Genomic DNA, 229,495 nt, shown 5'->3' with positions numbered 1-229,495 from the left:
TATCATTTTTATGCCGTGCGAGAACATAATAAAAGCTTGTAATAGGTGATACTACAAGCTTTTTAACTTAATTTAAGGAGAGTACAGGATTTGAACCTGCGCGCCAAGGAAAAACTTGGTTCGCCGGATTTCGAGTCCGGTGCATTACCACTCTGCCAACTCTCCATAACGAATAACATTATACCTTAACTGAATATTTTTTCAACTTGCCATTTTCTTCTAAATTGAACAAGTGCGTGTTTGTTGTGTATTTGCTTGATGTAATATCGGAAAAAGCAATTAAATCAGTATACACACTAGATAGCAATATTATTCTTTTAGATCACCGATTGTCTTGAGATAGGTTTTAATTTTTTGTTCTACAAACTTGATATTATCGTCAATTTTCTTTTCCTGTTCATGTAAATTATCAAGCTGCTTAAACAGTAAAACAAGTCTGTCAGGTATAGTTTGGTCACCCTCATAGCGTAATTTGGTGTATTTTTGCATTTCTTTAATACTCATACCAGTCTTTTTTAAGCGGGAAATGAAACTAATCCATGCTACGTCTTTTTCAGTATAAATGCGACGATTATTTTCATCACGATTTGGGAAAAGTAATTTTTGCTTTTCATAATAACGCAGTGTGTCGATTGAAAAGCCACTAAGTTTCGAAAATTGACCAATTGAATATTTCATTGTAGTTCCTTTCTAAAAAATTCAAGCTAGGTAAATGATACATCGTCATATTTTACCACTACCAAAAAATTTTGAAATAGTAGTTGACATGGACTATACTCCAGCAACTATTCTATAAACCGTTAAAAAAGTTTACAAAACAAAAAGGAGAAAAACTATGAAAAATGATGAACGTTATCAAAAAGGTTTAGTAAATTTAGAAAAAGTTGATCAAGAGGGCGGCAAATCAGTTATTGATTCACTAGCTGGTTTATCTGAAGATGTAGGTCGCTACATTATTGAATTTGCATTTGGTGACGTATACGATCGTGGTGTCCTGGATCTAAAGCAAAGGGAAATGATTACTATTACAACTTTGCTGACACAAGGAGACACTGAACCGCAACTGAATGTTCATATCAATGGCGCTTTAAATGTCGGTTTAACGCCAAAGGAAGTAATCGAGACATTTATTCAAACTATTCCTTACGTGGGATTTCCGAAAGTGCTAAACGCGATTAATGTTGCTAAAAAGGTATTCAAAGATCGTGGAATAGATTTCACGCAATCGAATAAAAGTGAATAAAGTCATGACTAAAACTAGTTACTGTTATAAGTAAACTAGTTTTTTAATCTGAAGCTGATATAGTTCGTATTTTTATGACTATAAAACAAGCATGCATGAATTTAATTGTAAGTTAATTTTTGAGTTAAAGAAGTGAAATATGGAAAGTTCATTATCTAAGCGTGCAGCTGTTATTGACACAATTCCAACAGTTTTTGGCTATTTAGGAATTGCGTCCGCTTTTGGTGTGATTGCTCGCTCAACAGGTTTTTCGACTATTACAGTAATCATGATGTCAATCATAATCTATGCTGGATCGGCACAATTTACCACTGTTAGTATGCTAGTAGCAGGTAGTCCGATTGCTTCAATTATTTTTACTACATTTATGGTCAATTCAAGGATGATTTTAATGAGTACAATGGTGGCACCGTACTTTAAGAAAGATAAACTGGGCAAAGGTATTTTAATTGGCACGCTTTTAACTGATGAAAGCTTTGCTCTGGCAATGAATAAACTTAATTTTACAAATGACAAAATGAATTTCAGTTGGTTCAATACTGAAAATATGATTTCATATAAAACTTGGGTATTTGCTACAGCGATTGGTGCCATACTTGGCAACTTTATTAAAGATCCAAAACAATTAGGTCTTGATTTTGCAAATGTGGCAATGTTTATTGGTTTGTTATATTTGCAAGTAAACAATGATAAGTCTTTAAATAAGCTGTTACAAGTAATAGTAATTTTACTGACAATGTTGTTGACCTATATTTTGACAATGATTTTGCCACCCAGTATGGTTATTATTGTTGTAACCCTTATTGGATGTGCATTGGGGATGGTAATAAAACGTGTCTTCTTCTAACTATTTGTTTTTGACTATTATCGGATGTGGACTTGCAACTTGGCTATCGCGGATACTTCCTTTTGTTTTATTAAAAAAATTCACTTTACCTAAAGCAGTGGTTGAATTTCTATCTTTTGTACCGATAGTTATAATGTCTACTATGTGGTTTTGCAATTTATTCACAGCTCAACCAGGTCAATTGCCAAAAGCTAACCTTGAATATCTTGTTGCTTCATTTCCAACTTTTATAGCAGCGGTTATTAGCAAATCACTTTTAGTAATTGTTATTGTTGGGGTAGTTTCTTTAGCTTTATTACGATTTTTTATTTAGTGAAAGATCGATCAATAATTGGTTTATATTTCTGTAAATTTGAATTAAAAAAATTGTGAGTTATACTAATAAAAGTTGCTAATTTGTGCAAAAATCAAATCGGTTCTTAAATTAAATAAATATTTTGGTTGGAGTGAAAGACTTTCAAGAATTGTTCTCAGGTTTGGGTTGCCTGAGCAATTTTGAAGGTCTTTTTTGCTGTAGAAAGCTGGAAGGTAAATGAAATTTTTAGGAATGCTAGTTGTTATATTAATAGCTACCCTAATTGGCGGACAATTAAGTGCAAGGTTAAGATTACCAGCTGTTGTCGGCGAATTACTAGCTGGGATAGTTATTGGACCGGGAATCTTTAATTTGGTACAACCGGGCGGAATCATTAAAGTGTTCTCCGACATCGGTGTGATTTTTTTGATGTTTTTGGCAGGTCTTGACAGTGATATTAAAACACTAAAAAAACTTTTTCGTCCTAGTGTGTTGGTAGCTGCCTTTGGTATGATAGTACCAATTATTATTGCTTATATAACAGGCATTCTCTTTAATTTTTCACAGGTTGAAAGTTTATTTTTAGGCTTAACTTTTTCAGCTACTTCGGTTTCAATTTCGGTAGCCGTTTTGCAAGAAATGGGACGCCTGGAAGGAAAGGAGGGCATGACAATTTTAGGTGCTGCAGTAGCAGATGATCTGCTCTCAATATTACTTTTGAGCATTGTTAGTGGACTGACAGGTGTTTCTGAGCAAGGTTCAAGTATGGAAAAAAACTTTATTATTAGCCTCCTTGTTCAGGCAGCCTTTCTTATATTATTAGTTCTTCTTAGCATTTATGTCATACCTCGGTTAATTAGCTTAAGTCAGCGTCTGACATTGCCTGTTTCTGAAACATTTGTGGCAATGATTATTGTGGTATTAGCTTCTTGGGCTGCTGAAGAAGTAGGACTTAGTAATGTGATTGGCGCTTTTTTTGCCGGTTTGGCTCTCAATCGTACTTCAGCACAGAAAATTCTCAAAAAGAATTTTACCGTCATTGGTTACAGTAGTTTTATCCCCGTATTCTTTGTCAGTATTGGTTTGGACATGAGCATTAGAGGAATATTACACGATTTTATTTTATTTATCGTTTTGATTATTGGAGGTGTTTTATCAAAATTAGTTGGCGCAAGCTTGGGCGCAAAAATTGCTGGGTTTAGCAATTCCAGTTCCTTGTTAGTCGGGACCGGAATGGTTTCGCGCGGTGAAATGGCTCTCGTGGTTGCACAGATAGGTTTGACAAACCATCTACTTGCGCCAGCGGCATATTCAACTGTGATTGGTGCGATCATTATGACAACTGTGATTTCGCCCTTTCTGCTTAAATGGTCAATAATAAAAATGGATAAAGATAGATAAGGCAAAAGGACAGTTGACAGCAGTCATTTTCATAGATCTGACTTTCTAGTTAAATTTCTTAAAGTGACTTAAAAGTTATGTTAGTATTAAAAACGTGTTTTTTAACTGAAATTCAAGTAGAAGGTAGGAAGGTCGGATGAAAGTTCAGCTAAAAGCTGATATTTTTAAATTAAAATGGTACATTAACCAAATGCGTGGTTGGAGTTTTAAAACATATCTCTTATTAATGCTGGGGATTGGTATTATTATTGGGACTACTGTTGCGTCTCCAATTGATCAAATTTCATTATTGACAATGGTTGCTGCAATTTTAGGTTTCACTTGTACTCTTGCTATTACTAACGCCAGACAAATTAACGGTATTTTGGGTTTGATTTCAGCTACAATTTACATTATTGTTTCCGTTTATGCCCAAAATTATGCCAATGTAATTTTACAGGGCGTATATATTGTTATTTTGGATTTACCAGTGTTGTTGTTGCCGTCTTGGTCTAAAGATACGGAAAAACATATTCATGGTTTGACACTGACAAAGTGGCTTCTTACCATTATCTTTTTTGCCGTAGTGCTAGTTTTACTTTATCTGCTAGATACAAAAATTTTTACTAGTCCTAGGCCCTTAATCGATGCAACAGCGGGAGCGATCGGAATTACTGGATCTCTTCTTTGCACATTACATTTTCGCGAGCAATACTATTTTTGGACTATTCAAGGAGTACTTTCAATTATTTTATGGGGAGTTACCGCGTTTCAGGGGGATGCTAATCTCACCTTATTTTTAACATATATTTTGTATTTAATTAATGATTTACTAGCTTTTACCGATAAGCTTGTTAGCTGGTTTCATTGACAAAAAAGAAGTCTTTCATGTAAAAGACTTCTTTTATTTTGCTAAATGTTTTTTGACAATTCTACTTAATATCTTAGTTGCACCTTTGCCAGCCTTATCATCATAATAGGATTGGTAGCGAGTATCATTATCATAAGCATCGACTATTCCTAAATGGATTTTGCGGGAATAATTAGGCATAATAATTCGCAGCCAGTTTTGATGCTTGGTAAAGACATCATCACTCAAATCGGCTTCCTTAGAAGGATCTTTTACAATTGCTTGTAAATCGCGCACTAAATCAGCTTCAGTTTGTTTCATTTTATTATATTTTGCTTCAGTAAATTGACTTTTTTCCGACATGACTTCCTCCTGTAATTTGTTAAGATACTTAAATAACTATAACAACATTAGCTTGAAAAATCATGTCTAAATTTATTTGCGGAAAGTTAACCAGGCATAATTGGTAATGCTGGGCAAAAGACAAGAAATCTAATAAATAAAGCGCTATAATTAAGAGAGAGGCGAACTAATGATCACTTTTGTTTGGGCAGAAGATGAAAAACACCAAATTGGTCTAGATGGACATTTACCTTGGAAACTGCCTGCTGACATACACCATTTTAAAAAGATAACTTATGGACATCCCATTGTCATGGGTCGAAGAACTTTTATGAGCTTGCCTCATATTCTACCAGGTCGCAAGCATATTGTTTTAACAACTAGTCAGAAATTAAAAAATAAATTTTTTGCTGATCAAAGAGTTTTAATAATATCTACGCTCACTGAATTACAAAGATGGATTGATCAACACAAAAATCTGGAAATTTGTGTAATAGGTGGTAATTCGGTCTTTGACGCCTTGAAAAATCAGGTAGATTGCTTAGAAAAAACTGAAATAAAAGCCACTTTTATAGCTGATGTGACAATGACAAAACTTAATTATAGCCATTTTAAGATAGTAAAAAGGGAATTTCATCAGCCTGACAATTTAAATCTTTATCCTTATGAATTTTTAACTTATATGAGAAAGGAGAAGTAACATGAAACAAGTAATTGCTTCTACCGTCGTTTTGATAATTTGCATATTAACTTTGATTAGCAGTTTTATACTGGCAGAAAACTTAAATCATAATTATTGGTGGCAGGTAATTGGTATGGCCATTGTAACTTTTGCTGTAGGACAATATTTTTTTAAAACAATAAAATCATACCAAACAAATAAAAAATAATTTATTTTTTGGTTGACAGAAGATTTTTTAGATGTTAAATTAATAAACAATTAAATAATTAATACATCTTGAAAAGCAGAGTAGCTATTATTTTTACTAACAAAGAGAGCTGACGTTTGGTGAGAGTCAGTTAGTAAGGTGTAGTGAACATGGGCTTGAAACGATGACTGCTAGTGATATTTAGCTAGTGGCGGAGTTGCATCCGTTAGCATTGCAAGCTATTGTTAGATAGCTGTTGAGGTTTATTACGTGAGTAATAAACAAATTAAAGGTGGTAACACGAAGCACTCGTCCTTAGTTTAGGATGAGTGCTTTTTTTATTGAAAAATTGGGAGGTTTTTCTAATGATTAAAAAAAGTCGCAATATAATTATTGGAGTAATTGCAGCCATTGTAATTATTGCAATTGCTTGGTTTAGCTTTGGCAAAAAAGGGGATAGCAATCAAAAGAACCATGTTGTTACTGTAGGTATAGTTAGTGAGTCAAAACCCAAAGAGGTTATTTGGGATCACGCTGCGGCCTTGGCCAAGAAAAAATATGGTATTACGATTAAAATCAAGAATTTCACTGATTACAATCAACCAAATAAGGCCGTAAAAAGTGGAGACATAGATCTAAATGCTTTCCAACATTATGCTTTTCTAAAAGCTTGGAATAAAGCCAATCATGGTGGATTAGTAGCTATAGGACGCACAGATATAAATCCAATTAGGCTATATTCAAAGAAATATCATAAATTGAGCGAGCTGCCAAAAGGTGCCACAATTGCTGTTCCAAATGACGCAAGTAATGAATCTCGTTCTTTACTCGTTTTGAAAAATGCTGGATTAATTTCATTACGCAAAGGTAAAGCTCTTGTGACCGTTGCAGATATTGTGAAGAATCCTAAAAACATCAAAGTTAAAGAAATTAGTGCCGATCAATGTGGACGTGTGATTAATTCAGTCGATGCAGCAGTTATTAATAATGACTTTGCTCGTCCAGCAGGTTTAGGTGAAAAACAAACAATCTTTGTTGAGCCGGTAAATAAAGATTCTTATCAATGGATAAATATCATTGTAGCCAAGAAAGACCAAGCAAAGAACAAGGACTACCAGGCGGTAGTCAAATGTTATCAAACCGCTGAGACTAAACGGATACAAAAGAAATATTACGGAAATATGACTAGAAGTGCTTGGGACATTAAATTGAAGTAAAAATTTTAATGATCGGAGAAGATTGTAATGGGTATTATTGATTTAGAACACGTTAGTGTAGATTTTCCTGATAAAAAAGGCAAAATTGTGCAAGCAGTTCATGATGTTAGTTTAACTGTAGAAAAAGGTGATATATATGGCGTTGTGGGCTTTTCCGGGGCTGGTAAGTCTACTTTAGTCAGAACAGTTAACCTTTTACAAAAGCCGACAGCCGGCAATATTAAAGTTAACGGAACTGATTTTGTTAAAGATGGCAAACAGGTGATAGCTAACAAAGATTTACAGCTAGCTCGCAGAAAAATTGGCATGATTTTTCAGAATTTTAATTTATTAAATGAAATAAGCGTCGTTGACAACGTGTCCTTTGCCCTGAAACATTCTGGATTAAAAGAAAAAGAAATAAAGGAAAAATCATTAAAATTATTAGACTTAGTAGATTTAAGAGACAAAGCAAATTTTTATCCGGTACAACTTTCAGGGGGCCAGCAGCAAAGAGTTGCTATTGCCAGAGCTTTAGCGAATGAACCAGATATTTTGATTTCAGATGAGGCTACCAGTGCTCTTGATCCCCAAAATACTCTCCAAATACTGACATTGCTCAAAAAGCTCCAAAAAGATCTTAACTTAACTATTGTCTTGATAACTCATGAAATGGCTGCTATTAAGAAAGTTTGTAATAAAGTTGCCTTAATGCAGTCTGGACAAATTGTTGAAAAAGGAAGTTTAAGGGATGTTGTGCTACATCCTAAAAATGATTTGACCAAGAGTTTCGTGGGTGGCTCTTTGGAAGTAATCAACACTTTGAAATCTCTTAATATTGATAAGCTTGACAACGATAATGAGGCCATTTATCAACTTGTATATAGCATGGCTAATGTCACTAAAACAATTGTTGTTGATTTGTATCGTGAAGTAGGGGTCGAAGCCAGTATGTTATACGGCAATGTTGAATTGCTTGATGATGAGCCAATTGGTACTTTACTTGTTCAAGTCAAAGGAGACAAGACAAAACAGCAGGAGACGGTTGCTTATTTAAGAAAAGCGGAAGTTGCTGTCACTCGTTTAAACGAAAAGGGGGATCTATATGAGTAGTTGGTTTAGCAAAGTTTTTCCCAATGTTGTGCAATTAGGCTGGCTGGGAGACACTGGCTGGGGCACCAGCATTATTCAAACTCTGTATATGACTTTTTGGGCCGGAATTTTTGGCGGTATTCTAGGAATGGTTTTTGGTATAGTTTTAGTCTTGACAAAGAGTGATGGCATCAGGCCTAATAAATTTTGGTTTAACCTTTGCGATAAAATTGTTTCAATTTTTAGAGCAATTCCATTCATCATTTTACTGGCATTCATTGCTCCAGTAACACAAAAAATTGTGGGTACCCAAATTGGCATTCAAGCGGCTTTAGTTCCTCTTACATTAGGCTGTTTCCCATTTTATGCGCGACAGGTTCAAGTAGCACTTGAAAGTGTTGACCACGGTAAAATTGAAGCAGCACAGAGTTTAGGAGCTACGATCTGGGATATTATATTTAGCGTTTATTTAAACGAAGCCAGATCAGAACTTGCTCGTGTTTCTACCGTAACGGTTATAAGTCTAATTGGTTTGACTGCAATGGCAGGTGCAATTGGAGCTGGTGGATTAGGTAATACTGCAATTTCATACGGCTATAATCGGTTTAATAATGACGTTACTCTTATTGCGACTGTTTTAGTTATTATTTTAATATTTATTGTTCAGGTTATTGGTGACTTTTTCGCTAACAAATTAAATCATCAAAATCGTTAAAAATTTAAAAACAAAATAAAAACAACGAGTTGAATCTCGTTGTTTTTTCGTATTTAAAAGTAGAATTATTTAACTGCATCCTTCAATGCTTTACCAGGCTTGAATGCAGGTACTTTAGTTGCAGGAATGGTTAAAGTTTTACCAGTTTGTGGGTTTCTACCTTTTCTTGCTGCACGATTACGTACTTCAAAAGAGCCAAAACCTATGATTTGTACTTTTTCGCCTTTAGCCAAGTTATCCTTGATTGATTCGATTAAAGCATCGATAACTTTTTCTGCATCTTTTTGTTTAAGATCTGTCTTTGCTGAAACTTCTTTAGTAAGTTCAGACTTGTTAATTGAAGCCATAATTCTTCTCTTTTCTATAAAAAATATTACACATTCAATGCTATTAAATAGTTTGTTTTTTTTCTATACCAATCCACCTAAAGCATTGTGTCGCTTGATATTCGGCAACTTTTATTATTTTAGCACACATATAGCAACCTTCAACAGTAAAAAGCTAAATGTTAGCTTAATTTTTGTTGTTTTAACAAGCGGTTGACCATTTGCAGATAATTAAGGTAAAGGGGTTTGAACCGGGAATGTTTCTCCTTTTGCCAGGGCTTGGGTTTACCACAAAAATGTAAAATTGAGGTGTTTTTCATGACCCACTCGGTATTGATTTCACCTGTGCTCCTTGTTAAGTAAACAGAGAAAGCTCTAGCATCGTAGTTCCAGCGGGTTTCTGGAATTTTTAGAATGTCTTCTCCGTATAAGTAATTTAAGATATCTTGATCAGGTAAAATCAAAGTATCATGATGCTCTTCAATTGCTTGAGTAATTTCTGTAATTTTTATTTTTTTGCGCATCTGATCTAAGTCCATTAACATTATTCCAGAGTTAAAGTAGCCTGTTGATGTGCCTAGCCTAATATTATTGATTGAACTCATAATGTCCGTTAAACCTTCATGCACGGAAGCTGCAAACATTTTACCTTCAAGATCTAGTTCCCATAAGGGTACTATTGAGTTAATAACTAATATGTCAGGATCAAGATAAATAATTCGATGTAAATCAGGCGGCAAAATTTTACTTGAAAGTAATCTGAAATACATTTCTTTTGGATAATCATGCAAGTTGAGTAATGAATCAGGAAATTTAATATTCTTATTCATAGTTAAGGTGGATACTTTAATTCCTATTTTTTCTCCAAATTTTTTTAATTTATTCAGAGCGTGCTGGTTGATGTTATCGTAAATTAGCCAGACATGAAACTCTTCAGTCATATTGTTAAGCCTAAGAGAATACATCATAACTTCGAGTGGTTTGATATAGTTTTGGTCAATAGTGACTAGTATTTCAATTGGTTCTTTTTGCGACTTTTTCATGGATTTCTTCCTTTAACAACATTATTATGTTTTCACTATTTCTTAGTATAAAGCAAAAGTACATTATGTACCTCATAATATAAGTTATGAAAATGATATATCACAAAACAAAGCCGTAAATTAATTGTTTTGATTTTGTAAAAGAAATTATTTATTCAAAGTAGTAGAATGTATATAAATAAGTTTTTAACAATGAGGTGTCAACATGAAGAAAAAACTACTGTTAAGTGTAGCTGGAGTCGCATCTTTGACTTTAGGATTGAGTGTAACTAAGCCAGTGCTCGCCGCAGATACTCCTGCAGCAACCACCAATCAAAGTCAGACTAATACTGCAACTTCTAATACTGCAAAGGGAGATTCGAACACGACAAATACTAACGACCAAAGTCAAACCAATAATGGACAATCAAATACAACTGACAATACCAATAAACCTGCTACTGCAGATACAGACAAAAAGCCCAAGAAAAATAAAACTAATTCAAATAATGCGATAAAATATTTAGGCAAAACTGTCAAATTAAAGAGAAATGCCTATATATTTGACAGTAAGGGTAAAAGAATTAAAAACAAAAAACTGAAAAAAGGAACAATTCTTTCAGTTACGGGTTTTACCACAGTTAAAAATAAGAGCTACTTGCAAATATCATTAAATGGTAAGAAAACTAAGAAGAAAGAATACGTAAAGCCAGGTAATGTAAAGCTTTTTAAAGTTGCCAGCTATAAGGTAAAACGCAATGCTAAAGTTTATAATAGCCAAGGCAAGCTTCTGGTAAAAGGAAATAAATATTCATACGTTAAAAAAGGTACAACAGTTTTTGTATATAGTACAAAGAAGATCAAAGGTAAAAAGCTAGTAGGAATATCTGAAACACAGTTTTTAAAATGGTCTGATTTAGTTCATAAGACTGGTAAAGCAGTCATTAAATAATTGCGGTTTTGTTTTTCTTAGGAGGCATGCAAATGACTGATCCTGTTTTAAAGAGAGTAGCTGTCAGAAAATATACGACAGAAAAAGTTGCTCAAAATGATATTGATAAGTTGATCAATGCTTTTCAAGCATCTCCTTGTGGTATGCATCAAACTGATGTGATGCAGATGACAGTGGTTGAGGATGAAAAATTATTATCACAAATAGAACAAGTTACAAATAATGCTTGCTATAATGCCCCTTTATTATTTGTCATTAATGTCAAAAAGAACAATGAGTTTGGTGAAAGAGACGCATCTGTTGCTGCAGAAAACATAATGGTAGAGGCGGCAGAACTCAACTTGGGTTCGGTTTATCTAATGAATGCAGCAAGCGTGCTCAATTCTGCTAAAAACTTGGAAGAGAAGTTAGGTCTTCCGCAGAATTTTGAAACCTGTGTTATTGTTGCCTGCGGTCATGCTGCTGAACAACCAAATGATGATAGATCAAATAGATACAAAGTAGTAAGAAGATAAGAACTTAAGTATAAAAATCAAAGACTTTAGCTATCAGCTGCATTTTAATGACGCTAGCTAAAGTTTTTTATTTTGACGAAATTTTTAATTTATTGAAACACAAATGGTTTATATAAATGTTACTTGGTATAATAGTTATGTAAGCGTTACATTTATTTACTTAAGGAGCTAATTACATGAAAAAAATTATTAATGATCCTGCTAATGTTGTACCAGAAATGGTTAAAGGTATGGTGAGATCTTATCCTCAATTTATAACTAAAATAGAAGATGCTGAAGCTGTGATGAGAGCAGATAAAGACTCGATGACTGGTAAAGTAGGCATTGTCAGTGGGGGAGGCTCTGGCCATGAACCTACTCATGCTGGTTTTGTAGGTAATGGGATGTTGAGTGCAGCTGTTTGCGGGGAAGTGTTTACATCCCCAACACCTGATCAAATATACGCAGCCATCAAAGCAGTCGATCAAGGTCAAGGTGTCTTTTTAGTAATTAAAAATTATTCAGGAGACGTCATGAACTTTGATATGGCAAAAGATATGGCTGATATGGACAACATCAAAGTAAAATCAATTGTAGTCGATGACGATATTGCTGTAGAAAACAGCACATTCACGCAAGGTAGACGTGGTGTAGCCGGTACTTTATTTATGCATAAGATACTTGGCGCCATGGCTCAAAACGGCGCAAGTTTAGACGAAATTGATGCAGCAGCCAAAAAAGTTTTGCCTAATATTAAAACAATTGCAGTAGCCTTATCAGCTGCTACCAATCCCGAAACAGGCAAACCTGGTTTTGTTTTAAAAGATGATGAAATTGAATATGGCGTAGGTATCCACTCAGAGCCTGGCTACCGTCGTGAAAAAATTAAGCCTGCAAAAGACTTGGTGTCTGAATTGGTAGGCAAATTAAATGATGAGATGCATTTAGATCACAGCAAGAAATATGCGGTATTGGTTAATGGCATGGGTGCAACTCCATTAATGGAACAATTCATTTTTAGCAATGACTTGCTTGATAAATTGGCAGAGTTTGATGTTAAACCTGCATTCATGAAAGTTGGTAATTACATGACCTCATTGGATATGGCCGGTATTTCCCTCACAATTTTTGAAATAGCTGATGAAAAATGGCTCGGGTACCTTAATCAGCCCGTTGAAACAATTGCTTGGTAAAAGAAGGGAAGAATAATATGGGATTGACTGTAAACAATTTAATTGACTGGATAAATAATTTTTCCGCCAAAATCGAACAAAATAAGCAATATTTAAGTGACCTTGATACAGCTATAGGTGATGGTGACCATGGCTTTAATATGAGTCGCGGTATGAAAGCGGTTAGTCAAAAACTTTCTACTAAACCTGAAACTATTACTGACGTATTCAAGCAAATTGCTATGACTTTAATTTCGACGGTTGGTGGAGCTTCAGGCCCACTGTATGGCACTGCTTTTTTAGAAATGGCCAAGAAAAGCGCTACTAGTGATGATATAGGTGAATTACTGGAAGCTGCTTTGACTGGGATTAAGAAACGTGGCGGTGCTGAACCCAGAGACAAAACAATGGTTGATGTTTGGTCAGTGCTTGTACCTGAAGTAAAAGCACATAATTTAACGCGAGAAAAAATTGACTCTGCTGTAGCTGCGACTAAAGATTTAGTTGCTAAAAAGGGTCGTGCTTCATATTTAGGAGAGAGATCAAAGGGTCATATTGATCCGGGTTCGCAATCTAGCGGCTATCTCTTTGAGGCTTTACTGGAAACTGAAGGCATACTATGAGTTTAGGTATCACTTTAGTATCACATGTTTCCGCAATAACTACAGGATTAACTAAACTTTTAGATCAAGTTGCAAAAGATGTGTCAATCACAACTGCTGGCGGAACAAATGAAGAAGATATAGGTACCAGTATGGATAAAGTTTTGCAGGCCTTTTCGGACAATAAAGCTGATGAAATTTTGGCTTTTTATGATTTAGGCAGTGCCAAAATGAATATTGAATTAGCTACTGAAATGACTTCAAAAAAAATCCACTTATATGATGTGGCCTTTATCGAGGGAGCGTATACAGCAGCTACTCTGATTGAAGCTGGAGTTAATTTAACTGAAATAGAAAAGCAACTTGAGTGCTTAAAAATAAAAAAATAGGTTTAAAAAGATATAATCTGCTGCTTTGTCCTAATTTTGGGGCATATCAAATTTCAAAGTTAACTCTTTCAATAAAAATAACAAATGTAAAATTATAACAAAAATTATTAAGAAATAGAATACAAACTTCATAAAAGCAAGAATATTAAATAACAATTATTTAAAAAAGATTCCACTCAACATTTTGTTTAAAGAAAGGGTTTACACACGCTAGATTTTATAATATATTTTGTTTGGGAGTAATTTGCTACTAGACATTATTTTAGGTTTATTAACCTAATAATCGAAGTAGGAGATTTAAAAAATGAATAATAGCTTAACAATGCAAGTAGTGGGAGAGTTCATCGGAACTATCATCTTAGTATTGCTTGGAGATGGCGTTTGTGCTGGTGTCAATTTGAACAAGTCAAAAGCAAAAGGTAGCGGCTGGATCGTTATTTCTTTTGGTTGGGGTTTCGCTGTCACTTTCGGTGTATTTTGTGTTAGTTGGCTTTGCCCGGGACACTTTAATCCAGCCGTATCATTAGGAATGGCTCTTGCAAATAAATTGCCCTGGTCTTCAGTTTTGCCATATATGCTGGCACAGACAGCCGGAGGCTTTATCGGTGGTATCTTAGTTTGGCTAACCTATTTTCCTCACTGGGAAGAAACTACTGATAAAGAGGGCATTCTAGGTTCTTTTGCAACTACACCAGCCATTAGAAACTATACGTGGAATTTCTTTACAGAAATGATTGCTACATTTGTTTTGGTTTTCGGTTTGCTCGGATTAACTAATACTAAATTAGCAGCGGGTCTCAATCCGTTACTAGCAGGATTTTTGATCACGGCGATTTGTTTGTCCTTGGGAGGACCAACTGGTATCGCTATTAATCCAGCTCGTGATTTAGGACCAAGACTTGCTCACCAATTTATGCCAATTGCCAATAAAGGCGGTTCAGATTGGGCTTATAGTTGGGTGCCAGTCTTTGGACCACTTTTAGGTGGGGTAATTGCAGCATTATTATTCAATGTAATTGTCTAATGAAAAAGGCTCACGTTAACAAGACGTGAGTCTTTTTGTTTGCCCAAAATTATTGATATTCATCTGGTTTAAAATGTCGCAGTATTTCGATCCCTTTGCGCTGATATTTGTTAGGTATGAAGCTTTTTCTCATTGCTATCTGCATGTATGCCCACAATTTTTGCCCCGGCTTTAATCGAATGACATGTATATCGGAAACCTCTTTTAAGCTGCTTTCCATAGCAAGAGCAATTCCTACATTGCGTTTAACTAATTCAATCATCATTCTCATTGTAGTAGCAGTGTATGAAATTTGTGGCGTAAAATCGCCCAATTTTGCTTCCTGCTCAAGGCATTCTCTAGTTAAATAGCCTCTTTTGCGGGCGACAAATTTGCGGTTGCGCAGGTCTGCTGCACTAATTTGGTGGACATCCCGCCACTTATCGCTTGTACTGGTAATAATGACCAGTTCGGTTCTTTGCAAGTTATGAATAAAATATTCGGGATCGTTAATAGGAACCATCCACGAATATATTGCTACATCAACGGTGCCGTCGGTTAAATCAGAAAAGGCGTTAGCCGATCTTTCAATTCTAGATTCAATTAGATTGGCAATATTTGCTTGATAAAATTTTTGAATAATATCGGCGATGTAAAGGCTACCGGCTTCTCCAGAAAAGGCAAGCCGAATTTTTTTATCACTGGCATGCATCACATCATAATTAATGCTGGCGATATCTTGCAATAGTATTTTTGCTCTTTTATAAAGTAAGTCGCCAGCATCGGTCAAAGTTATTTTACTTTTACGATTTTTTTGCACTATTAGTGGATCATCGAACTTATCTGCCAGCCGCTTCACTGCCATGGAAATGGTGGGCTGGGTAACGTCAAAAAATGCGGCCGTAGTGGTATAGTTTCCTGTTTCAACTAATTTACAAAAATATAATAAGTCTTTTTCATTCATGGGTACTTCCTAAATAAATAAAATTTATAAATATATCTAATTAAATTATATTAAATTTAACTTTAATGTACAACAACAAGTTGCTGTAATAGATTTTTGTATTATGAAACTAAATTATTTTTCTTAAAAATTTAATTAGACTTAAAAAGTTGGTCAAGATATATTTAGGTTAAGAATAGTTTATAAGAAAGTGATGGTGAAAAATTTGATTTATGATTCATCTCTCAAATGGGACGCCGTTTACGACGTAATTGTAGTCGGATTCGGTGGAGCCGGTGCTGGTGCAGCAAGATTTGCAGCAGATAACAAAGCGCACGTTCTGCTCATTGATTCAGCTCCCGAAGGTCATGAAGGTGGCAATACCAGGTATGCTGGTGGTGCTTTTGCTTGGAGCGATAATTTCAGTGATCTGCGTGAATATTACAAGCAAACTTATTATCCTTTTAAGTATGATCCCAAAGATTTAGATGCTTTTGTCAATAATGTTTTAAAGATGAAGGAATATTCCCAAAAATATTTTGGCATTGAAGCACAATACACCGGCAGAAGGCCTAAAGGAGAATATCCAGAATACAAGCATGCAGATACTATGCGCTCACAAAGCATGACGACCGGTATGTATAATGGCGGATTCTGGAAATTATTACGTAAAAAGGTATACGAGCGCTTAGATAAAATTGATGTTTGGTTTGAAAGTCCCGCACAACATTTAATTCAGGACCCCAACACTAAAACCATTTTAGGTGTGCAAATAAAACATCAAGGTATAAATAGAAATGTAGCTGCCAGAAATGGTGTAGTTCTATCATGTGGTGGCTTTGAAAATAACCCAGATATGGTGCAAACATTTTTAGGTCAAGGTTCTTTAGCTCCAATTGGTACTTTGTATAATCAAGGTAAAGGAATCGATTTGGCAGTTGAAGCTGGTGCCAGACTGTGGCACATGTCTAACTATGATTCACATGGTTTTTCTTTAAGAGAAGGGCAGCCAAGAGAAAAATTTGCTTACATGATCAACTGGAAGAGCTTGTTTAATGGGAGTATTTTCGTTGCTGGCGATGATGGCACCCGGTATTACCGTGAAGACGAAGAAGACCGTCATGGTTACAAATATAACCACGGCAACTGGATTATGCAGCCTAATCAAAATCATCCACATATCATCATGGACCAAAGGCAATTTGAGCAACTAGCTAATGATGATTCCGATAAGGCTGAACAAATTAAGAGCCTGATTACCTACGCAATCAAAGCAGAAAGTATTGCCGAATTGGCTGATAAGATTGCCGCACCAAAATTGGCCGAAGCTGTCAGTGATTTTAACTTTTTAGTCAATGAAAAAAAGCGCGATATGTTTTTAAATCGTAAAATTGAAACAATGCGTGCTTTTGGCGCAGGTCCATATTATGCTATCCCAATTTGCCACAACATTCTGCATACACATGGTGGCGCTCGTCGTAATGAAAATTGCGAAGTTTTGGACATGGAGAATAATGTTATTCCTCATTTATATGAAGCCGGTGAATTAGGAGATATTTTTGCTACCAAATATGTTGGTGCAAACAGTATTGCTGATTTGTTAATTTCTGGCAAAATTGCCGGAGAAAATGCTGCGTGGCCAAAAAGAAAAATGGCTGAAGTTGATGTAGTTACAGGTGCTTCAGAAAACCCTGATCTAAAATCTGACGCCCATGCTTCTTCAACTGATTTTGAAGCTGGACCTAATCAGGGAATCGGAATTAGTGAAAATGGCATTAATGATGTCCCAATTGTGGTACGCGTCACGATGTCAGGTGATAAGATTTCTCAAATTGAAACACTGCAAGAAAAAGAAACGCCTTATTTGGGAGGCAAAGCAATTCCCGTTCTAACTAATGAAATGATTGAAAAACAAACTACAGAGGTTGATGCGGTCAGTGGCGCAAGTACAACTAGTGCTGCTTTTAAAGAAGCGGTCAACCAAGCAATTGAGAACGCTGAAAAGCAGTAAAGAAGTGCAAAAATGAAAATCAACGAAAAAACTAAGTGGAATGGTGTGTATGATGTAGTCGTTTTAGGTTTCGGTGGAGCCGGAGGCACGGCAGCTCGTTTTGCGGCAGAAAATGGTGCTCAAGTCTTATTAGTTGACGCTGCTCCTTATGGTCATGAGGGTGGTAACACCCGTTATTCAGCACAGCATGTCGCTATGGCACATGATAGAAAGAAGATTGCTGAATATTATGAGCAGCTGGCAGCGCCGTATAATTTTGATCAGAAAACAATGGCTGCTTATCTTGATGGTTTTGTTAATATGCCGCAATATTTTAAAAAGTATTTTGGTATTGATCCTTTTATCTGGTCACGTGATAATCAACCAGGTGACCATTTGGCAAAGAAAAAGAATTTATGTGAGTATCCTGAATATCGCGGCTCTGACACCTTTGATTTTGCTCTGGTTCATAACCAAGACTTTGATGCTGAACTATGGAAAGTAATTCGTGCTCAAGTAGTCACAAATGCTGCCAACATTGATGTTTGGCTTAATTCTAAAGCAGAGCATTTATTGCAGGATGAAGCAACTGGTGAAATAGCTGGAGTAGTTATTAATCGTAACAAGAAACAATATTATATTCATGCTCGCAAAGGAGTAATTGTTGCTACAGGTGGCTTTGAAAATAATAAGCAGATGCAGCAGGATTACCTGCACGTCACTAAATTAACCCCGCTGGGCACTCTCTATAATAAGGGTGACGGGATTAAAATGACAGCAGAAGTTGGAGCAAAAATGTGGCACATGAGCAATTATGAGTCATTAGGCATCGTTCCTAGTTATGTAATTGCTGAAGGTGAAAATGAGCGTGGTCGGCAAGTTAGCGGTTGGCAAAATGTCAAATCAGGTGCGATTTTTGTAGTAGCAGACGATGGTACCCGCTTTATGCGCGAAGATGCCAAATTCAGGCATGGTCATATCGCTGAACACGGGGACTATTTATTGCCTCACGCTTACGACAATGCGTGGCTAGTCTTTGATAATCAGCAATATCAAAAGTTTGTTTTAGAACAGAAACAAGGAAAGCTCAAGTATGGTAAATTCTTTGACAAGGTTGTTAGTGCCAGTTCACTGACTCAATTAGCCCAAAAAATGAATGTACCAGCCGCAAATCTGGAAAATACTGTTTCGCAATTTAACGAGTTTGCCACTAACGGCAAGGATCTGGAATTTGGTCGTGCACCTGAGTCAATGACCAGTTTCGATTTAAAAGATGACGTCCATGCAGTTAAATTGGCTCCCGCAGTGCTTAATACCCAAGGTGGACCAGAACATGATGAGTTTGCCCGTGTACTTGATGTCAACGATCAACCAATCAAACGCCTATACACAGCTGGTGAGCTTGGCGGAATGTGCGTCAATTGTTATCAGGGCGGTGGCAACTTAGCTGAATGCTTGATTTTTGGCAAAATTGCTGGAGAAAATGCTGCCAAGTTAGAGCCAATTGAGGATTCGATTAATTTAACGGAGAAATTACCGCGAATTAATGATCTTTTGGATGGAGAAAAGGACGATCAAATTGAGCTGGGACAAAATCAGTTTCTAGGATCTTCTGAAGCAGGTATTGGCGGCAGGATTTTGGTTCGCGTTACTTATTTTGATAATAAAATTAAAAAAATCGAAGTCCTGGAAAATCATGAAACGGAAGGAATTGGAGCTGTAGCCATTGACCGTATACCCCAAGAAATGGTAAGCAATAATTCTACCGATGTTGATGCAGTTTCAGGAGCGTCTACCACTACTAATGCTTTAAAGGAAGCCGTGAATGCGGCGATTAAGAAAGCACAAAATAGCTCTAAAGGAGAATAAAGAAATGTTAGATAAAATTCAATGGAAAAAGTGGGTTTTACCACTAGCTATTGGCATTGGCTTATGGCTGTTAACTCCATTAAAACCAGCGGCAATTAACGTTCAAGCTTGGCACCTTTTCGCCATATTTATTGCAACTATAATTGCCTGTGTAACTAAACCATTGCCTATGATGGCAACTACTATAATTGCGGTGGTGATTGCTACATTAACTGGTATTTTTAAGATGGAAGAAGTCACTGCCGGTTTTGGTAATTCCACGGCATGGATGGTCGCTATGTGTATGTTTATGGCGGCCGGCTTTATTAAATCAGGTCTTGGTAAAAGAATTGCCTATTTCTTTGTCAAAACTTTTGGCAAGAGAACTTTAGGTTTGGCTTATGCCTTATCGTTAGTGGAAACTGTTTTGGCAATCGGCATCCCAAGTAACAACGCTCGTGTTAACGGAATTATGTACCCAATTATTGATAACTTATCAAGAGAAATGGGTTCAGATCCTAAAAAGGGAACTGAGCGTGACATGGGTTCTTTCCTTGTCTTTACAGAATACGAAGTTAACATCGTTACTTCCACAATGTTTTTAACTGGTTTGGCAGGAAACATGGTGGCACTAGGAATAGCAAAGACGCAAAACGTTACCATTTCGTGGATGCAATGGTTTGTAGCTGCAATTGTACCGGGCATAATTTCCTTAATATTAGTACCTTTTATTCTATATAAAATATATCCGCCTAAGATCAAGGAAACACCTAATGCTCATGCTTGGGCAGACAAAAAATTACAAGAATTAGGCAAAATGACAGCTGCAGAAAAAATTATGGGTGTGGTTTTTGTCCTGTCAGTTGCATTATGGTTAGTAGGTTCTAAGTTTGGTATTGACGCTACTTTAGTCAGCTTTATTGCAGTTGCATTACTATTGGTATTTGGCGTCATTAACGTTAAGGACATTTTAGGTCAGAGTTTTGCTTGGAACATCTTAACTTGGCTTTCAATTATCATGTTGATGTCTCAAAAATTAATGACTTTGGGCTTTTTCCCTTGGTTCTCAAAGACTTTAGGTAGTGCACTTCATGGTATGAACTGGGTTTTAGTACTGGTAATATTATTCTTGGTATATTTCTACCTCCACTATTTATTCCCAAGTGTCTCTACACAAATTTCTGCCCTTTACGCAGGATTTCTCTCAATTGCGATTGGTGCCGGAGTGCCACCTATGATGGCAGCGTTAATGCTAGCTTTGGACGGTTCTTTATACTTGTCAACTTCAAGCTATTCGGCAGGTCCTGCTGCTTTACTTTCTTCAACAGGCTATGTTTCTAACAAAGATTGGTGGAAACTAAGCGCCATAATTGGTGTTGTACTTAACATCATCTGGTTAGGCGGCGGTCTGATTTGGACTAAACTTATCGGCATGTGGTAATAAACAGGCTTTGAATTTTTGGTTCAAGGCCTTTTTTGATGTTCTCAAAATTTTTAGAGTTAGGGAGTTGTTAGTTGAACCGCTCTAGTTTAGTATTATTACTATATTTAAGAAAAAGGACGATCAAAATGAAAAGTTGGGCTGCAATATCTACTTGGAGTATGTCATATGATGGGCTGGTAAAAGCCGGTGATGTGCTTAAACAAGGCGCTAATGCTGGTGATGCTGTTGAAAATTTGATTAAGGAAGTAGAATCATATCCTTTATACAAATCTGTAGGTTATGGCGGGTTGCCGAATGAGAATGGTGTTGTCCAAATGGACGCAGCTTTTATGAATGGTGATACTTTAGCACAAGGATCAGTAGCCGCTATTGAAAATGTGAAGCATGCTGTTTCTGTAGCCAGAAAATTGAGTTTAAATAAGACCAACAGTTTTTTAGTCGGAGAAGGCGCCACTAAATTTGCTATGCAAAATGGCTTTGAAATGACCAATATGCTGACTGAAAGAGCAAAGGCAATTTGGCAAGAAAAAGTCAAAGAGCAGGCTCAGTCTGGACTGCATCCTTATGATGGACACGATACTGTTGGGGCATTAACACTTGATCAAGCTGAATCGATGGCTGCAGCTACATCTACTTCAGGTTTATTTATGAAAAAAGAGGGTCGTATTGGTGACTCGCCTTTATCAGGGTCTGGTTTTTATGCAGATAGCAATATTGGTGCAGCTGCAGCTACTGGTTTGGGTGAAGATATAATGAAAGGTTGTCTTTCATATGAAATTGTGCGAAAAATGGCAGGAGGCATGTCTCCACAGCAAGCTTGCGATGCTGCGCTTTATCCTTTTTGCCATGATTTAAAACAACGCTATGGTCAAGTAGGGGAAATTTCTTTAATTGCTTTAAATCGAAAAGGTGAGTGGGGAGTAGCTACTAATGTGGAATTTCCTTTTTGTGTTGCTAATGAAAAACAAAAAGCTCAAATTTTAATGGCCAACCCTGGAAAAAATCAAAAGACTCAGATTGAGCCTATTTCACAGTCTTGGTTAGATGATTATCAAAAACAGATCAATGCTCCGGTCGAGTAACGTTTAACTAAAAGAAAGAGAATAAAATGCTAAAAGAAGCGTGTGTTGAAAATTTTTATAATATTCCTCATGTAATTAAGGCTGGCGCTGACAGAGTAGAGCTGAATAATGATTTGGCGTTGGGTGGAACTACGCCCTCCTATGGCGTAATAAAGAAATCTGTCACTTACGCTGAGAATTTTAAAATACCGGTTGTCATAATGATTAGACCTAGAGGTGGAGATTTTGTTTATAGTGAAAATGAAATCGGCATAATGGCTGATGACATTGAAGCGTCTGCCAAACTGGGTGCTCAAGGAGTGGCTTTTGGATGTTTGACCACCAATAATCAAATAAATAGAATTCAAATGAAACATCTAATTACACTAGCTCGTTCCTTAAACGTTGAAGTCGTTATGCACATGGCTTTTGATGACATATCAAATGATAAACAGAAAACAGAATTAAACTGGTTAGCAGATCAAGGAGTCAAAAGAATTTTGACACATGGTGGAAAATTAGACAAACCTATCTTGGCAACAATACTCCATTTAAAAGAAATAATTAAATGGGCGAATGATCGTATAGAAATTTTGCCAGGTGGAGGCATCACAACCGAAAATAGAGAAGATATTGCCAAAAAATTGCAGTTAAATGAACTTCATGGTTCGAAAATTGTTTAGACATAAAAGGACTAAAAGTTATTTTATCTTGAAATATCTTATCAGGTTTAATATGAAAAATAATCGTTAATATCCGTTCAGTGCTAACTTCTCTGACTTTATTCTTAGTTTGCTTTTTGATTGCGGTTTTAGATTACTGAAATAAATGTATGATGCAACCTTGCTTATTATGATTTCAAAAACATCCTTTGGTATATTATTTTTTCAGGCAATTTCACTAATTTTTCAAAATTTTAGTTGACAGAAAATAAGACATTGATTAAAATACTATTAATATTGATAAAGCGAAGAAAAGATAAGTAAGCTTACAAGTAGCGTTTAAGAGAGTCCTATTGCTGAGAACGGACCGTGATGGCAAGCTGAAAGTAACTTTGAGCTATATGGTGAATTTTAGTAGCTATTATTGGGTACACCCATTAACGTGTTAGCGTATCGCATTCTTGCCGTACGTGAAGTGACTATGCTATTTGTCATTTTTTGATTTATAGTGCAGTAATATAGGTGGTACCGTGCTAAAGCACCCTTGATTTTAAATCAAGGGTGCTTTTTTATTCCCCAAAATAATCTAGCCAACCCTTTATCATTATTAAATTTATCTGTAATTCTGTTTAGGAGGAATTGTAATGGAAGAAATTGAGCAAGATGTTAATACAAAGCCTTTAACATGGAAACAATATTTGGTAGTAGCATCATTGTTGTTTGGGCTGTTTTTTGGTGCAGGCAACTTGATTTTTCCGATTCATTTAGGTCAGCTTTCAGGAGCAAATTGGGGAATAGCTACTTTTGGGTTTTTGGTAACGGCAGTGCTTTTACCTTTACTGGCTGTTTTAGCTATTAGCGCAAGTCATGCAAAAGGAGTTTATGATATTGGCAGGCCACTGGGTAACATTTTTGCTCTAGTTTTCATGGTTTTAATCCATTTAACTCTGGGACCCTTATTTGCCACGCCTCGTACGGCAAGCATTTCATTTTCAGTCGGTTTGCAACCAGTTTTGCCGAAATCTGCCACAAAGCCAGCACTCTTAATATTCTCTGCAATATTTTTTATTTTAGCTTTTATTATTTCGTATAAACAGTCTACGATTTTGACAAGTATTGGGAAAATTTTAAATCCATTGTTTTTGCTATTGCTATTTTCGGTTTTTTTATTGGCAGCTATCTCACCCATGGGTGCTGCTAAAAATCAAAGCATAACAGCAGCTTATCAAAGCGCTCCTTTCTTCAATGGCTTTTTAGAAGGCTATAACACAATGGATGCTCTGGCTGGATTGGCGTTTGGATATACTATTGTTTCAGCTGTCAGGCAACTGGGAAAAACTTCAGCTAAAAGTAATGCAAAGGTTACTGCAAGAGCTGGGGTTTTGGCAACAGGTGCAATTGGAATTATTTATATTGGTTTAATATGGTTAGGAGCAACAACTTTAAATCATTTTAAAATTTCGCAAGAGGGCGGCACAGTTTTCAACCAAATAGTTACTTATTATTTAGGCGATCTTGGGCATGCCTTACTTGCCACACTAGTTACTCTTACTTGTTTAACAACTGCAGTTGGTTTAATAGCAGCTTTTGCACAAGATTTTCACCGTAGTTTTAACAAAATAAGTTATCATGGCTGGTTGACTATCATGACAATTGTTTCCTTTATCACCGCTAATTTTGGCTTGGATACAATTATTTCCTGGTCAACTCCAATGCTCATGTTTTTATATCCTATTGCCATGGTTTTGATTATTTTGTCAATTTCTGGTTCTTTATTCGACCGGGACTCAATCGTTTACTTTTGTGGCATACTTTTTACCATTATACCGGCAATCCTTGATATGATCGCTTCTTTTCCACCAATAGTTAGTCAGCAATCTTGGGCTTTACAGTTGAAAGCATTCCAACTAAAATTTTTGCCGTTTGCAGATATCGGCATGGATTGGGTCATTCCCGCGATTATCGGCTTAGTTATCGGTTTAATCCTTCATTTTATGAAAAAAGAAAAGATCAGAAACTAATATCACTATATTCTAGCTGTTTCAGTTAAATTTTTTGACAACCTCTATTTATAAAAGTAGATTAAAGAAAAGATTAATCGTGAGTATTATAAATAGATGGGACTGAGTAATTTGGATAATATGAACATGAATCATAGTGGAAATATGAATCACTCAATGAATATGGGTGGTCAGGATATGATGATGCATGGCGGTCACATGATGCATATGGGCAACCTGAAGAAAAAGTTTTGGGTATCAGTCGTCTTATCCTTGCCAATCATATTTTTATCACCAGCAATGGGTGTACATTTACCATTTCAATTTTCTTTTTCCGGTTCAGAATGGGTAGTTGCACTTTTTGCTACAATTCTCTTCTTTTACGGTGGCCAACCATTTTTGTCTGGTGCTTATTATGAAATTAAGGCTAAAAAGCCTGAAATGATGACACTAATTTCTTTAGGCATTACTACAGCATATATTTATAGTTTATATGCTTTTATTAAAAATGATTTTTTAAACAGCAAAGTTCATGTCATGGATTTCTTTTGGGAATTAGCTACTTTAATTTTAATTATGTTATTAGGTCATCTGATTGAAATGAACTCAGTAATGAATGCCAATAGTTCAGTGCATGACTTGGCTAAACTTTTACCCGATAAGGTCCACGTACAACATAATGGTCAAACTATGGACATGGCAATAAACGATGTCCAAAAAAGTGCAGTAATTTTAGTCAAAGCAGGAGAAAGTATTCCTCTTGATGGGGTCATTATTAATGGTTCCAGTCAGGTGAATGAATCTTTGGTTACTGGTGAATCGCGCGAGGTAACGCGGCAAAAAAACGATAAGGTTATAGGGGGTTCAATTAACGGCTCTGGGACACTAACAGTTAAGGTTACTAATTCAGCTAATTCAGGCTTTTTAGCCAGTGTCAATAAACTAGTTCAGTCATCCCAGATGAATAAGTCCAAACTACAAAATTTGGCAGATCGGGTTTCCAGTTGGTTGTTTTATGCCGCGCTAATTTTTGGTATTATTGCTTTTCTGGTTTGGACAAGTTTACGTGGTATAGCAGGTGGTCTCGAACGAATGGTGACAGTGTTAGTAATAGCTTGCCCTCATGCTCTGGGTTTAGCTATTCCTTTAGTGAACGCTAAGAGCACATCAATCGGTGCCAAAAATGGCTTACTAATTAGAAATCGTAATGTTATTAGCATTAGTTCCAAAATCAATTATTTGCTTTTAGATAAGACTGGAACTTTGACGCAAGGGAAGTTTCAGGTGCGCAAGTATAATACTTTAAGTAAATCCTACAATGCGGATGAAGTTATTAAACTAATTGCTTCTTTAGAACAGGATTCCAATCATCCGATTGCACAAAGCATTTTACAATTTACTAAGGAAAAGGAGATTGATTTATATGCTTTATCTGACAGTAATACTTTGGCCGGAAAGGGCGTTTCAGGAATAATAAACGGAGAAGAATATCAATTAGTAAACGAAAAAACTGCAAGAGAAATAGTTAAAAACTTTCCTCAGGTAGAATCCCTGAATTATACTTCGAGTTACTTGATTAAAGGTCATGAACTTTTGGGCTACGTTGCCGTTGGTGATGAAATCAAAAAGAATGCGGCATCGTTAATTAAGCAGATTAAGGCTCTCAACATTACTCCGGTAATGTTGACTGGTGATAATGAAAAGGTAGCGCAAAACATTGCGCAGAAGTTAGGTATTACAGAAGTGCATTCTGGTCTAATGCCGGCCGATAAGCAAAAAATCGTAGCTACTTTGCAAAATCAAGGTAATAAGGTGATGATGGTCGGCGATGGCATTAACGATGCACCTAGTTTAGCCAAGGCCGACATTGGAGTTGCTATTGGAGCTGGAACAGATGTTGCCGTAGATTCTGCTGATGTCATTTTGGTAAATAGTGAACCTTTAGATATCATTAGTTTTTTAAAATTGGCCCAGCATACTCAAAGAAAAACCGTTCAAAATTTATGGTGGGGAGCCGGCTACAATATAGTGGCATTGCCGTTAGCAGCTGGAGTACTAGCTCCTTGGGGAATTTTGTTATCCCCAGCCGTTGGAGCAATTTTGATGTCCTTATCAACAGTAATAGTGGCAATTAATGCAGAAACCTTAAAAATATAACAGTCTGGACTAAGCACTCATTAGGAGTGCTTTTTGTATTTTTAAACAAATTTTAAATTTTTAAATTGATAGCCCTTTTATTTAAAAATATTGAAAAAAGTATAAAAAACCTGTATTATGAGTAAAAGAGTAATATAAAATTTATTATTAGTAAAATTTCAGCATTAAATAAGGAGACTGAACATGAGCAAAAAAGAATACCGTGTTGAAAGTGATACTATTGGCCCTGTCAAAATACCAAAAGAAGCTATCTGGGGACCCCAAACTGAACGCAGTCGTAATAATTTCCCTAGCGGCGAATTAATGCCTCTTGCAATTATCCGAGCATTTTTGCATTTGAAGAAAGCTGCTGCTGAGTCAAATGTCGAAGTGGGGGATGAAACAGCTGATAAAGGTGCGGCAATTGAAGAAGCTATTGACCAGTTGTTAAAATTAAATGATAGCGAGCTTCGTAAAGATTTTCCGCTTCATGTATTGCAAACAGGATCAGGAACCCAAAGTAATATGAACGTCAATGAAGTCGTTGCTAATTTAGCTAATAAACTTCATCCAGGTTTAAACGTTTTACCAAATGATGATGTTAATCGGGGACAGTCTTCAAATGATACTTATCCTACTGCCATGAATATTGTGGCTGTAGAAGCACTGGATAAACTTGAACCGGCTGTCCAACATCTTATTGATGAACTTAAAAACAAACAAAATAAATATTGGAAAACTGTCAAGGTAGGCCGTACTCACTTGCAAGACGCTACACCTATTACTTTTGGCCAGGAAGTTTCGGGTTATATTTCTGCATTAAAACATGACTTAAATTATATTCAAGAACTTAAACCAACATTGTATGAATTAGCAATAGGAGGAACAGCTGTTGGCACCGGACTTAACGCCGCACCTGGAATGACTGCGAAAATTGCCGGTAAATTGTCTCGAGTATATGGACACGAATTTAAAGTTAATACCAATAAGTTCTGGGGTCTGGCCCATCATTCCGGTTTAGATGTTGTTCATGGTGCTTTAAAAACTTTAGCTGCTGATATGTTTAAAATTGCTCAAGACATCAGGTTTTTGGCTTCTGGACCGAGAGCGGGCTATCACGAGCTTAATATACCAGCTAATGAACCCGGGTCGTCAATTATGCCTGGTAAAGTTAACCCCACGCAAGCTGAAGCAGTAACCATGGCAGCCGCAAAAGTTTTTGGCAATGACACCACTATTACTTTTGCGTGTTCACAAGGAAATTTTGAAATGAATGTCTATAAAACTGTCATGATTACAGCTTTTCTAGATTCATGTGATATTTTAACTGGTACTATTACAGGGTTTGCTGATAAAATGATTGCTGGTTTAACTGTTAATGCAGAAAAGATGGATGATCTGCTTGAGAGCTCATTAATGACAGTTACGGCATTATCGCCTCATATTGGTTATCATGCAGCTGCTAAAATTGCCCAAACTGCAGATAAGGAAGGAACCACTCTTAAGGAAGCAGCGCTTAAAAGTGGTAAATTAACAAAAGAGGAATATGATAAGTGGATGGATTATATGGCGATGACCAATGTGTCTCAAACTAATCCTGAAAAATAGTTTTTTAAAATTTAGAGGAGAAAAAAATGGGTAAATTTGTTTTTAGTCCTAACGGCAGTGCAGAAATTAAAGACCATTATGATGCAGTAATCGTTGGAGCCGGTGGAGCCGGTTTAACGGCCGCAATTCAAGCAAAAGAACTAGGCTTGAATGTTGCCGTTTTTGAAAAAAATGCTGATCTTGGTGGAAATACTAACAGGGCCTCATCTGGGATGAATGCTTCTGAAAGCTTGGTACAGCTTAATGAAGGGATTATAGATAACAAGGAAGATTTTTACCAGGAAACTTTAAAGGGTGGAGGCAGACTAAATGACCGCGACCTTTTGAGATATTTTGTTGACCACTCAGCAGTGGCGATTGACTGGTTAATGAATCATGGCATCGAGTTAACAAATTTGACAATAACTGGTGGTATGAGTAAGAAGAGGGCTCACCGTCCTGCCTCAATGGCACCGGTTGGCAGTTATTTAGTAACAGGAGATTTAAAGCAAATTCAGGAAAAAAATATTTCTGTTTTTAATAATTCTCGTGTAATTAAATTATTACAAGATAAAGATAAAAGGGTTGTAGGAATTGAAGTTGAAACTGATTCAGGAACAAAAAAGGTTCAAGCGACGGCTACTTTACTAGCCTCAGGTGGCTTTGGTTCTTCAAAAGATTTAATACAAAAATACCGTCCAGACCTAGCGAATTATAAAACAACTAATCAACCCGGAGCTACAGGTGATGGTTTAATGTTAGCTACCGAGATAGATGCTCAATTAGAGCAAATGGAATTTATTCAGGTTCATCCCACAGCACAGACAGATACTGATCACGTTTATTTAATAGGTGAAGGTTTACGAGGCGAAGGAGCAATTTTAGTTAATAAATCTGGACAAAGATTTGTTAACGAGCTTGATACTCGAAAAATCGTTTCCGATGCCATCACTAAATTAAATGAGGATGGTGCTTACCTTCTGTTTGATCAAACGATCCGTAATAATTTCACCGCTGTCGAATTTTATGATCATGTAGGATTAGTCAATCAAGGATCTTCCATTGAGAAATTAGCAGAAAACATTGGTGTTAACAGTGATAATCTAAAGAAAACAATTGCAAAATGGAATGAAGCTGTGAAGAATAAAGATGATAGTGAATATCAGCGAACTACTGGAATGGATCGCACTATTGAGCAAGGTCCTTTCTTTGCTATTCATATTAATCCGGCAATTCATTATACTATGGGTGGAATTCATATAACTCCAAAAACTGAAGTTTTGGACTCTGATGGAAACGTTATTCCAGGTCTCTATGCTGCTGGCGAAGTTTCAGGAGGATTACATGGTAATAATAGAATTGGTGGAAACTCGATTGCTGAAACAGTGGTATTTGGTAGGCAGGCCGGTATACAGATGACAGAATACACAAGACAATTTAAATAATTATTTAAAATGCTTAGAAATTCTAAGCATTTTTTGTATTATTTAAAAGATGAAAATCATTTTATATTTTTAAAAAATTAAAATTTAAATTATTTATTTTAAATATTGAAAAATGCTAGGATAAATTTTATAATTATTTATGTAAAGGATTACATTTTTTAAAATTTGAAAGGAAATGATGTTATGAATAAAAAGGTTTTGCTAGTTGGTGATGGAGCAGTAGGTTCAACTTTTGCCAATGATTTATTACAACATACCAGAGTTGACGAACTGGTTATTTGCGATGTGGTAAAAAAGCGCCCACTGGGTGATTCAATGGATTTAGAAGACATACTGCCATTTACAGGAGAATGTAATATTCATTCTGGAGAATACTCTGATGCAAAAGATGCTGACGTTGTTGTGATCACCGCTGGTGTTCCGCGTAAGCCGGGAGAAAGCCGTTTGGATCTGGTTAATAAAAACGTAAATATCTTAAAAAGCATAATTCAACCTGTAGTTGAATCAGGCTTTAACGGTATTTTTCTCGTTTCTGCTAATCCCGTTGATATTTTAACAACGCTGACCCAGAAACTATCTGGCTTCCCTAAAAATAAGGTTATCGGAACGGGAACTTCTCTTGATTCAGCTCGCTTGAAAGTTGATTTGGCAAGAAGATTACATGTTCCTGTTGCTGAAGTTAATTCTATGGTTTTAGGAGAGCATGGTGATACTTCTTTCGAAAACTTTGATGAGTCAACAGTTAGTGGCAAGCCACTTAAAGATTTTGCCGGTATTGACAACTCTGTGCTGGATCAAGTAGAATCAGGTGTTCGTAAAAAAGGAGGAAAAATAATTGAAAATAAAGGTGCTACATTTTATGGCATTGCGATGATGTTAACTCAAATTGTTACTGCAATATTAACTAATCGATCAATCGCCTTGCCTTTATCAGCACCAATTAAGGGTGAATATGGAATTAAAAATGAGCTTTATCTAGGAACTCCAGCTGTCGTAAATGGTGCAGGAATTAGTCAGGTGCTTGAAACTGAGCTTTCTGAAACTGAAAAAGCTAAGATGCTAAACTCAGCTTCCAAAATGCAGGAAGTACTAGATAATATTGCTTTAGATTAACCAAAAAGAAGGCATGACGAATGCAGGTTGGAAAAAGGATTTTTTTAAAAAGAAACCTTCCGCAAAAAGAAGTAATTGCTGCGTACAGAAAGTTGCCCTCATCAAACGTGGCTGATTGTATGAATAGAACAGGTGCAATGGCACCAAGAATTAAGCTTATGTCCAAGCCTCATGAGGAAATGTGTGGACCAGCTTTTACAGTTCATAACCGTCCAGGTGATAATTTGACTATTTATGCAGCGTTAAAATATTGTCATGAAGGCGATATCGTTGTCATTGATAATGAAAATGATAATACCAGGGCTGTTATTGGCGAAGTGATGATGACCTGGCTGCGCGACCAAAGACATGTTGCTGGAGTCGTAGTTGACGGACCAATACGTGACATTGATAGTTTGCGTAATTGGGACTTGCCCATATACGCAGTTAGTACAACACCTGATGGACCATATAAAGAGGGTCCGGGAGAAATAAATGTCCCAATTTCTTGTGGGAATGTAAGTGTTAATCCTGGTGACGTAATTTTAGGTGATGCCGATGGTGTTATTAAGATTGCTTTAGAAGAAGCAAGTGAATTGCTTCCAGTTGTTCAGGATTTTCATAAAAAAGATGATGCAAAAGCGGCCAGTTTTCATGATGGCACAGGAAATATAAATTGGCTTGATGAAGAACTAAAGAATAAAAATTATGAAATTATCGACGATATTTATCGCCCGGAAAATTACAGGTAATTAAAATGAAAACACTAGAGAAAGTTAATTACAAGGGATTTATTTTGCCTCTGGCTGTTGGTGTTATACTTTGGTGCATCACGCCTTTGCGTCCTGCAGGCCTATCTGCTCCAGCTTGGGAAATGTTTGCTATTTTTGTAGCAACTATTGTTGGATGTATCACGAAACCTTTGCCAATAGGTGGCACCACTTTAATCGGACTAATAGTAACGGTTTTAGTTGGCTTAGCCCCAATCAAGGACATTGTTGATCCTAAAACAGGGAAAGTAACAACTGGAATTCTTAGTGCCTTTAGCAATTCAGCTTCTTGGCTGATTGCTATGGCTTTCATCATGGCTTATGGTATTAGTAAAACTGGTTTGGGTAATCGAATAGCCTATTGGATGATTAAACGTTTCGGCAAGAAATCCATTGGTATTGGTTATGCCATTACTGGATTGGAATTAGTTCTAGGAGCTCTAATTCCTTCAAACAGTGCCAGAACTGGAGGAGTCGTTTGGCCCGTAACCGAATCAATATCTAAAGATTATGATTCATACCCTAATGACCCTTCCCGCAAGAAAATTGGTGCCTATCTCAGCTTTATGGCTTTTCATGCCAATATTCTTTCAACTGCCCTCTTTATTACTGGCGCAGCACCTAACATGGTTGCTTCACAAATGGCAGCACAGAAGAATTATAACATGACCTGGATTAGTTGGTTTTCAGCCGCAGTCGTTCCTGTTCTTGTTGCAACTATTGTAATTCCTCTTGTAATTTATAAAATTTTTCCACCAGAGATAAAAGAAACACCTAATGCTGAAAAATGGGCCACTGATCATTTAAAGGAGATGGGACCAGTTACAAAACCAGAAAAAATTATGTCAATGGTATTTTTGCTAGCGATAATTTTATGGGTTTTATCTGGCGTTTTTGAGATTCCTCAATTAGATTCAACTTTTGTTGCCTTTCTAGCAGTTGGCTTGTTGCTGTTAACTGGTGTTTTAACCATGAAAGATGCCTTGAACCAAACTGGTGCCTGGAATATTTTGATTTGGCTGTCGATTTTAATTTTTATGGCAAGTAAACTTATTTCATTTGGCTTTATTGACTGGTTCTCAAAGACCATTCAAACAAGTCTTCACGGTATCAGCTGGCAAATAGTATTAGTGGTTTTGGTAATATTAATGTTTTATACTCATTACTTCTTTGCTAGTGGAACCGCTCATATGACTGCCTTATATTTGCCATTCTTGTCAGTGGCAGTAGCTACTGGTGCTCCTTTGGGACTTTCAGCAATGCTGCTTGCATTTACAGGAGCTTTCAATGCTTCAACCACTCACTATGCCAATGGACCAGCTTCAATTTTAGCTACGACAGGTTACATTAAACAAGGTGAATGGTGGAAATACAACTTTATCTTAGGAATTATCTATTTACTGATTTTTGGTGTAATTGGAACTTTCTGGATGAAAATTATTGGAATCTGGTAAATGCTTGAAGAGAAAAATTTAATCACTAATGATGGGATACGAATAGCATATTATGATACTGAAGAAAGCAAACAACCTATATTGGCAGTTCCCGGTATAGGAAGCACCGCAATATTATGGGAAGAAGTTGCCAAACTTTTTGCATCTGATTATCGTTTTATTGTAATAGATCCGCGTAATCAGGGTCGCTCACAGAGAACATTTAAAGGACAGCGTATCAGTCGTCATGCGGCTGATTTAGAGGAACTGATTACCAAGTTAAACTTGAAAAATATTATTGCTATTGGAAATTCAATGGGTGCTGCAAATATTTGGGCTTATGTTTCATTGTTTGGATATAACAGACTACAGGCAATTATCGATTTGGATCAGCCTCCCAAGATGATTCGAGATAGCTCTTGGGAGTATGGTTTTAAAGATTTAACTTGGCAGAATTACCCGGATTATTTAAAGGCGGATCTTGGCAATGGCATTTATGCTCATATTAATGATGAGATGTTTAAAAAGGCAAAAGCAGAGTCTGAAAAATTTCGCTATTTTGCTGAAGAAAATTATCTTTGTCGCATTGAACACGCAATGCAAGATTGGCGAGATGTTTTAATTGATTTAAAAATTCCAATGCTGGTTTTAGCAGGACAGAATTCTCCTTTTTTTGATTATCATTTTGCCTTTGCCATGGAAAAGTTGAATCAAATGATTAGCGCAAAAATTATTAAAAATTGTGGACACTTAATTCAGGCTGAGCAGCCTTTAAGCATGTATAAAGAAGTTATGAACTTTTTAAAAAGGATTTAACAAAAGGTGAGAATCGGATAAATGGATAAAACCGTAGAACTTTTTTTAACATTGCCGGAAACCAAAAAAAGGTGGCAAAAATTTCTAATCAGCCAAGGAATTAACAATTTTAGCTCTCGTGAAGTTGCTGTGATTGATCATACTGTGGGTCTAATTGATGAAGATGGTCAATTAGTTGGCACAGGTAGCATTGCTGGAAATGTTCTCAAATATATCGCTGTTTCAAATGATGCATCTGTTCAGGGAGCAAGATTTAATCAGATAGTTACAGCTCTAGAAGAATACCTTTTTAGTCAAAAAATTTATCATTCATTTGTATTTACTAAAGCAAAATATTCTGCCAGTTTTTCTCATTTAAATTTTAAGGAACTGGCTCATACTGATGAGGCTGCTTTTTTAGAGAGTGGCACACCAAATATTCAGGACTTTTTAGCCAAAATTCCCAGAATAGAAGACCAAAATCATAAAAAAGTTGCTGCAATTGTCATGAATGCTAATCCGTTTACTTTAGGTCATCAGGCCTTGGTAAAACTTGCTAGTAGCGAGAATGATCTGGTATACGTGTTTGTTGTTGCTACGGATGCTTCATTATTTAAAACGAGTGAAAGAATGGAACTGGTAAAAAAAGGAACTTCTGAATACCAAAACGTGTTAGTAATTAGCGGTGGGGACTATCTAGTTTCTCAATCAACTTTTCCGGCATACTTTTTAAAATCACCTGATGAACTAATCGCTACGCAAACGGAGATTGATGCGTTAATTTTTAAAAATACTATTGCACCGAAACTGGCAATAAAAAAACGTTATTTGGGTACTGAACCATTTTCAAGAACAACTAATTTCTATAATCAAAGTTTAAAAAACACACTTAGTCCCAAAATTGACGTTGAAATTGTCAAACGCTTTTGCAATAACGATCAAATAATTACAGCTACACGTGTCCGTCAATTGATCAAAAGTGATGAATTAAAGGACGTTTCAAATTTAGTCCCGCCAACTACATTTGATTTTATTAATAAAAACTATCAAATTTTAAAAGAAAGAATAAAGAAAGGAATGAACATCAATGGAAATTAAGACTGTTGGAGTGGCAGGAACTTTAGAATCTTCAGATATTCAAATAATGGTATCGGCTGGTCAAAATGGTATTGAAATCGACTTGGAATCCGAAGTAGCCAAATCTTACGGAGATCAGATCAAAAAAGTAATAACTGATACTCTTAAAAAATTCGGAATTGAAAATGCGAAAGTTAAGGCTACTGATAAAGGGGCCCTTGACTGTGTGATTGCTGCACGTACATTAGCTGCGGCTCAAAGAGCAACCGAAACAACGGATAAACCAAGATTGGAGGTATTGCAATAAATGACTTACGTTAAAAATCGTTTGCGTCGAACAATGATGTTTGTACCGGGAAATAATCCAGCTATGGTTAAGGATGCCGGTATCTATGGTGCCGACTCTATTATGTTGGATTTGGAAGATGCAGTATCTCTAACTGAAAAAGATGCAGCAAGAATGTTAGTATTTAATGCTATTAAAACAGTTGATTTCAGTGGTGCAGAAGTAGTTGTCAGAATTAATGGTCAAGATACGCCTTTTTATGACGAAGACGTAAAGGCAATGGTGCGCGCTGGAGTGGATGTTATTCGCCTGCCTAAAACTGAATCAGCTGCAATGATTAAAAAATTAGTAGCAGATATGGAAAAGGCAGAAGAAGAATATGGCGTTGAAAAAGGCTCTATTGGCGTAATGGCTGCGATTGAAAGTGCTAAAGGCGTTCTTAATGCACCGGAAATTGCTACTGCAACGCCTTTGATGATGGGCTTGGCAGTTTCAGGTGAAGATTATACTGCTGATATGCACACCCATCGTTACCCTGACGGACGTGAACTTGAATTTGCTCGCAACATGGTTTTACAAGCTGCTAGAGCTGCAGACGTTTATGCCTTTGATACTGTTTTTTCTAATATGAACGACACCGAAGGGTTTTACCGCGAAACAAAATATATTTATGAACTGGGATATGATGGCAAGTCTTTGGTCAATCCACGGCAAATTCCAATGGTTAATAAAGTATTCAACCCTACTAAAGACGAAATTGAAAATGCACTTGCTGTGCAAAATGCAATTCAAGAAGCAAAGGCAAAGGGGTCTGGAGTAATTTCGATGAACGGCAAGATGGTTGACAAACCTGTAGTTGAAAAAGCTGATCGCGTTATTGAAACAGCAAAAGCTTCTAATTTAATTGATGAGGAGGGTAATTACATTGGAGAATAAAGTAAAGCGCAATTTGCCGGATGATTTGATGACTAATATGAATCTAAAACCATTTAAGTCAGTTGTAGTTGGTAATCCTGAAGTAAAGAGAGTTGCACCCAAGGTGCAAGTTACCACCGGTGAATCAAAAGTGGTCGATTCTTTAGAGGAAGTTATCAAAAAGACACTAAAAGACGGTATGACTATTTCATTTCACCATCATTTTAGAAATGGCGATTTTGCTTTTAACAAAGTAATGGATTTAATTATTAAAATGGGTTACCAAAACCTGACTTTAGCTCCTTCTTCTTTGACTGGTGTTATGAATGACACAGTAATTGAAGCAATTAAAAAAGGTGTCATTACCAATATTACTTCATCTGGAATGAGAGGCAGCTTAGGCGATTTCGTTTCCCACGGTGGACTGAAGAATCCAGTAATTTTCCGTTCTCACGGCAATCGGGCTCGTTCAATTGAAGAAGGAGAAATCAAGATTGATGTTGCCTTTTTAGGTGTCCCTAACTCTGATCCCGCAGGAAATGCTAATGGTCAAGAAGGGGATGCTGTATTCGGTTCTTTAGGTTACGCATTAATTGACTCTCAATATGCAGATAAAGTAGTTTTGCTGACAGACAATATTGTTGATTATCCAAATACTCCTGCTTCTATTAAACAAACTCAGGTCGATTACGTTGTTAAGGTTGATCAAATAGGTGACGCAGATAAAATTGGTTCAGGAGCGACTCGCTTTACTAAAGATCCAAAAGAGCTGAAGATTGCGCAAGCCGTTAATCAGGTAATTACTAATTCGCCTTATTATAAACAAGGATTTTCTTTTCAGACAGGATCTGGTGGTGCTGCTCTTGCTGTAACCAGGTATTTAAGAGAATCAATGTTAAAAGATGGCATCACAGCATCGTTTGCTCTAGGTGGCATTACCAAGCCCACGACTGATCTCCTTGAAGAAGGCCTGGTCAAGAAAATTATGGATGTGCAGGATTTTGATAAAGGTGCTGCGGCCTCAATGGCTAAGAATAAAAATCAGCAAGAGATTGATGCTTCATGGTATGCCGATCCTCACAATAAAGGTGCAGTAGTTAATAATTTAGATGTTGCTATTCTTTCGGCTTTACAAATTGACACAGACTTTAATGTTAATGTAATGACTGGTTCTGATGGTGTTATTCGTGGCGCTATTGGTGGTCATCAAGATGCGGCTGCAGCCAAAATGACTATTATTACTGCTCCATTAGTACGCGGAAGAAATGCTACTGTTGTTCCGGCAGTTGAAACTGTTGTAACCCCAGGCGATTCAATAGATGTTTTGGTAACTGAAAGAGGAATTGCAGTTAATCCACACCGTAAAGATCTCATAGATGCTTTTGCCAAAGTTCCTGAACTCAATGTGGTTGATATTAAGGAACTTCAAAAAATGGCTCAAAAGCAAGTTGGAGTTCCAAAACCACTGGCATATACTGATCGGACTGTTGCTCTTATTCAGTATCGAGATGGCACAATTATTGATACTATTAAGCAGGTAAAAGACTAATTAATTATTTTTAAAAAAAGTGTGAGAATGAGCTGGAACTTGTTCTCACATTTTTTAGTTATAATATAAAAAGAGGTGAATACCAGAATGATAAAATCAATTTTTAATGAAGGACAGCCTCAGAGTATAACTGAGGTACTACAAAATAAAGATGAACGCGTCAAACTTCAACAAGAAATCTTGCAAAAGTTTCCAGAAACTACATTATTAGATGTTAAATTGAACATTCCAGGCCCTATTAAAAACAATCGTTATTTAGAGAAAATATTCGCCGCAGGTATTTTTGACTTAGAGACAGTTTTTCAAAACAGTAACTTGCCTTTTATTCTTTATGAACATTGGGAAAAGGTAACGGGTCCCGAAAATTTTTACCTTGTCAATTGTAACTACAGAGTTGTTAAGGAAAAAGCAGTTGAATTTGAGGAGCATCAAAAAATAAATCGACTTTTTGATGCTGATGTTTTAATTGATAAACAAAAACAGGCTATATCCCGCAATGAATTGGGTATGCCTGTTCGCAGGTGTTTTTTATGTTCAAGACCTGCCAAAGAATGTGCTCGTTCAAGAAGACATTCGGTTACAGATTTACAAGATTATATCACTAATTTGTATAGGCAGGAGATATCCTCTGATTAAAATTAAAGAGTGTCATTCTTATGTAAAACTCTTTCTGCTATTCCACTAGTAGTGATCAAGTGAGTAATTACTCCTGTTCTTAAGGCTCCTAAAAGAGCGTCTTCTTTAAAGCGGTTCCTAACAATTACAAAGCGATTAGGAATTGCAAAAATATTGGAAAGACTGATTCCAGAAATATGGGGCTCAATGGGACTATAAAAGCGCCCCTTAATATCATAAGGCCTACCAAAAATAATTCCTGCCAACTGGTTTTTCTCAAGACCAGTAAATAGTTTATCTGCATAATAATCCATAAAGAACTGGCCGGATTCTAATGATTGCACTGTTCCGATACTTGCAAATACCAGATCCAGCTGTGAAAAATATTTTTCTATGTATTCATAATATGGTTCTTGATGAACTTTTTTTACTAAAGTGGGATCAATCGCATAAAGAGGAGCAGGAAAAGTGAGACATTTTGCGCTGAACTTATTAGCTGCATGTTGAATTAGAGGTTGTTTACGTTTACTTGCGTTTACCACTTGGCCTAACAATTGTATAAAAGTCAAATCATCACGTGTTTCTGCTGAAAAATCATCAATAATATCTCTTATGAGAGTTCCCCAAGTTAAGCCAACAACATGAGCTGAATTAATATAATTCTGTATTTGTTTAGCTGCATAGTTAACAATCATTTCATTATCTTGGTTTTTGGTTTCTTTATCTTCTAAAATATAAACCTCTTTTAAACCGAAAAGCCTTTGGAATTCGCGTTCTAGTTTTTGTGCTCTTTTAGGGCTTTGATAAATACTAATTTTTACTATTCCCTTATCTTCGGCTTCTTCTATTGCCTTAGCTATAAGATAACGGGAAAGATTATACTTTTTCGAGATTTCTGCAATGTTTAGCTTGCTCAAAAAATAGTCGTGTGCAATATTCGCAAGTTGTTCATCTGTTAACAATGTCATTTATTTTTTCCTATTCTTTATACTTTTTATTTGTTTTAATTATATTAGAAAAAACTTTTTGATACTACTATAACTTAAGCAACTTTTAGAGGAAAAATTTTAAAAGATAAAATTTAAATTTTATCTTTTATTCCAGTAAATCACAAAACTTTGCATGTGTAATTTTTTGCAAATCTTGAGGATTTAGAAAGACACTCCGCCCGATTTTGCCACTGGAAACAGCAATTTCATTTTCTTTAATCATGCTATTATCAAGAAAAATGGGAAAATGATGTTTAAAATAGATGCCAATGGGTGTATTTGCACCATGTAGATAACCGGTGGTTTTTTCTAAATCTTTCAAAGGTAACATTTCACATTTTTTATTACCTGAATTTTTGGCTAGTTTTTTCATGCTTAAATGTTCGGTTACTGGTACTACAGCTACTAAAGTGGGCGTTTTATTTCCCAAACAAACGAGAGTTTTATAGACCAAGTGCTCATTCTCGTTTAGAATAGATGTATCCATTTTTGCTACACCACCTGAATCTTTATGTGTAGCAAATTCTGCTTGTCGATAAGAGATCTTATTTCTATCCAATATTTTTTCAACAAGTGTTTTTTCAATCTTGTTTTTCTTTTTTGACATAATGATCACCTTTATAATGATAGCATTGATAAAAGGAAAAATAAAAAGGGAGTTAAAAAAATAATGAAATTATTAATTATTAAAATAGAAACTAGTCATGAAGTTGAAGATGCACTAAATATATATAGTCATGATGTACTGCACTGTTTGGGCACTGAAACACGAAAGCGTTCGGACTTTGAACAAGCAGGTTGGGAATCTGATTCAACTATTGTTAAATTAGACGAAATAAAAGACTTACCTAAAGATTTGGAATTTTTAGCATATTTTGATATGGAACAAGACCAGGCAGAATTAGTTAAAAAGTACCAAAAAAAGTTGTCTGAATTAGAGGGTTACGGTTTAAAAATAGGTCATGCTAAAGTAAGTGCTTCCTATATCAAAGATGAAGACTGGAATACAGTGTGGCAAAAATTTTATCATCCAATTGATTTTTCCAGACACCTGGCAATAGTTCCTGAATGGGAAAAATATAAGCCGGCTTTTAAAGACCAAAACATTATTAAACTTGATCCAGGTTTGGCATTTGGCACTGGTTCACATAAAACTACTCAATTAGCATTGTTAGGTTTGGAACAGATTTTAGTCAAGCCAGAGACTGTTTGTGACGTTGGCACTGGTTCTGGAATCTTAGCTATTGCTTCATCTGTCTTAGGTGCAAGTTCAGTTTTAGCGACAGATATATCTGATGAGGCAATAACTGCTGCTAATGAGAATATATCTTTAAATAATTTAACTAATATAAAAGTGCAGAAAACGAACTTATTAAATAAAGTTACAGCTAAGTATGATATTATTGTAGCAAATATTTTGGCTGAAATTTTACTTGATTTAATTCCAGAGTTGAATGAGCACTTGAATTCTAATGGAAAAGTGATTTTTTCTGGGATAGATTGTGACCAGATTGAAAAAATCAAGACAGCTTTAACTGCAAATGGATTCCAAATTATATTATCAATGCAACAAGGACGTTGGATTGGGTTAATTATTGAAAGAAAAGATAACTGAATAGAGTTATAATAGATAATTAAATTAGTAAGGAACTAACAAGTTGATTGATAAACTAAAAAATATTCCTTTTTTTAAAAAGTTAAATAGCTATAAAATTACACCAGTAATTTGCTGGAGTATGATAGTCATGATTTTGCCACTCATATTTAGCCTGTTTTCTATAGGAACTATTTATCGCGTGGGACTGTTATTTATAATACTCAACAGCATAATTAGCTATCACATTGGCAAATTGATTAAAGCACTTAAATTAAGGCACTATTGGCTCTTGTTTATGCCAGGCTGCTTTTGCTTAATTGTTTTATTGAAATATGCTAATTATAACTTTTTGTTTGCATTGATTTATCTCATTTTGGAAATATTTGGTCTAATGGATAATAAAATTTACGGTTAGCGCTAGAAGGGGCGATATTTTATGTCAAAGTACATCGAAATGACACATGAACAGGTGATAGATACCTGTAAAAAATATATGAATGATGATCAAATTGCATTTGTTGAAAAAGCATATAAATTTGCTGCAAATGCTCATAAAGATCAAAAAAGAGCCTCCGGACAGCCATATATCGTTCATCCTACCCAAGTTGCCGGTACTCTTGCAAAATTGAGTCTTGATCCGGATACAATTGCAGCAGGATTCTTACATGATACAGTAGAAGATACGCCAGTTACCAATGATGATATCAAGGAAAAGTTTGGCAAAGATGTTGCTTTTATAGTTGATGGCGTTACTAAATTAAATAAATATCAGTATAAATCACACCAAGAATTTTTGGCTGAAAATCACAGAAAAATGTTAATTGCAATGGCAAAAGATATTCGAGTGATTATGGTCAAATTAGCTGACAGACTGCATAATATGCATACTTTAGAGCATTTGCGCCCTGATAAGCAGCGCCGAATTGCATCGGAGACAATGGATATATATGCGCCTTTAGCCGATCGTTTGGGTATCGGAACAGTTAAATGGGAACTCGAAGATATGAGTTTTCATTATTTGAACCCAAAAGCATATTACCGTATTGTTAATTTAATGAGTCTTAAACGTAGTCAAAGAGAAAAATATATTCAAGATGCGATCAAGACACTTAAAGAAAGCTTGGATAGTCTGGGAATCAAGTATGAAATATATGGTCGTCCAAAGCACATCTATTCTATTTATAAGAAAATGGTCAACAAGCATAAAGATTTTAATGAAATTTATGACTTGTTAGCAGTACGTGTGATTGTTAAAACAGTTAAAGACTGTTATGCGGTTTTGGGTGCTGTTCATACTAAATGGAAACCAATGCCAGGTCGCTTTAAAGATTATATTGCTGTGCCTAAAGTTAACGGTTATCAATCACTTCATACTACGATTATTGGCCCTGGTGGCAGACCCCTGGAGATACAAATCAGAACCGAACAAATGCATGAAGTTGCTGAATACGGTGTGGCTGCTCACTGGGCATATAAGAGGGGTAACTTTAAAGGTGTAGAACAAACCAGTTCAAATGAAAAGTTGGATATGGTCCGTGAAATTTTAGAATTAAAAGATGAAACTTCAGATGCTGATGAATTCATGAAAAGCGTTAAAAGCGAAATCTTCTCTGATCGCGTTTATGTTTTCACTCCTAAAGGTGAAGTTTATGAACTGCCAAAAGGGTCAGTTACCTTAGATTTTGCTTATGAGATTCATACTCAAGTGGGTAGTCATGCAGTCGGAGCTAAAGTCAATGGCAAACTAGTACCATTAGATTATAAGTTAAAAAATGGTGATGTCATTGAAATCATGACTCAATCTAATGCTACCCCATCAAGAGATTGGGTAGATTTGGTTAAGACCTCACGTGCACGCAATAAAATTCGCCGGTACTTTAGAAATCTTGATCGTGACCGTAGTATTGAGCAGGGCGAGCAAATGGTGGCGGACAAGTTGCGTGAGCAAGGACTTTCACCTAAAGTATTTATGTCTAAAGAACATATTGAACCACTATTAGAACAAATAAATTACCATACTGCTGATGAAATGTATGCTTCAATCGGTTTTGGTGATCTTTCCGCAATTGGTGTGGTTAACAGATTAACTGCGGATATACGCCGCGAGAATGAAAAGAAGAAACAAAAGCAGCTTGAAGAAGAAATTCTGAATTCAGGACAAAAAGCAGTTACGGAAAATCCACCAAGTAAAAAAGATTCTAAGGCAATGAAGATCAAGCACAAAAATGGTGTTATGATTCAAGGCATAAGTGACTTGATGCTTCATTTGGCCAAGTGTTGCAACCCAGTTCCAGGAGACGACATTGTCGGCTATGTTACTAAAGGTCGGGGCGTGACAATTCATCGAACAGACTGTCGCAATATAGTAAATAATGACGAAAGTAAGGGCAGACTGATTGAAGTTCAATGGGAGAATGTTGCAGAAAACAGTGCTCAATCATTTAATGCTAATATTGAAGTCTTCGGCTACAATCGTGGTAAATTACTTACTGATGTCATTACAAAGTTGAATACACTAACCCCAAACATTAATAATATTTCAGGCAAAGTTAATGAAGATAATATTGCTCATATATATGCTACAGTGGCGGTGAACAATTCAGCACAACTAGAAGACATTTTGACTAAGTTAAGAGATATACCAGATGTATACCAGACGAGGAGGGCTGATAATTAATGCGGATTGTGATCCAAAGAGTAAACCGAGCTAGTGTTAAAATTGCGGGAAATACAGTAGGACAGATCTCTAAGGGTTTATTATTGCTGGTCGGGTTAAAAGAAGGCGATGAAGCCGATATTGTTAAAAAGGCCGCTGCTAAAATTGCCAAAATGCGTATCTTTGAAGATGAAAATGGTAAAACCAATTTAGCAATTAAAGATGTTGGCGGACAAATATTAAGTGTTAGTCAGTTTACTTTACTAGCAGATACCAAAAAGGGTAATCGACCTAGTTTTATCAAAGCTATGAGACCACCAAAATCAAAAGAGTTATGGGAACAGTTTAATAAAGATTTGGAAAATTTAGGATTAATCGTAGCAAGAGGTGAATTTGGTGCAGACATGCAGGTTGATTTAGAAAATGATGGACCTTTCACAATCGTGTTGGATCTGTAAATATCGTGCATGAATAGTACTACAGGTTGACTTTTAACTGTGAAAACTATATTCTAAAAAAGAATTATCAATGACAAAGACTGAAGTTTAGTATTTTTATTCAGAGACCGCCTGTTTTTGGTGAAAAGGTGGGAAAAAACTAACTGTGACCCCTTTACCAGATAATGAGCGCATCGCGAGCGTTATTCGCAGCAGGTAAAAGGTGGTACCGTGCTAAATCAGAGCGCCCTTGATTTATTCAAGGACGTTTTTTTATTAAAAGGATGATTAAATGAGAGTTCAAAGACCTAAAGGAACAGTTGATATTTTGCCAGATGAATCTGGATCATGGGAAAAAGTCGAACAAATATTACGTGACTTTTTTAAACAAGCAAATTACCGCGAGATTCGGACACCTAGTTTTGAAAACTACAATGTTTTTTCACGTTCGAGTGGTGAAACTTCTGATGTTGTTGAAAAAGAAATGTACGATTTTAATGATAAAGGTGGCAGACACATTGCCTTAAGGCCAGAAGGAACAGCTGGAGTAGTGCGAGCTTATGTTGAGGATAAACTTTATGCACCAGAAATTGCCAAGCCCTTAAATGTTTATTATATTGAATCGACATTTCGCTATGAAAGACCTCAAGCAGGTCGTCAACGTGAATTTCACCAAATTGGCATTGAGAGTTTTGGTTCCGCAAATCCTTTGGCTGACGTAGAAACAATTGTTCTAGCTCATGATTTGTTGGCCAAGCTTGGTGTGAAGAATTATGAATTGCATATCAATACACTAGGAAATTCACAAGTACGGCAAGGTTATCATGATGCGTTGGTTAATTATTTTAAACCAGTTAGAGACCAGCTTTCTGATGATTCAAAAAGACGGTTAGAAAAAAACCCTTTGCGCATTTTAGATTCCAAAGATGAACAGGATAAGAAATTTTTACCAAATGCACCTAAAATAGTTGATTATTTGGATCAAGAATCAAAGGAAAACTTTGACCAAATTTTAAAGATGCTGGATCAATTAAAAATTAATTATGTGATTGATAATGATTTAGTTCGGGGACTGGACTACTACACTGGTGTAATTTTTGAATTCATGGTCGAAGATAAAAGCATTTGGGAATCTGCTTCAACAATTCTTGGCGGTGGCCGTTATGATAACTTAGTAGAGGAATTTGACGGACCAAGTACTCCAGCAGTCGGTTTTGGCATTGGCGAAGAACGTTTGATGCTGGTATTACAAAAACAAAATCCAAAACTTTTTGCAGATCAGGGTATTGATTTCTTTATTGCCAATATCGGTCAAGAAACAGAAGTAAAAACAGTTGAAATTGCTCGTTTGTTGCGTAAGCAAGGGCTGAAAGTTCAATATGATGTCGAGCAAAAGAAGTTAAAAGCTCAATTCAAAAAAGCAGATAGAGCTAAAGCAAAATATGTTATTACTCTTGGCGATAAAGAATTGACTGCCAAAGTTTTAAATGTTAAGAGACTTTCTGATGCTAAAACATTTAAGTTTGCTTTTAATGATCTAGAAAATATAAATGCGGTAATGAAACAATTAAAGGAATAAAAATGAAAAAAATGGAAAAAAGAACTGACTATTGTGGCAATATCACTCAAGACTACCTTGATCAGGATGTAAATTTATATGGCTGGGTGCAACGTGTGCGCAATCTGGGTAATTTGGTATTTATAGATTTACGCGATCGTGAGGGACTAGTCCAAGTAGTAGTTAATCATGATTCAGGTAAAGAATTAATGGCTATTGCTGATTCATTGGGAAATGAATATGTAATTCAAGTTAAAGGAAAAGTGGTCAAACGTTCAAGTATTAATCCTGACATGAAAACGGGAGAGGTTGAAGTTGAGGCTAAGGAAATAATCATTTTAAATGAGTCTAAGAACCCACCTTTTGAAATTAAAGATGATGTTGAGGTTGCCGAACAGACCAGACTAAAGTATCGCTATTTGGATTTGCGTAGACCAAGCTTGCAAAATGCTATCATTTTACGGTCAAAAATTTTACGAGCAACACATGAATTTTTTGATCAAAATGGTTTCATTGACATTGAAACACCAATTTTAGGAAAGTCTTCACCTGAGGGTGCACGTGACTATTTGGTACCGTCCAGAATCTATCCGGGCAGTTTTTATGCTTTGCCGCAATCTCCCCAATTATTCAAGCAATTATTAATGGGGGCCGGCTTTGATAAATATTACCAGTTAGCTAGATGCTTTAGAGATGAAGATTTGCGGGGTGACAGGCAACCTGAATTCACTCAGATTGATATGGAAACTTCTTTTACTGATGAGCAGCAGGTACAAGACTACACTGAAGGCTTGCTCAAGAAAATCATGAAAGACGTAATGGGAATTGATCTGAAAACTCCAATTGACCGCATTTCCTGGACAGACTCAATGAATAATTACGGAACAGATAAACCAGACATCCGTTTTGGCATGTTGATTCACGACTTAAGTCCAATCTTTAGAGATAGTGCTTTTAAGGTTTTCTCTGGTGCTATTGCCGATGGTGGCTTTGTTAAAGGGATTGCAGTTAAAGATGGTGCTCAAAAATACTCTCGCAAACAAATTGAGAAAAAGCAGGACTATATTAAGCGTTATCACGCAAAAGGTTTGGCTTGGGTCAAATTTGAAGATGGCGAATTTTCCGGTCCTATTTCTCGCTTTTTAACTGATGAAAATAAAGCTGCTCTAATCAGTGAATTTAACTTGCAAGGCGGGGAACTAGTCGTATTTATTGCTGATAAATGGAAAGTCTGCTGCGATTCACTTGACCATTTACGTCGTGAATTTGCTAAAGAAACAAATATTATTCCGAAACATGTCTTTGACTTTATCTGGGTGGTTGATTGGCCCTTATTTGAATATGATGAAGGTTTTGGCAGGTGGATTGCTGCTCACCATCCATTCACTATGCCTGATGATGAAGGTATTAAATTATTGGATACTGAACCGCATAAAGCTCACGCTCGCAGCTATGATATAGTTATGAACGGTGATGAACTAGGTGGTGGATCAATCCGTATTCACAAACGTTCAATTCAGGAAAAAATGTTTAAAGCACTTGGCTTTACCAAAAAACGTGCTTATGAACAATTTGGCTACCTTCTTGAAGCTCTGGATATGGGCTTCCCGCCACATGCTGGACTTGCCATCGGGCTTGACCGTTTTGCAATGTTGCTTGCTGAAAAAGATAATATCCGTGATGTATTGGCATTCCCGAAAAATGCCAATGCTTCAGAACCAATGATGCACGCACCTGCTCCTGTATCTGAACAGCAATTGACTGATTTGGGTATTGAAGTCGAGGATAAGTATCAAGAGGATATAGCTAAAATTGAGGCAAAATTGAAAGCACAAGCGGAAAAAGATGCTGCACATAATACTAGTTGGGATTAAGAAAGTTTAAAAGTATTTTTAACTAAAGCAAAAGAGCTGTGAAAATTATACACAGCTCTTTTGCTTTTTTATTTGTCCTCATTCAATTTTGATTGGGGACATTTTCTTATGATGTAGCGCTTACACAGACTTATATAATAAAAATGTCGGAAGGAGAAAAGAAATGGTTAAAGATTTGAATCAATCCATAATCAACTATTTAAAAGTAAATCATGGTTTCAATTCTTCGGCTAAAATTTCGCAAAAATTAAACGTCTCACGTAAAACGATAATTAGGAGGATCAATCAGTTAAATCAGAATTTTCCAGAAAAAATAATTATTTCTAAAAGAAGTAAGGGATTTGAATTAGTTTATCAAAATTATTTAAAGTACGAAAATAAAAAATCTGCTGCTTTTTCGGAAATCAATGAACGTCAAGAAAATATTTTAACCAGGCTCTTAATTGCATCTCCTAAAGCAGTTTCAATTACAGATATTATTAATAGTTTATATGTTAGTGAAGCAGTAATTCAAAATGATGAAAAAATGATTTCTGCAAAAATTAAAAGATGGAATCTGTCATTAATTCGCAAACAACGTTTTTTAAGCATCAAAGGAACAGAAAAAAATATTAGAAATGCCATTATTGAAGTAGTTTTACATGTTAACAATACAACAGAAATTAGTAGTTTGCGAAATAGTATTGGACAATATGATGACCAAGATTTTGACTTCGCCTTAGAACAATTAAAACTGGCAATGAAATCTCTAAATAACAATCTTCCTTATCCTTATAATATTAATTTTTTTACACATATTTATATTCTGTTAAGCAGAGCAAGAAAATTTAAATCAGTAAATTATTCAGTTGAGTCAAAGTCTAGTATAACAAGAAAATCGAAGGCAAATCCTGAAATTTTCAAGATTTGCCAGAAAATTATTCAAAATATTGAAAATTATTTAAATGTACAGCCATTATCTTTAGAAGTTGAAACTTACTACTTATTTGAATATCTAATTTCCTCAAGATTTAGTGAGAAAAAAAGTGAAATAACTTCTGATGATCATAAATTAGCAGAACGAGTTTCTCAAGAATACATTACATTGGTTTCACAATTTCTAAATACCGGTTTTAGCAAATATATACTGAATGATATTAAAAATCATATTTTTTCAATGATCATTCGATTAAAAATGCAAGTATCCTTACCAAATGCTTTATTAAATGATATTAAATTGGAATATGAGAAAGTTTTTGAAGCTACTAAGTTAGCTTCAAAACAGGTGGAACGTGAATTTCACTTACCAGCTATTTCAGATAATGAAACAGGTTTTATATGCCTTTACTTCGTTAAATACTTAGAAGCTCAGCCACGTAGGAATAAAAGGGTACGTGTTTATATTATTTGTACAACAGGGATTGGTACTTCAGAAATAATTTCAACAAAAATAAGAAAATTAATGCCTGATTTAAAGGTCATAGGCTTAGGTTCCAACCTCGAGATAGAAGACATACTAAAAAAACATAAGAATATTGACTTGCTGATAAGTACAGTTCCATTATCGGTAAAAACCAATGTACCAGTTGAACTAGTTAGTGCTTTTTTAACAAAAGAAGATGAAAAAAATGTCAGACACGCAGTCTACAGAATCCAAAAGCAGCGATAATTTTTTTATAAAAATAAATGTTGACCAAAAAATTACTAAAAAAGAACTTTTTTCTCTGATATCCAAAAGCGTTGCCAATCAAAAAAAATTATCACAAAAAGAACTTTTTAAAAGCTTGCAGGCCAGGGAACAGGTTAAAAACACTTCTTTTGGAAATGGTATTGCCTTTCCTCATATCATCTTAGAAGAAAATGTAATTCCTAATTTAATAATTTGTAAGTTAGCTCAGAAAATAGATGAATGGAAATGTCCAGATAGTACTGCTGTAGATACTTGTTTTATTTTATTGATTAGCCGTAAATCTCAAAAGAATAGTCCGAGAATCAAAAGATTGATCAAAATTTTCCGTAAATTTGCAGATAAAAACGTCATTTCCAAAATAAGTCAATGTCAAACAGCAGAAGAAATAGAAAAATACTTGTAAAGGAGGAAGATCATGAAAAGTGGACCATAAAAAGTTTGTTTTTCAGAAAGTATAATTTATTAATTTTTGGAGGTAAAAATGGTTTTAGTAACAGGAAAAAGATTATTGGATGTAGCACATAAAAATCACTTTGCAATACCAGCTTACAACGCTGGATCTGGACAACTTTTTACAGCAACTCTGGAAAAGTGTATTGAAGATCAAACACCTTTTATAATGGCGATTCATCCCACCGAGCTGGCATTTTTGCGTGATAACTTTGTGGGGCAAGTTTTACAGGGCATTAACAAAACAGATTTGCCAATTGCTTTACATTTAGATCATGGTGCTAGTTATGAAGACTGCATTCATGCTATTCATCTAGGCTTCACCAGCGTTATGATTGATTGCTCTATGAAACCATATGATGAAAATATTGCCACTACAAAAAAGGTGGTCGAGGCAGCTCATGCCACTGGAATATCAGTTGAAGCTGAAATAGGAACAATAGCTGATACTGGCTATGATGTCAACGGACATTTAACAAACGATGTACATTACACTACACCTGAAATGGCTAGGGATTTTGTTGAGAAAACAAGTGTTGATTCTTTGGCAATTGCAATTGGTACCGCCCACGGTCTTTACCCTAAAGATGTACAGCCTAAATTGAAGCCGGAAATTGCAAAACAAGTTTCAGAAGCTGTAGATGTACCATTAGTTTTGCACGGAGCTTCAAATAATCCTGACGATAAAATTCAAGAAGCAATTGACAATGGCATCAATAAAATAAACATTTCAAGTGATATCAAAATTGCGTTTGCAACTGGTTTGCGCCATTTGCTCGATAACAGTGATCCAAATGAAATGCGCGAGCCAAAATTAATGTTTCCAGAAGCAATGATTGAAGAACAAAAAGTTGTACATCATAAGAATGAACTCTGCAAGGCAACTAATAGAACCCATCTATATTTTGAACACGAAGAGCCAGTTGAAGTACCTTACAAAATCGAAAACTTCCAGACTGAAACATTTAAGGCATAAAAGTATTTGGTTTTACATATGGAAAATATTACTTCTGTTTTGGATCCTAAGGTTATAAAAATTGGGCTTAATGCAAAAAATAAATATGAAGTTATAGTGCAATTAGCAGAGTTGCTCAAAAATGCAAATTATATTGATAAAGTTGACCCCTTTGTCCAAGATATTTATTTACGAGAAAAAGAAGGCTTAACCGGAATAGGTCAAGGCATAGCAATCCCTCATGGAAAAAGTGATGATGTCAAACGAATAGGTGTTGCTATTGGAATTTTGAAACATGGCATTGAATGGGAATCATTGGATAACGAGAAGATTAGAATAGTTATTTTGTTTGCTGTAAGCAATGATACCAATTCAGCAAAAAATCAATTAAAACTTTTGTCAATATTTGCAGGGAGATTAGGACATAAGCAAGTTGTTGACAAATTGAAAAAAGCTGAAAGCATTCAGGAAGTGATTGATGCTTTTAAAGAATAAAGGAGATGTTTATGAATGAAAATTGTTGGTATAACAGCTTGTTCTGCGGGAATAGCTCACACTTATATTGCAAAAGAAAAATTGGAACAAGCTGCTAAAGATTGTGGAGACACAATTCATATTGAAACTCAGGGTACTATCGGTACTGAAGATGCACTGAAACTAGAAGATATTAAAGAAGCTGATGTTGTTTTACTAGCAGTTGATGTAAAAGTAACGGGAAGAGAAAGATTTAAGGGCAAAAAAATTGTCCAAATTTCAACAGATACTGCAATACAAAGTCCAAACAAATTAATGAAAAAATTGCATTCTGCATTAAATGTTAAATAGAGGTTTAAAAATGGCTGAAAATAAAATTATAGTCAAAATTAAAGAACCGGCTTTGACGGCAATCTCATATTTGATTCCCGTTGTTGTTGCGGGAGGATTGTTATTAGCAGTTGGAAATATCTTTGGCGGTAAAAACATTACCAACTTTACTGGTACTATTGGAATATGGGATGCTTTTAGTACAGCTGGGAGCTTAATTTTAGGACTTCTTCCTGTTGTTGTTTCAACCGGAGTTTCTTTTGCAATTGCTGACAAGCCAGGAATAGCTCCAGGATTTTTAGTTGGTCTTATTTCAAATATGATTAAAGCTGGGTTCCTGGGAGGTTTAATCGGAGGCTATGTTGCCGGTTGGTTTACAATTTTAATTGTAAAAACAATAAAAGTACCTAATTGGGCACAAGGTCTAATGCCGACTTTGATAATACCATTTTTATCATCAATTTTGTCGGCTGCCGTCATGTTTTACATATTAGGCGCGCCAATTGCCGAAGGGCAAAAAATGCTTACCAGATATCTAACTCAATTACCATCGAGTCAAAAATTCCTTTATGGTGCTATTATTGGCATTTTGGCATCAGTCGATTATGGTGGAGCCATTAACAAGACAGTCTTTGCTTTTGTATTAGCAATGCAGGCAGAAGGAGTCAATGAGCCAATCACTGTTCTAATTTTGGCTTCTATGGTAACACCATTTGGTTTTACTTTTGCATATTTCCTTGAAAAACTATTTCATAAGAAGATTTACACACAAACGGAAGTAGACACACTAAAAACGGCTTTTCCCATGGGTATATGTGAAATCACCGAAGGAAGTTTACCTATTGTTTTAAACGATTTGTGGAGATCAATAGTTTCAACTGCTTGTGGTGGAGCAATAGGTGGCGGACTTTCAATGTTATGGGGTGCAGATTCAAAAATTCCTGCTTCTGGTTTATTTGCAGTTCCTACTATGTCAAAACCTGTCCAATTTTTAATTGCTCTTCTCATAGGTAGCTTAGTCACCGGTATCGTTTTCTTCATTTTAAAAAGACCTGTTAGCGCAGAGAACGAAAAGAAAGAAGAAAAAGATGTTGATTTAGGAGATATAAGTATAGGATAAATGAGAAACGAGAATTCAGAAATATATGTTGGCAATAAGGCTCAACTAAACTCTGTCAAATATATTCAATTTCTCGAGGGAAAAGCTACTGGATTAAAGGCTTTTGAAATAGCCACTGCCAGTGGCTTTTCACTTACAGTGGCATTAGACAGAGGCATGGATATAGTAGAATTAAAGTTGAATGGAAAAAACATATCGTTTTTATCGGCAACAGGTCTTGTAAACAGTACTTACTTTAATGAGGATGAAGATAAAGGCTTTATGCGCAATTTCAATGTTGGATTTTTAACAACAGGTGGATTGGCATATATGGGAAGCTCTGATAATAGGCGCGGTTTACACGGTACAGTTAGCAATACGCCTGCATATAATTTTAGTTATGAAATTTTAAAAAACAAAATTCAGGTTGAAGGTAACATTGCTGATTCAGTCATGTTTGGTCCAAACTTAATATTACACCGCAAAATCACTGTAAGTACTAATGAGACAAGTATACGTATAGATGACACTTTAATAAATGCCGGAGATGACACTGTACCGTATATGCTTTTGTATCATAATAATTTTGGTTATCCGTTTTTAACACCCGACACTGAAATATTTTTCCAGCCAGAAAAAAGTTTCAACCGTAAATATCAGAGAATAAAAGGTAGTTATCCGTTTAAATTAAAGAAACCTAATATAGCTGAGCCTGAACAAGTATATTTTCATACTTTAAAAAAATCTGAATATAGTTTGATTAGTCCAAGAACAAACCTTTCGTTAAAAGTTAAATTTAGTAGTAAAACACTCCCGATTTTGAATGAATGGCGTTTGGAAAGAAACAAAAACTATGTTTTAGGATTAGAGCCCGGTACAAACGATGTAAATGGTTTTATCCAAGCTAATAAAAATAATAAATTAAAATATATCAAACCAGATGAAAGAATTGCATTTAACCTACAATTTGATTTTAGTGAGGTAAAAAATGAAAAGATCGCAAATAAATAAAATCCTTCAAAAAAATATTGATTTTGCAAAAAAGCACCAAGTTTATTTTCCTCAGTTCGCGAGTTGGAATATTAATGATTGGACTGGACTCAATGAACGTTATCGCGAAATTGTTGATAATATGTTGGGCTGGGATGTAACCGATTTTGGCAGTAAAAATTTTGTAAAATATGGCCTAGTGGCTTTTACGTTTAGGAATGGCAATTATGAGCATACTGAAATTTATCCAAAACCTTATTGTGAAAAAATATTATTCTTAGAAGAAGGACAAGAGTTGCCGTACCATTTTCATAAGCTAAAAGAAGAGGATACTGTTAATCGTGGTGGAGGAAATTTATTAATTAGAGTCTGGAATTCGACAAAAACTGGTGAAATTGATCATAAAAGTGAAGTTAAAATAGTTAAAGATGGAGAGAAACTAGTGGTTCCTGCTGGAACGACCATCAAATTAGAACCAGGTGAAAGTTTAACTGCAACACCTGGAATTTACCATAAGTGGGATGTTGAGGCTGGAACTGGCAAAGTTATGGCTTGGGAGGTCTCAAAAACCAATAACGATAATTTAGATAATCATTTTTATAAACCAATTCCCCGGATTCCAGAAATAGAAGAGGATGAGCTTCCTTATCGACTGCTATTCGGTGACTATCCAATTTGGTCGAAAAAACTAAATTTTCAGTTTAGACCATACGAGAATAAATGATGGAAAAATATGTATTAGGAATTGATTTAGGCACAAGTGCTGTAAAAGTCAGTTGTTTAGATAAATTAGGAAGAATAATAGATCAAGAAATAGAAGATTATCCAATCTATAATCCGGCAGAGGGTTTTAGCGAGCAAAATCCAAATGACTGGGTTCATGCAACTTTAGTTGCGGTTAAAAAAATTATGAGCAAGCTAAAAGACTTGGCTAAAATAGACGGGATATCATTTTCTGGTCAAATGCACAGCTTGGTAATTTTAGATAAAAATAAACAAGTAATTCGACCAGCAATATTATGGAACGATGGCAGAACAGCAAATGAGGCTGATTACATAAACAAAAATTTTGGAAAAGAAATAGTGGAAATTACTGGTAACAAAGCTACTGCTGGTTTTACCTTACCAAAATTATTATGGTTACAAGAAAATGAACCTGATAATTTTGCAAAAATTAGATATTTTATGATGCCTAAAGACTATGTTAGATATAAAATGACCGGAAAAATAAATATGGATTATTCAGATGCTACCGGAACAATAATTTTAGATATTGCAAAAAACCGCTGGAGTAATAAAATTTTAAATTTTTTTAATATTCCTAAGTATTGTTGTCCCACTCTTGTAAATTCCACAGACTTTGTTGGATTTCCCTTGAAAGAAGTTTGTGAGCAAACTGGTCTGAATACGGACGCGAAGATTTTTGCGGGGGGAGGAGATAACGCTGTTGCAGCAATTGGATCCGGTATTTTAAACTCTCAAAATTTACTATGTAGTATTGGTACATCAGGAGTCGTTTTAGCCGATGAGCAAAATCCTCACACACCATATGAGGGGACATTGCAAATGGAACATCATGCGGTTGCTCATCATTTTTACTCTATGGGAGTAACATTAGCAGCCGGAGAATCCTTAAGCTGGTTTAGGGATGCCTTTTTTCCCGAAAAATCTTTTACTGACTTGCTTTTGATGGCTCAGAATTCAGACTTAGGTTCAAATAAACTTTTTTTTACACCCTATATCAGTGGTGAAAGGACTCCTTACTCTGATTCTTATATTCGCGGAAGCTTCACAGGAATTAGTAAAATATTGACAAAAAATGATTTTTGCCGAGCAGTGATAGAAGGAATTACATACAGTTTGCGAGATTTAATATCGATTTACGAGCAAAATAATAAGACTATTGAAAAAATCGTTTGTATTGGTGGAGGTGCAAAAAGTAAATTTTGGCTAAAACTGCAAGCTGACGTATTCGGTAAAAAAATTGTTTCATTAAAAAATGAACAGGGGCCTGGAATTGGAGCTGCTATGATTGCAGCAATGGGATGCCAATGGTTTAAAAATTGGGAAAGCTGTATTAATTTATTTGTGAGATATAATGATATCATCGTACCCGATCAACATAATTCTGTACTTTATAATAAATATTATAGTCTTTATAAAAAAATATATTCATCCACGGCACCTCTAGCCAGAGCAGCAGCAGAACTTTAAAATGCCTATTACTGAATAATTTAAAATTGCTTTGCTTTTAATATTAAATAGTGAGAAAATTATAATCCATTCTCATTTTGATATTAGGAGGAGATCTTGTGACTAATCAATTTCATCGAGCCTTTGGCTGTTATGGTATTATTGGTGATCAAAAAACGTTAGTAGTAATTAAAAAGCATGGTGGTCCCTATATTAATCGCTTCGACTTACCAGGAGGTAGTTTAGAAGACGGGGAATCATTAAACCATACAGTTAAGCGTGAAGTAAATGAAGAAACAGGCTTAATAGTTCAAGATTACAGGCAAATTGGTGTTACTTCATTTAAATACCCTTGGGATTACAAACAATGGCATTTGAATCAACATATTTGTGTTTTTTATGAAATAAAGAAAACTATTGGTAAAGTTCAAGGAGAAGTTAAACAATTTACTGGTCAAGACTCATTAGGAGCAGTCACGATACCATTAGCAAAAATAAGTATTGCAAACTCTTCGCCTTTAGTAGTTAAAGCCAAGGAATTTTTATTAAACCCAGACAAATTTGATTTAGCAGATCAAACTTTTAATAAATGGACTGTGCTTGATAAACCTGTTTTTTAAAGTAAAAAAAGCGGCTAAGGAAATGATTTCCTTAACCGCTTTTAACTAGTTTATTTTAAATTTTGTAAAAAATCTAAAGCCTTATCGTAATTGGGCTCGTTAGTTAATTCCTGAATGAGTTCTTGGTACAAAACTTTTTTATCTGCATCAACGATCCAAACACTTCTGGAATCTAAGTTATTAGCTTCAATAAATAGACCCATACTTTTACCAAAATCAAAAGAATCATCTGACAAAAGCTTCATTTTAGAAACGCCTTCAGCTGCACACCAGTTTTTTTGTTCTTCTGGAGTATTGGTAGAAATAGTATAGAAATTGATACCGTCAAACTTATCAACTTCACCGTTAAACTTTTTAGTAGAAATACTGCAGACGCTGGTATTAATATTAGGTACCACACTGATTAAAGTTGGCTTGTCAACTAATTCTGTTACTGAAACAACAGAACCGTCTGCCTGTTTTACTTTAAAGTCTGGTAATTGTTCGCCCACCTTTGGTGGTTCACCATTGGTTGACAGAGGTTCATTCTTCATTGTTACTTGCATAATCTTAACCCTTTCTCTTGTTATAAATATAAACGACTACTCTTTAAATTTTAAACTACTAAAGTTGAAAACCCCAAGAAATTAGCTTTTTAGTTATTATTAGTGTAATCAGTTATGCGCTTAATAGCCTCTTTGAGCTTCTCTTCAGAAGATGCATATGAAAAGCGAACATACCCATGACCACCTGCACCAAAAAAGCTGCCAGGAGTTACCCCAACTTTGGCTTTTTCAGCTAAATCTTTGGCAAAGGCGACATCGTCACAGCCAAATTTAGTTGGTATTTTAGCAAAAATATAAAAAGCTCCTTCTGGTGTAGCCATAGTATAGCCATTCTTTTTTAGACCATCTTCAAGAAGATGTAAACGCTTTTGGTATTTTTCTCTAGCATCAATATAGTCTTGATCGCCATGATCTAATGCCTCTGACGCCGCAATCTGAACATTATCAGTTACAGAAGAAATCAAAAATGAATGTATTTTGATCATTGATTTCATTAGCTCGGCAGGTCCCGCTATATAACCAATTCTCCAACCAGTCATTGCGACGCTTTTCGACAGCCCCGATAACAAAACAGTTCTTTCCGGAATAATCTGTGTCAGAGAATAATGTTTCCTATCACCGTAAATTAATTCTGCATAAATTTCATCACTGACAGCAAATATATCGTATTTAGTGATAACGTCTGCTAACTTTTGCAAGTTTTGCTCTGAGTATACTCGACCTGTTGGGTTAGACGGGTCAGTAATAATAACGGCTTTTGCACCTTTGCCTTCATTTTCAAGCGTTTCAGTCAGCTTTTTGGCTGTTAAAAGAAAATTATCAGCAGAAGTATCAACTTGTACAGGTATACCACCCGCCATTTTTATAATACCAAAATAAACTTCCCAAACCGGAGTAGGGACAATAATTTTTTCTCCCGGATTTAGCAAGGCCATGGCAGCAATGTTCAGTCCTTCTGAGACACCTACAATAGCGCAAATTTCACTTTTAGGATCGTAGCTTACACCCAAACTCTTTTTTAAATATTTGCTGACGGAATTTAAGTATTTTTCTTTACCAGCTTCTGGCGCATAATGGGAGTCATTGCTATCAATATCATTAATGGCCGCTCGTTTTATATGTTCAGGAGTATTTAAATCAGGCTCACCAATGGTTAATTTTATTATCCCAGGAATTTGAGAAATTTTTTGACTAAAAGATCTGATTTCAGAATTAGGTAAGTTTCTAATTCTAGAATTTATTTTTGCAGATAAGTTTTTTGCTAAATGTGGCATAACACAATAAGATCCTTCCTATTTTTCTTGAAACCATATTATAACCCAGCATGAACTTAAATAAAATTAAGAAAAAGTATTATTTTAGTGAGTTTATAGTTAGTGTATGCTAGTTATTTTTGTTATATTGGGTGTGTATACACGTAAGGAGTGTGTGATTTATGGATCAAAATGAGAAAAATAAGAGATTAAAGCAGTTAACTCCCGATCAGTACCAAGTGACTCAGCAAGCTGCAACTGATTACCCATTCAAAGGCAAATACGATGATTTTTATCAAAAAGGAATTTATGTTGATATTGTATCAGGTGAACCACTATTTTCGAGTGAAGACAAATATGATGCGGGTTGTGGCTGGCCTAGTTTTACCCGACCAATTAAAAAATTAGTCTACCACCGTGATCAGTCTCATAATATGGAAAGAACAGAAGTTAAGAGTCCAGACGCAGATTCGCATTTAGGACATGTATTTGACGATGGGCCGTCTGATAAAGGTGGCTTGAGATATTGTATCAATTCTTCAGCTTTAGCTTTCATCCCTTATGAGCAATTAGAACAAAAAGGTTACGGAGAATATAAAAAGCTCTTTAAATAATCTAAATTATGTAAAAAAGAATATGGCAATTATTAGTCATGTTCTTTTTGAGTACTATTAAACTATTTCTTGTTCCTTAAAACTGCCGTAAACCCGTTCTACTTCTGTTACACTCATAAAAGCGTAGGGGTCGCTTTTTTTGACAATATGTAATATGTCATACATATCATAGCGGTCAATCACAGTGATTAATACTTTTTTCTCATTATGACTGTATGCTCCTTCTACATCATGGAAAATCGTAATGCCACGATGCATTTTTTCCTGAATGCCATCAATAATAGCGTGAGGCTGCTCTGTCACAATGGTTACCTGCAGTTTCTGGTGCTGAGTATAAACGGCATCGATTACGCGGCCGTTAATAAAGATGGTTAAAGCTGAATACAAAGCTCGCGTCCAACCGAAAGCAAATCCAGCAGCAGCTATAATTATTAAATTTATTAAAATACTGATTTTACCGTAGCTCGTCCCGGTTTTTCTTTGAATGACAATACCTATAATATCAAGTCCACCTGTAGATATACCGTTTTTAAGCGCAAAACCTGTACCAAGGCCATTAATCATGCCACCAAAAATTGCACAGACAAGTGGATCAATATGCATGTTTAGGGGTTGAACTAGCCGCATTATAATTGATCCAAGTATAACAGTGATGATTGTAAAAAAAGTAAATTTATGTCCGATCTTTATCCAGGCAAGTAAAAGCAGAGGCAAGTTCAATACAAAATACAGAGCAGAAGTTGATAGGGTAACGGGTAAAAACCGCTCACTCATGGTATTAATTAATTGGGCAAAACCAGTTATTCCTGAGGAATACATGTGTCCTGGAGTCCAAAAGAAATTTAGAGCCACAGCTACGGCTAGCGAATAGAAAAATGAGGCAGAGATTTTAGAGAGTAGATTATACCGTCGGTTGAATGCGTCAAGCTGGTCCATTGTTCAATTATTCCTTTATGAAAAATGCTAATTAAAATAATAAATACTAGTTTCTATATAAAAATAAAAACTAGTATTTTTCTTAAGTATACTAACACATTTTCGTGAAATTTAAAGAGTTTTTAATCTATTTTTGATTACTTTTGCCAATGTTTTTTGATGAATTCTTCTCTGCCACCAGATTCTTCAAGACTATAACGTAGTGGATTTTTTTTGTAAAAATCCTGATGATAATCTTCAGCAGGATAAAATGGCTTAGCTGGTTCAATTTTTGTTACTATTGGATCATCAAACCTGCCACTATTTTGGAGAGCTATTTTTGACTTTTCAGCAGCTTCTTTTTGCGCAGAAGAATTATAAAAGATAACTGGGCGATAATTATCACCGCGATCCTGGAATTGTCCGGATGCGTCAGTCGGATCAGTTACTTGCCAATAATATTCTATTAATTTTTCATAAGGCATAATTTTTGGATCATACGTGATTTCTACTGCCTCAGTATGACCCGTCATTCCCGTGCATACTTGTTCATAGGTTGGGTTCGGCACATGTCCACCGGTATAACCCGAAATTACTTTTTTAATTCCAGGCAAAGAATCAAAGGGGCTTACCATACACCAGAAACAACCCCCAGCAAATATTGCTGTATCCAAATTAGCCATTTGCTCATTTTTGCTCATTTTTTACACCTCTTTAATTTTTATTTAAACATAAATAGCTTAACTAGATGCCCTTTTTTGCTTTTATTTTTGAACTCCTAAGTGATTCATAATAATTGCTGCTGTTTCCTCAATCGAGCGGTGAGCAACATTTATGACAAAACATCCAAGCTGATCATAAAGTTTTTGGGCAGAATCCAATTCTTTTTTAATCGCATCAACATTGGAATAGGATGTATCGGGATTTAGACCATAAGAAATCATTCTTTCACGTCTGATTTCATTTAAGACCGAGATGTCATTTGTCAGGCCAATGATTTTTTTAGGATCAATTTGATATATTTCTTTAGGAATATGGGTATCGGGTACCAGAGGTAAATTAGCCACTTTTAAATTTTTGTTTGCTAAAAAAAGTGACAAGGGGGTTTTGGAAGTTCTTGAGACTCCTAAAAGAACAACGTCGGCTTCTAAAAAGCCCTTGGGATCTTTACCGTCATCATACATAACCGCAAACTCCATAGCTGAAATGCGATCAAAGTATTTTTGATTCATTTTATGCTGAGCACCTATTTTTTGTTGTGGCTTAAGACCAGTTAATTTTTGAATCGATTCGATCGCAGGAGATAAAATATCAACGCTTTGTATTTGATGCTCTCTAACAAAACGAATAACTGGAATCTGCATTTCATCTTTTACCAAACTATAAATAAGCAGTAAATTTGGATATTGAACTATTTCTTCAAAAGTATCTTCTAATTTCTCCTTATTAATTATGAATGGATATCTCCTGTAATTAATCTGTGCATCAGGAAACTGGGCAGCTGCGGCAACAGCATTGTTAAAAGCAGTATCACCAGCAGAATCTGAAATTATTATCATGTTAACTTCTTTTTTGGGTGTTTCTTCAGCCATTATTTACTCCTTTTTTTCTCTAATTATACAATTTAACCAAAATCATTAACAGATTAAGTTTTTCCTGTGAAAAATTTGAAAAATATTGTTCGTTTGTATTGACCCGCCGGTGATGTTTGATATAATTTAGTTAAATGTATGACGGTAACGTCAAGAAATGGAAGGAGGGATCACATATGGCCAAGACAGTCGTTCACGAAAACGAGTCTATTGATGATGCTCTTCGTCGTTTTAAACGTTCCGTTTCTAGAAGTGGTACTTTACAAGAATACCGCAAGCGCGAGTTTTATGAGAAACCTAGCGTTCGTAGGAAATTGAAATCCGAAGCTGCTCGGAAACGCAGACATTATTAATCTAAAAACGACTTTTATCAAGCAGATAGAAGTCGTTTTTTATTAACAAGAATTAAAGTTTAATGTTTTATTTAATTTAAACTAGGGTGTAAATTTGTTATAATTTACCTAGATTTTGTGAAGAAAGAGGGAGTTCATTTGAGTTTATCTGAGCAAATAATGTCAGATATGAAAGAAGCGATGAAAGCGCGTGACAAAGTTAGACTGAACACCGTGCGCATGATTAAATCCGCACTGATGAATGAAAAAATTAAAGCTGGTCACGATTTAACCGCTGAAGAAGAACTGACGGTCCTTAGCCGAGAAAAAAAGCAGCGTGAAGAATCAATTGAGGAATTTACCAAAGCTAATCGTAAAGACTTGGCAGATGAAACCAAACAGGAATTAGCTATTGTTGAAAGTTATCTGCCTAAGCAAATGACGCAAGAGGAACTAAACCAAGCAGTTTCATCGGCAATTGCAGAAGCTAATGCTCAAGGTAAATCAGATTTTGGTAAAGTAATGAAAATTTTAATGCCTAAAATCAAAGGTAAAGCTGATGGTAAAGCAGCTTCTGATGTGGTGCGTAAACAGCTGAAATAAGCACAAGAAAAGGAGCAGAGTTATTTGGCCCAAACCAATTTTATTCCTAAAAATCCTGAGAATATCCAAAAATTAGTTGGTATTAATGATAACAATTTAAGCCTTTTATCTACCGGGTATAATGCTAGTGTAGTTGATACTGGCAATAGTATAGCTATTCAAGGTAATGACAATGACATTAAAAAAGTTGCAGCTGTCCTGAAAGCTTTAGACAACGTTATTAATGCCAATATTAATATTGGTCCAGCTGACGTTGTCAGCGCGATGAAAATGGCAGATAAAGGAACAACAGAATATTTTCCTGATCTATATAAAAAGATTTTAATTCGGGATGCTAAAGGCAAGCCGATTAGAGTCAAAAACATGGGACAGAAAAAATATGTCGAAGCCATTGAAAAAAATGATGTTGTATTTGGGATCGGTCCTGCCGGTACCGGTAAGACATTTATTGCTGTTGTTTGTGCTGTTGCTGCTTTTAAAAAGGGCGAAGTTTCAAGGATTATTTTGACTAGGCCTGCAGTTGAAGCAGGGGAGTCGCTAGGATTTTTACCTGGTGATCTAAAAGAAAAAGTTGATCCTTACTTAAGGCCCATTTATGATTCGCTTTATGCAATTTTAGGCACCAATACTACCGATCATTTAATGGAACGTGGAGTTATTGAGGTCGCTCCATTAGCGTACATGCGTGGACGTACACTGGATGATGCGTTTGTTATCCTTGATGAAGCACAAAATACTACTGACGCTCAGATGAAAATGTTTTTAACCAGGCTAGGCTTTAATTCGAAAATGATCGTCAATGGTGACATGACACAAGTTGATCTTCCTGGTAAGCAACGGAGTGGGCTGATAGATGCTGAACGTATTTTGAAAAAAATTGAGCAAATAAAATTTATTTGGTTTTCAGCTAACGATGTTGTCCGTCATCCTGTAGTTGCTAAAATTATTAACGCCTATGAAAAGGAAGAAAAAAAGTTTTAATGGATTCAATAGATATTACTTTTAATGATGAAGTTGGTTTTCTGGACGATAAAAGACGTGATTGGCAAAAATGGATTCTGCAACTTCTCTTGCTTGCTAAAAATGAGATAAATAAAACAAACAACTTGGAAATGAGTATTAACTTTATTAATGAAAAACGCAGTAACGAAATTAATAAAAAATATCGCGGTAAAGATAGACCAACTGATGTAATCTCTTTTGCTATTGAAGATGGAGATGATCAAATTGATTTTAGCACATTTGATGATCCTGAATTCATTGAAGATATTGGTGACTTATTTATGTGTCCCAGCGTTATTATGCGACACAGTAAGGAATATAGTACCGGTTGGGACCGCGAATTTGGCTATACTCTAGTCCATGGCTTTTTGCATCTTAGCGGATATGATCATATTGAACCAAGCGAAGCAAAAACCATGTTTAAAATACAAGGAAAGATATTGGAAGAATATGGCTTGCCATTGTATCCCGATCAGTTAGATGAAGGCAGAGGTAAATAATGGTAGAAGAGAAGAAAAATCAGTCTGGCTTTGTTGCTTTACTAGGAAGACCAAATGTTGGTAAGTCGACCCTTATGAATTTTTTAGTGGGTCAAAAGGTAGCTGTTACTTCTAACAAACCGCAAACTACCCGTAATAAAATTTCTGGAATTTTAACAACTGATGATATGCAGGCGATTTTTATTGATACTCCCGGCATATTTAAGCCACACCTAGATTTAGATGATTACATGGATAAAGCGAGCTTGTCTAGCTTGAACGATGTTGATCTTATTTTGTTTATGGTTGAACCAGAAAAAATGGGCAAGGGTGATGCTTATATAGCAGAGTTATTGCAAAAAGCGACTGTTCCAGTTTTACTTTTAATCAATAAGGTAGATACAGTTAATCCCAACGAACTTTTACCAATAATTGATCAATATCGTAAACTCAACATTTTTAAGGAGTTTTTACCAGTCTCGGCGACCCAGGGAATTGGAATTAGTGATTTAATTCAGGTTTTACACCAGTATTTGCCTGAAGGGCCTAAGTATTATGGCACAGATCAAATTACTGATCGACCAGAATATTTTATGGTTGCAGAATTAATTCGTGAACAGATTTTAAAGTTTACCTCTGAAGAAGTGCCACATGCTGCCGCTGTTTGGGTGGAACAAATGAATAAGCATGAAAACAATAAGTTGCAGATTGAAGCTACAATTTATGTTGAAAAAAATGGGCAAAAAGGCATTATTATTGGCAAAGGCGGTAAGATGCTCAAGCAAATTGGGATCAATTCCAGACGCCAAGTTGAGGATTTGCTAGGTGAAAAAGTTAATTTGCATCTTTGGGTAAAAGTCCAGCACAATTGGCGTTCTGACCCGCAATTTTTAAGAAAAATAGGTTATAACCCAAAGGATCTGGCCTAAATGGTTCGTGAGCTCGAGGAAGTTAATGGCATAGTTTTTAAAAGGCAAAAGTATCATGAGGCTGATTTACTGGCCAAAATAATGACAGAAAAAAATGGCATAATCACATTGCTTGCTCGTGGTGCACTAAAAGCAAAGTCTAAATTAGGTGCATCATTGCTTAATTTTTCTTATGGAACTTATGTCATTTATTCTTCTGGACATGGTTTGAGTACTTTGAGGACATTCAAAAATGTAAAGCAATTTGATGGAATATATGACGATTTAATTAAAAACGCTTACGCTTCTTTTGTTCTTGATTTGATAGATCATGCATTTATTGAATACCAAAACCTTGGTAAGTATTACAATTTGGCAAATTTTGCTTTACAAAAGATTAATTCAGGTACTGATCCTGAAATGATAACTCAGATAGTACAAATGCAATTGCTAGCAGCTTACGGAGTAGAGCCAGAGCTGAGAAGCTGTGTGATCTGTGGAGAAAAGCAGGGAGAGTTTGACTATTCAATCAGAAAAGGTGGTATTTTGTGTAGTAAGCATTTTTATGCTGATCCATCTCGTTTGCATTTAAAACCAAAGGAAACAGCTGTTTTGAGAACTATCTTTTTACTTCCTTTTAACAGATTAGGTGATATTAAAATTAATTCTGCTACCAAAAAAGCGACACGCAGAGCTATTGATCGTATTTATCAGGAAACCATTGATCTCAATCTCAAAACTAAAAAGTTTTTGGATGAATTGAAATTAACTGACTAGCCCTTCTGATTGAATACTTTTTATGATAAAATAATAATATGTATTGGCTATAATGAGGATAAAAAAGTACCAGTTAAGCGAGTGTTGAGGGTGAAAGAGCACCTGGGAAAAGGCACCTCTAGCTAAATTAATTAAGAGCAGGAACTATTTCCTGAATTAGGGTGGAACCGCGACTAAATCTCGTCCCTATGCATGTTTTGCATAGGCTTTTTTTATGGTCTTATGCAGGAAGGAAATATAAATGGCAAAGAAAAAATTAACTATTCAAGATATGATTTTTAAATTAGAAAAGTTTTGGTCCTCAAAGGGATGCATGGTAATGCCTTCTTATGATGTTGAAAAGGGCGCAGGAACTATGAGTCCTTATACTTTTTTGCGAGCTGTTGGTCCGGAGCCCTGGGCAGCTTGTTATGTTGAGCCCTCAAGACGTCCAGCTGACGGGAGATATGGTGAAAATCCTAATCGTTTGTTTCAACATCATCAATTTCAAGTAGTAATTAAGCCGGCACCAGAAAATATTCAGCAATATTATCTCGATAGTTTGAAGGAACTTGGTATTAATCCTTTGGAACATGATATTCGCTTTGTCGAAGACAACTGGGAAAATCCTTCAATGGGCTGCGCTGGTGTTGGTTGGGAAGTTTGGCTTGACGGCATGGAAGTAAGTCAATTCACATACTTTCAAACCGTCGGCGAACTTGATGTTAAGCCAACAATGAGTGAAATAACTTATGGTGTTGAACGACTGGCTTCTTATATACAAGATGTTAATTCCGTTTTTGACCTCGAATGGGGAGATGGGGTTCTTTATCGCGACATATTTAAAGAAGCTGAGTATGAGAATTCTAAATATGCTTTTGAAGAATCAAACCAGGAAGATCTATTAAAGTTTTTTGATGTTTATGAAAGAACGGCCCAGGAATTAATTGGACTTAATTTAGTTCAGCCTGCTTATGACTATATTTTGAAATGCTCACATACTTTCAATTTGCTCGATGCTCGTGGAGCCGTATCGGTTACTGAAAGAGCAGGATATTTGGCCAGAATTAGAAACATGGCACATGAAGTAGCTGTATGTTTTGTAAGAGAACGTGAAAAAAGAGGTTTTCCTTTGTTAAAAAATGCAGAAGATAAGAAGGCAGGACTAGAAAATGGCTAAAGATTATTTATTTGAAATTGGTACTGAAGAAATGCCAGCCCATGTCGTTGAAAGGAGTGTTAAGCAGTTAGCTGAAAAGACCAGCAAGTTTCTTAGAGAGAACGGGCTTAAATTTAAAAGCATTAAAACATTTTCCACACCCCGAAGGTTGACTATTTTAGTAGAGCAGCTTTCTGAAAAACAGGCCGATATTGACGAAATAAAAAAGGGTCCTGCCAAAAAAATTGCACTGGATCAGGATAAGAATTGGACTAGAGCAGCTCAAGGATTTGCTCGTGGTCAAGGAATGACTACTGATGATATTTATTTTGAGGAATTAAAAGGTACCGAATATGCTTATGTTCATGTTCAAAAAGAAGGTAAAAAAACCACTGATATCCTTTTAGGTATGAGCGACATTGTCAAAGCTATGACTTTTCCAACCAAGATGCGGTGGGATTCTCATGATTTTGAATTTGTTCGCCCTATTCATTGGCTGGTCTCACTTTATGGTAATGAAGTAATACCAGTCAAAATTTTAGACATCACAGCTGGCCGAAAAACTGAAGGTCATCGCTTTTTAGGTGACAGTGTTGTACTAGCTAACAGTAGTGACTATGAAGATGCTTTAAAAGATCAGTTTGTAATTGTTGACTCAACAAAACGTCGCACAATGATAGTTGATCAAATGAACAAATTGGTTAAAAAGAATAATTGGCAAATTAAGCCAGATAAAAGTTTACTTGAAGAGGTAACAAATTTGGTTGAATTTCCTACAGTTTTCACCGGCTCTTTTGACAAAAAGTATTTGGAAATGCCTAAAGAAGTTTTAATAACTTCTATGAAGGATAATCAACGTTACTTTGAAGTTTATGATCAAAATGATAAATTAATCAATCATTTCATAGCTGTACGTAACGGTAATAAAGATTACTTAGAAAATGTTGTTTTAGGTAATGAAAAAGTGCTAGTAGCACGGCTTGATGACGCGCAATTCTTTTATGATGAAGACCGTAAATACCCTCTCAGTCATTTTGTACAAAAACTTGATAATGTTTCATTTCACGATAAAATTGGATCAATGTCCGAAAAGATGAAGCGCGTTCGGATCATAGGTGACTTCTTGGCTAACAAATGGCAACTAAATGATCAAGTGGTCAAAGATTTTGATCGGGCCAGTCAGCTTTACAAATTTGATTTAGTTACCCAGATGGTAGGTGAATTTGCTGAACTTCAAGGAGTAATGGGAAGGCACTATGCCAAATTAGCTGGAGAAAACGATGATGTAGCTGATGCCATTGAAGAGCATTACATGCCAACTACCTCTGAAGGAGAATTACCTAAAACAACGGTTGGTTCATTATTATCTGTTGCTGATAAATTAGATACTATTATTACTTTCTTCGCCGCTGGTATGATCCCTAGTTCTTCAAATGATCCATACGCACTTCGTCGCTATGCCTACGGCATTGTCCGAATTTTATTAAATCAAAAATGGTCATTACCATTTAACGAATTTTTACCGGAAATTGTTTCAGCTCTTGAAAATAAGACCCCTGCTAAACTACCTAAAAAAGCTGAGCAAGAGGAGGAAATTTCATCCTTTATTCGTGATCGCATTAAGCAGTACTTACAGAAAAACAACTATAAATATGACATAATAGATGCAGTTTTGGCTTCAAGTCAACAGGATCCGATTCAAATTTTGGCTGCAGCAAAAGTTTTGCAATTACATCATGATGATGATAAATTCAAGCCAGTTGTTGAAAGTTTAATCAGAATAAACAATATTTTGCAAAAAGCTAAGTACAAGGGGCAAAATGTTGTAAAACGAGAAATGTTTGAAAATAATACTGAAACTGAACTTGCTGATGGAGTTAGCAGCTTAAGCAAGGTTAATGATCTCTCAAAACTTTATGATGGCTTTGTAAAACTACAGCCTGTCATTGATCTTTACTTTGAGACAAATATGATTATGGATAAGAATGAAGCTATTAAAAATAACCGTTTAGCACAGCTTAATGGGATAGCACAACTTGCAAAACGGCTCGGTGATCTAAGCAAATTAGTTATTAAATAAAAGTAGGTGAAAAGATGGCTGGTCTTATACCTGAAGAAACAATTGCTAAAGTTCGTAATAATGTCAATATTGTCAATGTCATAAGTCAGTATGTTTCACTTGAAAAGAAGGGCAAGGATTTTGTCGGTCTCTGTCCTTTTCATGAAGAAAAAACGCCTTCATTTACTGTTAGCGAGGGAAAACAATTTTTTAAGTGCTTTGGTTGCGGTAAAGGTGGCAACGTTTTTTCATTTCTAATGTATAAGGAAAATTTAACTTTTCCGGAAAGTGTTCAAAAAGTAGCTGATTTTGCTCATATTGATATTGGTGAATATTCCAGTCAAAAACCAAAATTTTCTAATATACTCATCAAAATAAATGAAGAAGCAGCCGACTTTTATCACAGAGTATTAATTTCTACTAATGCAGGAAAGCCAGGGTATAATTACGCTAAAAAACGTGGCCTTAATCCGGAAATAATTAGTCATTTCCGGATCGGTTATGCTCCTAAACAAAATAATTTACTACTAACTTATCTTAGGGGACAAAATTTTAAAGATGAAGACCTGATAAAAAGTGGTTTGTTTGTTCAATCGCAAAACGGAGAATTATTCGATCGTTTTAGGGAAAGATTAATGTTTCCGCTTAGTAACGAAGGAGACTATGTCGTTGGTTTTTCTGGTAGAAGACTTGCAAAAGACAAAACAGAAGCTAAATATATTAATAGTCCTGAGACCGAAATATTTACCAAATCAAAGACTCTATTCCATTTTGCAGAAGCAAAAAAAGCAGCTCGTAGCGAAAAACACTTGATTTTGTATGAAGGCTATATGGATGTAATTGCAGCATATAAAGCTGGAATAAAATCTGGTATCGCGTCGATGGGTACCAGCTTGACAGATCAGCAAGTATATATGTTACGTAGAATTACTAATAATATTATCATAAATTATGATGGTGATGATCCTGGGATACATGCTGAAGAACGAGCAACTAGAATGTTTAATCAAGTCGGAGGCTTTAACTTAGGAATTGTTGTCTTACCTGAAAAACTTGATCCTGATGAATATGTCAAAAAATATGGTGCTGAAAAATACCAAGACGAAGTCAAAGGTGCGTTGACACCGACGGATTTTTTCCTTAAAAGGCTAAAGCAGAAATACAATCTGTCAAATGATAGGGAAAAATTAGCATACTTAGATGAGGCCATGAAGGAAATAGCTCAATTATCTAATCCAGTTGAACAAGATTTATATTTAAACAAAATCGCCAAGGAACAAGGTGTGGCACAAGATTCACTTAAAGTAAACTTGACAAAATACCGCAGGCAGCAAAATCAAGCAAGGAGACACCAAGGTTATCCTGAACAAGAAAAAGGCAAGTCCTATAATTATTCAGATCCACCAATAGATAAGGCTCAAAAGCAGGAAGTCAATGATCCTATTCAAACACGATTATTATATTTGTTTATTCATTCAAAGCATGCTCAAGAATATTTACTAGCCCATCAATTTTTATTTCCAGATTCAAAATATCAAAGATTAGCGGAATTATGGTTAAATTTTAGTGAAAATCAAGAAAATCCAACAGTTAATAGTTTTTTAGATTTTATTCCCAGCGAACTTCAAGGTATAATAGTTAATGCTGAAATGACAAACATGCCCCAGGATTTTTCAGACCGCGAAATTGATGAGCAAATAAACGCATTAAATATGCGCAAAATTAATATTAAACTGCAACATTTAATGAATGATTTACAAGACGCAAAACGCAAAACTGACACAGACGAAATATTAGATATTACTCGCAAAATTTTGCAGTTAAAAAGAATTCAGGGTTAAAGGGGGGCTTATTGTGGCAGATAAGGAACAAGCAGCTAACAACGAAAAATTATCTTTAGACAAGATGGTTAAAAAGGTTGTTAAAGATGTTAAAAAAGATAAATCTATTACGGAAAAGGAATTTGTTGCTCAATTGATTAAGCCCTATAAACTACAGGGAAAAGCAGTCGATCAATTAGTTCAGGAATTTGAAGATAACGGCATCAGTATTGTTGATGAAAAAGGTAACCCATCGAGGTTAGCCTTGAAAAAGCAAAAAGATGTTGAAAAAGCGGAATTAAAAGATATGTCAGCACCTTCAAGCGTAAGGATGAATGATCCGGTCAGAATGTATCTGAAAGAAATCGGTCGGGTACCCTTACTGAATGCTGATCAAGAAATTTCTTTGGCAAAAAGGATTGAAAAAGGTGATGAAGAAGCCAAACAGGAGCTGGCAGAAGCCAACTTACGTTTAGTTGTTTCTATTGCTAAACGTTATGTTGGCCGTGGTATGTCATTTCTTGATTTGATTCAAGAAGGAAATATGGGTCTGATGAAGGCCGTGGATAAATTTGATTACAGCCTAGGTTTCAAGTTTTCAACTTATGCAACTTGGTGGATCAGGCAGGCAATAACTCGTGCGATCGCTGACCAAGCTAGAACTATCAGAATTCCAGTTCACATGGTCGAAACTATTAATAAGTTAATCAGAATCCAAAGACAATTACTGCAAGACTTAGGTCGTGAACCGACTCCAGAAGAAATCGGGGCAGAAATGGACATGCCTACTTCTAAAGTTCGTGACATTTTAAAGATAGCTCAAGAGCCGGTATCCTTAGAAACTCCAATTGGGGAAGAGGACGATTCTCATCTTGGAGATTTCATTAAGGATAAAGATGCAACTAGTCCTGAACAACATGCTTCTTATGAAATGCTGAAAGAGCAGTTAGAAGAAGTGCTTGATACCTTAACAGACAGAGAAGAAAATGTTCTTCGCTTACGTTTTGGACTTGATGATGGTCGAACTAGAACACTTGAGGAAGTTGGCAAAGTGTTTGGAGTTACCCGTGAGCGTATTCGTCAAATTGAAGCTAAAGCTTTACGGAAATTAAGACATCCAAGTAGGTCAAATCAATTACGTGATTTCCTAGATTAGTTAGCCTTTTAAATTAAAGTTATGGACAGTTACCAATCTCTGATGTGAGCCTTAAAATTAGGATACTTTATTATTTTTACTAAGGATTAACTCTCGATATTCAATCGGAGTTAGTCCTTTTAGTTTTATTTTGGCTCTAACATATTAAGACTTTCTCCTTTTTTATAATTTAAATTAATTTATCAAAAAAAGTTGTTCTTTCAATTAATATCTTATATTATAAGTTAGTGAAGTAGATAACAATCATAAGAAAGGATAGAATTATGAAAAACAAATATTCCAGATTAATTACACCATACACGTTTAAAAGAAGTCGAGTGACGATTCCTTCACGAACTGCTTTGTCACCAATGTTGTCCCTTTATGGTGAAAATGATGGCACAGTAGGTGAAACAGCCTTAAATTACTTTGGAAAAAGATCAGATTGTCAGGGTTTACTGATTACTGGTGCTTCTTATGTTTCCAAATATGGTTTTTATAATAACGAATTAGGTTTAGACGATGATAGATTCATACCCGGTCTAAGTAAATTAGCTTCAGTAATGAAAAAACACGGGAATAAAGCAATTGTTCAACTTCATCATGCGGGTAAACAGGCTTCAGGTACAGCTGAAAAATATGGTTTCGTTCAAGTACCAAGCAAAATACAGGAACAAAAAGATGGAAATATCATCGATAAAGTGATGACGGAAGATGATATCGAATCGCTGATAAAAAGTTTTGCTTCTGCAACAAAACGAGTAATAAAAGCCGGTTTTGATGGTGTTGAAATTCACGGCGCTAATTGGTATTTACTCCATGAGTTCTTTTCACCATTGTATAATCATAGAGAGGATAAGTGGGGTGGTAGTTTAGAAAATAGAATGCGGTTACCACTTGCTGTTGTACATGCTGTCATAGACGCAGCTAAAGACAAACCTGATTTTGTAATTGGTTATAGATTGACTCCTGAAGAAAATATGCCAAGCAGAATGACAGGAAAATTAAGCAACACAATGGGTTATACTCTTAAAGATGGTTTAACTTTAGCTAATCGAATCGCAGATTTAGGTGTTGACTATATTCATTACTCTTTATTCAGCAAATACAATGCTAAGCCACAGGGTTATGAGCAAAGTTATGGACAAATCTTAAAAAATAATATAGGTGATAAAGCTACCACTATTGTTTCTTCAGGGGTTCATACTGCAGATGACGCTTTAGATGCGTTGAACCATGGTGATATCATAGCTATTGGACGTGAGTCACTAATCGAGCCTGACTTTATTGCCAAAATTAAAAGTGGTGAGTCCAATCAAATTGAAACAGAAATTACTCAGGAGAATGCTGCAAAATTAGCATTACCACCATTATTGGTCGATTTATTGTTACAAAAAGATACACCATTTTTAGTTGAAGGAAGAGAAAATCTAACTGTTATTAGAAACAAGAAAATAAAAGTTTCTAATACTGATTCTGATACTACTTCTGGTGCTTCAAAATAGATTATATGAATTAAAAATTGTTTGTAAAATTTAAAATTAATGATAGGGCATAAAATCAGTATTTAAGTGGTTCTATGCCCTTAAGTTTATATACAATTTTATAAATATAAGTCAAATTCAACTTAATTTAATATGAAAATAGAGGCATAAAATATCTAATTTCGTGACTAAGTATATAGCTCATCTAAGATTTGTTACTTAATTCCCATTGCTGCAAATTATATTCGATAACACTTTTTCGCTTACCTGATAATAAGAAGAAAGCAAAAGCCAAATAGATCAAAGTGGTAATAAAGAGATATTCCCAGTCAAAGATATGGGGTACTGTCATAACTGTAGTGCCAGCTGCTAAAAAGGCTAGTATATCATAAACTGCATGATAAACAATATTTACGAAAAAGGACCCAGTATATAAATAAATTGCTGAAAAAGCAATCCCAGCAGCAAAAGCATTAATCATTTGTAAAATCGTGGCAGAGAGTGGTTGCACCACCGCGTTAGTAAGATGAATTGATCCGAAAATCAAACCATCCAGTAATACTGCCCATAAAACTTGATTTTTAGAATTTTTAAATTTTTTAAGTAGTATACTCAAAATACAAAAACGCATTAGCCATTCTTCAGCAACACCAGCTTCTATACCCTGAAAAATATATTGAGTTGGGTGTTTAGTTGTTATATGAAAATCCCAGCGAGTTAGCAATTGTCCTAAATTATTTGCATCATTAAAAGCATTAATTAAACAGTCAGCAACAATAAAAATAAATATAAACGCAAGAATTGAATACTTTGCTCTTGAGCTTATCCTCAAACCCGGATTTTGATAATGCCAGTTTTTCATAACGATGATTGAGGTAATGATAAAACAAATGCTACCTGTAATTCCTGTGGTGTTGAGAACTTGAAGCAAGGAATGGCTATACATGGTTAAAATTTCAGGTATTGAAACAATCAAAATTTCAAACAACAATAAAGTTATGATCTGCCCAATCGGATTCTTTATTTTGCTCCATGCCAGTTCTGCCATAGGAACTAGCATAATGAGTTCGTACAACGTAAAGAGAATTAATAAAAAGATCACATTCTTATTATTAAAAATTTTGATAAATGCTGCTCCCAAACTGAGTAGTGCAAAAAAGCACAATAATATATTGACGGACTGAAAATAATGATTAAATTGAACTAGCTTTCTTTCAGGATGTTTTTCGCATAAAAGGGTTAGTTGCAATAGAACCAGTATGAACAAAATTGGCAGAACTATTATTGCTCCTAGTCTACTCTTGGTCAGGGGTTTGATTTTAAAAAATAGCACAAATGCCACAATGATCAGAATTTCTTGGACTATTATTTGTCCTAAATGCCAACGCTTAATTGCTTGTTCAGAAAGCATTTCGATACTCCTTAAAATAATTCATCCCGTTTACCGTCCAAGATATGCTCATCAATATTTGGGTTAAAGTAAACTAATAGATCCCTGTCAAAATTATATGCTAATTTATGTTTGAAAAGTTCTTCTTTAGTCATCCACGTTAATTTGCCTTCTCTTGAGTCTTTGACTGTGCCAGTGAATTCAGTCGCTATATAAAAAAGAACAAGATAGCGGTGATCATTTTCATCATAAAATTGCTTAATGCCACATAGGCGAGGGTTTTTGATATCTAAATTTGTTTCTTCTTTAACTTCCCGCACCACTGAATCATAAAAAGATTCGTGATTTTCCACATGACCACCCGGAAAAGTCAATCCTGGCCAATAAGGGTCATTACGATCCAAAACTAAGATATTATCGTTTTTTTTAATCATGCACATATTTGTCAAAGTAACAGGTTCAGTTCTATCCATTAAGTCAAAAATCTCTTTCTTTTAAATCTTATTATCAATTATAAAATAGCAATTTAGAAAGAAAAAGAAAATTTTTCTCACTTTTTTGCCGGCAAATTAAAATTATACTAGGGATTTTGTGGCATTTATTAATTTGTTCCATTATACTTGTAATACTGTTTTAAGTTTTAGGAGGATAACATGGCTATCAAATATGCAAAGAAATGGAAACTTTTTCTTTTTCTAATTATTTCAATTCTTGATTCATTTCAGTCAGTATTTTTAGCTTATCTATTAAAAGTATTCATTTCCTTTGCTCAAAAGCCTACGGGAAATTTGCTCGGATTAACTTTATTCGCCATTAGCGGATTAATTATTTTCAGTATAATTGGAATACTTTTTCAGTATTCCTTTTTAAATTTGATCCATGATATTAACATCAAAATTAAAGAGATAGCAACTGATCATATCGTTAATATTAATGATGAAGCTAAACTTGATACTTCATTTATGACAAACGACCTTAAACAAATTGAGACTAGTAAAGTTGTTGCCGAATTAAAAATTTTTAATTACATCTTAAAATTTTTGACTGCTATTATCACTGCAGTGATTACATCTTGGTTTATTTCTTTGGTCTTTTTTATTGCAGCAATAATTCCAGCCTTAGTTCAAAATTTTGCCGGTAAAAAAATTTCTGCTAATTCTAAAAAATGGGAAAAAGCAAATAGTAATTATACCGCTACCGTTACTGAAACAATTAGCGGCTCAACCATTTTTTCTTTATATAATTCAGAAAATTCTATTGCTCAGCGCTTAATAACAAGCGCTCGCAAAATGGAGGACGCGTTACAATCAACGAATTTAGCTAAGGGCATAGCCAATGAGTTAACATCTTTTGCCGCATACTGTTTTGGCATGATTATCCCATTTAGTGTCGGAGTTTATTTTATAACTATAGGAAATATTACCTTGAGTACTTTTATGATGATTGTGCAGCTATCGAATAATTTCGTAAACCCGCTAGTTAATATTTTTATGTGTGCTAATGATATTAAAACGACTACTCCCATTTGGACTAAATTTATAAAAATACAAAAGTATAAAAAACCAAAACAAAAAAGCGATAATGGTTTTACCCCAGTTTTCAATAATTTGAGTTTAACTAATGCCTCAATCCATTTTGATAACCAAACTATTTTTAAAAAAGTAAATTTGGTAATCAAACAGGGCGAAAAAATATTATTACAAGCTCCTTCGGGTTGGGGAAAATCAACCTTACTAAAAGTCTTGCTAGGAAAATATAAGCTGGATTCAGGCACCTATCTGATAAATGGAGAAAAAGCTAATGGCAATTGGAATAAAGACCATGAACTCTTTGCTTTAATCAATCAACAACCATTTATATTAAATGATACGATTGAATACAATATTACTTTAGGGCAAAAGGTTACCAAACAAGAGCTGAATAAGGCGGTTTCTAAAGCTGGCCTAGAAGAACTGGTCAGAAAAAAAGGGTATCAGTATCAAGTTGGTCTTGGAGGCAAAAATTTGTCAGGAGGACAAAATCAGCGCATAGAAATTGCCCGCGCATTACTCAAGAAAAGGCAAATTTTGTTAGCAGACGAAGCTACTTCCTCATTAGACACAAAATTATCTCGAAGAATTCACGCTACTTTTTTAGAAGAATTTTCCGGAACAGTAATCGAGGTTGCTCATCATATATCTACAGATGAAGCAAGCATGTTTGATCGTAAGATCGATTTAGAAGCTAATAATAAGAGAAACTAAATTCGTTATTTAATTTTATCTTATAAAAAGCATTATGCTAAAATTCTATTATAAAGAAAGTAGGATAAAGATGAATTTACGATTAAGTACTTTAGCACGAATGGTTGATCAAGGAGCCCGAATTGCTGACATCGGAACAGATCACGCCTATTTACCAATCCAATTAGTAAAAGAGGGTAAAGTTGATTTTGCTATTGCAAGTGATGTGGCAGCTGGGCCTTTAGAAAATGCGAAAAAAGATATTATTGCTGCCGGCTTAAAAAATAAAATTGAAACCCGTCTGGGATCTGGTCTTGAAACAGTTAGCGCCAAAGACAGAATTGATACAGTGGTAATTGCTGGTATGGGTGGTAAATTAATGACCAATATTTTAGATGAAGCCTGGTCAGAAAAATTTCATTTTGCGACTTTAATTTTGGAACCTAATGTAGGCGAACCTGGTGTGCGTGAATGGCTTTCAACACATAAGTATCAAATTATTGATGAAAAAATTATCGCTGAAGCCGGGCATATATATGAGCTGATCAAGGCACAAAAGGTGGAAAGTACTGTCAGGTTAACTGACCGGCAAATATTTTTTGGCCCAGAAATTTTAAAAGAAAAAAATCAGGTTTTTTATCAAAAATGGCAGGATCAATTAGCCTATCATCAAAGGCTGCTGTGTAATTTAAATAAAGCCCAAGAAAAAGATAGGGCACATATCAGGCAAATTGAAGATGAAATAAAAATGATTGAAGGGGAGTTAAATGACTAAAGTTAAAGATGTAGTAGCCGTTTTAAAAAAGCATTTTCCCGAAGAAATTGCCAGCAAGGGTGATCCAGTTGGTATTCAAATTGGTTCTCTTGAGCAGAATGTCACTAAAATATTGACAACATTAGATGTTAGACCTCAAGTAGTAGACGAAGCAATTCAAAAAGGGGTTAATTTGATTATCAGCCATCATCCCTTGATGTTTCGCCCTGCTCCAAACTTGGATTTTGCCAATCCCCAATATGCGATGTACGGCAAAATTATAGCTAATGGAATAACTGTCTATTCCATTCATACCAATTCAGACAAAGCTGAAGATGGCTCAAGTGACTGGCAAGCTGAAGAGTTGGGTTTGAAAGATGTTGAGCCTTTTTGTCCAGATGATGATGGCATTGCTATAGGACGTAAGGGGAGGCTGACGCAGCCACTATCAGCTCAAGACTTTGCTTATTATGTCAAAGACAAGATGCAAGTAAAAATGGTAAGATTAATTACTGCTGATAATCAGCAGACTATATTTTCAGTTTGTTTTATCTGCGGTGATGGTGGCAAATATTGGCATCAAGCAGTAGAAGAGAATATTGATGCTTTTATTACTGGTGACGTTTATTACCATACAGGCCACGATATGATTTCTGCCGGTCTGACGGTAGTAGATCCAGGTCACTACACTGAAAAGATTTTTAAAGAAAAAATTTATCAAAAGTTGCTTGAATGGAATAAAAAACATTCTTGGAATGTCGAAATTACCCAATCTGAAGTATCAACTAATCCATTTCAAGATTTATTTTAATTAAGGAGAGACAATGGAATATCCAAATTTATTACCAAGATTTTTAAAATATGTCAAAGTTAATTCACGCTCTGATGAGCATTCAGATCGTTTTCCTTCAACTAAGCGCCAAGAAGTCTTTCAAAAAGAAGTAATTCTACCTGACTTAGAAAAATTAGGCTTATCTGATGTGCATTATAATCACAAATCAGGCTGTGTTATTGCCGAAATTCCAGCTAATGTAGATTATGATGTACCTGTAATGGGACTTCTAGCACACTGTGATACAGCAGACTTCAATGCGGAAAATGTCAAACCGCAAGTTCATGAAAATTATGACGGCAAATCTAAAATTCGCCTTGGAGATTCCGAATTTTATTTAGACCCTGCAGAATTTCCTAACTTAAAGAAATATGCGGGACAGACTATCATTACAGCATCTGGTGACACTTTGCTGGGTGGGGATGATAAATGTGGCGTAGCAGAATTAGTTACTGTAGCAGAATATCTGTTAAATCACCCTGAAATTAAACATGGTAAGATTCGCTTTGGTTTTACTCCTGACGAAGAAATCGGTATGGGTGCTCAGCATTTTGATATCGAAGAATTTGGAGCTGATTTTGCTTTCACGGTTGATGGCGGAGCTCCTGGTAAGTTAGATTGGGGTACTTTTTCTGCTGCTACTTTCACGCTTGATATTCAAGGAGTAAATGTGCATCCTTCGGTGGCTAAAGATCAGATGATCAATGCTATCCAAGTTGGTATTAACTTCCAAAACCAACTTCCACATAACGAAGTTCCTGAAAAAACGGCAGGAAGGGAAGGCTTTTACCATCTGACCAACTTTACTGGTACGGTTGACAATGCGCAAATGGAATACATTGTGCGCGACTTTGAAAGAGATGGTCTGGAAGATCGTAAAAATAAAGTTAGAGCTATTGTCAATCAAATGAATGAGGATTTCGGGACTGAGAGAATTAAGCTGAACATGAGAGATCAATATTACAATATGGCTGATATTCTTAAAGACCATATGGAAATTGTTAACTTAGCTAGAAAAGCATATAAGGCTGAAGGACTCACGATCAACGAGGATCCGGTCAGGGGTGGCACTGATGGTTCACTTTTAACTTACAGAGGATTGCCTTGTCCAGATCTTTTTTCCGGGCAAGAAAATATGCACGGACGCTTTGAATATACCGTGCTTGAATCTATGGCAAAAGCAGTAGATGTAATGATTAAAATGATAGAGTTGAATGCAAATAGCAACAAATAGTGAAACAAAAACGACTGTTTTTAATACTTCTTATTAAAATAATTAAAAGCTTAAATCTTGTTCTGATGGAGAAAATTTAACTTCTCAAAAGTTAGCAAAATTATGCACAATTAATAGAAATTTAAATTTAGGTACATAGGATCATTATCAAAAATGGTTTTATGTGCCTTTTTTCTTTTTAAAATTTTATATTGATAATTTGTGGAACACTTAAATTTTTCTAAGACAAAAGGCAAAAGACTCCTTGCAAAAGTTGATTATTTATTTTATTATACTAGTGTATTAGACAAATAGTTCACTATTATAATATAAGAGAAAGGATTAGTGATCATGCGAAGTTCTATTGCACTACACGTTGATGATGTTTGCACTTATGTGGGGAAGACAGTGCTAGTTAATAATGCTACTTTTGATGTTAAAGCTGGTGAAATAATAGGTCTAATAGGCCCAAATGGAGCTGGAAAAACAACTATTATGAAAACCATTTTAGGGTTAATGAAATTTAAAGGAAAAATAGAGGTCAATGGCAAAAATGTGTCCGAAAATGACCATCATGCTTTAACAAGGGTTGGAGCATTAATTGAACATCCAGCAATTTACCCATTTCTTACTGGTATGCAAAATTTGACCCTTTATGCTCATGATCAAAAAGATATGGCAAATTTGATTTCTGAATTACAAATGGATTCATATATTAATTATAAGGCTAAAGGATATTCACTAGGGATGAAGCAAAAATTAGGCATAGCAATCGCCTTATTAAATCAGCCCCAAGTTGTAATTCTTGATGAACCAATGAACGGACTTGACATTGAATCAACGATTCGAGTAAGAAAATTAATCAAAAGATATTCTGATCAAGGAACAGCTTTTTTAATTTCAAGTCATATTTTAAGTGAATTACAAAAAGTAATGACGAGAGTTGTCTTAATCTCCGGAGGACAAATTATATTGAATAAAGAGGTCAAAGAATTTGAAAAAATTAGTCACCAAAAATACCATTTGACTACTGAAAATAATAAACTTACAAAAAAGATTTTTGCTGCTTACCAGATCACATTTACAGAAAATGAAAATTATTTGATAGTAAGTCAAAACGACATATACAAAATAGAAGATCTGCTATTTAACGAAGGTGTTCACTTAAAAGAAATTTTGCCGCTTGAAGCCAACCTTGAACGAATTGTAGTTGATGTCTTGGAAAAGAAAAGAGGCTAGACAAAATGCTTATAAGCTTTAAACAGGAAATCTATAAATTCAGGCATGAAAACATTGCTCTGTATGGTCTGATTATTCTCATTGTAACAATGATTTACAACTTTTTTACTAATCCTATTACACGCCAATCCCTTGGCTACGGATTTGGTGCAAATGAGTGGATTCCTTTAATAGTTATTACCGTAGCATCTGCAATTTTTTCAATGGAATACAAGAATAACACGATTATCATGCTGGAGTATAAGACTTCGAGCAAGTTTCAAATTTACTTTTCCAAGTTTTTGGTTGTCTTAGTCTATAGTTTTCTCCTAACAGTGATTGCATTTCTATTTACCTTGATGTTAAGCGTGATCTTTAATACTGGCAGATATGATTGGTTAGCCGTTCATAATGGGCATACTCTTTTAAATGGTTTGTTAACTAACCTGGCAGGAGCATTGATTTATTCCTTTTTTAGCATTGGCTTATCTTTTATGCTCATTATGCTGGTTAAAAATAATGCTGTAGTAGTTTGTTTTGGAATTGTACTAGCATTTTTTGGTGCCAGCTTTTCCAAAGGATTAATGCAAACCTTTCCCCATTTTATAAGTACTATTAAATGGAACTTTTTAAATATGATTTTTATTTCCCAGCAATTATCAAATTCAAGCCTTAGCTTAAAATCGAATTTATCAAGTCTTGAACTAATTATAGCCAATATCGTTTACGGCATAGTTTTTATGGTTCTAGGATATTATCTATTCAAACATCGACGAGTATAAAGAGAGGAGATCACCAAAATGATTTATAGTATTAAGCAGGAATTATATAAATTAGTGCACCGCAAAATTACTTGGATCGCAGCTATCATATTATTTTTTCTAATGCTTATTACCGGTTTCGCTTTGGCAGATGAAAGTAAAAAGCTAATTTTAACATTAACTTTTGATTCTTCTGATTTTATAATGTTTATCCTAGTAATAGTAAGTGCCACGTATTTTTCAATGGAATTTCAAAACAATACGATTTTGACACTTTTATATAAGTCTTCTAATAAAATATATGTTTACTTATCAAAATATATTGTTTTATTCTTATATAATGTTTTTCTGCATCTGCTAGCTCTTTTTTATACAATTTGTTTGCAATATACCATATTTAATTATCAAGTTAACTGGTCAGCGTCATATCTATATCATCAGCCGGTATGGCTAAACATGGTAACTGCTTCTCTAATAGATTTAGTAACTACAATGTTAATTATTGCTATTGTTTTTTTACTCTCGTGTCTAATTAATAGTAGTGCAATTGTAATTACAGCAAGCCTTCTAATTACATTCATGGGTCAAAGCATTTCTTCAGACCTAATGAACGGAGGCAAACTGGTGAACATTATGAAATGGAACCCTTTTAATATGGTGGACTTGACTAGGCAGTTTGGTAATTATGGCATGTATGTTTTAACTACCCACCTGAACAATCAAGAGCTTTTAATTGGTAGTCTAATCTATATTCTTATTTTTGTGATTGCCGGCTATTTAATCTTTCGGAGAAAAAGATTTTAAGTAATTAATTGCATAACTTTTAAGTTTATTGTAATATTATAGTGTATTATAAATGTAATACAGTTGGAAAAGAATTATGAATTTTAAAGACAATCTGCCGATATACATACAAATAAAAGAATACTTATGTAGACAAATCATTAATGGCAAACTTGAGCCGAATCAGAGGATACCTTCTGTACGTAATTTAGCAGCACAGTTAACAGTGAATGTTAATACTATTCAAAAAGCGCTTAGACAAATGATTAATTCCGGTCTTCTGGTTACTAAAAGGGGAGAGGGTAATTATGTCACCAACGATAAAAAATTATTAAAGAAAATAAAAAAAGACATCATCGTTGCTGAACAACGTAAGTTTGTTCAGAACATGAGAAGTTTTGGAATTTCATCTGGACAAATCAATTTAATTGTTGCCAATCATTTGAAGTAGGAGTATTAATATGGAAAATCTTTTAGAAATTAGAGATTTAACTTACAAGAAAAACTTAAAGACAATTTTAGATAATATAAATTTAAATTTGCAACCTGGTAAAATAGTAGCCCTTTTAGGTGAAAACGGTGCAGGTAAAACTACCCTTATGCGAGTAATTAGTGGTATTGCTAAAAACTATCGTGGAACAGTAAAAATTTCTGGTGAAAGTAAAGAGGCTCAACGAAAAGCCCGACTATCATTCACTGATAGTCTAACGGGTTTTAACAACTCAACTAAAATCAAAGATATTGTTAAATTTTATGAAATTATTTATCAAGATTTTGATGGTAAACAATTTGAGCAACTTCGTCAGTTTATGAAATTAGATTCTGAAATGCGGTTATCAGAAATGTCTAAGGGAATGAAAGAAAAGTTGATTATTGCACTTGCATTTTCGCGCAAAGTTGATCTTTATTTATTAGATGAGCCATTTTCCGGTATTGATGCTATGGCTCGTAAAAAAATTATTAACTCAATTATTTTATGGAAGCCAGAAAATTCTACTATTCTAGTTTCAGATCACTTTGTGAATGAGATCGCTAGTATGCTGGACGAAATTGTCATTATCAAGGACAAAACCATTTATACTCATAAATCAACTGAAGAGATACGCGAACACCATAAGAGTGTTGAAGACTACTATGAAAGTTTATACGAGGCGGAGGATGAATAATGGCTACTTTCAACCACTTATTTGGCAAACTTTTTGAAAAAAAAGCCAAATATGTTCATCTGCTAGTTGTCCTGCAATTTATCAGTTCTCTGGCATCAGCGTTTTTTACTTATTTTAGTTTTTATTCTGGCAGGTTTCACTTAAATTTGAACAATAACCTTGAATTTTTTCCAGGGTGGATGGCCTTATTTGCTTCCTTTACTTTCTTGTTTGGACCTATTTTATATATTTTAACTGTCGTTCAGAATGAACGCTTAAATAGAAGTAAGACATGGCGCCTAGCACCAATCAGCGATGGCACGTTTTATATTGATAATATCTTAAGTTCATTTGTTTCTCTAATCTATTTTGTCTTTTTAGATTTTATCATTGCGCTTGGATTATTCTTTGTATCTATTTTTGCCTATCCCCAATTTGGCAAAAATTTGCGGTTTGAACTCAATTTAGATACTGACACATTTCTTACTTTTATTTGTATTATACTGTTGGTAATTCTAACTGCTCTTTTTATTTATTTTTTGGTTAGTTTCCTTAACTTTTCCAGTCAGGCAATTTTAAGTTTTTTACCACAAGCATCAAGTCATATTTTAATTTCTTTTATTCGTATATTCATCATTATCATATTAATGGGACTGCTTGTTAAGCTATATAGAGTATTGATAAACTCTTTTGTAAATCTTTTTTTACTAAAAGCTACTGATCTTGCGGGATTAGAATATGTTGTAGGTATGATGTTTGTTGCTAATTTGATAATGCTTGGCATCAACGTCTTTTTAATCAATCATTTCTTTGAAGCTGAAGAGAAGTAAATCCTAATATTTTTTACAATATTTTCATAGTAGGGGGGGAAAGAGTATGACCTCATTTAAAAGTTTGTTTGGCAGATTCTTTGTAGAAAAAGCTAAAAATGTTTATTCATTTTTAATAATTCAAACAGTTGGTGCCCTTGCATTTTCTGTTTTTGGCTTGTTAATTGGTACTGGTAAGATAGGTGAATTTTTAAACTCTTATACTGAGCTTTTACCTGATTGGTTAATGGGCTTTTGTCTATTAGGTGTCTTTTTTGTCATTTTCTTTTTTATTTATATTATTGTTAAAAATGAAAAGATTAACCATAGCCAAACATGGCGTTTAACTGCAATTAGTGACGAAAAATTTTACATCGCTAACAGCTTAAGCACATTTGCAACGTTTGTTTATTTCATTATTCTTAACATCATTGTTGCTGGCATCTTGCTAATTGCTTCATTTTTCATGGACAAGGCTTTTCGTAGTTCCTGCGAAAGAATGTTTAAGCAATTTAGACCAAATTTTGAACTGAATACAATTCGTTTTATTTTTGATATCACGCTCCTCATACTTTTATGTTGCTTTTTCATTTCGTTATTGATCAGCTTTTTAAATTTTTCCAGTAAAGCCATCATGGATTATCTTCCTGTAGCTTCAAGTGGGTTAATTGTCAAACTATTACATATTTTTATTGTTATCGTAATAGCCTGGCTTTTTACTAAAGTAGAAAAAATTTTTGTCGATCAAGTTTTAGGCAGCCTTTTGAATTTTTTAAACTTAAATCCAGCTTATAACAGCGCTTTACCATATGTTAATGTAATTGTTGTAGTTGTTAATTTAATAATGTTAGTTATTAATATCTTTTTATTTAAGTATTTCTTTGAGGCAGAAGAAAAAAAGTAGCTAGTAAAACAATATTTGTCACCAGTTAGAAATAAAAATAAGGAGTCAAAATGTCGGAATTTAGCAGACTATTCAATAGATTTTTTAAAATTAAAGCAAAAAAATTAAAAATATTACTGTCTTTTCAGCTAATTGCAGCTCTAGCATGTGCCTTTTTTACTTATTATGAAGTTACAAATTGGCATATCCAAAAAAATCTAAAAAATAATGTCGGTTTGATACCAGAATGGGCATTATATTTTGTCATCTTAGCCTTCTTTGTCATATTATTTGTATTTATTTTAACTCCTTTGCAAAGTGAAAAATTTAATCGAAGTCAAACCTGGCGTTTAGCTGGAATAAGTGATAGTCAGTTTTATCTAGATAATGTTTTGAGTACATTTGTATCTTTTATTTACATGCTTGCGCTTGAAGTAGTTGCTGCAGTTATGCTAGGTTTCTTATCTTTTTTGGTTGATAAAGATCTTCAACGAGGACTTCATGATTTCCTAATGGATCTACATCCTAATTTTGATTACAATGTTTTCTGGACTGTAATTGGCACGATTGTCTTAGCCATTTTAAGTTGTTTCTTTTTATATTTTGTTATCAGTTTCTTTAACTTTGCTAGCCAGTCCATAATAGATTTTGTACCCGCGAACGTTAATGGAGCACTTGTAAAGATACTCCATTTATTCATAATTTTTGTACTAATCTGGTTCTTTTTTAAAATTCAACATATATTTGTCTACAAAATTCTTTTATCAGTATTTAACCCAGCTAATTACGGACTTGCTTTTTCTAGTGATTTACCTTTTGCAATTTTGTCAACCACAATTTGCGATTTTATTTTGTTGGTCAGCAACGTTTTCTTATTTAATCATTTTTATGAAGCTAGTGAACGTAAATAGGTAGGTAAATAAAAAAATCAGTTTTACAATCTTGTAATTTCTCACAAAAAAGTAAGATATTATAACAATTAAAAGGTTTGCGGAAAAAATAAATCTGGTTTATGATAGTGTATTATAGGTGTATTACGGCCAAAGGATGGTGGACTTGTGGAATTTAAAGATAACATTCCCATTTACTTACAAATTAAGCAATACCTATATCGACAAATAATTACCGGCAAATTGAAGCCAGGTAAAAAAATCCCTTCTGTACGTGAACTGGCAGTGCAACTCACTGTAAACGTCAATACGGTACAACGTGCCTTACAACAAATGAACTTTGAAGGAATTTTGTATACCAAGAGGGGAGAAGGTAATTTTGTCACTGAAGATACTACTTTACTTGAAAAAACGAAAAGGGAATTAATTGACGCTGAACTAGACAAATTTGTTCAGAGCATGAACTCTTTAGGGGTTTCTGATGAACAAATTCTCAAATCTTTAACTGAATATCTTAAAGAGGAGCGTAAATAATGGGTAATCCCTTAGAAATAACAGACTTAGTTTACAAAAAGAACCAGAAAAAAATTATTACTGACTTAAATTTAACCCTTAAACCAGGAAAAATTGTTGCTCTTTTAGGTGAAAACGGAGCGGGCAAAACTACTTTAATGCGAATAATTAGTGGCGTAGCTAAAAACTATCGAGGCACTGTTAAAGTTGCAGGTTTTGCCAAAGAAGCTGACAGAAAGGCACATCTTTCTTTTACTGATGGCCTGACAGGATTTGCTAATTCAACTAAAATCAATGATATCGTCAAATTTTACCAAATTTTATACCATGATTTTAGTCTAAAGCAATTTGAGCAGTTAAGAAAATTCATGAATTTAGATTCTGACATGCGCTTATCTGAAATGTCTAAAGGAATGAAAGAAAAGCTGGTAATTGCTTTAACTTTTTCCAGAAAAACAGATTTATATCTTTTGGATGAACCCTTTTCCGGCATTGATGCTATGGCTCGCAAAAAAATTATTAAATCGATAATTTTATGGAAGCAAGAAAAATCCACTATTTTAGTTTCAGATCATTTCGTAAATGAAATCGCTGCGGTTTTGGATGAAGTTGTTATTATTAAAAATAAAACTGTTTGTATGCATAAGTCGACTGAAGCAATTAGAGCTGATAATCAAAGTGTAGAGGAATTTTATGAGAGTTTTTATCAAAGAGAAGAGGATGAATAATGGCTATTTTTAATCGCTATTTTACGGTGCTTTTCAGATTAAAAACCAAATGGATTTCTATTCTGTTAATTATCCAGACCGTAGCTTCATTTGCGATGTCTTTTTTCAATTTTAATAACGGCCATGTATACATTAATAGAACTATTTTTTCTAATTTCTTTACCTTATGGCTGACTATTTTTGTGGTATCAGCGTGGCTTTTTACCGGGATATTTTATTTAACCACCTGTTTTCAAAATGAACGTGTCAGTAAAAGTCAGACTTGGCGTTTAGTACCAATTGATGATAAAAAGCTGTATTTCGATAATATTTTAAGTTCGTTTGGTGCATTGCTTTTCTTTGTGATACTCGAAATAATTTGCACATTAATTTTAGGCGTTGTTACTTTTACTTTTGATAGTCAGTTTCATACTGTCATAATCGAAATGTTTACTGATATTGGAAGGCATTTGCAACAAGTTGACCTGGAAATTATGTTTAACTTCTTTGGTGCAATTATGATGGCTATTCTTTGCGCATTTTTTGGTTACTTCATTATCAGTTTTTTAAACTACTCCAGTCGCGCACTTTTGGATTTTCTTCCCCAAGCACTCAGCAAAGCTTATTTTCGGGTAATTGCAGTTTTTGTGATTATTTTAGTTGCTTGGCTTGCAATCAAAGCAAATGACATTGGCCTACAAATAATTTCTTTCCCGTTTAGATTTATGATGGGGGAAACCACAGGAACAAATGATGATTTAGCTTTGGCACTGATTTTAATGCTTGTAATCAATTTACTTTTTTGGTTTTTGGATACAATTCTATTCAGTAAATTCTTTGAAGCAAGAGAGGGAAAATAGTAATTATTGAATTAAAATATTTTTAGAAGAAAACCTTAATTAAAATAATGAAGTACAAATAAAAAGTTAAACATATTAATATTACACAAGGCCCAATACACGGTTCCGATAGTTAATCGGAATCGTGTATTTTAGTTTGTTTGATCTTCTAATGCGATTCAACAAGTAAACGTAATCATGCAGTATTTCACGCATTTCTGCTAGTGAACTAATCTTAATGCAGTTAAGCTTCTCCCATTTCATTAGGTTGAAGATTGTTTCTCTCATTGACTTATCGTGGCAATTACCCTTGCGCTACATGCTTTGCTTAATCTTCATCTTTCTTAGTTTGGACTGATAGCCTTAATGGCGGTATTAAAAGCCCTGGTCTGAATGCAAATAGTCTGAGCTTTCTTTTTTAGGCAGCTTGTGCTTAAACTCTGTCCAGCTCCTGATAGCCGTGTAATCAATGCCATATTCTTTGCCTAAGCCAGCCAATGAATTTTGGTGTGCTAGATACTTACAAATAACTTCAATTTTCAAAGCAATCGAATATTTAGTCATAAAAAAATGCTCCTAATAGTCAGATTATTGTCTAACTATTATGGAGCACTTCACAATTAATCTAAGTTTTTTATGTTTAAAATATTTTAAAGAAGAAAACAAAATTACGGAATTTGTTATACGATTAAAAGGTTTCATTTGCAAATATCATCTTAAAGTAAATGTATAACAAAGGCATACACTTGTACAAGTTTAGAAACGAAAGCGCATACAAAAAGTTAAATTGGCAGATTATAATTAGAGTTGAAAGGGGGATTTGAAAATGAATGAGCGTATTCAAAAAATAATTTCCCTTTTACTAAAAGAACCTAACATAACAATATCGGAGATGATACAAAAATTATCGCTTAGCAGAAGACAAATTAATTATGCTGTTAAATTAATAAATAATACTTTGAGGGCAAAACATTTTCCAGAAATAACTAGACATAAAAATGGAACTTTCGAATATGATACTTCCATTAGACTGCTAATTCAGGCAGGTAAGGAAGATCAGTTTGGTGAATTATCAGATCATGATCGTAAAGTTTTAATCATTACTTACTTAATTTTAAAAACAAGTTATGTTTCTTTGAACCATCTGACATCTTTTCTCAAATATTCGAAGACCACAGTTATTAGTGATATTAAGGAAGCGCAAAAATTTGTTAAGAGAAATAATTTAGAAATTATTTATAATCGGGTTGAAGGATATTCTCTAAAAGGGGAAAAAGATGATATTTATAAATTAGCAACTAAATTATTTTTAAATAATCCAAATCTAATTACAAGTGATCTAATTATATCCATTACAAAAAATAGAACAATCGCAAAAAAAGCGACTGTTCTAATACTAGATATTGAAGAAAAATTCAAAGCTACTTTTTCGGACATATATTTTAAAGCTTTGAATAATTTGTTTCAAACAATCTTGTATAGAAGTCAAAATTCCAATTGTAAATCTAACTGTCCTTCAGATCCTTTTATCACCGAAACAAATGAATATAAATTTTTAAAAACCTATTCGGGTTTAGAAAATTTGGATAATGTAGATTTGAAATGGTTAGTTTTAGAAATTTTAGCTTCTAACGTATATGATAAAACAAATTTACAATACGGATCAGATGAAGTAAAAATTTTACATTTTATTCATCAAATAGTAGAGGGTTTTAAACAAAAAACGTTAGTTCAGATTGATGATCAAAAGCAGTTTGAAAAAAGATTAATGAATCATTTAAGACCTGCTTGCTATCGTGTTAAGTACGAATTGCCAAATATTGAAAAGTTAGAGTTGAATAATAGCGAAAACCACCAAATTTTATTTCAAATAATAAAAAATTTAATTAGGCCTCTTGAAGACTGGATTGGCAAGACTTTTCCTAAAGGAGAAGTGCAATTATTAACGTATTATTTTGGTTACTTACTTGCTAGTACTCCTGAAAATCGTGATATCAACAAACCGATCTATAAAGCTATTGTAGTTTGTTCAAACGGTATAATTATGTCAAACATTTTGATAAAAATTTTAAAAGAAATTTTACCGGAATTAAATTTCATCTGTACTATGTCAATTAGAGAATTCAACAATTCAAAAGAAAGATTTGACATTGTTTTTACTACATTGCCATTAAATACCAACAAAATACAGTTCGTTGTTAAGCCAAATATGAACTATTCAGAAAAAATTGGTTTACGGTATAGAGTTTTAAACCAGCTAAAGATAGAAAAAACGGATAAAGAAATAAATAAACTTCTCGAGCTTATTTCAAGGTATGCCAATTTAACCGATAACCAAATACTAAAAGCTGACATAAATCGAATGCTTTTAAAACAAAACTTCGATAATTCAGATAATAAAAAATCTCATAATTTACTTTCTTATCTTCACCCTAACTATATCGTTTTAAATAAAGATACAAATATCGAATGGAAAGTTGCCTTGCATAAAGCAATTATGCCTTTATTGAAAGATAAAAAAATTGAAAAGCGATATGAATTTGAATTACAAAGACAGATTAATAATCCAGATAATTATAGTTTTTTGGGAACTAGTATCTCTATTCCACATTCCTTACCTAAAACTGGAATTTTGGGTAGTGGAATTGGTTTTTTAGTATCAAAAACTCCAATCGAAATGCCTTACAACAAAACAGTCAACATTATTGCTCCGGTAGCATTTTCTCATACAGATAATAAATTAAAGGCAATTAATCAATTTACTTCTCTTGCGATGAACAAAAATATTATTAATAAAATTTTAAGCTGTAAAACGTCATTTGAAGTCTATCAAATAATCTTGAAATTTGTAGAAGAGGAGGAAAAAAATGGGGATAAATAATTTTCCCAAATATACAATCATAATACGAAACTATACTTTCGATGAAGCCCACGCTATTGCAAAGGCAATCGAAGGTTTAGAACAAAATTTTGCGATGGAAATAACAATGAATACACCGTCTGCTCCAGAATACATCAAAAACCTAAATAAAGAATTCGGTCAAAAAATCTTAATAGGTGCTGGAACAGTATTAAACCTTAAAGATGAAATTGATGCGGTGGATGCTAATGCAAAATTTTTATTAAGTTCATGTTTGTTTAGCAAAAATATGATCGATTATGCTAAACAAAAAAACGTAATAACAATACCAGGTGCATATACGCCTACTGAGGTATTGCAAATGCTTAATTATAAAGCAGATATAATTAAAATTTTTCCTGCAATTACAGCAGGACCGGAATATTTTAAAAATCTTCAAGGACCCTTAGGAAAAATACCACTAATGGCAGTTGGCGGAATTTCGAGTGAAAATGTCGGGATCTTTTTAAAAAATGGTGCTCAATTTATTGGAATTGGTTCAGGTGCTTTTTTGAAAGAAGACATTATTAATAAAGATGTTCCAAAATTACGCCAGTCTCTAATTGATATAATTGAAAAGTCATAAAGTAGGTGGTTATATGGACAGATCTTTATTGTCAGAAGATGATATTTTTATCAATCAGGAATTTGAAAGTTGTAATTCTTATTATGAAAGAATTTGTAATCACCTATTAAGAGAAGAAAAAGTTGATATAAATTATCTCCATAGTATTAAGGAACGCGAAAAAAATTTCCCAACAGGATTAAATACAGGAAAAATTTGCGTAGCAATTCCACACACAGATTTTCAACATTGTAAAACTAATCAATTGGTTATTACAACCTTAAAACGGCCAGTTTATTTTAAACAAATGGATGATCCAACTAAACTATGCGGAGTAAATATTATTATACAAATCTTATTTTACACTCCTGATAAACAAGTTGAACTTTTAAAGCAATTAATGAATTTAATTCAAAACCAAAATTTTTTACAAGACGTATTAGATGCTAACAATAAGAAAACAATCTTAAATTTATTCGAGAAAGGTAATTAAAATGAATAAAAAAACTATTATTATATGTTGTGCATCCTCGATGATCACTTCAACATTAGCTTCTGAGAAAGTTAAAAGTATAGCCTCTGAGAATGGACTTCCTATGCCAAATATAATTCAATGTAAGTTTTCAGAAGTTCAGGGAAATCTAAAAACCAATAAAGTTGACTTTATTGTTCCAACTGGAAAATTGGACAAAAATGTAACAGAAAATATTCCTGTAATCCAGGCTACTTCTTTTGTAACTGGAGTAGGCGAAGAAAAAACTAGCGCCGAAATACTAAAGGCTTTAAAAGAATAAGGGAGAAAGTGTGAGAGTATGAATTGGGTAATTGCAGGCTTAAACTGGATTAGCGGCTTAGGACCTATGGTTATGATGCCTATTGTGATCTTCATTTTGGGTATTATTTTTAAAGTAAAAATAGGCACACTAATTAAATCTTCACTAACAATTGGTGTTGGTTTTGCTGGCGTTAACATTGTAATTAATTGGTTTGTACAACAGGTTGGACCATCTGTCCATTTGATGGTGAAACATTGGGGGATCCAAACAAGTATTATGGATGTAGGATGGCCAGCTAGAGCTGCCGCAACATGGGCATTTCCTTTGGCTGCGATTGTTGTATTTATTGTTCTTGCGTTAAATATACTAATGATAATTACTAAGACAACTAATACAGTTATGGTTGATTTTTGGTCATATAATCACTATATTTTTACTGGTGCTTTAGTTTGGTATTTAACCAAAAGCGCTGTTGCAGCATTAGTTGCCTCAGCTATTGATGCTGCTATCAGTTTTAAACTAGCCGATTGGACAGCTCCTTTAGCACAAAAATATTTTGGTTTAGAAGGAATTTCATTTCCAACAGCAAATTCAGTTGGATGGGCTCCTGTAGCTTGGGCATTAAATAAACTGTGGAGCATTATTCCTGGAATTAATAAGATTGATGGTAGACCAGAAAAGATACAAAAAAAGTTTGGCTTTGTTGGTGAACCATTGTTTATGGGTTTTATCATAGGAATCATTATTGGCGCACTTGCAGGTGAAGACATAGGTAAAATTTTAATTGTAGGAATGAGCACATCAGCTACTATGGTTTTAACTCCTAAAATGATGCAAATTTTAATGCAGGGATTGATACCTTTTGCTAATTCTATTAAAGAACTACTTAATAAAAAGTTTCCAGGAAATAAATTTACCATTGGAATAGATGCAGCTTTGACAGTTGCTAATTCATCAGCGATTGCGTGCGGTATTATTATGGTACCGATCACATTAATATTATCAGCTATTTTACCTGGTAATCATCTGTTGCCGATTTCAGATATTGCTTACCAAGCTATGTGGCTGTCAGCTTGGCCTGTAGCATTTAGCAAAGGTAATGTTTTTAGAGGAATACTATCAACTATTGTTATTACTTGCTTTGTTCTCTGGATTGGAACCGCTTTAGCTCCAATACATACACAACTTGCTATTGCTGGTGGTTTCCACTTAGCAAATGGAGTTAAATATATATCCACTGAGGATGCAGGTACACACATTGTAGGATTTATTATCTATAAAATAGTTGAATTATTTAAGATGATTTTTTAAAACTCGAGGAAAAATATGAAAATTTCAGATTTTGTTGTTTACAAAGTAAAACCTAGATGGATATTTATAAAGATAAATACTGACGAAGGCATTTCTGGTTGGGGAGAGTTAGTTTCAGGGACGAAAACAGAAACAGTTGTTGCTGGAGCAAAAGAGATGTGCGGTAAGCTGATTGGAAAAAATCCACTTGAAATTGAAAGGATATGGCAGCGCCTTCATAGATCTTTCTTTCGTGGAGGACCAATTAATGGAACCGTAATATCAGGAATAGAAATGGCTTTATGGGACATCAAAGGTAAAACCTTAAATTTGCCAGTTTATGAACTATTAGGTGGAGCCGTTAGGGATAAGATAAAAGTTTATTCATGGATTGGCGGAGATCGTCCATCAGATGTTGTGGCAATGGCCCAAGAACGTTGGGATAAGGGTTTTAGAGCAGTTAAAATGAATGCTACTTCTGAAATGCATTATGTTGATTCTTTAGAAAAAGTGAATGCGACTGTTAAAAGAGTTGCCTCTATTCGTGAAAAATTTGGCAATGCCATGTCTATTGGCATTGACTTTCATGGGCGTGTACACAAACCAATGGCAAAAGTCTTAGCTAAAGCTTTAGAAGAATACCATCCTATGTTTATTGAAGAACCAGTCTTACCTGAAAATGAAGAGTATTTTGCTCAAATCTCAAATGAGGTTTCAACTCCAATTGCAACAGGAGAAAGATTATACACCAGATGGGGTTTCAAAAATATTTTTAAACAGGGAGCAGTTGATATAATTCAACCTGATATTTCTCTTTGTGGCGGCCTACTGGAAGAGCGTAAAATAGCAGCAATGGCAGAGGCATACGATATGGCTGTTGCTCCACATGCTCCGTATGGCCCAGTAGCATTAGCTGCAACTTTTCAAGTTGATGCATGTACTCCAAATGTTTTTATTCAAGAACAAAGTCTAGGAATTCACTATAATCAAGGTTTTGACCTACTTGATTTTGTAAAAAACAAAGAAATCTTTCAGTATAAAGATAGTTTCGTTGACATTCCCAAAGGTCCGGGTCTTGGCATTGAAATGGATGAAGACAAAATTAAAGATGTCGCACAAGAGGGATTAGTGTGGAATAATCCGGCTTGGGTCAATGATGATGGCACTATTGCCGAATGGTAATAACAATGATTAATACTGTCAAAGGAACCATATCTTCAAATGATTTGGGCGTTACTTATATACATGATCATCTCTTTGTAAATCCAAATCCCTTACCTGAATATAAAGACTATATTTTTGATGACGTAGATAAAAGCATTGCTGAGGCTATAGACTTTAAAAATAATGGTGGTAGTACGATCATAGATCTGACTCCGATAAACTATGGCAGAAATCCTATTGCTTTACAAAAAATTTCTGAAGGAGCAAATATTAATATAGGTTTTGTTACAGGATTCCACAAAGAAGAATTTATGCCAAAGTGGATTGATAAAATGTCGGATAAACAAATATTTGATTTTTTAGTTAATGAAATTGAAAATGGAGTTAGTTCACGTCATCTATTACCCGTTGCCATGAAAGCAGGAACAAGTTTTAAGCAAATAACAAAGAGGGAAAAACGGATCCTACAAATTGAGGGTAAGGTTCAGAGGGCTACCCATATTCCTATGATTACTCATTGTGATAAAGGAACGATGGCTATGGAACAGGTTGAAATTTTAAGAGGTCAAGGGGCAGACTTAAAGCATATTTGCTTAAGCCATGTAGATATTCCAAAAAATATAGACTATATTGAAAAAATTTGTGATACTGGAGTAAATATAAGTTTTGACCATATTGGCCGTGAGTTAAGCACTAATGATAGAGATCGCATACAAATGCTTTGTAAATTAGTTGAGGATGGCTATGTAGATCATATTTGTTTATCAGGTGATATGGGGAGGAAATCATATTTTTTATCATACAAAGGTAAACCAGGATTGCGATATATTATTACAACATTAAAGCAATCGTTGGTGCCATTAATAGGTAATGATAATTTTGCTAAAATGGTTATTGATAATCCTAAAAGAGTACTAGAGAATAAAGAGTCAATCGGATAACAAAAAATATAACAAGGTTATTAGAATAATTACCGGACATTTAAAGGACGTTAAGCTTTTGCTTAACGTCCTTTTTAACAGCCAGAGTAGATTTCGAATGCGAAACAGAGAAATATAAAATCAAACAGGTAATCGGCCAAAATATACCAATCAGTTTTTACAAACGCAATCGGGCATACGAATAACTTAATTATTTCTATGAATGAAGCCCAATTTATTATCATAATTAATAAAGTCTTTTAACACTCGCTTGTAAAAAAACTTATATTTAAAAACCCACAAAAATAATCTCTTGCGGGGTTTATATTTAGATAACTTTTTAATGATTTGCAGCAAGGTAATCATACAGCTGATTAATTTCTTCAGGAGTAAACTCGCCTTCGCCAGTTTTCATTGCGTGAATTTTTTCAACTGACAAATGACTTGCAAAAGCTAAATCCGTATCAGTAACATGATGTTTTACTTGAAAATCGATAATTGCATCGGATAATTCTTCTAATTGCTGATTCATAATAAATTCTCCTTTACAATTTATTTTAGCGGAAAAATATTAAAATTCAAAGAAAATTAAAAACCCTGAATTTTATTAAATGGCCAATATCTGAATTTGACTTTGCCAACTAAATTTTGTCGTTTTACGGGACCAAATATATGTGAGTCCTTTGAAATATCACGGTGATCACCCATTACCCAATAATAACCTTTCGGAACTTTATAAGTAAAATTATTCGTATATGTTTGTCCTTCAGTATTATTAGCTTTTTTGAAATGATTTTCTAGATACGGCTCAGGTAAAAGTTTGCCGTTAACATACATTTTATCGTTTTTAGAAACAAGTTTATCACCAGGAAGACCAATTACTCGCTTGATGTAATATGCTCCTGGAACATCATTAGCTGCCTTAGGTGCAAGCAAAACAACAACATCATTACGTTTAGGAGTAAAATTACGCACAGCAATCAAACGGTCATTATCTTCAAAAGTCGGTTGCATAGACGGTCCGGAAACTCTATCATTAGAAAGCACAAAATTGAATAAAACATAGAATACACCTAAAATAACTGCCATCATTATGACAACATCGAGAATAAATTTACCTAAGCTTTCTTCCTCTTTGTCTTGCTTTTTTGTTACTTTTTTCGCCATAAATTTTTTCTCCTTTATTATGTTACCTTTTATTATAACTGAAATCTTGTCTTTTGAATGTTAAAATCATTATAGGTATTTGATAATGACAGATTTTTTAAGTAAAATTAACCAATTAGATGATCAGCTTAATATTGAACAAGTACATCATCAAGTTAAAGAAATTAATGATATTATTTCTATCGTGAGCCAAAAACAAGTTTTTAAGAAAGCGCCACAGAAACTGGGGTTTTTACCCGACATTGCTGAGGAAATATGTGCTAGTCTTTCGCAAACTGATATTAAACACTTTAGAACTATTAACCAGTTAATCGACAATTTGAGACAATTTCTGTCTATAAATTTTGGCGTTTGGTCGCTACCTAATTTACAGACAGCTAGAGCAATTAAAGACTGTTTAAACATTAAATCCGGACTGGAAATTATGGCAGGTAATGCTTATTGGAGCAAGGCTTTATCTGATGTAGGCGTAAAAATGATAGTCACAGATAACTTAGATTGGTCAAAAACTTCAAACACTGGTTCCAAGTCATTTATGCCAGTCGCACATTTTGATGCTGCTCAGGCCGTTGAGATATTTGACAATGTTGATCTAATAATATGCTCTTGGGCTCCCAATTTTGGCAATAGCGATACAAAAGTTGTTTCAACCTGGCAAAAGCTGAATACAACAAGTCATCTGCTCTTTATAGGCGAAAAAAACGGAGCGACCAATTCAGAGGCTTTTTGGCAAAAAGGATTAGTACATCATTCAAAAGAATTAAAACAAATTAATCAAACTTTTCCTAGTTTTGATTTTATTAATGAACATATTTTTGAGATAGCACATGAAATTTAAAAAAACTATTTTAATCATCATTATATTTTTATCATTTATAGGTATTGGCAGTATGTTGTCAAATGTTCAGTCCCGCGAAGCGGATCAGCTACTTGAGGCATATGGTTTAAGCAACAATACTCGCTATATTGAAGTCAAAAAAGATCAAGAAGTTAGATCTTTCTTGACCTATTTGAAAAAGAGATTTCCTCATAATAAAATTCAAGTTCATATGACTTCTAAAGCTAAGAAAAATCAAACTCTCGTATGGTCGAATCATGATGTGTTAAAATTACCGACTGAATCTGGAAGATACTTTACCAAAGATGATTTTAAAGGTCGTGTTTCTTTTGCAGTACTAGGTCTAAACGCAGAGGTTCCTACTTTAAAAACACAAGGAAACGAATATATTTATATAAACAAAAAATATTATACAGTAATAGGAACTTTAAAGCATTATCGTCAAATGAAACAAAATGGTTATTATTTGACTACTAGTCCGAAACAACCAACTGGCAAATTTAAACTGCGTGATTATCAGATCATAATCGACAGTTCAAATAAAGTAATTCAACAAATTGCTAAGCATTATAAAGTAAAAGCTAAGACACCAGTTTTTGTAAAAAATCATCAAATACACCAGTTTTCAATTATTCGTGAAATTTTATTTATATTGTTATTTTTGTTGGTTGCTGCAGCAAGTAATTTACTCTTAGCCTTTATGGATTGGAAAACAGTTAAGCAAACAAACCTGAAGGGGAGCCTGTTACGCAATTGGCTAATCAATCATGGTGTTAGAATTTTGCTTGTTGAGCTTGTAACTACTTTCGGTGCTTATCTCTTTTTGATTTGGCGTAAATTCGTTTCCAAACCACAACATTTAATATGGCTCTTATTAATAAGTTGGATAATAATTTCTATTCTATACGGCTTAGGTATTCTGCATTTATTACGAAAGGAACAAAATAATGCCAAAACTGCCTGAAGATTTTATCAAAAAATATACTAAGCTTTTAGGTAAGCAAAAGGCTGATCAACTTTTTAATGCAATTAGTGAAAATTCCAAAAATGCATATCGGATTAATTCATTGAAAGAAAAGCAAACTCTTTCTTATGCTCAAAGTGAAAAAATCCCGCTAATTCCTGATGCCTATTACGGCAAAATAAGTGGAAAAGATCCTGAATGGGTGAGCGGAACAGTGTATTCACAAGAACCAGCTGCAATGTTTCCAGCATTTTTTCTTGATGCTCAACCTGGAGAAAAAATTCTTGATTTATGTGCAGCTCCCGGTGGCAAAAGTACTGAAATTGGCGCACAACTAAAAGGCCAGGGGTTCTTGCTGGCAAATGAAATTTCGCTTAGTCGTGCAAAAATTTTACGTGAAAATCTAGAACGTTGGGGAGTAACTAATGCACTAATCACGAGTGAGAAACCGGAAAAATTATCAAAATATTTTTCGCAGTATTTTGATAAAATTCTAGTTGATGCACCATGCAGCGGTGAAGGTATGTTTCGCAAAGACCCTCAAGCGATTGAATATTGGTCACAGGATTACGTAATTTTTTGTCAGCAAAGACAAAAAGAGATCTTGTCTGCTGCAGTTCAAATGCTTAAGCCGGGAGGAGAACTAATTTATTCAACTTGTACTTTTGCTCCTGAAGAAAATGAACAAATAGTTTCTTGGCTAACTAAAACTTTTGGTTTTACAATAATGCCACTAAAAATAAACGAGCAATATATTGACCATGGTCATCCTGAATGGTCAGATAATAATATTGATTTAGTTAAAACAGCACGTTTTTGGCCTACTGCCAATATTGGAGAAGGACAATATGTCGCAAAGTTAAGGCTTGACGAAAAAATTAAGGATCAAACTACGTCGACAAGCAAAAGGTCAAAACACAGGAAGAAACCAAGAAATGCTTTAACTAAATCGGATATACATCTGATTGCAAACGTGTTAGATAATTTTAAATTGCTTCCTGAGATCGAGAACTGGCAAGTGAATTGTCAGGTACACAATAATCACGTTTTTATTCCAGCTATAAATACCAATTCTGATACTCATCTTAAAATTTTAGCCAATGGCGTTGAGCTGGGTATTTTAAAGAAGAACCGTTTTGAGCCAGGACATCAGCTGGCTATGGTCTTAGCAGGACGAAAGCAGAATAGAGTAGTTGACTTAAGTAGTAACAATTATTTAAAGTATTTGCATGGAGAAACTATTAAAACTGATTCAGATATAAATGGTTTTATCTTGGTCAGTTTTAAAAACTTTATCTTAGGCTTTGGCAAAATCAGCAATCATATTATTAAAAACTATTATCCTAAAGGATTACGAATTTAGAGAAAGAATAAAAGAATGATTAAACTAATCGCTACCGATATGGATGGAACTTGGCTAACTGATCAAAAAACTTATGATCAAGAATTATTTTTGCAAGAATTCCAAATAATGCAAAAAAGAGGTATAAAGTTTGTAGTTGCAAGTGGAAATCAATTTGAAAATTTGTACTCCCGATTTCCGCAAGTGGCTAATCAGCTTTATTACATTGCTGATAATGGAGCACTCGTAGCTCAAGGCAGACAAGTAATTCATGTTGATTGCCTTTCTGCAGAGGATTGGCAGACGATTTTACAAATCATTCAAGAATATGATGAAAAAGTAACGGTTTCTGGTCTTGCCAGTGCATATATTTTAAAAAGTGATGGTCCAGAATATGCAGAGGATTTGAAAAAATATTATGAAAAACTGACAGTCGTTAATAGTTTTAATCATCTCGATGATCAAGTTTTTAAGGTCACTTTTGATGTTCCAGAAAGTAGAATGTCCACTCTCTTAGCAAAACTTAAACGGGAATACCCTCAAATTGGTTTTGTTTCCGGCTCAGCCACGTCAATAGATATGTCAACAAAGGGAATGAATAAAGCACGTGGTCTGCAATATTTGGGCAGCAAGTACAACATAAGTCCCAAGGAAATGGTATCTTTTGGCGACAGTGGTAATGATGTGGGAATGTTAAAATATGCAGGCAATAGTTATGCTACAGGAACAGCTCTTCCGAGTGCCAAAAAAGCAGCCAACCACATAATCGGATCAAGTAATGATAGCGCTGTTCAAAAGGAAATATGGCGTTTATTAAATTAAATTATTGTCAAAAATAAAAATGAGTACCATAAATTCTTTAAATCATGGTACTCATTTTTTATAATAACTGCTCAATAATATTTTTCAGCGATAAGTCATAATATTTATCAATCTTGGTCAAACTAGAGAGATCGTTTTGACCGTAAATTGCAAGAAGACAGGCAAGTTCATATTGCCATTCTTCAATAAGGTTTTGCAGGTAATCTGCATCATGTTGAATTAATGCCTGTAAAAACACATTAGAAATGCCAACAAATTTTCCACCCAAGCAAAGACCTTTAAAAACATCTAACGGGTTGCGTACGCCACCAGAGACGGTAAATTTAACTTGCTCTTTGGCAGCCATTAAACTCGAAATAACGGTAGGTAAGCCAATTTTATTAAGATAAGAAACATTATTAGTATTACGAGCATTTTCTATCTGAGCAAAATTAGTTCCGCCACTACCAGCAACATCGTACAATTTAAAACCTTCATTTTTTAAAGAGCGAATTGTTTTTCTGTCTAGACCAAAACCAACTTCTTTTATGATTATTGGAACTGTTACTTTCTGACGCAGCTTTTTTAAGTTATCAAGCCAATAAAAGTCTCGATCTCCTTCAGGCATAGCTATTTCTTGTACCACATTTAAATGTATTTGTAGTGCATCAGCTTCTAACTCTGTTACAATTTTTTCAGCTTGTTCTGCTGAAGTCTTTGCATTAACGTTTGCTATTAAAGCGCCATCAGGATCTTGCTGTCTTGCAATCAAAAAGCTATCTAGTAAATTGGGCTCTTTGGTTAAAATACTGGCAGAGCCCAAAGCTAATGCAATATTTGTTTTATTAGCTATTCGACCTAATTCTTTATTAATTAGATATGATCTGTGAGATCCACCAGTCATAGCATTAATAAAAAACGGGGCCGCAATCTTTTTGCCAAACATTGTAGTTTTTATTGCTTCAAGATCAACCTTAGTTTCCGGTAGTGCAGGGCGCACTAAATGCATTTTATCAAAACTATTTGGTTTTTCATCTTGATAAAATTTTTTTGCCAAATCTAAATGTTCTTCTTTACGATTAGATCTAATTGACATATTTTTCCTCTAATCAACAACTCGAATTTGGTGTACACGAAAGTCCAATGGCATTATCCCGTTTTGACGCCATTTGTCTTCAAGAAAAGCAGTATCAGTATTTCTGTCTGCAATTACAATGCCACAATCACCATTGCCGGCACCTGAAGTTTTAGCTGCACCGCCAAATGATTCCGCAATGTTAATCAGTTTAGAAAGACGTGGTATCTCAATAGCAATTTGATTTATTTGCGCAAAATGCTGCAGCAGCTTACGATTGACGCGTATTTGCTTTTTAATTAACTGAATATCATTATGCTCAAACCCGGCAATCATTTTTAGAACGCATTTGCGGGAAAGCCTGAGAAATTCTTGGTATTGACCATTTAAAGCGGCTTTATTGGCATTAGTTTCATCAACTAGTCTTGAGGTGGAGGCAGGCTTTTGACTCCAGCCAATCATCAGTTTTAAGCCGGCGGGAGGGGTTAAAAGTTGTATCTTCAAACCAGGCCAGGCTTCATTGACCACATCAGATAATGTTTTATGAGCTAGTTCATTAGCAAGCCATTGTTTATCAAAAGTCTGATAGGCAATCCAGCCGCCATAAACACTGGCTGCAATGTCACCAGCCGAACCATTTCCTTGCACAGAATAATGCGAAATAGCTGATAATTTATAAACCAATTCATTACTAAAAGCAACGTTATAAAAACGCAATATTGCTTTAACTGTGGCTACAGTCACAGCAGCACTCGAACCTAAACCATACTTTTTGCCATCAGAAGAATCTAGATCAGAATTAACATACAAATCATAAACCTTCATCTTGACTTTTTGTTCTAAACAAAATCTTTCCGTATATGAAATAGCAGCCAGGATATATTCAAATGGATTATCACGATTGTCAATTACCATTTTTGCTCCCCGTCTGACCCAATGAATAGAACTTTGAGAATATTGTTTAGAATGGATTAATCCAGTTCCTGATTTTGACTTAATAATTGAAACACGTATAAATTGATTAACTGCGACCAAGATAGCGGGACAATCCTGTTCCAGTACCGCGTATTCGCCAGCTATATATAATTTTCCGGGTGCTTGTTCTGTTATCAAAAGAATTAAATCTCCTAATCAATTAATTTATATTAACTAGTTCAGACATGAAATACCTGGACCAAAACTTGCATTTATTATGTTAACATTATGAAATTCGGATACAAACCTATTAGTAATATCTTTTACATTTTTTAATTGACTTAAGATTTTTATATTAGGTCCAGCATCAATTGTAAAATAACATTCTATACCTAGTCGCCGTAAATCGGCTACCAGTTTGATTGCTTTAATAGTTGCGGGTTCAAAATATGTAAAACCTGGCTGGGCAGTTAAATTGACAGCATGCATCTCACAAGCATTCAATTCTGCCAGACTGCCAATGGTTGAAAAATCATTTGCTTTAATAGCGTTAATCATTTGTTCCAATTCTATTTGGTTACGCGCTATCCAAGGCATAAAAAAGGGCGACGTTTGCGCCTGCTTCATCCCTTGAGTGGAAGACAAATCTTTTTGTCGGTTATTCAATTCAACTACTAACAGCTGCAAATCAACGTCAGGTTTTTCATCTAAAGCATAGGCATAAGATGATTCATCATCGTTTCCTTTTTGCCAAATAGCAAAACCACCATAAATTGATCTGCTGGCTGATCCCGAACCTAAACGAGCCAAACGGGAAAGTTCAACAGGGGACAAATTAATGCCATAATGGACGCAAAAAGCTCCCGCCAAAGCCGCAAAAGCTGAACTGGAAGAAGCTAATCCCGCTGCTGTTGGAACATGATTATAGGATTCAACTTTTAATTTGCCGGTCACAGCAAATTTACTTTGCAGTATTTTTAAAAAAGAGAAAACACGATTGCTGCTTGGCCCATTTTGTTTGACACCATTTAGCCAAAATTGATTTTCTGTACTATCTGAAATTTTGGTGTCAGTATAAAATTTATCAATCGTCATTGACAAACTGGACATCAGAGGTAAACGTAAACCTGAGTCTGCTTTGCCCCAATATTTGATCAGTGCAATATTTGTATGGGCACGAACTGTTTTTTCCATAAGAATTATATTTCCTCAATCCAACTATTTGCAGCAATTTTTTGACATTTATCGGCTATTTTCACGGCATCTTCATGATTTTGGCACAAAGCAATTACAATTCCGCCAAGGCCGCTACCAGATAATTTAAACCCTAACGCACCATTTGCAAGAGCAATTTTTTGCAAATGAGCGATTTTAGCAGTCGAAAGATTAAACGAATGGAGTATCTCTTGGGCACGATTAAAATATAAGCCTACCTTTTCAGAGTCTTGGTTCAACCAGGCGATTTTAGTCTCGTCTGCCAGTTTGCCTAGTTCTTTAATATTTTCTTTAACACTGGGAACTTTTGTCATCAAATCATGAACCTGACTAACCGCCTTTTTGGTACTGCCTAATTCACCAGTATCCATTATAAGCAAAGTTGCGCCTAATTTAGCTTTAATTGGCTTGGGACCATCTTTTTGATTAAAAAAGACCAGATAATCTGAATTAACCGTTGCAGCATCAAGACCTGAAGCTTTACCGTGATTAATCATTTCGGCATGATTAGTAATTTTAATTATCTCTTTTTCCGTTAAGTTAAGTTTGAAATAGGCATTCATTGCTCTAGTTGTAGCAAGAGCAACTGTTGCGCTTGAACCTAGGCCGCGTTCGATGGGAATCTCTCCCGTATAGGTTATTTTCAGAGTTTCTTTACTGGCAGCTTTTGCAAGCATAGTTTTAACAACGTATTTTAGTCCATCATATTCAGCTGGAGACATAAAAAAAGGCCCCTGATAATGAGCCGTATCCATCCACGTTTGTTCTGCCGGTTCAACAGTAGTTTTGATATGCAATGATTTGATTGGCAACGCTAAGGCATCATAGCCGTAAACTACTGAATGTTCACCTATAAGAATAACTTTTCCGTGTGCTAAAAAACTTGATTTCATTTTATTTAAGATCCTTATTGTTTGTATAAAATTTTGGTTCCTATGCTAAAATAATGACAAAGGAGAAGAGAACAGATGATCAAAATTTTAGTCGGTCGCCAAACCGATCCCATGCAAGAAAAAATTTTACAGGAAGCAGTACAAAATTATCAGCACTTTCCTGATCATAAAACTTTTGTCATCGTTCCTAACCACATTAAGTTTACCACAGAAGTCAGAGCAATAAATAGAGTGGCCACTAGTCAAAAGCATACTGAACAGTCTGTCAAAAATCTACAGGTTTTATCATTTTCACGTTTGGCCTGGTTTTTCTTAAAAGATGCAAAAAAAGGGTTGCCAACAGAACTTGATAATGCCGCTGCGGCAATGCTGCTTGCAAAAATAATTGACCAAAAGAAAGAACAGCTGCATTTTTTTCAAACTACCGACTTAAATCCAGGCTTAATAAAACAATTATACGACACAATTTTGCAAGTCCGCGAAGGCAATTTGAATCTCGATGATATCGACCTGGATACGCTTGAACTTGAAACCAAAAATAAAATTTCTGATCTCAAAGTTATCTATTCGGCTTTTATTGAAGCCATTACGGGCAAATTTTCTACCTCAAATGAGATCCAACTGCAGTTAAATGAATTTTTGGCCACACAAAAAAATTTAGCTCAAGCAGACTTTTACTTTAGCGATTTTTCTCATTTTTCCCTGCAGGAATGTTTAACGGTCAAACTATTGATGACTAAAGCCCATAGTGTCACATTGGCTTTTAAAACAAAAATGGGCGAGATTAACCCTAAACCTGAACCGGGAGATTATGATTACGTCATTCAGACTACTATCAGTAAACTTTTGCAATATATTAAAGCTCATAATTTGGCACATCAAATAATAAGCACAGCTGTCAATCCCAGACCCAGTAAAAGAGAATTGCTTAACGAATTTTGGACTGGGGCTGTTAGCAATATTGGTGAGCTTAAGCAAGTGCAGCTCGTGCGTGCAGATAACAGATATGCAGAGGCGTATTATGTAGCTCATACCATTTACCAGCAAGTTGCACTGCGGCACTACCGCTACCGCGATTTCTTGGTTCTGGCACCGAATTTGCATGAATATGAAACTTATTTAACCCCAATTTTACGGCAAAATCAAATTCCTTTCTTTAATGATTTACAGCAGGAAATGAAGTATCATCCTCTGGTGGTCTTAATTGAGAATATTGCCCAGTTATTGACTAGGCCTCTGCAGACCCAAAACTTGCTGGCGATAATGAAAACCCGCTTGATAATACCTGACTGGTATCAAGATGAAACTGCTTATGTGTATGATGTTGATCAATTAGAAAATTTTGTCCTCGCCCATGGCATCAACCATAATTTATGGCGGAGAAACTTTGCGGAATATATGGCAGCAGAAGTCATAGGATTAGATAAAATTCCCGAAGAAGTAAATAAAATAGAAAAATTAAAGAATTATTTTATCAAACAAATAACCCAGCTTTTTAATAATTTAAAAGAAGAAAAGGATACCCAAAAAGCTATTACGACATTTTTTAATTTTTTAATTAATAATAGAGTCAATGAAGTTTTAGAAAAATGGCGGGCTGATGCCCAAGAAAGCGGAGCTTTACAAGAAGCTAGGCAGTCAGAACAGGTTTGGGATCTTTTGATCAATCTGCTGCATGATTATCTATTAATTAACCCTGATAATTTTGATTTAAGAGGCTTTTTTGCAGTTCTGATTAACGGTTTTAAGGAAGCTACATTTTCTCAAATTCCAGCTACTCTGGACGCTGTAAATTTATCCGAAATGGGTATTGTTCAAGTTAGTGGCTACAAACAGGTTTTTATTATGGGAGCAACAGTAAACGGCTTACCACAAATGCAGAATACCCCAGGCTTTCTAAGTACAGAAAATCTGGCTGAATTAAAAAAAGATTTTGGCGAGGACTCCTATATTGAAGATAAACAACAGCTAAGCAATTGGGATCAAAATTACCAGTTTGGTAATTGCCTGGCTCTAGCACAGGATAAGGTTTATTTATCATATTCTTTAGCAACTGATGAGGGTAGTACTGTGCAGCCTTCAATTTATTATGAAAGGTTTAAAACAGCTGGTGCCCCAGAATTTTCGCAACACAATTTACCTGAAGAATACAGTCAACTGTTATCTTTTATAACCAATCCCCAAGCAAGTTTAGGATATTTAAGTTATCTAAACCAGGCTAAAAAAGACATTGATGTTAAAGAATTGTTAAAGCTAACCGCTAAACTTTTACCGCAAAAAACAGCTAAAGTCATAGAGGGAAGTAATTTTATAAATGAACCCCAAAATATCGGCCCTGATTTGGCACAAAAATTATATGGGTCAAACCTCAATTCTTCAGTTTCTCAGTTGGAAACCTTTTATGAAAATTCATACGAATATTTTTTAACATATGGCTTACGCCTTCATAAGAGATTTGAAAATGAATTTGATTTTATACAAGCTGGCAATTATTTCCACGAAACTTTTGATCGTTTGGTTAAGGAACTAAATGACCGTTCACTTGATTTAAAAGAAATTGATGATGAAACACTTAATCAGTTACTGGAAATTGCACGTACCAAAATGAAAAGTGAAGCCAGATACCAGCAATTATTAAATGACCCATTCAATGAGTTTTTATTTAAATGCCTTGATCAAACTACTAGTAAAGTGGCAAACAATTGGCACCATGCAGTTGCAAAAACTCCTTTGCGTGCTAAATATTCAGAGCTCAGTTTTGGAAAAGGTGAGCAGGTGCAAGGACTTAACTTTAAGCTGCCAGGCATAAAAGGCAATCATTACGTTAATTTAAGAGGAAAAATAGATCGAGTTGATTTGGCTCAGGTTCCAGATCAAAACGAATTAATTGCTCAAGTAATTGATTATAAGTCCTCAGCTAAAAAATTTGATCTGGGATTATTTTACGAAGGTATTTCTTTACAAATGGTTTCATATCTAGATGTTTTAATGCAAAACCACAAATTCTTTGCTGGTTCTGAACCACTCTCACTTTTAGGTGCTTTTTACCAAACAGTTACCAGACAAACTGAGAGGCTAAATAGCAAAAACTTGTATAACACTAATTTGCAGATAAAAGAAGACAACTTAGATGGCCAAATTAAACTTAAATATACCGGTTTAATTAATGACGACCAGCTATTAATGCTCGCTGCTGAGCCTGACTTAAATACCCCACGTAGTACTTCTTCCATTTATGCCGGAGTTAGTTCCACAAAAGATGGATCTTTAAAATTTGGTGGCAGTTATTTCAATAGTGATGAATTTGAATTATTGCTCAAATACGACGAAGAGCTTATTAAAGATGCCTCCAGTCAAATTTTAGCGGGAAAAGTAAAGTTAAATCCCTATAAATATGGGAATGGAAAAAATGCCTTAACTTATTCAGACTTTCGTGATATTTTCTTTTTTGACGCCATGTTGAAAGAAAATAAGTATCATCAAGTAGGGAGCCTGAAAAGGGATGAGCTACTGGAAAAGATTAAAAAACGGCTAAAGGAGAGAAATTAAAGATGGTTCTAGAAAAAGAGAAAACCCCATTTACAGCCGTTCAGGAAAAAGCTATTAATGATCATGGTCGCGACATACTTGTGTCAGCTTCAGCAGGTAGTGGTAAAACTACCGTTCTTGTGCAACGTTTAATGAAAGAAATTCTTTCTGGTGTCAGTGTTGATCAGCTTTTAGTAGTTACATTTACAAAAGCAGCTGCAGCTGAAATGAAAAAACGGATTAAAGAAGTATTATCAAATGAAATACAGAAGTCTTCAAACAATTCATACTTGCGTCAACAGTTAAATTTGCTTGATTCTGCCAATATCTCTACAATTGATGCCTTTTGTCTGGATGTAATCCATCGCTTTTATTACATAATTAACATTGACCCCAGCTTCAGTATACTAACTGACGATTCACAAGCAGAATTAATGCGAGAAAGGGCATTGAAAGAAGTTGAAGGAGAGTTTTTAGAGAAAAAAGATAAAGACTTCATAGCTTTTTATGACAATTTTGCAGGTGACAGAGATGCGGAATCACCACAGAATTTATTGTTAGATTTATACAATTACGCAATGGCAAAACCTGATTATCGCCAATGGCTGCAAGGATTAGCCCAAAAATATCAGATGGGAGAAGAAGTAAGCAAATCTTCTTTGTGGCAGAAAGAAATTAAGCCTTATTTAGTCGATCTTTTTCAAAATCTTGCTGATAAGTTAGAGCATCTGTGTCAAAGTGCGGTCATGACTACTAAAGAACTGCATAAAGTTAAAGAAAGTTTTGACTTGTTTGCAAAATGTCTTAGTGGCTATTTGCATGACTTGAAAAATAATAGCACATATGATGATCAGCGAGAAAAACTACGTGCTTGCATTTTCAGGGGCAATCCGCGTAAAACTAAAAAATGGGACGAAGATATTATAGCTTTTTATGACAAGTGCTCTGATTTTAAAAAAGAAGCAAGAGATCAGATTTTTACTGCCTTTACCTCTTTTTATGCCACTGACGAAAAAGAGCAATTGTCCATGATGCAAAAAGGCCAGCAAATAATGACTGCGGTTGTAAAAGCAGAACTGGCACTGATTGACCGTTTCAATGAGCTTAAAAGAGCAGAAAACCTGCTTGATTTTAGTGACATGGAACAATTAGCTTACCAAATTCTCAGCCAAGACACATCTGCATCACAAATGGCGCGGACATTTTATCAAAATAAATTTAAAGAGATTTTGGTCGACGAGTATCAGGACATCAACCCGCTACAAGAAAATATTTTGCAACTAATTAAAAAAGATGGTCAAAACAATCTGTTTATGGTTGGCGACGTTAAACAGTCAATTTATGGTTTCAGACAGGCCGAACCAAGTTTGTTTTTACACAAATATCAAGAGGCAGCCCTTAAAGAAAATCAAGCAAAAGAAGAAAGAATTTTATTGTCGGACAATTTCCGCTCCTCTAAGCCAGTTATTTCTATTGTTAATCAAGTATTTAAAAATATATTGACAGCTGACTTTGGTGGCATTGATTATAACCATGAGAGTCAGCTGACTTATGGTGCCAAATATTATCCCTCAAATCTTCCTGACGCGACTGAAATACTTTTTCATGAAAAAAATAACAACGAAAAAAGCTCGCAAGATGAAGATCCTGATGATATTGATTCAGCTGAAATTGCGATGGTTATTAACCGAATTAACAAATTCGCAGAAGAAAATTTGTTAGTTTATGACAAAAGTTCGCCAAATAGCAATCATTTAAGACCTTTTAAGTACAGTGATATTGTTATTTTAACCAGAAGTCGCAGCAATAATCTTGAAATTATGCAAGAGTTTGCCAAAAGCCATATTCCAATAATGGTTACCGATGCGAAAAATTATTTTCAAACTTTAGAATTAACTATTATCATGAACTACCTCAGGATCATTGATAATCCAGACCAGGATATTCCTTTAGTAGCTGTATTAAGGTCGCCTCTTTTTAATTTTACAGAACCTGAACTCAGTACTATCAGAATTCATACGCAGAATGACAGTTTTTACAACGCTTTAACTTCTTATGTTGCCGTGGGTGACGAACTTAGTCAAAAAGTAAAAGATTTTTTGAACCAACTCGAAGAATTACGTAAATTCGCTGCAACACATAGAATTTCAGAATTGATCTGGAGTATCTATGAAAAAACCAGCCTGCTTGAAATTATGACCTCTCTACCTAATGGCAAGCAGCGAAGAGTTAATTTAGAGGCTTTATATGAAAGAGCTGCTTCTTATGAAAGCGCTGGTTTTAAGGGCCTATATCAATTTATTAATTTTATCGAGCGAATGCGACGCAGCCAAAAGGACTTGGCCCAGCCACTCTTAACTAAAAAAGCTGGCAACTCCGTGCGCTTAATGACTGTACATAGTTCCAAGGGTTTGGAATTTCCCATTGTTTTTTACTTAGGCTTGCAGCATCAATTTCAAAAGCGGGATTTAAGCGGCAATTATATTATCAATTCAAGTGCTGTAGGTTTAACTATCAAGCAAAAACATTATCGTGCTGATACCCTGGTTAAGGCTATTGCAAATATATCCAAGAAAAGACAACTTTTAGAAGAAGAAGCGCGCATTTTATATGTGGGGATGACTAGAGCTAAGCAAAAGTTAATTTTGGTAGCTGATTTAAAGAATCTACCGCAGACAATTAAAAATTGGCAAAAAGAAGCTGATCAAAAAGGACGTCTCTCGTTGAGCAGCAAGCTTAACGCTTCAAATCCTATGAGTTTGATTGGTCCATCAATCAGATGGGATAAGCTTTTAAGTCAAAAAATTAGTGATATCAATTCAGCCTCGGAAACTAGTCAAGAATTGCTTTATATCCAGTACCACGACGAAAAAGTTCATCTTCAAGAAGAAATTAGCCCGCAAGAAAGCAAAACTGAAAACATTTCAGCACTAGAACAATATACCAAAAAACTGTTTAATTTTAATTATCCTTTTCAAGATGCCAGTCAAACAACTGCTTATCAATCGGTATCCGAGATTAAAAAAGCGTTTAATGATCCGCTTGATACCGAACTGGAAAATGCGCACCTAATTTCTTCCACTAACCGCTACTTGCAGCCGATCGATGCAAAACCCGATTTTCTGTTTAAGACCCGGTTTACAGGAGCAGAGATTGGTACCGCAATGCACCTGATTTTACAATACTACGATTATCATGGATCGGGAAATATCAGCCAGGTTAAGGAAGAGGTTCAAGAACTAGTTAAGCAAAATAAACTTAACAACAAAATTGTTCCCAGTTTAGATTTAGAAGCAATAAATTGGTTTGTTCATAGCGCTTTTGCACAAAGGTTCTGGCAAAAACCAGAAAGCTTGCACCGCGAAATTGAGTTCTCTAGTCTGCTGCCAGCTGCTAGTCTTTTTAACAATTTCAGCGATGCAGACGCAAAAATTTTAATTCACGGTACAATAGACGGTTATTTTACCGAAAAAGATGGCATAATATTATTTGATTATAAAACTGATCATATTGATCAAACTCACCTAGAAACAGCTATTGAAAAAATAAAGCAGAAGTACCTGGGACAGCTGCGCCTTTATGAGCGGGCTCTTAATTCATTTGCTGGTAAGAAAGTGAAGGCTAAATACTTAATTTTGTTAGATGCTTGCAGAGTTGTGGAAGTAAAGTAAGAGAAAGGAGGGTAATTGCAAAATGAAATCATTCGAGCATACCGTTTTTGCAGTAGTGGATTTGGAAACTACGGGTACACAGCGAGAAGAAAATAATCATATTATTCAGTTTGGCTGCGCTATTATTAAAAACATGAAAGTTGTCAAAACTTACTCTTTTATGATTAACCCTCACCGCGATATTCCGCTAGCCGTCCAAAATTTAACCCATATACACAATAAAGATGTGGCTCAAGAAAAAGATTTTGCTTATTATGCACCTAAGATTGTTAAAATCTTAAAAAATACTGTTTTCGTAGCACATAACGTTAACTTTGATTTGCCATTTTTGAATTTTGAACTGGTGCAGCACGGCTACGAACCACTAACTAATCGAGCTATAGATACGGTGGAGTTAGCCAAAATTGCCTTTCCCACTGAGCCGTCATATAAGTTAAGTGATTTGACCGCACATCTGCAGATAGAACATTTAAATCCTCACAAAGCTGATTCTGATGCCTATGGCACTGCTGTTTTATTGATAAAAATAATTGAACGGCTTGAAAAGCTGCCGCAAGCTACATTAAATACGCTCAGTTCTTTGGCTCACGGCTTGATTCGTGACACTTCCTGGATTTTTACTAGCATTGCTGATGACGCGCGCAAGGAAAAACGACCTTTACCGGCTCAATATCAGCAAGTACGGCAAATAATTTTACGAAAACAGGAAAAAGTAATTAATTCTGAGAATCAACAGTCAAGTCTTTTTCCTAAAAGTGACACGGACAAGAAGAGATTATTTAAAAATAAGATTAATTACCGCCAGCCTCAAGTAGACCTCATCAATCGCATTGAGCAATTTTTGAATGCTCCCAAGCAAAAAGCACTATTGATTGAAGCACCTAACGGCACTGGTAAAACCTTTTCCTACTTGTTTTCATATTCCTATCAATTATACACAAATAGAAAACTGGTAATTGCTACTCCTACCAAAGTATTACAAAGGCAAATAATAGAGCAGGAAATTCCGCAATTACTGAATGTTACCAAGTTGGATTTGAAAGCTGAGGAAGTAAAGGCCAGCAGCCATTACCTTGACTTAGATGGTTTTTACCAAAGTTTGTATCAGGGAACGCCTAATAAGTTAACTTTAGTGTTGCAAATGCGCATTCTGGTTTGGTTAACTGAAACGCAGACGGGTGATCTTGATGAATTGCAGCTGACTAATTATCGGGCTCCCTTATTTGCTCAAATTGCTCACCCTGGAGATGCCCGTGTTGGGAGCATTTTTGCCAAAGTTGATTTCTGGAATTTGGCCAGACAAAGGCAAGAGCAGGCTGACATTTTAGTCACAAATCATGCCTATTTGGCTAATCATTATAATGATACAATTTGGGGTCAGAATCCCTACCTCGTTATTGATGAAGCTCATCGTTTTGTTGACAATGTGATTACTTCCAGGAATGACTCGTTTCAATTTGAATCATTGTGGGGCCTTCTTAATCATCTGCGCAATTTGCTTTATTACGCTGATGACAGTATATTTAACCAGTATGGCAGCGACGTCCAGTTTAATTTTCTCTTAGGAAAGTTAGATCCAGCAATACTTGATCTGATCAAAGTTATTAATCATTTGCAGCGTTTGCTTTGTTCTAAGAAGAAGAAAGCAGTCAGCCAAAATAGCTTAGCCAATGGCAACTTGCTTCTCAGTTTTAGGGGCAAAGACCTATTTCCCAAGAACAGTCAATTTTTAACTAAACTAGCAGAATTGCAACGAAAATTAGAAGGAATCAGGCAAAATACAAATCAAATTTTATTTAAGCTTTACAATGAAACTGACAGTTCGAATATTGATAGGGATGCTATTTTAAGTGAAGTTTCTGATCAAATCGATCAACTTGATGACTATATTACCAAAAGCTACCAATTATCGGATTTACTTCACAAGAAAGCATATGTGGATGCGGAAGGGTTTATCATTACCTTGACTAATCCGCAAGATCCTTTAAGTGCCAACTTAAGTTGGTTAATGCTTGACGCAACGCCTGAACTTCATAAAATATATGATCGCTTTGACCATATATCATTTGTTAGTGCTACTTTAACCAGTGGAAAAGGGTTTGATTTTATCATTAAACTTCTTGGCCTAACTGATTTAGCACCGCAAAAGTATATCGGAACCAGTACATTCAAGCTGGCAAAGCATCTTGAAGTTCTGTCTGTGACTGATTTTCCCGACATCAGTGATCCAAAATATGATAAAAGTCTAACCCAGATTTTGGAGAAAGATCTGATAAATAAAAAGCATGTTTTAGTTCTAATGACAAATTTAGAACAAATAAAAAAAGTTTTTAGTGCTATTATAAATTCACCCAGTTTACGTGATTTTGAAATTTTGGCTCAGGGCGTTTCCGGTTCAAATAACCGGATTATTAAAAGATTTGCAATTGCCAAGCAAGCACTTATTTTAGGAGCAGACAGTTTTTGGGAAGGAATTGATTTTCATGAATGTGGTGTTGATTTGGTAATAGCAACTAAATTACCTTTCGAATCACCGGATTTGCCGGAAGTTAAGTTGCGCCAAAGACAACTTGTTGACAGAGGTATAGATGTTTTTCATTCTGATACAATGCCGCGAGCAATTATTCGCTTTAAGCAGGGGATGGGCAGGTTAATTCGTGGAGAACAGGATAAGGGCCAATTTTTAATACTGGATTCAAGAATCTGGTCAAAAGATTATGGTCCGGTTTTTCTGGCAGCAGTTCCAGTTAAAGTCAAAAAAACATCTTTAAGTAATTTACAGGAAAAACTAACAAACTATGATACAAGATGATACAAAGCAAACATTTAAATTTTTGGCATGGGTATTTATAATTCTGATCTTTTTATACTTTGCTTTCATTGTTATTTTTTATAAGGCAGGTAATCCGGAACGGTCAGAAACCCGTGAACTTAACAAAATAGCGATCGAAAAGACTCCTATCAAATACACAGAAAAAAACTATCATTTAAATCGAGGTGTTAATAGTTATGCACTTAAAGGCTTAACTAAAAACCATAGGACTTACTATTTTATCTATTTACCAGGCTCTAAAAAAGCCTATCTTTATTCAGCAAATAAAGGTGTAAATGAAGGACTCATTCGCAACAAATATAGTGCAAAAGAGCCTAACGAAAGAATTACAGAAGTTAATCTAGGCTGGTATAAAAATAAACCTGTATGGGAAGTAAGTTCTAAAAATATAGTCGGTGAATATCATTATCAACTTTATAATTTTAAAAACGGAAAATTAATAGGTTGAGTCGCTAAAATGATCAAACTTTGGTATCATTAATTTGATTATGATAAGGAAAGTGGAATAAAAATTTATGACAGAATTAATTTCAATAGCAGATTGTCGCCAGCATGTTGACCAAGAGGTGCGAATGCACGTTTGGTTAACTGACAAACGTTCAAGTGGCAAAATAGTGTTTTTACAATTACGTGATGGTACAGCCTTTTTTCAAGGTGTAGTTCGTAAAAATGCGGTTTCTGATGAAGTGTTTGAAATAGCAAAATCTCTGCATCAAGAAGCAAGTTTTTATATTAAGGGAACTGTTCACCAAGACGAGCGTTCTCATTTTCGTTATGAAATTCAAATTTCCGATTTAAAGCTGATTACAAACAATGAAGGCTATCCCATCGGCAACAAGGAACACGGGATTGAATTTTTGCTTGATCACAGACACTTATGGCTTAGAAGCAAACGTCCTTTTGCAATTATGCGTATTAGAAATACCATTTTCAAAGCTACGGTTGACTTTTTTGAAAATGAAGGCTTTGTGAAATTTGATGCTCCTATCTTTATGCATTCTGCTCCTGAAGGAACTACCGAACTGTTTCACACTGAATACTTTGGTGGGGATGCTTATCTATCACAATCCGGGCAATTATACGGTGAAGTTGGAGCAGAAGCATTCGGTAAAATTTTTACTTTCGGTCCAACTTTTAGAGCTGAAGAATCAAAAACGCGCCGTCATTTAACTGAATTTTGGATGATGGAGCCGGAAATGGCCTGGATGCATCAAGATGAATCTCTTGATTTGCAAGAACGCTTTTTGTCATATGTGACCGGACAGGTTCTTAAACATTGTCAATATGAATTAGAAATTTTAGGCCGTGATTCCCAAAAATTAGAGCCTGCGGCTCAAGGTAACTACACACGCTTGTCATACGACGATGCAGTAAAAATTTTGCAAGACGATGGCCGTGATTTCAAATGGGGCGATGATTTTGGTGCTCCTGACGAAGCTTTTATTTCTGAAAAATTTGATCGGCCATTTTTCATCGTTAATTACCCGACAACAATTAAACCATTTTACATGAAGAAAAATCCTGATAATCCTAAGGAATATCTTTGTGCAGATGTTTTGGCACCAGAAGGTTATGGCGAAATCATGGGTGGTTCTGAACGTGAAAGTGATTATGAAACTTTGCTCAAGCAAATCCATGAGGCTGGTTTAAATGAGAATGATTACAGCTGGTATTTAGATTTACGCAGATACGGCAGCGTACCGCATTCTGGTTTTGGTATGGGATTTGAGCGTGTTATTGCTTGGATTTGCAAATTAGATCATGTTCGTGAAGCTATTCCATTCCCGAGAATGATTAATCGTCTGGAACCTTAAATTAAAGTGAATAGTATAGTTGAAAGTTGAACTAAAAATTGATTTAGTTCAACTTTTTTAAAGGGAGAAATTAATATGCGCTATAATGATTACCGTTTTTTAGGTTCTACTACCTTATCAAATGGTTTACTGGCTTATTATCCGCAACTTAATATTGACGATGCAGAAATGATGGTCATTATCCAATTGGAAATGTTTGCTCAGAAAAACAATTTTTTCCCTACCAATGAACAGATTGCAGGCAATACTAACTTTTCTGTTACAGAAATTACTGCTTTAATTCAAAAATTAATTGAAAAAGACTTAATTGTGATTGCTCAGGTTACTGACAAGAATGGTATGATTGGAAATAAATATAATCTTAATCCGTTATATGATAAGCTGGATCAATTGCTGGAAAATAAAACTTTGTCAGCTAATCAAAAAATGCCTGTTAAAAAATCAGAAACTGCTATTGATAACAGTCCATTAAATCAATTAGTAAGGCAGTTTGAAATTGAATTTGGTCGCTATTTAAGTCCAATTGAACGAGAAGAAATAGCCGCTTGGCTCAATGTAGACCATTACGATCCGGCTATTATTAAACTGGCTTTGCGCGAAGCAGTCTTATCTCAAGCATATAGTCTGAAGTATGTTGATCGTATTTTGCTCAATTGGCAAAGACATAACCTAAAAACAAGCAGTGAAGTCCAAAAGTTTTTGAGGAGGAACCGCTAAATGAAAGCAGAAAAAATACTTAGTAAAAATGAAGCCAGAAGGGTGCTAGAGTGCATCAATCAAATGTATCCTGATGCCAAAAGTGAATTGGTATGGGACAATAACTTTCATTTATTATGTGCAGTGTTGATGAGTGCTCAAACCACAGACAAGATGGTAAATAGAGTGATGCCAAAGTTTATGGAAGATTATCCTGAACCCAAGAATTTAGCTTTGGCAACAATTCCAGAGATAGAAAATCATATTTCCCAAATTGGACTTTATCATTCTAAAGCTAAGCACTTAAAAGAGACTGCAGAAATTTTGGTTTCAAAATATGACAGTCAAATTCCACAAGATAAAAAGGAGTTAATCTCCTTGCCTGGGGTTGGAGAGAAAACAGCTAATGTTGTTTTAGCAGAGGGATTTGGGATACCAGCGATAGCAGTTGATACACACGTGTCACGGATTTCAAAACGATTCCATATTGTGCCCCAAAATGCCAAACCTCTTGAAGTAGAAAAAAGGTTAGAAGAAATTTTACCGAAAGACGAATGGATTCATACTCATCACGCAATGATTTTATTCGGTCGCTATTCCATGACAGCACGTGATAAAAATGATCCTTACAGTTATTTAAAAGAAAAATAGTGTTTAAAAAATAAAAGTTTAGTATAATTTCTTTATCAAAATAATATTAAGGGAGACTATACTATGAGTGGTTGGCAAACGACTAATTTTATTTTAGCAATTTTATTTTTGGGTTTTGCTTTATTCTTATGGCTTCGTCCATATGATGGAACTGGCGTTCCTAATACTATGTATGTAAAATTGATTTCCTTAACTGTTTTAACAATATTTTTTGCCTTTATTTTTTTAATAGAATTCATTTTTTACCTTATACTGAAAAACAATAAAAAATAAAAGCGTCGAAAGATTTGATATGACCCCCAAATTTAGGACAAATTTGGGGTTATTTTTATGTCTAAATTATCTAAACAAGATAAAGTTGAAATCTATCATCTTTGACACGATTATCAAATCAGCCCTGCTGAACTAAGTCAGCGTTATCAGGTTGGCAGGACTAATATTAGTTACTTGTTGGCTTTGATTGACCGTCACGGTCTAGCTATTTTAGACCAGCCTTTCACTGCTTATACAAGTAATTTTAAGGAGCAGGCTCTTAGGCGAATAATAGTTGACCATGCACCCCTTTATCACGTAGCACTAGATTTAGGTTTAAAAAGTCGTGGCATGTTGTCCAATTGGCTGCGCGAATATCGTAAAAATGGGTATAATATCGTTAACAAGCAGAGAGGACGACCGCCCCATGGCCAAAAGAGAACAGCTGATCAAACAGGAAAATCATCGACTCAAGCAAGAGAACGACCGCTTACGCCAGCAGAACTCAAAGCTGAAAATCGAGAACGAATTCGTAAAAAAATTGAGCGTCTTATACACTTTAAAGAAGAAGGATAAAGAGCGAGATAATCGAGAAATAATGGCAGAAATCAAAACTATCTATGAAGAACACAAGCACCGCTATGGCTATCGCCGCATTACTGCAGAGCTTAGGCGTCGTGATTTATTAGTCAATCATAAAAAAGTGCAGCGCTTAATGAACAAGCTGAAACTGTTTGGCATAGTCAGTAAACGCTGGCACAAATACAGCAGCTATCGTGGCACTCAGGGTCCGATTAAGTCTGACCTAATTAAACGCAGCTTTAGTGCGGTTTACTCCAATCACAAATGGTATTCAGATATAACTGAGTTTAAGCTCAAGGGGCAAAAGACTTACTTATCACCGATCATTGACGGCTGCACCCAAGAGATTGTTTCCTATACCATTTCCCGCAGTCCTAATCTTAAGCAGACCATGGATATGTTAAAAAAGGCCTGGCACAAATATCCGGCACTGAATGGCTTGATCTTCCACACCGATCAAGGCTGGCAATACCAAAATGGTCAGTTTCAAGCGTGGCTCAAAAATCATGGCAGTAGCCAATCAATGTCACGCAAGGGCAATTCGCTTGATGATGGGTTAATGGCAGGCTTCTTCGGAATACTCAAACGCGAAATGTTTTATGGCTTTGAAAAGCAGTTTAAAAATCTCACTGAACTGGAAGACGCAATCAGAGACTACATTGAGTATTACAATCAGAAAAGAATCAAAATCAAACTAAAAGGACTAACTCCGCTTGAATATCGGCAGTTAGTCCTCAGTTAATAGCTAATATAAAGTGTCCTAAATTTGGGGGTCACATCAATCTTTCGACGTTTTTATTAGTTAATGTTCATTATTTTCATTATTGGTTGAATTGTTGCTTTCTCCTCCAGGTTTGTTAGGTCTTTGCTCATGATCAGAACTGGTTCCCGAATCGGTATTGTTAGCATTGTCATTATTTTGACCTGAATTTTGTGAATTATTTTCACTAATATTGTTTTTATTCTTGTCTTTTAAATTTTTGGCTTTTCTTTGGTTCTTATCAGTTTGCCTAGTAGAACCATTTTGATTGTGCTGAACTGAATATCTTCCTTGAGTATTTGTTGAAGAAGAATCGTTAGTATTAGTTTTCTCATCATCTTCATCATAATCGCTGCTATCATCAACTATACCAATAGGAGAATGACCGCGAACAAACAGTTGCCATTCACCTGTAGATGACACTTCCGGTGGATTTGAGTTTCTAGCAATTTTTGCGCGGATCACAGAGTCAGGCTTTTGCCAATCGACATTTTCCTTGTTTCTCATTAGATAAGTCATCATGTTCTTGTAAAAAAGCTGTGCCGATTGTTGACCAATGCCAGAAATGGTTCCGTCTTTCAGATTATCATAGCCTGTCCAAACACCAATTGAATAACTAGGCGTATAACCTACGAACCAAGAATCTTTAGGAGTCGCAGCATATGCTGGATAGCGTGCTAAATCTTGTTCGGAATATTTGACAGATCCAGTTTTTCCAGCATGATGTAAACCACTAATCTGTGCGTTTGTACCAGAACCACGTTTAATTACTCCTTTCAGCATGTCCGTAATCATGTATGCTGTAGACTTACTCATAACGCGAATGCCCTCAGAATCATAATTTCTGGTAAGTCCATCAGGAGTTTCTATTTTAGAAACAAATTGCGGTTTATGATAGATTCCCATCGCAGCAAAAGCGCTGAAAGCACCTGCCATTTGCAGGCTTGACGCATTGGCACCAATCGCCACTGACAAACCAGAGTCTTTTGGAACATTGATATCCATTTTCCCAGCAAATTTTGCTGCTCGTTTAATACCAACTTCTCTCAAAGTTTTGACGGCAGGAACATTACGTGACTGTTCCAAGGCATGTCTCATTGTCATCATACCATCATATTTATTATCCCAGTCATAGAGTTGCACATTCGTGCCTGGATATACATACTTGCTATCATCTAGCATTTTAGCCGTTGACCAATTTAGATATTCAATTGCCGGACCATAATCTAAGACAGGCTTTATTGAAGAACCAGTCGATCTAGTGGTTTGTACTGCTCGGTCCAAGCCTAATTGGACTGAAGAGGGTAGGTGCCTGCCACCAAGAATAGCTACCACGTGGCCGTTACTTGGATCGACTACGGAGGCCCCAATTTGCATCTTGTCATTTGTGAAAGGAACTTGACCGTTGTTGGCTAATTGATAAAGTTTCTTTTGAGCTTTTTGGTCCATATTAATGGTAATCTTTAAGTTGTCACGAAAAGGATCAAAGCCTTTAGCTCTGACTTCAGCAATGGCTTCCTTAACATAGGGATCATTAATTTTGCGTAAGTTAGATTGCTTACGCTGGTTATGAGGTTTTAAACCCTTTTTTATGCTTTCTTTTCTAGCTCCATCATATTGTTCTTGAGAAATTTTTTTATTGTTTAACATTGCTTTGAGAACAATATTACGCCGATATTTTGCATATTCTGGGTAAGTATAGGGGTTATATACGGTCGGTCTGTTAGGCATTCCTGCAAGCATAGCTGTTTGGGCTAAATCTAAATCCCCAATCTTTTTACCATAGTAAAAGTTAGCAGCTGTGCCAATTCCAGTATTACCATAATTCATATATACCTTATTAATATAAAACTCTAAAATTTCATCATGACTGTATTCTCTTTGAACTCTCATAGCCAGCCATGCTTCCTGGGCCTTTCTGCGTAATGTTCTTTGAGAGGCAGCAGTTGAAAATTTTGTCAGCTTAACTAATTGCTGGGTAATTGTAGAACCACCAGCAGAAATACTTTTACTTTTAGCATTAGTTAACATTGAGCCTACAATTCGAATAGGGTCAATTCCCAGGTTGTCTCTATAAAAGCGCTTGTCTTCAACTGATACAATAGCATCTTTTAGTAGCTGCAAATCTTTACTGTCTTTAACATACAACCTTTTTTCAGTACCAAGGGACATGATAAATTTACCATTGGTATTGTATAACCCTGAAGAGCCGCCACTTTCAAGATCAGCTCGACTAATGTTAGGAGCATCCTTAGCATAAAAGGCAAACAACCCCACGCCAGCTACCAAAATTAAAAAAACGCCTAAAAATGTCCACTTAAGTATTCGACGCCACAATGGTTTAGGCAGACTTTGCCTGTATTTCTTACGTGATTCACGTCCATTATTTGAGTTTGAATTTTTATTTGTCATCGTGTATTTTCCTATCCGAGATAAAAGAATCTACAGCTTTCAGGTATGGCAGAGTAGGTTGAAAGCCATTCTTAATCTCTACTGACCAATCCTCAACTTCTTTTAATGTTAACGAACTTTTATCTTTAGTCCACCAAGCTTTAATGATTGCACTTGCTGGAGTTACAAAATAACGGTTTAAGCTTGTAAATCCTATTATTGTAAAGCATATTCCTTTTTGCTTCAAGCATTCTGCTAAGTGAATAATTTGATGCTCGTGAAAGTTTTTTAAAGGAAAATTAGTTTTATTTTTGGTCTCTTTTGCTTCGAAGTCGAGATAGTAACCTTGATAAACACCATTATAATCCGTAGTTGATTCCTGACGGAAATATGCCTCTTTTATTACTGCACGTGATCTTTTAGGATAATCTACCTTAACTATTTGAACTGGCGTCGGTTTTTTATGCACCACGGCAATTTCTTTGGTACGATAATATTTATTAGATTCATTAATCATCTGCTCAAGATTCATTCCTCGGTCAGAAAAATTAATATTTTTGTGTTTTCTTTTTTGGTGCTTAGCTTGATAATTATAATTTAATTTACGAAAAGCGGCAGAACTGCCGGTTGGATATTTGACCATAAATATCACTCCTGCTAGCATTATAGCAATAAAGAAAAAGTTTTTGAACAAGGAGCTATCTGTTTCATTATGCAAAGATTGTGGGTAACTGGATATCGCAACTACGAACTTAATACGTTTGGAGACAAAGATCCTAAAATAAAAATTATTAAGTTGGTTTTAAAGAAACATATGGTTAACCTATTGGACAATAACCAACTCGACTGGGTAATAACTGGAGCTAACCTTGGGGTTGAGCAGTGGGCAAGTGAGGTCGCAATCGACTTACGAAAAAAATATTCTTTAAGAGTATCTATCATTGTTCCTTATGAGGAATTTGCCAGTAGATGGAATGAAAATAATCAAGAAAAGTATCTCTCTTTAAAACAGCAAGTTGATTTTTTTGCTTCCACTTCTAAAGAAACTTATCAAAATCCTGTGCAACTGCGTAATTATCAAAACTTCATGCTTATGCATACTGATAGGGCTTTAATGATCTACGACCCAGAAAATCCAGGAAAGCCCAAGTTTGATTATAATTTAATCAAAAAATACCAAGAAACTACAGAATATCCGTTAGAATTAATTGATTTTTACGATTTGCAGGATGAAGCAGAAGAATTTCAAGAAAATCAAGATGATGAATTCCGAGAATAAGATAACTTTGTTTTAAAATTAACATTTTAGTTTTAAGCAAGTCCAGTTTTTGCTAGAATAAAAGTGATATAAAAAGGAGTTGTATATTATCATGGCAGATTTAAATGATATTCAACTATCCACTAAGGATATTTTAAAAAAACAATTTAGAACAAAGGTTAAAGGCTTGGATCCAGACGAGGTCGACGCCTTTTTAGACAAAGTAATTGCTGATTACGATACGTTTGAACAAATAATTGAAGACCTTTATGGTCAAATTGGCAAGCTGCAGGGAGAGTTGATGGACGATCAACATAAAGAAGAATCTATTCAAGCGCAGAAGACTAAAAGAGTAAGTCCAGTAGCTACACAGGAAACAGTGCGGACATATACACCGACTCAAGAACGTTCCACTCAGAGTTTTAATCCAATAAATGGGTCAGCTGAAAGCTCAACTAATATGGCTATCATTCAACGCATTTCGACCCTCGAACGCAAGGTATATAATTTGGAGCAACGAGTTTATGGGTTACAAAAAGAGTAAGCTTTGATATAATTTTAAATGGTGCAAATTTTGAGCAGTCGCGGTTTGACCTGGAAAAAGGTCAGGCTGAGGAAAGTCCACGCACGCACGAGCTGCGATGCTTGTAGTGTTCGTATTTAGCTCAATAAGCTAAAGGATTTTAATTACGGCGAAAAAAAGTGCTAAATCATTATGACATGCATGAATATTCTGAAAAGTGCCACAGTGACGTAGCAGAGGTGGAAACGCTTCTGGTGGAACGAGGTAAACCCTGCGAGCGTGCAACCCAAACTTGGTGGGGGCGTTTCAATCTAAGGAAATGAACTAAAGATTGGATTGCTAATATATAGCAAAGATAGATGGCTGCTGAAGGTATTTATGCCACAAATACCCGAACAGAACGTGGCTTACAGAAATTTGCATTGGCAGCGTTGAGCTTTTCAAAGGGCTCAACGCTTTTTTTAAAGAAAAGAAAGAATTAAGATGGGAAAATATCAACTATATACAACTATGGGCGTAGGATTTGAAAGCGTTGTTGCCAAAGAACTGCAGGCAATGGGCTATCAAACACGCACTGAAAACGGCAGAGTTTTTTTTGAAGGCGAGCAAAAAGATATTGTCAAAACTAATCTGTGGTTAAGAACCGCGGACCGAGTTAAAATTTTACTGAAAGAATTTAAAGCAACAGATTTTGATACTCTTTTTAACCAAGTATATGAGATTGACTGGGCAGAGTTACTACCTATTGACGCTAAATTTCCTGTTAAAGGGAGATCAGTCAGGTCTAAATTGCACTCTGAACCGGGCATCCAATCAATTGTGAAAAAGGCGATTGTAAATAAAATGTCAGACCAATATCATCGTCGTGGCTTTTTGCCAGAAAATGGTAATGAATATCCTCTTGACATTCATATCAATAAAGATGTTGCCAGAATTTCATTGGATACTACTGGAGACAGCTTGTTCAAAAGGGGCTACCGTATTGAACACGGTGGGGCGCCATTAAAAGAAAACTTTGCAGCAGGACTTTTAAAATTAACTCCATATGACGGCACTCATCCTCTTATAGATCCAATGACAGGTTCTGGTACTCTAGCTATTGAAGCTGCATTAATAGGTAAAAACATCGCTCCTGGCAGTTGGCGCAGATTTGCTTTTGATGGCTTTGATTGGTTTGACAGTTCTATTCATCAGGAATTGCTCGTAGAAGCTAAAAGTGAAATCAAACCACTTGAACAACCTATATGGGCAAGTGACATTGATCAGTCTATTCTTGAAATTGCAAAATTAAATGCCAATAATGCTGGTGTATTGCAAGATATTTATTTTAAGCAAGTTGCAGTAAAGGATTTTGCTACTGATTTACAAAATGGAGTTATAATTGCAAATCCACCTTACGGTAAACGACTAAAAGATCGAGAATCAGCTGAAAACCTTTATAAGCAGATGGGCGCATCACTATTAAAATATGATAGCTTCAGTCAATATTATTTAGTTGGAGATCCTGCTTTTGAGAAATTTTTTGGTAAAAAAGCCACAAAAAAGCGCAAATTATTTAACGGCAACTTAAGAGTAGACTTTTACCAATATTGGGCAAAGAAAAATGATTACTGAGAAATCAAATACAGAATTTTGGGTTATTACGGACACACACTTAATTGCTGATAGCTTGCATGATGATGGTCAGGCATTTCGGCATATTCAGAATACTAGTCAGGGTAAAGATTTGGCTTATCAAGAAACAGCCTTACGTGCGTTTGTTGACTTTGCCAATAAAAAGAAACCCGCCGCAATAATTGTCACTGGAGATGTAACTTTTAACGGGGAGTTAGTTTCAGCACAAAAATTTGCTGCAATATTTTCTCGTTTAAAAGCAACAAAATTACTGGTCATACCTGGTAATCATGACATTTATGATGGATGGGCCCGAGCTTTTAAAGGTCCAAATCAACTATATGCTCAACAAATAAGTCCAAAAAGTTGGCAGGAAATATTTAAAAATTCATATGACTGTGCACTGAGCATCGATCCTGATTCATTAGCATACAGCGTTCAACTAAATCAACATTATCTTTTAATACTGCTAGATTCTAATATTTACGGTAAGCAGGAGTCTAATGGTGCACCGACGACCGAAGGACAAATAAATGAAGAAGAAATCATCTGGTTAGAAAAGCAGTTGGAAAATGCCAAAAGAAACCATCTAAGGCCCCTTTTATTTATGCATCATAATTTATATGTTCATAATCAGGCCGTAAATCGTGGCTTTGTCCTAAATAATGCTCAACTCTTATGCCGCTTATGTCAGGACTTCAATATTAAACTTGCTTTTTCCGGTCATATACACGCTCAAAACATAGTTGGACCAATAGGAAAAACACCTGCAATAGAAATAGTAACCTCTAGTTTTTGCTCATATGACCAGGGATACGGGGTAATCAAGGTAAGTCCAGACCATATTAAATATCAGCGTCATACATTTAATATGAAACCATTTTTGACTAAAAGAGAGCTGGAAGATCAAAATTTAGGCCATTTTCACCATTATTTGAAGGAAATTCAGATTAAAAATTTAAAGGGGAATTCCAACAAGAAAGATCATTTGTTTATAGAAATGAATTATCAATATTTTACTGGACATAATCATATCGAAAAAGAGCAATTGAAAAAGCTATATTCTTCCCCTGAATTTAAAATTTTGCTCAAACAAAGACCGCGTTTTAGCAATTATATGAAAACTTTATTCGATACGACTGGTCACAGCAACCTTGAAGCAGAAATTTGGTATTGAAAAGGAGCTTTTATGAGAAAGAAGCATTTCATTATTCTAGGTCGCAGTGGATTAATTTATTTTAGCTGGGTATTAATTGTGCTCTTCTTATGTCTTATTTTCTTATATGAGAGTACAAAAGTTTTCAATTGGCCGGCTTTAATTTGCGCCTTACTTTTTTTGATACTATTAGTTCATACTTACTTTAATTCATATTGGACCAATCAACTATTTAAGTTACCATTTCGTGCTAAAGCAAAATTGACTTCTGAACCAGCAATTATTATAGACTGGCATTTTTTTAAAATTTACAAAATCAAAATTGCAGAATTTGGTCAGTATTACTTATTAAGATTTGAAAAATAAAAAAAGACCAATACCTGAAAATGATATGACCCAAAAAACCTGGCAGTCATACCTAGAGGTGGCCTTTTTTGATGTTCCTGAAGAATAAATTTAACATAATTCTTAATTTATGGCTGACAATGCATAAAAATCGATCAATGTTTGTTATAATGACAATTGATTAACTAAAAGGTGGGACCTAAATTCTAATATGAAAAGGATATTATTTAAAATGAAAAGTTAGACTTTAAAATTTAAGAATATAGAAAGAGGCATGCGCAATGAAATCAGATATTCAAATCGCACAAGAAGCTCACGCATTACCCATTAAAGAAATAGCCGCTAAGGTAGGCTTAAGTGAAACCGACATTGAACCATACGGCAATGACAAGGCTAAAATTAACTGGCAGGCAATAAAGCGTATAATGGCTAAGAAGCACCTTGGTAAACTGATATTGGTTACTTCTATTTCACCCACTCCAGCTGGAGAGGGTAAGTCAACTATGACAATAGGTTTAGGAGATGCCATAAACAATCAATTACATCAGAAAACCATGATTGCTTTGAGAGAACCGTCAATGGGGCCAGTTTTTGGCTTAAAGGGCGGTGCAACTGGAGGAGGTCAGGCACAGGTAATTCCGATGGAGGATATTAATCTCCATTTTACTGGAGATATGCATGCTTTAACCGCCGCAATTGATACTTTAGCAGCACTAGTAGACAACTATATCTATCAGGGAAATGAACTTAAATTAGATCCGGATAGAATCCTTTTAAAGCGCGGAATTGATGTAAACGATCGCAGTTTAAGAAATATTACCGTTGGTCAAGGCTCAAAGTTTAATGGTGTTGAACATAAGTCTAGTTTCGCCATTACTGTTGCCAACGAATTAATGGCAATCCTCTGCTTGTCGACTGATATCGATGACTTGAAAAAGAGAATTGGATTAATGCTCGTTGGCTATACTATTGATGACCAGCCTGTTTTCGTTGAGGATCTTGGGTTTGAAGGTGCAATTGCGGCTCTTCTTTCCAATGCCTTAAAACCTAACCTTGTTCAAACAATCGAACATACGCCAGCTTTGGTTCATGGTGGACCATTTGCCAATATTGCTCACGGAGCCAATACAGTAATGGCAACAAATTTGGCCTTACACCTAAGTGATTATGTATTGACTGAAGCCGGATTTGGTAGTGACCTTGGTGGTCAAAAATTCATGGACTTTGTTTCTGAACATCTTGATAAAAAGCCAGATGCCAGTGTTGTTGTTGCTACAGTGAGAGCCTTGAAATATCAGGCAGAAGGGACTACTGATAACTTAAGTAAAGAAAATCTGTCTGCTTTACGCGACGGTTTTGGCAATCTTAAGAGACATATGAATAATATGCGCAATTATGGTATTCCTGTTATTGTTTTGATTAATCATTTTGCAACAGACACTAAAAATGAACTTAATCTTTTACAAAAGCTGATCAAAGAACAAGGAATTGACTCTGTTGTGGTAGATTATCATGAACAGGGATCAAAAGGTGGGGTAGAAGCAGCTAAAGCAGTTCTTGACTTAGCAAATTCTCAAAGTGGTCACCTTATTCCTACTTACCAAAAAGATGATGACGTTAAAACTAAAATTGCAAAAGTTGCACAAAAAATATATCATGCCGCACGAGTAGAATATAGTGAAAAAGCGGAAAAAGATATTCAAGAACTGGAAAAAATGGGGAAGGATAAGTTGCCTGTAATTATTGCCAAGACACAATATTCATTCACTGATAATCAAAAATTGTTAGGTGCTCCAAATGATTTTACCTTGCATGTTAAAGGTGCCAGTTTGAAAAATGGAGCAGGCTTCATTGTCATAACAACCGGGCATGTTTTAGACATGCCTGGGTTACCTAAACATCCTGCTGCATTAGATATTGATGTTGATAACAACGGCAAAATTAGTGGCTTATTTTAAAAGTAGCAATGCAATTTTTATATTTAATTATTTCGTTATTAATAGTGATCTCCGATCAGACTTTAAAGTCTTTTATTGCTGGTAACTATAAACTGGGGGAATCACACCAGGTTCTTCCTCATATTTTTTCATTTACCTACGTGCAAAACGAAGGTGCTGCTTGGAACATTCTTCCGGGTCAAATGGGACTTTTTTATCTAATTAGCATTATAGCCATCATAGTATGTTTATATTATCTGTTTATTAAAAAATTCCATAGCAAGCTTTTCAGTACTGGAGTTGCATTGGTTCTTGGGGGAATAATAGGTAATTTAATTGACAGGATTCATCTAAAGTACGTCATTGACATGATCCAAGTCGATTTTATTCAGTTCAATATTTTTAACATTGCCGATTCTGCAATAACAGTAGGGATAATATTAGTTTTTATTTATCTTCTGTTTTTTGATGAAAGCGAAAAAAATAATGCCTGATAAATATCAATTCGTAATTCAGGAGGAAAAAGGTAGAATCGATAAAGTGCTTGCAACTAAAATTCCATCCTTATCGCGCTCAAGGATCCAAGAATTAGTGCAAGATAAAAATATTTTAGTCAATAGCAGAGCAGTTAAAACTTCTTATAAGGTACAAAAAAATGATTTAATTTCAGTTAATGTACCGAAATTAAAACCTTTGGCAGTAGTTCCAGAAGATATACCGCTTGATATTATATATGAAGATCAAGATGTAATAGTTGTTAACAAACCTCAAGGTATGGTAGTTCATCCGGCTGCTGGACATCCAGATCACACTCTTGTCAATGCTTTGCTGTTTCATACAAAAAATTTAGCCGAAAGTCCTGAAGGCTTTCGGCCGGGAATTGTGCATCGAATTGATAAAGACACATCTGGTTTATTGATGGTGGCCAAAAACGCTTTTGCGCGTGAAAGCTTAGAGACACAATTAGCACAAAAAACAAATAAAAGACTTTATTTAGCAATAGTCCACGGGAATTTTTCTGAAAAATCTGGAACAATAGAAGCTCCGATTGGTCGAGATCATTATAATCGTAAAAAAATGGCTGTAGTCGAAAACGGTAAAGATGCAGTCACTCATTTTACTGTTCTAGAACAGTTCCCAAAATATAGTTTAATAAAATGTCAGCTTGAAACAGGGCGTACACATCAAATTAGGGTGCACCTAGCGTATATTGGACATCCGGTTGCAGGGGATCCATTGTACGGGCCACATCATACCTTAAATGGTAATGGTCAGTTTTTGCATGCTCAGGTTTTGGGATTTGAACAACCACATTCAGGCAAATGGCTGGAATTTGAAGCACAACCGCCACAAATTTTTTTGCAACAGCTGACTGACTTAAGAGAAAAAAGTGATTAAATGAAACGATATTTGATTCTGGAAAATGGTCAATCATTTCCAGGAGAAGGATTAGGAGCTTCAATAATTTCTACAGGCGAATTAGCTATTCAAACTGGTAATTTTGGCTACCAAGAAGCTTTAACTGATCCAACTAACGCTGGTAAAATTTTAGTTTTTACTGCTCCAATGATCGGTGGCAATGGTATTAACGCAATTGATTATGAAAGTATTAATCCAACTGTAAAAGGAATAATTGCTAATGATGTAGCCCAAAATATTTCAGATAGTGATAACTTTCAAGATTTAGCTTCCTTTTTAAAAGAAAAAAATATACCAGCAATTTTTAACGTTGATACCAGGGCTTTAGTCCATCTTTTGAATAAAGAGAAAACAATTAAAGCCTCAATTATGGATACAAATGATGATCATGCTTTTGATCAGATCAAAGCTTTGGTTCTGCCTAAAAACAAATCTGCCACTGTTTCAACTAAAAATGCCTATGCTGTGCCTAATGTGGGTAAAACTGTGGCTATCATTGATCTTGGCTTAAAGCATTCTATGCTTAGAGAATTATCTTTGAGAAAAATAAATGCTACTGTCTTACCTTACAATGTTTCAGTACCCGATATTAAAAATTTGCGCCCGCAAGGGATTATTATTTCGGGCGGTCCAGGAAAAGCAGAAGAACTTAAAGAGAATCTTAATCCGATCCTGACTGCTTTTTACAGGAAAATTCCGCTTTGGGGGATTGGCTTGGGCTTTTTAACCCTAAGCGAATTTCTTAATTTTGAATTAGTTGCTTTGCCTCAGGCTTATAACGGTATTAATTATCCAGTTATTGACCAAAATACAAATAAGATTTGGCAAGTAGCAATGAATATTGACCAATTAGTATTGCCAAATAGCGTTCAATTTGCAATGGAAAAAGAACTATACGATCTTCATAGTGAATTGTTAGCCGGCTACAGCAATAAAGCTAATAAAGTAATTGGTACGGCTTTTAATGCTGAAGGTGCGCCTGGAAGCCTTGATGCTCTTCCTATTTTTGATAATTTTGTAGAGATGATGGTGTAAAAATGCCTTTAGAAAATGATTTAGATAAAGTTTTAATCATTGGATCAGGCCCAACCCTGGTTGGTAAAGTGTCTGAAACTGATTTATTAGTTGAAGATGCAGTTCGAGCACTTTTTGAAGATGATATTCAAGTGGTTTTGGTTAATCCCAATCCAGCAACTGTTTCTACTGACAAAAAACCTGGTTTAACCGTTTATCTGGAACCAATGACATTGGAATTTCTTAAAAGAATAATTCGTATGGAGGAACCAAATGCTATTATTTCTGCTTATGGTTCAACTACAGGCTTAAAAGTTACCAGGGAATTGGTCCAAGACGGCATATTGCAAAAAATGGGGGTTAGGTTGCTAACACTGAATAAACAAACTCTTGCAATGGACAATCATCAAAAATTGAACTCCTTTTTGTCTGAGAACCAGATTGAAACCAATAAATATTGGAATCTAACTGACTTTAGTGCAGCTGATATCCAAAAGCAGCTATCTGAAAAAGTGCAGTTTCCAGTGATGCTTATCAAAGAAAATACTTCGGCCAATAATGGACAAATTATTTTTAATAACGTTTCTGATTTAAATGAATATTTAGCAAAAGAAAGACAATCTGAAAACTTTTCTTTTAGTAATTACCATTTGTCTGAAGATCTTTCTTCTTGGGGGGAAGTCATTGCTAACATAATTCGTGACAGTTCTGGAAATGTACTTTTTACTAATTTAGCTGATACTCTTGAATCCGTAGCCATCAATGCCGGCGATTCCGCAACTGTAATGCCAGCTTTAACGCTTAATAATGACCAAGTACAAAAAATTCGTGCCATTGCTAAAGTAATTGCTAGCAAATTAAAAATAGTAGGAATCTTAAATATTCATTTTGCTGTCAAGCATGATGGAACCAAATTTTCATTAAAGATTTTATCAATCAAGCCTCGGTTAACCCGCAGTGCGATTTGGTCAAAAAGAGTAGGGCTGTACAGCTTAGGCTATATTGTTTGTAAAATAGCCATTGGTTATCGTTTAGATGAAATCACAGATCCATTATCAGGTCTTAATGCTGCTGTTGAACCAACTCTAGATAAAGTTGCAGTTAGAATGCCTTTCTGGTCACTAACACAATCTGGAAGCAACCACTATTTATTAGGCACCAAAATGCGTGCTAGTGGGGAAGCCATTGGACTAGGAACAAATTTTGAAGCTGCTTTTTTAAAGGGCCTTGCATCAACAGTCAATTTAAAAATGGCACTTAATGTTTTTAAAACTGAAAAAGCAAAAGAAAAGAGCGAAATTGCAAGTGATTTGGAGCATCCCGATGAGTCACATCTAATTAAGCTTTTAGCCGCAATAGCTAAAGGCTTTGATTATCATGAGCTGCAAAACATTATTCATATCCATCCCGTTTATTTCCAAAAACTAGCTCATATCGTGGAAATAGGTCAAAAATTAGCAGCTGGAAATTTAACAGATGAACTATTGCTTGAAGCAAAAAAGAGGGGATTTCGCAATGCGTTAATTTCTGAACTTTCTAATGTTGATATTAAGGCAATTAAAAATAAGCTCACAAAATTACATTTGAAGCCAGCTTATCAGCAAATCGACGGGTCAGCCGGAACGATTAAACCTCTGGTTAAGGCATATTACAGCTCATATGGAGTTCAAGATGAAAGTCAAGCTTTAACTGCAGCCAAAAAAGTGCTTGTGATTGGAATGCTACCTTCACAAGTTTCAGTTACAAGTGAATTTGACTACATGATTAGTCATGCGATTGATACTTTACATAATAATAATTATGCCACTGTTTTATTATCTAATAACGATGAATCTGTGGCAATTAGCTATAAAAGGGCGGATAAGGTTTACTTTGAGCCTATAACTCTTGAAAGCATCTTACATATTGCTGAAAAAGAAGATATAAAAGATGTTTTAGTACAATTCTCCGGCAAAGAAATGAATGCTTTATGTAAAAAATTAATAAAAAACGGCTTAAATATTTTAGGCAATAAAAATATTAATCCAAAGGATCGCATAAAGCAGGTTTTAAATAAACCATTAAAAAATTTAGGACAAAATAAGCTTTTAACAACAGTTGATAAAACCGAAGCTAAGAATTTTATCAACGATCATGGTTTTCCAATCCTCATTGGTGGATTTAACAATATGGGGGTTAAGCAAAAATCTGCTGTTGTCTATGATTTGCCAGCTTTAAAGAAATATTTAAAGGAAAATCAATTATCCAAGGTCAGTTTGTCTCATTTTATCGAAGGAAATAAATATGAAATTACGGCCATTTCAGATGGTAAAAATGTCACCATTCCCGGTATTATTGAGCATTTGGAGCAAACAGGTTCTCACGCGTCAGATTCAATAGCTGTTTTTAAGCCACAAAATTTAACAAAAACAGGTAAAAAACTACTTATTGAATATGCTACTGAATTGATTAAACGTATAAAAATGCGGGGAATTTTTACGCTACATTTTTTAATTGTTGATAAAAAAATATTTTTATTACAAATTAAGCCCTACGCTGGACATAATATTGCTTTTTTATCTAAGGCACTGGGAAAAGATATTACCAAATGTGCAACGGAAGTGCTTATCGGCAAGAACTTACCTGACTTAGGTTATAAAAATGGTTTGTGGCATTCAAATAATTTCATTTTTGTTAAAATGCCTGTTTTTTCATACATTGACTACCAAAGTGAAAACTCTTTTGATTCAAAAATGAAATCGTCTGGTTCTGTCATGGGCCGAGATACTGAGCTTGCGAAAGCTTTATACAAGGGCTATGAAGCCAGCGGGTTAAGAATACCAAACTTTGGTACGATTTTTATATCTGTTCGCGATGAAGATAAAAAGAAAGTGACAGAATTGGCTCAACGTTTTTATCGTCTGGGTTTTAAAATAATTGCCACTGAAGGTACAGCTAATGGCTTGGCAGAAGCTGGAATAACCACAGGAATTGTTTCCAAAATCAGTCATGGTTCTCGCAGTCTATTGGATAAAATTCGACAACATAAAATTGATATGGTAATTAATATTACTAACTTATCCGACTCTGCTAGTGACGATGCAACCAGAATACGTGATGAAACTTTGAATCAAAACATACCTGTATTTTCTAGTATCGAAACTACAGAACTTATTTTGAGCGTTCTAGAATCGTTGGCATTAACCACACAGCCAATTTAAATACCACAAGTAAAAATGAAACGAGGATGAAGGATCATCCTCGTTTTTTAGTTTATTCTTTTACTTAATACTCGGTCTTTTTCAGGGGTTACCTCAATTGAATTTTGCCCGGTATAAATTACGAAACCAGGTTTTGCACCATTAGGCTTTTTTACTCTTTTATCCTGTACATAATCAACCTGCACATGGGCTGAACCTTTGGCCTTAGAAAAATAGGCTGCAATCTCAGCAGTTTCTAAAATATCCTCTTCTGTTGCCTGATCAGATTGCAAAATAACGTGCGACCCAGGTATATTTTTAACATGAAACCAAATATCAGTTTTATTAGCCTTTTTTAAAGTAAGCCAATCATTTTGTAAGTTGTTTTTGCCGACTAAAACCGTTTTGCCAGATGAAATGCGAAATTTATTGAGATTTTTCTCAGTAATTTTCTTTTTACGTTTAGGTTTCTGGGGCTTTTTAATATAGCCTTGATTCATCAATTCTTCGTTAATCTGATCGATATCCTGTGGTTCTGCATTGTCGATTGCAGTTTGGATAGTATCAAAATAATTTAAATTGTCTTGGGCTATTTTAATTTGTTCTTTAACGTGTTTAATCGAATCACGTAGTTTTTTATACTTGGTAAAATATTTCTGACCATTTCGAGCAGGAGAGAGTGCTGCATCAAGTTTAATTTTTAGGGGTTGATTATTATCATAATAATTGGGCAATTCAATTTCTGTCATTCCCGGTTTAACTTGGGACAAATTTGCATTAAGAATTTCTCCCCGAATCCTATATCCTTCTGAATTCTCAGCTTGATCCAATTGCTTTTGGAGCTTTACTATTTTTTTAGTTAATTTTTTATGCTCGTTTTTTATTACACGTTCTATCTGGCTTGACTTTTGCCTTACCCAATCCTGGTTTGCCTGGTACTGGTAAAAGCTGTCTAAAGCGTGGTTAATATCTGGATCAGAGCTTTCTTTAATCAAGTCAAGATGGTAGGGTAGATAAGGAAAAATTTTACGTTTATTATTAGGTGTTTTTAGAATAAAAGCACCTTTTTTATTAAACTGATCCATAAAAGTTTTAAAAGATGAATAAGAAAAATCGTCTTCCAAATAACCTGCAAGTTCTTGACGATCGTCCCGATCAAGACCACCAATCTGACTAGCAAAATTTTCAGGATCCGAATTCAGAGCTTTTTGAGCAAATTCTTTTTCCGTCATCTTAAAACCGTCAATTCCAGATATAAGGGGAGGTAACTCATATTTAGCTTTGGGCAAAAGTAACCTCACTCTATTTTCATCAGGATTAATTCTTTTAAGCAAATCAATTATGCGTCCACTTTTTTGGTCATAGAGAATCACATTGCTGTGTCTGCCCATTAACTCTAATGACAAGACTAGTTGCACTTGATCTCCAAGTTCATTACGATTGCTAAACCTAAAATTGACAATGCGATCAACCCCTAATTGGTCAATTGATTGTAAAATTGAGCCTTCCAAATATTTACGCAGCACCATAACAAAAGTTGGTGCTTTATCAGGATTAGCAATTGTTTGGTCAGTTATATAGAACCGTGGATACTGCGCATTGGCAGATAATAACAACTGTATATTTTTACGGTCTTTTCTAAAAGTTAGTACTAGATCTTGTTCAAATGGCTGATAAATCTTGGAAAGCCTGCTATTGACGATTTTCGGTTTAACATCATTTAACAGGCTATGTATGAACAAACCATCAAAAGCCATATTATCACCTCAAAACACGCTTTCTATTATACCAATTATTCAACAATAAGTACCCGTTTAGAATATAAATTATTAAAAATCTTAAAAAAGAGCACCACCAGTTATATAGTAATAATTTTACAATAAATAAAGAAATCATTGCAAAAAACTGATATACTGGTAATATAGATTTAAAGTTATTAATGCAAATATTTATAAGCTAAAAATAATAGTAGAAATCAAGCACGAATGTTTCACAATTTATACTTGGCTTTTTATGGTTTAATGTCACTTAAATTTTAGTTTATAAAATATTTTTATGATTTTGTTTTAATCAGAAAAGGTAGTTAAATGGATGTTTTATCTTTTAGCACAATTGCTGGAATTATAAAAAACGAAATAAACAGAAAGTGTGGGTTAAATCTTTCTCAAACTAGAATTTTGCTTTATTTTTACCATAATGGCAATACAGCTTTAAAAATGGGAGATTTAGCTGAAAAATTAAAAATATCGCTTTCAACATTAAGCAGACAGTTGCAGCAGAAGAAAACAATGAGCTTTGTAACAATTAAAAGGTCAGAAAGTGACTCAAGCAAGACAGTCTTGTTAAATGATCAGGGATTGGAAAAAATTTCTGAATTACGAAACGTTTTAAAAGAAATAGAAGAATCACTTTTACATGGTCTTACTGAGCAAGAAATAAAAACATTTGACCAAATATTTACTAAATTAGTGCAGAAAACAAAAGAAACAAGTTCTCTATAGTTGATAGTCGAAACACTTATTTTTTTATGCTATAATTCTTGTATGTTGTACAGACAAAAGCGAAAGGTAAATTAGATGAAGATTGCTTTAGTTACTGATAGTACTAGCGCCATAACAAAACAAGAGGCTGAAAAAAATAACATTATTGTTGTTTCAATTCCAATTATTATAGGTGAAAAAGAGTATTTAGAAAATGTTGATATAACCTCCGATCAGCTTTTTAAAATGCAGAGGGAGGGAGCAGATTTTCCTAAAACTTCTCAGCCAAGCACAGGCGATTTGATACGCCTTTTTGATCGCCTAAATAATGAAGGTTATGAGGCAATTATTGCTATTACACTTTCTAGCGGGATATCGGGTTTTTATCAAACATTATGTAATTTCGCGGAAAATCACCCAAAATATAATTTACATGCTATTGATTCTAGAATGACTGTTCGCTTACAAGGAAATTTAGTTTTGGCAGCAGCCAAAATGATAAAAAATGGTCTTGATCTGGATACAATTTTAGCTCGACTTGAAAAAATTCGTTCTACTATTGATGAAATATTTGTAGTTAATGACTTAAAAAATTTAAGTCGCGGGGGACGCTTAAGCAATGCCGGTGCTTTTATTGGTTCAATGTTAAATATCAAACCATTGCTTACTTTTAAAGACGGCAATATAGTAGCTTTTGATAAGATACGTTCTATGAAACGTGCATTTATCAAAATTAAGAAATTAACTGTGAAGAAAATAGATCAATTGCCTTACAAAGATAAAATCAAACTTTTTATTATTGATTCTAATGACAGTAGTCAGGTAGATGAGGCAAAAGTATTTTTAAGGGAAAAATTTCCGGAGCAAAATATTTCTGTTACCAAATTTAGTCCTGTCATTGCTACCCATTTGGGAGAAAAGTCTTTTGCAATTGGTTGGATGATTGATATAGATAAAATTGATTTAACTAAATAAAAGCAACCTTTCGTAGGGCTGCTTTTTTTGGTTTCAGAATGTGAGGATACGTATGAAAAAGGAAATGGATCAAATAACAAAATGGGCTGTAGAATTACAGAGTATTGCTCAAGACGGCATAGAATATGGTCACGATCGCTTTGATAGGGAACGATATGAACAGGTAAGAAAGATCGCTACTGAAATGATGGCAGCAAAAACCGGTCAGCCAATAAATATTGTTAAAGGTTTGTTTAGTAATGATGATGGGTATCAGACGCCTAAAGTTTCTACTAGGGCAGCAATTTTTAATAAAGAAAAGATTTTACTGGTTAAAGAGTCTACAGATAATTTATGGTCAATGCCTGGAGGTTGGTGTGAACCTAATATAACCGTTAAAGAAAATTGTATGAAAGAAGCCGCAGAAGAATCTGGACATAAAATTGAAGTTGATCAAATTATTGCTGTTACCAACCATTCAACTAATATTTATGATAAAGAGCGCATTGAAAGAGCAATTAATGTTTGTAATGTCATTTTTTTATGTAAAGATTTAGGTGGCAAGTTTTCCCAAAATACCGAGACTGACAAGTGTTCATTTTTCGAATTTGATAATTTACCACCATTGTCATTGCCACGAAATTCTTTAGCAGAAATAAAAATGTGTTTTGAAGCGAATCAAAATCCTAATTGGCAAACAAAATTTGAATAAAAAAGGCTTTGCGTCAAGTCCGTTTGTGATCACTATTCCTGTTATCGGTCTCTGAAATCTTATTTAATGCAGCACGTTGTTTTTTTTGATCAACATGGGTATATAAATCGGTTGCTGAAGTTCCTTTTTGGCCCAGTTGCTGAGCTACCAGCACTTGGTCTTTGGTTACACCATATAGTTCAGAAGCTACTGTATGGCGCAATTTATGAGGAGTGAGCGGGTGGCCAAAAGCAGCTGAATATTTATTGACCATTTTTTCGATAGCACTCGTGGTGATTCGACGTGTTTTATTATGCCAGCGAGTCAGAAAAAATGCTGAATCGTTTTTGACCGCCAAATACCGTTGTTTTCTTATCTTTTTATAGTCCTTGATGTAACCCAATGTCCATTCAGCAATTGGCACGCTGTCTCGTTGGCCACCTTTGCGGGTTACATCTAAGGTAGCCTTTTTAAAATTGATGTCTGGCAGATCTATTCCTGCACATTCAGAAACTCTGATTCCAGTTCCTAAAATTAAAGCAATGATTGCCATATCGCGTTCTTTATTTGCTTTAAATCCTGGTAAGGCATGCTTATTGCATTTAAATTCATAATTATTTGCAATAAAATCTAAAAACTGGTATTTTAATTTTCCTGTGTACATGTGTGATTCAAGAACGTGGGCCCGATAGTTTAAAGTTTTGGTATTATTAAGAGAATCAATTTTGAGCATGACATTGCGTTCAAAGTACGGTTTACCATTAATATTATCGGCAGTAATGGTTAAAAACTTAAATAGAGACCTCAGGGCATTAATAGACCGATTTATTGTAGTAGGCGAATTCAGGTTGCCTTGTTTATTTTTGGTATGACCTAAATAATTAATGTAAAGCATGATGTCATTGCGTTGCAAGTGAGCTAAAGTTTGTGTTTCAATATTTTGGTTATTTTTAGCTTTTGAAATACCTTCATGACGCAACCAATCAAAAAATCTTCTGATTTCTGTCAGATACTGATAGGACGTAGCTAAAGAGTGACTAGTGCCAAAATTATATTCTTTTACAAAATCTGGCATTTTATTTAATTCTTCGTCAATTAGATCTAAATATTTCTTTGTTTCCACGTAAAAAATTTCTCCTAGCTTAATTTAATAAGATACATATATTATTATAAAACAAAACTAGAATGTATGTTTGAGTCGCATATACTTATTATGAAATAGAGGAGAGAAAGGTATAAACTAGATCTAATTCTAAAAATGCCAAATTTGCATACCTAGAATTAAGTTTTGAAATTGTTTTTAGTAGAAATTTCTTCTTTAAGAATAACTTAGCTAAGAGATCAAATTTAATTTAGTTAAAAATAAATATCTATGAATATAAAATTTTTGAACTTAATTGTTATTTATATCTTTCATTAAAATTATAGTTTTAATGAAAGCAACTAAAAAAATGCTGCAATTGTTGACCAAACTAAAATTTTAACCAATTATTCCAGCAAACTTTAAATTCTCAATTTTAAACAATATTACTATTACTCAAAATTTTTTATATCTGCTTTATGATAAAATCTAACAATGATATTACTTTTAAAAGTACTAATATTGATTGACTTCAAATTACTTACTAATAAAAAAACTAACCAAAATTAGATTTAATAATAATTATTGGAGACTCACAGGCAGCTAAATGATCAATTATGCACTCATTTAGTTTTTAACGAGTTCTCAATTGACCTGTGACAAACTAAAACTAAAACTTTTTGGTCTAAATGAATCCTAACTCATTCTGATGGACTATCTTCAAATTTCTATTTTACTTTACATAATATATATTATACGAAGTTGTATCCATCTCAGTTCCAACCACCTTTTATCACTATTTCTTAGTTTATCAGCTCCGTTTATATAGCTAGATCTGTAATTCAAAAGTATAATTATTTCATTTGAATTTACTTCAAAAGTTTATTATGACAAATAAAAGTCGACATTATTCCAAAACCTATAATTTTATTTTACATTATACAAAATGATACTTATTACTTATAATTTTTTAAAATTAATATGATCACCCAGCTCTTTTTTTACCCAGATTAATTGATTTATTTAAAATTAATACTTTATAAGTGTAAAAATATAAATAAAAGCGCTTTCTATAATAAATAAATATATAAAACAATTAGATTTTAATTTTTTTACTTAAGCGCTTTTCTCCCTGCCCCTCTAGCAAGCGAATGCACGCTTTGATATAATATTTGCCACTCTTTCCTTTTTCACTTTAAGTTTAATTATTTGGAGCTTTTTTATTTTATTTTTCCAAAAAATAGCTTACAATACTATGTGGGGTATAGTTTAAAACATTTAGTTTGAGTATAATTTTGCCAAAAGCAAGTGTTTTATTCATTATTATTTTTATTTTACTGTTTATTTCTATAATTAATCTGTTATTATAGAATATGGAATTATTTTTTTGAAAGGGTTGAATTTATTCCATGAGTATAAATTTAGGAAAAGAAATATGTCGCAGGCGGCGTGAACAAAAGTTGACCCAGGAAGATCTCGCTGAATTAAGTGATTTATCGGTTAACTTTATTTCTCGCTTGGAACGTACAAAAAATCAAAATATTAGTATTCAAAAGCTTGACTCAATTGCCAGAGCTTTAAATACAACTACGCCAGATATTATCATGAATGCTTACCGCTTTAAGGAAGTTAAGGTGGAAAATCACCAAGATAATACTCCTGTATTTATTAAGAAGGTTCTTAATGAACTTAGAAAAATGTCACCTGATAAGGCTGAGAGAGTATGTAAATCATTCATTATTTTGGCTAAGGAAATTAACAAAGATTAAAAAAAGCACGAAATAGTTAAAAATCTATTTCGTGCTTTTTAAATTACTTAAATGCTTCAGTTAATGGTGGAACAACTTGCTTTTTCCTTGAAACAACCCCAGGTAAGCTGATTTCTGAATCTTTAACTTCACCAAATGCTTTTTCAAATGATGCTACAGCTTCATTTGAACCTATAACTAATGCGGTTGAGTCTGAATCGAGTACATTAGTTATAAGTAACATAAACAAATCATATCCTTCTGAATTGGCTGTATCTTTCATTGTCTTCAAGAAGGCTTCTTTGCGTTCCAGCGCTTCTGGCAAGTCAACTACATTAATTTGGGCTACACGGACATTTTTACCATTTAATTCAAATGATTTTGCATCTAAATCAATTAGTTCTTCTTCCGATTTACTTGCTATGTTAGTCCCTGCCTTTAATTCTTCCAAGCCATATTTTTCGTAATCTACACCAGCAATTTTTGCAAGTTCTTTAACCGCTTTTTTATCCCTATCGGTAGTTGTAGGAGATTTTAGCAATAATGTGTCAGAAATGATGGCAGAAAGCATGATGCCAGCGATATTCTTAGGAATTTCAACTTTAAAATGCTTATAAAGACCAAACATAATGGTACTAGTGCAGCCTACAGGTTCAGCAAGATAAAATAAAGGCATACTAGTGTCGAAATTCATAATTCTGTGGTGATCAACAACATGAGTTACAGTAACTTGATCAATGTCTGATACACTTTGTTGTGGTTCATTATGATCAACAAGCATTACTTCTTTAACTTCATTTGCTGCTGTTTTGATTACTCTTGGTGCTTTAAAACCAAACTTTTTTAAAGCAAAAGCTGTTTCATCATTAGGTTCGCCTAAAGCAACCGCCTCTGTGTTGTAACCAAGCTTATTCTGCAAATATGAATAAGCTATTGCTGTACCAATTGCATCTGTGTCAGGATTTTGATGACCGAAGACCAATTCTTTTTCCATTAGATTTCCTCTTTTTCTTTTTAAATTTTTACTTAATTATAGTTTACCTAATAAAGGCTATTCTTGACAGAATAAAATCATAAATTTTTCGTTTGATAGAAAAATTTTTACGAGATTATTTGATAACGTCAAGCTTCTAAGAATTTCTTAAATTCTTTCAAAAAGTTCTGTATGCGTGGCACCTCTTTTTTCCCTTTGCGATAGATAAGCGAAATGGTAAATTTTTTGATACCTTTTAAAAATACGGGTACTAAATTAATTTGACTTTGATTTAGGCTATAGTATGAGTTACTCACAATTGTGTCATACCCTGTGTCTTGTGCTGTATCAACCATCTCTTTGGTGGAAGTGAAAGTTAGTGGTACATTCAAACCATTTCTCGCATTCATTTTATTGCCAAGTTTGCCTTTAAGTATCTGAGTTAAATAAAAACTATCAGGATAAAGAACCCATCTTTTTCCTAAAAACTTAGAAACTGGATATGAATTCCCTGCTTCAAGATTTTTATCATGAGTTAAGATGGTTAACCTGTCTTGAGTAACTTTCATTAATTCATACTGGTTTTGTAAATTTGACTGGCTCTTTTTAGTGGTTTCAGGGAGATAAAGCATTGCTAAATCAATCAAATTATTATCAAGATTATACCAAAGATCCTTACGATTAAAATAAGATACGTTGATAGTTATATTGGGATAATTTTTATTGAACTCAACCAAAAATTTCCTAAGAAGATCATAATTAATACTTTCTAAAACGCCAATTGCAATATTGCCTTTATCAGCTTGCGTAAACTCCTGTATATCACTAACAACAGAGTTAATAGTTCCGAGCAACTTAATTGCCCCCGTCTGCAACTGTTTCCCTGCTTCTGTTAAGTAAAGTTTTTTACCCATCTGGCCAAACAGCGGAGTTCCAATTGCATGTTCAATTTTCTTTATTTGCTGAGTTAAAGCCGGTTGAGTAATGCCAAGTATCTGGGCAGCTTGGGTGTAGTTCATGGTATCAATTAATTGCAAAAAATAATGTAAGGATTTGGTTGAGAGTATTGTATCTGTTTTAGGCATAAGATTATTCCTTCTATCTTAACAATAATATTGCTCTATTTATATGCTATTATCAATCAAAAACCCCTTTGTGTCAAAGTATTATTTAAAGCTGTTAAAGCACTTCCATAAATTATTAATATCATTAAATAAATAAAAAATTATTTATCACTTAAAGGTTCACCAAACTTTATATTAACTGGCTGGCCATCACTTGTTGTATCCAAGACAAAAGAGCCATTAGAATACCTATCACCGAGCGGATAGTCTTTAGTTGAAAGTTTTATGTGACGTTTACTTGTTGTTGTGATCAGCAGGTTATGTTCTTGACCATATGAAATAATTGCTGCAATACGGTGAGGTTTAGTTTTGAGTTCTCTTAAAACTAATACCCCTCGTTTGGCACGAGATACTTTATTGACTAACTCAGCTTTAAACTGCTTGAATGCTCCCCTTTGAGTAATTATGCCGATACGAATTAAGTCAAGATAATCAGGATTGATTACTACATACGAAACTACATAGTCATCATCCTTTAAATTCACAGATTTTACACCAAATGATTTGGCACCTGATGCAGGAATTTCAGTTAACTCATAACGAACTGCATAAGCTTTATGCGTAAATAAAATGATTTCATTATTGCTATCAGGTTTTACTAAATCAACACGAACTATCCGACTATCTGTTTTTTTCATTTTCATTGCAGTAATTGCGCGTGAACGATAAGTTCTAGTAGGCTGGAGATTACTTAGTTCCAACTGTTTTATATAACCATCATTAGTTGCCATTAAAAAGTTTAGTTTTTGATTTAATTGGTCAAAATCAAAAACGCTAATGATATTCTCATCCCCGCTTAAGCCAATTTCTTGAGATAAGTGCTGGCCTGTTTCTTTCCACTTAGTTTCTACTAACTCATTTACTGGTCTATAAATGACATTACCACGGTCAGTGAACAGATATAGATTTGTTAGTGTGGACAATGTCTTTTCAAAAACAACATCATCCCCACTCGGCAAACCATTATCCTCATCATCACTTGACTGCCAAGAGCGAAGAGACGATCTCTTCAAGTAGCCATCACGACTGATTAAAACACGTACTTGTTCATCTGCCACTAGTGCTTTTTCATCAATTTGAATCTTAGCGGTTTCAGATGAAATTTCAGTGCGCCGAGGATTGCCAAATTCCTTCTTAACAGTCGTTAATTCCTTAATTATTTCCTTTTCTAAAATCTTTTTATTAGACAAAAGTTCTTTAAAACGTGCTATTTTATCATTCAGCTCGCTTTGCTCTTTAACTAAAGCATTAACGTCAGTATTAGTTAACCTGTATAATTGCAAGGACACAATTGCCTCTGCCTGCCGAGCAGTAAACTTAAACTTGTCTGATAGATTTTTCTTTGCTTCTGCCTTATTTTTAGAAGCTCGGATGACTTTAATTACTTTGTCCAGGATATCCATGGCATGGATTAAGCCTTGTATAATTTCCAGACGCTCTTCTGCTTTATTTAAATCAAATTTCGTCCTCTTAATTACTACGTCTTTTTCATGTTCTAAGTAAGAAGACAGTATATGCTTTAAACCAACTTGCATTGGTGTCATGTGGTCAATGGCAACCATATTAAAATTATAGGAAACTTGCAATTCAGTATTCTTAAATAAATAATTCAGAATATTTTGTGCATCAGCCCCTTTTTTTAACTCCACTACGATTGATAAACCATGACGGTCAGTTTCATCACGCACTTCTGCTATACCATCAATCTCCCTGTTTAAGCGGATTTCATCCATTTTTTTAACTAGCAGAGCTTTATTAACAGCAAAAGGTATCTCAGTAATGACAATTTCTTCGCGGTGCCCTCTTATTTCCTGAATTGAACTTTTGGCTCGGACCTGGATGCGTCCTCGACCGGTTTCATAGGCTTCACGTAATCCCTTTTGCCCTAAAACAATCGCACCTGTAGGAAAATCTGGGCCTTTGACAAAATGCATTAGATCATCAAGACTGGCATCAGGATTTTTTAGCAAATAAATAGTAGCATCAATTACCTCTATTAAATTATGCGGTGGAATCTCAGTTGCATAACCAGCCGAAATACCTGTAGAGCCATTAACTAATAAATTAGGAAACCGAACAGGTAAAACTGTCGGCTCATACTCAGTATCATCAAAGTTCAAGACCATGTTGACTGTATCTTTATCAATATCTTGTAACAACATGTTGGAAATCTTGCTTAAACGTGATTCGGTATAACGCATTGCAGCGGGGCCATCGCCATCCATTGAACCATTGTTACCGTGCATTTCAATAAGAGGTTCTCGCATTTTCCAATCTTGAGAAAGGTGGACCAGAGCACCATAAATAGAACTGTCACCATGGGGGTGAAAATTACCCATGATATTTCCTACAGCTTTCGCCGCCTTTTTAAATGGCTTGTCGTAGGTATTGTTATCCTGGAACATAGCGTAAAGGATTCTTCTTTGCACTGGTTTTAAACCGTCACGAATATCCGGTAAGGCACGTTCCTGGATAATATATTTGGAATATCTGCCAAATCGCTCACCCATGACCTGCTCAAGGGGCATTTCACGAATTCGTTCTTTTGTAGCCATTAATTAAAAACCTCTTTAATCATTTTCTTCTTCCAAAATTGAAGTATTATCCCCAAGTCTGAACTTAACATTTTCCTCAATCCATTTTCGCCTGGCACCTGCTTTGTCACCCATTAGTGTGGTCACACGACGTTCAGCCAAGGCAGCATCGTCAATTTTTACCCGAATAAGCAACCTGGTTTCTGGATCCATTGTTGTTTGCCACAGCTGTTCGGCATTCATTTCACCTAGTCCCTTAAACCGTTGTAAAGCATAACCACGACCCATTTTCTTTTCATCGGCAGCAAGTTCTTCATCAGTCCAGGAATACTTTACCTGAGCCTTTTTGCCACGACCTTTTTGCAAGCGATAAAGAGGAGGTAAAGCAATATAAACTTTGCCATGCTCAATCATTGGTCTCATATAGCGGTAGAAAAAGGTTAATAATAAAATCTGAATGTGGGCACCATCATCATCGGCATCCGTCATAATAATTACTTTATCGTAATTTGAATCTTCAACTTTAAATTCAGCACCTACGCCGGCACCAATGGTGTAAATCATGGTATTGATTTCTTCATTTTTAAATATGTCCTGTAATTTTGCTTTTTGAGTATTTAAAACTTTTCCCCGTAAAGGCAATATTGCTTGGAACTTTCGGTCTCGACCTTGCTTTGCAGAGCCGCCAGCAGAGTCCCCCTCAACCAAGAAAAGCTCATTCCTTTTAGGATTACGTGATTGTGCCGGTGTTAGTTTACCAGACAGGACTTCCTTTTTACGACGTTTTTTGCCATTTCGACTTTCGTTACGAGCCTTTTTAGCTGCTTCACGGGCATCCCTTGCTCTTTGTGCCTTTTTCACCAGCTCTTGAGCCAGTTCGCCTTTTTCCATCAGGTAATAAGACATTTTTTCATAAACGATGGCATCAACAACTGATCTAGCCTGAGGAGTGCCTAGTTTACCCTTAGTCTGCCCTTCAAATTCTAATAACTCTTCTGGAATTTTGACTGATAAAACAGCACTTAAGCCTTCGCGATAATCGGAGCCGTCGATATTTTTATCTTTTTTGCCTAACAGTCCCTGTTTCTTAGCATAATCATTAAAAGCACGCGTAAAACCAGTTCGTGCACCTACTTCGTGAGTACCACCATCCGCTGTACGCACGTTATTTACAAAAGAAACCAGGTTTTCAGAGTAACTGTCACTATACTGACCGCTGAATTCAACCTCAATTTCATCTTGTTTACCAGAAAAGTAAAAAATGTCGCTTAAAGAATCTTTACCTTCATTCAAATAGGAGACAAAAGCTTTAATACCTTCATCATACTTAAAATCATCATGATGTTGAGGCTCACGTTCATCTACTAAGACAAAGCGCACACCTTTAAGCAGAAAAGCCGACTCTCGTATGCGTTCTTGAATAGTTTCATATTTATATTTAATAGTCGAAAAAATTTTTTCATCAGGTTTAAAAGTAATGGTGGTACCAGTAGGTTCCTTAGTTTTGCCTAAACGTTTCAAAGTACCAATAGGGTGTCCGCCATCTTTAAACTCTTCTTCGTATGCTATCCCATCTCTGACCACTTTAACAGCCATATAACTGGAAAGAGCATTGACAACAGAGGAACCTACTCCATGAAGTCCACCGGAAGTTTTATAATTTTGCTCGGTAAACTTGCCACCGGCATGCAAAACAGTCAGTATAACTTCAATTGTGGGTTTGCCTGACTTATGCATACCGGTGGGCATACCCCGGCCAAAATCACGTACCGTCACACTGTTATCTTGATGAATCGTCACGTCAATTTCTTTACCAAATCCGGCCATTGCCTCATCTACTGAATTATCAACAATTTCGTAGACAAGCTGATTGAGGCCATGAACATCAGTAGACCCAATATACATGCCTGGACGCTTGCGTACAGCTTCCAGGCCATGAAGAATCTGAATTGATGAGTCATCATAAGAATTTATTTTTTTACTTGTTTTAGCCAAATAGACTCCTCCAGTTAAAAATCATTTATTATTTTCATCCTCTTATTTGTAAACTCTGATAAAATAGCATTAGACTTTAAGAGAGCAGGATATCAATGATAAACTTAAATTTAATTCTGATATTTATTCTAGCATATTTAATAGGTTCGTTTCCCACAGGCGTGATCGTCGGCAAGATATTTTTTGCGGAAGATATTAGAAACTATGGCTCTGGCAATATTGGAACCACCAACTCTTTTCGCGTTTTTGGACCGTTTGCAGGCTGTCTGGTTTTGATTGTTGATGTTCTCAAAGGAACATTAGCCACAAATTTACCCAGAATTTTCCATCTTAATGCTCCTAAATACTTTTTGTTAATTTCAGGAGGCTTAGCAATTCTGGGACACACGTTTTCCATTTTTCTCAAATTTAAAGGTGGCAAAGCCGTAGCAACCAGTGCTGGACTTTTTTTGGGCTATAACCTAAAATTTTTTGGTGTTTGTGCCCTTATTTTCTTGCCATTGGTTTTCATCACGTCTTATGTCAGCCTGTCCAGTTTAATCGCCGTAGTCTTAATATTCATTGTAACCTTCTTTTTTCATGATGTTTTTCTGGAGATAATTGTGGGCTGCATCATGATTATCTTATTTATCCGTCACAGAAGCAATATTAAACGATTATTGCACCACCAAGAGAATATCATTCCTTTTGGCTTGTGGTACTGGTATAAGAAAAAGCACCATAAATTATAGTTGCATATTAGATAAATATGGCTAACAATTTCAGCTAGCTATTTTATTATAAACATAAGAACGCTTGTTCGCAAGAGCAATTTTTGTTGAAATTAATAAGACTGTAAAAAGGAAGCCCACGAGGGCTTCCTTTTTAATTTATATAATTTACTTATTAAAACTTATTCATCTTGATCATGAAAAGCCATACTAAAGCCAGCTGTAAAAGTATCACCAGCTTCAAGGTGGTTCATGCCGTATTTGTCTTCCAATTTTTGGTTAGTATCAGTGCGATCTGCAATGCCCCACCATGGTTCAATACAGACATAATCAGCAGTCTTAGGGTATTGGGACCACACACCGACAAAGGGAGCATCCCTTAGCCAAACGTTTACATGAAAATTATTGGCATCCGTTCTTAAAGATACCCGGTTGTCGTGTCCCCGCATTTGAAAAATCAAGGCATCATCTTTAAATAGGTGATCACTAAGGGTAATCAAACTATTGGTTGAAGCCAGCGACCGATTAGGCCAGTCTAAAAACGCTCCTTTAAGAGGAATACGTACGCGAGCACGAGAAGGTTTAGTACTAAAGTAAAAATCTTCCTTAGACAATGTCTTGCTAGTGGGGATGTTAAAACCGGGATGTCCCCCGATACCAAAAATCATTTCGCCATCTGACTTATTAATGACCGAAAAATTTTCTTCCAGCAAATTATTAAGCAAGTTATAGTTCACACGCAACTCAAATTTGAACGGATAAACCTCTCGGGTTTTTGCAGAATCCGTTAGCAAAAAAGTGATGCTTTCGCCCGTATGTCGCTCAACTTTAAACTCTGAATCTCGTGCAAAACCATGTTGAGTTAAGTGGTAGGTTTTGCCCTGATAAGTATATTCATCATTTTTAAGTTTCCCCACAATGGGAAAAAGTACGGGAGCATGCCTTTTCCAAACTTCAGGATCAGCCTGCCAAATATATTCGTATCCGCTATGTAAACTTTTCACACTTTGCACTTCAGCACCCTTACTGGAAATTTCAACCTGTAAGATGCTATTTTTAATAGTGTAATTCATGCTTAATCATCACCTTTGTTAAAGAATGAACTTAGTTAAATCTTTATTTGTTATTATATCACTAAGTTTTTCGTTAACATATGCCTCAGTAACTGTAATTTCGCCCATGGACATATCTGGACCTTCATACAAAACATCCTCCAGCAGCTTCTCAAGAATTGTTGACAATCTTCTGGCACCAATATTGTCAGTTCCCTGGTTTACGTCATATGCAATTTGAGCAATTCGATCAACTGCTTCTTGCGTAAAGACTAATTTGATTCCGTCAGCTTTCATCAAGGCTACATATTGTTCTAAAAGTGAATCTTCAGGATCCTTGAGAATCTTAACAAAATCGTCTTTTGTTAAAGCATTGAGTTCAACCCTAATTGGAAAACGACCTTGCAATTCAGGAATTAAATCACTTGGCTTAGATTCAGAAAATGCTCCAGCAGCAATAAAGAGTATGTGATCAGTTGCTACAGGACCATATTTAGTTTGAACAGTAGAACCCTCTACAATTGGCAAAATATCTCTTTGCACACCCTCACGTGATACTTCACCGGAAGTTTTCTTATTGCCGGCAGTAATTTTATCAATTTCATCAATAAAAATAATGCCGTTATTAGCTGTACGCTCAATAGCTTTTTGATAAAGGGAGTCATAATCAATCATCTTACGGGATTCTTGCTGAATTAAGACTTCACGGGCATCTTTAACTGCTAAAGTACGTTTAATTTTCTTTTTAGGAACCAAATCGTTAAGCATTGAGCTCATATCAATTCCCATTTGCCCCATCATGTCACCCATGGGATTGACTTTAGGCGCTTGTTCAACTTCGATAGTGACCTCCCGATTTTCAAGCAAGCCCTTATTTAACTGCTCTGCCACAGTAAGACGCTGATTACGAACATCATCAGTTATTTCTTCTTGGTCTGCGGCAGAAGACTGATCATTGTTCTGACCCCCTGCCATGATCATTGACATCATATCTTGCCATTCCTGCATCTGATTTTTTCTTTTATCTTTTTTGACTCCAGGAACAAGCAAACGTACTAAAATTTTGTTGGCCTTTTTAGTTGCCTGAGGGCGAACACGCTCAAATTGATCCTTTTCTTCCATGCGCACTGCTTCATTTACCAAATCGCGCACCATTGACTCAACATCACGACCGACATAACCAACTTCAGTAAATTTTGTGGCTTCTACTTTGACAAACGGCGCATTAACAATCGCTGCTAATCTTCTGGCAATTTCTGTTTTACCAACGCCCGTGGGCCCCGCCATTAAGAGGTTCTTAGGTGTGATATCTTCCTGCATTTTTTTTGGTAGCTGCATTCTGCGATAACGATTATAAAGAGCAACAGCAACTGCCTTTTTAGCTTCATCTTGGCCTATAATGTATTCATTAAGTAAATTAACAATTTGCTTTGGTGTTTTTGTTTCCATATTATTTATCTGCCTCGTTTTTACAATTCGTCAGTTATAATCTGATTATCAGTAAAGATATCAATTCCAGAAGCAATTTCAACAGCCTCATGAGCAATTTCACTGGCACTCATATTGGACGAATGTCTAGTCATTGCGATGGCGGCAGCCTGAGCAAAGTTGCCACCAGAACCAATTGCAACCACATTTTCATCTGGTTCGAGCACTTCACCATTGCCGGAAATTAATAAAAGATCTTTTTCGTTAAAAGCAATGAGCATGGCCTCCAGCTTTTGCAGGGTTGCGTCTTTACGCCATGCTTGTGCCATTTCCACAGCAGCTCTGCGTAAATCGCCTCCAAAAGCTTCTAATTTGCCTTCAAGCATGTCTTGCAAACTGACGGCATCGGCTACGCCACCAGCAAAGCCAATTACAACCTGATCGTGATAGATTCGTCTAATCTTTTTAGCTGTAGCTTTGGCAATTACTTTTTCACCCAAGGTTACCTGCCCATCTCCTGCAATTGCGGTTTTACCATTAAATTTTACTGAACATATTGTTGTCATTTTTTGGCCTCATCTTTCTTATCGTTACGAGTAAAGTACTTTTCATAATTTGCTTGTAAGTGGCTCATGGTCACATGAGTATATATTTGGGTAGTTGATAAATTATCATGCCCCAAAAGTTCCTGTACGCTGCGTAAATCTGCACCGTTATTCAACATTGCCGTGGCGAAGGAATGGCGCAATTCATGCGGGTGTACTTTACCATTAATGCCCGCTGCGTTAAAAACTTTTTGCATAATATACTCGATGCCGCGATCCGTTAATGGTTCACCTTTATTATTTAAAAAGACATAATCAGAACCGTCAGCACCGTTTACAAGTTGATTGCGACCGTTTTCCCAATAATTAACTAAGGCAGCTTTAGTTTTATCATCGAACGCCACGTACCTGTCTTTATTACCTTTACCGTGAACTAGAATTATCTTTAAATCTAAATTTACTTGCTTTCTTGTTAAGTTGCTTACCTCGCTAACCCTCATCCCAGTAGTATAAAACAATTCAATTAACGCTAAATTACGCAAAGTTAAGGGTTCATTTCCACTTAAAGAGTCAAATACTTGTTTCATCTCTGGTGCATAAAAAAACTGGGGTAACTTTCGTTCTTTAGAACGCAGAGCAATTGTCTGCGTTGGATCTATTTTAACAATTTTTCGCCTAGTTAAAAAGTGATAAAAGGACCTGAGACTGGACATTTTACGTGACTGCGTCGTACGTGCTAAATTGCGTTCTGTTAAGTTTTGTAAAAAAATTTCAACATCACGTCTGTTTATTTTTGTCCAACCATTAAAGCCGCCATTTTCCTGCCAAAATTTCTCAGCCTCAAGCAAATCGGTTTGATAAGCCAGTATTGTTTGGGGACTATACTGGCGTTCATTACGCAAATATGATGTGAACAGGTTTATCAGCTCATCTTTTTTAGCATCCATTTATTGCAGCACTTCCTGTTGAAATTCCTTCAGACATTCTAAGCCGCGCTGACTGATCTTTAAGTGACGTTCTTTCTTGTTGCGCACTTTAGGACCTTCAAGACCTGGAATTAAAGCGAAACTGGCATTCATGGGTTGAAAATGCTTGATGTCAGCAGTAGTTACGTAATTAGCCATTGATCCTAAAGCAGTTAGTTTAGGAAAAGCAACCGGTTCTTGGCCACTGGCTCTTCTAGCAGCGTTAATCCCTGAAACCAGACCACTGCCAGCACTTTCAACATATCCTTCGACTCCAGTCACTTGTCCTGCAAAGAATAGACCTGGTTGCTTTTTTGCTTCATATGAGGCAGATAATACAGCTGGTGAAGCCATGTAGGTATTGCGGTGCATTTTGCCATACCTGATAAAACGAGCATGAGCCAGACCTGGAATCATGGCAAAAACTCGTTTTTGTTCACCATATTTTAGGTGAGTCTGGAAGCCGACGATATTATACATCGAGGCTACAGCATTATCTTGTCTAAGCTGAACAACAGCATAAGGAGTTTTTCCAGTAGCTGGGTTTTCCAGTCCTACAGGTTTAAGGGGACCAAAAAGCATGGTTTTCATACCTCTTTTCGCCATCACTTCAATCGGCATACAACCCTCAAAAACCTCACTATTTTCAAAGCTGTGTACTTCTGCAGTTTCTGCACTAATCAATTCCTGAGCAAAGTTTTCATATTCTTGCTTTGTCATAGGACAATTTAAATATGCAGCTTCACCTTTGTCATAGCGAGATTTTTTATAGACTATATCCATATCAATCGAATCGGCGGCAATTATTGGTGCTGCTGCGTCAAAAAAGTGCAGGCTTTCATTGCCTGAAAACTTTTGTATTTCCTCAGCCAATTTATCGCTAGTCAAGGGACCCGTAGCAATAATTGCAATTCGATCGGTTGGAATCTGGGTAATTTCTTCAGTATGAAAATTAATATTTGGCAGAGCCAGCAGCTTGCTTGTGACATAGTCACTGAATTGAGTTCTGTCAACTGCCAAGGCCCCACCGGCAGGAACTTGGGAATGATCAGCTGCTTTCATAATCAGCGAATCAAGCTGCCGCATTTCCTCTTTTAATAAGCCAACCGCATTAGATAACTGATTTGAGCGCATTGAGTTAGTGCATACCAGTTCAGCTAGCCGATCAGTTTTATGCGCCGGGGTCATTTTTTGGGGGCGCATTTCGTAAAAATCGACTGTGATTCCACGTTTTGCAAGTTGCCAGGCTGCCTCGCTTCCGGCCAGGCCGCCACCAATTACAGTTACTCTTTCAGGCATATGATCATATTCCTTTACTAAAAATATTTTACTTTATATACAAGAATATCATCAAATCATAAATGACCTGATGATATTAACATAAATTTAACTTTCTACAGTATCTTTTTCAGCACTTGTTTCTTCTTTATAATCGCCATTTGGACAAAGAACAACAGGTCCCTTTTTATTTCTTTTTTCAACGAGAAAATGGCCACAGTTAGGACAATTGCGGTTAATAGGCTTGTCCCAAGAAACAAAGTCACAATCAGGATAACGGGAACAACCATAGAACTTGCGGTTACGCTTTGATTTTTTCTCAATCACGTCACCTTTGCCACATTTCGGACAAATCACGCCAACCTTTTTTACAATTGCCTTCGTATTGCGACAATCCGGGAAACGTGAGCAGGCATAAAATTTGCCATAGCGTCCCATTTTAATAACCATCGGTGCACCACAGATATCACAATTAAAACCGGCAGGTTCATCTTTAATCTGCACCTTTTTGATATCAGCGTCAGCTTTATCCAGCTCTTTTTTAAAGGGATGATAATAATCATCAATTACTTTGACCCAATTTTTCTTGCCCTCTTCAATTCCGTCAAGATCATTTTCCAGTTGCGCTGTAAAGTCGATGTTGACAATATCAGGGAAAAATTTTTCGATCAAATTATCGACAATCTCGCCTAGCTCTGTGGGAACGATAGATTTACCATCTAATTTAACGTAGTAGCGTCGCTGGATAGTATCAATAGTTGGTGCATAAGTGGAAGGACGACCAACACCATTTTCTTCTAATGAATGAACTAAGCTGGCCTCTGTGTATCTGGCAGGTGGCATAGTGAAATGCTGCTTATTATCAGACTTGGCTAACTTAACTTTATCTCCCTCGTTTAATTCAGGTAATTCAACATTTTTTTCCTGTTGATTATCATAAACTTTGGTAAAGCCGGCAAATTTCATTTTTGATCCTGTAGTTCTGAATACTACTCCATTTTGTGTAATGTCTGCTCTTACTGTGTCATAAACAGCTGGAGTCATTTCACTAGCCAAAAATCTAGACCAAATCAATTTATACAAACGATATTGTTCAGTAGTTAAAACAGATTTGAGGGACTCTGGGGTGCGATAAACACTTGTTGGCCTGATAGCTTCATGGGCATCTTGAGCATCCTCTTGATTTTTGAAATGGCGCGCTCCTTTAGCAGCATACTCTTTACCATAATTTTCATTTAAAAATTTAGAGGCTTCCGCCTGTGCAACTGGGGATGTCCGCTTAGAATCAGTTCTCATATAGGTAATCAAGCCGACTGTACCCTGTTTACCTAGGCTAATGCCTTCATAAAGCTGCTGGGCAATACTCATCGTCTTTCTAGTACGATAATTCAGACGTTTGTTTGCTTCCTGCTGCATCGTCGAAGTGGTAAAGGGAGCGGCAGGCTGACGTCGACGCTCACGTTTAACAACATTTTCGACTTGAAAGTTTTTCTTTTTATCAATTTTAGCCAAAACTTTTTTGACAGAATCATTATCAGGTAAATCAGTTTTTTTGCCGTTAATACCCCAAAACTGACCATTAAAAGTCTTTTTTAATTTCTTAAATTCTGCCTCAATTGTCCAATATTCCTGTGGCTTAAAATTTTTGATCTCTTTTTCGCGATCAATTACCAATTTTAATGCAACTGACTGAACACGTCCGGCACTCAAACCTTTTTTGACCTTTTCCCACAAAATTGGCGAGAGCGAATAACCAACAATTCTGTCTAAAATACGGCGAGCTTGTTGAGCATTGACAGTATCCATGTCGATTGTTCTCGGGTTTTTAAAACTGTTTTTAACAGCGTCCTTTGTTACCTCATTGAACGTAACCCGATTTTTATCCTTTTGATCTAAATTGAGCACATGAGCAACATGCCAAGCAATTGCTTCACCTTCACGGTCAGGGTCGGATGCCAAATAAACATCTTTGGCTTTTTTAGCTTCCGACTTAAGTTCCTTAATGGTATCGCCTTTACCCCGGATAGAAATATATTTTGGCTTATAATTATTGTCAAAATCAATTCCCATTTGCGACTTTGGCAAGTCACGAATATGACCTTTAGAAGCAATTACACGATAATTACGTCCTAAATATTTTTCAATAGTTTTAGCCTTAGCCGGAGACTCAACTATTACTAGTGTCTTCTTACGTTTCTTTGGCTTTGATTTAGTAGGCATCAAAAGCCTCCTCATTAAATTCTTTTTTAAATACTCATTTGAGAATAGAATATTTAACTACTAATTGTCAAATCTTTCAAGTTGCAAGTCAAAACCAGTGATTGGATAAGCACCCGCTTGAATTAGTTTATTGGGTCCTTGAGATAGTTCACTGGTAATAGGACCTGGTAAAGCATAAATGTCCCGATTTTCTTGTAGAGCTAGGTTTGCTGTAATTAGAGAACCTGACTTCTGCTTTGCCTCAGTAACAATTACACTGTCAGCTATTCCAGCCAAAATTCTGTTCCGCTGGGGAAATCTATAAGGTCTGGGTGGAGTATCAGGCAAATATTCACTCACTAATAGGCCTTTTTGAGCAATTTCTTTTTGCACATGTTGGTTTATTTGCGGATAAAAATGGTTTAACCCATTACCAACCACCGCAATTGTTTGACCGTTAAATTTTAGTGCTGCCTTATGTGCCATAACGTCCACGCCTTTAGCTAGTCCACTGGCAATAATAAAATCATCCTTTATTAGATTAGGCACAAGTTTATTCAAAACCAAGTTGCTATAATTAGTGGCCTGACGGGAACCTACAATTGTAACGATTTTTTGCTGAAGTAATTCCAAATTCCCTTGTAAAAACAAAATTAAAGGTGGCTGATAAATTTGACGTAGCTTTTCGGGATATTCCACATCAAAAAAGCTAATAACCCGACATTGCTTTTCTATTCTTCTGATCATTTTATCCGCATATCTGTCATTATAAGCATTCAGACAGACTTTTATCAAATTACTGGTCAAATTTAAGTTTTTAATAGTCTGAATATCAATATCAGCAAGTTGTAACTGACTAGCAACTTGTAACATCTTAACATATCCAATACCTTTTTGTAATTTTAAGCGCAAAAGAAAATTGGTAATCTTCATAAAAAACCTCCTAAATACAAATACGTAAAAAGGAGGCATATTTTTTTATTTATAAAAAGAATTCACTGGTGCAAATGTTTTTCGGTGAATTGGCGTTGGACCATATTTTGCCAGTGCTTGAAGATGAGCTTGAGTGCCATAGCCAGCATTTTCATCAAAATGATACTTAGGATAAATTTTGGCATAGTCTGCCATCAAGTTATCCCTGAATACTTTGGCAACAATTGAAGCAGCAGCAATTGAATTTGATTTGGCGTCACCCTTTATTAGCCGAACCTGCGGCAATTGAACTGGCACCTGCATAGCATCAACAAGCAAAGCGTCAGGCTTGACGTCTAAATTCTTGACAGCTTCAGCCATTGCCAAACGATCTGCTTCATAAATATTTATTTCATCAATCACTTGCGGACTTTTTAAACCGATTGCCACACTAACCGCTTCCTTTAAAATTAAGGGAAATAATTCTTGGCGGCGCTTGGCACTTAATTTTTTAGAGTCATTGACATCTGTCAAATCAAAATTGTCATCAATAATTACGGCGGCTGTCACAACAGGACCAGCTAATGGTCCTCTGCCGACTTCATCTACCCCGGCGACAGTTTCGTTTTTGGCCCAAAAAGTTTTTTCATAAGCAAATCTTTTTATAAAGGCGGCTTTTTTCTTAGCTAATTTTTGCTGGCGATTATGATAACTTAGCAAGAGCTTTTGAACACCCACACGAGTATCATTTTCTAAAATTTTCAAATCTTCATGATTGACTGAGCCCTGTGCCAGTAATTTTTTTATTTCACCAATTGTCATAACCGATCCAAAGTAATCCTTCCTACTTTTCCTTTACGCAATCTTTGCAATAAATACATAGAGAAACGATCATAATCGTCACGCATACCATATTCCTCGGTCAGTGCCAGTAACAGATCAGTATCATTAATATGTTGAATTTCTGCTTTGGAAGTTCTAGCAAACTTGCTTAAATCATTTAAATAGTGTTTGCGTAACATTGCTAATAAAAATAAGGCAACATCATCAGCGCTAAAAACAGTATCCTTAATTGCTCCCAGTGCCGCAAGCTTTAGACCGACTGTTTGATCTTCGAATTTAGGCCACAGAATTCCGGGAGTATCTAAAATTTGAATATTATCGGCAGTTTTGAGCCAATTTTGCCCCTTGGTTACTCCCGGTTTATTACCAACCTGAGTGACATTGCGACCAACAAGACGATTAATAATTGTGGACTTGCCGCAATTGGGGATACCAGCAATTGCAACTCTGATAACAGGGCTTGATGCACCTTTTTGTTGTAATTTTTCAATTTTCGCTGCAGCAGCTTTTTTGATCATCTTCACGAGCACTTGCATATTGGTATTATGAAGAGAATCCAGAGACATCACAAACTTTCCTTTAGTGGTAAACTTTTTCTGCCACCTTTTAGTCATCACTGGATCTGCCAAATCAGCTTTATTTAGAATAATCAAATGTGGTTTACTGCCTACAAGTTTTTCGATCATTGGGTTACGTGATGATTGAGGAATTCGTGCATCTAAAACTTCTACAATGACATCAATTAAATTCATTTTATCTTCAAGTTGATTCCGAGCTTTATTCATATGCCCTGGATACCACTGAATATTAACCATTTTTTGCCTTTCTTACGCGAAAAAGGCTCCATAGCAATTAGAAGCCCTAATTTAATACGTCATCTTTTCACGATACATTTGATATGCTTTGTCAAAAATGCTCATGCTTGGTAAATAACCACCATTAAGCTCAAGATAATCAGATAATTTTTCATAATTTTGCTCTTGCTTGGGAAAAGTCTGATCATTTTGTGCATTATTTGCAAACTGCGCAACTTCATCATTTGAATCAGCATTACGCTGTGTCATTAAATAGCGATAAAAGCTTTCTCTATATGCCAATTTTTACTCCGTGTAATACAAAACTGCGTATGCTCCCATCCCTGCATGCGTTGCAATAATAGGACTGGTTTCTCGCACTAAAACATCAATTTTAGAATTAATATCTTTAATTTTTTGGGCAAAATCGAGTAGCTTTTGCGGTGTGCTTCCCGTTGCAACGTATGAGATACCTACTTCTTTAATTTTTTCTTTATTAGCTTCAATATCATCTAAAACGCGCTTATCAAAAGCTAAAGAAAATTTTTTGCCTCTTCCTTTTTTGGCAATTTTCAAATGACCATTCGGCATTTGCAATTCAATATGTATATTAAGCATGTTGACAATTTTACCAGCCAAAGGACCTAAGCGTCCACCTTTAATAACATTTTCCAAATTAACAATTAGAAGATGCAAACGCTGTGTTTTTTTGATTTTTTCAATATGAGCCAAAATTTCAGGAATACTTTTGCCAGCGGCAATATCCCGTGCAGCGGCTAATACCTGAAATCCTTCAGAGCGGTCAGTTAATTCAGAGTCAACTATATGTACCAGATCTGATTTACCAGTTAATTTTACAGCCTGACGAGCTGCGTCAATTGTACCGCTTAATACCTTCGCCAAAAATATGCCAATGACTTCGCTACCATCTTTAGTTAACTCATTAATCGTATCAACCATGGTTCCTATAGGTGGTTGACTCGTAGTTGGGAGTTGTTTAGACTCACTCATTTTTTGGACAAATTGCTGTCTGGTTATTTCCACTCCATCAAGATAAGTATCACCATCGATTGTGACCGATAAAGGCACAACGGTAATATGATATTTTTTAATTTCTTCCGGTGTTAACTGCGCGGAAGAATCAGTCAAAATTTTTATTTCTGACAACGTACTCGCCCTCAATTCTGATTTGATGTTCTCATTTATGATAGAATGTGAACTGTATTAATTATAATTATTATAGCAAAAAAACTAGTAAAAAAAAGAAAGCGAACAAACTGTTTCATGATGAAATTGCAGAAATTGTGGCAAGAACCTGAACAAAGATCCAAAACATATTACTTAGTAGATAATATTCTTAGTGCTGTCACGCATGGAATAGGTTTTTGCCTGGCAGTTGCAGGATTAGTGCTACTAATTATTAAAGCCGCTTCAACTCATAGTCCACTGAGAATTGTTACATTTACTATTTATGGTTCATGTTTGCTTCTGCTTTATCTTTTCTCCACACTTTTTCATAGTCTAATTTTTACTCGGGCTCGCAATGTTTTCCAAATTTTTGATCATTCATCAATTTTTTTGTTAATTGCAGGATCATACACTCCCTTTTCTCTGGTAGCGATTGGTGGAAAATGGGGCATAATGTTGTTCACTCTGGTTTGGATAATTGCAATATTTGGTATCATTTACTACATTTTTAACCGAGGTAAACATGTCATATTAGATACTGTTTTATATGTAGCTATGGGCTGGCTGGTAATTTTAGCCGGTAACCATTTATACGTGCGCCTCAGCCCTGTTGGATTTTGGCTACTAGTTAGCGGAGGTGTAGCTTATACGGTAGGTGCTCTTTTATATACAATGAAAAGGATTCCCTTTATTCACGTAATCTGGCACCTGTTTGTCATCTTAGGCTCAACTTTAATGTTTTTCTCTGTGTTATTCTACGTCTAGGTTATTCTATTTGCTGCAAATAGTCTTGAATATCATCCTTAGAATTAGCTAATTCACCTGAAATAACTTTTTGCTTAATTTCATTGAGTATTTGGCCCAATTTCGGTCCAGGCTTTATACCATTAGCAATTAAGAATTGCCCGTCAACAGCTAATTCTGACATTGACTTGATTGGCAAAGCAGTATAGCGGTCGACCAATGCTTCGGAGTTGATTGGCTGTCCTAAAATATGCGCCACATCTATTGTGTTTAGCAAAACGTCTTTGCCAGCATTAAACAGCTCAAGATCAGAAGGCGATTTTTCAGAAATCAAATCAAACAGAGTCACAATTTTTCTAACTTTTTCTGTCATAGCATTTGAATTTTTCCAATCACGCATGAAACGCGCAATTTGGTCATCTGAAATTTTTAACAAAATAATAATTATAGACCATAGACTTGTTTCCATACTGGGATTAAATTTTAATTTAGGATAAATTGCCAATAAATCACTTTTACCGGCAAAATCCGGTACACTTTCACTTAACTTAGTTTGTAAAAAGATTTTGAAGGCATCCCGAGAATTTATTCCAGTACCCATTTTGACAAATTCATCACGGATTCTTTCGACTGAAATTTTGGACAATAGTTGATGTAAGTCACTTACTGCTTCTTTAGTTTGAGATTCAAGATCAAAATTAAGCTGACTCATGAAGCGGACTGCTCTCATCATACGTAAAGCATCTTCATGAAATCTTTTCATGGGATCTCCTACTGCTTTAATAAGGTGTTTTTGCAAATCCCCTAATCCATTAAAAAGATCGATTACTTCACCGGCTCTATTCATTGCTAATGCATTGATGGTAAAGTCGCGTCTTTTCAAATCTTCAGCCAGATTTTGCACAAAAGTGACATGATCCGGTCTGCGAAAGTCTTGGTAGCCTGATTCTGTTCTAAAAGTGGTAATTTCGTAGCTAGCACCATCATTTAAAACAGTAACTGTACCATGTTTAATTCCCGTGTCAATAGTTTTAGGAAAGAGTCTTTTTACTTCTTCCGGGTATGCGCTGGTAGCAATATCAATGTCGTGAATGGGCCTGTTTAAAATCAAATCACGGATTGACCCTCCAACAAAATAAGCTTCATAACCAGCTTGTTCTAACTGCTTAAGCACTGGAAACGCGACTGTAAAAATCGGTGGTAAATTATTTATTTTTAACATTATTTTATCAACTCATTTATCTGTGTTTTTATTTTTTATTTGTGGTAGTTTTAAGGTACCAACTTAAAAGGAAAAGTTTTATTATGCAAAAAAACAATAAAAGAATTATTTTTGAACTTATAATGATTATGATTGGCTGTGGAATTTATGGTTTCAGCCTTGACATGATTTCAGTGCCAAACCAGCTCACAGATGGTGGCATTAGTGGCATTACTTTGCTATTGAAACACTTCTGGGGCGTTAATATGGGCCTGTCATCTCTGTTATTAAATATCCCTTTAATTATTTTAGGCTATCGTTTCATGGGAAAAAGACTGTTAGCCTATACTATCTGGGGAACTTTATGGCTGTCATTTTTCTTGTGGTTCTGGCGCTTAATCCCTATTATATATCAATTGAACCTAGAACACGACCTCTTCTTATCCGCAATACTTGCTGGAACACTTTCTGGTATTGGTCTGGGCCTAATTTTTCGATATAACGGAACTTCCGGAGGGACAGATATCATTGCCCGCATTATGCAAATGAAATATGGCATGTCTTCTGGCAAAGTTTTATTGTTCTGTGACACGATTATTTTATTATCATCGTTATCGTATTTGGACGTTAAGCATATTATGTATACCCTGGTGGCTGCATTCATTCTTTCCAAGGTGATGGATGCAGTTCAACAAGGAGCTTATTCTGCACGTGGCTTAATTATTATTTCGGATAATTATCAACAAATAGCCAAAATGATAGACATTAAATTAGACCGCGGTTTTACTTATTTTGAAGCTCGAGGTGGCTATAAAAAAACTAAGCGACCAGTAATTTATCTGGTAGTTTCACCACGAGAAATTCCTTTAGTAAAAGAGTTAATAGCTGCTGAAGACCCTCAGGCTTTTGTAAGCGTCATTGAAGTACATGAAGTCTTAGGAGAAGGTTTTACCTATAAGCAAAAAAGCCATCATCTTTTGATTAGAAAATAATCCTTAACATCAAGCTAATTCAGTGAAAGTTGGCAAAAACAACAGGCTAATAAACCTATAATGATTTATTAGCCTGTTAATTTTATAAATAGTGAGATTGGGACAAAAGGATGAGATATTTTTATCTGCTAAGTGTTTGTATTTTCTCAATTATGCTCGCAATTCATCATATAACTCCTGCATTTCAGTATCTTCGGGTTCAAGTTTCAAATAAGAATTTAGTAACTCACTGACAATATCTTTGGCATTGGGTTCAGTATTAAAAAAGCGTATCATTTGCTTTAAAAAGGCACTATTATTTTTAAATTCAGGATAAGCTAGTAAAAATTCACTTTTGGCTTTCGCGCTCTGATCTAAATTTTGGTAAGAAAGAGCTAAATTCCAATGAACTTGCGGCTCTAAATCTTCATCGTCAATTTTAGCAAAAAGAGCAATATTTTCTTCATTCTTATTTTCTGCAACATAAAGATTAGACAATTGGATGCGTAAATCAAAATTTTCAGGAATATTTTTAATCCCCTTTTTTAGCAAGTTTTCAGCAGTATCTAATTCGTTTAGTTTAATTGCTGCTTGCGCACCCTTTTTGTATAAAACTGGATCTAGTTCATTGTAGGCAATACCTGCCTGAGCAGAACGCAACTCCTGTTCAATATTGTTCTTGTGCTCGTAAGCTGTAGTAAGCAAGCGGTATGCGTTTACATAATCGGGACTCTGGTCAATTACCTCATTTAAGTATTTAATTGCTTGGTCGTCTTTATGTAAAGTTAACATTACTAATGCAGCCTGATATTTGCTATCAATATCGAGAATATCATTGCCATTTTTAGCAATGATTTCTCCGGCTTCTTCATAGCGTCCTAATTTTGCCAGTGTTTGAAAAAGTCGATCATTTAAATTCACTTCACTAAACGTTTTATGGCGTTTTATTAAATCTTGATATCTATTAAGAGCCCGTTCATAATTGCCACTAAGATAATCCAGTTCAGCCAAACCAAACTTTACGACATCCTCATCAGGGGCAATTTTCTCTGCTTCTAACAGTTTTCGATAGGCTGTTTCAACCAATCCATTGGTTTGATAATAATCAGCTTGAACTAATAGGCTGTCAAGATAAGAGGAAGAGTCAGGAGCAATATTATAGAGCAAAGTTAGACCGTCATCATCTTTGCCATCATTTAATAAAATCTCGGCTAAATAGATTTTGAATAAATCCTCTTGGGGAAAGCGGGCAATTAAGCTGCGATATATTTCTTTAGCTAAATCTGAAAAACCTAATCCCACTAAATTTTCAGCTAATGACGCTAAAATTTCGGGTTTATCATTCTCCAAAGCCTTTTTTAATAATATTTTTTCTTGAGAAAAGTCCTGCTGCTCAATTGCATCAAGAAGCTGTTCAGAGTAGCTCATTCTCATTCCTCCATTTTTTTGATCTAAGTTTGCCAATCACCATGGCAATTAATCATTATTAAATGATAACACAAAAAAGATGATGGCGAATTAGCCACCATCTTTTTAGATAAAACTATTAAGCTATTTAACAGCTTCTTTAAGAGCTTTACCAGGTCTAAATGCTGGCACAACACTTGCTGGAATTTGAATTTCTTTGCCAGTTTGTGGATTACGTCCTTTACGGGCTGCACGCTTACGCACTTCAAAAGTTCCGAAGCCAATTAATTGTACTTTTTTACCTTTAGAAAGGTCATCTTGGATAGAACTAAAAATTGCATCAACAGCTGTAGCTGCATCTTTTTTGGTTAACTTAGTTTTTGCTGCAACTTCAGTGACTAATTCTGCTTTATTTGCCATTGGGAATTCACCTCCTGAAACTTGAACCTTACTTTAAGATTCCTGATTAGTTCCTCAAATAAGGAACAAGGAATAAATGATTATTCAAACCACTATTTCCTTGATTTCAAAATAGCACAAAACCCTTGATACAACAAGCAATTTAATCTAAAAATGTGATTTTTATGCATTTGGTAGATACAAACTATTTTCTTTTTCGTGCAATTATCTTAATTGGTGTTCCTGTAAAGTCAAAATTCTCACGTAACTGATTGATCAAAAAGCGTTGATAAGAGAAATGCATTAATTCAGGATCATTTACGAAAACTACAAATGTTGGTGGATTAACAGATACCTGGGTCATGTAATAAACCCGCAATCTCTTGCCTTTAATCATTGGTGTAGGCACCAATTTGCTTGCTTCTAATAATAGATCATTTAATACACTGGACTTAATTCTTTGTTGTTGGTTCCGATAAACTGTTTGTACTAGTTTCGGAATCTTTTCTATATTTTGACCAGTTTTAGCCGAGACAAACAAGATTGGAGCATAATCGAGATACTGAAATTCAGTTCGAATAGTTTGTTCAAAGTCTTTGCCACTATTACTGGTTTTCTTTGGTAAGTCCCATTTATTAACTAAAATTATAAGGCCACGTCCAGCATCATGAGCATAGCCGGCAACATGTTTATCCTGTTCCCTAATGCCTGTACTGGCATCAAGAACCAAGCAGACAACATCAGAATGTTCAATCGCCCCCATCGCTCTCATTACGGAATATTTTTCAGTTTTTTCGTAAACTTTTCCTCGCCGTCTGATACCTGCAGTATCTACAATTCTGAATTTTGTGCCGTCTTTAGTTTTAAAGGGTGTGTCAACAGCATCTCGGGTGGTTCCTTCTTCGTTATTAACGATCACCCGTTTTTCGCCTACTAAGCGATTAACAATTGAAGATTTACCTACATTGGGCCTACCAATAACACTAAATGATATTTGCTCATTATCGTTCAAGCTTATATCTTTAGGCAAGCTTGCGATTATTTGATCAAGTAAATCTCCAATACCTGTTCCATGTACACTGGAGATAGGTATTGGATCACCAAAACCTAAACTGTAAAAGTCATAAATGTCCATGCGTTGTTCAGGATTATCTGCTTTGTTAACTGCTAAAATCACTGGCTTTTTAGTTTGATAAAGCATTTGGGCTATCCGTTCATCAAGATTAGTAACATGATTAGTAACATTAGTTAAAAACACAATGACGTCAGCTTCTTCAATTGCTATTTCCGCTTGCGCCCTGATTTCTTCTTCAATATTACTATTTGCCCATGTAATTCCACCAGTATCTATTAGATCAAATTTATGTCCCAGCCACTCAGCCGGAGCATAGTTTCGGTCTCTAGTTACTCCAGGTTTATCTTCTACTATTGCTAAACGTTGATTAATAATACGGTTGAAAAGCGTTGATTTACCAACATTAGGCTGTCCTACAATTGCAACTACGGGTAAAACCATTTTTCAGCCTCCTTTTACAAATAAAAAAACCGACTCAAAAGTCGGCTTTTTTTATTATATTTAACGACGATCCTTTAATTGGTCACCAATGATGTCACCTAAAGCAAAGCCACTGTCATCATTATTCATATACTTCTTGTTAACAGAATTGTGGTTATAAGAATTACGTGAACGGTTTCCTTCATTCTCAGAATTCTTAGGTTCTGCAGCTTTCATAGAAAGTGAAATGCGATGCTCATTAGGGTCAATATTTAAAACTTTAACTTTAACTTTTTGACCAACTTTTAAAACATCACTTGGCTTATCTACATGCTTATATGATATTTCTGAAACATGAACTAAACCTTGAATACCATCAGCAACTTCAACAAAAGCACCAAAGTTAGTTAAAGACTTAACTTCACCTTCAAACACATCACCTTCGTGTAAGTCAGCTGTAGCTTGTTCGAATGGAGAAGGTTCGGTCTGCTTAATTGAAAGGGAGATGCGATGTCTATCATCATCAATACCTATTACTTTAACTTTTACATCTTGGCCAGCCTTTAAAACATCGCTTGGCTTGTCAACATGTTTATATGAAATCTCGGATATATGAACTAAACCGTCCACGCCGCCTACATCAACAAAGGCACCAAAGTTAGTTAGACGAGAAACTTTACCTTCAACAACGTCACCCACAACTAGTTGTGATGCAACCTTATCAAAAGCTTCTTCACGTTCTTCTTCAATCAAGTCCTTATGAGAAAGGATTAAACGATTCTTACTTGGATCAATCTCTGTAATCTTAAGTTTCATTGTTTTACCAATGAATGGCTTAAGATCTGAAACGTAACGATTTGAAATTAATGATGCAGGCAAAAATCCTCTTGTACCTACATCAACTAATAAACCGCCACGAACAGACGAGGTAACCGTACCTTCGATTGTTTTGCCTTCTTCAAAGTCTTTTTGCAACTCGTCGTAAGCTTCTCTTTCCTTTAAGCGAGTAACTGAGAAGAAAAATTCACCATTTTCCTTGTCGCCGCCAGCTTTTCTTAAAACTAAAGCTTTGAGTTTATCGCCCGGCTTAACTGCCTCACGTAGGTCAACGTTGCGATCCGAAGTGTATTCACGACGCGGAATTACACCTTCAATACCGGCATTTTCAACACCAACATCGATTTGACCTTCTTCAACGTCTAATACTTCAACATCTACAATATCTCCGACCTCAACTCCTTGCATTTGCTTTAATGCATCTAAAAATTGATTACTGTTTTCTGACATTATTTACCTCCCAATATCATACTCTAATTCTAAATGAAAGTTTGATATTTTTCTACTGTTTTATATTCTTTTTTATAGTTTTTTTTGACTTTTTTTAATTTCAGATAAAATTGTTTCGACGACTTGGTCAATAGTCATAGAAGTAGTATCAATTTCGGTTGCATCCTCCGCTTTTTTTAAGGGTGAAAGTTGGCGGTGTGAGTCTTTGTAATCCCTTTCGGCAATATCGTGTTCTATTTCTGCAAGAGATTGACTAGTTTTAATTCCTCTTTCCTTAAAGTCCTTCATTCTTCTTTCAGCACGGGAATGAACCGAAGCAACCAAAAAAATTTTAACTGCAGCGTGAGGTAGAACAGTAGTACCAATATCACGTCCATCCATCACCACATTCATTTCACCGGCCATATGTCTTTGCAGACTAACCATTTTTTCCCTGATTCCGGCTAATGCTGAAACTTGAGACACATTAGCTGAAATATCAGGAGTCCGTATTTCTTGAGTTATATCTTTATTACCGGCATATATTTTCTGCTGACCATTTTTAAACTTAAATTCAATCTGTTCGTGGTCAATTGCAGCTAAAATGCCCTTTTCATCACCATAATTAATGTTATTTTCTCGTGCAATCCAAGTCGATGCTCGGTACATTGCGCCGGTATCAATATATGTAAAATTGAGCTTATGGGCAATAATTTTTGCTACAGTACTTTTTCCAGCTGAAGCTGGACCATCAATTGCTATTTGCATTCCAATAAAAAAGGGACCTAAGTCCCAATCCTTTCTAAATTATCTAATTCGTAAAGTTTGTCCTGTGTCCACCTGACTATTAGGATCGAGCTGATTCAATTCTGCCAAATGACCAACTGTAATATTAAAGTGACTGGCAATACTAGTCAAAGAATCTCCGTCTTGTACGACATATTGGTTAATCGTAACGCGTTTCTTTTTAGGTTTAGTTGGAGTTTTTTTAGAGGATTTCGGCTTCGACTTAGCCTTGGGTTTGATTTTTTTGTTCTTTACAGGCGCAACCTTAGCTTTTGTCTTAGTATGTGCTTTTTTGGTAGTCTTACGGACTTCAACTACTTTTTCATGTGAATTATTGTTTGCTGCCAAGTGATGAACCACAGGCACAAGACTAATAAGAACAACTATAATCAGTATTATCAAAGCAATCCAGCCTTTTGATACAGAGGAATAAGTTTCTACTCTTGGCTTTTGTGGACGCTTATAATGCTGATATGGCCCCTTAGGGTAATTATTCATCTGAAAAACCTCCTTACCTAACCTGTTTAATTTTAGCATATTTAACATTTAAGTGGACAAAAAAATCGGTCATTTACTAGACCGATTTACAATATTTTAAAATTTAGTTTTTAAGATTGAAATTTTTTCTGACAAAAGGTTTGAAAGTTCTTAAAACAGTTTCAAACAGTAAATAAACTACAACACCGTTAATAGTTCCTTTTAACAAATTAAACGGAACTATTATGCCAAAAATATATGCGCTCATTGAAGGAATATGCAATAACTTACCCAAGTAAACTTTTTCAGTAAAAGAAAGCAAACCAGAATATCCATGTATTGCTGGCAGGTTTGGTACAGTAGTTACTGCATAAAACGGTGTCAAAACTAATGCATTTAGTACGGATAGCACGAATGCCATTGCTATAATTCCAAGAACAATACCTAAAATTGGTTTTAAATATTTTTTAGAAAAATTTTTCTCATTCTTGCTAATATTCTTTGTTAAATAATAAAATGGTAAAGCAAAAGATATTGAAGCTAAAAAAGCTGCTGATTGTCCTACCAAACTAGGTAAAGCAAAACCTTTATAAATTAAATTAATCAGCATTCTGACAAATGCAATAAAAATACCAGGTCCCGGTCCGAATAAAAATGTCCCAATTGTGATTACGACATCCGAGAAGTCAAACTTTAAAAAACTAGTTATCGGCAACGGTATTTCCAGAAGCATTAATACATAGGCAATTGTACCAATTAAAGTATAAGCCAAAATATTAACTAAATTATTTCTGCTTTTTTTTTGCAAAATTCTTACCTCCAAAAAACTCGGTCTGTTGCTTCTAGCAACAGACCGAGTAAAAGTAAGCTTAAGATCTTGGCTTTTAGTTTAGTCTGTCTTCTTTCATCTAGACTCTAACTATCGGTATCTCAATAGATTCCACCACTTGCGTGGGTCGTGGACTTGCACCACCGGTCGGGACTTTCACCCTGCCATGAAGACAACAAACTTATTTATCAAATTTCACATACTATACTAATCCACGTTTTTTAATCTGTCAACTTCTTCATGAGACAATTCGCGGTATGTTCCTGAAATAAGAGAATCAAGAGTAAGAAAAGCATATTTCTCACGTGCTAATTTCTCCACCTGGTGGTGAACAGCCTTGAACATTCTCTTCACCTGGTGATACTGACCTTCATGAATTGTCAATTGCACTATTTGATTATTCTTTTTACGATCCGTTCTAATAACCTTAACTCTTGCGGGAGCACAGCGATGACGATCAATTTTAACCCCATGCTTTAGCTGACTGATTTCATCTGGGGTGAGAATGCCAGAAATCTTGGCAACATAAACCTTGGCTACGTTATTTCGTGGATGCATCAATAAATTGGCCAGTTCACCATCATTAGTCATTAGAAGCAAACCAGAAGTATCATAGTCTAGTCTGCCAATAGGATAGAGACGATAAGGCAGATCTTTAAAATAATCGACAACTGTTTTTCTACCCTTATCATCATTTGCAGTTGAAACCACTCCGCGAGGCTTGTAAAAGAGATAGGTATGCAAACTTTCTCTTTCAATGGGTTCACCATCAACCGTAATATTACTAAAAGTATCCACTTTAGTACCAAGTTTGGTTACTACATTGCCATCAACAGTGACTCGACCTTCAGAAATCATTTTTTCAGCTTTACGCCGTGAGGCAATGCCCGCCTCAGCAATTACCTTTTGCAACCGTTCTAAAACCATTATTTTGCTCCTTTTTGAGTTTTTGCAATATTTTTATCAGCTTGACCTTTAGCTGCAAACAAATCTATTTCACCTTCACTATTAATGCTATCATCTTCAAAATCTTCTATCAGTGGTAAATCAGCCAAACTATGATACCCGAAGTATTGCAAAAAATACTCACTTGTCACGTACAAATTTGGATGACCTGGAGCATCTTTTTTTCCATTAATTTTTACCAGTCCACGCCACATCAGCGTTTGTAAGGCTCCAGATGAATTAACCCCTCTGATGTCATCAATTTCTACACGAGTGATAGGCTGGCGATAAGCAATAATAGATAAAATTTCTAGTGCTGATTGACTTAAGCTTTTAGTCAAATCTTTTTGAAAAAAGTTTTCAATTACCTTACTTGCCTCTGGCCTGGTCGTCAGTTTGTAAATATCATTGAGATGTTGGATTTGTAGTCCGGAATCAGGATTTTTTTGTAGTTTTTCTCGTAAATTTTTACTTAGTTCACGCAATGCAGGTTTACCAATCTGCAAAAGTTCGCATAAGTTGCTGCTGTCAATACCATTATCACCGACAACATATAACAGCGCTTCTAACTGCGCCATTTTACTTATCATTACTACCAACTCTTTCCAAGTTCAGGTCGCCAAATATCCTCTTTTGTTTTACCCGAATTTCTTGATTTTTACAAAGTTCAAGCAGTGCCAAAAACAGACCAATAACATCAGATAAATTCTGCATTTTTTGACAACAGGTGAAAAAGCTTATCTGCTTATGCCTCAGCAATTCTTTTTGCAAAAAGTCACTCATTTCTTTGACAGAAGTTTCTTTAACTTCAACTGAAACAATATCAGGCTGTCTAATTTTCATCCTTTGTAAAACAATAACAAAAGTATTAGCTAATTCTGTTGAAGTAATCTGTCCTTTTGGCAATGGCTGAATTTTTTTACTTTCTGGTACGCTCTCCTCTTTAGCGGCAGTGATTGGCACTTCTTCATTGCGCTTTTTAAAGTATGCTGATACTTTTTTAAAAACTGAATAAGTAATAAGCTGCTGCACTAACTCATCCCTGGGATCTTCCTGTTCATCATCATTTTCAGTAAAATCATTTTGCGGAAGTAGAGATTGAGATTTGATTCGCAAAAGCATCGCCGACATGACAAAATATTCTCCGGCAATTTTTAAATTGAGCTTTTGCATTTGATGTAAATAAGCTAGATATTGGCTGGTAATTTGAGCAATAGGAATATCATAAATATCAATCTTTTGCACTTTTATTAAATGTAACAGCAAATCCAAGGGTCCTTCAAAGTTAGGCAACTCAAGAGTAAGATTATCACTCATTTTTAGTACCTTTTTTCAAATACTTAATGAGATAGATATATTCAGGAACAGCTGTAATAACTTTGCTGGGACTGTTTTGTGCCAACTCTTGAACTGCTCTGGCCTCGTATTTAGCTTGACGATAATCGGGAGCAAAAGAAAGGTAACGAATGATTACAAAGTGTTTGCTTATCTGTGTACCTATGACACCGATAAAATTGGGAGCTTTGGAACGATAGAGATACAAGCAAAATTCGGTACTATTTTTATTTAATTGAATTTCATCTTTGAGATTAGCCAGATTTTTAAAATCAGGCAAATAAGATAGTAATCCCATAGCTACCTTTTCTTTATCATTTTTGCATTCAATTAGCATTTAATCACCTTATGTCCGCGGATGCGTTTTTTCGTATACTTGTAGAATATGTTTCTGCGACAAATTGGTATAAATTTGTGTCGTACTGATATCTGAATGCCCTAAAATTTCTTGAACAACACGTAAATCTGCCCCATTTTCCAGTAAATGTGTTGCAAATGTGTGTCTTAAAGTATGTGGAGTAACATTTTTTTGAATACCAGCCAGCTTGCAGTAATGCTTAATAATTTGCCAAACTGCTTGTCGGGTTAGAGAACCTCCGCGACTGTTCAGAAAAATAAAATCATTATTTCTGCCGATCTTTAATATTAAAGGATCACGAACCTTTTCCTTATAACTGTCAATCCAGGATAAAGCTACTGCGCTAATAGGAATTAAACGTTCTTTTGATCCTTTGCCAAAAATTTTGACCAATTTCAATTCTTCATGTAAATCGGTAAATTTGAGATTAATTAATTCGCTCACTCTTATTCCCGTAGCATACAGAGTTTCAAGTAAAGCTCTATCACGTAAGCCCAACTTCTTTTTAGTATCAGGCTGCTGGAGTAATTTATTAACTTCATTAATTGTCAAGGCCACGGGTAAGGTATGACGCTTTTTAGGAGAATCTATTTCGAGCATTGGATTGAGCTTTTGAATATTTTGTCTTACCAGCCACTGATAGAATTTACGCAAGCTGGTTATTAAACGACTAATAGAGCTCGTAGCTTTATTTTGATCGCGCTGCTCTGCCAAAAAAGCATCAATGTCAAGGGCTTGAGTTGGCCAAGAAGTAAAATTTTCCTGTTGAAGAAAACTAATGAAAGAAGTTAAATCCTGCCTGTACGCTGTTATCGTATTATTACTAAGGCCACGTTCAACCTGACTATATCTTAAATAATCTTCAACTTGCTCTGATAAATCAATCTTTTTCGGCATTTTCTGGATCCTTTAACAGGGAGATAGAGCCAGCAGCCTTATCCTCCACTATATATTTAGCTTTTAGCAAATGGCCTAAAGCTCGTTTAAAAGCCGATTTAGAAATACCAAAATAATTTTTAATATCCTGCGCGTCAGATTTATCGTAAAAAGGTAAGGTTTTATCTTTTTTCCTACGCAAACTCATTAAAATCATTTGTGCATCATCGTCAATTTCCTCGAAAGCTCGTGGCAAAGTACTTAGATTTAAGCGACCATATTGGCTAATACCAACAACCCTGCCTTTGAATTGCTCGCCTAAACGTAAAGGACGCGCCATTTGTGATGGATGAACAAAACCTAAATAATATTCTTTGGTGATTACAAATGCCCCTACTTCACGAGACGCATATACGATTCCAAAAATATCTTTATTTTTCATATCGTCAGGAAAATGAGCTGCTAACTGTTCAAAAATGTTTTCATCTGCCAGTTTTGCCCAAATACGATTTTTCTCATCTGTTTCAAGGTGAACCAAAAGCTGATCTTCTGGTTGAGGCCAGCGTTCTTTGTCGTAGGGTAAATCGTCCATTGAAATTACAACGTCTTTATCGGGCAAGCCAATATCTACGAAAACACCCAAGTTATATTTTACCTCAGTGACTTTACTCCAGCCATATTGATCTTGTTGAGCAAAAGGTAAGAATTGCGTCATTTCACGATTGTGCTGCTTATCATCGTATAAAAATCCCTTGATTTGATCTCCAAGCTGTGGCTTTTCTTCCTGTGTAATTTCTTTTCTTTTCAGTTCATACGTAATTCCGTCAATTTGAACAAAAAAAGAATCTTCGTTTTGGTCTATTATTTTTCCAGTTGCAATTGTGCCAAGCATGATTTTTCTCCTACATCTAGAATGGGATCTGATAACAAGTATATCATTTTAAAGGAATAAATTGACATTAGTCAATCTAAATTTGCTACTGATTTTTCCTAAAATTTAAATCATACAAAAATAGCCAGTAACAAGCACTGGCTATTTTAACTCGTAATTTTAATTAAAGGTTTGAAACTTCGCCTTGATAGATTGCACCACGACGAGCGTCAACAGTAATAGTAATACCACTGCCAATCTTTTCTGTTGCATCAGTAACTCCAACTACAACCGGAATTCCTAATGATAAACCAACAACAGCTGCGTGTGAAGTCAAACCAGATGCTTCAACAACTAAACCTGAAGCCTTCTTAATTGCAGGCATGTAATCAGGATCAGTAGTTTTTGCGACCATGATATCTCCTTCTTTAATTTTGCTAATAGCTTCTTCAGCACTATTAACAACAACTGTTTTACCGACAACAGAACCATTACCAACGCCCAGACCTTGAGCTAACTTGCTACCGATAATCTGCAACTTCATCAAGTTGGTTGTGCCTGAGTCGCCAACGGGTACACCAGCAACGATAATGACAAGATCACCATCTTTAACGTAACCGTGTTCTTTAGCAACTTTTGCTGCTAGATCAAACATATCATCAGTAGAAGCTGGTTTATCAGTCAGCAAAGGCTGAACACCCCAAGAAATACCAAGTGAGTGTTGGATCTTCTCATCAAAAGTTAAAGCCAAGATGTTTGCGTTCGGACGATACTTGGAAATCATTCTAGCAGTATAGCCAGAATTAGTAGCCGTAATAATAGTCTTAACGCCTAATTCTTGGGCTGTCCGCACAACAGATTCACCAATAGCTTCAGTAACGTTTGAACCTTTGTATTCTTCAAATCTTTGCAGAGCTAGAGTATTACGCTTAAGAAGTTCTTGTTCAGTTCTTTCATCAATTTCAGCCATAGCAGAAACAGCTTTAACTGGGTACAAACCATTAGCAGATTCACCAGAAAGCATAGTGGCATCAGTACCATCAAGAACTGCATTGGCAACATCAGAAACTTCAGCACGAGTTGGACGAGGATTTTCTTGCATTGAGTCAAGCATTTGCGTAGCAGTAATTACTGGCTTACCAAGTGCGTTTGCCCTCTTGATTAAATCTTTTTGAACAAATGGCACATCAATAAATGGAATTTCAACACCCATGTCACCACGAGCAACCATCAAGCCATCTGAAACTTGTAAGATTTCATCTGCATTATCAATACCTTCTTGTGATTCAATCTTAGGATAAATCTTAACATAATCACAGCCAGCATCTTCACAAAGCTTACGGATATCAAGAATGTCTTGCGCCTTACGTGCAAATGAAGCAAAGATAAAGTTAATGCCATGGGCTAAACCAAATTTGATGTCATCAGTGTCTTTTTCAGTAATTCCTGGGAGGCGAATTTCAACGCCAGGTGCATTAACACCTTTTTTAGAACCGATAACACCCGTGTTTTGTGCTTCACAAACTAATTCTTTCTTTTCTTCATCTTTTTCTTTAATTAATAAGTCAACTAAACCATCATCAATTAAAACGTGACCACCAACGTGAGTATCACCATAAAGACCTTCGTAGGTAACGTGAATCATGTCCTTGTTACCAGGCTTAGAATCGTCCATCGAAACCCGAATTTGATCTCCTGTATTAATGGTAAACTTGCCACCTTCTTGATCAGTGGTTCTAATCTCAGCACCTTTGGTATCCAATGCTATACCAAGTACTAAACCAGTTTCTTTTTCTACTTGGCGAACCATTTTCATCCGTGACAGATGTTCAGCGTGGTCACCATGTGAAAAGTTGAAACGAAATACATTTACGCCTGACTTAGCCAAAGCTGTAATAGTTTCAATATCATTTGAAGCTGGCCCTAAGGTACTAACAATTTTAGTTTTCTTCATTATGTAAAATTCTCCTCAAAATCGACTAATTATTTAGTCATTTCTTCATTTATATCAATTAACGATTCTTCACTGGCATGTTTTTCATCAAAAAGATCAAGAATATCATGGGTTTCCAATTTTCCATTCTCCATGCCGACAGCTAAACCGCCTTTACCATCAAGAAGTAACTTGACCGCATAATTTCCCATCTTTGTAGCATTAATCCTATCAGTAACCGTTGGTGCACCACCACGCTGCATATGACCAATAACATTCGCCCTGCAATCGAATTCGCCGTATTTTAAGAGTTCAGCTCTAAAATCAGCGGCATCCATGACACCTTCAGCTAATATGATAATACCATTATCTTTGCCATCTTTAAAACCGCGCTTTAATCTTTCAGCAATTGCTTTAATGTCATAACTTCTTTCTGGAACAACAATTGCATCAGCACCACTTGCTAAACCTACACGCATAGCAATATCGCCACAATTACGTCCCATAACATTAACAACAAAAACGCGGTGATGACTGCTGGCAGTATCACGAATTCTGTCGATAGCTTGCATAGCCGTATTGCAGGCAGTATCAAGTCCAATAGTATATTCAGTATAAGGAATATCATTATCAATGGTTCCTGGCAAACCAATTGAGTTAATCCCCAAACGAGTTAAAGCCAGCGCACCATGATAAGAACCATCACCACCGATAACAATTACAGTATCAATGTCGTGCTTTTTTAACTGTTCCACTCCCTTTTCTTGCACTTCTTTTTGCGCAAACTCAGGGTAGCGGGCACTGTAAAGAAAAGTACCACCAGCGCTAATCATATGGTCAACATTTTCAGCAGTCAAGGTAACAAAGTCACCCGCTACAAGCCCAGCATAACCATAACGAATACCAACAACACCAAGTCCGTGATGAATAGCAGTTTTTGTAACAGCCCTTACAGCTGCATTCATGCCAGGAGCATCGCCACCGCTCGTTAAAATTCCAATTCGCTTCATGAATTCACCTCATCAAGATTTATTGTGTAATTTCTCACATCCACTAAATTTTAACATTCTTTCATGAAAAAATCTCACAAAAAATGATTAAAATTCTTGATTTGACGGTCTTTTTCAATGTTAGCGTTAACATCGACTATTTGTTTACGCTTACTCAAAAATTACTCTTTTAAATTTACAACTTTTAAATTAGTTAGAATATACTGCTTTTTACTAGAGTCGAAACGATCATTTTGAACTTTAACACCTAATAGATAAATATTACCTTCCTTTAAATTCGATTGAATTTTATCATAAACATTAGGGAAAATTACAATATCCTGCTTACTGTTGGTATCAGCAAAACTGCCAAAGGCCATTGTTTGACCCTTTTTGGTCCTAACTAGTTTTAATGACATCAGTTTACCAACAGCTATTCCTCCATCATGTATTTCAAATTCATTTAGCGGCTTAGCATTAAACTTTTGGGCATATTTTTGGACGGTAATTAATGGGGAGGTTAAAGTAGAGAAACCTAAAGTTTTCTCTTCCATCAGAGCCATTTCTTGTTTGCTAGGTTCTTCAGCAGGCTTAATGGGAACGCCACCTAGCCCTTCTGATAAAGCAAGATTTTCTCCAGTTAATTTAACGTTTTCAATTATTTCAGAGCAATTTTGTAATAACTCGTTACGATTTTTGTTAAGTCGATCAAAGCAACCCGATTTGATCAAAGATTCAACCACATTAGTAATGCTGTTGGCTTTAATAAATTTGGGATCAATTTGACGTAAAAAATTGCTAAGAGAATCAAAGGTTTTAGTTTGACGCTTGGCTATTATTTCTTTAAGAAAATCTATTCTAATTCCTTTAATTGCACGCAAACCCACTAAAATGTGTCCATCAATTACCTGATAACCCAAATTGCTTTTATTAATATCAGGTGGCAAAATTTTAACGCCATCTTCTTGTGCGCGCATTATATATTCATTAGCTTTATTTTGATTGCCAATATTTGAATTTAGCATAGCGGCATAAAATTCAGCAGGATAATGAACCTGTAAGTATGCTAGCCAAAAGGCGATCATTGTATAAGCAACAGCATGTGACCTGTTGAAACCATAATTGGCAAATTGTTCAATGTAGTCGTATACCCGGGTTGCAACCTGAACAGTCCGCCCGTTTTTTACTGCTCCAGTAATAAATTTAGACTTTTCCTGTTCAATAACCGTTTGATCTTTTTTGGACATTGCTCTGCGTAAAATGTCGGCTTCTCCTAAAGAAAAGCCAGCCATAACACGAGCAGTCTGCATCACTTGTTCTTGGTAAACCAAAACACCATATGTTGAAGACAAAATTGGTTTTAAGCTGGGATCAGGGTATGTGACTTTCTGTATGCCCTTCTTGCGTGCAATAAAAGTTTTGATATTCTGCATTGGACCTGGACGATAAAGTGCATTGACTGCTACCAAATCTTCAAAATTATCTGGATGCAATTCACGCAGAACATTGCGAATTCCACCTGATTCAAATTGAAAGACGAGTTCTGTCTCACCTTTTTGAAAAATACTTAAAGTAGCCGGATCATCTAGGGGGATCTGATTAACATCGATCTTTTTTCCTTGCTCGCGGATCATTTTCTCCGTATCACCAAGAATAGTTAAATTTCTCAAACCTAAAAAATCTATCTTTAACAATCCCAATGATTCAACATATCTTTTGGTTTGCTGAGTTATCGGTATTCCCAATTGTCCTGATTGCAAGCCGGCAATGGCGGCAATAGAATTATCGCTAAGAACTAAACCAGCAGCATGGATTGAATAGTGGCGTGGCAGGCCTTCTAATCCACTTGCCGTTTCATAAAGCAACTTGTTCACGTCATTTGCATTCACCAGCATTTGCATTTTTTTGGATTCTTTATAAGCCTGAGCCAGACTTATTTTGCCTTTTGCAAAAGGTACGCTTTTAGACCATTCACTTAATTGCATTTCTTGGAGACCAAATACTCTGCCAGTATCACGCAAAACTTGCTTAGCTGCCAAAGTCCCAAATGTGAGAATCTGAGCAGTATGATCCATGCCGTATTTATTAAACATATATTTTATGACATCATCACGACGATTATCTGGTATATCCAAATCAATATCTGGCATTTCGTGTCTGGCAGGATTTAAAAAACGCTCAAATAGCAAGTTATATTTAATCGGATCAACCTCTGTGATGTTTAAAGAATACGAAACTAACGAGCCACAAGCTGAACCTCTGCCTGGACCCATCGTAATCCCCACTCGATGACAGTAGTTTACAACATCCCAAACAATCAAAAAGTAATCATCAAAACCCATTTGATCTATTACTTGCAACTCATAATTTAGCTGTTTTTGATAATTAGCAGGTATCTTATGTTGACCAAAGCGTCTTTGTAAACCCTTTTGAGCCAAAAATTGCAGATAATCTTTAGAAGTTGAATATTGATCCTGCTTAAATTTAGGCAAAACTGGGGTTTGAAATACAATTTTTGCATTGCACATAGAAGCTATTTTTTTGGTGTTTTCTAAAGCTTCATCTAAATTTAATTTATGGTAGCGTTCGCTCAATTCCTCAATAGCAGGCAAATAATGTGAGCCAGATTGTTTAGCTAAATCTGTGATATCTTGTAATATTTCTCCTTTTTTAATTGCCTGTAAAGTTTTGCGCAAGAATTGATCACGGGGTTTTAAATAACAAGTATCTTCAACGCTAACTAATGGTAAATCAAACTGCTTTGACAGAGCTTTGATATATTGAATATAATTTTCCTGCTTTTCACTGCCATAGACTCCGATATATAAGGAACTAGATTCAGGAATTAAGCCAACTAACTGACGCAAAAAATCTGTTCCTAAGGACTCATTCTGCATCTGCAAGTTTAATAACTCACTGTGCAAATTTGCCGGTATAATAAATATCAAATCATTTAAATCTTTGGTCAAATCTGCCATAGTTAAAATTTTTTGCTTATTGCCATTGTCTGTCAAAAGGTTAATCCTACTTGATAAGCGCAAGATATTGCGGTAACCCTCATCAGTCTTTGCTAAAGCTATTAGATCATATTGGTGAGCACTGTCAATTAATCCGTTTAATCTTAATTGCATCCCTAAAAGTGGCTTAATACCAACTTTTTGAGCACCTTCAAAAAAATTAACTAGTCCATAGGTTACGTTAATATCAGTTAAACCTACAGCTCCATAACCTAATTTTTTTGCAGTAGTCAGTAAGTCCTTAATTTTTACTGGACTGTCTAAAAGCGTAAAAGAGCTAAGGTTTTGCAATGCAGCGAATTTCATATTCAGGTCACCTTCCATATAAATAAGTATACCAAAAAGCTGTCTTTTGGATTGAAAACGTGCATAATATTTGTTAAAATTCAATGGTATGAAAGAAGGAAACGCTATGGGTCGTTATATCGTAACTATTTGCTGGAGCGTTGTCTACATGTTAATTGTAGGTTTTATTGCCGCTCCACTAACCCAACATGTTTTTAATCTAAGTGAAGCTGCTGTTGTCGGTTTGATTTTTGGTCTGTTATTTGCAGCCATTATTCCCACAATTACGGCTTATTCTTATAAAGACAAAAGTAAGTATTCTAAACTTAAATAACTAAAAAAGTCATTAGCTGATTGCTGATGACTTTTTAGTTAGCTAAAACGATAATTTCGTGAAAAATTAACTTTTGGGTGACCTATAGTCAGAAACTCTTTAAACATTTCCACATAATCTTTATCCAGGGTTTTTTCAATCTTGTTAACGTTGTATTCTGGGTAGAAGCCACCTCCCATAGCACGATAGTTATTAACGGCCAAGCGATATGTTTTTCTTGCCAAAATTGGGTGTCCGTTTAATTCAAGCTTAATTAAACGATCACCAAGTGGTCTTGCAATATCGGCTTCATAATTAAGTGGGTAAAAAAGATCAAAGTTAAAAAGCTGATTGCGATATGCAGGATCAAAAATAATGTTGCCCCCATTTTCTTTAGTTAAAAATTTGAGCGAATATTCGACGATATTGCGTAATTCCTTACCAGTTACTTTAACTATACATAACTGATTTGCAAAAGGATAGTTCAGCAAAATATCACGCATTGAAACTTTTTTATTAAACCCTTGAGCTGTTTCACTCATCAATGCTGTTGCTGAGATATCAGCTTTTGTAAAATACAGTTGCATGTCTTGCAATAAATTAATAAACGGTGAACCCTTAATTCTTGCTTCATTTGCATTCAAAATAAGAGCAGGTTCGTCTAAATAAGCAATTGGCTGGTCAAGCCATTTTTGTGCCTGCTGCTCCAATGATAAACTGGAATCATTAATTTTGCCATCGGGTTCATAGTCTCGAGCGTCAATCAACTCAGTAGACATTGTTATTATTTTCTTTTTTTGTTGGTCAAAATCCAGCACTATCTTGCCAATGGCTTCCCCGCGATAACCCGGTTGCACAATAGCAGTTTTACGTTCGACTAAACTTAGTCTGCGGTGCTGATGCCCTGTCAGCATTACATCGATACCAGGAATTTCATGCAAAATACGATATCCTTCATTTTCCCCTGTGTGTGGCTCTTTTCGTGTTCCTGTGCGAGGATCAGCTTCAAAACCGCCATGATAAAGCACAGCCAAGACATCAACTTTAGGCCTCAAAAAAGCTGTTATCTGCTTAACCTGCTCAAAAGCAGAGATAAACTTTAATCCTGCAACATGCTCTGCCGGCTCCCAGAAAGGCACCCGTTGTGTAGTAATACCAATTATTCCTACCTTTATGCCGTTTTTATTGATAATGATATAATTTTGCCCAAAAGCTGGCAGATCATTTTTCTTAGCCAATATATTACTATTTAAAAAAGGAGCTTTACTGTAAGTTAAATATTTTTTTAAATAGCTTAATCCAAAATTAAAATCATGATTGCCTAGACATCTTGCATCATAATTAATTTGCTTATAGTAAGCTGCAAATGCTTTTAAATTGGCATCATTATTAGACTCATGTACATAAGCCGCTAAAGGTGAACCTTGAAGACAATCGCCTGAATCGGTAACAATTACATTTTCAGCCCCATATTTATCGCGTTGCTGTTTTATTATGCTGCATAATCTGGTCAGTCCAAAAGGAGCAGAATAAGCATTTTGCTTTTGATAGTCCGTGGGGAAAATAAAGCCATGAATATCACTTGAATGTAAGAATACGAGTTTCATTTCACCATTTTCATCTTTCTAAATAAGAAATTACCAGATTTTTCCCGAAATAAAAAAGACACCTGATTTTGGTGCCTTTTAACTATTGGTTGTCATTTGAGTTAGTTTGACTAACAACTTGACGACCCTTGTAATATCCTTTAGGTGAAACGCGGTGGCTTAAGCGATATTCACCAGTGGTTGCATCATAGTGCATTGCTGGTACAGTTAACTTAATATGACCACGACGTGAACGTTTCTTTTGCTTAGAAGTATGTCTTTTAGGAACTGCCATTTAACTGATCTCCTTTTTTGTAGAATTACGATTTTAGGTTGCTTAAAAGTACCCAAAATACTTCACGTTTGTTAATGATACTATTGTATCCTAAATAAATCAAGCTATATTAGTTATTCTTGTCTTGATTATGACCATAAGAACCCCAAAAATAGCCAATTAAAACTCCAATAATGATCATTACTACTAAAATAATGATCAAAGGTAATTTAAACTGGAATAAACCAAAATTAATGGCAACATTGTTAGTATTTAAAACCACGAAAATTACTGCCAATAAGGTTAAAATCAATGTAAAAATGAGCTTAATCTGTCTAGTTTTACTTTTCATACCTTGCACTACTTTCTGGAAGCAAACTTAAGCGACACTTTATCACCTATTGTTGGAAACAGGTTATATAGTTTAGCTAATATTGCTAAACTAACTGGTAAATTAAGCTCGCGCTTATTACTACCAAAGAAATGAACTACTTGCCAGGCAACATCATCTGGATCCAGCATAAATTTTTGTACGCTGTCAGCATAATGCCCGCTTTTATCAGCAATATTAAAGAAATTAGTGTAAACGGGTCCTGGATTAACCGTCATGACTTTAACCCCAAATGGTTTTAACTCCAAACGCAAAACGTTTGAAAATTGAATTACAGCTGCTTTTGATGCACTGTATGCTGCTGATTTTACTGTCGGAACCTTCCCTGCAATTGAACCAATATTAATAATCTGCCCAGACTTTTGCTCCATCATTAATCGACCAGCTAGTCGGCTAAAATACATTAATCCTAAAACATTAACTTGAAACATGGCTGTAACTTCGCGGCGGTTTGATTCTACAAAGTTTTCAAATTTGCCAAAACCCGCACAGTTAACTAAATAGTCCACGTGTTTGGTTAATCTAATAATTTTTGTAAAAGCAGCATCTATCTGGTCGCTTTGACTCATATCAGTCACTATAGTATAAGAGTCAGCTCCTGACAACTCGTGTGCTTCAGAAGCAACCTTTTCCAGCTTTGCCTTATTTCTGGCAATTAAAATAACTGTTGCTCCTCTGCCGGCACTTTCCAATGCGATAGAATGGCCTATCCCACTTGAAGCTCCTGTTATTACCACTACTTTATTTCTAAGAGAATCACTCATCTTTTTCTCCTTTCATCGGAATTACAATTCGGTCGAAATCATTAGCTAATCTAGTATTTGCAAATATTTTTTGTGCCTGGTTTTCCAATTTTTTGGCTTTAACACCTAAATATCTAGCAGAAATATGATTTAAATATAAACGTTTTACATTATTATTACGCGCAATCTTCGCTGCTTCAACTGCCGTAGAATGATAATATGAATGAGCTAAATCTGCCTCATTACCGGCAAAAGTAGATTCATGTACCAAGACATCAGCATTCTGTGCTAATTGTGCTATTGCAGGAGTGGCCCGCGTATCATAAATAATAGTAATAATTCTACCTTTTTTATTAGGACCCAAAAAGTCGTTTCCATCTAATATAGTACCATTATCCAGAACGATTTTTTCACCATTTTTTAGTTTACCAAGTAGCGGGCCATTAGGTACATTATATTGCGCTAGTTTATCCATTAAAAGTTCTCCCGGATGATCATCTTCAACTACCCGAAAGCCAAAACTAGGTACACGATGGGCCAATTTTTCTGTATAAACTTTAAAGCCCTTTTCATGAAAAATCAAACCACCTTCTTCTAGAACAACAAATTTAATAGGATAGCTAATTTTTGTTCGTGAAATTTTTAAAGCTGTCCGTACAAATTGTTCTAAGCCTGCTGGCCCGTATATTGTAATCGGCCCAACATCCCCTTGAAATGATCTAGTTGCTAACAATCCTGGCAAGCCAAAAATATGATCCCCATGATTGTGGGAAATAAATATTTTTGTGACTTTACGCAATCTAATATTGGTTCGTAAAATTTGGTGTTGTGTTGCTTCTCCCACATCAAATAACCAAATCTCATTGATCTCATCAAGCATTTTTAGCGCAATACTTGATACATTACGTTTCTTTGAAGGTTGTCCTGCTCCAGTTCCTAAAAATTGTAACTCCATACTCTACCTATCTAATACCTAGCATTTTCAACTACTTTTTTTACAATTAAAGCACTGTAGTGCTTTGATCCTATTGGTGTTGGGTGCGTTTTATCTTCGTAAAACCAATTTGGATGCTTTTCTGCATATGAATGCCAATTAATTACTTTAAAATTATGGTATTTTTTCGCAACTTCATTCAATAAGTTGTTAACCTCATTTTGCCAAGGTTTGGCCGGTACATAAACGTTTATCCAAAATACTTGTCTTTTATGTCCTAACTGCTTCATTAAATCATCTATATCAGACATTTTAAAAGGACCATTAGTACCTAAACCTATTAATACATTCTTTCCTAAAACATTTTCATTCTGATAATGCTTTAATAAATCGAACGAAACATTCAGTTGACGTGAAATAGCCGCATCAATCACAGCCTTAGGTAACAAATCTTTCAAATCATTGCTAGAACCGGCCATAACTGAATCGCCAATAGCAGTTAAATCAATTTTACGTGCTAATTGAATTTCAATTTGTGAAATACCAAATTTCTCAAAAGATTTTTTTATTGGGTGATTCTTTGCTGCTTGTTTAGCTTCTTTTATTAGTTTAGCCTTTTTTTGCTCTCTCGGACTAATTTCTTGGTATTCCTTAATTAACTCATTATTATCTTTTCTTTGTTGTTTACGATTTGCTCTGATTCTGCGAGCCAACTGGCTTTGATTAAAATTTTGGGCCTTTACAGCAGGAGAAATTAAAATTGCAATGCTACCGGTTAAAAAAATTAAGCCCGTGAGAACTGCTTTCCCTTTTTGAAAGTAATTTTTTGATTTTTTATCAAAAATCTGCTGCAAATATTTTTTAATTTTTGGCCAGGAAATTTTGCCACATGGTCGTTCTACCAATCTATATGCAAGCTCACTTAAAATAACTATTAAAACTAGCTCAATAAAACGATAAAGCAAAACATGATCTGCCATATTGGAAACTTTATCCTCAAAAAAGATCATTACTGGAAACTGGTAAAGATAAATTTCATAACTTCTCGAACCAATCCAATTAAAAACAGGATTCGTGAGCCATTTATTCCAGTGGCTCCCTGGATGTGCAATCACCCCCACCAGTATGGTTGTAAACAACGTGAACAAAAACATGCCGCCCAAATAGGTAAATGCATTCTCTGCATTCATTATGGGAGAAAGAAATAAAAATATGATTTCACAAAAAGAAATCAGACCAATAATATCTAACGTAATAGAATCACTGCGCTTGATATTGCTCTTCAACTTATTCAGTGGCCAAATCACAGCAAGAGCAGCACCCAAGCCCAAAGAAAAGAATCTGGTGTCTGTCCCGTAATAAATGCGATTAACATCAACTCCAGCGCTAAACATTATTGCCATTTCAACTGCTGAAAGTACAGATAAAATTAGTAAAATACTAAAAATGTTTTTTCTTTTTTTGCCATATTTCACTAACAAAAAAATAACTATTGGCCATAATATGTAAAACTGACCGTTAATTGACATTGTCCACAAATGGACAAACGGAGATTCGTTAGCGGCAAAGCGCTCAAAGTAACTTTGACCATTTAAAATCTGCCAAAAATTATAAACGTTGAGCAAGTTGGCCATAACTATTTGACCCAGTTTGACAAGTAAATTACGTTGAAATAAAACAATATATGCTGCAGAAAGCCATAGTACTGCAATCAATGGCGGATATATTTTTTTAATTCTACTCAAATAAAACTTTTTATTATTATAAAAGCCCTTTTCTTCATATGACTTTAGTATTTGGCAAGTTACCAGGTAGCCTGATAAAACAAAAAAAATCGGTACGCCAAGATATCCGCCCACAAAAGTATTAGGATCGAAGTGATATAGAATCACGCCGATTACTGCCAAAGCTCTAAGTCCAGAATATCCTGTAATGTATCGATTTTTTGCCATTTTTTCAAAACTTTTCTATTTATTATTGGACAAATTCAAAGTTGAATGAGCCAATTATTACATCATCGCCGTCAACGGCTCCTTTTTCACGCAGAGCATCATCTACTCCCAGATTTTTAAGTTTCCGAGCTAATCTCATAACACCATCTTGATAGTCAAGATTGGTCCGTTCCACTAGTCTTTCCAGGTTTTTACCTTTGATCTCAAAAACATGTTCTTCTAGTTTTGTGATAGTAAAATCATTCTTTTGCCTTGCTTGATATTTATATTCTTTTACTTCTTGAACAGGCTTTGGCTTCTGCATTGCTTGTTCTTTTTCAACCTGCTCTACCACAGTTGCAGTATCCTGCATTAGCTGCTCAATTCCTTTATGCGTCACACTTGAAATAGCATAAACAGGTGACAGAATTTTCTCAGTTTTCAAATCTTTTTTGAATTGCTTTAATTTTTCATTTGCACCGGGAATATCCATTTGTGTTGCGACAATTATTTCTCTTCTATTCTTTAGATCTTTGTCATAAGTCAAAAGTTCCTGACGAATTGTTTGGTAATCTCGAAGCGCATCCCTGCCATTAGCAGGATCCATGGCAACCAAGTGCAAAATCACCTTTGTTCTTTCAATGTGACGTAAGAATTGTATACCAAGACCAACGCCATGACTAGCTCCTTCAATTAAGCCGGGCAAATCAGCCATCGAAAAATCCCGACCGTCAGGTAAAATAACCATACCCAAATTTGGCGTTAAAGTCGTAAAAGAATAAGCCGCTATCTTGGGCTTAGCTTTGGTTACAACTGATAACAGCGTTGACTTGCCAACAGAAGGGAAACCAACTAGACCAACATCTGCCAAAACCTTTAGTTCTAAGCGCAATACTCGGTCTTCACCAGGTTCACCATTTTCAGCAATTTCAGGAGCTGTATTAACACTAGTAGCAAAGTGAATATTGCCCCGTCCACCTTTACCACCATGTGCTACAACCAATTCTTGTTTATTTTCAGTTAGATCACCAATTTCTTCATTGGTTTCAAAGTCATAAACAGTCGTTCCAATGGGAACTTTAAGATATAAATCCTTAGCTCCCCGACCATATTGAGACTTTATCCGACCATCTTCACCATTTTCTGCCTTGAACTTACGGCGATAACGAAAGTCCATTAACGTTCTCAAACCGCTATCAGCAACAAAAATAATACTGCCACCGCGACCACCATCGCCACCGGCAGGTCCACCATTAGGAACATATTTTTCATGGCGGAAAGCAACCATGCCGTCTCCGCCTTTACCAGCTTGGACTTCAATCTTAGTTTGATCGACAAATGTAGGCATCTAGATTCTCCTTCCGTCTTTCTTAACTATATTACTATACCACAAAAAGTCTGGTCAATTGCGGTAAAAATCAATATTACAAGGTCAATTTAACTGTCTGAGCCTGGGGTAATGTTAAACCTGCAGAACGTAATTCATCGATTGAGGCTTCTTTAATTTTTTTCAAAGAGCCAAATTTTCGTAAAAGCTTATTTCTGCTTTTCGGTCCGATCCCTTTAATTGAATCTAGCTTGCTCGATAAAGCATTTTTAGCATGAGTCCTTCTATGAAAGGTAATTGCAAAGCGGTGTACTTCATCTTGAATTCTCGTCATTAAATAGAAACCTTGAGATTTCGGATTCAAGGGTATTAGTTTCAAAGGCACACCATTAATCGGATCTCCATATAAAAGGTGGTTGGTTCTGTGTTTATTATCCTTGACCATACCAGCTACTGGAATATTAAGGTTCAGCTCATTGCGTAAAATATCTTCACAAGCATCTACTTGAATTTGACCACCATCCATCAATATTAGATCTGGCATTGGTTTATGTTCCTTAAGTAGTCTGCTATATCTTCTGCGAACAACTTCACGAGTATTACGAACCTCATCGCCACCATTTTGATGCTCAACTTCACCCTTTAATTTATATTTACGATAAGAATTTTTATCTGGTTCACCGTCTTTAAAAACAACTAAGGCTGAAACCGGATCAGCTCCTTGGATATGTGAGTGGTCAAAGCTTTCAATGATATGACCATATGGCAAGCCTAAAGAATCAAAAATTTCTTTCTGTGCACCCTTTGTTTTTCTATTACCTAATTCTAATAAGCGAAACTTTTCATCCAGTTTAAGCTTTGCATTGTCTTTTGCCATATTTAACAAAGAACGTTTTTGACCTCTTTTTGGCGTTCTCACTGGCACATGCAAAACTTCACTCAGTGCCTCATTGTCAATTTTGGCAGGTACTAAAACTTCTTTTGGCAGTATTCGATTCTTTTGCCCATAAAATTGAACAACAAAGGAAGCAAATGTGTCCTCAGGATCATTAGTATCAGTCAGTGGATACATTCTTGTTTCACTTCTAAGTAACTTGGCTTGCCGCAAAAAGAAAATTTGAATAGCTATCCATGATTTATCAACATAAAAATTAAAAATATCACGCTGAGTGTTGTCATTTGAGATAATTTTTTGCTTTTCAACGGTTTCTTCAATGTAATTAAGCTGGTCTCGAATTTCAGCTGCTCGCTCAAATTCAAGATTTTTAGAAGCAGCTGTCATTTTTTCATTAAGATCTTTCTTAACCCAACCAATATCTCCATTTAGAAAGCTTTTAATCTTTTTTATTTGAGCATCATAAACTGATTTTGGCACCTTTTTAAAACATGCTCCTAAGCATTGCCCCATATGATAATATAAACATGGTCTGCCTTGCTTACCATGACAACGTCTCAGAGGAAAAACTTTTTGAATAAACTTTAGGGTCGCCTGTGCAGCATAGACATTAGGATAAGGCCCAAAATAATAGCCCCCATCTTTTCTAATAATACTGGTTAATTTAGTCTGGGGATCACGTTCATTAGTAATTTCAATATACGGGTAGCCTGTTCCCTGTTTTAGCTGCACATTGTAATATGGCTGGTATTTCTTGATAAGCGTGACCTCAAGCAAAAAGGCCTCTTTATCAGTTGAAACAGTGATAATATCATAATCACGAATGTTTTCTACTAATTCAGCTCTTCTGCCCACTTGAGTACTTTTAAAATAGGAGCGCACTCTACTCCTAAGATTTTTCGACTTGCCAACATAAATTACCTTACCATTTACATCTTTCATTAAGTAACAGCCAGGCTTAGCAGGCAAAAGCTTTAATTTATTTTCAATTAACTGAGTTGCCAAAAAATCACTCCCCCAAATTCGCTATCATATTTTAACATACAATTTATGGTTTAAAATTCGCTTTTGCTTAGTAGGACTTTGAATATTATAAAATTATAATTTCAGAATATAACTTTACATAATTAAATTTATTTAAAACTAACAAATTAACGTATTTTCTGGCTTGTGCTTTTGTTTTTTATTATAATTAAGATCAGAAAGGAAATATTATTATGGGTTTAACTTTTAAAAAACAAGACGAATTAGAAAAATTATTCGACAAATTTGCCACTGTGCCTGAAGATAAAAAGAAAAAATTAGCAAAAAACAAGGAAAAAGTAGACAAAGATAAAAGCAATTAAAAATGGTTCTCCAATGAGAACCATTTTCTCTTGCAAATTTTACAGGTTTTGTTCAATCCATTGCCATACTTCTTGGACATGCAGTTTTTGGACAGAACTAAAAGTAAGAACTTCAACATTATTATGATTTAAATCAAATTTTCGTTTTAAAATAGCAAGCACTTGATTTTGCTGATTTTTCTTAACCTTATCAATTTTAGTACAAACTACAAGAATAGGAATATTTAGATATAGTGCATAGTTATACATAGCCACATCATTTTTAGTAGGCTCATGTCTAGCATCCACTAAGATAATTAATCCCTGTAAGTTTGCCCTAGTTTCAAGGTAATCTTGAATCATCATACCAAACTGTTCGCGCTTTTTTTGCGAAACTTTGGCATACCCATATCCTGGCACGTCAACCAAATAAAAGTCTTGATTGACTAAATAAAAATTAAGTGTTTGCGTTTTTCCGGGTTGTGCAGAAGTGCGCGCCAAGTTTTTGCGATTTAATAATGTATTTATTAAACTTGATTTACCCACATTAGAACGCCCAGAAAGTGCAATCTCGGGCAAATTATCAGTTGGATATTGATCTTCCCGCACAGCACTAATTGCATATGAACTCTCTTTAATGATCATTAGCTGCCTTTATTTCATCATCATTTTCCTGATCATCATCTTTACGTCTTGTTACATGCGGTTCGGCATTTTTTTCAATGACATCTTTAGTAACTTTTACGTTCTCAATATCAGGCTCACTTGGCGTTTTATACATGATACCCATCATTGCATTTTCAATTATTGTCCGCAAGCCACGTGCTCCCATATTACGGTCAATGGCCAAATCCGCAATAGCTTTTAAAGCATCCGGGGTAAATTCTAAGTTAACCTGATCAAGCGACATCAATTTTTTATATTGCTTTACCAGCGCGTTCTTAGGTTCAGTTAAAATTCTAACTAAATCGTTTCTATCTAACTTATCTAAGGTAGCAATAATAGGAATACGACCAATAAATTCGGGAATCAGCCCAAATTTAACCAAGTCCCCTGTCGTTAAATGTTTAGTCCAAGAATCATCTTGCACTTTATTAAGCTCATTTTCAGCACTGAAACCGATTACTTTTTTACCTAAACGACTTTTGACAATTTGTTCGATACCATCGAAAGCTCCACCAACTATAAATAAAATGTTAGTGGTATTTATCTGTATTAATTCTTGTTGAGGATGTTTACGACCGCCTTGTGGTGGAACGGAAGCAATAGTACCTTCCAAAATTTTCAATAATGATTGCTGAACGCCTTCACCGGAAACATCTCTAGTAATTGAAACATTTTCAGACTTTTTAGAAATTTTATCAATTTCATCAATGTAAATTATTCCCCGTTCTGCACGTTCGATGTCATAATCTGCATTCTGTAATAATTTAAGTAAAATGTTTTCAACATCTTCACCAACATAGCCTGCCTCAGTTAAAGTAGTTGCATCAGCTATGGCAAAAGGCACATCTAAAATACGGGCTAAAGTTTGAGCCAAGTATGTTTTACCTGAACCAGTTGGTCCAATCAAAGCAATATTTGATTTTTGCAATTCAGTCGAAGAATCCACATCCATTTGTGTAACACGTTTATAATGATTATAAACTGCAACTGATAAAATCTTTTTTGCACGCTCTTGGCCAATAACATACTGGTCAAGCTGCTTTTTAATTTCCATTGGTTTAGGTAAATCCTGTGCCTTTTTTAAAGAATCAGATTTCAATTCATCGTCAATAATCTTTTTAGATAAATCTACACATTCATTACAAATATAAACCCCGTTGCCAGCAATCATTTTTTTAACTTGATCTTGTGTTTTGTCACAAAAGGAACATCTAATAACCTCTTGATCAGTAAATTGTGATGCCATTCTATTCCTCCTTGTATCTACAAGTCTAAGGTTAGCATAAAATACGGGTGGTATAGGAATTATATGCTTATAAAATAAAAAGGCAGTATGACACCACCTTTTTACTCAGATTTTAAAACTCTACTTTTTATCAGACTTGTTTTCGTCTTTTTTAGTCTTAGATTTAGAAACTTGTTTTGCGTTGTCAGCAACAATATTAATAGCCTTACGAACATTAATGTCATGTGAAAGCATATCATCAGTCAGAGTATTACGGACAGTTTTTTCATCCATGTTATATTCACTAGCCAAGTTTTTTATTTCCTTGTCAATTTCTTCTTTGGTGGCTTTAATGTCCTCTTTTTTGACAATTGCCTCAAGTACTAGGTTAGTTTTAACTCTTTCTTCAGCATCTTTACTAAATTGTGAACGTAATTGATCTTCTGTAGTATTAGTTATCTTGTAATATGTCTCAGGGCTAATACCTTGACGCTGCATATTTCCTAAATATTGATTCATTTGCGTATTGATATCTTCTTGAATCATAGCATCAGGAATTTTATCAATAGTAGCATTGGCAACAGCACCTTCAATTGCCGCTTGTTCAATTTCGTCTTGTGCCGCTTCTTCCTTTTGCGCCTTTAAGTCCTTCTTGATCTTTTCTTTTAAATCATCAAGAGTTTCAACTGAGTCATCTACATCTTTAGCAAATTCATCATCTAATTTTGGCAACTGTTTTGATTTAACTTCGTGAACTTTAGTAGCAAAATGAGCTTCCTTACCAGCTAAATCTTTTGCACCATAATCTTCTGGAAATGTTACAACTACATCTACTTCATCGCCAGCTTTGTGACCGATTAATTGATCCTCAAAACCAGGAATAAATGTATTTGATCCTAATTCAAGAGAGTAGTCCTCTGCTGAACCGCCATCAAAAGCTTTACCGTCAACTGTTCCTTTATAGTCAATGGTAACTGTATCACCCTTAGCTGCTGCACTCTTCTTCAATACTAACTCGGCATTCTTTTCACGCTCTTCTTTTAGTTTAGCATCAATATCTTTAGCATATACTCGGGTATTTTGCTTAGGCACTTCAATTCCTTTATATTCGCCAAGTTTTACCTCAGGTTCAACAGTAACAGTGGCTTTCATTTGCCAATCTTTACCCTTTTCCATTGAAACAGGTAAAATTTGTGGTTGACCTACAGCCGCAATATCAGCTTCTTTAAGTGCTGACTCATAGGCATCAGGTAAAACAATATTCAATGCATTTTCATACAATGATTCTTCACCATAATATTGATCAAAAATCACGCGCGAAACATGTCCCTTTCTAAAGCCAGGAACGCGCAAACTGTTCTTTACCCTCCTAAATGCTTGATCTAGCCCACGCTTTACATCAGTTTGGGGAATATCAAAAGTAAGTTCACCGGTAGTTTTATCGGTCTTATTCCATTTTACAGACATTAATTAAATACCTCCAATGTCAAGTTAAATTGCATCTTTACACACTAAATTATCTTACATTAAACGGTCGCAAAAAACAAACTTAGACAAAAAAAGATGTACTTCTATGAAGAAGTACATCTTTTTAAACTGTTTTTAACGAACTAGTCAAGAATTTCAGTAACTTGACCAGCACCAACAGTACGACCACCTTCACGGATAGTGAACTTAGTACCCTTTTCAATGGCTGCTGGTTTGATTAATTTAACAGTAAACTCTGTGTTATCGCCAGGCATAACCATTTCAGTACCCTCTGGTAATTCAATTTCACCAGTGATATCAGTAGTGTGGAAATAGAATTGTGGACGGTAGTCTGAGAAGAATGGGGTATGACGTCCGCCTTCCTCTTTCTTCAATACGTAAACTTGTCCTTTAAATTCGTGGTGAGTTTGAATTGAGCCAGGTGCAGCTAAAACTTGTCCACGAACAACTTGATCACGGTCGATACCACGAAGCAATACACCAACGTTATCTCCGGCTTCACCTAAGTCCAAAGTCTTGTGGAACATTTCCAAACCAGTAACAACTGATTTAAGAACTTTATCTACCAAGCCGACAATTTCAACTTCATCACCAATCTTAACTGTACCACGATCAATACGACCAGAAGCAACAGTACCACGACCAGTAATAGTGAAGACATCTTCAACTGGCATCAAGAATGGCTTATCAGTTTGACGTTCAGGAGTTGGAATATATTCATCAACTGTGTCCATCAACTTCATGATAACTTCTTCTTGTTCCTTGTCACCTTGTAAAGCTTTTAATGCTGAACCACGGATAACTGGAATATCATCACCTGGGTAATCGTATTCAGTTAACAAGTCACGAACTTCCATTTCAACTAAGTCGATCAGTTCTGGGTCGTCAACTAAATCAGTCTTGTTCAAGAAAACAACGATGTAGTTAACACCAACTTGACGAGCAAGTAAAATGTGTTCACGAGTTTGTGGCATAGGACCATCTGTTGCGGCAACAACTAAGATAGCTCCATCCATTTGGGCAGCACCGGTAATCATGTTCTTAATGTAGTCGGCGTGACCTGGGGCATCCATGTGGGCGTAGTGACGATTTTCAGTTTCGTACTCTACGTGAGCGGTATTGATAGTAATACCACGTTCCTTTTCCTCTGGGGCTGCATCGATTTCTGAATAATCTTCTGCTTTAGCCAAGCCCTTTTCTGATAAAACTTTAGTAATAGCCGCTGTTAAAGTGGTCTTACCATGGTCAACGTGACCGATAGTACCAATGTTTACGTGTGGCTTTGTTCTAACGTAATGTTCTTTTTCTGCCATTAAAATGACCCTCCTGTAAATTTGCAAGAAGTCCGTTGAGTAAGTAACGGATAGTTCTCTGTTGAATATTGTACTACTTTCATTGGCAAATGCCTAGTATTTTAATGCATAGAGCCATGCCTAATGAAAACGTCCTTTGCTATTATACTAAATACTTTGAAAAAGTAAAGGCATTTCATCCAATTTTATTCGGATATATTATTATCGATTTTCTCAAACAGCTTTTGATTACTTCTACCATCGTGATTATCAATATAAGAAGCAATATCACTAGCAAAACTGTCAGGATCATCAACATACTTATTTAGTTTAGGATAAAGACTGCCTAAAATCAAATTAACTTCGCCTAACACAGCCGGAAGTTGACTAGGCTGGTGGTAGTACCGTGAACCAATGCCAGAAACAACTTCACGATACACCGGCTCCTTTTCAAGTAAATTTATTTTTTGGGGAATAAATTCCTCTTCTTGCCCTAATACCAGAACTTTAAATTTATTTTTTAGACCGAGCCTGAATAAATCTTCACATAAAACTAGTCGAACTGCGAAATTTAAACTCGGATCAATCAATAAACTTTGGGCAAAATTTTTAAAGTTAGATAAATCAAGTTTAAATAGCTGATCGTAGTCGTATTTTGTTGGTTTAGCTTTTTGCCTAAAAGTAACCATTATTTTCTGTTGAACTGTTGAGTTAACTGGTTCTACCGAATATGGCAATTCATAGTCAGTAATATTTTTAACTTCTAAAGCCTCAATTAAAAAATGATTTTCACTTAAAATTTTACTATATTTAGCGAAAATTTCCGAATCAGTAAAAAGATCTTTTTCTTCTTTAATTAATTCATAGGCAGAATAGCTTTGCTTGTTCTTAAGATAGAAATCGCATAAATTAAGAACAACTTCGTTACTGTGACCATCCCTTAAAGCTTCTTCAAGATTTTGAATAGCCTGAACCATATCGCCATTTGCTTCATTTCTTTTGGCCAGATTAATTAAATTTTTTTGACTCAGTGACGTCATCATTTATCTTTCTTGATAATTCTTTGACCGGTTTTATTAACATCAACTGGGTGATGAATTTCCTTTTTTGGTGCATCATTTTTGCTATTTCTCTTTTGCATAGCCCGATGCCGGTTTTGGTTTACCTCCATTACTACTGGCAAAACTACTGGCCGTCTATTTGTTTTGCGATAAAGAAACTTTTCTAAATCATTGCGCACATCTTGCTTAATCTCTGTCCAGTCAAATTTTTTGTGCTCAAAATTATTATTAATGGTCTTTTTAATCAGCTCAATGCTGTCGCGCATTAACTGCTGATTGGCCTTAATGTAAACAAATCCTCTACTTGTAACCTGTGGCTGAGCAATAATTTTTTTCTTGCGACGATCAATAGTCACCACTGCAATAAAGATGCCATCATCAGATAAAACCTCGCGATCGCGTAAAACAATATTGCCGACATCACCAATTCCGGAACCATCAATCATTGTGTCGTCTCCGGGAACAGGATCCGTCAAATAAAGCCGTTTTTGATTAAAGTCATAGCTTAAGCAATCACCATTTTTAGTGATAAAAATATCTTCTTTCTTGAGTCCTGCTCTGATTGCCAAATCTTTGTGAATTTCTAATAATCGATATTCGCCAATTACAGGTATTAAAAAATGTGGCTTTATAATGTCAATAAGCAGTTGTAAATCACGACCAGTGGCATGTCCACTGGTATGTTTTGCTTTACCTAATTGAATTACAGTCCCACCAGCACGATAAACCATATCGCTAGTTTGAGCCACAATAGTCTCTACTGCGTGAGAAGGCGTTGTGGCAATAAAGACCAAGTCTCCCTTGTGAATTGTAATCATACTGTGACGTTTTTTGGCCATCTTTTGCAAGGAATTTAAAGGCTCACCCATTTGACCGGTTTCAAGAATAACCGTTTTTTCATCCGGAGTTTCTTTTAAATCCTTAACGCGCATCAACAAGCCTTTAGGAACATTCAAATAGCCAAGATTCATGGCGGTGCGGACTATTTTTGCCAAGTCCCTGCCCGTCAACAAAACGTGTCTGCCAGTTTTATAAGCGGCATTTAGTACTTCCTGAATTCTAATCAGATTAGATGCTTTGGCAGCGACGATTACTCTGCCCTGGGCATTACGAAAAACATTTGTTACGTAATCGCCAATTTCCTGCTCGGCAACATTAGGCAAAGATGCCTCTGCATTTGAGGAGTCACTTAAAAGTGCCAAAACTTTCTTTTGTCCAATTTCTGCCAATCTGTCTAAATCCGTACGGTATTTAGGAGCTGCTGAAGGATCAAACTTAAAATCTCCAGTATAAACAACTTCTCCTGCAGGAGTATGCACATCTATTCCTAGCGAATCTGGAATAGAATGAGTAGTCGGGAAAAATGATATATTAGCATTTTTAAAATCAATCTCTGTTTCAGCATCAATCACGTGGAAGAGACTGTTTTTACAGCGCTTATTTTCCCTTTTAACTGTTATTTTTGCTAGTTCAATTGTAAGTTGTGACCCAAAAACAGGTATATCATACTTTCTTAAAATATAAGGCAAAGCTCCAATCGAATCAGCATGTCCGTGTGTTAAAAAGATACCGACCACCTGATCACCATATTGCTCAAAAAAGTCTAAATCTGGAATAACCAGATCAATTCCAAACAATGTGCTGTCAGGATATTTAAGACCAGCATCAAGAACAAAAATTTCATCATTAACTTGAACAGCGAACATGTCTTTTCCTTGTTCACGAACGCCGCTCAAAATCATAATTTTAACTTGATCAGTCATTATATTTCCTTTTCTTTAATTTGCTATTCAGTTGTTATTTATGGATCATGTGATCACAACGTAAAAAGTATCTTTTTTTATTCTAGCATAAAAAGTTATTTTGACAAAAATAAAAAAGCCGATTCCTAATTTGAACCAGCTTTTTTGACATTTCAATTAATTAACGACGCAAACCTAGCTTCTTGATTAATTCACGATAACGATTAATATCCTTATTTTGTAAATAACGAAGTAAGTTACGACGGTGACCGATTTTCTTCAATAAACCAACATAAGAATGATGATCATGTGAATGATTCCTCATATGTTCAGTCAGGTTGTTAATATCTGTAGTCAAAATGGCTACTTGAACCTCAGTTGAACCTGTATCACCTTCGTGAGTCGCAAATTTTTTAATTATTTCATCTTTTTCTGCTTTTGAAATTGCCATATTATTTTCACCTTTCACTAGAATAATTGCCGTTAACAACGTTAACCGTCAGGTGTGAGCGCGCAAACAGCGTTAACGGTTCACAACAATAGTATAATACAGACAAATTTTTTAAAAAGCAAGTATTATTTATCTTGCATCTACAATTATCTTTCAGTATAATCTATAAAGTAGAATTACGATCAATGGAGGTGAAATTTATGCCACAAATCAAATCAGCTATTAAGCGTGTTAAGACTCAAGATGCTACAAGAAAGCGCAATGCTGCTCAAATGAATCAGTTGAGAACTGCAGTCAAAAAGTTCAAGACTGCTCAAGCTGCTGGTGCTGAGAACGCCTCCGAATTACACGTAGCTGCTGCTCGTGCATTAGATAAAGCTGCTTCTAAAGGTCTTATTCATAAGAATAAAGCTAACCGTGATAAGAGCCGTTTAGCAAAACTCGCAAAATAATGATCTTGCTTAATTAATAATTTAAAAAGACAGAAATGAAATCATTTCTGTCTTTTTATTTACCAAAATTTATACGCTGAGAATAAACAGTTTTAAAAAATTGTTTTCTTGGTATTGTCCGCTCTTATAATTAAAATCCAACTTAATTGCTTGTTTTAATAATTTTGCTACTTTGCCTAGTGATAATCTATTTTTAAGAGCCAACTTAACGCGATAAGGATGTACTCCCAAAGTTTGCACAATTTCAGCTTCACTGCGACCTCTCTCACTAAGTACCTTAACAATCAAAATCATTTCCAACTGATTTTCAAACACCGCAAGAATCTGTATTGGATTATTGCCGTTGTGCAACTGATTACTTAATCTTGCCAGAGCTTCCTGGTAATTGTTACTTAACGCTGAATCCAATATAGCAAAAATATTTTGCGCTAAAGACAAATCAACATTTTTTTCGACTAATTCAGTCGTGATTTTTTTATTGTTCGCAACCATTTTCAGTTTATTGTAATTACCTAAAACAGTATCTAGAACTTGATCGCTGCGTTCTAATAAAAGATTTAGAGCAGAACTTGTAATTTGATACCCTTCCGTGGAAATCAAATTTCTGACAGTTTTACTCAATTCAAATGGTCTGATTTTAGTTTCCACCACATTAAAATTTTTGGTAATAAGCTTTGTTATTTTCTTGCGCCGATCAATTTTTTCATATGAGGCAATAATTACTAAAACATCATCCAGCTCTGCAATATTTGCAAAAACATTCTGCAACTTTGAAATTTGCTTTTGGAATTTTTTAGGAACTTTGGCAGTTAAAAAAAATGGATTTTTAATTGTTATTATTTTTTTTTGACTAAAAAGGCTCGACTCAGTGAGATCAGCAATTAATTCATCTAATCCTTCTGAATCGCAATCAACAGAAACTTTTTCATATGCGGAGAATTCTGTTTCATGAATATATGAATCAGCAAGATATTCATTTAAGAAAGCGTCGTTGCCACTAATCAGGGTATGAGCAACTTTCGTATTAGAACCTTTAAATAAAGAAAGTAATGTCATTTTTTTATCACCGGTAAAAATCTCTTAAATTTGGGCCTCGTAAAAGCACCATAAGTCCAAGTAATCATACCACAGTCTTGAGTCGATGCCCACGGAATATGTTGAGCCTGCAAAGTTTCAATTGTCTCTATGTGAGGATGACCAAAACGATTCTTGCGACCAGCAGAAATAAAAACTCTCTCTGGATGTAGAGCTTTTAAGAATTCTTTATTTGAAGCAGTACGACTACCGTGATGACCTAGTTTAAAGTAATCTGCATGCAAATGATATTGATTTATAATTTCCAACTCTCCTTCTTGGCCTAAATCTCCAGTAAAAAGCCACCTTTTACCTGCCAGTTTAAATGTTAGAGAAAGAGAATCTTCATTTTTACCTATGCCTGGCTTAAAAGGATAAACGGTCTGAAAAGATATTTGAGAATCATTAACTTTATTCCCGGCTAACAATTGTCTAATTTGGCTTTTCTTGATTTTGCCAATGATCCTTTTTTGAAAAGAAGGATTTTGAATCAATCCTTGGGCTATAAATAATTTTTTAACTTTGATTTGACTCAAAAGTGGTCTCAAATCACCTACATGGTCTGCATCTTGATGCGTAATAAATATCCCATTAATTTTGCTTATACCTTGAGCCTTCAAAAATGGCAGTGTAATTTTATTAACCTGGGGGTTTATTTTTTGGCCGTTAAAATTAAGTTTTCCGCCGACGTCTATTAAATAAACCTTTCTAAAAAATGGAGTAGAAATAAAAATACTGTCACCTTGACCAACATCAATAAAAGTCACCTGACCCTGCAACGGAAAATGAATTGTTAAAAAAATCAGTCCGTATGTAAATAAAAGGCAGCTTATAAAATTTTTCGTTGTTTTTTGACAGTTGTGCTTTTCATTTATCCGAATCAATATGATAGACGTCATAATTAATAAAAACAGGCATTGCCACCAGTTTATTTTGCCAAATGTTAAAAGACCAATTTTGCTATTAGAAATTTGTGCAATTACTTTTTCTCCTTGCTTAAGTACTCTTTCAATTAAAAAACTGCATTTTGGACTAATACTAAAGAGCAACAAATTTAAAAAAGTTAACGGCATCACGACCCAATTGAAATAGGGCACAATTAACAAATTGAAGAAAACGGTTAGTAGATTAAATTGAAAAAAATAAAATAGAAGCAAGGGCAACAAAAGATTATTTAAAGAAAATGACTGCTTAAATTTAGTCATATGGTTAGTCATTCCCAAGCCCAAGGCTAAAATATAGCTCAAAATTGCACCAGTGTTCATCATCAAACGAGGATCGAAAATCAAGTGCAAAACAGAAGTAAGTCCAAGTAAATCACTTTTGTTAATTTGTAATTTATTTATACTAAGAAGCTGACCCAAAATATAGGTCAAACTTGCTCTAATAAAGCCTACTTGACCATTACTGAGAAAAATTCCTATAAGCAAAATAATTAAACAAAAAACAAATGTCTCTTCTTGAGTTAATTTAAAAAAATAACAACAGGTACTGATTAACAGTGTATAGATACCAACATGCAGACCGGAAATACTCAGAATATGAATTACACCAAGATCACGATAATTATTCAGTATTGATTGAAATCTTTGACTGGGATTCTCACCTAATATTAGTTCACTACTAAAAAAAGATATGATTGGGGGCATTTTTTGCAAAAAAACTTTTAATTTGAACCGCAAATGATGTAAATAATTCCTGAGACCACGCTTTTCAACTTTAACTTTATAGCTGGTCAATTTGACTTCTTGAGTAATATTTTTAGAGCGATAGAACCTTTGCAAATCAAATTGGCCATAATTAGAAACGGCTGCAATCGGATTTATATCACCAGCTAAATTATAAAGTACAACTTTGTAACCTAATTTCAATTGTTTTATCTGGCTAGAATTTATTTTTCCAGAAACTTTTATTTTACCGCCTGCTGCTTGGCCATCAACTGTAAACCAATCGTCAAAAATTTCTACTTGATCAGGATAAAAAACTATTATTGACCTGGGTCTGATGGTAAAGTTAGTTTGCTTTTTATCAATGTAAGTAACAAAAAAAGTTACGCAAAGAACAACGAGAGAAAACCATTTTAAAGAATTGAACTTATAAAAAAGCAAATATGAAAGATAAGATGCTATTAATAGACAGACTAGCTTTTGCATTAGGCTATTGCACTGATAGTACAAGAAACTTAAGTCAACCAATAATAAAGCTAATACAAGAAAAAAACCGGGTTTTAGGACATCAAACTTCCAATTGGTCTTTAAGGGCGACAAAAGTTTTTTCTCCAATTCCAGATACTTGTTTTAGTTCTTCTATGGATTTAAATTGACCGTTTTTTTGACGATAAGCAAAAATTTGCTGTGCTTTTTTCTCTCCAATACCATTAAGTTGCTGTAATTGTGCTACATTTGCAGTATTAATATTCACTTTATTGCTGGCAGTCGTTTGGCCATCTTTGTTATCACTAATTTCAGCGGAAACCGAGCTAGAGGTACTAGATGAAACTGATTCTACTACTTGCTCTGCTTTAATTTTTTCACCTTTATAAGGAATATGAATTTTATCCTGGTCTTCTAATATCAAAGCACGGTTAACCCTTTTCAACTGAGCGTTGCTTTTAGTACCTCCTGCTGCAGCGATCAGCTCATTTAATCTTGCGCCACTTTTAAGTGTGTATACTCCTTGATGGTTAACGGCACCTGATATATCACAGGTGACACTTTTAGGCTTAGCTGCAGCAATTCTTTCTGTTTTTGTTTCCCCTGAATTCGTTTTGTCAGTCAAATCGTCATTACTGTCTTTTTTACTTTGCAAAAGCTCAGTACTTTCATCGTTAAAATCATTAATATTTTCATTAGAATTCGATTTTTTGACTTCAAACCAAAAAACAACCATTAAACATGCTAATCCAATAAAAAAATACGTTTTATGCTCATCAATAAATGTTTTTATTCTTTCCCAATCCATTATTTCAACTCCTATTTTTAAGTACGCAAAAAAGCCCAAAAAACATTTGGACTTTTTTGATATTTATCAATAATTTTCTTGTAAATAATGGAGTGCATCTTCAAAGGTACGCACAGGAACAATTTTCATCTTGGTTCCAATTTGCTTGGCTGTCTTTTTAGCAAGCAAATAATTACTTGAACTTTTTTTCATCCCGGCTGTATCAACAGGTGCAAAAAAGACTTCAGCACCAGCACGATCAGCAGCCACAACTTTTTTATCAACGCCACCAATCATACCCACTTTCCCTGATGGACTGATTGTCCCAGTTCCTGCAATCTTATGACCTTTAGCTAAGTGCTTGCCTGAAAAAACTTCATAACTGGTCAAAGTGAACATTAATCCGGCTGATGGTCCCCCAATTGCACCGGCATTGATTGTAACTTTTGGTTTTGTCTCAACCTGTATATGTTCTACCAACTGTATTCCTATTCCAGGTTTGCCAGTTCCTTCAACATTAACAATTTTTCCTTTAAAATTGATTTTTTTCTGTTCTCGCAAGACATTAATTTCCGTTTTAGAGCCTATCCTCTTTTTTTGAAAATAACTGATCATTTCTTCCGTAGAGTGAAATTGATGACCATCAGCACCTAAGACAGTATCTCCGACTTGCAATTTGCCTTTAAAACTTGAGCCTTTTTGCACCTGCATAACATAAACACCTTTATAGTGCAGTTTAGGTTTTAGTCCCGCCTTTTTGGCCGCATAGTAAATTGCATTTTGTTGACTAGTTTGCATATACCAATTCTGTAATTCTTGGTATTGGCTGCTATTTGAATTACCTAGCAATTCACTCTTTGGAATACGACTAGCATGTTTTTGGGTAAAACTGAAAAGATATTCCCATACTGTTGCCGGCTGACTAGTTTCACTGACTGTCACTAAATAGAAATTACTTGGCGGCTTAACCTCACTTTTTACAAATTGACCAATTGAAACAGCACTGCCTGGCATTTCAATATAATAGTTTGTTGGCCAATTTAAGCCAATAAAAACGAGAAAAAAAGTCAGAATTATAAGTAACCATTTTCGGGTTTTTGAAAACTTCTTGTTCACTTTCTTTTCTTTATTCATGCTTGCTATAACCAATTTTTTCTTTCAATGCCTGTGCCGCTTTAGTCGGCAAGAAACTGCCAAAATCACCATTAAACTGCGCAATTTCTTTTATAATACTGGACGCAACAAAGCTATTTTCCGGCTCAGTAAAAAGCAAAACGGTACTTATGTCGCTTGCCATTTTTTTATTCATTTCGGCAATCTGCTGCTCAAATAAAAAGTCTGTAGTATTTCTTACGCCACGTATAATTGTATTTGCGCCTAAATCATGTGCAACATTAACAGTAAGCTGGTCAGGCTTTAGCAGCACTTGAACATTTTTTAGACCTTTGACGGCATCATTAATCAAGTCTGTTCTTTCTTTATTTGTAAAAAGATATTTTTTAGCAGTATTGACCATTACCACTACATAAACCTTGTCAAATATCGCAGCAGCTTGATTAATTATATCAACATGACCGTTAGTGATGGGATCAAAACTCCCTGGAAATATTGCTACACTCATTACTATTCCTTTCGATAAAAACGAACGATGGTTTTACCCAGGTGCTTTTCTTTAATTAGCTGAAAGCTACTGATTGTTTTTAAAGCCGTTTGATCATCAGTTTCAGCCACTACTACTGACCCATTATTCAACAACTCCAGGTCAACCATTTTTGCCATATCCGTCGAAATTTTCTGTTTAGCATAAGGTGGGTCTAAGAAAACAAGATCAAATTTCTGCTTTCCCTTGGCAAATTTGTTCAAAGCAGCATTACTGGACATTTTATATATTGAAAAACGTTCAGGCTCTTTTGTCAAAGCTACGTTTTTACGAATAACGTTAACGGCCTGATAATTAATGTCAACTATAACTGCATGAGAGCATCCCCGAGAAACAGCTTCAATTGCTAGAGCGCCACTTCCCCCATATAAATCTAAAACTGCTCCACCGTTAAAAAATTGACCTAACGAATTAAATAGAGATTCTTTAACCTTGTCACTTGTTGGTCTTGTTATTTGGCTTTTAAGAGTAAATAAATTGCGTTTGGCATACTTTCCGGAAATAATTCTCATAATAGTTGTTCTGTATCTTCCTGACGTTCTTGTAATGCTTTTTCGGCTTCTTGGGCTAATTCTGTAATTTGCTTTTCAATATGATCGCTGGAAAGATCAATTTGATTCCAAGTTGATTTTTCTACTTTTTTAACAAAATCAAGTGAATTCAAATCTTGGCATACTTGCTCACTTTCTTTTTTATTGACATATAAAATACAATAAGCAAATTTTTTAGAAAAATAAACAATGTCACCATATCGTCTCAATTTATATTGATCACTAATTGAATTTAAATAAACAGTAAGACTTTGTCTTTGAATAATATTTTTATTAGCTAAATCTTCTTCAACGCCCATTTGCAAACCTTTCTTCATTTTTAATTCGTTCATTTGCTGATATATTCAACACAATTCCGATAGCTGCTGACAAAATTATTAAAGACGATCCTCCATAGGAAATAAATGGCAGCGTGACCCCGGTAATGGGTAATAAACCGAGTACAGCACCCACATTAAAAACTGTCTGTGTAAAAATAATTGTTGTTACTCCAAAACATACTAAAGCATTGAATTGTGAGCTTGCATGAATACCAACTTCCATAATACTCCAAATTAAATAAAAAATTAGACCAATTACTAGCAGTGCACCGATAACCCCTATTTCTTCTGCAATTACTGCTAAAATGAAGTCTGTATAAGGCTCGGGCAGATAGCCTCTTTTTTGCATGCTATTACCCAGACCTACACCAAATAAACCACCATTATGGATAGCATAGTATGAATTAACTAGTTGTGCTCCTCCTTTTTGCTCCAGTTCAAACGGGTGCAGAAAAGAAAGAAAACGACGATACTGATACTTATTTTGCAAAAATTCAGGATTCCATTTGATGATTAGGAAAACAAGCAGGTAAACTCCGACCGCAATACCAATAAGACATAAAACTGCATTCTTAGCGGGAACACCAGAAACTGAGAACATGACGATGACAATCATTGCCAAAACAGCGGTACCGCCAAAATCAGGCTCAAGGATAACCAAAAACATCATAAAAGCAGCTAAAATTGCAGGTCTTGATAAGTTTTGAATAATTTGCCCTTTGTTAAAAGAACCATCATGACGATCTAAAAAATAAGCTAAATAAATTATCAAGGATAATTTGGCAATTTCCAGAGGTTGAATCTTAATTATTTTTAAATCAATCCAACCGACAGAACCATTGACTGCAGCAGCAGACCCTTTAAAAATTTTCAAGCAAATCAAATAAAAAAGTAATAAAATGCTGATTCCGAGAAACCAAATGACAAACTTCCGACTCTTGAAAATATTAAGTTTTAAAAAAAAGCAGAGAGCACAAAAAACAAAAACCGCAAAAAAAGCATACATGGCTTGGCGTATACCGTAAAATGCTGGATTAAACCCATTCACAAGCAAAATATCCGAGCTAGCGGAATAGACCATCACTATTCCAAAGACCACTAACAAGATATAGGGCAAGAAAATATTGTAATTTAAATGGTGAAGTTTTTGCCGCACAAGCCGACCTCTCCTTCTATAATAAATTAACCTTTATTATAAGCATTATAAAACAAAAAGAGCACCACTTCATCAGTGAGTGCCCTTCTTAAAAAATTTATTTACTTCTTATTACGTCTCTTATCGGCTTTTTGTCTCTCAGAAGTGTTCAGAATTTTCTTTCTTAACCTGATTGAATCTGGTGTTACCTCACAATATTCATCATCATTTAAGAACTCTATGGCTTCTTCAAGCGTTAAAGTTTTAGGAGTTCTAATAGCTGCAGCATGGTCCTTACCCGCAGCACGAGTGTTAGTCAGGTTTTTACCTTTGATAACATTAACTGCGATATCACGATCACGAGAGGATTGACCAACAATCATTCCTTCATAAACTTCAACTCCGGCTCCAATAAACAATTCACCACGTTGCTCAACAGTTTGCAAAGAATATGTGGTTGACTTACCTTGGCTAATGGAAACTAAAGCACCATTTTGACGACCCGGTTCCCAATTCTTAACAACAGGTTTATATGAATCAAAACTATGATTCATAATGCCGTAGCCACCAGTTTGAGACATAAATTCATTGTTATAGCCAATTAATCCGCGAGATGGAACTAGGAAGTCAAGCCGAGTTTGGTTGTTACCGGTAGATGCCATGTTCTTCATTTCTCCTTTTCTTTGAGAAAGTGAATCAATGACAGAACCAACATATTCGTCAGGCGTATCTACTTGAACTGCTTCAAATGGTTCACACATTTTACCATCAATTTCACGGTAGATAACTTTTGGTCTTGATAATTGCAATTCAAAACCTTCACGCCGCATTTCTTCAACCAAAATTGAAAGGTGGAGCTCACCACGTCCTGAAACGGTCCAAGCGTTTAATTGATCGGTTGGATCAACTTTCAAAGAAACATCGGTTCTAGTTTGCTTAATTAAACGATCTTCCAACTTTTTAGGAGTAACTTTGTCACCTTCGCGACCAGCAAAAGGTGAATCGTTAGCAACGAAATCCATTTGCAGTGTAGGTGGATCAATCTTAAGAAGAGGCAAAGCTTCAGGATTTTCGGCTGAAGCAATAGTTTCACCGACAAAAATATCGTTAATACCACTAATGGCAATGATATCACCAGCTTTAGCTTCCGTAATCTCATTACGCTTTAAGCCAAAGAAACCGAATAGTTTGGTAACTCTAAAGTTTTGGGTAGAACCGTCACGTTTCATAACAGTAATATTATCGCCAACTTTAACGCGCCCGCGATAAATACGGCCAACACCTATACGACCAACATAATCATCCCAGTCGAGCATCGTAATTTGGAATTGCAAAGGCTCCTCAGAATTATCAATTGGTGCTGGAATTGATTTAATAATCGTGTCAAAAATAGGGTTCATAGTTTCTTCCTGTTTTGACGGATCAGGATCATAAGAGGAGGTACCATTTAAAGCAGATGCATAAACTACTGGGAAGTCAAGCTGCTCATCGTTTGCTCCTAATTCAATAAATAATTCCAGCACTTCGTCAAGAACTTCTTTAGGACGAGCACCAGGACGGTCAATCTTGTTGATAACAACAATTGGCTTAACTCCAGCTTCTAATGCCTTTTTAAGTACGAAACGAGTTTGTGGCATAGTGCCTTCATAAGCATCAACCAATAATAAAGCACCGTCGACCATATGCATGATTCTTTCGACTTCACCACCGAAATCGGCGTGTCCTGGAGTATCCAGAATATTAATGGTTGTATCACCATATTTAACCGCAGTGTTTTTAGATAAAATAGTTATACCACGTTCACGCTCAATATCATTTGAATCCATCGCACGATCTTCCAAAGCCATATGTTCAGGGAGAGTGTCGGATTGTTTCAGCAATTGGTTAACCAGAGTAGTTTTACCATGGTCAACGTGCGCTATGATAGCTATATTCCTAATATCGTCTCTTCTTTTTTCTGACAAAAGTATTCCTCCTCCACTCCTCAATAAAAAAACTGTGACGTGGTCACAGTTTCGGCGGCACGTCAAAAACATGCTGATCGAAGTGTTTCATATCTGTATATTTACGCTCATTGATTTTACCACCTAACAGTTTACGGGTCAACGTTTATCCCTCTTTTTCAAATTAAAAATTTAGTATAGAATAAAAAGCAGACAAATTAGTTTATTTTATGTTACAAATATAAATATAAACTTTTATGAAAGAGTGAATGTAATTGATTTTAATGAAAGATATTACCCGTGACGGTAACCCAGTATTGCGCAAAGTAGCTAAACCACTAACTTTTCCGTTAAGCGAACACTATCAAAATTTGGCTAAAGAAATGATGGAATATCTAGTTAACTCGCAAGATCCTAAAATTGCAGAAAAGCACCAATTGCGTGCCGGTGTTGGTTTGGCCGCACCACAGGTTGGCGAAAGCGTTCAAATGGCCTCATTACTGGTTCCCAATGACAAAGGTGACATTGTCTTTAAGGAAACTTTTGTTAATCCTGAAATTTTATCTGAATCAGTCAAGCAAGCTTGCTTGAGCGAAGGTGAAGGATGCTTGAGTGTTGATAAAGTAATTGATGGCTATGTGCCACGACCTGACAAATTAAAAATTCATTACTATACTGTCTCCGGTGAAGAAAAGACCATTCGCTTAAAAGATTACCCAGCTATTGTTGCATCCCATGAAATTGAGCATTTGCGGGGACATCTTTTCTATGACCGTATTAACAAGCAGAACCCATTTAAATTAGATGAAGATACAGTAATAATTTATTAATTTTATTAAAAAAGATTTTTAGCCGTCATTTATTGTGTTGACGGTTTTTTTAATAAAGCTGGTAAAACTTGATTCTATACTTGTTTTTGCATGTATGGTAGAATTTTACTAGCTATTGGATGCTTTATGTTATCCAAAATTAGAACGTTTTATTAACTGAATAAGGAGAATACAAATATGATCTACAAAGTTTTGTATCAAAAAGACAAGGTTGTCAATCCTAGACGGGAAACAACCCAAACTCTTTATCTTGAGGCCGATAACATGGTGGCCGCAAGAACAATGGTTGAGGAAAATACCCCCTATAATATTGAACTCATCCAAGAATTGGCTGGCAATTCGCTAACTTACGAAAAAGAGCATGCCGATTTTAAATTAACCACTTTTGAGAGTAAGAAGTAGTCTCTGTGCGTATTAAAAATAATGAAGTTGCTGTTGTTGCAATCGGGGGGTTGCACGAAATCGGCAAAAATATGTACTGTGTACAATACCAAGATGAAATCATCATTATGGATTGTGGTATTAAGTTTCCTGAAGATGATCTTCTAGGTATTAATTATGTGATTTCAGATTATTCTTATTTAATTAAAAACCGCAAAAAGATTAAAGCTCTAGTTGTTAGCCACGGACACGAAGACCACATTGGCGGGATCCCCTTCTTACTAGAAAAAATCCCGGAAATTCCAGTTTACGCCACCCCATTTGCTTTAGCTTTAATTAAAGGTAAGCTTGAAGAGCATGGTATTTTAAGAACTACTGAACTTCATGAAGAACATGAAGATACTGTACTAAAATTTAAGAAATTGACGGTTACCTTTTTCAGAACCACTCACTCTATTCCTGATACATTAGGTATAGCTGTTCATACACCACTAGGTGCTGTCGTTTTTACTGGTGATTTTAAATTTGATTTAACTCCAGTTATGAATCAACCAGCTCCAAACTTCCAGAGAATAGCAAAATTAGGCAACGATGGTGTTTTAGCATTACTATCTGATTCAACCAATGCTGAAGTCAGTCAGTTTACTAAATCCGAACGGTTCGTTGCTAAATCTTTACACGATATTATTACCGGAATACACGGAAGAATAATTTTTGCTACTTTTGCATCTAACTTATACCGTGTTTCAACTGCCATTGAAGCAGCTATTGACACTGGAAGAAAAGTTGCCATTTTTGGTCGTAGTATGGAAAATGGTGTGCAAAATGGGATTGACTTAGGTTACTTGAATGTTCCTGATGGTTTGATTGTAGATGCTAACGAAATTAACCATACACCAGCAGAACAAGTAATGATTTTATGTACCGGTTCTCAAGGTGAACCTTTAGCCGCCCTTTCTCGCATTGCCAACGGAACACATCGGCAAATTAGTTTACAACCAGGCGACACAGTAATTTTTTCATCGAACCCAATTCCTGGAAATACTTTAAGCGTTAACCACTTAATCAACAAGTTAATGGAAGGCGGCGCAAATGTTGTTCATGGCAGAATAAATAACGTTCATACCTCTGGACATGGCGGTCAGGAAGAACTTAAAATGATGGTCCGTTTGACCAAGCCTAAGTACATGATCCCTGTTCACGGCGAATACCGTATGCAAGTTATTCATACTGAACTAGCACAAGCAGCAGGCGTCCCTGCAGAAAATACTTTTGTTCTTGAAAACGGTGAAGTAGTGTGTTTTGGTCCTGAAGGGTCAAGAATAGCTGGTCATATTCCAGCGGGTGATGTTTATGTTGATACTTCAGGCACAGCTGATGTTGGTAATGTAGTAGTTCATGACCGTCAAGTCTTGTCTGAAGATGGCTTAGTTGTTGTAGTGGCAACGGTTGACTACAAACACAAACGTGTTTTGGCTGGTCCAGATGTTTTAAGTCGCGGATTTGTCTATATGCGGGAATCAACTGAATTAATTAATCAGGCCCAAAAACACATTTATCACGTTATCAAATCTGAGATGGACAAGGTAGATCATCCTAAAGATAGTGTGATCCGTCATGCAATAGTTGATAACCTTTCAGACTTTTTATATTCAAAAACCAAAAGACGGCCAATGATCTTACCGATGTTAGTTGAGAAAAAATAGTAAAAGCCCGTTTTGAGGAGCTTTTTATGTAACGAATGAAATTATATGGATAATAAATTAAAAATACATCTTTTAGTCAATGAAGTAGCTGGTAACGGTCGTGCTAAAAAAGTGCTTGAGCAGACAACTTCTTTGTTAATCAACCAAAATATTAACTTTGACTTGCAAAAAAGTAATTATGCTGGTGAAGCTATTCGTCTCGCGCAACATTATGGTAATCAACGCCATTTGCCAAATGAAATTTTATTAGTGATTGGTGGCGATGGCTCACTAAATGAAGTGTTAAATGGGATTAAACGCTCAGATAATCCTAGTACTCCCATTGCATACTTACCAGCAGGAACTGGCAATGATTTTGCCCGTGCTGCTGATCTGACCGCTGATCCTAAAGTATTGCTAGATCACTTTAAGGAAAATTTTGAGCCAGACGAGGTAGACTGTGGCTCTTTTACCCTACCCAAAATAACAGCAGAACAAAAATATTATTTTGCTAATAGTTTTGGGATTGGTTTTGATGCTTTTGTTAACCATAATAGCAATATTTCCAAGCTTAAAAAGCTATTGAATCATCTTAGCGAAGGAAAATTTATTTATGGCCTTAACGTTGTTGCGAGTGTGACTAAACAGGATACTTTCGGAGTTGAAATTGAACGAAATGGTCAAAAAATATACTTTGATGATGCTTTTATGGTTACTACAACAAATCATCCGTTTTTAGGTGGTGGCCTTCCCCTCTTGCCCAGTGCCAAAATTGATAGTCACAAAATTGACGCTGTCGTAGTAGAAAAATTTAGTTTAGGCAAACTGGTAAAGCTATTTATTAACTTACTAAAAGATGGCTCACATGTTAATGATCCGCAATTTCATTATTTTGAAGCTGACAAAATTAGGGTTACTACCATGAAAAAGGAATACGCCCAAGTAGACGGAGAGGAAATTAAGCCAAACCTTTTTAATATTGAGTTTTCTGTCTCAAGTTTTAACCTTTTACGCTAATAATAAGAATTAAAAAAATTATTATAATAATTTAACAAACCAAGCAAAAAATTGCTTGGTTTTTTGTATCTGAAATACGTAATTAATTTACTTTTGTTAGTGAAAGCAGATATATTATATTAAAATAATTAGCTCTAAGTTAATTTTTATTTATTATATTTAAAATATAACTTTAATGTGATATTATGGGAATTGTTAAATCATTATAAATTAGTACTCATAAGGGATGAAAAATCATGAAAAAAAACAATGTTTTAAGCTCTATTGGTATTTTGGCGGCCACAGCCCTAACTCTTACGGCATGTGGTAAAAGTAACAATAATCAGGAAAATAATGCAAAAGAAGCAAGCAAATTTCCTGCAAAAATGCCTGATAAGCCGACCCGACAGGGTGGTACGGTTAGAGTAGCACTGCAGACAGATACACCTTTTACAGGTATCTTTTCTGATCAATTACAAGTAACTGCAACTGATGCTGACCTTTCCTCCCCTGGATCTGAATCCCTATTTGATACAGATGATAATTACCGTTTCACTAATAAAGGACCTGCAACTTTGAAAATCAATCAAAAGAATAAAACTATTACGATTGAGGTTAAAAAAGGAGTTAGGTGGTCAGATGGTCAACAGGTGACGGCTAAGGATGTAGAATATCCCTATGAAATATTATCTAATAAAGGCACCGATTCTCAAAGATATTCCAGCCAGTTTGAACTTATTAAAGGCCTAAAAGAATATCATGAAGGAAAAGCTAAGTCTATTTCAGGTATTGAAATGCCTGATGGCGCAAATGGCAGAAGAGTTATTTTACATTTTAAGCAATTAAAACCAGGGATGTACAATAGTGGAAATGGTTATTTTTCAGAATATACCGCTCCTTATCATTACTTAAAAGACGTCCCTTTTAGCAAATTACAATCGTCTAATAAAATTAGGAAAAAGCCTTTGTATTTTGGAGCCTATAAGTTAGAAAAATTAGTTCGTGGACAATCAGCTGTTTGGGTGCCAAACAAATATTATTGGCGTGGCAAGCCAAAGCTGGATAAAATTATTTATCAGGTAATTTCTCCTAACTCATCATCGCAGTCAATAAAGAGTCATAAATTCGACGTCATTAATGTTGTAAATTCCCAATGGGATGAAGTGAAACATACTAAAAAAGTTAAATTTATAGCGGAAATCCCTCTTTCATACTGGTTTATTGGCTTTAAATTAGGTAAATGGGATGCCAAACATAATAAAAGTATTATGAATCAAAATAGCAAGATGAACAATAAATCGTTGCGTAAAGCCATTGGTTATGCCATGAATGTTGATGAAGTCACTAAACATTACACCCACGGCCTAACTTTTCATATAACCACATTAATTCCTCCTCAATTTGGTGACTATTTCAATAAAAATATTAAGGGTTATGACTATAATTTAAAAAAGGCTAACGATATTCTTGATAAAGCCGGATATAAAAAGAAGGGTAAATGGCGTGTTCAACCCAACGGCAAGCCTTTAAAGATCACATTTATGGCTAAAGCTGGTGATTCAACACAAGGTCCAATTATACAGAACTATATTCAGCAGTGGCATAAGATAGGACTAAATGTTAATTTATTGAATGGGCGATTGACCGAAACAAATTCATTCTACGACAAGCTTAACAAGGATGATCCGCAAGTCGATATGTTTGAAACAGGATGGTATATGTCCACAGAACCATCACAAGATGGAATGTATGGTGATAGCACCGCAGCCAACTACGATCGTTTCGTGACACCGGAAAATACTAAATTAGTTAAAGAAATGGATTCGCAAAAAGCTTTTGATCATAAATACCGTGTGAAGGTCTTTCATGATTGGCAAAAGTATATCTTTGATCAAGCTTACATGATTCCAACAGTCAACTCTTATAAGATCAGAGCAATCAATAACCGTATTTCAGGTTATTCTCTTAAACCATCTGAAAACAACAATGGACATGTTCTCTGGTACAAAGTAGGATTCGTTAAATAATTATAAAAAGGATAATAAATAACTTCAGGGTGAAGTTATTCATTATCCTTTTTTATGAACTAGCTGCTTTAGAAAGTAAACTTTAAAGCATCATTTGCTTGTCAAAGTATTTTGTTAATTTAATTATCTGGAAACAATTTTAAATTTATAGCAATTAAAACTCATTCGCTTAAGTAGTTGACTTAAATTACGCTTTTTAAAGTGTTTATCAGAGCTTAAAATCGCATAGTGACCTCCTTCGTCAACTAAATTATCTTGAGTTAGTTTAAAGCCATTATGTTTATAAAATAATAATCTATTAATCCTTTGCGAGTAGTTTTTTGCTGTTTTAATAACTGGTTCAATGTCTAAAACAATTTCCTGATTTGGATGGTGCTGTTTCATCAGGTTTAAAGTCTGACTGCCATAGCCCTTGCCACGCCAAACTGGGTCAACTGCTAAATAACCAATATAAATAATCTTTTCGGCATATGTCCAAAAAATTAACCCGATGAAATCATCATGGTCATAGACTGCTTGCAAATTAACTCTTTTTTGCAACGCCATCGCCAGCAACCCGACAAATGGAAATCGTTCATTTTTGGGAAATGCACTCATATATAATTTTTTTACTTTAAAATATCTCTTTGTCCCCCATTTAACATTTTTGAACGTTAAAATAAATATCACCTTTCTTTAACTTAAAAAGCATCAAACGAGCCGTTTTTGCGCTCTTTCTTAATGCAATAATTGAAAATTAAAATACCAGCTAAGAACCAAACAACATTTACTACTATCAATATTATCAGCTTTGACAATGAAACGCCATGGCCCAAAAATATTTGCCGCACTATTTCGATGCCACCGACATAGGGAATGACTTCCTGAAAAGCATTATATACTGGTAAATAAACATTAGACAACATGAGCAATAAAGCCTGCAATATAGTAGCCCACTGACCCATTCTTTTAAATCTAATAGAACCAGAAGCAAAAATCATTCCGATACCAAACATTCCTAAATTGGAAATTAAGGAAAAGACAAAGGTTAACAATAAAGCCTTTAATAGTTCAAATACTGTGAATATTGAAAAAAATGAGGCTACAAAGCCTATGATTAAAAGATAGATCCAGACAAACAAATTTTCTGCCAACGTTTGAATAAAGTATAGAACCCATAAGGGAAAGATAGACTGAGTCTCACTTTCGAGCAGACCGGTTTGCTCATCAGTCTCTACCGCATTACTACATTCACCTAATGAAGAGATACCAATACTCCAAAACAAGAAACCAATAATAGTAAATAAGACTCCATGTTTTGTACCATACGCCTGACCCAGTTGTGCAGGATCAGTGAAAAAGACAACAATCAAGAAAGCGCCAGCATATAAAACTAGTGAACTAACAGTTGAATTAACATAGCGAGCTTGCAGTTTTAGCTGTAAATATAATTGTACCCAGAAAATATTGAATAGCTCTTTAACTTTTTTCATTTTGCTTCCTACCTTTACTTATAAATTTCATGGTATTCAGAAATTAGGTCATTTTCAGCCATTTTATGTTCAACATTTTTCTCTATTTGGCCATCCCTTAAAAAAAGATAATGATCAACAACTCCAGAAAGCATTTGAGTGTCATGCGATGAAATGAAAATAGTATTCCCGTATTTATTTTTTAAGTCCAGAATAAATGATGCTAAATCTTCTTGGGCCGCTATGTCAAGTCCGTTTGAGGGCTCGTCCAAGAGTAAAACTTCTGTTTCCATTGCAGCTCCCACTAAGATAGCAGCCTTTTTCTTCAAACCAGTAGACAAATTTTGAAAGTAAGTATTAAGTTCACTTGAAAAGTTGAAGTCCTCAGCCATTTTTCGAATATTGTTTTCTGTTTTTTTAATATTAATTCCTTTAAGCGAAGAAAAATACATCCCGTTTTCAAGAGTATTTAGTCTGTACATGAGGCCTCTTTCACCTGATGCCACAAAACTTGAATGCAAACTGGCCCACTTAACATATGGTTCTTTAGCTTGGTCATTTTTGATCAAGCCTTCGGTTGGTTCCAATACCCCGGCAAGGAGTCTTAACACGGTTGACTTGCCTACACCATTAGGACCTACCAAACCGATTACTATTGGTTCTAAAGGAATATTGAAATTTAGGTTAAAAAACACCGACTTCTTACCGTAGTTTTTCTTTACCTTATTAAAAATTATTGCCATTGGTTCTTCTTCCTTTTGCTTAAAATGATATTAATAATTTAATCATTATTTTTTTAAATTAGCAATAAAAAATAGTATTTAGTGGCAGCTTTTTAATTAAGATATGAAATGTTAACCTGTAATTGACCTAACTGCATAACCTTTTCAGCCAAAGTCTGTTCATCACTTTCACAGCTGATCACTCCATTTTCAACATTAAAAGAAAAACCGCTAGCTGTGACAAAATCTTCGCTGGCAGCAATCAAATCTTCGTCACTTGCGCTGGGATCTAATTTAAAAAGTGCCCGACCATCATCAGTAACGTTATATTTATCAACCCCAGTTTTTTCGACAAAACAATACACTGTTTCGCCAAATGAATCTTTAAAAATAGTTTCAATTTCAAACGTGTCTGGACCAAAATTTAAAATATGTGTGTTAGTGGTAACCCATTCTGCAATTTCTTTCTGCAAATTAACACAAGCTAGTTCTTTTTTTATCTTTGCCATTGTCTTAAAAAGTCCCTTATCTTGTTCGTGCTTCTAATTTAATGTCTTGCATCCCAATCATAGGATCAATTCGACCCGCATAAATCAACTCGGGAGTTAATATACAATTCTGATTTTTGTCTGCAAGCACATCAGAATTTGTTTCTTCTTGGTCATTTTTATATTTACCGGAATCTTTTTCTGGGACAGTTTTATCTTGCACATTTAATATTTTTTGCAATTTAACAGTTAATCCTGTCTGTCGGTCATTACCAGAAGTATTAAAAGCCATTTCATAAGCGCGGGTGTCACCGATTAAAACTAAATTTTGCTCTGCACGAGTAACGGCAGTGTACAATAAGTTACGTTTAAGCATGACATAGTTTTGCATTGTCAGACTCAAAATAACTAGCGGAAATTCAGAGCCTTGAGCTTTGTGAATGGTAATTGCGTATGCTCTAGTTAAGTCAAACAGATCTTTTTTACTGAAGGTTATTTCTCTGTCATCAAAATCAGCTACCATGCATTTTTGAGAATTATCATTATCAATTGCTAGGATTTTACCAATTTGACCATTATAGATATCTTTTTCAGGATTATTTTGCAATTGCAAAATGCGGTCCCCAATGCGAAAAGTTTCATCATGTACTTCCAGTGTTTTGCTATTTTCCTTAGGCGGATTAATAATTTCTTGAATAACATTATTCAAATTGGTGACGCCACCATCGCCCTGGTACATTGCTCCTAGTACCTGAACATCATCCGGATTAAAGCCCTTTGCCAAAGCACGCCGGACAATTTGACTGACAACATGCGAGACTTCATGCGGTGGACATGAAATAAATGAGTAGTTTTTGGTCTTTTTAAATAATTCCTGGGGATTCTTTCCTGCATTAATGTCATGCGCCAACGTAATAATGCTGGAATCGTCTCCTTGACGGTGAATTTGTTTAAGAACAGTGGTAGGAAAAGCCTGTGATTTGATTAAATCAGCAAATACGTTTCCAGCGCCCACTGATGGTAGCTGGTCTTTATCACCTACAAAAACTATGTGCTTAGTTTCATTGATGCTAGTTACCAGTTGCCTAAACAAAAACATATCTACCATTGACATTTCATCAATAATTAAAATTTCACCATTTAATTCGTTTAGGTCAGTTGCATCATTTTCACCAATTCCTAATCCCAGCAGCCGATGGATAGTTTTAGCTGTAATTCCAGTAATCTCTTCCATTCTCTTGGCTGCACGACCAGTAGGTGCAGCGAGTAAAAATGGTGGGTCTGTACTATAAAGAGACGATGATGGTATTTCGGCCAGCTCTTTCAATGCTAACAAAATACCATTTATGATAGTAGTTTTGCCAGTTCCGGGACCACCAGTTAAAATTGAGATTGGATTAGTCAGCGCATTTTTAATCGCTGCTTTTTGAGTATTATCATAATGAATTTTCAACTTGGTTTCAGCGTGAGTAATAGCAAGGTTTAGTTCTTTTTCATTGTAATTTGAACTCTTTTGCTTTTTTTCCACTAGATTTTTCATTGCGTTGGCAATATCAGTTTCAGTTTCATATATTTCTTGCAGCGCAGCGTTTTCACCCATTACCACGACTTTACCTTGATGCTGGAGATTATTAACGCAAGTTGCTATCGTATCATACTCATTAATTTGCAGTAGCTTGCCTGCTTCTTGCAGCAGCTGCTCAAGTTTGACGTAAGTATTGCCTTCCTTAGATACTTCATCAAGTAAAATTTGAAAAACAGCGCCATTAACTCTTTTGGGATCATCGAGGGCCATTCCTAATTTACTGCCGATTCGATCGGCACTCTTAAAAGCATAGCCTGTAACTTCAGCAATAGAAGCATACGGATCCTCTTCAAGTTTAGCTAAAGTTTCGCCATGATAAAGTTGATACAGTCTGCTTGCTACTTTTTTATTCAAGCCAAATTGAGCCAGCTTTAAGACAGTTTCAGAATACGAATCCATTAACCTGACACCGTTTAACAAACTTTCTTTTTGCTTTTTCGAAATAGACAAAGTTTGAACCTTTTCAGGTTTTTCCTTTAAAACTGTCAGTGCATCCATTCCCAAGTCTGAAATTATTGTATCAGCTGCTTTTTTACCAATCCCAGGAAATTTACTGGAACTTAAATAATTAATCAAACTACCTTTTTCATGAGGCAAGGCCAATTTATAATTATCACAACGAAATTGCAGACCAAATTTATTATGCACAATTAACCTTCCTGAAAAAGTATAAGTTGCACCAACTTGGACGTCACCAAAACTGCCGGTCACTTTAATATCTTCACGATCATATTTTTCTATTTTTCCAATTATAGCAACATCAAGTATTTTATAAAGGTCTTGATCGTTTTCAAAAACTATTCGATTGATTTTCCCAGTAAATTCAGTCATTTTTCTTTCTCGCATCATTCACTAATTTTAGTAACGAAGAATATTTTTTTTGTTCTTGTGCAAAAATTTTAGGATCTTGTTTTTTTGACTTTGCCAGATATTTTTCAGCCTCTTGACGACTTCTAGTTAAAATTGTGATACCCAGCATGAAATTGATTTTGGCTGACCTTTTTTCAGTAGCTATTTTTTTATAAGTTGACTCAGCTTCTTCGGTTTTACCAAGGCTTAGCCAAATATCCCCTATTAATTCCAAGACTTTAGCATCAACATTCTTAATTGTTAAAGCGTATGCCAATGCTTTTTGACCTTGACCAATTTTGTAAAAAACAAGTGCTTTTTGGTATAAAACTAAATCATCATTAGGAATTTGATTCAGTATATTTAATGCTGTATCAAATTTACCCTGTAAATAATAACAAACTGCCAGATCATAATCTAAATCCTGCGGATGAGAAACTAGCTTTTTTGCTTTTTCTAATAGTTCGGTGGCTTGGTCACTGCTACCCTGCTCTATTAAATAGGTTGCTAATTCTAAATAGTTTTCACTATTATGTGGCTGTTCATCAATTTTTGTTATTAATTCGTGTACCTTTTTGTTTACTGCACTCGTTTTAGCAGTCTTTTTTCTTTTTTTTATCATAATGAATCCGAGTCTTCCATTTTCCTGTCCAAAAATTTCGTCTCATTCCACATTAAAGCTTTAAATGTCTTGCCTTTATCTTTTGTTTCCAAAATAGTAAGGCTGGTATTGCTTAAACCCCCATTGTGGCGGATATCCGGTAAGGGATAACCTAATAATCCTCCCATAATCGCTCCCAGAGCTGCTCCATGGCTCACTACTAAAACTTTATCGTCTGGTTTAAATTGTAAGCCAACTTCTCGACCAAAGTTTTTTCCACGTGCAATTACCTCAGGATAATTTTCACCTCCGATGCTGTGGCCATCGTATTTATCAGGTTTGTCCCAAATATCAGTGACCTGCTTCGGATACCTGGCTTTAGCCTCAGTAAACGTGAGTCCTTCCATAGCTCCTAAATCAAATTCTCGCAAACGATCATCTATCTTGACAGAAAAGGGATTACCCAGATTCTTAGTAAGTTTTTCTGCAGTAGTTCTGGCTCTTTTCAGAGGGCTTGAATAGATTGCTGCGAATTTTGTTTCACCTAAAAAATCGCTTAATTTTTGAATATCAATTAAACTTTGAGGTAAAAGTGGTGAATCACCATGAGCCCCTTGAAAACGTTTCTGTAAGTTCCACTCTGTTTTACCATGTCTGACAAAATAAATCTGCATTCATTAATTACTCTTTTCTGTAACTGTTATTTTCTAGTTTATCATTTAATAGTTTAAAAGAAAAAACGAAGACAAATAAAAAAAGAAAATGCACAAAAACATTTTCCTTTCACGTTTTCATTAAACTAATTGAAGTTGACGATCATTTTGATAGGCACAATCAATGTTGCCGCCGCCTAGACACTCCTCACCCTGATAAAGAACAAGAGCTTGCCCAGGGGTAACAGCACGTGCTGGCTCATCAAAGTAAACTTTCGCCTTATTTTTTGCAGCATCATAGGATACTGTCACGCCAACATCAGGCTGACGATAACGAAACTTGGCGCTGCAATGAATCTTAAAATCGTGATCGGGCTGGCCAGTAAAGAATGACATATCACTAGCCTCCAATTCAGTGGCATAAAGCAATTTGCTATCATAACCTTGCTGAACTATTAGCTGATTTTTCTGTAAATTCTTACCGACCACAAACCACGGGGCAGTTGATTCTTTTGTTGAACCCAGTCCTAATCCAGATCTTTGACCAATTGTATAGTACATTAAACCTGCATGATAACCGACTACTTTTCCATCTGGTGTGATCATCTCTCCAGATTGAGCAGGCAAAAATTCACTCAAAAATTTGCGAAAATTTCTCTCGCCAATAAAACAAATACCAGTTGAATCCTTCTTTTTGGCAGTAGCCAGGTTATTTTTGAGCGCAATTTCGCGCACTTGTGGCTTGGTTAAATTAGCTAACGGAAAAATAACGCGACTTATCTGATTTTGATTTAACTGACTTAAAAAGTACGTTTGATCCTTATTGCCATCTTTAGGACGCATCATATGAGTGATACCATTTTTATCAGTGATGGTTTTTGCATAATGACCCATGGCAATATAATCCGCATCAAGATTAAGTGCAAACTCTAAAAATGATTTGAACTTAATCTGACTGTTGCACATTACATCGGGGTTTGGCGTGCGACCTTTTTTATATTCGTTTAAAAAATATTCAAAAACGCGATGCCAATATTCTTTTTCAAAATTGATTGAATAATAAGGAATTCCGATTTGATCAGCTACCCGTTTTACATCTTCGTAATCGTCAGTAGCCGTGCAGACACCGGAATCATCAGTGTCATCCCAATTTTTCATAAAGACACCAATTACATCGTATCCTTGCTCTTTTAAAAGAAGTGCTGAAACGGAAGAGTCTACTCCGCCACTCATACCAACAACAACTCTGGTTTTTTTCTTTACCAAATTAATCAATCCTTCACAGCAACAATAATATTGCGCTCTTCTAAATCTTTCAATATATAATCTAAAAGTTCAACAGTGGGAGCTAATTTCTCATTCTTAAAGATGTTAACCTTTTGCAAACCATTTTTGTCTGTGACTACCATGGTCAGATGAGTCATTTCTTTATTTATGGTCATCTTCAATTTAGTTGGCGCATTATACGGCGAATCATTATAAAGTGGATGCTCATAATTAAAATTACCCTTAACGGTTTTAACAAAACCAGCATCAATCAGAGCGTATAGTTTTAGTTCTGGACTAAGGGTAAACTTGCGTTTATCACCATTAATAATAACTGTATTTGCCATAATTTTACCTCACTTACTAATAATAAGCATATCTGCTTTAAAAAGCAATTATTTTATTTGTTTTGGATTTTACTGACAATTTTAGCTAGTTCTTTGGCAAAGGCTTGCACTTCTTCTTCAGTCGTGTAGCGTCCAAAAGAAATACGAATAGACTCATTTATTCTCGCAGAATCTTTACCAAAACAAGCAACTAGTACATGTGAAGGCTCAATTGATCCTGCAGTACATGCAGAGCCACCGGAAACTGCAAAACCAGCTAAATCCAAATTTGTCTGCAAAACAGTCGTTGAAACACCATTAAAATGCAGGTTCAACACGTGATGAGAATCAAACTTTTGGGTTCCACCATTAACCTGATATTCAATTTTAGCTTGACTAAGTTCATTCAAAATAATATTTTGCAAGTTCTGATATTTAGTTTGCAAACTTTTTTTATCTATAGCAGCAATTTCACTGATAGCTTCACCAAAGCCGGCAATTCCGGGAACATTCTCAGTGCCAGCTCTACGCTTAGTTTCTTGTTCTCCACCATAAACAAGAGGTGGCAAATTGAGCGAGTTTTTTTCATATAAAAAGCCTAAAAACTTGGGACCGTTGATTTTATGAGCAGAGGTGGATAACAAGTCGATATTCATTTTAGCAACATCAAGATTAATGTTACCTAAGCCTTGGACTGCGTCAACATGAAAATAAGCATTGCTTGGCTTTACAATAGCTCCAATTTCTGCCAAAGGGTTGATTGTACCCAATTCATTATTGACAGCCATAATTGAAACCAAAATAGTTTGAGGAGTAAGTGCATCTTCCAAATCAGCTAATGAAATACGACCATTTTCATCAACATCAAGGTAAATGACTTCATAACCCTCACTTTCCAACCGTTGCATTGGCTTTAAAACAGATGGATGCTCAGCCTTAGTAGTGATTATGCGCTTACCAATATTTTGGCGACTCTGAGCAGTTCCAAAAATAGCAGTGTTATTACTTTCTGAACCACCGGATGTAAAAATTATTTCATTTTCCTTGGCGTTAATTGCCTTGGCAGCTTTTTGCCTTGCCTGATCAATCACGTGGCGAGCTTTGCGTCCCAGTTCATAGGTACTTGAGGCATTACCAAAATTGTTTTTCATTTCCTCAGTTATCACGTCAATTACCTTGGGCGACATTGGTGTTGTAGCTGCATTATCCAGATAAATTTCTGTCATTTATTAATTCATCTTCTCTATGTAAGTACAAATAATTTTAGCAGCTTTTGCTCCTACCTTTTGGGCAAAATGATCAAAGTCACCGTTTGCATCTTGATTACCATTGTCAGAAATAGCCCGTAAAGCTATCAGAGGTTTTTTAAAATGATAAGCTACCTGAGCAAAAGCGGCTCCTTCCATTTCAACACCCAAAGCATGAGCAAAGTTTTGCTTAATTTCATCTTTTTGCTTCTGCGAGCCAATAAAGGAATCACCGGTAACAATTAAACCCTCTTTAAATTCAACATTGTTTTCTTGCAAAAACTGTGCAAATTGCTTTCTTGCAGAAGAATTTAATTCAAATTTAGCTGGTTCTCCAGGTATTTGTCCTTCAACATAGTCACCTGCTAATATATTGTGAGCATCATGATATGCAAATGAATCAGCTAAAATCAGATCTTCTTTATGAACTTCTTCTTGCAAAGATCCTGCTGTACCTGTCATGAAAATCAAATCAATATCAACATTGCTTAGTAAACTGGCTAAATTCATAGCAGCTCGTACTTTGCCAATTCCGCTTAAACCAATGTATAAATCATTGTGGTTAACGCAAAAATGCTCGAATGTAGTAGATCCGAACATTTCTTTGCGACCAGAGTGAAAATACTTATGATAATATTCAGCCTCAATTTCCATTGGGACAATAATTGCTATCTTCATTTCTACCCTCGTTTTTATTTTATAAGTGAAATAACGCTAATAATACCAAAATAATTAAAACAGCAACAAGCAAAATTGCACGATTAAGTTTACCTTTCAGCTTTAATGCTTTTTCTTGACTCGTGGTTAACTGAGACTGAGATTTGCTCTCTTCCCTTCTTGGTGTCTGCTCCTGTTTTTTTATCCTTTCGTTTGCAAAATCATTTGACTCTACAACTTCATCATCACGGGTAAAATCAGGGTTAACATCAACCTCATCATCACTATCGTCAAAAGCGGATTTAATTGTATTTAAAAAGTTTTTACTTTTTTTATGTTTTAATTTTTTTCGGTAATCAGATCGTTTTTCAGTCATTTTATTCCTTTGCGTCAGCACCGGTGAGCAGCATGTTTTCCCAAACACTCATTGCATATAATGTCTTGGCATCAACGATTTTACCCTGTGCCGAAAGTCTTTTCAACTCTGCCAAACTAAACCAATGACTAGTTAAAAATTCATCGGGATCAAGTTCCCTTTTATCAGTCAATTTAGTTAATGTGTCGCAATAAAATAAGTAGAGCTTCTCATTAGTAAAACCGGGAGATGAATAAAACTCAGTTATTTTTTCCCAGTAATCAGCACGATAGCCGCCCTCTTCATTTAACTCTCTTTTCATTGCATCCAGTGGACTAGCATCAGTTTCATCTATTAAACCTGCTGGAATTTCTAAAGTTAATTCTTTGATCGGTTCACGCCATTGTTCGACTAGCAGCATTTCCTGTTTATCATTTACTGCAATAGCAGCTGAAGCAGGTTGATGCTTAACTATTTCCCGCGAGGCAGTTTCCCCATTAGGCAATTTGATCGTTCTTACGGCAAGATCGACAATACGACCCGTAAAAATTTGTTTTGAAGAGATTTCAGTTTCTGTTAAATCCATTATTCACTTTCCTGCTAATCAGCTAAATATACGTTGACACATTGTAAGCCATTTTTACCTTGAGCAAGTTGGTATTTAACTTTTTGACCAACTTGCAAGCGACGATAACCTTCTTCTTTGATAGCTGTATAAAATACAAAGTAAGATTTTTGATTCTCATCGTCAGTGATAAAACCAAAACTACTGTTTTGATCAAACTGCTTTACCTTACCGTAACGCATTATTCTTCTAAACCTTCTTGCACTGCTTCTGGATAATCTTCTTTAACAATTTTAGCACATCTACCGCAAAGCATTGGAACTTCTTTGTCAGCTCCAATATCGGTTCTGATCATACGGCACCGAGGACAAACTTCACCTTCCGCATGTTCAACCACAAATGCACCATTTGGTAATTTTTCAGCATTTGCCGGTGCTTCACCCTCAGCAATAGTTAATTTAGAAACTATTAAAATTTGTCTAAAGTTTGCATCAAGTTTGGTTAAAACTACTCTCATCTCATCAGTTGGGTAAACTGTAACTGCTGCTTCAAAAGATTTACCGATTAACTTTTGATCGCGCGCTTCTTCCAAGACTTTCAAAACATCATCGCGGAAATTCATAAATTTCTTCCAGTTGTCAAGGAGTTCATCATGATTTGCATAATGCTCAATTTCAGGCATTTCAGCAAGTTGGACATAATCTTCCTTTTCCTTTAAGAAAGACCAAACTTCTTCCATAGTATGTGGCAAGATTGGTGTCAAAACTTTAGCTAATTTAACTGTTGCATCATAAATCACTGTTTGCATTGATCTTCTGGCATGACTATTTTTGCTCTCAATGTAAAGAACATCTTTGGCAAAGTCAAGATAAAACGCTGATAGATCATTAGAAATAAAGGCAAATAACTTTTTATAAACATTATTAAAATCATAACGTTCATAACTGTCAAGACAAGTTTTAACCAAATCATTGAGTTTAACTTCCATATACTGGTCAATGGAGTTTAAATCTTCATAAGCAACCCTGTTTGTTTGTGGATCAAAATCAGAAGTATTAGCCAGCATATAACGCAAAGTATTCCTTATTTTGCGGTAACTCTCTGAAGTTTGGCGTAAAATATTTTGCGAAACAGCAACATCAGAAGTAGTGTCTACAGAAGCGACCCATAAACGAATTATTTCTGCTCCCATTTGTTTGATGACATCATTTGGTGAAATTACGTTACCTAATGATTTAGACATTTTATGTCCTTTTTCATCCAAAACAAAGCCTTGTGACAAAATACCGCGATAAGGTGCCTTGCCCGTAGCAGCTACTGAAGTAATCAGACTTGAATTGAACCAGCCACGGTACTGGTCACTACCTTCAAGGTAGAGATCACATGGGAAATTCAAGTCTGGTCTTTTGGCCATGACAGCTTGATGAGAAGACCCGGAGTCGAACCAAACGTCTAAAATATCGTTTTCTTTAGTAAATTTGCCATTTGGTGAATGCTCAGAGGTAAAGCCTTCTGGTAACAATTCCTTAGCAGTTCTTCTATACCAAGCATTTGATCCTTCTTTAGCAAAAATCTGAGCAATATGCTCAATAGTTTCTGGTGTGACAATCGCAGTACCATCTTCTGCGTAAAAGATTGGCAGTGGAACACCCCAAGCACGCTGTCTAGAAATTACCCAGTCACCACGATCCTTAATCATATTGTGCAGGCGTAATTGACCCCAAGATGGCGTGAATTTAACCTGATCAATTTGATCAAGAATCTGTTGGCGGAACTTTTCAACTGAAGCAAACCATTGTGTAGTAGCCCGATAAATTACAGGTTTCTTTGTACGCCAGTCATGAGGATAAGAGTGCGTGAAGAAGCTAAGCTTAAGCAAATTGCCGGATTTCTTCAATTTTTCGCTGACAACTTTATTGGCATCATCATAAAACAATCCAGCTAAATCGGGATCGTTAATATCTGCAGTAAAGCAACCTTTATCGTCCATGGGACTATATACCGGTAGACCATATTTTTGAGCAACATTATAGTCATCTTCACCAAAGCCGGAAGCTGTGTGAACTAAGCCGGTACCATCACTAGCAGTAACATGCATGGCATTCATAAGCAAAGAATCACGGTCATATAAAGGATGCTTGGCAACCATATGATCCATTTCAGTGCCCTTAAGATGTTGAACGACTTGATAATCTTCCCAACCTAATTCTTGAGCAACTGCTTCTAGGCGGTCAGTGCCAACGACAAAACGCTTTGGACCCACTTGAGCTACTGAATAATCAAAGCCCGGATTAACTGTAATACCCTGGTTAGTAGGAATAGTCCATGGTGTAGTTGTCCAAATTAAGAAGTATGTATTTGCTGGATCTAGAACGCCCTTACCATCTTTTACTGGAAATGAAACATAAATTGAAGGTGATTTAATATCATGATATTCAACTTCAGCTTCAGCTAAAGTTGACTCACTTGAAGGGGACCAATAAACAGGTTTTTTACCTTTATAGATATAACCTTTTTCATACATTTTACCAAAGACACGAATTTCTTCTGCTTCATATTCAGGTTGATAAGTAATATATGGGTGATCCCAGTCCCCCATTACTCCCAAACGCTTAAAGTCAGTCATTTGCTTTTTGATTTCTTTACTAGCAAAATCTTGACAAAGCTGACGGTAATCTGCAAGATTCATTTTCTTACGGTCAACTCCCTGTTTGGTCAATTGTTGTTCAATTGGTAAACCATGAGTATCCCAACCTGGAACATAGGGAGCATAATAGCCGTTCATATTTTTAAATCGAACAATTATGTCTTTTGAAACCTTATTCATAGCATGGCCAATGTGAATATTACCGTTGGCAAAAGGAGGACCATCATGTAAATCAAATCTCGGTTTTCCTTTATTCAGTTTTAATCTTTGTTCATATAATTTGTTTTCTTCCCACTCTTTTTGCCACTGCGCTTCGCGGACCGGCAAATTACCCCGCATCTTAAATTTGGTTTTACCCATATTAAGTGTATTTTTCACTCTCATTTTTTAATCCTCCCTATAAAAAAATCCTCGTCCTAAGATTAGGGCGAGGTTAATATCGTGGTACCACCTAAATTGAGTTTTAAACTCCACTTAATGAGTTACGTATCGTGCAACTAACGTAACAAACCTTCTCAAACAGCTGATCAACCTTTGAGCTCTTATATTAGCCTTACACCATCGCTAATTCGCTGAATTGCTCACAAGTTTTACTGTCAGTTTGTTATTTATGATTTTTATAGTCATTGGGGAAAATAACAGTAGGTCTAGAACCGTTGTTAGAATCATTAACATTTTCCGTGTTGACTGTTTCAGTGTGCGGACTGTCACCCGACATTGGTTGGGGACTATCATTATTTTCATCAATGTCTTGTTCAAAGTTTACTTCATCATCAATGTCATTGTCAAGTTCATCGTCAGCATCTTCATCAATATCTTCGTCTTCATCAATATCTTCATCTTCATCGACATCTTCATCTTCATCAGTTAGCATTATTGGTTCAGCCCCATCTGGAGGATAAAATCGCTCAGTATCAAAGTATTGATCAAGTGCCTTTTGCCAGTTTTCATCATTGAGATTTTCAATTGCTTTTTGTAAAAGATCTTGAATATAAGAGCGATAACCAGAAGCTTCTTTTTTCACACGTTCGTAATCAGACTTAATAGTTTCAAGCTGTTGGCGTTGATAATCAGTATCAATTTTTGCTTGTTCAGTAGTATTATTAGCTTGGACTGTAGCATCATTGATAATTCTTTCAGCCTTAATTTTAGCGTTACCCACAGCTTCTTTGGTAGCATTTTCATTCTGCTGGAATTGTTTAACTTGCTTTTGTAAGTCTGAAACTTGTTCTTGTAAATGCACAATTTCATTTTTCAAGTCAACTGTTTGATCCAGTGCATCACCATAATCGTTGATTATTTGATCTAGAAAACTGTCTACTTCATGCCTATCATAGCCACTTAGGCCTCTCTTTTTGAACTCTTTGTTATGAATTTCAAGCGGAGTCAATCTCTGTGATTCTTTCTTTTCGTCTGCCATAGCTTATACACCACCTTATGTTTGCCTTTTCTTGTAGTTGAAATATCCGTAATTTTACATCTGCCAAAATGTCTTAGACTAAGGACATCATCTTCATCAACCATTATATTAAAATCTTTGACACTATGCCAATTTAATTTAACCAAATTATTAGAAATATTTGCTTTTATTTGCTGCCTGCTTTCATGTGTAATTGAAGCTAAAACTGCATCCAACCTCAGTGAAGAAACAATAGCAGTTAACATTTCACTTTCATCATCAATAATAATTACTTTTTGATTTAAACTTGGTCTTATCCTAACTTTTGTTTTACCAATATGGTTTATTTCATGTTGAAAAAAATCTTTCAGCTCACTTTTTGCAAAAAATTGCCACCTGCCATTGCCATCAGTAATAATGTCGCCAAAGGTTGAAGTTTCTATACCTGCATTAGCTAGGCTTCCTAATATAGCACTATGTGATAAACAGGCAAATTTTTGAGGATATTCAACATTAAAAACAGTAATCTGATAAGAAGAAGGTGCAATAGTGTCCCAATCTTCAGTTATAAATACTCTTTTTTTTTCAGCGTTTGAATATCCACCAAAGCTCTGTAAACAAACTTCAGTCTGGGCTATTTTTTTAAGAATATCTCTTTCACCGGGATCCAAAAAATCTGTTAAAACTTCTTCATGTTTGCCAAGAACATTATTTATAAGTCCGTTCATCTTGTCCACTGTTTTTTGGTCAGACAAATTATCTTTAAATAAAACATTCTTGGCGTAAAAACTTCGCTTTGCTATATTTTTTGTCTTCACACAATTCCTCCTGCTAATGAAAGTGAAAGACAGATTGGCCTTTGCCTACACCATTATAGCATTAACTCTAAAAGTCATTCATCTTAAAAAGAACAAGCAATTTGTATTATTTAACAATAAATAAAGAGCTGATAAATCAATTTAGTGATCTAAAAAAATT

General features: G+C 35.3%; 217 protein-coding genes, 1 tRNA gene, 1 other RNA gene, 2 pseudogenes, 1 riboswitch and 1 other annotated feature. Of the genes and pseudogenes, 121 read left to right on the top strand and 100 right to left on the bottom strand.

Going from position 1 to position 229,495, the window contains the following annotated elements; genetic code table 11:
- Positions 1-75: 75 nt before the first annotated feature.
- A tRNA-Ser gene (locus JF75_RS05575) sits at positions 76-165 on the bottom strand.
- 144 nt (positions 166-309) lie between these two features.
- On the bottom strand, positions 310-678 hold the full coding sequence (locus JF75_RS05570; RefSeq protein WP_034979600.1) for a MerR family transcriptional regulator: 369 nt from the start codon (positions 676-678) through the stop codon (positions 310-312).
- Positions 679-835: 157 nt separating this feature from the next.
- Between JF75_RS05570 and JF75_RS05565 the strand changes: the two genes are divergently transcribed.
- The 5 genes from JF75_RS05565 (at position 836) to pnuC (ending at position 4,636) form a co-directional block, all read left to right on the top strand.
- Entirely contained in the window at positions 836-1,243 is a 408-nt protein-coding gene (locus JF75_RS05565) for a carboxymuconolactone decarboxylase family protein (protein WP_045928178.1), read from the top strand.
- Between the two features lie 139 nt (positions 1,244-1,382).
- A complete protein-coding gene (locus JF75_RS05560; protein ID WP_046332208.1) occupies positions 1,383-2,090 on the top strand; it encodes an AzlC family ABC transporter permease in 708 nt (235 codons plus the stop codon).
- Positions 2,077-2,403, top strand: a complete 327-nt coding sequence (locus tag JF75_RS05555; protein WP_046332207.1) for an AzlD domain-containing protein — start codon at positions 2,077-2,079, stop codon at positions 2,401-2,403. Before JF75_RS05560 ends, JF75_RS05555 begins: the two co-directional genes overlap by 14 nt.
- 219 nt (positions 2,404-2,622) lie before the next feature.
- Entirely contained in the window at positions 2,623-3,786 is a 1,164-nt protein-coding gene (locus JF75_RS05550) for a cation:proton antiporter (protein WP_046332206.1), read from the top strand.
- A gap of 136 nt (positions 3,787-3,922) precedes the next feature.
- Entirely contained in the window at positions 3,923-4,636 is a 714-nt protein-coding gene (pnuC, locus tag JF75_RS05545; RefSeq protein WP_046332205.1) for a nicotinamide riboside transporter PnuC, read from the top strand.
- A gap of 33 nt (positions 4,637-4,669) precedes the next feature.
- On the opposite strand, the gene JF75_RS05540 is transcribed toward pnuC, so the two are convergent.
- On the bottom strand, positions 4,670-4,978 hold the full coding sequence (locus tag JF75_RS05540) for a TipAS antibiotic-recognition domain-containing protein (RefSeq protein WP_052726875.1): 309 nt from the start codon (positions 4,976-4,978) through the stop codon (positions 4,670-4,672).
- A 169-nt stretch (positions 4,979-5,147) separates the two neighbouring features.
- Between JF75_RS05540 and JF75_RS05535 the strand changes: the two genes are divergently transcribed.
- From JF75_RS05535 to JF75_RS05515, 5 genes are all read left to right on the top strand, one after another.
- Complete coding sequence (locus JF75_RS05535; protein WP_046332204.1) at positions 5,148-5,657, top strand: dihydrofolate reductase; 510 nt, start codon at positions 5,148-5,150, stop codon at positions 5,655-5,657.
- 1 nt (position 5,658) lies between these two features.
- A complete protein-coding gene (locus tag JF75_RS05530; RefSeq protein ID WP_046332203.1) occupies positions 5,659-5,847 on the top strand; it encodes a hypothetical protein in 189 nt (62 codons plus the stop codon).
- A 59-nt stretch (positions 5,848-5,906) separates the two neighbouring features.
- Positions 5,907-6,146, top strand: a binding site (T-box leader).
- Between the two features lie 45 nt (positions 6,147-6,191).
- Positions 6,192-7,043, top strand: coding sequence for a MetQ/NlpA family ABC transporter substrate-binding protein (locus tag JF75_RS05525; protein WP_046332202.1), 852 nt, complete (start codon positions 6,192-6,194; stop codon positions 7,041-7,043).
- 27 nt (positions 7,044-7,070) lie between these two features.
- A complete protein-coding gene (locus JF75_RS05520; RefSeq protein ID WP_046332201.1) occupies positions 7,071-8,135 on the top strand; it encodes a methionine ABC transporter ATP-binding protein in 1,065 nt (354 codons plus the stop codon).
- A complete protein-coding gene (locus JF75_RS05515) occupies positions 8,128-8,829 on the top strand; it encodes a methionine ABC transporter permease (RefSeq protein ID WP_046332200.1) in 702 nt (233 codons plus the stop codon). Before JF75_RS05520 ends, JF75_RS05515 begins: the two co-directional genes overlap by 8 nt.
- Positions 8,830-8,894: 65 nt before the next feature.
- On the opposite strand, the gene JF75_RS05510 is transcribed toward JF75_RS05515, so the two are convergent.
- Complete coding sequence (locus tag JF75_RS05510; protein WP_034979630.1) at positions 8,895-9,176, bottom strand: HU family DNA-binding protein; 282 nt, start codon at positions 9,174-9,176, stop codon at positions 8,895-8,897.
- A gap of 161 nt (positions 9,177-9,337) precedes the next feature.
- On the bottom strand, positions 9,338-10,198 hold the full coding sequence (locus JF75_RS05505) for a glycosyltransferase family 8 protein (protein WP_046332199.1): 861 nt from the start codon (positions 10,196-10,198) through the stop codon (positions 9,338-9,340).
- A 205-nt stretch (positions 10,199-10,403) separates the two neighbouring features.
- On the opposite strand from JF75_RS05505, the gene JF75_RS05500 reads away from it, so the two are divergent.
- The 6 genes from JF75_RS05500 to JF75_RS05475 all read left to right on the top strand — a co-directional run bounded on the left by JF75_RS05500 (position 10,404) and on the right by JF75_RS05475 (position 14,810).
- Positions 10,404-11,129: an SLAP domain-containing protein gene (locus JF75_RS05500; RefSeq protein WP_046332198.1), complete on the top strand. Its 726-nt coding sequence runs from the start codon at positions 10,404-10,406 to the stop codon at positions 11,127-11,129.
- A gap of 32 nt (positions 11,130-11,161) precedes the next feature.
- A complete protein-coding gene (locus tag JF75_RS05495) occupies positions 11,162-11,644 on the top strand; it encodes a nitroreductase family protein (RefSeq protein ID WP_046332197.1) in 483 nt (160 codons plus the stop codon).
- A gap of 176 nt (positions 11,645-11,820) precedes the next feature.
- Positions 11,821-12,816: a dihydroxyacetone kinase subunit DhaK gene (dhaK, locus tag JF75_RS05490; RefSeq protein WP_046332196.1), complete on the top strand. Its 996-nt coding sequence runs from the start codon at positions 11,821-11,823 to the stop codon at positions 12,814-12,816.
- Between the two features lie 17 nt (positions 12,817-12,833).
- The gene (dhaL, locus tag JF75_RS05485) at positions 12,834-13,418 is read left to right on the top strand and encodes a dihydroxyacetone kinase subunit DhaL (RefSeq protein ID WP_046332195.1); all 585 of its coding nucleotides are present in this window, start codon (positions 12,834-12,836) and stop codon (positions 13,416-13,418) included.
- Positions 13,415-13,786: a dihydroxyacetone kinase phosphoryl donor subunit DhaM gene (gene dhaM / locus JF75_RS05480; protein WP_046332194.1), complete on the top strand. Its 372-nt coding sequence runs from the start codon at positions 13,415-13,417 to the stop codon at positions 13,784-13,786. Before dhaL ends, dhaM begins: the two co-directional genes overlap by 4 nt.
- Positions 13,787-14,090: 304 nt before the next feature.
- Positions 14,091-14,810 carry an MIP/aquaporin family protein gene (locus tag JF75_RS05475; RefSeq protein WP_046332193.1) on the top strand — a complete coding sequence of 240 codons (720 nt, stop codon included), beginning with the start codon at positions 14,091-14,093 and terminating at the stop codon, positions 14,808-14,810.
- 49 nt (positions 14,811-14,859) lie between these two features.
- On the opposite strand, the gene JF75_RS05470 is transcribed toward JF75_RS05475, so the two are convergent.
- On the bottom strand, positions 14,860-15,753 hold the full coding sequence (locus JF75_RS05470; protein ID WP_046332192.1) for a LysR family transcriptional regulator: 894 nt from the start codon (positions 15,751-15,753) through the stop codon (positions 14,860-14,862).
- 205 nt (positions 15,754-15,958) lie between these two features.
- On the opposite strand from JF75_RS05470, the gene JF75_RS05465 reads away from it, so the two are divergent.
- From JF75_RS05465 to citX, 18 genes are all read left to right on the top strand, one after another.
- On the top strand, positions 15,959-17,743 hold the full coding sequence (locus tag JF75_RS05465; protein WP_046332947.1) for an FAD-binding protein: 1,785 nt from the start codon (positions 15,959-15,961) through the stop codon (positions 17,741-17,743).
- A gap of 12 nt (positions 17,744-17,755) precedes the next feature.
- The gene (locus tag JF75_RS05460) at positions 17,756-19,591 is read left to right on the top strand and encodes an FAD-binding protein (RefSeq protein WP_046332191.1); all 1,836 of its coding nucleotides are present in this window, start codon (positions 17,756-17,758) and stop codon (positions 19,589-19,591) included.
- 4 nt (positions 19,592-19,595) lie between these two features.
- A complete protein-coding gene (locus tag JF75_RS05455) occupies positions 19,596-21,011 on the top strand; it encodes a DASS family sodium-coupled anion symporter (protein ID WP_046332190.1) in 1,416 nt (471 codons plus the stop codon).
- A 122-nt stretch (positions 21,012-21,133) separates the two neighbouring features.
- On the top strand, positions 21,134-22,096 hold the full coding sequence (locus JF75_RS05450) for a glycosylasparaginase (protein WP_209423259.1): 963 nt from the start codon (positions 21,134-21,136) through the stop codon (positions 22,094-22,096).
- A 26-nt stretch (positions 22,097-22,122) separates the two neighbouring features.
- Complete coding sequence (locus JF75_RS05445) at positions 22,123-22,758, top strand: copper homeostasis protein CutC (RefSeq protein WP_046332188.1); 636 nt, start codon at positions 22,123-22,125, stop codon at positions 22,756-22,758.
- A 623-nt stretch (positions 22,759-23,381) separates the two neighbouring features.
- Complete coding sequence (gene brnQ / locus JF75_RS05440; protein WP_046332187.1) at positions 23,382-24,758, top strand: branched-chain amino acid transport system II carrier protein; 1,377 nt, start codon at positions 23,382-23,384, stop codon at positions 24,756-24,758.
- Between the two features lie 126 nt (positions 24,759-24,884).
- The gene (locus JF75_RS05435; protein ID WP_046332946.1) at positions 24,885-26,894 is read left to right on the top strand and encodes a copper-translocating P-type ATPase; all 2,010 of its coding nucleotides are present in this window, start codon (positions 24,885-24,887) and stop codon (positions 26,892-26,894) included.
- Between the two features lie 183 nt (positions 26,895-27,077).
- Complete coding sequence (locus tag JF75_RS05430; protein WP_046332186.1) at positions 27,078-28,481, top strand: class II fumarate hydratase; 1,404 nt, start codon at positions 27,078-27,080, stop codon at positions 28,479-28,481.
- Positions 28,482-28,507: 26 nt separating this feature from the next.
- The gene (locus JF75_RS05425; protein WP_046332185.1) at positions 28,508-29,905 is read left to right on the top strand and encodes a flavocytochrome c; all 1,398 of its coding nucleotides are present in this window, start codon (positions 28,508-28,510) and stop codon (positions 29,903-29,905) included.
- Positions 29,906-30,088: 183 nt separating this feature from the next.
- Positions 30,089-31,018 carry an L-lactate dehydrogenase gene (locus JF75_RS05420; RefSeq protein WP_045928153.1) on the top strand — a complete coding sequence of 310 codons (930 nt, stop codon included), beginning with the start codon at positions 30,089-30,091 and terminating at the stop codon, positions 31,016-31,018.
- A gap of 20 nt (positions 31,019-31,038) precedes the next feature.
- Positions 31,039-31,749 carry an RraA family protein gene (locus tag JF75_RS05415; protein WP_046332184.1) on the top strand — a complete coding sequence of 237 codons (711 nt, stop codon included), beginning with the start codon at positions 31,039-31,041 and terminating at the stop codon, positions 31,747-31,749.
- Between the two features lie 5 nt (positions 31,750-31,754).
- Positions 31,755-33,221 (top strand): DASS family sodium-coupled anion symporter, encoded by a 1,467-nt coding sequence (locus JF75_RS05410; RefSeq protein WP_046332183.1) that lies wholly within the window; start codon positions 31,755-31,757, stop codon positions 33,219-33,221.
- Positions 33,222-34,016, top strand: coding sequence for an alpha/beta fold hydrolase (locus JF75_RS05405; RefSeq protein WP_046332182.1), 795 nt, complete (start codon positions 33,222-33,224; stop codon positions 34,014-34,016).
- Positions 34,017-34,037: 21 nt separating this feature from the next.
- Complete coding sequence (gene citC / locus JF75_RS05400) at positions 34,038-35,093, top strand: [citrate (pro-3S)-lyase] ligase (RefSeq protein ID WP_046332181.1); 1,056 nt, start codon at positions 34,038-34,040, stop codon at positions 35,091-35,093.
- The gene (gene citD / locus JF75_RS05395; RefSeq protein WP_046332180.1) at positions 35,083-35,379 is read left to right on the top strand and encodes a citrate lyase acyl carrier protein; all 297 of its coding nucleotides are present in this window, start codon (positions 35,083-35,085) and stop codon (positions 35,377-35,379) included. The genes citC and citD overlap by 11 nt, the downstream gene beginning before the upstream one ends.
- Positions 35,380-36,294 (top strand): aldolase/citrate lyase family protein, encoded by a 915-nt coding sequence (locus tag JF75_RS05390; protein ID WP_046332179.1) that lies wholly within the window; start codon positions 35,380-35,382, stop codon positions 36,292-36,294.
- A complete protein-coding gene (gene citF / locus JF75_RS05385; protein WP_141639318.1) occupies positions 36,284-37,822 on the top strand; it encodes a citrate lyase subunit alpha in 1,539 nt (512 codons plus the stop codon). Before JF75_RS05390 ends, citF begins: the two co-directional genes overlap by 11 nt.
- Before the next feature lie 87 nt (positions 37,823-37,909).
- Entirely contained in the window at positions 37,910-38,458 is a 549-nt protein-coding gene (gene citX / locus JF75_RS05380) for a citrate lyase holo-[acyl-carrier protein] synthase (RefSeq protein WP_046332177.1), read from the top strand.
- A gap of 2 nt (positions 38,459-38,460) precedes the next feature.
- Here citX and JF75_RS05375 read toward each other — a convergent pair whose 3' ends face one another.
- Together JF75_RS05375 and ybaK are read right to left on the bottom strand one after the other, a co-directional pair.
- Positions 38,461-39,405: a sugar-binding transcriptional regulator gene (locus JF75_RS05375; RefSeq protein WP_046332176.1), complete on the bottom strand. Its 945-nt coding sequence runs from the start codon at positions 39,403-39,405 to the stop codon at positions 38,461-38,463.
- 127 nt (positions 39,406-39,532) lie between these two features.
- A complete protein-coding gene (gene ybaK / locus JF75_RS05370) occupies positions 39,533-40,033 on the bottom strand; it encodes a Cys-tRNA(Pro) deacylase (protein ID WP_046332175.1) in 501 nt (166 codons plus the stop codon).
- 63 nt (positions 40,034-40,096) lie between these two features.
- On the opposite strand from ybaK, the gene prmA reads away from it, so the two are divergent.
- The 15 genes from prmA to JF75_RS05290 all read left to right on the top strand — a co-directional run bounded on the left by prmA (position 40,097) and on the right by JF75_RS05290 (position 56,328).
- Positions 40,097-41,041, top strand: a complete 945-nt coding sequence (gene prmA / locus JF75_RS05365) for a 50S ribosomal protein L11 methyltransferase (protein WP_046332174.1) — start codon at positions 40,097-40,099, stop codon at positions 41,039-41,041.
- 418 nt (positions 41,042-41,459) lie between these two features.
- Positions 41,460-43,700, top strand: coding sequence for a RelA/SpoT family protein (locus JF75_RS05355; RefSeq protein WP_046332172.1), 2,241 nt, complete (start codon positions 41,460-41,462; stop codon positions 43,698-43,700).
- Complete coding sequence (dtd, locus tag JF75_RS05350; protein ID WP_046332171.1) at positions 43,700-44,137, top strand: D-aminoacyl-tRNA deacylase; 438 nt, start codon at positions 43,700-43,702, stop codon at positions 44,135-44,137. Before JF75_RS05355 ends, dtd begins: the two co-directional genes overlap by 1 nt.
- A 271-nt stretch (positions 44,138-44,408) precedes the next feature.
- A complete protein-coding gene (gene hisS / locus JF75_RS05345) occupies positions 44,409-45,695 on the top strand; it encodes a histidine--tRNA ligase (protein ID WP_046332170.1) in 1,287 nt (428 codons plus the stop codon).
- Between the two features lie 2 nt (positions 45,696-45,697).
- The gene (gene aspS / locus JF75_RS05340; RefSeq protein WP_046332169.1) at positions 45,698-47,548 is read left to right on the top strand and encodes an aspartate--tRNA ligase; all 1,851 of its coding nucleotides are present in this window, start codon (positions 45,698-45,700) and stop codon (positions 47,546-47,548) included.
- Positions 47,549-47,711: 163 nt separating this feature from the next.
- Entirely contained in the window at positions 47,712-49,196 is a 1,485-nt protein-coding gene (locus tag JF75_RS05335) for a BglG family transcription antiterminator (RefSeq protein WP_046332168.1), read from the top strand.
- Positions 49,147-49,620, top strand: a complete 474-nt coding sequence (locus JF75_RS05330; protein ID WP_084605729.1) for a PTS sugar transporter subunit IIA — start codon at positions 49,147-49,149, stop codon at positions 49,618-49,620. Before JF75_RS05335 ends, JF75_RS05330 begins: the two co-directional genes overlap by 50 nt.
- Before the next feature lie 78 nt (positions 49,621-49,698).
- Positions 49,699-50,643, top strand: a complete 945-nt coding sequence (locus tag JF75_RS05325; RefSeq protein ID WP_046332166.1) for a ketose-bisphosphate aldolase — start codon at positions 49,699-49,701, stop codon at positions 50,641-50,643.
- An 18-nt stretch (positions 50,644-50,661) separates the two neighbouring features.
- Positions 50,662-51,117 (top strand): PTS sugar transporter subunit IIA, encoded by a 456-nt coding sequence (locus tag JF75_RS05320; protein WP_034979855.1) that lies wholly within the window; start codon positions 50,662-50,664, stop codon positions 51,115-51,117.
- Positions 51,118-51,132: 15 nt separating this feature from the next.
- Positions 51,133-51,447 (top strand): PTS fructose transporter subunit IIB, encoded by a 315-nt coding sequence (locus tag JF75_RS05315; RefSeq protein ID WP_046332165.1) that lies wholly within the window; start codon positions 51,133-51,135, stop codon positions 51,445-51,447.
- 10 nt (positions 51,448-51,457) lie between these two features.
- Positions 51,458-52,546 (top strand): PTS fructose transporter subunit IIC, encoded by a 1,089-nt coding sequence (locus JF75_RS05310; protein ID WP_045928132.1) that lies wholly within the window; start codon positions 51,458-51,460, stop codon positions 52,544-52,546.
- The gene (locus tag JF75_RS05305; protein WP_046332164.1) at positions 52,547-53,536 is read left to right on the top strand and encodes an aldose 1-epimerase family protein; all 990 of its coding nucleotides are present in this window, start codon (positions 52,547-52,549) and stop codon (positions 53,534-53,536) included.
- Entirely contained in the window at positions 53,514-54,239 is a 726-nt protein-coding gene (locus tag JF75_RS05300) for a D-lyxose/D-mannose family sugar isomerase (protein WP_046332163.1), read from the top strand. The genes JF75_RS05305 and JF75_RS05300 overlap by 23 nt, the downstream gene beginning before the upstream one ends.
- The gene (xylB, locus tag JF75_RS05295) at positions 54,239-55,729 is read left to right on the top strand and encodes a xylulokinase (RefSeq protein ID WP_046332162.1); all 1,491 of its coding nucleotides are present in this window, start codon (positions 54,239-54,241) and stop codon (positions 55,727-55,729) included. Before JF75_RS05300 ends, xylB begins: the two co-directional genes overlap by 1 nt.
- Positions 55,730-55,827: 98 nt before the next feature.
- Positions 55,828-56,328: an NUDIX hydrolase gene (locus tag JF75_RS05290; RefSeq protein ID WP_046332161.1), complete on the top strand. Its 501-nt coding sequence runs from the start codon at positions 55,828-55,830 to the stop codon at positions 56,326-56,328.
- 50 nt (positions 56,329-56,378) lie between these two features.
- Here the strand turns inward: JF75_RS05290 and tpx are convergent, their stop codons facing one another.
- Positions 56,379-56,873, bottom strand: a complete 495-nt coding sequence (tpx, locus tag JF75_RS05285) for a thiol peroxidase (protein WP_046332160.1) — start codon at positions 56,871-56,873, stop codon at positions 56,379-56,381.
- 89 nt (positions 56,874-56,962) lie between these two features.
- Complete coding sequence (locus JF75_RS05280) at positions 56,963-58,147, bottom strand: pyridoxal phosphate-dependent aminotransferase (protein ID WP_046332159.1); 1,185 nt, start codon at positions 58,145-58,147, stop codon at positions 56,963-56,965.
- Positions 58,148-58,308: 161 nt separating this feature from the next.
- On the opposite strand from JF75_RS05280, the gene msrB reads away from it, so the two are divergent.
- A complete protein-coding gene (gene msrB, locus JF75_RS05275) occupies positions 58,309-58,740 on the top strand; it encodes a peptide-methionine (R)-S-oxide reductase MsrB (RefSeq protein WP_046332158.1) in 432 nt (143 codons plus the stop codon).
- A 57-nt stretch (positions 58,741-58,797) separates the two neighbouring features.
- Here msrB and JF75_RS05270 read toward each other — a convergent pair whose 3' ends face one another.
- The 3 genes from JF75_RS05270 to JF75_RS05260 all read right to left on the bottom strand — a co-directional run bounded on the left by JF75_RS05270 (position 58,798) and on the right by JF75_RS05260 (position 61,247).
- Entirely contained in the window at positions 58,798-59,676 is an 879-nt protein-coding gene (locus JF75_RS05270) for a YitT family protein (RefSeq protein ID WP_046332157.1), read from the bottom strand.
- A gap of 137 nt (positions 59,677-59,813) precedes the next feature.
- Positions 59,814-60,356 (bottom strand): peptide-methionine (S)-S-oxide reductase MsrA, encoded by a 543-nt coding sequence (gene msrA / locus JF75_RS05265; protein ID WP_046332156.1) that lies wholly within the window; start codon positions 60,354-60,356, stop codon positions 59,814-59,816.
- 63 nt (positions 60,357-60,419) lie between these two features.
- Complete coding sequence (locus tag JF75_RS05260) at positions 60,420-61,247, bottom strand: pyruvate, water dikinase regulatory protein (RefSeq protein WP_046332155.1); 828 nt, start codon at positions 61,245-61,247, stop codon at positions 60,420-60,422.
- 176 nt (positions 61,248-61,423) lie between these two features.
- Here JF75_RS05260 and rpsU point away from each other — a divergent pair, with 176 nt between their 5' ends.
- The 11 genes from rpsU to JF75_RS05205 all read left to right on the top strand — a co-directional run bounded on the left by rpsU (position 61,424) and on the right by JF75_RS05205 (position 73,005).
- A complete protein-coding gene (rpsU, locus tag JF75_RS05255) occupies positions 61,424-61,600 on the top strand; it encodes a 30S ribosomal protein S21 (protein WP_009560161.1) in 177 nt (58 codons plus the stop codon).
- A gap of 138 nt (positions 61,601-61,738) precedes the next feature.
- A complete protein-coding gene (locus JF75_RS05250) occupies positions 61,739-62,182 on the top strand; it encodes a GatB/YqeY domain-containing protein (RefSeq protein ID WP_046332154.1) in 444 nt (147 codons plus the stop codon).
- Positions 62,183-62,206: 24 nt separating this feature from the next.
- A complete protein-coding gene (locus tag JF75_RS05245) occupies positions 62,207-63,163 on the top strand; it encodes a PhoH family protein (protein ID WP_046332153.1) in 957 nt (318 codons plus the stop codon).
- On the top strand, positions 63,163-63,684 hold the full coding sequence (gene ybeY, locus JF75_RS05240) for an rRNA maturation RNase YbeY (RefSeq protein ID WP_046332152.1): 522 nt from the start codon (positions 63,163-63,165) through the stop codon (positions 63,682-63,684). Before JF75_RS05245 ends, ybeY begins: the two co-directional genes overlap by 1 nt.
- The gene (era, locus tag JF75_RS05235) at positions 63,684-64,592 is read left to right on the top strand and encodes a GTPase Era (protein ID WP_046332151.1); all 909 of its coding nucleotides are present in this window, start codon (positions 63,684-63,686) and stop codon (positions 64,590-64,592) included. Before ybeY ends, era begins: the two co-directional genes overlap by 1 nt.
- Positions 64,593-65,348 (top strand): DNA repair protein RecO, encoded by a 756-nt coding sequence (gene recO / locus JF75_RS05230; RefSeq protein WP_046332150.1) that lies wholly within the window; start codon positions 64,593-64,595, stop codon positions 65,346-65,348.
- Between the two features lie 241 nt (positions 65,349-65,589).
- Positions 65,590-66,507: a glycine--tRNA ligase subunit alpha gene (gene glyQ, locus JF75_RS05225; protein WP_046332149.1), complete on the top strand. Its 918-nt coding sequence runs from the start codon at positions 65,590-65,592 to the stop codon at positions 66,505-66,507.
- The gene (glyS, locus tag JF75_RS05220) at positions 66,500-68,566 is read left to right on the top strand and encodes a glycine--tRNA ligase subunit beta (RefSeq protein ID WP_046332148.1); all 2,067 of its coding nucleotides are present in this window, start codon (positions 66,500-66,502) and stop codon (positions 68,564-68,566) included. Before glyQ ends, glyS begins: the two co-directional genes overlap by 8 nt.
- A gap of 14 nt (positions 68,567-68,580) precedes the next feature.
- Entirely contained in the window at positions 68,581-70,386 is a 1,806-nt protein-coding gene (gene dnaG / locus JF75_RS05215) for a DNA primase (protein ID WP_046332147.1), read from the top strand.
- Positions 70,387-70,399: 13 nt separating this feature from the next.
- Positions 70,400-71,521 (top strand): RNA polymerase sigma factor RpoD, encoded by a 1,122-nt coding sequence (gene rpoD / locus JF75_RS05210; RefSeq protein ID WP_045928115.1) that lies wholly within the window; start codon positions 70,400-70,402, stop codon positions 71,519-71,521.
- A 263-nt stretch (positions 71,522-71,784) separates the two neighbouring features.
- Positions 71,785-73,005 (top strand): oxidoreductase, encoded by a 1,221-nt coding sequence (locus tag JF75_RS05205; RefSeq protein WP_052726874.1) that lies wholly within the window; start codon positions 71,785-71,787, stop codon positions 73,003-73,005.
- Between the two features lie 184 nt (positions 73,006-73,189).
- Here JF75_RS05205 and JF75_RS05200 read toward each other — a convergent pair whose 3' ends face one another.
- The gene (locus JF75_RS05200; protein WP_046332146.1) at positions 73,190-74,395 is read right to left on the bottom strand and encodes a CPBP family intramembrane glutamic endopeptidase; all 1,206 of its coding nucleotides are present in this window, start codon (positions 74,393-74,395) and stop codon (positions 73,190-73,192) included.
- A gap of 11 nt (positions 74,396-74,406) precedes the next feature.
- The gene (locus JF75_RS05195) at positions 74,407-74,847 is read right to left on the bottom strand and encodes an 8-oxo-dGTP diphosphatase (protein WP_046332145.1); all 441 of its coding nucleotides are present in this window, start codon (positions 74,845-74,847) and stop codon (positions 74,407-74,409) included.
- A gap of 180 nt (positions 74,848-75,027) precedes the next feature.
- Here JF75_RS05195 and JF75_RS05190 point away from each other — a divergent pair, with 180 nt between their 5' ends.
- The 15 genes from JF75_RS05190 (at position 75,028) to JF75_RS05120 (ending at position 87,964) form a co-directional block, all read left to right on the top strand.
- The gene (locus JF75_RS05190) at positions 75,028-76,617 is read left to right on the top strand and encodes an ATP-binding cassette domain-containing protein (protein WP_046332144.1); all 1,590 of its coding nucleotides are present in this window, start codon (positions 75,028-75,030) and stop codon (positions 76,615-76,617) included.
- A gap of 70 nt (positions 76,618-76,687) precedes the next feature.
- On the top strand, positions 76,688-77,371 hold the full coding sequence (locus JF75_RS05185; RefSeq protein WP_046332143.1) for a tRNA (adenine(22)-N(1))-methyltransferase: 684 nt from the start codon (positions 76,688-76,690) through the stop codon (positions 77,369-77,371).
- Positions 77,364-78,161 carry a Nif3-like dinuclear metal center hexameric protein gene (locus JF75_RS05180; protein ID WP_046332142.1) on the top strand — a complete coding sequence of 266 codons (798 nt, stop codon included), beginning with the start codon at positions 77,364-77,366 and terminating at the stop codon, positions 78,159-78,161. The genes JF75_RS05185 and JF75_RS05180 overlap by 8 nt, the downstream gene beginning before the upstream one ends.
- Before the next feature lie 13 nt (positions 78,162-78,174).
- Complete coding sequence (pepT, locus tag JF75_RS05175) at positions 78,175-79,416, top strand: peptidase T (RefSeq protein ID WP_046332141.1); 1,242 nt, start codon at positions 78,175-78,177, stop codon at positions 79,414-79,416.
- A gap of 330 nt (positions 79,417-79,746) precedes the next feature.
- The gene (locus JF75_RS05170; RefSeq protein ID WP_046332944.1) at positions 79,747-80,634 is read left to right on the top strand and encodes an ABC transporter ATP-binding protein; all 888 of its coding nucleotides are present in this window, start codon (positions 79,747-79,749) and stop codon (positions 80,632-80,634) included.
- A 5-nt stretch (positions 80,635-80,639) separates the two neighbouring features.
- Entirely contained in the window at positions 80,640-81,395 is a 756-nt protein-coding gene (locus JF75_RS05165; protein WP_046332140.1) for an ABC transporter permease, read from the top strand.
- A gap of 18 nt (positions 81,396-81,413) precedes the next feature.
- Positions 81,414-82,178 (top strand): ABC transporter permease, encoded by a 765-nt coding sequence (locus JF75_RS05160; protein WP_046332139.1) that lies wholly within the window; start codon positions 81,414-81,416, stop codon positions 82,176-82,178.
- A gap of 76 nt (positions 82,179-82,254) precedes the next feature.
- Positions 82,255-82,608, top strand: a complete 354-nt coding sequence (locus tag JF75_RS05155; RefSeq protein ID WP_034979815.1) for a GntR family transcriptional regulator — start codon at positions 82,255-82,257, stop codon at positions 82,606-82,608.
- Positions 82,609-82,618: 10 nt separating this feature from the next.
- Complete coding sequence (locus JF75_RS05150) at positions 82,619-83,323, top strand: ABC transporter ATP-binding protein (RefSeq protein ID WP_046332138.1); 705 nt, start codon at positions 82,619-82,621, stop codon at positions 83,321-83,323.
- The gene (locus JF75_RS05145) at positions 83,323-84,132 is read left to right on the top strand and encodes a hypothetical protein (protein ID WP_046332137.1); all 810 of its coding nucleotides are present in this window, start codon (positions 83,323-83,325) and stop codon (positions 84,130-84,132) included. Before JF75_RS05150 ends, JF75_RS05145 begins: the two co-directional genes overlap by 1 nt.
- 46 nt (positions 84,133-84,178) lie before the next feature.
- Positions 84,179-85,015, top strand: coding sequence for a hypothetical protein (locus tag JF75_RS05140; RefSeq protein WP_046332136.1), 837 nt, complete (start codon positions 84,179-84,181; stop codon positions 85,013-85,015).
- 50 nt (positions 85,016-85,065) lie between these two features.
- On the top strand, positions 85,066-85,905 hold the full coding sequence (locus JF75_RS05135; protein ID WP_046332135.1) for a hypothetical protein: 840 nt from the start codon (positions 85,066-85,068) through the stop codon (positions 85,903-85,905).
- 147 nt (positions 85,906-86,052) lie between these two features.
- Positions 86,053-86,418: a GntR family transcriptional regulator gene (locus tag JF75_RS05130; RefSeq protein ID WP_046332134.1), complete on the top strand. Its 366-nt coding sequence runs from the start codon at positions 86,053-86,055 to the stop codon at positions 86,416-86,418.
- Entirely contained in the window at positions 86,418-87,125 is a 708-nt protein-coding gene (locus JF75_RS05125) for an ABC transporter ATP-binding protein (protein ID WP_046332133.1), read from the top strand. Before JF75_RS05130 ends, JF75_RS05125 begins: the two co-directional genes overlap by 1 nt.
- Positions 87,125-87,964, top strand: a complete 840-nt coding sequence (locus tag JF75_RS05120; RefSeq protein ID WP_046332132.1) for a hypothetical protein — start codon at positions 87,125-87,127, stop codon at positions 87,962-87,964. Before JF75_RS05125 ends, JF75_RS05120 begins: the two co-directional genes overlap by 1 nt.
- Positions 87,965-88,045: 81 nt before the next feature.
- Here JF75_RS05120 and JF75_RS10675 read toward each other — a convergent pair.
- Together JF75_RS10675 and JF75_RS10780 are read right to left on the bottom strand one after the other, a co-directional pair.
- Positions 88,046-88,342, bottom strand: a pseudogene (locus JF75_RS10675) (IS3 family transposase); the annotation flags it as partial.
- Positions 88,319-88,507: a hypothetical protein gene (locus tag JF75_RS10780; RefSeq protein WP_052726873.1), complete on the bottom strand. Its 189-nt coding sequence runs from the start codon at positions 88,505-88,507 to the stop codon at positions 88,319-88,321. The gene JF75_RS10780 and the pseudogene JF75_RS10675, both read right to left, overlap by 24 nt.
- Before the next feature lie 262 nt (positions 88,508-88,769).
- Between JF75_RS10780 and JF75_RS05110 the strand changes: the two genes are divergently transcribed.
- From JF75_RS05110 to JF75_RS05080, 7 genes are read left to right on the top strand one after another with little or no spacing between them, the layout of a single operon-like run.
- Positions 88,770-90,824: a BglG family transcription antiterminator gene (locus tag JF75_RS05110; RefSeq protein WP_046332131.1), complete on the top strand. Its 2,055-nt coding sequence runs from the start codon at positions 88,770-88,772 to the stop codon at positions 90,822-90,824.
- Complete coding sequence (locus JF75_RS05105; protein WP_046332130.1) at positions 90,811-91,428, top strand: bifunctional 4-hydroxy-2-oxoglutarate aldolase/2-dehydro-3-deoxy-phosphogluconate aldolase; 618 nt, start codon at positions 90,811-90,813, stop codon at positions 91,426-91,428. Before JF75_RS05110 ends, JF75_RS05105 begins: the two co-directional genes overlap by 14 nt.
- 13 nt (positions 91,429-91,441) lie before the next feature.
- Positions 91,442-91,900, top strand: a complete 459-nt coding sequence (locus JF75_RS05100) for a PTS sugar transporter subunit IIA (RefSeq protein ID WP_046332129.1) — start codon at positions 91,442-91,444, stop codon at positions 91,898-91,900.
- A 1-nt stretch (position 91,901) separates the two neighbouring features.
- Positions 91,902-92,201 (top strand): PTS sugar transporter subunit IIB, encoded by a 300-nt coding sequence (locus tag JF75_RS05095; RefSeq protein ID WP_046332128.1) that lies wholly within the window; start codon positions 91,902-91,904, stop codon positions 92,199-92,201.
- Positions 92,202-92,219: 18 nt separating this feature from the next.
- Complete coding sequence (locus tag JF75_RS05090) at positions 92,220-93,494, top strand: PTS galactitol transporter subunit IIC (RefSeq protein WP_046332127.1); 1,275 nt, start codon at positions 92,220-92,222, stop codon at positions 93,492-93,494.
- A gap of 15 nt (positions 93,495-93,509) precedes the next feature.
- On the top strand, positions 93,510-94,655 hold the full coding sequence (dgoD, locus tag JF75_RS05085; protein ID WP_046332126.1) for a galactonate dehydratase: 1,146 nt from the start codon (positions 93,510-93,512) through the stop codon (positions 94,653-94,655).
- Positions 94,656-94,660: 5 nt separating this feature from the next.
- The gene (locus JF75_RS05080; protein WP_046332942.1) at positions 94,661-95,578 is read left to right on the top strand and encodes a phosphotriesterase family protein; all 918 of its coding nucleotides are present in this window, start codon (positions 94,661-94,663) and stop codon (positions 95,576-95,578) included.
- A 319-nt stretch (positions 95,579-95,897) separates the two neighbouring features.
- Here the strand turns inward: JF75_RS05080 and JF75_RS05075 are convergent, their stop codons facing one another.
- Both JF75_RS05075 and lepB read right to left on the bottom strand, forming a co-directional pair.
- On the bottom strand, positions 95,898-96,089 hold the full coding sequence (locus JF75_RS05075; protein ID WP_046324857.1) for an LBP_cg2779 family protein: 192 nt from the start codon (positions 96,087-96,089) through the stop codon (positions 95,898-95,900).
- Positions 96,090-96,145: 56 nt separating this feature from the next.
- Positions 96,146-96,724, bottom strand: coding sequence for a signal peptidase I (gene lepB, locus JF75_RS05070; protein WP_046332125.1), 579 nt, complete (start codon positions 96,722-96,724; stop codon positions 96,146-96,148).
- Between the two features lie 85 nt (positions 96,725-96,809).
- Here lepB and JF75_RS05065 point away from each other — a divergent pair, with 85 nt between their 5' ends.
- Genes JF75_RS05065 through JF75_RS05050 form a run of 4 tightly spaced genes read left to right on the top strand, consistent with a single transcriptional unit; the run spans position 96,810 to position 100,690 of the window.
- Positions 96,810-97,562 (top strand): hypothetical protein, encoded by a 753-nt coding sequence (locus JF75_RS05065; protein ID WP_046332124.1) that lies wholly within the window; start codon positions 96,810-96,812, stop codon positions 97,560-97,562.
- Positions 97,552-98,526, top strand: coding sequence for a hypothetical protein (locus JF75_RS05060; protein WP_046332123.1), 975 nt, complete (start codon positions 97,552-97,554; stop codon positions 98,524-98,526). The genes JF75_RS05065 and JF75_RS05060 overlap by 11 nt, the downstream gene beginning before the upstream one ends.
- The gene (locus JF75_RS05055; RefSeq protein WP_046332122.1) at positions 98,510-99,889 is read left to right on the top strand and encodes an RsmB/NOP family class I SAM-dependent RNA methyltransferase; all 1,380 of its coding nucleotides are present in this window, start codon (positions 98,510-98,512) and stop codon (positions 99,887-99,889) included. Before JF75_RS05060 ends, JF75_RS05055 begins: the two co-directional genes overlap by 17 nt.
- A 15-nt stretch (positions 99,890-99,904) precedes the next feature.
- Positions 99,905-100,690, top strand: a complete 786-nt coding sequence (locus JF75_RS05050; RefSeq protein ID WP_046332121.1) for a Cof-type HAD-IIB family hydrolase — start codon at positions 99,905-99,907, stop codon at positions 100,688-100,690.
- A 58-nt stretch (positions 100,691-100,748) separates the two neighbouring features.
- Here the strand turns inward: JF75_RS05050 and fni are convergent, their stop codons facing one another.
- From fni to mvk, 4 genes are read right to left on the bottom strand one after another with little or no spacing between them, the layout of a single operon-like run.
- Positions 100,749-101,765: a type 2 isopentenyl-diphosphate Delta-isomerase gene (fni, locus tag JF75_RS05045; RefSeq protein ID WP_046332120.1), complete on the bottom strand. Its 1,017-nt coding sequence runs from the start codon at positions 101,763-101,765 to the stop codon at positions 100,749-100,751.
- A 9-nt stretch (positions 101,766-101,774) separates the two neighbouring features.
- Positions 101,775-102,857, bottom strand: a complete 1,083-nt coding sequence (locus JF75_RS05040; RefSeq protein ID WP_046332119.1) for a phosphomevalonate kinase — start codon at positions 102,855-102,857, stop codon at positions 101,775-101,777.
- A 36-nt stretch (positions 102,858-102,893) separates the two neighbouring features.
- Complete coding sequence (gene mvaD, locus JF75_RS05035; protein ID WP_046332118.1) at positions 102,894-103,853, bottom strand: diphosphomevalonate decarboxylase; 960 nt, start codon at positions 103,851-103,853, stop codon at positions 102,894-102,896.
- Positions 103,854-103,858: 5 nt separating this feature from the next.
- On the bottom strand, positions 103,859-104,767 hold the full coding sequence (gene mvk, locus JF75_RS05030; protein ID WP_046332117.1) for a mevalonate kinase: 909 nt from the start codon (positions 104,765-104,767) through the stop codon (positions 103,859-103,861).
- A 75-nt stretch (positions 104,768-104,842) separates the two neighbouring features.
- Here mvk and JF75_RS05025 point away from each other — a divergent pair, with 75 nt between their 5' ends.
- From JF75_RS05025 to JF75_RS04980, 9 genes and pseudogenes are all read left to right on the top strand, one after another.
- Positions 104,843-108,316 (top strand): PD-(D/E)XK nuclease family protein, encoded by a 3,474-nt coding sequence (locus JF75_RS05025; protein WP_046332116.1) that lies wholly within the window; start codon positions 104,843-104,845, stop codon positions 108,314-108,316.
- 2 nt (positions 108,317-108,318) lie between these two features.
- On the top strand, positions 108,319-111,966 hold the full coding sequence (addA, locus tag JF75_RS05020; protein ID WP_046332115.1) for a helicase-exonuclease AddAB subunit AddA: 3,648 nt from the start codon (positions 108,319-108,321) through the stop codon (positions 111,964-111,966).
- A gap of 22 nt (positions 111,967-111,988) precedes the next feature.
- Complete coding sequence (locus JF75_RS05015; protein WP_046332114.1) at positions 111,989-114,778, top strand: helicase C-terminal domain-containing protein; 2,790 nt, start codon at positions 111,989-111,991, stop codon at positions 114,776-114,778.
- The gene (locus JF75_RS05010) at positions 114,765-115,247 is read left to right on the top strand and encodes a hypothetical protein (protein WP_046332113.1); all 483 of its coding nucleotides are present in this window, start codon (positions 114,765-114,767) and stop codon (positions 115,245-115,247) included. The genes JF75_RS05015 and JF75_RS05010 overlap by 14 nt, the downstream gene beginning before the upstream one ends.
- A 67-nt stretch (positions 115,248-115,314) precedes the next feature.
- Positions 115,315-116,613 (top strand): asparagine--tRNA ligase, encoded by a 1,299-nt coding sequence (asnS, locus tag JF75_RS05005; RefSeq protein ID WP_046332112.1) that lies wholly within the window; start codon positions 115,315-115,317, stop codon positions 116,611-116,613.
- Positions 116,614-116,688: 75 nt separating this feature from the next.
- On the top strand, positions 116,689-117,330 hold the full coding sequence (locus JF75_RS05000) for a DnaD domain protein (RefSeq protein WP_046332111.1): 642 nt from the start codon (positions 116,689-116,691) through the stop codon (positions 117,328-117,330).
- Positions 117,331-117,960, top strand: a complete 630-nt coding sequence (gene nth, locus JF75_RS04995; protein ID WP_046332110.1) for an endonuclease III — start codon at positions 117,331-117,333, stop codon at positions 117,958-117,960.
- A gap of 63 nt (positions 117,961-118,023) precedes the next feature.
- A complete protein-coding gene (locus JF75_RS04990; protein ID WP_046332109.1) occupies positions 118,024-118,233 on the top strand; it encodes a DUF3923 family protein in 210 nt (69 codons plus the stop codon).
- Between the two features lie 117 nt (positions 118,234-118,350).
- Positions 118,351-119,536, top strand: a pseudogene (locus JF75_RS04980) (IS3 family transposase).
- Between the two features lie 60 nt (positions 119,537-119,596).
- On the opposite strand, the gene JF75_RS04975 reads toward JF75_RS04980, so the two are convergent.
- Together JF75_RS04975 and recU are read right to left on the bottom strand one after the other, a co-directional pair.
- Positions 119,597-121,966 carry a transglycosylase domain-containing protein gene (locus JF75_RS04975; RefSeq protein WP_084605724.1) on the bottom strand — a complete coding sequence of 790 codons (2,370 nt, stop codon included), beginning with the start codon at positions 121,964-121,966 and terminating at the stop codon, positions 119,597-119,599.
- The gene (gene recU / locus JF75_RS04970) at positions 121,956-122,588 is read right to left on the bottom strand and encodes a Holliday junction resolvase RecU (protein WP_046332108.1); all 633 of its coding nucleotides are present in this window, start codon (positions 122,586-122,588) and stop codon (positions 121,956-121,958) included. Before recU ends, JF75_RS04975 begins: the two co-directional genes overlap by 11 nt.
- Before the next feature lie 69 nt (positions 122,589-122,657).
- Here recU and JF75_RS04965 point away from each other — a divergent pair, with 69 nt between their 5' ends.
- The 10 genes from JF75_RS04965 (at position 122,658) to JF75_RS04920 (ending at position 134,411) form a co-directional block, all read left to right on the top strand.
- Positions 122,658-123,224: an SLOG family protein gene (locus JF75_RS04965; protein ID WP_046332107.1), complete on the top strand. Its 567-nt coding sequence runs from the start codon at positions 122,658-122,660 to the stop codon at positions 123,222-123,224.
- Positions 123,225-123,315: 91 nt separating this feature from the next.
- Positions 123,316-123,747 carry a DivIVA domain-containing protein gene (locus JF75_RS04960; RefSeq protein WP_046332106.1) on the top strand — a complete coding sequence of 144 codons (432 nt, stop codon included), beginning with the start codon at positions 123,316-123,318 and terminating at the stop codon, positions 123,745-123,747.
- Between the two features lie 26 nt (positions 123,748-123,773).
- An RNA gene (gene rnpB, locus JF75_RS10260) (RNase P RNA component class B) lies at positions 123,774-124,141 on the top strand.
- A 68-nt stretch (positions 124,142-124,209) separates the two neighbouring features.
- Entirely contained in the window at positions 124,210-125,340 is a 1,131-nt protein-coding gene (locus JF75_RS04955; RefSeq protein ID WP_046332105.1) for a THUMP domain-containing class I SAM-dependent RNA methyltransferase, read from the top strand.
- On the top strand, positions 125,330-126,517 hold the full coding sequence (locus JF75_RS04950; RefSeq protein WP_046332104.1) for a metallophosphoesterase: 1,188 nt from the start codon (positions 125,330-125,332) through the stop codon (positions 126,515-126,517). Before JF75_RS04955 ends, JF75_RS04950 begins: the two co-directional genes overlap by 11 nt.
- Positions 126,518-127,122: 605 nt before the next feature.
- Positions 127,123-128,799: a formate--tetrahydrofolate ligase gene (locus JF75_RS04940; protein WP_046332102.1), complete on the top strand. Its 1,677-nt coding sequence runs from the start codon at positions 127,123-127,125 to the stop codon at positions 128,797-128,799.
- Positions 128,800-128,807: 8 nt separating this feature from the next.
- Positions 128,808-129,272 carry a signal peptidase II gene (gene lspA, locus JF75_RS04935; RefSeq protein WP_045928075.1) on the top strand — a complete coding sequence of 155 codons (465 nt, stop codon included), beginning with the start codon at positions 128,808-128,810 and terminating at the stop codon, positions 129,270-129,272.
- The gene (locus tag JF75_RS04930; RefSeq protein ID WP_046332101.1) at positions 129,265-130,176 is read left to right on the top strand and encodes an RluA family pseudouridine synthase; all 912 of its coding nucleotides are present in this window, start codon (positions 129,265-129,267) and stop codon (positions 130,174-130,176) included. The genes lspA and JF75_RS04930 overlap by 8 nt, the downstream gene beginning before the upstream one ends.
- The gene (locus JF75_RS04925) at positions 130,177-131,232 is read left to right on the top strand and encodes a carbamoyl phosphate synthase small subunit (RefSeq protein WP_046332100.1); all 1,056 of its coding nucleotides are present in this window, start codon (positions 130,177-130,179) and stop codon (positions 131,230-131,232) included.
- 2 nt (positions 131,233-131,234) lie between these two features.
- A complete protein-coding gene (locus JF75_RS04920) occupies positions 131,235-134,411 on the top strand; it encodes a carbamoyl-phosphate synthase large subunit (RefSeq protein ID WP_046332099.1) in 3,177 nt (1,058 codons plus the stop codon).
- A gap of 47 nt (positions 134,412-134,458) precedes the next feature.
- On the opposite strand, the gene JF75_RS04915 is transcribed toward JF75_RS04920, so the two are convergent.
- Positions 134,459-136,147 carry an Rqc2 family fibronectin-binding protein gene (locus tag JF75_RS04915; protein ID WP_046332098.1) on the bottom strand — a complete coding sequence of 563 codons (1,689 nt, stop codon included), beginning with the start codon at positions 136,145-136,147 and terminating at the stop codon, positions 134,459-134,461.
- A gap of 330 nt (positions 136,148-136,477) precedes the next feature.
- Between JF75_RS04915 and JF75_RS04910 the strand changes: the two genes are divergently transcribed.
- The 3 genes from JF75_RS04910 (at position 136,478) to JF75_RS04900 (ending at position 138,536) form a co-directional block, all read left to right on the top strand.
- On the top strand, positions 136,478-136,891 hold the full coding sequence (locus tag JF75_RS04910; RefSeq protein ID WP_046332097.1) for a MarR family winged helix-turn-helix transcriptional regulator: 414 nt from the start codon (positions 136,478-136,480) through the stop codon (positions 136,889-136,891).
- Positions 136,892-136,966: 75 nt separating this feature from the next.
- Positions 136,967-137,845, top strand: coding sequence for a DegV family protein (locus JF75_RS04905; RefSeq protein ID WP_046332096.1), 879 nt, complete (start codon positions 136,967-136,969; stop codon positions 137,843-137,845).
- Positions 137,846-137,897: 52 nt separating this feature from the next.
- On the top strand, positions 137,898-138,536 hold the full coding sequence (locus JF75_RS04900; protein ID WP_046332095.1) for an NUDIX hydrolase: 639 nt from the start codon (positions 137,898-137,900) through the stop codon (positions 138,534-138,536).
- A gap of 13 nt (positions 138,537-138,549) precedes the next feature.
- Here the strand turns inward: JF75_RS04900 and xerS are convergent, their stop codons facing one another.
- Complete coding sequence (xerS, locus tag JF75_RS04895; protein WP_046332094.1) at positions 138,550-139,638, bottom strand: tyrosine recombinase XerS; 1,089 nt, start codon at positions 139,636-139,638, stop codon at positions 138,550-138,552.
- A gap of 1,367 nt (positions 139,639-141,005) precedes the next feature.
- Here xerS and JF75_RS04890 point away from each other — a divergent pair.
- Complete coding sequence (locus tag JF75_RS04890; protein WP_034979176.1) at positions 141,006-141,365, top strand: helix-turn-helix domain-containing protein; 360 nt, start codon at positions 141,006-141,008, stop codon at positions 141,363-141,365.
- Between the two features lie 43 nt (positions 141,366-141,408).
- Here JF75_RS04890 and JF75_RS04885 read toward each other — a convergent pair whose 3' ends face one another.
- From JF75_RS04885 to parE, 4 genes are all read right to left on the bottom strand, one after another.
- Entirely contained in the window at positions 141,409-142,338 is a 930-nt protein-coding gene (locus JF75_RS04885) for a manganese-dependent inorganic pyrophosphatase (RefSeq protein ID WP_046332093.1), read from the bottom strand.
- Between the two features lie 128 nt (positions 142,339-142,466).
- Positions 142,467-143,402 carry a LysR family transcriptional regulator gene (locus JF75_RS04880; protein WP_046332092.1) on the bottom strand — a complete coding sequence of 312 codons (936 nt, stop codon included), beginning with the start codon at positions 143,400-143,402 and terminating at the stop codon, positions 142,467-142,469.
- Positions 143,403-143,542: 140 nt separating this feature from the next.
- A complete protein-coding gene (gene parC / locus JF75_RS04875) occupies positions 143,543-145,996 on the bottom strand; it encodes a DNA topoisomerase IV subunit A (protein WP_046332091.1) in 2,454 nt (817 codons plus the stop codon).
- A gap of 15 nt (positions 145,997-146,011) precedes the next feature.
- On the bottom strand, positions 146,012-147,970 hold the full coding sequence (gene parE, locus JF75_RS04870; RefSeq protein ID WP_046332090.1) for a DNA topoisomerase IV subunit B: 1,959 nt from the start codon (positions 147,968-147,970) through the stop codon (positions 146,012-146,014).
- Between the two features lie 95 nt (positions 147,971-148,065).
- Here parE and plsY point away from each other — a divergent pair, with 95 nt between their 5' ends.
- On the top strand, positions 148,066-148,701 hold the full coding sequence (plsY, locus tag JF75_RS04865) for a glycerol-3-phosphate 1-O-acyltransferase PlsY (RefSeq protein WP_046332089.1): 636 nt from the start codon (positions 148,066-148,068) through the stop codon (positions 148,699-148,701).
- A 161-nt stretch (positions 148,702-148,862) separates the two neighbouring features.
- On the opposite strand, the gene JF75_RS04860 is transcribed toward plsY, so the two are convergent.
- The 11 genes from JF75_RS04860 to JF75_RS04810 form a co-directional block, all read right to left on the bottom strand.
- A complete protein-coding gene (locus JF75_RS04860) occupies positions 148,863-149,753 on the bottom strand; it encodes an aldose 1-epimerase family protein (protein ID WP_046332088.1) in 891 nt (296 codons plus the stop codon).
- Between the two features lie 18 nt (positions 149,754-149,771).
- On the bottom strand, positions 149,772-151,181 hold the full coding sequence (hslU, locus tag JF75_RS04855) for an ATP-dependent protease ATPase subunit HslU (RefSeq protein WP_046332087.1): 1,410 nt from the start codon (positions 151,179-151,181) through the stop codon (positions 149,772-149,774).
- A gap of 20 nt (positions 151,182-151,201) precedes the next feature.
- Positions 151,202-151,726 carry an HslVU peptidase proteolytic subunit gene (hslV, locus tag JF75_RS04850; RefSeq protein ID WP_046332086.1) on the bottom strand — a complete coding sequence of 175 codons (525 nt, stop codon included), beginning with the start codon at positions 151,724-151,726 and terminating at the stop codon, positions 151,202-151,204.
- The gene (gene xerA / locus JF75_RS04845) at positions 151,723-152,652 is read right to left on the bottom strand and encodes a site-specific tyrosine recombinase/integron integrase (RefSeq protein WP_046332085.1); all 930 of its coding nucleotides are present in this window, start codon (positions 152,650-152,652) and stop codon (positions 151,723-151,725) included. Before xerA ends, hslV begins: the two co-directional genes overlap by 4 nt.
- The gene (gene trmFO / locus JF75_RS04840; protein ID WP_046332084.1) at positions 152,653-153,969 is read right to left on the bottom strand and encodes a methylenetetrahydrofolate--tRNA-(uracil(54)-C(5))-methyltransferase (FADH(2)-oxidizing) TrmFO; all 1,317 of its coding nucleotides are present in this window, start codon (positions 153,967-153,969) and stop codon (positions 152,653-152,655) included.
- A gap of 87 nt (positions 153,970-154,056) precedes the next feature.
- Entirely contained in the window at positions 154,057-156,168 is a 2,112-nt protein-coding gene (gene topA, locus JF75_RS04835; protein WP_046332083.1) for a type I DNA topoisomerase, read from the bottom strand.
- Positions 156,169-156,228: 60 nt separating this feature from the next.
- The gene (dprA, locus tag JF75_RS04830; protein WP_046332082.1) at positions 156,229-157,080 is read right to left on the bottom strand and encodes a DNA-processing protein DprA; all 852 of its coding nucleotides are present in this window, start codon (positions 157,078-157,080) and stop codon (positions 156,229-156,231) included.
- A 45-nt stretch (positions 157,081-157,125) separates the two neighbouring features.
- Positions 157,126-157,881, bottom strand: coding sequence for a ribonuclease HII (locus JF75_RS04825; protein WP_046332081.1), 756 nt, complete (start codon positions 157,879-157,881; stop codon positions 157,126-157,128).
- Positions 157,878-158,717, bottom strand: coding sequence for a ribosome biogenesis GTPase YlqF (gene ylqF / locus JF75_RS04820; protein ID WP_046332080.1), 840 nt, complete (start codon positions 158,715-158,717; stop codon positions 157,878-157,880). Before ylqF ends, JF75_RS04825 begins: the two co-directional genes overlap by 4 nt.
- A gap of 51 nt (positions 158,718-158,768) precedes the next feature.
- Positions 158,769-158,999 (bottom strand): YozE family protein, encoded by a 231-nt coding sequence (locus tag JF75_RS04815; protein WP_034979215.1) that lies wholly within the window; start codon positions 158,997-158,999, stop codon positions 158,769-158,771.
- A 3-nt stretch (positions 159,000-159,002) separates the two neighbouring features.
- On the bottom strand, positions 159,003-159,863 hold the full coding sequence (locus tag JF75_RS04810) for a DegV family protein (protein ID WP_046332079.1): 861 nt from the start codon (positions 159,861-159,863) through the stop codon (positions 159,003-159,005).
- Between the two features lie 120 nt (positions 159,864-159,983).
- Here JF75_RS04810 and trhA point away from each other — a divergent pair, with 120 nt between their 5' ends.
- The gene (gene trhA, locus JF75_RS04805; RefSeq protein ID WP_046332939.1) at positions 159,984-160,649 is read left to right on the top strand and encodes a PAQR family membrane homeostasis protein TrhA; all 666 of its coding nucleotides are present in this window, start codon (positions 159,984-159,986) and stop codon (positions 160,647-160,649) included.
- Position 160,650: 1 nt separating this feature from the next.
- Here trhA and JF75_RS04800 read toward each other — a convergent pair whose 3' ends face one another.
- A complete protein-coding gene (locus tag JF75_RS04800) occupies positions 160,651-161,850 on the bottom strand; it encodes a CCA tRNA nucleotidyltransferase (RefSeq protein ID WP_046332078.1) in 1,200 nt (399 codons plus the stop codon).
- Between the two features lie 83 nt (positions 161,851-161,933).
- Here JF75_RS04800 and JF75_RS04795 point away from each other — a divergent pair, with 83 nt between their 5' ends.
- Positions 161,934-162,821 carry a YitT family protein gene (locus tag JF75_RS04795; protein WP_046332077.1) on the top strand — a complete coding sequence of 296 codons (888 nt, stop codon included), beginning with the start codon at positions 161,934-161,936 and terminating at the stop codon, positions 162,819-162,821.
- Between the two features lie 150 nt (positions 162,822-162,971).
- Here the strand turns inward: JF75_RS04795 and JF75_RS04790 are convergent, their stop codons facing one another.
- From JF75_RS04790 to JF75_RS04715, 16 genes are all read right to left on the bottom strand, one after another.
- Positions 162,972-164,228 carry a tetratricopeptide repeat protein gene (locus JF75_RS04790; protein WP_046332076.1) on the bottom strand — a complete coding sequence of 419 codons (1,257 nt, stop codon included), beginning with the start codon at positions 164,226-164,228 and terminating at the stop codon, positions 162,972-162,974.
- A gap of 123 nt (positions 164,229-164,351) precedes the next feature.
- The gene (locus tag JF75_RS04785) at positions 164,352-164,627 is read right to left on the bottom strand and encodes an HU family DNA-binding protein (RefSeq protein ID WP_046332075.1); all 276 of its coding nucleotides are present in this window, start codon (positions 164,625-164,627) and stop codon (positions 164,352-164,354) included.
- Positions 164,628-164,811: 184 nt separating this feature from the next.
- Positions 164,812-166,122 carry a ribosome biogenesis GTPase Der gene (der, locus tag JF75_RS04780; RefSeq protein ID WP_046332074.1) on the bottom strand — a complete coding sequence of 437 codons (1,311 nt, stop codon included), beginning with the start codon at positions 166,120-166,122 and terminating at the stop codon, positions 164,812-164,814.
- A gap of 60 nt (positions 166,123-166,182) precedes the next feature.
- Positions 166,183-167,388 (bottom strand): 30S ribosomal protein S1, encoded by a 1,206-nt coding sequence (gene rpsA, locus JF75_RS04775; protein ID WP_046332073.1) that lies wholly within the window; start codon positions 167,386-167,388, stop codon positions 166,183-166,185.
- A gap of 72 nt (positions 167,389-167,460) precedes the next feature.
- Positions 167,461-168,135: a (d)CMP kinase gene (gene cmk, locus JF75_RS04770; protein WP_046332072.1), complete on the bottom strand. Its 675-nt coding sequence runs from the start codon at positions 168,133-168,135 to the stop codon at positions 167,461-167,463.
- 39 nt (positions 168,136-168,174) lie between these two features.
- Positions 168,175-168,651: a LysM peptidoglycan-binding domain-containing protein gene (locus JF75_RS04765; RefSeq protein ID WP_046332071.1), complete on the bottom strand. Its 477-nt coding sequence runs from the start codon at positions 168,649-168,651 to the stop codon at positions 168,175-168,177.
- A gap of 103 nt (positions 168,652-168,754) precedes the next feature.
- Entirely contained in the window at positions 168,755-169,441 is a 687-nt protein-coding gene (locus JF75_RS04760; RefSeq protein WP_046332938.1) for an ECF transporter S component, read from the bottom strand.
- 81 nt (positions 169,442-169,522) lie between these two features.
- Positions 169,523-169,637, bottom strand: a riboswitch (FMN riboswitch).
- Positions 169,638-169,666: 29 nt separating this feature from the next.
- Positions 169,667-170,386, bottom strand: coding sequence for a pseudouridine synthase (locus JF75_RS04755; RefSeq protein WP_046332070.1), 720 nt, complete (start codon positions 170,384-170,386; stop codon positions 169,667-169,669).
- Complete coding sequence (gene scpB, locus JF75_RS04750) at positions 170,386-170,994, bottom strand: SMC-Scp complex subunit ScpB (protein ID WP_046332069.1); 609 nt, start codon at positions 170,992-170,994, stop codon at positions 170,386-170,388. The genes JF75_RS04755 and scpB overlap by 1 nt, the downstream gene beginning before the upstream one ends.
- Positions 170,984-171,721, bottom strand: a complete 738-nt coding sequence (locus JF75_RS04745; protein ID WP_046332068.1) for a segregation and condensation protein A — start codon at positions 171,719-171,721, stop codon at positions 170,984-170,986. The genes scpB and JF75_RS04745 overlap by 11 nt, the downstream gene beginning before the upstream one ends.
- Positions 171,714-172,076, bottom strand: coding sequence for a hypothetical protein (locus tag JF75_RS04740; RefSeq protein ID WP_046332067.1), 363 nt, complete (start codon positions 172,074-172,076; stop codon positions 171,714-171,716). The genes JF75_RS04745 and JF75_RS04740 overlap by 8 nt, the downstream gene beginning before the upstream one ends.
- 9 nt (positions 172,077-172,085) lie before the next feature.
- Complete coding sequence (gene xerD, locus JF75_RS04735; protein ID WP_046332066.1) at positions 172,086-172,994, bottom strand: site-specific tyrosine recombinase XerD; 909 nt, start codon at positions 172,992-172,994, stop codon at positions 172,086-172,088.
- A complete protein-coding gene (locus tag JF75_RS04730; protein ID WP_046332065.1) occupies positions 172,978-173,865 on the bottom strand; it encodes a CvfB family protein in 888 nt (295 codons plus the stop codon). The genes xerD and JF75_RS04730 overlap by 17 nt, the downstream gene beginning before the upstream one ends.
- A gap of 163 nt (positions 173,866-174,028) precedes the next feature.
- Positions 174,029-175,798 carry a pyruvate kinase gene (gene pyk / locus JF75_RS04725; protein ID WP_046332064.1) on the bottom strand — a complete coding sequence of 590 codons (1,770 nt, stop codon included), beginning with the start codon at positions 175,796-175,798 and terminating at the stop codon, positions 174,029-174,031.
- Between the two features lie 29 nt (positions 175,799-175,827).
- Positions 175,828-176,787 (bottom strand): 6-phosphofructokinase, encoded by a 960-nt coding sequence (gene pfkA, locus JF75_RS04720; RefSeq protein ID WP_046332063.1) that lies wholly within the window; start codon positions 176,785-176,787, stop codon positions 175,828-175,830.
- Positions 176,788-176,948: 161 nt separating this feature from the next.
- Positions 176,949-180,089 carry a DNA polymerase III subunit alpha gene (locus JF75_RS04715; RefSeq protein WP_046332062.1) on the bottom strand — a complete coding sequence of 1,047 codons (3,141 nt, stop codon included), beginning with the start codon at positions 180,087-180,089 and terminating at the stop codon, positions 176,949-176,951.
- Positions 180,090-180,195: 106 nt separating this feature from the next.
- On the opposite strand from JF75_RS04715, the gene JF75_RS04710 reads away from it, so the two are divergent.
- Positions 180,196-180,402 carry a DUF2929 family protein gene (locus JF75_RS04710; RefSeq protein ID WP_046332061.1) on the top strand — a complete coding sequence of 69 codons (207 nt, stop codon included), beginning with the start codon at positions 180,196-180,198 and terminating at the stop codon, positions 180,400-180,402.
- A 38-nt stretch (positions 180,403-180,440) separates the two neighbouring features.
- On the opposite strand, the gene JF75_RS04705 is transcribed toward JF75_RS04710, so the two are convergent.
- The 8 genes from JF75_RS04705 to uvrC all read right to left on the bottom strand — a co-directional run bounded on the left by JF75_RS04705 (position 180,441) and on the right by uvrC (position 189,467).
- Complete coding sequence (locus JF75_RS04705; protein ID WP_046332060.1) at positions 180,441-181,988, bottom strand: bifunctional metallophosphatase/5'-nucleotidase; 1,548 nt, start codon at positions 181,986-181,988, stop codon at positions 180,441-180,443.
- Positions 181,989-182,070: 82 nt separating this feature from the next.
- Entirely contained in the window at positions 182,071-182,262 is a 192-nt protein-coding gene (rpmF, locus tag JF75_RS04700) for a 50S ribosomal protein L32 (RefSeq protein WP_034979275.1), read from the bottom strand.
- A 109-nt stretch (positions 182,263-182,371) separates the two neighbouring features.
- Positions 182,372-182,593 carry a lipopolysaccharide assembly protein LapA domain-containing protein gene (locus tag JF75_RS04695; RefSeq protein WP_046332059.1) on the bottom strand — a complete coding sequence of 74 codons (222 nt, stop codon included), beginning with the start codon at positions 182,591-182,593 and terminating at the stop codon, positions 182,372-182,374.
- A gap of 8 nt (positions 182,594-182,601) precedes the next feature.
- Positions 182,602-183,396: an SDR family NAD(P)-dependent oxidoreductase gene (locus JF75_RS04690; RefSeq protein WP_046332058.1), complete on the bottom strand. Its 795-nt coding sequence runs from the start codon at positions 183,394-183,396 to the stop codon at positions 182,602-182,604.
- Positions 183,389-184,330 carry a ribonuclease Z gene (gene rnz, locus JF75_RS04685; RefSeq protein ID WP_046332057.1) on the bottom strand — a complete coding sequence of 314 codons (942 nt, stop codon included), beginning with the start codon at positions 184,328-184,330 and terminating at the stop codon, positions 183,389-183,391. The genes JF75_RS04690 and rnz overlap by 8 nt, the downstream gene beginning before the upstream one ends.
- 11 nt (positions 184,331-184,341) lie before the next feature.
- Entirely contained in the window at positions 184,342-186,261 is a 1,920-nt protein-coding gene (locus tag JF75_RS04680) for an acyltransferase family protein (RefSeq protein WP_046332056.1), read from the bottom strand.
- A 22-nt stretch (positions 186,262-186,283) separates the two neighbouring features.
- Positions 186,284-187,588: a GTPase ObgE gene (gene obgE / locus JF75_RS04675; protein WP_046332055.1), complete on the bottom strand. Its 1,305-nt coding sequence runs from the start codon at positions 187,586-187,588 to the stop codon at positions 186,284-186,286.
- Positions 187,589-187,664: 76 nt separating this feature from the next.
- Positions 187,665-189,467: an excinuclease ABC subunit UvrC gene (gene uvrC / locus JF75_RS04670; RefSeq protein WP_046332054.1), complete on the bottom strand. Its 1,803-nt coding sequence runs from the start codon at positions 189,465-189,467 to the stop codon at positions 187,665-187,667.
- Positions 189,468-189,679: 212 nt separating this feature from the next.
- Between uvrC and JF75_RS10730 the strand changes: the two genes are divergently transcribed.
- The gene (locus JF75_RS10730; RefSeq protein WP_280682939.1) at positions 189,680-189,808 is read left to right on the top strand and encodes an SPJ_0845 family protein; all 129 of its coding nucleotides are present in this window, start codon (positions 189,680-189,682) and stop codon (positions 189,806-189,808) included.
- A gap of 39 nt (positions 189,809-189,847) precedes the next feature.
- Here JF75_RS10730 and yihA read toward each other — a convergent pair whose 3' ends face one another.
- The 7 genes from yihA to rpsO all read right to left on the bottom strand — a co-directional run bounded on the left by yihA (position 189,848) and on the right by rpsO (position 197,712).
- A complete protein-coding gene (gene yihA, locus JF75_RS04665) occupies positions 189,848-190,432 on the bottom strand; it encodes a ribosome biogenesis GTP-binding protein YihA/YsxC (RefSeq protein WP_046332053.1) in 585 nt (194 codons plus the stop codon).
- Positions 190,422-191,699: an ATP-dependent Clp protease ATP-binding subunit ClpX gene (gene clpX / locus JF75_RS04660; RefSeq protein ID WP_046332052.1), complete on the bottom strand. Its 1,278-nt coding sequence runs from the start codon at positions 191,697-191,699 to the stop codon at positions 190,422-190,424. Before clpX ends, yihA begins: the two co-directional genes overlap by 11 nt.
- A gap of 120 nt (positions 191,700-191,819) precedes the next feature.
- Positions 191,820-193,145 (bottom strand): trigger factor, encoded by a 1,326-nt coding sequence (gene tig / locus JF75_RS04655; RefSeq protein WP_046332051.1) that lies wholly within the window; start codon positions 193,143-193,145, stop codon positions 191,820-191,822.
- A gap of 143 nt (positions 193,146-193,288) precedes the next feature.
- A complete protein-coding gene (gene tuf / locus JF75_RS04650) occupies positions 193,289-194,479 on the bottom strand; it encodes an elongation factor Tu (RefSeq protein WP_045928030.1) in 1,191 nt (396 codons plus the stop codon).
- 185 nt (positions 194,480-194,664) lie between these two features.
- Complete coding sequence (locus JF75_RS04645; protein WP_046332050.1) at positions 194,665-195,498, bottom strand: hypothetical protein; 834 nt, start codon at positions 195,496-195,498, stop codon at positions 194,665-194,667.
- Entirely contained in the window at positions 195,498-197,282 is a 1,785-nt protein-coding gene (locus JF75_RS04640; protein WP_046332049.1) for a ribonuclease J, read from the bottom strand. The genes JF75_RS04645 and JF75_RS04640 overlap by 1 nt, the downstream gene beginning before the upstream one ends.
- A 160-nt stretch (positions 197,283-197,442) precedes the next feature.
- Positions 197,443-197,712: a 30S ribosomal protein S15 gene (rpsO, locus tag JF75_RS04635; protein ID WP_046332048.1), complete on the bottom strand. Its 270-nt coding sequence runs from the start codon at positions 197,710-197,712 to the stop codon at positions 197,443-197,445.
- A 200-nt stretch (positions 197,713-197,912) separates the two neighbouring features.
- On the opposite strand from rpsO, the gene rpsT reads away from it, so the two are divergent.
- Positions 197,913-198,164, top strand: a complete 252-nt coding sequence (rpsT, locus tag JF75_RS04630) for a 30S ribosomal protein S20 (protein WP_034979307.1) — start codon at positions 197,913-197,915, stop codon at positions 198,162-198,164.
- Positions 198,165-198,233: 69 nt separating this feature from the next.
- Here rpsT and holA read toward each other — a convergent pair whose 3' ends face one another.
- The 9 genes from holA to typA all read right to left on the bottom strand — a co-directional run bounded on the left by holA (position 198,234) and on the right by typA (position 207,808).
- Positions 198,234-199,220: a DNA polymerase III subunit delta gene (gene holA / locus JF75_RS04625; protein ID WP_046332047.1), complete on the bottom strand. Its 987-nt coding sequence runs from the start codon at positions 199,218-199,220 to the stop codon at positions 198,234-198,236.
- Positions 199,217-201,505 carry a DNA internalization-related competence protein ComEC/Rec2 gene (locus tag JF75_RS04620; protein ID WP_046332046.1) on the bottom strand — a complete coding sequence of 763 codons (2,289 nt, stop codon included), beginning with the start codon at positions 201,503-201,505 and terminating at the stop codon, positions 199,217-199,219. The genes holA and JF75_RS04620 overlap by 4 nt, the downstream gene beginning before the upstream one ends.
- On the bottom strand, positions 201,474-202,199 hold the full coding sequence (locus JF75_RS04615; RefSeq protein ID WP_046332045.1) for a ComEA family DNA-binding protein: 726 nt from the start codon (positions 202,197-202,199) through the stop codon (positions 201,474-201,476). The genes JF75_RS04620 and JF75_RS04615 overlap by 32 nt, the downstream gene beginning before the upstream one ends.
- A 66-nt stretch (positions 202,200-202,265) precedes the next feature.
- Positions 202,266-203,312 (bottom strand): SepM family pheromone-processing serine protease, encoded by a 1,047-nt coding sequence (locus tag JF75_RS04610; protein ID WP_046332044.1) that lies wholly within the window; start codon positions 203,310-203,312, stop codon positions 202,266-202,268.
- Positions 203,305-203,799, bottom strand: a complete 495-nt coding sequence (coaD, locus tag JF75_RS04605) for a pantetheine-phosphate adenylyltransferase (RefSeq protein WP_046332043.1) — start codon at positions 203,797-203,799, stop codon at positions 203,305-203,307. The genes JF75_RS04610 and coaD overlap by 8 nt, the downstream gene beginning before the upstream one ends.
- A 2-nt stretch (positions 203,800-203,801) precedes the next feature.
- Positions 203,802-204,350, bottom strand: coding sequence for a 16S rRNA (guanine(966)-N(2))-methyltransferase RsmD (gene rsmD, locus JF75_RS04600; RefSeq protein WP_046332042.1), 549 nt, complete (start codon positions 204,348-204,350; stop codon positions 203,802-203,804).
- Positions 204,347-204,706 (bottom strand): DUF2129 domain-containing protein, encoded by a 360-nt coding sequence (locus JF75_RS04595; protein ID WP_245190715.1) that lies wholly within the window; start codon positions 204,704-204,706, stop codon positions 204,347-204,349. The genes rsmD and JF75_RS04595 overlap by 4 nt, the downstream gene beginning before the upstream one ends.
- On the bottom strand, positions 204,678-205,865 hold the full coding sequence (locus JF75_RS04590) for an FtsW/RodA/SpoVE family cell cycle protein (protein ID WP_046332040.1): 1,188 nt from the start codon (positions 205,863-205,865) through the stop codon (positions 204,678-204,680). The genes JF75_RS04595 and JF75_RS04590 overlap by 29 nt, the downstream gene beginning before the upstream one ends.
- A gap of 101 nt (positions 205,866-205,966) precedes the next feature.
- The gene (gene typA, locus JF75_RS04585; RefSeq protein WP_046332039.1) at positions 205,967-207,808 is read right to left on the bottom strand and encodes a translational GTPase TypA; all 1,842 of its coding nucleotides are present in this window, start codon (positions 207,806-207,808) and stop codon (positions 205,967-205,969) included.
- A gap of 254 nt (positions 207,809-208,062) precedes the next feature.
- Between typA and def the strand changes: the two genes are divergently transcribed.
- From def to JF75_RS04560, 5 genes are all read left to right on the top strand, one after another.
- Positions 208,063-208,617, top strand: coding sequence for a peptide deformylase (gene def / locus JF75_RS04580; protein ID WP_046332038.1), 555 nt, complete (start codon positions 208,063-208,065; stop codon positions 208,615-208,617).
- Between the two features lie 177 nt (positions 208,618-208,794).
- Positions 208,795-209,019: a DNA-dependent RNA polymerase subunit epsilon gene (locus JF75_RS04575; protein ID WP_034979341.1), complete on the top strand. Its 225-nt coding sequence runs from the start codon at positions 208,795-208,797 to the stop codon at positions 209,017-209,019.
- Between the two features lie 5 nt (positions 209,020-209,024).
- Positions 209,025-210,704 (top strand): ribonuclease J1, encoded by a 1,680-nt coding sequence (gene rnjA, locus JF75_RS04570; RefSeq protein WP_046332037.1) that lies wholly within the window; start codon positions 209,025-209,027, stop codon positions 210,702-210,704.
- Positions 210,705-210,749: 45 nt separating this feature from the next.
- On the top strand, positions 210,750-211,700 hold the full coding sequence (locus tag JF75_RS04565; protein ID WP_046332036.1) for a diacylglycerol/lipid kinase family protein: 951 nt from the start codon (positions 210,750-210,752) through the stop codon (positions 211,698-211,700).
- A 236-nt stretch (positions 211,701-211,936) separates the two neighbouring features.
- Positions 211,937-213,706 carry an oligopeptide ABC transporter substrate-binding protein gene (locus JF75_RS04560; protein WP_046332035.1) on the top strand — a complete coding sequence of 590 codons (1,770 nt, stop codon included), beginning with the start codon at positions 211,937-211,939 and terminating at the stop codon, positions 213,704-213,706.
- A 123-nt stretch (positions 213,707-213,829) separates the two neighbouring features.
- Here JF75_RS04560 and JF75_RS04555 read toward each other — a convergent pair whose 3' ends face one another.
- From JF75_RS04555 to JF75_RS04475, 17 genes are all read right to left on the bottom strand, one after another.
- On the bottom strand, positions 213,830-214,303 hold the full coding sequence (locus JF75_RS04555; protein WP_046332034.1) for a GNAT family N-acetyltransferase: 474 nt from the start codon (positions 214,301-214,303) through the stop codon (positions 213,830-213,832).
- Positions 214,304-214,386: 83 nt separating this feature from the next.
- Entirely contained in the window at positions 214,387-215,178 is a 792-nt protein-coding gene (locus tag JF75_RS04550; protein WP_046332033.1) for an ABC transporter permease, read from the bottom strand.
- A gap of 14 nt (positions 215,179-215,192) precedes the next feature.
- Complete coding sequence (locus JF75_RS04545; RefSeq protein WP_046332032.1) at positions 215,193-215,900, bottom strand: ATP-binding cassette domain-containing protein; 708 nt, start codon at positions 215,898-215,900, stop codon at positions 215,193-215,195.
- Positions 215,901-215,992: 92 nt separating this feature from the next.
- Positions 215,993-216,388: a DUF1828 domain-containing protein gene (locus tag JF75_RS04540; protein WP_052726872.1), complete on the bottom strand. Its 396-nt coding sequence runs from the start codon at positions 216,386-216,388 to the stop codon at positions 215,993-215,995.
- Between the two features lie 16 nt (positions 216,389-216,404).
- A complete protein-coding gene (gene recD2, locus JF75_RS04535; protein WP_046332031.1) occupies positions 216,405-218,783 on the bottom strand; it encodes an SF1B family DNA helicase RecD2 in 2,379 nt (792 codons plus the stop codon).
- Positions 218,776-219,423: a tetratricopeptide repeat protein gene (locus JF75_RS04530; RefSeq protein WP_046332030.1), complete on the bottom strand. Its 648-nt coding sequence runs from the start codon at positions 219,421-219,423 to the stop codon at positions 218,776-218,778. The genes recD2 and JF75_RS04530 overlap by 8 nt, the downstream gene beginning before the upstream one ends.
- On the bottom strand, positions 219,420-220,076 hold the full coding sequence (locus JF75_RS04525; protein WP_046332029.1) for a histidine phosphatase family protein: 657 nt from the start codon (positions 220,074-220,076) through the stop codon (positions 219,420-219,422). The genes JF75_RS04530 and JF75_RS04525 overlap by 4 nt, the downstream gene beginning before the upstream one ends.
- A 120-nt stretch (positions 220,077-220,196) precedes the next feature.
- Positions 220,197-221,321 carry a tRNA 2-thiouridine(34) synthase MnmA gene (mnmA, locus tag JF75_RS04520; RefSeq protein WP_141639317.1) on the bottom strand — a complete coding sequence of 375 codons (1,125 nt, stop codon included), beginning with the start codon at positions 221,319-221,321 and terminating at the stop codon, positions 220,197-220,199.
- 5 nt (positions 221,322-221,326) lie between these two features.
- Complete coding sequence (locus tag JF75_RS04515; protein WP_034979365.1) at positions 221,327-221,668, bottom strand: DUF1831 domain-containing protein; 342 nt, start codon at positions 221,666-221,668, stop codon at positions 221,327-221,329.
- 53 nt (positions 221,669-221,721) lie between these two features.
- Positions 221,722-222,873 carry a cysteine desulfurase family protein gene (locus JF75_RS04510; RefSeq protein ID WP_046332028.1) on the bottom strand — a complete coding sequence of 384 codons (1,152 nt, stop codon included), beginning with the start codon at positions 222,871-222,873 and terminating at the stop codon, positions 221,722-221,724.
- A 3-nt stretch (positions 222,874-222,876) separates the two neighbouring features.
- Positions 222,877-223,572 carry a 5'-methylthioadenosine/adenosylhomocysteine nucleosidase gene (locus JF75_RS04505; protein ID WP_046332027.1) on the bottom strand — a complete coding sequence of 232 codons (696 nt, stop codon included), beginning with the start codon at positions 223,570-223,572 and terminating at the stop codon, positions 222,877-222,879.
- A gap of 19 nt (positions 223,573-223,591) precedes the next feature.
- The gene (locus tag JF75_RS04500; RefSeq protein ID WP_046332026.1) at positions 223,592-223,927 is read right to left on the bottom strand and encodes a hypothetical protein; all 336 of its coding nucleotides are present in this window, start codon (positions 223,925-223,927) and stop codon (positions 223,592-223,594) included.
- A 1-nt stretch (position 223,928) separates the two neighbouring features.
- Positions 223,929-224,492 (bottom strand): NUDIX hydrolase, encoded by a 564-nt coding sequence (locus tag JF75_RS04495; protein ID WP_046332025.1) that lies wholly within the window; start codon positions 224,490-224,492, stop codon positions 223,929-223,931.
- A 14-nt stretch (positions 224,493-224,506) separates the two neighbouring features.
- On the bottom strand, positions 224,507-224,713 hold the full coding sequence (locus JF75_RS04490; protein ID WP_046332024.1) for a cold-shock protein: 207 nt from the start codon (positions 224,711-224,713) through the stop codon (positions 224,507-224,509).
- Entirely contained in the window at positions 224,713-227,502 is a 2,790-nt protein-coding gene (gene ileS, locus JF75_RS04485; protein ID WP_046332023.1) for an isoleucine--tRNA ligase, read from the bottom strand. The genes JF75_RS04490 and ileS overlap by 1 nt, the downstream gene beginning before the upstream one ends.
- 220 nt (positions 227,503-227,722) lie before the next feature.
- Positions 227,723-228,538: a DivIVA domain-containing protein gene (locus JF75_RS04480; RefSeq protein ID WP_046332022.1), complete on the bottom strand. Its 816-nt coding sequence runs from the start codon at positions 228,536-228,538 to the stop codon at positions 227,723-227,725.
- Complete coding sequence (locus JF75_RS04475; protein WP_245190714.1) at positions 228,505-229,335, bottom strand: YlmH family RNA-binding protein; 831 nt, start codon at positions 229,333-229,335, stop codon at positions 228,505-228,507. Before JF75_RS04475 ends, JF75_RS04480 begins: the two co-directional genes overlap by 34 nt.
- Positions 229,336-229,495 lie beyond the last annotated feature (160 nt).

It is taken from the genome of Lactobacillus kimbladii (assembly GCF_000970755.1).
GTDB lineage: Bacteria > Bacillota > Bacilli > Lactobacillales > Lactobacillaceae > Lactobacillus > Lactobacillus kimbladii.
The sequence above is the reverse complement of the archived record's forward strand: the minus strand, read 5'-3'. Positions and strand labels throughout refer to the sequence as shown.

Excerpts from the sequence above, each read along its gene's own strand:
- JF75_RS05570 (WP_034979600.1), bottom strand. The coding sequence starts at position 678 with ATGAAATATTCAATTGGTCAATTTTCGAAACTTAGTGGCTTTTCAATC.
- JF75_RS05565 (WP_045928178.1), top strand. The coding sequence starts at position 836 with ATGAAAAATGATGAACGTTATCAAAAAGGTTTAGTAAATTTAGAAAAA.
- JF75_RS05560 (WP_046332208.1), top strand. The coding sequence starts at position 1,383 with ATGGAAAGTTCATTATCTAAGCGTGCAGCTGTTATTGACACAATTCCA.
- JF75_RS05550 (WP_046332206.1), top strand. The coding sequence starts at position 2,623 with ATGAAATTTTTAGGAATGCTAGTTGTTATATTAATAGCTACCCTAATT.
- pnuC (WP_046332205.1), top strand. The coding sequence starts at position 3,923 with ATGAAAGTTCAGCTAAAAGCTGATATTTTTAAATTAAAATGGTACATT.
- JF75_RS05540 (WP_052726875.1), bottom strand. The coding sequence starts at position 4,978 with ATGTCGGAAAAAAGTCAATTTACTGAAGCAAAATATAATAAAATGAAA.
- JF75_RS05535 (WP_046332204.1), top strand. The coding sequence starts at position 5,148 with ATGATCACTTTTGTTTGGGCAGAAGATGAAAAACACCAAATTGGTCTA.
- JF75_RS05530 (WP_046332203.1), top strand. The coding sequence starts at position 5,659 with ATGAAACAAGTAATTGCTTCTACCGTCGTTTTGATAATTTGCATATTA.
- JF75_RS05525 (WP_046332202.1), top strand. The coding sequence starts at position 6,192 with ATGATTAAAAAAAGTCGCAATATAATTATTGGAGTAATTGCAGCCATT.
- JF75_RS05520 (WP_046332201.1), top strand. The coding sequence starts at position 7,071 with ATGGGTATTATTGATTTAGAACACGTTAGTGTAGATTTTCCTGATAAA.
- JF75_RS05515 (WP_046332200.1), top strand. The coding sequence starts at position 8,128 with ATGAGTAGTTGGTTTAGCAAAGTTTTTCCCAATGTTGTGCAATTAGGC.
- JF75_RS05510 (WP_034979630.1), bottom strand. The coding sequence starts at position 9,176 with ATGGCTTCAATTAACAAGTCTGAACTTACTAAAGAAGTTTCAGCAAAG.
- JF75_RS05505 (WP_046332199.1), bottom strand. The coding sequence starts at position 10,198 with ATGAAAAAGTCGCAAAAAGAACCAATTGAAATACTAGTCACTATTGAC.
- JF75_RS05500 (WP_046332198.1), top strand. The coding sequence starts at position 10,404 with ATGAAGAAAAAACTACTGTTAAGTGTAGCTGGAGTCGCATCTTTGACT.
- JF75_RS05495 (WP_046332197.1), top strand. The coding sequence starts at position 11,162 with ATGACTGATCCTGTTTTAAAGAGAGTAGCTGTCAGAAAATATACGACA.
- dhaK (WP_046332196.1), top strand. The coding sequence starts at position 11,821 with ATGAAAAAAATTATTAATGATCCTGCTAATGTTGTACCAGAAATGGTT.
- dhaL (WP_046332195.1), top strand. The coding sequence starts at position 12,834 with ATGGGATTGACTGTAAACAATTTAATTGACTGGATAAATAATTTTTCC.
- dhaM (WP_046332194.1), top strand. The coding sequence starts at position 13,415 with ATGAGTTTAGGTATCACTTTAGTATCACATGTTTCCGCAATAACTACA.
- JF75_RS05475 (WP_046332193.1), top strand. The coding sequence starts at position 14,091 with ATGAATAATAGCTTAACAATGCAAGTAGTGGGAGAGTTCATCGGAACT.
- JF75_RS05470 (WP_046332192.1), bottom strand. The coding sequence starts at position 15,753 with ATGAATGAAAAAGACTTATTATATTTTTGTAAATTAGTTGAAACAGGA.
- JF75_RS05460 (WP_046332191.1), top strand. The coding sequence starts at position 17,756 with ATGAAAATCAACGAAAAAACTAAGTGGAATGGTGTGTATGATGTAGTC.
- JF75_RS05455 (WP_046332190.1), top strand. The coding sequence starts at position 19,596 with ATGTTAGATAAAATTCAATGGAAAAAGTGGGTTTTACCACTAGCTATT.
- JF75_RS05445 (WP_046332188.1), top strand. The coding sequence starts at position 22,123 with ATGCTAAAAGAAGCGTGTGTTGAAAATTTTTATAATATTCCTCATGTA.
- brnQ (WP_046332187.1), top strand. The coding sequence starts at position 23,382 with ATGGAAGAAATTGAGCAAGATGTTAATACAAAGCCTTTAACATGGAAA.
- JF75_RS05435 (WP_046332946.1), top strand. The coding sequence starts at position 24,885 with ATGAATCATAGTGGAAATATGAATCACTCAATGAATATGGGTGGTCAG.
- JF75_RS05430 (WP_046332186.1), top strand. The coding sequence starts at position 27,078 with ATGAGCAAAAAAGAATACCGTGTTGAAAGTGATACTATTGGCCCTGTC.
- JF75_RS05425 (WP_046332185.1), top strand. The coding sequence starts at position 28,508 with ATGGGTAAATTTGTTTTTAGTCCTAACGGCAGTGCAGAAATTAAAGAC.
- JF75_RS05420 (WP_045928153.1), top strand. The coding sequence starts at position 30,089 with ATGAATAAAAAGGTTTTGCTAGTTGGTGATGGAGCAGTAGGTTCAACT.
- JF75_RS05415 (WP_046332184.1), top strand. The coding sequence starts at position 31,039 with ATGCAGGTTGGAAAAAGGATTTTTTTAAAAAGAAACCTTCCGCAAAAA.
- JF75_RS05410 (WP_046332183.1), top strand. The coding sequence starts at position 31,755 with ATGAAAACACTAGAGAAAGTTAATTACAAGGGATTTATTTTGCCTCTG.
- JF75_RS05405 (WP_046332182.1), top strand. The coding sequence starts at position 33,222 with ATGCTTGAAGAGAAAAATTTAATCACTAATGATGGGATACGAATAGCA.
- citC (WP_046332181.1), top strand. The coding sequence starts at position 34,038 with ATGGATAAAACCGTAGAACTTTTTTTAACATTGCCGGAAACCAAAAAA.
- citD (WP_046332180.1), top strand. The coding sequence starts at position 35,083 with ATGGAAATTAAGACTGTTGGAGTGGCAGGAACTTTAGAATCTTCAGAT.
- JF75_RS05390 (WP_046332179.1), top strand. The coding sequence starts at position 35,380 with ATGACTTACGTTAAAAATCGTTTGCGTCGAACAATGATGTTTGTACCG.
- citX (WP_046332177.1), top strand. The coding sequence starts at position 37,910 with ATGATAAAATCAATTTTTAATGAAGGACAGCCTCAGAGTATAACTGAG.
- JF75_RS05375 (WP_046332176.1), bottom strand. The coding sequence starts at position 39,405 with ATGACATTGTTAACAGATGAACAACTTGCGAATATTGCACACGACTAT.
- ybaK (WP_046332175.1), bottom strand. The coding sequence starts at position 40,033 with ATGTCAAAAAAGAAAAACAAGATTGAAAAAACACTTGTTGAAAAAATA.
- prmA (WP_046332174.1), top strand. The coding sequence starts at position 40,097 with ATGAAATTATTAATTATTAAAATAGAAACTAGTCATGAAGTTGAAGAT.
- JF75_RS05355 (WP_046332172.1), top strand. The coding sequence starts at position 41,460 with ATGTCAAAGTACATCGAAATGACACATGAACAGGTGATAGATACCTGT.
- dtd (WP_046332171.1), top strand. The coding sequence starts at position 43,700 with ATGCGGATTGTGATCCAAAGAGTAAACCGAGCTAGTGTTAAAATTGCG.
- hisS (WP_046332170.1), top strand. The coding sequence starts at position 44,409 with ATGAGAGTTCAAAGACCTAAAGGAACAGTTGATATTTTGCCAGATGAA.
- aspS (WP_046332169.1), top strand. The coding sequence starts at position 45,698 with ATGAAAAAAATGGAAAAAAGAACTGACTATTGTGGCAATATCACTCAA.
- JF75_RS05335 (WP_046332168.1), top strand. The coding sequence starts at position 47,712 with ATGGTTAAAGATTTGAATCAATCCATAATCAACTATTTAAAAGTAAAT.
- JF75_RS05330 (WP_084605729.1), top strand. The coding sequence starts at position 49,147 with ATGAAAAAAATGTCAGACACGCAGTCTACAGAATCCAAAAGCAGCGAT.
- JF75_RS05325 (WP_046332166.1), top strand. The coding sequence starts at position 49,699 with ATGGTTTTAGTAACAGGAAAAAGATTATTGGATGTAGCACATAAAAAT.
- JF75_RS05320 (WP_034979855.1), top strand. The coding sequence starts at position 50,662 with ATGGAAAATATTACTTCTGTTTTGGATCCTAAGGTTATAAAAATTGGG.
- JF75_RS05315 (WP_046332165.1), top strand. The coding sequence starts at position 51,133 with ATGAAAATTGTTGGTATAACAGCTTGTTCTGCGGGAATAGCTCACACT.
- JF75_RS05310 (WP_045928132.1), top strand. The coding sequence starts at position 51,458 with ATGGCTGAAAATAAAATTATAGTCAAAATTAAAGAACCGGCTTTGACG.
- JF75_RS05305 (WP_046332164.1), top strand. The coding sequence starts at position 52,547 with ATGAGAAACGAGAATTCAGAAATATATGTTGGCAATAAGGCTCAACTA.
- JF75_RS05300 (WP_046332163.1), top strand. The coding sequence starts at position 53,514 with ATGAAAAGATCGCAAATAAATAAAATCCTTCAAAAAAATATTGATTTT.
- xylB (WP_046332162.1), top strand. The coding sequence starts at position 54,239 with ATGGAAAAATATGTATTAGGAATTGATTTAGGCACAAGTGCTGTAAAA.
- tpx (WP_046332160.1), bottom strand. The coding sequence starts at position 56,873 with ATGCAAGTAACAATGAAGAATGAACCTCTGTCAACCAATGGTGAACCA.
- JF75_RS05280 (WP_046332159.1), bottom strand. The coding sequence starts at position 58,147 with ATGCCACATTTAGCAAAAAACTTATCTGCAAAAATAAATTCTAGAATT.
- msrB (WP_046332158.1), top strand. The coding sequence starts at position 58,309 with ATGGATCAAAATGAGAAAAATAAGAGATTAAAGCAGTTAACTCCCGAT.
- JF75_RS05270 (WP_046332157.1), bottom strand. The coding sequence starts at position 59,676 with ATGGACCAGCTTGACGCATTCAACCGACGGTATAATCTACTCTCTAAA.
- msrA (WP_046332156.1), bottom strand. The coding sequence starts at position 60,356 with ATGAGCAAAAATGAGCAAATGGCTAATTTGGATACAGCAATATTTGCT.
- JF75_RS05260 (WP_046332155.1), bottom strand. The coding sequence starts at position 61,247 with ATGGCTGAAGAAACACCCAAAAAAGAAGTTAACATGATAATAATTTCA.
- rpsU (WP_009560161.1), top strand. The coding sequence starts at position 61,424 with ATGGCCAAGACAGTCGTTCACGAAAACGAGTCTATTGATGATGCTCTT.
- ybeY (WP_046332152.1), top strand. The coding sequence starts at position 63,163 with ATGGATTCAATAGATATTACTTTTAATGATGAAGTTGGTTTTCTGGAC.
- era (WP_046332151.1), top strand. The coding sequence starts at position 63,684 with ATGGTAGAAGAGAAGAAAAATCAGTCTGGCTTTGTTGCTTTACTAGGA.
- recO (WP_046332150.1), top strand. The coding sequence starts at position 64,593 with ATGGTTCGTGAGCTCGAGGAAGTTAATGGCATAGTTTTTAAAAGGCAA.
- glyQ (WP_046332149.1), top strand. The coding sequence starts at position 65,590 with ATGGCAAAGAAAAAATTAACTATTCAAGATATGATTTTTAAATTAGAA.
- glyS (WP_046332148.1), top strand. The coding sequence starts at position 66,500 with ATGGCTAAAGATTATTTATTTGAAATTGGTACTGAAGAAATGCCAGCC.
- dnaG (WP_046332147.1), top strand. The coding sequence starts at position 68,581 with ATGGCTGGTCTTATACCTGAAGAAACAATTGCTAAAGTTCGTAATAAT.
- JF75_RS05205 (WP_052726874.1), top strand. The coding sequence starts at position 71,785 with ATGAAAAACAAATATTCCAGATTAATTACACCATACACGTTTAAAAGA.
- JF75_RS05200 (WP_046332146.1), bottom strand. The coding sequence starts at position 74,395 with ATGCTTTCTGAACAAGCAATTAAGCGTTGGCATTTAGGACAAATAATA.
- JF75_RS05195 (WP_046332145.1), bottom strand. The coding sequence starts at position 74,847 with ATGGATAGAACTGAACCTGTTACTTTGACAAATATGTGCATGATTAAA.
- JF75_RS05190 (WP_046332144.1), top strand. The coding sequence starts at position 75,028 with ATGGCTATCAAATATGCAAAGAAATGGAAACTTTTTCTTTTTCTAATT.
- JF75_RS05185 (WP_046332143.1), top strand. The coding sequence starts at position 76,688 with ATGAATTTACGATTAAGTACTTTAGCACGAATGGTTGATCAAGGAGCC.
- JF75_RS05180 (WP_046332142.1), top strand. The coding sequence starts at position 77,364 with ATGACTAAAGTTAAAGATGTAGTAGCCGTTTTAAAAAAGCATTTTCCC.
- pepT (WP_046332141.1), top strand. The coding sequence starts at position 78,175 with ATGGAATATCCAAATTTATTACCAAGATTTTTAAAATATGTCAAAGTT.
- JF75_RS05170 (WP_046332944.1), top strand. The coding sequence starts at position 79,747 with ATGCGAAGTTCTATTGCACTACACGTTGATGATGTTTGCACTTATGTG.
- JF75_RS05165 (WP_046332140.1), top strand. The coding sequence starts at position 80,640 with ATGCTTATAAGCTTTAAACAGGAAATCTATAAATTCAGGCATGAAAAC.
- JF75_RS05160 (WP_046332139.1), top strand. The coding sequence starts at position 81,414 with ATGATTTATAGTATTAAGCAGGAATTATATAAATTAGTGCACCGCAAA.
- JF75_RS05155 (WP_034979815.1), top strand. The coding sequence starts at position 82,255 with ATGAATTTTAAAGACAATCTGCCGATATACATACAAATAAAAGAATAC.
- JF75_RS05150 (WP_046332138.1), top strand. The coding sequence starts at position 82,619 with ATGGAAAATCTTTTAGAAATTAGAGATTTAACTTACAAGAAAAACTTA.
- JF75_RS05145 (WP_046332137.1), top strand. The coding sequence starts at position 83,323 with ATGGCTACTTTCAACCACTTATTTGGCAAACTTTTTGAAAAAAAAGCC.
- JF75_RS05140 (WP_046332136.1), top strand. The coding sequence starts at position 84,179 with ATGACCTCATTTAAAAGTTTGTTTGGCAGATTCTTTGTAGAAAAAGCT.
- JF75_RS05135 (WP_046332135.1), top strand. The coding sequence starts at position 85,066 with ATGTCGGAATTTAGCAGACTATTCAATAGATTTTTTAAAATTAAAGCA.
- JF75_RS05125 (WP_046332133.1), top strand. The coding sequence starts at position 86,418 with ATGGGTAATCCCTTAGAAATAACAGACTTAGTTTACAAAAAGAACCAG.
- JF75_RS05120 (WP_046332132.1), top strand. The coding sequence starts at position 87,125 with ATGGCTATTTTTAATCGCTATTTTACGGTGCTTTTCAGATTAAAAACC.
- JF75_RS10780 (WP_052726873.1), bottom strand. The coding sequence starts at position 88,507 with ATGACTAAATATTCGATTGCTTTGAAAATTGAAGTTATTTGTAAGTAT.
- JF75_RS05110 (WP_046332131.1), top strand. The coding sequence starts at position 88,770 with ATGAATGAGCGTATTCAAAAAATAATTTCCCTTTTACTAAAAGAACCT.
- JF75_RS05105 (WP_046332130.1), top strand. The coding sequence starts at position 90,811 with ATGGGGATAAATAATTTTCCCAAATATACAATCATAATACGAAACTAT.
- JF75_RS05100 (WP_046332129.1), top strand. The coding sequence starts at position 91,442 with ATGGACAGATCTTTATTGTCAGAAGATGATATTTTTATCAATCAGGAA.
- JF75_RS05095 (WP_046332128.1), top strand. The coding sequence starts at position 91,902 with ATGAATAAAAAAACTATTATTATATGTTGTGCATCCTCGATGATCACT.
- JF75_RS05090 (WP_046332127.1), top strand. The coding sequence starts at position 92,220 with ATGAATTGGGTAATTGCAGGCTTAAACTGGATTAGCGGCTTAGGACCT.
- dgoD (WP_046332126.1), top strand. The coding sequence starts at position 93,510 with ATGAAAATTTCAGATTTTGTTGTTTACAAAGTAAAACCTAGATGGATA.
- JF75_RS05080 (WP_046332942.1), top strand. The coding sequence starts at position 94,661 with ATGATTAATACTGTCAAAGGAACCATATCTTCAAATGATTTGGGCGTT.
- JF75_RS05075 (WP_046324857.1), bottom strand. The coding sequence starts at position 96,089 with ATGAATCAGCAATTAGAAGAATTATCCGATGCAATTATCGATTTTCAA.
- lepB (WP_046332125.1), bottom strand. The coding sequence starts at position 96,724 with ATGGCGAAAAAAGTAACAAAAAAGCAAGACAAAGAGGAAGAAAGCTTA.
- JF75_RS05065 (WP_046332124.1), top strand. The coding sequence starts at position 96,810 with ATGACAGATTTTTTAAGTAAAATTAACCAATTAGATGATCAGCTTAAT.
- JF75_RS05060 (WP_046332123.1), top strand. The coding sequence starts at position 97,552 with ATGAAATTTAAAAAAACTATTTTAATCATCATTATATTTTTATCATTT.
- JF75_RS05055 (WP_046332122.1), top strand. The coding sequence starts at position 98,510 with ATGCCAAAACTGCCTGAAGATTTTATCAAAAAATATACTAAGCTTTTA.
- JF75_RS05050 (WP_046332121.1), top strand. The coding sequence starts at position 99,905 with ATGATTAAACTAATCGCTACCGATATGGATGGAACTTGGCTAACTGAT.
- fni (WP_046332120.1), bottom strand. The coding sequence starts at position 101,765 with ATGTCAATTAGATCTAATCGTAAAGAAGAACATTTAGATTTGGCAAAA.
- mvaD (WP_046332118.1), bottom strand. The coding sequence starts at position 103,853 with ATGGAAAAAACAGTTCGTGCCCATACAAATATTGCACTGATCAAATAT.
- mvk (WP_046332117.1), bottom strand. The coding sequence starts at position 104,767 with ATGAAATCAAGTTTTTTAGCACACGGAAAAGTTATTCTTATAGGTGAA.
- JF75_RS05025 (WP_046332116.1), top strand. The coding sequence starts at position 104,843 with ATGATCAAAATTTTAGTCGGTCGCCAAACCGATCCCATGCAAGAAAAA.
- addA (WP_046332115.1), top strand. The coding sequence starts at position 108,319 with ATGGTTCTAGAAAAAGAGAAAACCCCATTTACAGCCGTTCAGGAAAAA.
- JF75_RS05015 (WP_046332114.1), top strand. The coding sequence starts at position 111,989 with ATGAAATCATTCGAGCATACCGTTTTTGCAGTAGTGGATTTGGAAACT.
- JF75_RS05010 (WP_046332113.1), top strand. The coding sequence starts at position 114,765 with ATGATACAAGATGATACAAAGCAAACATTTAAATTTTTGGCATGGGTA.
- asnS (WP_046332112.1), top strand. The coding sequence starts at position 115,315 with ATGACAGAATTAATTTCAATAGCAGATTGTCGCCAGCATGTTGACCAA.
- JF75_RS05000 (WP_046332111.1), top strand. The coding sequence starts at position 116,689 with ATGCGCTATAATGATTACCGTTTTTTAGGTTCTACTACCTTATCAAAT.
- nth (WP_046332110.1), top strand. The coding sequence starts at position 117,331 with ATGAAAGCAGAAAAAATACTTAGTAAAAATGAAGCCAGAAGGGTGCTA.
- JF75_RS04990 (WP_046332109.1), top strand. The coding sequence starts at position 118,024 with ATGAGTGGTTGGCAAACGACTAATTTTATTTTAGCAATTTTATTTTTG.
- JF75_RS04975 (WP_084605724.1), bottom strand. The coding sequence starts at position 121,966 with ATGACAAATAAAAATTCAAACTCAAATAATGGACGTGAATCACGTAAG.
- recU (WP_046332108.1), bottom strand. The coding sequence starts at position 122,588 with ATGGTCAAATATCCAACCGGCAGTTCTGCCGCTTTTCGTAAATTAAAT.
- JF75_RS04965 (WP_046332107.1), top strand. The coding sequence starts at position 122,658 with ATGCAAAGATTGTGGGTAACTGGATATCGCAACTACGAACTTAATACG.
- JF75_RS04960 (WP_046332106.1), top strand. The coding sequence starts at position 123,316 with ATGGCAGATTTAAATGATATTCAACTATCCACTAAGGATATTTTAAAA.
- JF75_RS04955 (WP_046332105.1), top strand. The coding sequence starts at position 124,210 with ATGGGAAAATATCAACTATATACAACTATGGGCGTAGGATTTGAAAGC.
- JF75_RS04950 (WP_046332104.1), top strand. The coding sequence starts at position 125,330 with ATGATTACTGAGAAATCAAATACAGAATTTTGGGTTATTACGGACACA.
- JF75_RS04940 (WP_046332102.1), top strand. The coding sequence starts at position 127,123 with ATGAAATCAGATATTCAAATCGCACAAGAAGCTCACGCATTACCCATT.
- lspA (WP_045928075.1), top strand. The coding sequence starts at position 128,808 with ATGCAATTTTTATATTTAATTATTTCGTTATTAATAGTGATCTCCGAT.
- JF75_RS04930 (WP_046332101.1), top strand. The coding sequence starts at position 129,265 with ATGCCTGATAAATATCAATTCGTAATTCAGGAGGAAAAAGGTAGAATC.
- JF75_RS04925 (WP_046332100.1), top strand. The coding sequence starts at position 130,177 with ATGAAACGATATTTGATTCTGGAAAATGGTCAATCATTTCCAGGAGAA.
- JF75_RS04920 (WP_046332099.1), top strand. The coding sequence starts at position 131,235 with ATGCCTTTAGAAAATGATTTAGATAAAGTTTTAATCATTGGATCAGGC.
- JF75_RS04915 (WP_046332098.1), bottom strand. The coding sequence starts at position 136,147 with ATGGCTTTTGATGGTTTGTTCATACATAGCCTGTTAAATGATGTTAAA.
- JF75_RS04910 (WP_046332097.1), top strand. The coding sequence starts at position 136,478 with ATGGATGTTTTATCTTTTAGCACAATTGCTGGAATTATAAAAAACGAA.
- JF75_RS04905 (WP_046332096.1), top strand. The coding sequence starts at position 136,967 with ATGAAGATTGCTTTAGTTACTGATAGTACTAGCGCCATAACAAAACAA.
- JF75_RS04900 (WP_046332095.1), top strand. The coding sequence starts at position 137,898 with ATGAAAAAGGAAATGGATCAAATAACAAAATGGGCTGTAGAATTACAG.
- JF75_RS04890 (WP_034979176.1), top strand. The coding sequence starts at position 141,006 with ATGAGTATAAATTTAGGAAAAGAAATATGTCGCAGGCGGCGTGAACAA.
- JF75_RS04885 (WP_046332093.1), bottom strand. The coding sequence starts at position 142,338 with ATGGAAAAAGAATTGGTCTTCGGTCATCAAAATCCTGACACAGATGCA.
- JF75_RS04880 (WP_046332092.1), bottom strand. The coding sequence starts at position 143,402 with ATGCCTAAAACAGATACAATACTCTCAACCAAATCCTTACATTATTTT.
- parC (WP_046332091.1), bottom strand. The coding sequence starts at position 145,996 with ATGGCTACAAAAGAACGAATTCGTGAAATGCCCCTTGAGCAGGTCATG.
- plsY (WP_046332089.1), top strand. The coding sequence starts at position 148,066 with ATGATAAACTTAAATTTAATTCTGATATTTATTCTAGCATATTTAATA.
- JF75_RS04860 (WP_046332088.1), bottom strand. The coding sequence starts at position 149,753 with ATGAATTACACTATTAAAAATAGCATCTTACAGGTTGAAATTTCCAGT.
- hslU (WP_046332087.1), bottom strand. The coding sequence starts at position 151,181 with ATGGAAACAAAAACACCAAAGCAAATTGTTAATTTACTTAATGAATAC.
- hslV (WP_046332086.1), bottom strand. The coding sequence starts at position 151,726 with ATGACAACAATATGTTCAGTAAAATTTAATGGTAAAACCGCAATTGCA.
- xerA (WP_046332085.1), bottom strand. The coding sequence starts at position 152,652 with ATGGATGCTAAAAAAGATGAGCTGATAAACCTGTTCACATCATATTTG.
- trmFO (WP_046332084.1), bottom strand. The coding sequence starts at position 153,969 with ATGCCTGAAAGAGTAACTGTAATTGGTGGCGGCCTGGCCGGAAGCGAG.
- topA (WP_046332083.1), bottom strand. The coding sequence starts at position 156,168 with ATGCCTACTAAATCAAAGCCAAAGAAACGTAAGAAGACACTAGTAATA.
- dprA (WP_046332082.1), bottom strand. The coding sequence starts at position 157,080 with ATGAAGATTACCAATTTTCTTTTGCGCTTAAAATTACAAAAAGGTATT.
- JF75_RS04825 (WP_046332081.1), bottom strand. The coding sequence starts at position 157,881 with ATGACAATTGGTGAAATAAAAAAATTACTGGCACAGGGCTCAGTCAAT.
- ylqF (WP_046332080.1), bottom strand. The coding sequence starts at position 158,717 with ATGGTTAATATTCAGTGGTATCCAGGGCATATGAATAAAGCTCGGAAT.
- trhA (WP_046332939.1), top strand. The coding sequence starts at position 159,984 with ATGAAATTGCAGAAATTGTGGCAAGAACCTGAACAAAGATCCAAAACA.
- JF75_RS04800 (WP_046332078.1), bottom strand. The coding sequence starts at position 161,850 with ATGTTAAAAATAAATAATTTACCACCGATTTTTACAGTCGCGTTTCCA.
- JF75_RS04795 (WP_046332077.1), top strand. The coding sequence starts at position 161,934 with ATGCAAAAAAACAATAAAAGAATTATTTTTGAACTTATAATGATTATG.
- JF75_RS04790 (WP_046332076.1), bottom strand. The coding sequence starts at position 164,228 with ATGAGCTACTCTGAACAGCTTCTTGATGCAATTGAGCAGCAGGACTTT.
- JF75_RS04785 (WP_046332075.1), bottom strand. The coding sequence starts at position 164,627 with ATGGCAAATAAAGCAGAATTAGTCACTGAAGTTGCAGCAAAAACTAAG.
- der (WP_046332074.1), bottom strand. The coding sequence starts at position 166,122 with ATGGTTTTACCCGTAGTTGCAATTGTAGGACAGCCTAATGTTGGTAAA.
- rpsA (WP_046332073.1), bottom strand. The coding sequence starts at position 167,388 with ATGTCAGAAAACAGTAATCAATTTTTAGATGCATTAAAGCAAATGCAA.
- cmk (WP_046332072.1), bottom strand. The coding sequence starts at position 168,135 with ATGCAAATAGCAATTGATGGTCCAGCTTCAGCTGGAAAAAGTACTGTA.
- JF75_RS04765 (WP_046332071.1), bottom strand. The coding sequence starts at position 168,651 with ATGAATAATTACCCTAAGGGGCCATATCAGCATTATAAGCGTCCACAA.
- JF75_RS04755 (WP_046332070.1), bottom strand. The coding sequence starts at position 170,386 with ATGGTTTTAGAACGGTTGCAAAAGGTAATTGCTGAGGCGGGCATTGCC.
- scpB (WP_046332069.1), bottom strand. The coding sequence starts at position 170,994 with ATGATAAGTAAAATGGCGCAGTTAGAAGCGCTGTTATATGTTGTCGGT.
- JF75_RS04745 (WP_046332068.1), bottom strand. The coding sequence starts at position 171,721 with ATGAGTGATAATCTTACTCTTGAGTTGCCTAACTTTGAAGGACCCTTG.
- JF75_RS04740 (WP_046332067.1), bottom strand. The coding sequence starts at position 172,076 with ATGCTAATTGAATGCAAAAATGATAAAGAAAAGGTAGCTATGGGATTA.
- xerD (WP_046332066.1), bottom strand. The coding sequence starts at position 172,994 with ATGCCGAAAAAGATTGATTTATCAGAGCAAGTTGAAGATTATTTAAGA.
- JF75_RS04730 (WP_046332065.1), bottom strand. The coding sequence starts at position 173,865 with ATGCTTGGCACAATTGCAACTGGAAAAATAATAGACCAAAACGAAGAT.
- pyk (WP_046332064.1), bottom strand. The coding sequence starts at position 175,798 with ATGAAGAAAACTAAAATTGTTAGTACCTTAGGGCCAGCTTCAAATGAT.
- pfkA (WP_046332063.1), bottom strand. The coding sequence starts at position 176,787 with ATGAAGCGAATTGGAATTTTAACGAGCGGTGGCGATGCTCCTGGCATG.
- JF75_RS04715 (WP_046332062.1), bottom strand. The coding sequence starts at position 180,089 with ATGAAATTCGCTGCATTGCAAAACCTTAGCTCTTTTACGCTTTTAGAC.
- JF75_RS04710 (WP_046332061.1), top strand. The coding sequence starts at position 180,196 with ATGGGTCGTTATATCGTAACTATTTGCTGGAGCGTTGTCTACATGTTA.
- JF75_RS04705 (WP_046332060.1), bottom strand. The coding sequence starts at position 181,988 with ATGAAACTCGTATTCTTACATTCAAGTGATATTCATGGCTTTATTTTC.
- rpmF (WP_034979275.1), bottom strand. The coding sequence starts at position 182,262 with ATGGCAGTTCCTAAAAGACATACTTCTAAGCAAAAGAAACGTTCACGT.
- JF75_RS04695 (WP_046332059.1), bottom strand. The coding sequence starts at position 182,593 with ATGAAAAGTAAAACTAGACAGATTAAGCTCATTTTTACATTGATTTTA.
- JF75_RS04690 (WP_046332058.1), bottom strand. The coding sequence starts at position 183,396 with ATGAGTGATTCTCTTAGAAATAAAGTAGTGGTAATAACAGGAGCTTCA.
- rnz (WP_046332057.1), bottom strand. The coding sequence starts at position 184,330 with ATGGAGTTACAATTTTTAGGAACTGGAGCAGGACAACCTTCAAAGAAA.
- JF75_RS04680 (WP_046332056.1), bottom strand. The coding sequence starts at position 186,261 with ATGGCAAAAAATCGATACATTACAGGATATTCTGGACTTAGAGCTTTG.
- obgE (WP_046332055.1), bottom strand. The coding sequence starts at position 187,588 with ATGCCTACATTTGTCGATCAAACTAAGATTGAAGTCCAAGCTGGTAAA.
- JF75_RS10730 (WP_280682939.1), top strand. The coding sequence starts at position 189,680 with ATGGGTTTAACTTTTAAAAAACAAGACGAATTAGAAAAATTATTCGAC.
- yihA (WP_046332053.1), bottom strand. The coding sequence starts at position 190,432 with ATGATCATTAAAGAGAGTTCATATGCAATTAGTGCTGTGCGGGAAGAT.
- clpX (WP_046332052.1), bottom strand. The coding sequence starts at position 191,699 with ATGGCATCACAATTTACTGATCAAGAGGTTATTAGATGTTCCTTTTGT.
- tig (WP_046332051.1), bottom strand. The coding sequence starts at position 193,145 with ATGTCTGTAAAATGGAATAAGACCGATAAAACTACCGGTGAACTTACT.
- tuf (WP_045928030.1), bottom strand. The coding sequence starts at position 194,479 with ATGGCAGAAAAAGAACATTACGTTAGAACAAAGCCACACGTAAACATT.
- JF75_RS04645 (WP_046332050.1), bottom strand. The coding sequence starts at position 195,498 with ATGACGTCACTGAGTCAAAAAAATTTAATTAATCTGGCCAAAAGAAAT.
- JF75_RS04640 (WP_046332049.1), bottom strand. The coding sequence starts at position 197,282 with ATGACTGATCAAGTTAAAATTATGATTTTGAGCGGCGTTCGTGAACAA.
- rpsO (WP_046332048.1), bottom strand. The coding sequence starts at position 197,712 with ATGGCAATTTCAAAAGCAGAAAAAGATGAAATAATTAAAAAATTTGCG.
- rpsT (WP_034979307.1), top strand. The coding sequence starts at position 197,913 with ATGCCACAAATCAAATCAGCTATTAAGCGTGTTAAGACTCAAGATGCT.
- holA (WP_046332047.1), bottom strand. The coding sequence starts at position 199,220 with ATGACATTACTTTCTTTATTTAAAGGTTCTAATACGAAAGTTGCTCAT.
- JF75_RS04615 (WP_046332045.1), bottom strand. The coding sequence starts at position 202,199 with ATGGATTGGGAAAGAATAAAAACATTTATTGATGAGCATAAAACGTAT.
- JF75_RS04610 (WP_046332044.1), bottom strand. The coding sequence starts at position 203,312 with ATGAATAAAGAAAAGAAAGTGAACAAGAAGTTTTCAAAAACCCGAAAA.
- coaD (WP_046332043.1), bottom strand. The coding sequence starts at position 203,799 with ATGAGTGTAGCAATATTTCCAGGGAGTTTTGATCCCATCACTAACGGT.
- rsmD (WP_046332042.1), bottom strand. The coding sequence starts at position 204,350 with ATGAGAATTATTTCCGGAAAGTATGCCAAACGCAATTTATTTACTCTT.
- JF75_RS04595 (WP_245190715.1), bottom strand. The coding sequence starts at position 204,706 with ATGAAGAAAGGTTTGCAAATGGGCGTTGAAGAAGATTTAGCTAATAAA.
- JF75_RS04575 (WP_034979341.1), top strand. The coding sequence starts at position 208,795 with ATGATCTACAAAGTTTTGTATCAAAAAGACAAGGTTGTCAATCCTAGA.
- JF75_RS04565 (WP_046332036.1), top strand. The coding sequence starts at position 210,750 with ATGGATAATAAATTAAAAATACATCTTTTAGTCAATGAAGTAGCTGGT.
- JF75_RS04560 (WP_046332035.1), top strand. The coding sequence starts at position 211,937 with ATGAAAAAAAACAATGTTTTAAGCTCTATTGGTATTTTGGCGGCCACA.
- JF75_RS04555 (WP_046332034.1), bottom strand. The coding sequence starts at position 214,303 with ATGAGTGCATTTCCCAAAAATGAACGATTTCCATTTGTCGGGTTGCTG.
- JF75_RS04550 (WP_046332033.1), bottom strand. The coding sequence starts at position 215,178 with ATGAAAAAAGTTAAAGAGCTATTCAATATTTTCTGGGTACAATTATAT.
- JF75_RS04545 (WP_046332032.1), bottom strand. The coding sequence starts at position 215,900 with ATGGCAATAATTTTTAATAAGGTAAAGAAAAACTACGGTAAGAAGTCG.
- JF75_RS04540 (WP_052726872.1), bottom strand. The coding sequence starts at position 216,388 with ATGGCAAAGATAAAAAAAGAACTAGCTTGTGTTAATTTGCAGAAAGAA.
- recD2 (WP_046332031.1), bottom strand. The coding sequence starts at position 218,783 with ATGACTGAATTTACTGGGAAAATCAATCGAATAGTTTTTGAAAACGAT.
- JF75_RS04530 (WP_046332030.1), bottom strand. The coding sequence starts at position 219,423 with ATGATAAAAAAAAGAAAAAAGACTGCTAAAACGAGTGCAGTAAACAAA.
- JF75_RS04525 (WP_046332029.1), bottom strand. The coding sequence starts at position 220,076 with ATGCAGATTTATTTTGTCAGACATGGTAAAACAGAGTGGAACTTACAG.
- JF75_RS04515 (WP_034979365.1), bottom strand. The coding sequence starts at position 221,668 with ATGGCAAATACAGTTATTATTAATGGTGATAAACGCAAGTTTACCCTT.
- JF75_RS04510 (WP_046332028.1), bottom strand. The coding sequence starts at position 222,873 with ATGACAGAAATTTATCTGGATAATGCAGCTACAACACCAATGTCGCCC.
- JF75_RS04505 (WP_046332027.1), bottom strand. The coding sequence starts at position 223,572 with ATGAAGATAGCAATTATTGTCCCAATGGAAATTGAGGCTGAATATTAT.
- JF75_RS04500 (WP_046332026.1), bottom strand. The coding sequence starts at position 223,927 with ATGACTGAAAAACGATCTGATTACCGAAAAAAATTAAAACATAAAAAA.
- JF75_RS04495 (WP_046332025.1), bottom strand. The coding sequence starts at position 224,492 with ATGGATTTAACAGAAACTGAAATCTCTTCAAAACAAATTTTTACGGGT.
- JF75_RS04490 (WP_046332024.1), bottom strand. The coding sequence starts at position 224,713 with ATGCGTTACGGTAAGGTAAAGCAGTTTGATCAAAACAGTAGTTTTGGT.
- ileS (WP_046332023.1), bottom strand. The coding sequence starts at position 227,502 with ATGAGAGTGAAAAATACACTTAATATGGGTAAAACCAAATTTAAGATG.
- JF75_RS04480 (WP_046332022.1), bottom strand. The coding sequence starts at position 228,538 with ATGGCAGACGAAAAGAAAGAATCACAGAGATTGACTCCGCTTGAAATT.